Annotated in this window: 171 protein-coding genes, 4 tRNA genes, 1 pseudogene and 1 riboswitch (2 of these 177 cut by a window edge); of the genes and pseudogenes, 79 read left to right on the forward strand and 97 right to left on the reverse strand. The window is 62.5% G+C overall.

Features of this window, described 5'->3' with window-relative positions; translation table 11 throughout:
• From OIS53_RS16690 to OIS53_RS16715, 6 genes are all read right to left on the reverse strand, one after another.
• A protein-coding gene (locus OIS53_RS16690) for a T9SS type A sorting domain-containing protein (protein WP_413775198.1) crosses the window boundary here: on the reverse strand, positions 1-781 show its 5' portion. It extends 548 nt beyond the left edge of the window; the window shows 781 of its 1,329 coding nt (coding positions 1-781); the start codon lies at positions 779-781; its stop codon lies off the left edge, out of view.
• 837 nt (positions 782-1,618) lie between these two features.
• Complete coding sequence (locus OIS53_RS16695) at positions 1,619-2,716, reverse strand: major royal jelly family protein (RefSeq protein WP_264679714.1); 1,098 nt, start codon at positions 2,714-2,716, stop codon at positions 1,619-1,621.
• 254 nt (positions 2,717-2,970) lie between these two features.
• Positions 2,971-3,432, reverse strand: coding sequence for a cold-shock protein (locus tag OIS53_RS16700; RefSeq protein WP_264679715.1), 462 nt, complete (start codon positions 3,430-3,432; stop codon positions 2,971-2,973).
• 136 nt (positions 3,433-3,568) lie between these two features.
• Positions 3,569-4,216: a pseudouridine synthase gene (locus tag OIS53_RS16705; protein WP_264679716.1), complete on the reverse strand. Its 648-nt coding sequence runs from the start codon at positions 4,214-4,216 to the stop codon at positions 3,569-3,571.
• Between the two features lie 106 nt (positions 4,217-4,322).
• Positions 4,323-5,879 carry a TPM domain-containing protein gene (locus OIS53_RS16710; protein WP_264679717.1) on the reverse strand — a complete coding sequence of 519 codons (1,557 nt, stop codon included), beginning with the start codon at positions 5,877-5,879 and terminating at the stop codon, positions 4,323-4,325.
• Between the two features lie 49 nt (positions 5,880-5,928).
• Positions 5,929-6,789 carry a hypothetical protein gene (locus OIS53_RS16715; protein WP_264679718.1) on the reverse strand — a complete coding sequence of 287 codons (861 nt, stop codon included), beginning with the start codon at positions 6,787-6,789 and terminating at the stop codon, positions 5,929-5,931.
• Between the two features lie 616 nt (positions 6,790-7,405).
• Between OIS53_RS16715 and OIS53_RS16720 the strand changes: the two genes are divergently transcribed.
• A complete protein-coding gene (locus tag OIS53_RS16720; RefSeq protein WP_264679719.1) occupies positions 7,406-8,092 on the forward strand; it encodes a T-complex 10 C-terminal domain-containing protein in 687 nt (228 codons plus the stop codon).
• 71 nt (positions 8,093-8,163) lie between these two features.
• Here the strand turns inward: OIS53_RS16720 and OIS53_RS16725 are convergent, their stop codons facing one another.
• Entirely contained in the window at positions 8,164-9,273 is a 1,110-nt protein-coding gene (locus tag OIS53_RS16725; protein ID WP_264679720.1) for a hypothetical protein, read from the reverse strand.
• A 436-nt stretch (positions 9,274-9,709) separates the two neighbouring features.
• Positions 9,710-10,582: an AraC family transcriptional regulator gene (locus OIS53_RS16730; RefSeq protein ID WP_264679721.1), complete on the reverse strand. Its 873-nt coding sequence runs from the start codon at positions 10,580-10,582 to the stop codon at positions 9,710-9,712.
• A gap of 140 nt (positions 10,583-10,722) precedes the next feature.
• On the opposite strand from OIS53_RS16730, the gene OIS53_RS16735 reads away from it, so the two are divergent.
• Positions 10,723-11,091, forward strand: coding sequence for a hypothetical protein (locus OIS53_RS16735; protein WP_264679722.1), 369 nt, complete (start codon positions 10,723-10,725; stop codon positions 11,089-11,091).
• A 247-nt stretch (positions 11,092-11,338) separates the two neighbouring features.
• Complete coding sequence (locus OIS53_RS16740; RefSeq protein WP_264679723.1) at positions 11,339-12,598, forward strand: tetratricopeptide repeat protein; 1,260 nt, start codon at positions 11,339-11,341, stop codon at positions 12,596-12,598.
• Positions 12,599-12,819: 221 nt separating this feature from the next.
• On the opposite strand, the gene OIS53_RS16745 is transcribed toward OIS53_RS16740, so the two are convergent.
• Together OIS53_RS16745 and bla are read right to left on the reverse strand one after the other, a co-directional pair.
• On the reverse strand, positions 12,820-16,347 hold the full coding sequence (locus OIS53_RS16745; RefSeq protein WP_264679724.1) for a PAS domain S-box protein: 3,528 nt from the start codon (positions 16,345-16,347) through the stop codon (positions 12,820-12,822).
• 301 nt (positions 16,348-16,648) lie between these two features.
• A complete protein-coding gene (bla, locus tag OIS53_RS16750; RefSeq protein ID WP_264679725.1) occupies positions 16,649-17,440 on the reverse strand; it encodes a subclass B1 metallo-beta-lactamase in 792 nt (263 codons plus the stop codon).
• A 265-nt stretch (positions 17,441-17,705) separates the two neighbouring features.
• Here bla and OIS53_RS16755 point away from each other — a divergent pair, with 265 nt between their 5' ends.
• Entirely contained in the window at positions 17,706-19,172 is a 1,467-nt protein-coding gene (locus OIS53_RS16755; RefSeq protein ID WP_264679726.1) for an aldehyde dehydrogenase family protein, read from the forward strand.
• A 22-nt stretch (positions 19,173-19,194) separates the two neighbouring features.
• On the opposite strand, the gene OIS53_RS20520 is transcribed toward OIS53_RS16755, so the two are convergent.
• Positions 19,195-19,476 (reverse strand): winged helix-turn-helix transcriptional regulator, encoded by a 282-nt coding sequence (locus OIS53_RS20520; protein ID WP_413775166.1) that lies wholly within the window; start codon positions 19,474-19,476, stop codon positions 19,195-19,197.
• Between the two features lie 105 nt (positions 19,477-19,581).
• Between OIS53_RS20520 and OIS53_RS16760 the strand changes: the two genes are divergently transcribed.
• From OIS53_RS16760 to OIS53_RS16770, 3 genes are all read left to right on the forward strand, one after another.
• Positions 19,582-21,639: an FAD-dependent oxidoreductase gene (locus tag OIS53_RS16760; RefSeq protein ID WP_264679727.1), complete on the forward strand. Its 2,058-nt coding sequence runs from the start codon at positions 19,582-19,584 to the stop codon at positions 21,637-21,639.
• Between the two features lie 185 nt (positions 21,640-21,824).
• A complete protein-coding gene (locus OIS53_RS16765) occupies positions 21,825-22,235 on the forward strand; it encodes a hypothetical protein (protein WP_264679728.1) in 411 nt (136 codons plus the stop codon).
• 246 nt (positions 22,236-22,481) lie between these two features.
• On the forward strand, positions 22,482-22,979 hold the full coding sequence (locus tag OIS53_RS16770) for a hypothetical protein (protein WP_264679729.1): 498 nt from the start codon (positions 22,482-22,484) through the stop codon (positions 22,977-22,979).
• A 13-nt stretch (positions 22,980-22,992) separates the two neighbouring features.
• On the opposite strand, the gene OIS53_RS16775 is transcribed toward OIS53_RS16770, so the two are convergent.
• Positions 22,993-23,739, reverse strand: a complete 747-nt coding sequence (locus OIS53_RS16775; protein ID WP_264679730.1) for a hypothetical protein — start codon at positions 23,737-23,739, stop codon at positions 22,993-22,995.
• Between the two features lie 164 nt (positions 23,740-23,903).
• On the opposite strand from OIS53_RS16775, the gene OIS53_RS16780 reads away from it, so the two are divergent.
• Together OIS53_RS16780 and OIS53_RS16785 are read left to right on the forward strand one after the other, a co-directional pair.
• The gene (locus tag OIS53_RS16780) at positions 23,904-25,079 is read left to right on the forward strand and encodes a DUF3616 domain-containing protein (RefSeq protein ID WP_264679731.1); all 1,176 of its coding nucleotides are present in this window, start codon (positions 23,904-23,906) and stop codon (positions 25,077-25,079) included.
• Positions 25,080-25,372: 293 nt separating this feature from the next.
• On the forward strand, positions 25,373-25,879 hold the full coding sequence (locus tag OIS53_RS16785) for an acyl-CoA thioesterase (RefSeq protein WP_264679732.1): 507 nt from the start codon (positions 25,373-25,375) through the stop codon (positions 25,877-25,879).
• Between the two features lie 57 nt (positions 25,880-25,936).
• Here the strand turns inward: OIS53_RS16785 and OIS53_RS16790 are convergent, their stop codons facing one another.
• Entirely contained in the window at positions 25,937-26,458 is a 522-nt protein-coding gene (locus OIS53_RS16790; RefSeq protein ID WP_264679733.1) for a DUF6992 family protein, read from the reverse strand.
• Positions 26,459-26,525: 67 nt separating this feature from the next.
• Positions 26,526-27,215, reverse strand: coding sequence for a porin family protein (locus OIS53_RS16795; RefSeq protein WP_264679734.1), 690 nt, complete (start codon positions 27,213-27,215; stop codon positions 26,526-26,528).
• Positions 27,216-27,416: 201 nt separating this feature from the next.
• On the opposite strand from OIS53_RS16795, the gene OIS53_RS16800 reads away from it, so the two are divergent.
• Together OIS53_RS16800 and OIS53_RS16805 are read left to right on the forward strand one after the other, a co-directional pair.
• Positions 27,417-27,491 (forward strand) — tRNA-Val (locus OIS53_RS16800).
• A gap of 57 nt (positions 27,492-27,548) precedes the next feature.
• Complete coding sequence (locus OIS53_RS16805; protein WP_264679735.1) at positions 27,549-28,457, forward strand: histone deacetylase family protein; 909 nt, start codon at positions 27,549-27,551, stop codon at positions 28,455-28,457.
• A gap of 208 nt (positions 28,458-28,665) precedes the next feature.
• On the opposite strand, the gene OIS53_RS16810 is transcribed toward OIS53_RS16805, so the two are convergent.
• The 3 genes from OIS53_RS16810 to OIS53_RS16820 all read right to left on the reverse strand — a co-directional run bounded on the left by OIS53_RS16810 (position 28,666) and on the right by OIS53_RS16820 (position 32,311).
• Positions 28,666-29,382 (reverse strand): methyltransferase domain-containing protein, encoded by a 717-nt coding sequence (locus OIS53_RS16810; protein WP_264679736.1) that lies wholly within the window; start codon positions 29,380-29,382, stop codon positions 28,666-28,668.
• A gap of 290 nt (positions 29,383-29,672) precedes the next feature.
• Complete coding sequence (locus OIS53_RS16815; RefSeq protein ID WP_264679737.1) at positions 29,673-30,878, reverse strand: type III polyketide synthase; 1,206 nt, start codon at positions 30,876-30,878, stop codon at positions 29,673-29,675.
• 317 nt (positions 30,879-31,195) lie between these two features.
• Positions 31,196-32,311 carry an NAD(P)/FAD-dependent oxidoreductase gene (locus tag OIS53_RS16820; protein ID WP_264679738.1) on the reverse strand — a complete coding sequence of 372 codons (1,116 nt, stop codon included), beginning with the start codon at positions 32,309-32,311 and terminating at the stop codon, positions 31,196-31,198.
• A gap of 195 nt (positions 32,312-32,506) precedes the next feature.
• Between OIS53_RS16820 and OIS53_RS16825 the strand changes: the two genes are divergently transcribed.
• Positions 32,507-32,875 (forward strand): T9SS type A sorting domain-containing protein, encoded by a 369-nt coding sequence (locus tag OIS53_RS16825; RefSeq protein ID WP_264679739.1) that lies wholly within the window; start codon positions 32,507-32,509, stop codon positions 32,873-32,875.
• A 530-nt stretch (positions 32,876-33,405) separates the two neighbouring features.
• On the opposite strand, the gene OIS53_RS16830 is transcribed toward OIS53_RS16825, so the two are convergent.
• From OIS53_RS16830 to OIS53_RS16840, 3 genes are all read right to left on the reverse strand, one after another.
• Positions 33,406-34,470, reverse strand: a complete 1,065-nt coding sequence (locus tag OIS53_RS16830; protein WP_264679740.1) for a flavin-containing monooxygenase — start codon at positions 34,468-34,470, stop codon at positions 33,406-33,408.
• 84 nt (positions 34,471-34,554) lie between these two features.
• Positions 34,555-38,145, reverse strand: a complete 3,591-nt coding sequence (locus OIS53_RS16835; protein WP_264679741.1) for a PAS domain S-box protein — start codon at positions 38,143-38,145, stop codon at positions 34,555-34,557.
• Between the two features lie 21 nt (positions 38,146-38,166).
• Entirely contained in the window at positions 38,167-39,540 is a 1,374-nt protein-coding gene (locus OIS53_RS16840) for a sigma-54-dependent transcriptional regulator (protein WP_264679742.1), read from the reverse strand.
• 508 nt (positions 39,541-40,048) lie between these two features.
• On the opposite strand from OIS53_RS16840, the gene OIS53_RS16845 reads away from it, so the two are divergent.
• The 3 genes from OIS53_RS16845 (at position 40,049) to OIS53_RS16855 (ending at position 45,462) form a co-directional block, all read left to right on the forward strand.
• On the forward strand, positions 40,049-42,103 hold the full coding sequence (locus OIS53_RS16845) for a T9SS type A sorting domain-containing protein (RefSeq protein WP_264679743.1): 2,055 nt from the start codon (positions 40,049-40,051) through the stop codon (positions 42,101-42,103).
• Between the two features lie 366 nt (positions 42,104-42,469).
• A complete protein-coding gene (locus tag OIS53_RS16850) occupies positions 42,470-43,357 on the forward strand; it encodes a DNA/RNA non-specific endonuclease (protein ID WP_264679744.1) in 888 nt (295 codons plus the stop codon).
• 344 nt (positions 43,358-43,701) lie between these two features.
• A complete protein-coding gene (locus OIS53_RS16855) occupies positions 43,702-45,462 on the forward strand; it encodes a lysophospholipid acyltransferase family protein (RefSeq protein WP_264679745.1) in 1,761 nt (586 codons plus the stop codon).
• 208 nt (positions 45,463-45,670) lie between these two features.
• Here the strand turns inward: OIS53_RS16855 and OIS53_RS16860 are convergent, their stop codons facing one another.
• The gene (locus OIS53_RS16860; RefSeq protein ID WP_264679746.1) at positions 45,671-46,237 is read right to left on the reverse strand and encodes a DUF4468 domain-containing protein; all 567 of its coding nucleotides are present in this window, start codon (positions 46,235-46,237) and stop codon (positions 45,671-45,673) included.
• Between the two features lie 694 nt (positions 46,238-46,931).
• On the opposite strand from OIS53_RS16860, the gene OIS53_RS16865 reads away from it, so the two are divergent.
• From OIS53_RS16865 to OIS53_RS16915, 11 genes are all read left to right on the forward strand, one after another.
• Positions 46,932-47,264, forward strand: a complete 333-nt coding sequence (locus OIS53_RS16865) for an amino acid--tRNA ligase-related protein (RefSeq protein ID WP_264679747.1) — start codon at positions 46,932-46,934, stop codon at positions 47,262-47,264.
• Between the two features lie 301 nt (positions 47,265-47,565).
• Complete coding sequence (locus tag OIS53_RS16870; RefSeq protein WP_264679748.1) at positions 47,566-48,414, forward strand: dihydroorotate dehydrogenase; 849 nt, start codon at positions 47,566-47,568, stop codon at positions 48,412-48,414.
• 124 nt (positions 48,415-48,538) lie between these two features.
• Positions 48,539-49,321, forward strand: coding sequence for an orotidine-5'-phosphate decarboxylase (pyrF, locus tag OIS53_RS16875; protein WP_264679749.1), 783 nt, complete (start codon positions 48,539-48,541; stop codon positions 49,319-49,321).
• Between the two features lie 147 nt (positions 49,322-49,468).
• Positions 49,469-50,071 carry an orotate phosphoribosyltransferase gene (pyrE, locus tag OIS53_RS16880; protein ID WP_264679750.1) on the forward strand — a complete coding sequence of 201 codons (603 nt, stop codon included), beginning with the start codon at positions 49,469-49,471 and terminating at the stop codon, positions 50,069-50,071.
• Positions 50,072-50,202: 131 nt separating this feature from the next.
• Complete coding sequence (locus OIS53_RS16885) at positions 50,203-53,313, forward strand: phosphoribosylformylglycinamidine synthase subunit PurL (RefSeq protein WP_264679751.1); 3,111 nt, start codon at positions 50,203-50,205, stop codon at positions 53,311-53,313.
• A gap of 13 nt (positions 53,314-53,326) precedes the next feature.
• The gene (locus tag OIS53_RS16890; RefSeq protein ID WP_264679752.1) at positions 53,327-54,892 is read left to right on the forward strand and encodes a phosphoribosylformylglycinamidine synthase subunit PurQ; all 1,566 of its coding nucleotides are present in this window, start codon (positions 53,327-53,329) and stop codon (positions 54,890-54,892) included.
• 110 nt (positions 54,893-55,002) lie between these two features.
• Positions 55,003-55,980, forward strand: a complete 978-nt coding sequence (locus OIS53_RS16895) for a phosphoribosylaminoimidazolesuccinocarboxamide synthase (RefSeq protein WP_264679753.1) — start codon at positions 55,003-55,005, stop codon at positions 55,978-55,980.
• Between the two features lie 50 nt (positions 55,981-56,030).
• Positions 56,031-57,323: a phosphoribosylamine--glycine ligase gene (purD, locus tag OIS53_RS16900; RefSeq protein ID WP_264679754.1), complete on the forward strand. Its 1,293-nt coding sequence runs from the start codon at positions 56,031-56,033 to the stop codon at positions 57,321-57,323.
• 149 nt (positions 57,324-57,472) lie between these two features.
• Entirely contained in the window at positions 57,473-58,093 is a 621-nt protein-coding gene (gene purN / locus OIS53_RS16905) for a phosphoribosylglycinamide formyltransferase (protein ID WP_264679755.1), read from the forward strand.
• Positions 58,094-58,266: 173 nt separating this feature from the next.
• Entirely contained in the window at positions 58,267-59,769 is a 1,503-nt protein-coding gene (gene purF / locus OIS53_RS16910) for an amidophosphoribosyltransferase (protein ID WP_264679756.1), read from the forward strand.
• A gap of 131 nt (positions 59,770-59,900) precedes the next feature.
• Positions 59,901-61,115 (forward strand): AIR synthase-related protein, encoded by a 1,215-nt coding sequence (locus OIS53_RS16915; protein WP_264679757.1) that lies wholly within the window; start codon positions 59,901-59,903, stop codon positions 61,113-61,115.
• Positions 61,116-61,281: 166 nt separating this feature from the next.
• Here the strand turns inward: OIS53_RS16915 and OIS53_RS16920 are convergent, their stop codons facing one another.
• On the reverse strand, positions 61,282-61,491 hold the full coding sequence (locus OIS53_RS16920) for a heavy-metal-associated domain-containing protein (protein ID WP_264679758.1): 210 nt from the start codon (positions 61,489-61,491) through the stop codon (positions 61,282-61,284).
• Between the two features lie 186 nt (positions 61,492-61,677).
• Here OIS53_RS16920 and OIS53_RS16925 point away from each other — a divergent pair, with 186 nt between their 5' ends.
• On the forward strand, positions 61,678-62,211 hold the full coding sequence (locus OIS53_RS16925) for a DUF4240 domain-containing protein (RefSeq protein WP_264679759.1): 534 nt from the start codon (positions 61,678-61,680) through the stop codon (positions 62,209-62,211).
• Between the two features lie 47 nt (positions 62,212-62,258).
• Here OIS53_RS16925 and OIS53_RS16930 read toward each other — a convergent pair whose 3' ends face one another.
• Positions 62,259-63,743, reverse strand: coding sequence for a nicotinate phosphoribosyltransferase (locus OIS53_RS16930; protein ID WP_264679760.1), 1,485 nt, complete (start codon positions 63,741-63,743; stop codon positions 62,259-62,261).
• A gap of 178 nt (positions 63,744-63,921) precedes the next feature.
• Positions 63,922-64,335 (reverse strand): STAS domain-containing protein, encoded by a 414-nt coding sequence (locus tag OIS53_RS16935; RefSeq protein WP_264679761.1) that lies wholly within the window; start codon positions 64,333-64,335, stop codon positions 63,922-63,924.
• Positions 64,336-64,896: 561 nt separating this feature from the next.
• On the opposite strand from OIS53_RS16935, the gene OIS53_RS16940 reads away from it, so the two are divergent.
• Positions 64,897-65,580, forward strand: coding sequence for a response regulator (locus OIS53_RS16940; protein WP_264679762.1), 684 nt, complete (start codon positions 64,897-64,899; stop codon positions 65,578-65,580).
• Positions 65,581-65,751: 171 nt separating this feature from the next.
• Here the strand turns inward: OIS53_RS16940 and OIS53_RS16945 are convergent.
• A tRNA-Arg gene (locus OIS53_RS16945) sits at positions 65,752-65,823 on the reverse strand.
• Positions 65,824-65,960: 137 nt separating this feature from the next.
• On the opposite strand from OIS53_RS16945, the gene OIS53_RS16950 reads away from it, so the two are divergent.
• Positions 65,961-67,130 carry a DUF2652 domain-containing protein gene (locus OIS53_RS16950; RefSeq protein ID WP_264679763.1) on the forward strand — a complete coding sequence of 390 codons (1,170 nt, stop codon included), beginning with the start codon at positions 65,961-65,963 and terminating at the stop codon, positions 67,128-67,130.
• 217 nt (positions 67,131-67,347) lie between these two features.
• Here the strand turns inward: OIS53_RS16950 and OIS53_RS16955 are convergent, their stop codons facing one another.
• Entirely contained in the window at positions 67,348-68,574 is a 1,227-nt protein-coding gene (locus tag OIS53_RS16955; protein ID WP_264679764.1) for a Pycsar system effector family protein, read from the reverse strand.
• Between the two features lie 254 nt (positions 68,575-68,828).
• Between OIS53_RS16955 and OIS53_RS16960 the strand changes: the two genes are divergently transcribed.
• Positions 68,829-72,728 carry a metallophosphoesterase gene (locus OIS53_RS16960; protein ID WP_264679765.1) on the forward strand — a complete coding sequence of 1,300 codons (3,900 nt, stop codon included), beginning with the start codon at positions 68,829-68,831 and terminating at the stop codon, positions 72,726-72,728.
• A 417-nt stretch (positions 72,729-73,145) separates the two neighbouring features.
• Positions 73,146-74,285, forward strand: a complete 1,140-nt coding sequence (locus OIS53_RS16965) for a DUF6268 family outer membrane beta-barrel protein (protein WP_264679766.1) — start codon at positions 73,146-73,148, stop codon at positions 74,283-74,285.
• A 98-nt stretch (positions 74,286-74,383) separates the two neighbouring features.
• Here OIS53_RS16965 and OIS53_RS16970 read toward each other — a convergent pair whose 3' ends face one another.
• The 5 genes from OIS53_RS16970 to OIS53_RS20405 form a co-directional block, all read right to left on the reverse strand.
• A complete protein-coding gene (locus OIS53_RS16970; protein WP_264679767.1) occupies positions 74,384-74,851 on the reverse strand; it encodes a hypothetical protein in 468 nt (155 codons plus the stop codon).
• Positions 74,852-75,063: 212 nt separating this feature from the next.
• Positions 75,064-75,477: a hypothetical protein gene (locus OIS53_RS16975; protein ID WP_264679768.1), complete on the reverse strand. Its 414-nt coding sequence runs from the start codon at positions 75,475-75,477 to the stop codon at positions 75,064-75,066.
• 112 nt (positions 75,478-75,589) lie between these two features.
• Positions 75,590-77,701: a polyphosphate kinase 1 gene (ppk1, locus tag OIS53_RS16980; protein ID WP_264679769.1), complete on the reverse strand. Its 2,112-nt coding sequence runs from the start codon at positions 77,699-77,701 to the stop codon at positions 75,590-75,592.
• Positions 77,702-77,978: 277 nt separating this feature from the next.
• A complete protein-coding gene (locus OIS53_RS16985) occupies positions 77,979-78,467 on the reverse strand; it encodes a SixA phosphatase family protein (protein WP_264679770.1) in 489 nt (162 codons plus the stop codon).
• Positions 78,468-78,611: 144 nt separating this feature from the next.
• On the reverse strand, positions 78,612-80,333 hold the full coding sequence (locus OIS53_RS20405) for a GEVED domain-containing protein (protein ID WP_319805464.1): 1,722 nt from the start codon (positions 80,331-80,333) through the stop codon (positions 78,612-78,614).
• 521 nt (positions 80,334-80,854) lie between these two features.
• On the opposite strand from OIS53_RS20405, the gene OIS53_RS17000 reads away from it, so the two are divergent.
• Positions 80,855-82,963, forward strand: coding sequence for a T9SS type A sorting domain-containing protein (locus OIS53_RS17000; protein WP_264679771.1), 2,109 nt, complete (start codon positions 80,855-80,857; stop codon positions 82,961-82,963).
• Positions 82,964-83,257: 294 nt separating this feature from the next.
• On the opposite strand, the gene hflX is transcribed toward OIS53_RS17000, so the two are convergent.
• Together hflX and OIS53_RS17010 are read right to left on the reverse strand one after the other, a co-directional pair.
• On the reverse strand, positions 83,258-84,598 hold the full coding sequence (hflX, locus tag OIS53_RS17005) for a GTPase HflX (RefSeq protein WP_264679772.1): 1,341 nt from the start codon (positions 84,596-84,598) through the stop codon (positions 83,258-83,260).
• A 66-nt stretch (positions 84,599-84,664) separates the two neighbouring features.
• Entirely contained in the window at positions 84,665-85,429 is a 765-nt protein-coding gene (locus tag OIS53_RS17010; protein WP_264679773.1) for a hypothetical protein, read from the reverse strand.
• A gap of 173 nt (positions 85,430-85,602) precedes the next feature.
• On the opposite strand from OIS53_RS17010, the gene OIS53_RS17015 reads away from it, so the two are divergent.
• Both OIS53_RS17015 and rfbC read left to right on the forward strand, forming a co-directional pair.
• The gene (locus OIS53_RS17015; RefSeq protein WP_264679774.1) at positions 85,603-86,733 is read left to right on the forward strand and encodes a glycosyltransferase family 4 protein; all 1,131 of its coding nucleotides are present in this window, start codon (positions 85,603-85,605) and stop codon (positions 86,731-86,733) included.
• Positions 86,734-86,810: 77 nt separating this feature from the next.
• Positions 86,811-87,353: a dTDP-4-dehydrorhamnose 3,5-epimerase gene (gene rfbC, locus OIS53_RS17020; protein WP_264679775.1), complete on the forward strand. Its 543-nt coding sequence runs from the start codon at positions 86,811-86,813 to the stop codon at positions 87,351-87,353.
• A 408-nt stretch (positions 87,354-87,761) separates the two neighbouring features.
• Here rfbC and OIS53_RS17025 read toward each other — a convergent pair whose 3' ends face one another.
• The gene (locus OIS53_RS17025; protein ID WP_264679776.1) at positions 87,762-89,060 is read right to left on the reverse strand and encodes a UDP-N-acetylmuramoyl-tripeptide--D-alanyl-D-alanine ligase; all 1,299 of its coding nucleotides are present in this window, start codon (positions 89,058-89,060) and stop codon (positions 87,762-87,764) included.
• A gap of 27 nt (positions 89,061-89,087) precedes the next feature.
• Here OIS53_RS17025 and OIS53_RS17030 point away from each other — a divergent pair, with 27 nt between their 5' ends.
• Entirely contained in the window at positions 89,088-91,409 is a 2,322-nt protein-coding gene (locus OIS53_RS17030) for a T9SS type A sorting domain-containing protein (RefSeq protein ID WP_264679777.1), read from the forward strand.
• A 176-nt stretch (positions 91,410-91,585) separates the two neighbouring features.
• On the opposite strand, the gene OIS53_RS17035 is transcribed toward OIS53_RS17030, so the two are convergent.
• The 5 genes from OIS53_RS17035 to msrA all read right to left on the reverse strand — a co-directional run bounded on the left by OIS53_RS17035 (position 91,586) and on the right by msrA (position 100,774).
• Positions 91,586-92,365, reverse strand: coding sequence for an amidohydrolase (locus OIS53_RS17035; protein ID WP_264679778.1), 780 nt, complete (start codon positions 92,363-92,365; stop codon positions 91,586-91,588).
• A 303-nt stretch (positions 92,366-92,668) separates the two neighbouring features.
• A complete protein-coding gene (locus tag OIS53_RS17040) occupies positions 92,669-93,829 on the reverse strand; it encodes a methionine aminotransferase (protein WP_264679779.1) in 1,161 nt (386 codons plus the stop codon).
• 66 nt (positions 93,830-93,895) lie between these two features.
• On the reverse strand, positions 93,896-94,690 hold the full coding sequence (locus OIS53_RS17045) for a PAS domain-containing protein (RefSeq protein WP_264679780.1): 795 nt from the start codon (positions 94,688-94,690) through the stop codon (positions 93,896-93,898).
• Positions 94,691-95,015: 325 nt separating this feature from the next.
• The gene (locus tag OIS53_RS17050) at positions 95,016-99,608 is read right to left on the reverse strand and encodes a PAS domain-containing protein (protein WP_264679781.1); all 4,593 of its coding nucleotides are present in this window, start codon (positions 99,606-99,608) and stop codon (positions 95,016-95,018) included.
• Positions 99,609-100,093: 485 nt separating this feature from the next.
• Entirely contained in the window at positions 100,094-100,774 is a 681-nt protein-coding gene (gene msrA / locus OIS53_RS17055; RefSeq protein ID WP_264679782.1) for a peptide-methionine (S)-S-oxide reductase MsrA, read from the reverse strand.
• A gap of 161 nt (positions 100,775-100,935) precedes the next feature.
• Here msrA and OIS53_RS17060 point away from each other — a divergent pair, with 161 nt between their 5' ends.
• Both OIS53_RS17060 and OIS53_RS17065 read left to right on the forward strand, forming a co-directional pair.
• Positions 100,936-101,331 (forward strand): hypothetical protein, encoded by a 396-nt coding sequence (locus OIS53_RS17060; protein ID WP_264679783.1) that lies wholly within the window; start codon positions 100,936-100,938, stop codon positions 101,329-101,331.
• A gap of 286 nt (positions 101,332-101,617) precedes the next feature.
• Positions 101,618-104,509 carry a hypothetical protein gene (locus OIS53_RS17065; RefSeq protein ID WP_264679784.1) on the forward strand — a complete coding sequence of 964 codons (2,892 nt, stop codon included), beginning with the start codon at positions 101,618-101,620 and terminating at the stop codon, positions 104,507-104,509.
• Between the two features lie 372 nt (positions 104,510-104,881).
• On the opposite strand, the gene OIS53_RS17070 is transcribed toward OIS53_RS17065, so the two are convergent.
• Positions 104,882-105,322, reverse strand: a complete 441-nt coding sequence (locus OIS53_RS17070) for an META domain-containing protein (protein ID WP_264679785.1) — start codon at positions 105,320-105,322, stop codon at positions 104,882-104,884.
• A 345-nt stretch (positions 105,323-105,667) separates the two neighbouring features.
• Between OIS53_RS17070 and OIS53_RS17075 the strand changes: the two genes are divergently transcribed.
• A complete protein-coding gene (locus OIS53_RS17075) occupies positions 105,668-108,217 on the forward strand; it encodes a TonB-dependent receptor plug domain-containing protein (protein ID WP_264679786.1) in 2,550 nt (849 codons plus the stop codon).
• 85 nt (positions 108,218-108,302) lie between these two features.
• On the opposite strand, the gene OIS53_RS17080 is transcribed toward OIS53_RS17075, so the two are convergent.
• Positions 108,303-108,791: a YdeI/OmpD-associated family protein gene (locus OIS53_RS17080; protein ID WP_264679787.1), complete on the reverse strand. Its 489-nt coding sequence runs from the start codon at positions 108,789-108,791 to the stop codon at positions 108,303-108,305.
• 375 nt (positions 108,792-109,166) lie between these two features.
• Between OIS53_RS17080 and OIS53_RS17085 the strand changes: the two genes are divergently transcribed.
• Positions 109,167-109,865 (forward strand): DsbA family oxidoreductase, encoded by a 699-nt coding sequence (locus tag OIS53_RS17085; protein ID WP_264679788.1) that lies wholly within the window; start codon positions 109,167-109,169, stop codon positions 109,863-109,865.
• A 139-nt stretch (positions 109,866-110,004) separates the two neighbouring features.
• On the opposite strand, the gene OIS53_RS17090 is transcribed toward OIS53_RS17085, so the two are convergent.
• Positions 110,005-110,355 carry a hypothetical protein gene (locus OIS53_RS17090; protein ID WP_264679789.1) on the reverse strand — a complete coding sequence of 117 codons (351 nt, stop codon included), beginning with the start codon at positions 110,353-110,355 and terminating at the stop codon, positions 110,005-110,007.
• Between the two features lie 713 nt (positions 110,356-111,068).
• Here OIS53_RS17090 and OIS53_RS17095 point away from each other — a divergent pair.
• A complete protein-coding gene (locus tag OIS53_RS17095; RefSeq protein WP_264679790.1) occupies positions 111,069-111,878 on the forward strand; it encodes a copper resistance protein NlpE N-terminal domain-containing protein in 810 nt (269 codons plus the stop codon).
• A gap of 126 nt (positions 111,879-112,004) precedes the next feature.
• Complete coding sequence (locus OIS53_RS17100) at positions 112,005-112,277, forward strand: hypothetical protein (protein WP_264679791.1); 273 nt, start codon at positions 112,005-112,007, stop codon at positions 112,275-112,277.
• Between the two features lie 463 nt (positions 112,278-112,740).
• Here the strand turns inward: OIS53_RS17100 and OIS53_RS17105 are convergent, their stop codons facing one another.
• Positions 112,741-113,478, reverse strand: a complete 738-nt coding sequence (locus tag OIS53_RS17105) for a DUF6624 domain-containing protein (protein ID WP_264679792.1) — start codon at positions 113,476-113,478, stop codon at positions 112,741-112,743.
• Between the two features lie 201 nt (positions 113,479-113,679).
• Complete coding sequence (locus tag OIS53_RS17110; protein WP_264679793.1) at positions 113,680-114,369, reverse strand: hypothetical protein; 690 nt, start codon at positions 114,367-114,369, stop codon at positions 113,680-113,682.
• A 716-nt stretch (positions 114,370-115,085) separates the two neighbouring features.
• Between OIS53_RS17110 and OIS53_RS17115 the strand changes: the two genes are divergently transcribed.
• From OIS53_RS17115 to OIS53_RS17125, 4 genes and pseudogenes are all read left to right on the forward strand, one after another.
• Complete coding sequence (locus OIS53_RS17115) at positions 115,086-115,247, forward strand: hypothetical protein (protein WP_264679794.1); 162 nt, start codon at positions 115,086-115,088, stop codon at positions 115,245-115,247.
• A 12-nt stretch (positions 115,248-115,259) separates the two neighbouring features.
• Positions 115,260-115,439, forward strand: a pseudogene (locus OIS53_RS20525) (type II toxin-antitoxin system RelE/ParE family toxin); the annotation flags it as partial.
• Positions 115,440-115,496: 57 nt separating this feature from the next.
• Positions 115,497-115,796, forward strand: a complete 300-nt coding sequence (locus OIS53_RS17120) for a helix-turn-helix domain-containing protein (RefSeq protein ID WP_264679795.1) — start codon at positions 115,497-115,499, stop codon at positions 115,794-115,796.
• A 94-nt stretch (positions 115,797-115,890) separates the two neighbouring features.
• Positions 115,891-116,112: a DUF433 domain-containing protein gene (locus OIS53_RS17125; RefSeq protein ID WP_264679796.1), complete on the forward strand. Its 222-nt coding sequence runs from the start codon at positions 115,891-115,893 to the stop codon at positions 116,110-116,112.
• An 83-nt stretch (positions 116,113-116,195) separates the two neighbouring features.
• Here the strand turns inward: OIS53_RS17125 and OIS53_RS17130 are convergent, their stop codons facing one another.
• Both OIS53_RS17130 and OIS53_RS17135 read right to left on the reverse strand, forming a co-directional pair.
• Positions 116,196-116,423, reverse strand: a complete 228-nt coding sequence (locus OIS53_RS17130) for a hypothetical protein (protein WP_264679797.1) — start codon at positions 116,421-116,423, stop codon at positions 116,196-116,198.
• A gap of 205 nt (positions 116,424-116,628) precedes the next feature.
• A complete protein-coding gene (locus OIS53_RS17135) occupies positions 116,629-117,195 on the reverse strand; it encodes a hypothetical protein (protein ID WP_264679798.1) in 567 nt (188 codons plus the stop codon).
• A 92-nt stretch (positions 117,196-117,287) separates the two neighbouring features.
• Between OIS53_RS17135 and OIS53_RS17140 the strand changes: the two genes are divergently transcribed.
• On the forward strand, positions 117,288-118,532 hold the full coding sequence (locus OIS53_RS17140) for an AAA family ATPase (RefSeq protein WP_264679799.1): 1,245 nt from the start codon (positions 117,288-117,290) through the stop codon (positions 118,530-118,532).
• 1 nt (position 118,533) lies between these two features.
• Complete coding sequence (locus OIS53_RS17145) at positions 118,534-119,139, forward strand: DUF4276 family protein (protein WP_264679800.1); 606 nt, start codon at positions 118,534-118,536, stop codon at positions 119,137-119,139.
• A gap of 90 nt (positions 119,140-119,229) precedes the next feature.
• Here the strand turns inward: OIS53_RS17145 and OIS53_RS17150 are convergent, their stop codons facing one another.
• Positions 119,230-119,526, reverse strand: a complete 297-nt coding sequence (locus tag OIS53_RS17150) for a hypothetical protein (protein WP_264679801.1) — start codon at positions 119,524-119,526, stop codon at positions 119,230-119,232.
• A 236-nt stretch (positions 119,527-119,762) separates the two neighbouring features.
• The gene (mfd, locus tag OIS53_RS17155; RefSeq protein ID WP_264679802.1) at positions 119,763-123,305 is read right to left on the reverse strand and encodes a transcription-repair coupling factor; all 3,543 of its coding nucleotides are present in this window, start codon (positions 123,303-123,305) and stop codon (positions 119,763-119,765) included.
• 395 nt (positions 123,306-123,700) lie between these two features.
• On the opposite strand from mfd, the gene OIS53_RS17160 reads away from it, so the two are divergent.
• Together OIS53_RS17160 and OIS53_RS17165 are read left to right on the forward strand one after the other, a co-directional pair.
• Complete coding sequence (locus OIS53_RS17160) at positions 123,701-124,468, forward strand: metal-dependent hydrolase (protein ID WP_264679803.1); 768 nt, start codon at positions 123,701-123,703, stop codon at positions 124,466-124,468.
• 579 nt (positions 124,469-125,047) lie between these two features.
• Positions 125,048-126,043 (forward strand): NYN domain-containing protein, encoded by a 996-nt coding sequence (locus OIS53_RS17165; protein WP_264679804.1) that lies wholly within the window; start codon positions 125,048-125,050, stop codon positions 126,041-126,043.
• Positions 126,044-126,134: 91 nt separating this feature from the next.
• Here the strand turns inward: OIS53_RS17165 and OIS53_RS17170 are convergent, their stop codons facing one another.
• Positions 126,135-126,605: a PaaI family thioesterase gene (locus tag OIS53_RS17170; protein ID WP_264679805.1), complete on the reverse strand. Its 471-nt coding sequence runs from the start codon at positions 126,603-126,605 to the stop codon at positions 126,135-126,137.
• 85 nt (positions 126,606-126,690) lie between these two features.
• Between OIS53_RS17170 and OIS53_RS17175 the strand changes: the two genes are divergently transcribed.
• From OIS53_RS17175 to OIS53_RS17185, 3 genes are all read left to right on the forward strand, one after another.
• Complete coding sequence (locus OIS53_RS17175) at positions 126,691-126,999, forward strand: Mpo1-like protein (RefSeq protein ID WP_264679806.1); 309 nt, start codon at positions 126,691-126,693, stop codon at positions 126,997-126,999.
• A 150-nt stretch (positions 127,000-127,149) separates the two neighbouring features.
• Positions 127,150-127,641, forward strand: a complete 492-nt coding sequence (locus OIS53_RS17180) for a YajQ family cyclic di-GMP-binding protein (RefSeq protein ID WP_264679807.1) — start codon at positions 127,150-127,152, stop codon at positions 127,639-127,641.
• A 123-nt stretch (positions 127,642-127,764) separates the two neighbouring features.
• The gene (locus tag OIS53_RS17185; RefSeq protein WP_264679808.1) at positions 127,765-128,535 is read left to right on the forward strand and encodes a TerC family protein; all 771 of its coding nucleotides are present in this window, start codon (positions 127,765-127,767) and stop codon (positions 128,533-128,535) included.
• A gap of 80 nt (positions 128,536-128,615) precedes the next feature.
• Here the strand turns inward: OIS53_RS17185 and OIS53_RS17190 are convergent, their stop codons facing one another.
• From OIS53_RS17190 to OIS53_RS17200, 3 genes are all read right to left on the reverse strand, one after another.
• Positions 128,616-129,056 carry a hypothetical protein gene (locus OIS53_RS17190; protein ID WP_264679809.1) on the reverse strand — a complete coding sequence of 147 codons (441 nt, stop codon included), beginning with the start codon at positions 129,054-129,056 and terminating at the stop codon, positions 128,616-128,618.
• Between the two features lie 173 nt (positions 129,057-129,229).
• Positions 129,230-131,908, reverse strand: coding sequence for a T9SS-dependent M36 family metallopeptidase (locus tag OIS53_RS17195; RefSeq protein WP_264679810.1), 2,679 nt, complete (start codon positions 131,906-131,908; stop codon positions 129,230-129,232).
• A gap of 165 nt (positions 131,909-132,073) precedes the next feature.
• Positions 132,074-132,628 carry an RNA methyltransferase gene (locus OIS53_RS17200; protein ID WP_264679811.1) on the reverse strand — a complete coding sequence of 185 codons (555 nt, stop codon included), beginning with the start codon at positions 132,626-132,628 and terminating at the stop codon, positions 132,074-132,076.
• Positions 132,629-132,844: 216 nt separating this feature from the next.
• On the opposite strand from OIS53_RS17200, the gene mutS reads away from it, so the two are divergent.
• The 4 genes from mutS (at position 132,845) to OIS53_RS17215 (ending at position 136,522) form a co-directional block, all read left to right on the forward strand.
• Entirely contained in the window at positions 132,845-135,550 is a 2,706-nt protein-coding gene (gene mutS / locus OIS53_RS17205; RefSeq protein ID WP_264682386.1) for a DNA mismatch repair protein MutS, read from the forward strand.
• Between the two features lie 264 nt (positions 135,551-135,814).
• Positions 135,815-135,890: transfer RNA gene (locus OIS53_RS17210), tRNA-Gly, on the forward strand.
• 257 nt (positions 135,891-136,147) lie between these two features.
• Complete coding sequence (locus tag OIS53_RS20530; protein WP_413775199.1) at positions 136,148-136,453, forward strand: HNH endonuclease; 306 nt, start codon at positions 136,148-136,150, stop codon at positions 136,451-136,453.
• Positions 136,439-136,522: transfer RNA gene (locus tag OIS53_RS17215), tRNA-Leu, on the forward strand. Before OIS53_RS20530 ends, OIS53_RS17215 begins: the two co-directional genes overlap by 15 nt.
• 234 nt (positions 136,523-136,756) lie before the next feature.
• Here the strand turns inward: OIS53_RS17215 and OIS53_RS17220 are convergent.
• Complete coding sequence (locus OIS53_RS17220) at positions 136,757-137,335, reverse strand: hypothetical protein (RefSeq protein WP_264679812.1); 579 nt, start codon at positions 137,333-137,335, stop codon at positions 136,757-136,759.
• 744 nt (positions 137,336-138,079) lie between these two features.
• Between OIS53_RS17220 and OIS53_RS17225 the strand changes: the two genes are divergently transcribed.
• Complete coding sequence (locus OIS53_RS17225; protein WP_264679813.1) at positions 138,080-139,063, forward strand: AAA family ATPase; 984 nt, start codon at positions 138,080-138,082, stop codon at positions 139,061-139,063.
• A gap of 100 nt (positions 139,064-139,163) precedes the next feature.
• Here OIS53_RS17225 and OIS53_RS17230 read toward each other — a convergent pair whose 3' ends face one another.
• Positions 139,164-140,438, reverse strand: a complete 1,275-nt coding sequence (locus OIS53_RS17230) for a lipopolysaccharide biosynthesis protein (protein ID WP_264679814.1) — start codon at positions 140,436-140,438, stop codon at positions 139,164-139,166.
• Between the two features lie 73 nt (positions 140,439-140,511).
• Positions 140,512-141,714, reverse strand: coding sequence for a glycosyltransferase (locus OIS53_RS17235; RefSeq protein WP_264679815.1), 1,203 nt, complete (start codon positions 141,712-141,714; stop codon positions 140,512-140,514).
• 106 nt (positions 141,715-141,820) lie between these two features.
• On the opposite strand from OIS53_RS17235, the gene OIS53_RS17240 reads away from it, so the two are divergent.
• The 4 genes from OIS53_RS17240 (at position 141,821) to OIS53_RS17255 (ending at position 148,171) form a co-directional block, all read left to right on the forward strand.
• On the forward strand, positions 141,821-144,718 hold the full coding sequence (locus OIS53_RS17240) for a TonB-dependent receptor (RefSeq protein ID WP_264679816.1): 2,898 nt from the start codon (positions 141,821-141,823) through the stop codon (positions 144,716-144,718).
• 73 nt (positions 144,719-144,791) lie between these two features.
• Complete coding sequence (locus tag OIS53_RS17245; protein ID WP_264679817.1) at positions 144,792-146,225, forward strand: cell shape-determining protein MreB; 1,434 nt, start codon at positions 144,792-144,794, stop codon at positions 146,223-146,225.
• 169 nt (positions 146,226-146,394) lie between these two features.
• Complete coding sequence (locus OIS53_RS17250; RefSeq protein WP_264679818.1) at positions 146,395-147,291, forward strand: YicC/YloC family endoribonuclease; 897 nt, start codon at positions 146,395-146,397, stop codon at positions 147,289-147,291.
• 334 nt (positions 147,292-147,625) lie between these two features.
• Complete coding sequence (locus tag OIS53_RS17255; RefSeq protein WP_264679819.1) at positions 147,626-148,171, forward strand: hypothetical protein; 546 nt, start codon at positions 147,626-147,628, stop codon at positions 148,169-148,171.
• A 151-nt stretch (positions 148,172-148,322) separates the two neighbouring features.
• On the opposite strand, the gene OIS53_RS17260 is transcribed toward OIS53_RS17255, so the two are convergent.
• From OIS53_RS17260 to OIS53_RS17310, 11 genes are all read right to left on the reverse strand, one after another.
• Entirely contained in the window at positions 148,323-149,657 is a 1,335-nt protein-coding gene (locus tag OIS53_RS17260; protein ID WP_264679820.1) for a M28 family metallopeptidase, read from the reverse strand.
• Entirely contained in the window at positions 149,654-150,061 is a 408-nt protein-coding gene (locus tag OIS53_RS17265) for a VanZ family protein (protein ID WP_264679821.1), read from the reverse strand. The genes OIS53_RS17260 and OIS53_RS17265 overlap by 4 nt, the downstream gene beginning before the upstream one ends.
• A gap of 21 nt (positions 150,062-150,082) precedes the next feature.
• Positions 150,083-150,463 carry a glycine cleavage system protein GcvH gene (gcvH, locus tag OIS53_RS17270; protein WP_264679822.1) on the reverse strand — a complete coding sequence of 127 codons (381 nt, stop codon included), beginning with the start codon at positions 150,461-150,463 and terminating at the stop codon, positions 150,083-150,085.
• 139 nt (positions 150,464-150,602) lie between these two features.
• Positions 150,603-151,172 (reverse strand): hypothetical protein, encoded by a 570-nt coding sequence (locus OIS53_RS17275; RefSeq protein WP_264679823.1) that lies wholly within the window; start codon positions 151,170-151,172, stop codon positions 150,603-150,605.
• Positions 151,173-151,291: 119 nt separating this feature from the next.
• Complete coding sequence (gene sov / locus OIS53_RS17280; RefSeq protein WP_264679824.1) at positions 151,292-158,818, reverse strand: T9SS outer membrane translocon Sov/SprA; 7,527 nt, start codon at positions 158,816-158,818, stop codon at positions 151,292-151,294.
• Positions 158,819-158,944: 126 nt separating this feature from the next.
• A complete protein-coding gene (gene ruvA / locus OIS53_RS17285; RefSeq protein ID WP_264679825.1) occupies positions 158,945-159,550 on the reverse strand; it encodes a Holliday junction branch migration protein RuvA in 606 nt (201 codons plus the stop codon).
• 223 nt (positions 159,551-159,773) lie between these two features.
• Positions 159,774-162,050, reverse strand: coding sequence for an NADP-dependent malic enzyme (locus tag OIS53_RS17290; RefSeq protein ID WP_264679826.1), 2,277 nt, complete (start codon positions 162,048-162,050; stop codon positions 159,774-159,776).
• A 176-nt stretch (positions 162,051-162,226) separates the two neighbouring features.
• Complete coding sequence (locus OIS53_RS17295) at positions 162,227-164,290, reverse strand: LysM peptidoglycan-binding domain-containing protein (protein WP_264679827.1); 2,064 nt, start codon at positions 164,288-164,290, stop codon at positions 162,227-162,229.
• 195 nt (positions 164,291-164,485) lie between these two features.
• A complete protein-coding gene (gatA, locus tag OIS53_RS17300; RefSeq protein WP_264679828.1) occupies positions 164,486-165,925 on the reverse strand; it encodes an Asp-tRNA(Asn)/Glu-tRNA(Gln) amidotransferase subunit GatA in 1,440 nt (479 codons plus the stop codon).
• 13 nt (positions 165,926-165,938) lie between these two features.
• Positions 165,939-166,322 (reverse strand): Sec-independent protein translocase subunit TatA/TatB, encoded by a 384-nt coding sequence (locus OIS53_RS20410; protein WP_319805465.1) that lies wholly within the window; start codon positions 166,320-166,322, stop codon positions 165,939-165,941.
• 12 nt (positions 166,323-166,334) lie between these two features.
• A complete protein-coding gene (locus OIS53_RS17310; RefSeq protein ID WP_264679829.1) occupies positions 166,335-166,559 on the reverse strand; it encodes a Sec-independent protein translocase subunit TatA/TatB in 225 nt (74 codons plus the stop codon).
• Positions 166,560-166,853: 294 nt separating this feature from the next.
• Between OIS53_RS17310 and OIS53_RS17315 the strand changes: the two genes are divergently transcribed.
• Entirely contained in the window at positions 166,854-167,822 is a 969-nt protein-coding gene (locus OIS53_RS17315; RefSeq protein WP_264679830.1) for a GAF domain-containing DNA-binding protein, read from the forward strand.
• 520 nt (positions 167,823-168,342) lie between these two features.
• On the opposite strand, the gene OIS53_RS17320 is transcribed toward OIS53_RS17315, so the two are convergent.
• The 8 genes from OIS53_RS17320 to OIS53_RS17355 form a co-directional block, all read right to left on the reverse strand.
• A complete protein-coding gene (locus OIS53_RS17320; protein WP_264679831.1) occupies positions 168,343-169,704 on the reverse strand; it encodes a murein hydrolase activator EnvC family protein in 1,362 nt (453 codons plus the stop codon).
• Positions 169,688-170,461, reverse strand: coding sequence for a DUF4292 domain-containing protein (locus OIS53_RS17325; protein ID WP_264679832.1), 774 nt, complete (start codon positions 170,459-170,461; stop codon positions 169,688-169,690). The genes OIS53_RS17320 and OIS53_RS17325 overlap by 17 nt, the downstream gene beginning before the upstream one ends.
• The gene (locus tag OIS53_RS17330) at positions 170,454-172,277 is read right to left on the reverse strand and encodes a tetratricopeptide repeat protein (protein ID WP_264679833.1); all 1,824 of its coding nucleotides are present in this window, start codon (positions 172,275-172,277) and stop codon (positions 170,454-170,456) included. The genes OIS53_RS17325 and OIS53_RS17330 overlap by 8 nt, the downstream gene beginning before the upstream one ends.
• A gap of 228 nt (positions 172,278-172,505) precedes the next feature.
• On the reverse strand, positions 172,506-173,516 hold the full coding sequence (locus OIS53_RS17335; RefSeq protein ID WP_264679834.1) for a sugar nucleotidyltransferase: 1,011 nt from the start codon (positions 173,514-173,516) through the stop codon (positions 172,506-172,508).
• A 39-nt stretch (positions 173,517-173,555) separates the two neighbouring features.
• Positions 173,556-174,539 carry a threonine ammonia-lyase gene (locus OIS53_RS17340; protein ID WP_264679835.1) on the reverse strand — a complete coding sequence of 328 codons (984 nt, stop codon included), beginning with the start codon at positions 174,537-174,539 and terminating at the stop codon, positions 173,556-173,558.
• Between the two features lie 218 nt (positions 174,540-174,757).
• Complete coding sequence (dut, locus tag OIS53_RS17345; RefSeq protein ID WP_264679836.1) at positions 174,758-175,192, reverse strand: dUTP diphosphatase; 435 nt, start codon at positions 175,190-175,192, stop codon at positions 174,758-174,760.
• Positions 175,193-175,305: 113 nt separating this feature from the next.
• Positions 175,306-176,802, reverse strand: coding sequence for a lipopolysaccharide biosynthesis protein (locus OIS53_RS17350; protein WP_264679837.1), 1,497 nt, complete (start codon positions 176,800-176,802; stop codon positions 175,306-175,308).
• 137 nt (positions 176,803-176,939) lie between these two features.
• Positions 176,940-177,728, reverse strand: a complete 789-nt coding sequence (locus OIS53_RS17355; RefSeq protein ID WP_264679838.1) for an enoyl-CoA hydratase/isomerase family protein — start codon at positions 177,726-177,728, stop codon at positions 176,940-176,942.
• A gap of 248 nt (positions 177,729-177,976) precedes the next feature.
• On the opposite strand from OIS53_RS17355, the gene mscL reads away from it, so the two are divergent.
• A complete protein-coding gene (gene mscL / locus OIS53_RS17360) occupies positions 177,977-178,399 on the forward strand; it encodes a large conductance mechanosensitive channel protein MscL (RefSeq protein ID WP_264679839.1) in 423 nt (140 codons plus the stop codon).
• Positions 178,400-178,637: 238 nt separating this feature from the next.
• Positions 178,638-179,090, forward strand: coding sequence for a hypothetical protein (locus tag OIS53_RS17365; RefSeq protein WP_264679840.1), 453 nt, complete (start codon positions 178,638-178,640; stop codon positions 179,088-179,090).
• 506 nt (positions 179,091-179,596) lie between these two features.
• On the opposite strand, the gene infB is transcribed toward OIS53_RS17365, so the two are convergent.
• The 4 genes from infB to OIS53_RS17385 all read right to left on the reverse strand — a co-directional run bounded on the left by infB (position 179,597) and on the right by OIS53_RS17385 (position 188,508).
• Entirely contained in the window at positions 179,597-182,680 is a 3,084-nt protein-coding gene (gene infB / locus OIS53_RS17370) for a translation initiation factor IF-2 (RefSeq protein ID WP_264679841.1), read from the reverse strand.
• A gap of 124 nt (positions 182,681-182,804) precedes the next feature.
• Complete coding sequence (nusA, locus tag OIS53_RS17375) at positions 182,805-184,091, reverse strand: transcription termination factor NusA (protein WP_264679842.1); 1,287 nt, start codon at positions 184,089-184,091, stop codon at positions 182,805-182,807.
• Positions 184,092-184,194: 103 nt separating this feature from the next.
• Positions 184,195-184,668 (reverse strand): ribosome maturation factor RimP, encoded by a 474-nt coding sequence (locus tag OIS53_RS17380; protein ID WP_264679843.1) that lies wholly within the window; start codon positions 184,666-184,668, stop codon positions 184,195-184,197.
• 378 nt (positions 184,669-185,046) lie between these two features.
• On the reverse strand, positions 185,047-188,508 hold the full coding sequence (locus OIS53_RS17385) for a DUF7948 domain-containing protein (RefSeq protein ID WP_264679844.1): 3,462 nt from the start codon (positions 188,506-188,508) through the stop codon (positions 185,047-185,049).
• Between the two features lie 137 nt (positions 188,509-188,645).
• Here OIS53_RS17385 and OIS53_RS17390 point away from each other — a divergent pair, with 137 nt between their 5' ends.
• From OIS53_RS17390 to OIS53_RS17415, 6 genes are all read left to right on the forward strand, one after another.
• Positions 188,646-189,776 (forward strand): endonuclease/exonuclease/phosphatase family protein, encoded by a 1,131-nt coding sequence (locus tag OIS53_RS17390; protein WP_264679845.1) that lies wholly within the window; start codon positions 188,646-188,648, stop codon positions 189,774-189,776.
• A gap of 426 nt (positions 189,777-190,202) precedes the next feature.
• Entirely contained in the window at positions 190,203-191,708 is a 1,506-nt protein-coding gene (gene cysS, locus OIS53_RS17395; RefSeq protein ID WP_264679846.1) for a cysteine--tRNA ligase, read from the forward strand.
• Between the two features lie 139 nt (positions 191,709-191,847).
• On the forward strand, positions 191,848-192,858 hold the full coding sequence (locus tag OIS53_RS17400) for a M28 family peptidase (RefSeq protein WP_264679847.1): 1,011 nt from the start codon (positions 191,848-191,850) through the stop codon (positions 192,856-192,858).
• 86 nt (positions 192,859-192,944) lie between these two features.
• Positions 192,945-193,499: a hypothetical protein gene (locus OIS53_RS17405; protein WP_264679848.1), complete on the forward strand. Its 555-nt coding sequence runs from the start codon at positions 192,945-192,947 to the stop codon at positions 193,497-193,499.
• Position 193,500: 1 nt separating this feature from the next.
• Positions 193,501-194,274 (forward strand): alpha/beta fold hydrolase, encoded by a 774-nt coding sequence (locus tag OIS53_RS17410; RefSeq protein ID WP_264679849.1) that lies wholly within the window; start codon positions 193,501-193,503, stop codon positions 194,272-194,274.
• A 613-nt stretch (positions 194,275-194,887) separates the two neighbouring features.
• Complete coding sequence (locus OIS53_RS17415) at positions 194,888-195,661, forward strand: MutS-related protein (protein ID WP_264682388.1); 774 nt, start codon at positions 194,888-194,890, stop codon at positions 195,659-195,661.
• Between the two features lie 105 nt (positions 195,662-195,766).
• Here the strand turns inward: OIS53_RS17415 and OIS53_RS17420 are convergent, their stop codons facing one another.
• Entirely contained in the window at positions 195,767-196,288 is a 522-nt protein-coding gene (locus tag OIS53_RS17420; RefSeq protein ID WP_264679850.1) for a GNAT family N-acetyltransferase, read from the reverse strand.
• 17 nt (positions 196,289-196,305) lie between these two features.
• Entirely contained in the window at positions 196,306-197,211 is a 906-nt protein-coding gene (locus tag OIS53_RS17425) for a S66 peptidase family protein (RefSeq protein WP_264679851.1), read from the reverse strand.
• Between the two features lie 133 nt (positions 197,212-197,344).
• Between OIS53_RS17425 and OIS53_RS17430 the strand changes: the two genes are divergently transcribed.
• Entirely contained in the window at positions 197,345-198,499 is a 1,155-nt protein-coding gene (locus tag OIS53_RS17430; RefSeq protein WP_264679852.1) for an alpha/beta hydrolase, read from the forward strand.
• Between the two features lie 277 nt (positions 198,500-198,776).
• Here the strand turns inward: OIS53_RS17430 and OIS53_RS17435 are convergent, their stop codons facing one another.
• From OIS53_RS17435 to OIS53_RS17450, 4 genes are all read right to left on the reverse strand, one after another.
• Entirely contained in the window at positions 198,777-200,102 is a 1,326-nt protein-coding gene (locus tag OIS53_RS17435) for a homoserine dehydrogenase (RefSeq protein ID WP_264679853.1), read from the reverse strand.
• Positions 200,092-201,129, reverse strand: a complete 1,038-nt coding sequence (locus tag OIS53_RS17440) for a homoserine O-acetyltransferase family protein (protein ID WP_264679854.1) — start codon at positions 201,127-201,129, stop codon at positions 200,092-200,094. Before OIS53_RS17440 ends, OIS53_RS17435 begins: the two co-directional genes overlap by 11 nt.
• Positions 201,130-201,542: 413 nt before the next feature.
• On the reverse strand, positions 201,543-202,928 hold the full coding sequence (locus OIS53_RS17445; RefSeq protein ID WP_264679855.1) for an O-acetylhomoserine aminocarboxypropyltransferase/cysteine synthase family protein: 1,386 nt from the start codon (positions 202,926-202,928) through the stop codon (positions 201,543-201,545).
• A gap of 375 nt (positions 202,929-203,303) precedes the next feature.
• A riboswitch (SAM riboswitch) is annotated at positions 203,304-203,417 on the reverse strand.
• Between the two features lie 288 nt (positions 203,418-203,705).
• Positions 203,706-204,008 carry a LysM peptidoglycan-binding domain-containing protein gene (locus OIS53_RS17450; RefSeq protein ID WP_264679856.1) on the reverse strand — a complete coding sequence of 101 codons (303 nt, stop codon included), beginning with the start codon at positions 204,006-204,008 and terminating at the stop codon, positions 203,706-203,708.
• Positions 204,009-204,239: 231 nt separating this feature from the next.
• Here OIS53_RS17450 and OIS53_RS17455 point away from each other — a divergent pair, with 231 nt between their 5' ends.
• The gene (locus OIS53_RS17455; protein WP_264679857.1) at positions 204,240-204,656 is read left to right on the forward strand and encodes a lipocalin family protein; all 417 of its coding nucleotides are present in this window, start codon (positions 204,240-204,242) and stop codon (positions 204,654-204,656) included.
• A 355-nt stretch (positions 204,657-205,011) separates the two neighbouring features.
• Here OIS53_RS17455 and OIS53_RS17460 read toward each other — a convergent pair whose 3' ends face one another.
• The 5 genes from OIS53_RS17460 to OIS53_RS17480 all read right to left on the reverse strand — a co-directional run bounded on the left by OIS53_RS17460 (position 205,012) and on the right by OIS53_RS17480 (position 209,533).
• Positions 205,012-205,509 (reverse strand): hypothetical protein, encoded by a 498-nt coding sequence (locus tag OIS53_RS17460; RefSeq protein ID WP_264679858.1) that lies wholly within the window; start codon positions 205,507-205,509, stop codon positions 205,012-205,014.
• Positions 205,510-205,548: 39 nt separating this feature from the next.
• The gene (locus OIS53_RS17465) at positions 205,549-206,082 is read right to left on the reverse strand and encodes a hypothetical protein (protein WP_264679859.1); all 534 of its coding nucleotides are present in this window, start codon (positions 206,080-206,082) and stop codon (positions 205,549-205,551) included.
• A gap of 36 nt (positions 206,083-206,118) precedes the next feature.
• A complete protein-coding gene (locus tag OIS53_RS17470; RefSeq protein WP_264679860.1) occupies positions 206,119-206,958 on the reverse strand; it encodes a hypothetical protein in 840 nt (279 codons plus the stop codon).
• Positions 206,955-207,920 (reverse strand): prohibitin family protein, encoded by a 966-nt coding sequence (locus OIS53_RS17475; protein ID WP_264679861.1) that lies wholly within the window; start codon positions 207,918-207,920, stop codon positions 206,955-206,957. Before OIS53_RS17475 ends, OIS53_RS17470 begins: the two co-directional genes overlap by 4 nt.
• Before the next feature lie 524 nt (positions 207,921-208,444).
• Positions 208,445-209,533, reverse strand: a complete 1,089-nt coding sequence (locus tag OIS53_RS17480) for a lysylphosphatidylglycerol synthase transmembrane domain-containing protein (RefSeq protein WP_264679862.1) — start codon at positions 209,531-209,533, stop codon at positions 208,445-208,447.
• 261 nt (positions 209,534-209,794) lie between these two features.
• Here OIS53_RS17480 and dxs point away from each other — a divergent pair, with 261 nt between their 5' ends.
• Both dxs and OIS53_RS17490 read left to right on the forward strand, forming a co-directional pair.
• Positions 209,795-211,738, forward strand: a complete 1,944-nt coding sequence (gene dxs / locus OIS53_RS17485; protein WP_264679863.1) for a 1-deoxy-D-xylulose-5-phosphate synthase — start codon at positions 209,795-209,797, stop codon at positions 211,736-211,738.
• 347 nt (positions 211,739-212,085) lie between these two features.
• The gene (locus OIS53_RS17490; RefSeq protein WP_264679864.1) at positions 212,086-212,772 is read left to right on the forward strand and encodes an SGNH/GDSL hydrolase family protein; all 687 of its coding nucleotides are present in this window, start codon (positions 212,086-212,088) and stop codon (positions 212,770-212,772) included.
• A 33-nt stretch (positions 212,773-212,805) separates the two neighbouring features.
• On the opposite strand, the gene OIS53_RS17495 is transcribed toward OIS53_RS17490, so the two are convergent.
• Positions 212,806-213,792, reverse strand: a complete 987-nt coding sequence (locus OIS53_RS17495; protein ID WP_264679865.1) for an SRPBCC family protein — start codon at positions 213,790-213,792, stop codon at positions 212,806-212,808.
• Positions 213,793-213,883: 91 nt separating this feature from the next.
• Between OIS53_RS17495 and OIS53_RS17500 the strand changes: the two genes are divergently transcribed.
• The gene (locus tag OIS53_RS17500; RefSeq protein WP_264679866.1) at positions 213,884-214,645 is read left to right on the forward strand and encodes an alpha/beta fold hydrolase; all 762 of its coding nucleotides are present in this window, start codon (positions 213,884-213,886) and stop codon (positions 214,643-214,645) included.
• 212 nt (positions 214,646-214,857) lie between these two features.
• Here the strand turns inward: OIS53_RS17500 and OIS53_RS17505 are convergent, their stop codons facing one another.
• On the reverse strand, positions 214,858-217,014 hold the full coding sequence (locus tag OIS53_RS17505) for a M48 family metallopeptidase (RefSeq protein WP_264679867.1): 2,157 nt from the start codon (positions 217,012-217,014) through the stop codon (positions 214,858-214,860).
• A gap of 210 nt (positions 217,015-217,224) precedes the next feature.
• Here OIS53_RS17505 and OIS53_RS17510 point away from each other — a divergent pair, with 210 nt between their 5' ends.
• Positions 217,225-217,983 carry an alpha/beta fold hydrolase gene (locus tag OIS53_RS17510; protein ID WP_264679868.1) on the forward strand — a complete coding sequence of 253 codons (759 nt, stop codon included), beginning with the start codon at positions 217,225-217,227 and terminating at the stop codon, positions 217,981-217,983.
• Between the two features lie 27 nt (positions 217,984-218,010).
• On the opposite strand, the gene OIS53_RS17515 is transcribed toward OIS53_RS17510, so the two are convergent.
• Together OIS53_RS17515 and OIS53_RS17520 are read right to left on the reverse strand one after the other, a co-directional pair.
• Entirely contained in the window at positions 218,011-219,096 is a 1,086-nt protein-coding gene (locus OIS53_RS17515) for a TonB family protein (protein WP_264679869.1), read from the reverse strand.
• 134 nt (positions 219,097-219,230) lie between these two features.
• Entirely contained in the window at positions 219,231-220,232 is a 1,002-nt protein-coding gene (locus tag OIS53_RS17520; RefSeq protein WP_264679870.1) for an aspartate-semialdehyde dehydrogenase, read from the reverse strand.
• Between the two features lie 154 nt (positions 220,233-220,386).
• Here OIS53_RS17520 and OIS53_RS17525 point away from each other — a divergent pair, with 154 nt between their 5' ends.
• Positions 220,387-222,981: a lamin tail domain-containing protein gene (locus OIS53_RS17525; RefSeq protein WP_264679871.1), complete on the forward strand. Its 2,595-nt coding sequence runs from the start codon at positions 220,387-220,389 to the stop codon at positions 222,979-222,981.
• 405 nt (positions 222,982-223,386) lie between these two features.
• Positions 223,387-223,773, forward strand: coding sequence for an SPW repeat domain-containing protein (locus tag OIS53_RS17530; protein WP_264679872.1), 387 nt, complete (start codon positions 223,387-223,389; stop codon positions 223,771-223,773).
• Between the two features lie 292 nt (positions 223,774-224,065).
• Here OIS53_RS17530 and OIS53_RS17535 read toward each other — a convergent pair whose 3' ends face one another.
• The 3 genes from OIS53_RS17535 to OIS53_RS17545 all read right to left on the reverse strand — a co-directional run bounded on the left by OIS53_RS17535 (position 224,066) and on the right by OIS53_RS17545 (position 228,992).
• Positions 224,066-224,929 (reverse strand): transporter, encoded by an 864-nt coding sequence (locus tag OIS53_RS17535; protein WP_264679873.1) that lies wholly within the window; start codon positions 224,927-224,929, stop codon positions 224,066-224,068.
• A 102-nt stretch (positions 224,930-225,031) separates the two neighbouring features.
• Complete coding sequence (locus tag OIS53_RS17540) at positions 225,032-227,293, reverse strand: TonB-dependent receptor (RefSeq protein ID WP_264679874.1); 2,262 nt, start codon at positions 227,291-227,293, stop codon at positions 225,032-225,034.
• A 319-nt stretch (positions 227,294-227,612) separates the two neighbouring features.
• A complete protein-coding gene (locus tag OIS53_RS17545) occupies positions 227,613-228,992 on the reverse strand; it encodes an Nramp family divalent metal transporter (protein WP_264679875.1) in 1,380 nt (459 codons plus the stop codon).
• Between the two features lie 213 nt (positions 228,993-229,205).
• Between OIS53_RS17545 and OIS53_RS17550 the strand changes: the two genes are divergently transcribed.
• A complete protein-coding gene (locus OIS53_RS17550) occupies positions 229,206-230,198 on the forward strand; it encodes a cation diffusion facilitator family transporter (RefSeq protein WP_264679876.1) in 993 nt (330 codons plus the stop codon).
• Positions 230,199-230,538: 340 nt separating this feature from the next.
• Here the strand turns inward: OIS53_RS17550 and OIS53_RS17555 are convergent, their stop codons facing one another.
• On the reverse strand, positions 230,539-230,686 hold the 3' portion of the coding sequence (locus tag OIS53_RS17555; RefSeq protein WP_264679877.1) for a PQQ-dependent sugar dehydrogenase. The gene runs 1,256 nt beyond the window's last position; the window shows 148 of its 1,404 coding nt (coding positions 1,257-1,404); its start codon lies beyond the right edge, outside the window; the stop codon is at positions 230,539-230,541.

The following is a 230,686-nucleotide window of genomic DNA, read 5'->3' on the forward strand; positions in this document are numbered from 1 at the left end:
TGCCGCGCGGGGCAATGTCGGAGTACAACGACCCGGTTCGGGAGTTGTAGTGCACGTTGTGGCCCCGGTTGGTGTAGGCGTAGAGCACGTGCGGGGCTCCCACGGCACTGGCGCGGGCGCTTATCGGGTTGGCCCCCGACGAAATGGGCAGATTGATGCCCAGTAGAAAATTGATGTCCGTGAATGGCTCCCCGGTGTTAATCAGCACCGTCCGGTCGTCGCTGCTATGGAAAAGCGACACGGGCGCGTCCGAGGGGCCTTCCACCAGGGTGAGGTCGGCCAGGGCCCCGGCAAAGCCCATGGCTCCGTTGGCCTTGCCGCTGACGGGGTTGCCGCGGGCATCGGTCTGGTTGTCGCCCACGGCGTCGAGGGTGCCCAGGTCGGCCAGGCGGCCCTGGGCAAAGGTGGAAGCCGGCCGCTCCGATTCCTTATCCAGGTACACGTTGTGATAGGCCACAAACCCGCCCGCGCTGTGCCCCGACACAAACACCTGGTTGGGGTCGACGCGGTAGGTGGCGGCGTTGTTGCGGAAGAAGCGCACGGCCGAGCGGCTGTCCTGAATGGCCCGGTACACGGCCCGCTTGGCTTTTTCGGGGTCGGTGAGGTTGATGCCCAGGCGGTAGTCGATGGCCGCCGTGACGTAGCCGCGCCGCGCAAACGCCTGGGCCAGGGCCACCATGTCGGGGGCCGTGCGCTGCCCGGCAACAAAGCCACCCCCGAAGCAGAAGATGATGACCGGCCGCTTGCTCAGGGTGTCGCCCTCGGGCTGGTAGATGTCCATGCGCAGCGTCACGCGCACGGCCCCGTAGGTTTCCTCGTTGGCAATCTGTCCCCCGCCCAGAATACCAACGGTGCTGACCTGGGGAATGCTGGTGCTGAACACCACGCTGCGGGTAGTCGTGACGGAAGAGAAGACGTCGGCGCGGTACCGGTCGGGCAGGGCCTGGGCAACGGCGTGGCCCGCCCCGCCCAGCGCCAAAGCGCTGAGGGCAAGGAAAAAGTGTTTCATGGAATGTGGGTGTTTTGGTTGGAAAAGAAAGGAAGCGCAGAACGGACCGGCTGTCCGGCAACGCCGGCAGCTGGGGTGTGAGCAGGAGCCCACGTACTAAGGAAGAAGCCCGGCAAAGGACCGGCCCAGATAGTAGGCTTGCCTACTATCTGGGCCGGTGAAAGTAGCCTACCTCTACGTCAGCCGCAACATATAATTTGGGCTAAATGACAGGCAGCAAGCCATTTACTGTTCAGTAAAAGCGCCCCAGTCGGCACTCAGCCACCAGAACCAGGTGGCTCCGATGCCAGAGCGCCGACTGGGGCGTTTATAATGCAGGGCTAGGCGGCAAAAACGGTCCTTGATGGCGCGGGGCTGTGCCCCGTGCCGCTTCGCGGGACCCTGACCCGCACTTGTCCGTGCCGCCTGGAAGATTGTAAAGACGTAATATGTTGCGTCTCCTCATTGAACGACCGGTACCGAACAATGATGTTCTGTCGGCGCGGACGCCGAGACTCCAGCTATTGCGTCTCTACACCCGTTCTTCTAGCTCGTTCTGGCGGGGGAGGCCGGAGCCTCCCAGGAGGGCACGGGGCGCAGCCTCGCGGCATCATTGCCGTAAACCAGCTGCTACTGCGGTACGGCCAGCTTGAAGATGCGGAACGGCTCGGTGCGCTGGGCGCGGGGAATGTGCAGCTGCGAGGTGGTGACGTACAGGGCATTGTCGGGGCCCACGGCAAAGCTGTCGGGCCACTTGAGCTGGGCATCCTGGGCCACGAGCTGTAGCTGGCCGGCGGCGGTGATGCGCGTCACGGCGTTGTTTTCCACGTCGGTGAGGTAGAGGTTGCCGGCTGGGTCGAAGATCATACCGTCGGGCGGGTTGGTGTTGCCCAGAAACTCTACCCGCTGGCTTAGCTGCGAGGCGGGCAGGGCTTCGTCACGCAGGTACTGAGTGGCAATGCGGTACAGGCCCCGGCCCGTGAGGGCGTGGTAGTAGAGGTAGTCCCGATTCGGCGACAGGGCTATACCATCCGAATCAATGGAAGGCAGTTCCCCGCTACGGTTGCGCCACACCCGGCCTTCCACGGTCAGAATCAGGTTCTCGGACTTGGTAGAAGGATGGTTGCCCAGCAGGCGGCGGCTGCGGCCCGTAGCCAGATTTACCACGATGATGGCCCCCTGGTTGGAGTCGGTGATGTAGGCCACGTTGTTCTGGGTATCGATGCGCACGTCGTTCAGGTAGCTGGTGGGGTACACCACCGTCTCATCAAAATCCACGCGCTGTACTAGTTGGCGGGAGGCCACGTCGAACTTGAGTAGCTTGGCGCCGCCCGGAACCACCCCGCGCATCTGGGGCGAAGCCGGGTCGAGCACCCACAGGAAGTTGTTGGCATCCACGTACACGCTCTGCACGCACACGAAGCGGTTCTGGGGCGGCACGCCCCGCGCCCAGGTGTTCCAGGTGGCATCCGGGAAGGGTGTGGCCTGCGCACCGCTCACTTCGGCCACCGAGTAGGGAATGGTATCGGTATCCATGCGCGGGAAGTTGGCAAACACGCGGTTTTCGCGCGTCACGGCCACCCCCGTCCACAGCACCGTGGAGGTGGCCACGGGCGTCAGGGGTACGTTCAGCGACGGAACACTGGGCACCGAGTTGTCGTCGTCATCGTTGTTGCAGCCCGTCAGCAGCAGAAGCGCGCCCAGGCCGAGAGTAAGTAGCTGTTTCATAGCAGTAGGTGAAGAATGGAACACCGCTGCATACGCGCCCCGGTCATTCCGCGGTTGGCTTTCTTCGCGTTTCGGCTTTCTATTCAGCATTTATACGGATATACGGAAGGCGTTTCGTAGCAAATACGGACGCAACTGCCCCGCTCAGGTACCCTTCAAGCCTACACTTAACCTTACAAACACGCCGGCGGCGGCAGCTCCGATGCAGGAAGCTGCCGCCGCCGGGCGGTGGGGTAGTCGAAACGGCGGGAGGGCTACTTGGCTGCCATCTTTACCGATACTGCGCTGGGGCCTTTCTGCCCCATTTCCACCTCAAACGTCACCTTGTCGTTTTCCTTGATGGTGAGGCCGCCGAGGTTGTTGGCGTGCACGAAAATGCTTTCCTGGGTCTGCTGGTCTTTAATAAAGCCATAGCCCTTTGAGTCGTTGAAGAACGTAACCGTGCCGGTGCGGATGGGGTCGTCCTGATCCTCATCCGGGCGGCGCTCCGCCCCGATGCGAATATCCTCCACCCTGATTTCCTTGCGCTTCTTAGGCTCCGGAGGGGTCGACGAGATATTGCCGTCTTCGTCTACGTAAGCCAGCATATCCTCCAGGCTCTGGCCCTTCTTGGCCGCCGCCTGCCGCTCTTCCTTACGGTCTTCCTTGTCCTGCTTCTTCTTCAGACGCTTTTTTTCGTTTTCCTTTTTGCCGAAGGTGGCTTGGGATTTCCCCATAATTGCTGTTGAGTAAGGGTAAACCGATGCAATGCATCATCGGAGTAAGATAGTGAAATACTACAGCACGTAGCGCGGTAAAGTTCAGCTATTTTCTGTCATTCGTCGGCTAGGGCCAGCCAAGCCGCACGCTGCCCTAAGAAAGGCCGTTTTCAACACCAGTATCGGGTGCTCCACGCGGGCCTACATTTTCTGCGGCTGCAGCCGGGGCGGCGGTGGGCAACTCAAACCCTGCCACCTCGCGCACGGCGCCGGGCGCCAAGCCATCGAGCCAGATAGTGCCCACCCGCACCCGCACTAGGCGCAGGGTCGGGAAGCCGGCTGCCGCCGTCATCTTCCGAATCTGCCGAAACTTGCCTTCCGTGAGCGTGATGGACACCCAGGAAGTGGGACCGTGCCGGTCGTCGCGGATTTTGCGGGCCCGTGGCGGCAGGTCGGGCGGGGCCGGCAGGCGCCGGGCCGTGCAAGGCTGGGTCTGGTATTTTACGTCCCGGATGCCAATCTCCACGCCCTCTTGCAGGCGCCGCACGGCCTCGTCGGTTATCAGCCCGTCTACCTGGGCGTAGTATTCTTTTTCGATGTGGCGGCTGCGCACCTGCTCGCTCACGCGGCCGTCGGTGGTCAGCAGCAGCAGGCCTTCGCTGTGCTCGTCGAGGCGGCCAATGGCCATGGTGCCTTCGGGAAACGGGTACAATTCGCCCAGCACCTTTTTGCGGGGCAGGTCGGCCACAAACTGGCTGAGGTAGCCGAAAGGCTTGTGCAAAACGAAGTGGCGGTGGTTCATGGCTGGAAAATAGTCAGCCGCCGCCCGCACACCTGTCTTATAGAAGGCGCCGACCGCGGATAAATGGCTGGATAAGAACGGTGAACGGCCACCGGCCGGGCAGCGGCTACCAGCTACTGCCGGCCCCGCCGCCCCCCGACGACCCGCCGCTACTCGTGGAGTAGCTGCCGCCCCCGGAGGAGCCGGAGCTGTACGACGACCCGCCGCCCGACGAGCTACTCCCCGATGAGCCCGACGAGCTGGACAGCTTTGGAATGCTGTATTTGTGCTTGTGGACGTGCTGGCAGAAACGGCATTGGTATATTCTCCAGCCCCACCCGCTCGCCGATTCGGTGGGGCTTTCTACCACCTCTTTGCGGTCAAAGAACAGCATGCGGTACCCGCACTCAGTACAGGGCTCCGCATTGCTGGCCAGGTTGCGGTAAGGAAGTGTAAGCGACACCTGGCAGGCAGTGCAGCGCCACACATCATAGTCGACGGAGGCGTAGGCTTCTTCGGCGGCTTGGCCCCGGTTCAGGTGGGCGTCGTCCTGGGTTTCGGGGAGGCGCTGCATGGGCTGGGTGCACTGGGCGCAGGCGTACGGCTCGTCGCGAAGCTGGCGCAGGCGCTGCCGGTGGCGCGCCCAGTAGTGCGCCAGCTTCGGCAGCGGAAACAGATAGGCCGTCCAGCCCAGCGCATAGTGGGTGCGCTGGAGCATCAGGTACTGGCGGTGCCGGCTGGCGCCGGCCAGCAGGGGCCGGAGTCGGCGGCCCAGCAGCCAAAAGCCCAGGTGCGTAACTGCCAGCAAGCTGCCATACCACACAGCTACTAACAGCGCCTGATCGGGTAACCAGCCATCGTAATAAAATAACAAGAAATTTGCCTGCCGCGCAAACCACAGGAGCGGCATGAGTGCAACAGCTACCCACAGAAGCTTCCAGCGGACCTGCCTGATCAAGAGAAACCACAGCAGCAAGCTGATCAGCAGGTAGGACAACGCAAGCCACACGATAAGCCGCTTATTGTCCAGATACCGCTCTACATACGATTCCTGCCAGGCGCTGCCGACCGTAGGTAGGCTTCCCTTGCCCGGCATGGCCTCAGGAACGGCAAGGGATATATCGGTGACGGCGGCAGCCAGCGTGTCGGCGGCTAGGATAGGCTGACCGCTCAGGTGCCGGATGATGGCTGCCACGCCTTCGGTTACGGCCGTGTCGTAGCTCCCGGCGCGCAGGTGCGGGAGCATAAACCGTTGCTGAATACGGTAGCATATAACGTCCGGCAGGCTGGCTTCGAGCCCGTAGCCGGTTTCAAACTCCACGCGGCGCTGGTCAAGCACAAGCAACAGCAGCAAGCCATTGTCGAGGGTGGCATCACCAATTTTCCAGCGGTTGAACAGAGTAGTGGCCGCGTCCTTGGGCTCCTGCCCGCCAATGCTGCGCACCACCACCACGTCGATGTGCGCCTTGCCAGCTCGGTCGAACCCGGCCAGCTGAGTGTTCAGCCGGCGCACGGTGGGCTCAGACAGAATACGGTCCGGGTTGCTGACGTAGGCTTCGCCCAGGGTTTTAGGGTTGGAGATAAAAGCAAGATCATCAGGGGGTTGCGTGGCGGCCAGGCCCGGCACGGGCAGCAGCAACAGGACCAGGCAGAAACGGGCCAGGAGGAGCAGGCGGAAGGGCATAGGCGGCGGGGTAGCCCTCAAAAGTAGCGGCTCCGCACCAAGCTACCGCTCAGGTGGTTTTAAACAGGTACCACCCCTGGCCCAGCGGCCGCAGGGCAATCAGCCGGTCGGGCGACATGGCGGGCACGGCGGCGGGGTTGGGCTGGTAGAGCAGGCCTACGGTGTTATCGGCCATGCCGCCAATGACAAACTCCAGGCAGGTGCCACAGTCCAGCACGGTGCGCCCCACGCGGTGCACAAACAGCGGCCGCAGCAGAGCCTGCACGGCCGGGTCGGCGTTGGCCGCCCGCTCGGTGGCAGTTGCTACGGAGTCGTTGGTGGAAGCTGCCGGCGCCAGGTAGCCGTGGGTGCGCAGCAGCTCCACGGCCTGCTGAAAGCCGGCCTGCTGGCGACGAAAATGTTCAATTAGGGCCGCATCAGACCCAATCCACAGGCGGATGTTGCCCACCATAAAGGCGTGGGGAGCTTCGGGGTGGCGGGCATCGTAGCGGGCCGCCTCGTCGGCTGACATGCCCGTGAACATCTGGAGCATGGGCGGGCCGAGATGGGTGAGGCTCAGCCGCCGGATGGCGCGCAGCTTCCAGATGGCCTGCTCCTTGGCAAAGTGCAGGTACAGGTCGTCGCGGCTCACGGAGTCGCGCAGCTCCACGGCCACTACGGCCGTGGCCGAGTCCTGGGCCAGCAGCTCGCAGCGCCGCTGCAACAGCCCCGGAATCTGCTGGCCCAGGGTTTCTCGCCGGGCCTGGGTGGCCGCTTCGCCGCTGAGGTAGGCGCGCATAAGCGGCCAGCCGGCAGGCGCCACAAACTGCCGGGCTATTTGCAGGGGCTGCAAGGAAGGCGGGGCCGGAGCCGCCGCGCCACTCCACAGGCTGGTTCCGAAGTAGCAGAAGAAAAGGAGAAGAAACCGCATAGCTCGTGAGTCCGGGAACCAGACCTAAGTCTGAAAGATAGCGAAAACAACGAAGGCACGGCCAGCAACTTACGAGTCGGCCGGCCAGGACGAAACCGCCCCAGAAAGCCGCCCAGAGCACATGAAACCGTTCTGCTCTATCTGGCGCCCACCCCGCGAGGCATCTTTCCCGCTGGCTAACTCAATCGTGAGGACGAAACGGTAGAGCTGCTTGCCTTGCGCCTTCCTTCGGTTCGACTGCGCCTCCGGCTGCGCGGACGCCAGATAGAGCAGGACGTTCAGGCGACTTCTCAAGCAGCTTCCAGGTTAGCCTTCCGGTTGGCGGCTGGCTCACGGCTTCAGAAGGTAAATTCCTGGGCTAAACCGTACTCCGGGTAGGAGCTGCTCCTGAGCCGGGCGGGCGTCAGCTTTTCCAGCGGCTTTTGCCGGGCATTGATTCGCGCCGGTAAGTGGTTGGGCGGCAACAATCCAGGGCGGATTCTTACCCCGTGAACAAAACAGCCTTGGCCGTGCCCAAACCTGGCAGCCGGCGGCAACCTCGCCACGGGCCGGGCCGTATTTGCGCCCGGTATAGCCCGGAGGCTATAGGCCATTTCTCACTAGCACTCAGTTTTATATGTCTAAGCCTTTTGTCGTGCTGATGGCCGCTGCCGCCACCCTGGCTGCCGCCTCATGCACCCAGGATAAGAAAGCGGCTATGGAAGCTGCCACCACGCCCGCCGCCGATACTGCCGTTGTGCTCCGCGACGGGGCCGCGCCCGTCGGCGCTGCTACTGACGCCACCACGGACACCGCCAGCTACCGCACCGACGCCGACCGCCTCACCGACCGAATTGCCCAGGACCTGCGCCTGACCGACACGGTAGTGGTAACCCGCATCGAGCGTACTTACTACACCCGCGGCCGTAAGCTGCGCGACTTGGAAACCCAGTATGCCACCGACACCGCCGGCCGCTACGCCGCCCAGCGCGCCGTCAACGACGAAACCGACCGCACGGTGCGTACCATCATCACCGACCCAACCCAGTACCGCACCTACGAGTCGAACCGCACCAGCTACTACGCCGGCACGCCCTACTCGGGGGCTACCGTTGCGCCGCAAAAGGACCAGCCCAGCACCGCCCCGCGCCGCAAAGGCCCGGCTGTGGTAAAGTATGAGCGCGACGGCAAAGAAGTAAAAATCGAGTACGCCAACGGCACCAAAGTCAAAATTGACGAAGATGGCGACCGGAAAACCAAGTACGCCAACGGCCGCAAAGTGAAATACGACGCCGACGACAACGAGCGGAAAGTGAAAGAGTAGAGGAATAAAGTAATAGGGTGACAGCATGACCGTCCTCCTGTCACCTGTCACCAGTTACCTCATCACCCCCATTACTTCATCACCACCCCATATTGCCGCAGCTCGGCGTCGATGCGACGGTCCCAGCGTTCCTGGGCGGCAGCGTCGAGGCCGCCGCGGGTTTCGGCGTCATACTGCTCTTGCAGGCGGTTCATTTCGGTGAAGGATTTTAGGTACTGGAGCTGCAGGATGCTGTTGTAATCTTCCACGGTAAGGCTGTCGGCGGTGGCTTTGCGGCGAAATCGTTCGGCCACCAGGCGGGTCAGGTCGAAGTGGCGCTGCTCGTGGTTAAGGTTGTAAGGCGTCTGCTGGCCCGGACCTACCCACGAAGAGCTGCGCACCACGAATATTTTCAGCAGCATATCCAGCTCCACCACGCCGTTGCGCACCTGCGGCCGGCCTTGGTAGGCAAAGCTCGGAAACACGGCCGCCGCGTAGCGCCCCGTGTTGCGCGGCCGGCCCGTAAAGTCGGACCAGACCAGCAGACGGGCGGGGTCGTGAAACAGTGTATCGGGCTCGGTCTGGCGGGTTTCGTAGCGGAACGTAGGATGCACGGCCGTTGCCAGGCGCACATCGTGGGCTACGGCTTGGGTCATCCAGGTGTTGAAGTAGGTGAGGGAGCCGGCCAGGGCCTGCCGAAGCGTAGGCTCCACCACTGCCAGGCTGGACGCCGGCCGCACGTAGCGCGCCCCGCCCCGGTATTCGGTCAGCGGCACCGGGCGGCCCGGCTGCTGCCAGTCAAACGCCAGGTGCAGCTGGATGCGGCCGGCTACCTGCCCAGCTGCCGCCGGTGTTTCGCGCACTTCGCAGGCCAGCACGCGCACCAGCACTGGCCGTAGCTTTGGGTTTTGGGGCAGGCTGCGCTGCATAAACTGCCGCAAAGCGGCCACAGTGCCGCCTTGCAACTCGGTGGGCTGGGCTACACGGGCTCCGGCCGCCGGCAGCAGCCACGCCACCGCACCACGGGCGGGTCGGGCGTCGCGCACATCGGCAATAAAGAAAGTGGTGGGCCGAAGCGGCAGCGCCGCAGGTTTTAGCACCAGCGGCGTTCCGGGGCCGGCCGGAGCGGCTGCTACCAGGGCCACCGCCAGCAGCAGAGAGCATACGATGTGGCGCCAGCCGGCCCTCCTGGTTGTCTTCATTTCAACACGTATTCTGCTGAAGCAGACAAGGGAGAGCGGGTCGGCGTTCCATGGGCCTCACCCCCCGGCCCCCTCTCCCGCGGAGAGGGGGAGCCTGATGCCAGGTCGTGCTACGCCGCCCTGTCGGCTCCCGCCTCCAGTACGGCTACCCGGTTGTGCTAACATGGTAGCCGCGTAGCGGCTGAAGGGTTGTAGTAGCAGCCACACGTAGAGAAATGTAGCGCCGCGTAGCGGTGCCAGAAACGTTCGGACGTCTCTTGCACCGCTACGCGGCGCTACACCTTTCACTCAATTCTATCTACAAACCTCTAGGCTGCTATGCAGTTGTGCTATCCTCAGTGGTAGCCGTTCTGGAGGCGGGAGCCGACAGGGCGGCGCAGAACGATGCGGAGCTGGCTCCCCCTCTCCGCGGGAGAGGGGGCCGGGGGGTGAGGCCTCACACCTGCTCCAGCCGCTGGCGGCGGTATTCGGTGGGGCTCTGGCCGGTGTACTTGCGGAAGGTTTTGTTGAAGTGAGACAGGTTGTTGAAGCCGCTGGCGTAGCTCACTTCCGTCACGGAAAGGTCGTCGTCGAGCAGGAGGCGGCAGGCCTGGCCCACGCGGTACTCCTGGAGGAAGTCGGTGAGCGTGTGGCGGGTCATCTTCTTGAAGTAGCGGCAGAAGGCCGGCACTGAGAGGTAAGCCACGTCGGCCACTTCCTGCACCGAGAGGCTGGCCCGGTGGTAGTGCTGCTCTACAAACTGGTACACCCGGCTCAGGCGCTGCTGCTCCTTGCCACTCAGGCCCAGGCCACCGGTGCCGGCGTGCAGAGGCGTGCAGTCATGCGGGGCGGCCTGGGCCAGCTCCTGCAATACCTGGAGCAGCAGCAGCAGGCGTGCAAACGGTGGGGCATCGAGCAGCTGGCGCAGGGCCGTGCCCACGGCGGCGCGCGTGGCCCCACCAAACGACAGCCCTTCGTGGGAGCGGCTCAGCAGCTGCCGAATAGCACTCAGCTCGGGGCGCTGCCAGAAATCCGGACCCAGGAAGTCGCCCCGCAGCTGCACCACAATCTCCTCAAACGGCGCCCCCGCCGGCTGCCCGTAGCTGAACGTGAGGTGGGGCAGGTCGGGGCCGATGAGCACCAGCTCCCCATCCTCAAACCGCGAAATATGCTGGCCAATGTGGCGGCGCCCGTGGCCGCGCGGAATGTACACCAGCTCATACTCGGGGTGATAGTGCCAGAGCAGGCCGCCCTGCTGCACCTCCGTATAATGCAGCAGGGTGAAGGAGCTGTCGACGGTGGGGTGGATGGGCTCGAATTGTAGTTTCATCACGCAGTAATGCCAGAATGGCTCTGTTATTATGCAAGTTTAATACATATAGTCAATAGAGCACTACTTCTGGCGAACCAGGCAGTAGACACCAGGCCTTTTTCGGGTGCACCTTGCATCAGTCTTAACGCACACTGCTTATGAAGACGCTGCGCACGTATCTGCAAACGCTGACCTTGCTGCTGATTTTGCTGGCCGGCGCCCCGTTTGCTCAGGGCGACACTCGCCCGGTGGGCGCCACCCCGGCCCCCGACTCGGTAGAGCAGCGGGCCGGCCGGGTAGCCCGCTACCTCGCGCACTGCCTGGGCCTGAGCCAGCACCAAGTAGGGGCGGTGCACGCCTGCACCCGGCAGTACCTGGCCCAGCTTAGCACCTCGGGCGCTCCGCAAGCGGCGGACCCAGCCGAGGCTGAAAAAGAATATCAACTGGCCCTGGGGCGCATCCTGACGCCCGGCCAGCTGAACGCATACAGCTGGTTGCAGGAGCACCAGCCGGCTGGTTCGCGCTAACGGCGCGGCCTGCCACCAGACATCCAGCGGCATTGGGTGGGAATTTTGCCGCTGGCCACCCACCAAGTATGGGTCCGCCTTGGGCGGAACTGCGGTGGGTGCTAAAGAGGTTGAAGCTGTGGGAGCTTCAACCTCTTTTTTTTGTCGTGCGTAGCAGGTTCCGCGTGGGTTCGGGCCTTTTGCGTATTCTTACCTAGTGAACCACCACCTGCTCATGCGCTTCCGCCTGCTTTGTTTGGTCCTGCTGATGGCTCTGTTGCGAGAGAGCCAAGCGCAGCAAACCCCGCCCGTAGCCACCGACACCGCCCGGCACATCAAGCTTGAAAACGTGGATGTAGCGCCCGCCGCGGCCGATATTGCCGGGTGGCTGCTGCTCGACAAGGGCATCCAGACCGAGCTGGAAGGAGCCGTGCAGAACATCTACAACTTCAAGCACGACCGGGCCGAAAAGCAGTTCCGCTCCTTGCGCCGCCGCTATCCGCAGCACCCCATGCCCTACTTTCTGCTGGGCCTGACAACGTGGTGGAAGATCATGCCCTCGAACCTGACCAACCGCCAGTTCGACAAGGTGTTTCTGGCCTACATGGACACGGCCGTGACCAAGGCCGAAAGCCTGTACAAGCAAGATAAGCGTAACTACGAGGCCTGCTTTTTTCTGTCGGCGGCGTATGGGTTTAAGGCCCGCCTGAATGCCGAGCGCCACAACTGGAGCGCGGCCACCTTCGCCAGCAAGCACGCCCTCGACTACCTCGACAAGAGCAAGGAAGCCAACGGCCTGAGCCCGGAGTTCCTGTTTGGCCAGGCCCTGATCAACTACTACGCCGTCTGGATTTCCGAAAACTACCCGCTGCTCAGGCCGGTGCTGCTGTTCTTTCCGAAAGGCAACCGCCAGCTGGGCCTGGCCCAGCTGCGCAGCGTGGCCGCCAACGGCTTCTACACGGCCCCGGAGGCGCGGGTGTTCCTGATGAAAATCCTGCAAAACCAGGAAAACAACCTCGCCGAAGCCTACCCGCTGGCCCAGTCCATGGCCATTATGTACCCTGACAATGCCTACTTTCAGCGGTTCTACGCCCTGCTTAGCTACCAGCGGGGCGACATGGCCGAGTGCGAGCGGGTCAGCAAAGACATCCTGGACAAGCTCAACCGCGGCCTGCCTGGCTACGAGGCCATCAGTGGGCGCTATGCCACGTTTTTTCTGGGCCAGCTGATGCAAAACCAGTACCGCGACCTGAACCGGGCCCGCGACTACTACCAGCGGTGCGTGGTGTTTGCGGAAAGCACCGGCGACACCAAGGCCGGCTTCTACCTGTACTCCCTGCTCAACCTGGCCCGCATTGCCGACAAGCAGCAGGACGCGCCCGCCGCCGCCCGCTATTACCGCGAGGTGCAGAGCAAAGCCGAACGCAAGTCGGATGCCTATAAAGAAGCCCGCGCCTACTTCGACAGGCAGAAGCAAAAGCCAAAAGACGCCCGCAAAGAGCGCAACGGCAGCAAGCTAAAAGCTTGAGCCCGGTTGCTACCAGACCGTCCTGCTCCATCTGGCGTCCACTTGCCGAACCGCAGGTCGCCGTAGGCAAGCATCTCGCCTGCTGCCGTGTGAATGGTATTGTCCTGCTGAGCCATGCGAAGCATCTCTACCTCTGACTAACTTCTGACGATTGCAACGAAGCGGTAGAGATGCTTCGGCAAGCTCAGCATGACAATACCATTCCTACAAAGCCAGCCTGACTAAACTGACGCAACAGCCACTTCCGGGTCGCGGGTTAGGGCGGTGGCGGTGTGGTGCAGCAGCTGGGCCAGCTGGGTTACGGCCGTGCGGTACTCGGCTTCTTCTTCCTCGGAAGTGGGCGCGTGGGCCAGAATGCGCAGCAGGTCTTCGGTGCCGCCCACGCCCAACGACTTCAGCACGGGCTTAAGCTGATGCACTACTTGGTGTACGCCGGGCCAGTTGGCGGCGGCCGTGGCGGTGCGCAGGGCGCTTACGTGGCCGGGCGCGTGCTGCACAAACGACTGCACCACCCGCTGCACGAAGCTGGCGTCGCCGTGGGCCATGCTGCGCAGCCAGCTCAGGTTGTAAGGCGCCGCGGGCTGGGCCGGCGTGCTCAGCCGGGGCCGGTACAAGCTGCTGATGGCCCGGTACAAGTCCAGCTCCTCGAAAGGCTTGCTGATGCACACGTTGATGCCGGCCGCCAGGTACTGCTCGTGGTCGGCGCGGAAGGCGTTGGCGGTGAGGGCAATAATGGGCACCTCGGCCCGCTGCGGGTCCCGGTCGGCGCGGATGGCGCGCGTCACGTCTACCCCGCTCATGCCGGGCATCTGAATGTCCATCAGCACCACATCGAAGGACTGGGCGGCAAACCGGGCCAGGGCCGTGGGGCCGTCGGGGGCTTCGGTTACCTGCACCTGCCAGGCTTGGAGCTGCTGCCGCGCCACCAGGCGGTTGATTTCGTTGTCTTCGACCAGCAACACGCGGGCCCCGGCCAGTCGGGCCGTCGAGAGCGAGTCGGGAGCCGGGGCGGGGTCGGGGGCGGACGGGGCGGTTTTGCGCAGGGTCAGCGTGAAGCTGAACGTGCTGCCCTGGCCCGGCGTGCTGCTCACGCGCAGCTCGCCGCCCAGCTGCCGCACCAGCGTGCGGCTGATGGTGAGGCCCAGGCCCGTGCCCCCGTAGCGGCGGGTGGTGTCGGCCTCGGCCTGCTGAAAGCTCTCGAAGATAACCTCGTGCTTGTCGGCCGCAATACCAATGCCCGTGTCCGTCACCTGAAACTCCACGGTAAGCGTGCCCGAGGTTTCGGTAGCCAGGCGGCTGGCCAGCGTTACGCTGCCGGCTTCCGTAAACTTGATGGCATTGCTGAGCAGGTTAAGCAATACTTGCTGCAAGCGGTGCGGGGCGCTCAGCACCCAGGGCGCGGCCAGCGGGGTGGTGTGCAGCAAGAAGCGCAGGCCCTTTTCGGCGGCGCGGGCGGCTTGCAGCTGGGCCGTGTGTTGCAGAATACCCGACAGGTCGAAGGGCACCTGCTCCAGCTCCAGCTTGCCGGAGGTAATCTTGGCCATATCAAGCACGTCGTTGAGCACGGCCAGCAGGTGCTTACCCGACGACAGAATGGTGTGCACGTGCTGCTGCTGCTGGCCGGTGAGGGGCGTGCGGGCCAGCAGCCCGGCCATGCCCAGGATGCCGTTCATGGGCGTGCGGATTTCGTGGCTCATGTTGGCCAGGAAACTTTCCCTGGCCCGGACGGCCTCTTCGGCGGCCTGCTTGGCCCGGCGCAGCTCCCGCTCGGCGGCCACGCGCTCCGTAATGTCCTGGGCGTAGGCAATAACGTAGGGGCGCTGGCCTTCTTCCTCCACCTTGCAGTTGTGGTAGAGCAGGTGGCGCCGGCGCCCGGTCGCGTCGCGCAGGGCCACAATGCCGCGGGCTTCGTCGCGGTGCCCGAAGGCCCGCAGGTAGCGGCCCAGCGCCGCGTCCGGCACCAGGCCTCCGCCCAGGCTGTGGCCCGTCACCGGACCCAGCAGCACCGTCAGGGCCGGGTTAGCCGACAGGATGGTGCCGTCCAGGTCGTGGGTGCCGATGAGGGCCTGGGAGTAGCGCATCAGGTCGTAGTACTGCTTTTCACTGCGCATCAGCGTTTGCTGGGCCCACTTCATCTCCGTAATATCGGTGGCCACGCTCAGCACGTGCACGGTGCCATCGGCCCGGCGCAGGGGGCGCTTCACAGTGTGAAACCAGCGCGTAACGCCGGTGGGCAAGGTCATGGACTCCTCCGTTACCACCTCCCGTTCCAGCTGCAGCACGCGGGCATTGGCGCGGGCGTAGCGCAGCTCTTCGTCGCGCTGGGCGCCGCGCACGGCCTCGGGGGTAACTTCGGCGGATGTCGTCAGCTCTTCCAGCTCCTGCAAGGCGCGGTTACGGAATACCAGGGCCCCTTGCGCGTCGCGCACCGAAATGGCCGAGGGACTGGTGGCTACTACCTGCTCGATAAACTCCTGCTGCTCGCGCAGCTGGCGGCGGCTTAGCTCCTGGGCCGTTACGTTGCGCAGGATGAGCAGGTAGCCCGCTGCTTCTGGCAACGCCACAAAACGGGCCGTGTGGCAGCTCAGGTCGGTAGCTGGCAGCGCGGCTGACAACTCAAACGTGTACTCCTCGGCGTGGCCGGTGGCTTGAAGCTGCTCCAGATGCTCCAGCAGTCCGCGCACGGCGTGGCTGGGCAGCAGCTTGGCCAGGTGGGCACCCGCCACCTTGCCGGCCGGCCGCAGCAGGGGCGTGTCGCCCAGCTTGGCGTCGTGCACCACGCCTTCATCGTCCAGCACCAAAATCGTGTCGGGCAGGGCGGCAAACAGAGCCCGCAGCTTACCCTCGCTTACGCGGATGCGGTTTTCGGCCTCGTAGCGGGCCGTAATGTCGGTGCCGTAGCCGATGAGCATCCGCGGCCGGCCGTCAGGCTCCAGAATGGGGTGCAGGTGGCGCAGGGAGTAGCGCCGGGCACCGGCGGCCGTACGAAGCTCTTCTTCCCAGCTGCGCGGCTCGCCGTGCTCCAGCACCTCGCGCATCAGCCGGGTGCGGTGGGTGGCGGCCTCGTGGTTGCGTCCGCGCAGGGCGGCGTACTCCAGGTCGGTGCGGCCTACCAGCCAGTCCCGCACCTCGGGGTCGGGCACGGCGCGGGCGTTGACGTAGCAGTACGTCAGCTCGGGGGTAAGCACGGCCACGTCGCCGGGCAGGAAGTCAAGGATGGCTTCGTAAAAAGCCCGCTGCTTGCGCAGTTTACGGGTAGCTTCCTTGGCCTCGGTGATGTCGCGAAGACAATGCAGGCGGCTCCGCTGCGTGGCGGGCAGCCCCTCGCACCCGATAGGCCGGTAGTCGTGGGCCAGCACCCGGCCGGTGCGCAGGTGCAGCTCGGCGTGCGCCTGAACGCCGGCGGCCCGCGCCTCGTCCTTCCACCGGTCATACGCCTCCGGGTCGCGCATCTGGGCGCGCAGCACAGGCAGCAGCTCCTCGGAGGTGCGGCCTAGCCAGCTGCTGGCCGGCTCCTCCAGACCTAGTAAGTCGCAGTACTGCTGGTTGATGAGGACGATGCGGCTCTCCGTGTCGTAGAGCAGCAGGCCTTCGGGCAGAAAGTCCAGCAGGGCCGTGAGCTGGCGCGTGGCCGTGGTGGTAGCGGCCGTGGCCGCCGCCAGCGCCTGCTCCAGCTCCTGAATGCGCTGCTGAGCATGCGCTAAGTCAGAAGCAGAACAAGAGCAGGGGAGGGGAGTAGAATGAAGCATAGGCGAGGAACTGGCTCAAGATAGGACCTGGCCTCCCGTCGCACCGGCCTCTCAACGTCAACCTGTCATTCCAGCAAGTGAAGGCCGCCATTTGCTGGGCGAAAATCTACCGCAGGTCTGAAATCAGAAAGTCCCCGGAAGCTCACATCGGGTCTGGGAATCTACCAAAACTCAGTGCAAGTCCTGCTCTATTTGGCGCCTGCGCAGCCGAGCCGAAGGAAGGCGCAAGCCAAGCAGCTCGTGTGCTGACGTTGCAGTGGTAACCGTTCTGCTCTATCTGGCGTCCGCGCAGCCCAATCCGCTATTCCCGCAAAGCCGTGGGCGACTTACGGCGGCCGGCTTCGCGTAGCAAAACGCGCGTGTGCTGGAGCAGAGAGGCATCGGCCCAGGCACCGTGGCCGGGCACCACCAGGCGAGCCTGCGGATAGCGGCGCTGGAGCTGTTGCAGGGCCGCGGGCCACTGCTTGAGGTTGGCCTCGTCGAGGTTGCCGAGGGAGGTGGCGCTGGCTTCGCGCACCAGGCAGCCGCCGAACAGCACTTTGCGGCGCGGCAGCCACGCCACGAGGTTGTCGGGGGCGTGAGCCGGGCCGGGGAAGAACAGCTCCAGCCGGGTGCGTCCCGCCCGAATCAGCGTGTAGGGCTTCAGGGCCGGCGTGGGCCTGGCGGCTCCCAGAAACTGCGCGTGCAGGCGCTGGGCCGTGGCCGGCGTGCTGTACACCCGAATGCCGCGGGCCCGCAGCACGGCCAGGCCGCCGGCCCGGTCGTCGTGGGCGTGGGTGAGCACCACCAGGCGCACCCGTTGCCGCAGGCTGTCGGCCACCCAGCGCAAGAGCTGCTCGGTGTAGTCGGGGCCCCAGCCGGCATCCACCAGGATAATTCCTTGCGCGGTGCGCACCACCAAGCCGTTGGCCGATACGGGAACTGCTGTGCCGGGGTACAGGTGGTAGGAGGTGTGCACGAAAATGTCTTTGGCTACGGGGCGCACCCGCAGGCGGGGCAGCTCCGGCACCGGGCCAGCCACCGCCGCTAGCCCCCACGTCAGCAGCACCAGGCAACACAGCCAGCTACGCCGGCACCATGCGGAACGAAACACAGACAAACGAGAAAAAACAGCAGACAAGCCCCGTCAACGTCAGCGCCCCGGTGCTTAGTGCCTCACCCGCCAAGCCGAGGTCGGCAAACTTTACGCGGCAGCTGAGGCTTTTAGACGTATCTTATGGTCGTTCTGCCCCGTGCCCAGCCCTACCCCCGGCCCCTCCCCTGTTAGGAGGGGGGCGTTCTGACAGCATAGAACAATGTCGTTTGGCTCTCCTCCCCCGCAGGGGTGGGGCTGCTTTTATTTCTCAATCTCGCCGCTCATGTCTACCGCCACTACGCTGCCCACTCAGGTTGAAGCTGCCGCTCCTATTCAAGCTCCGTCGGTGCGGGCGTTGTTTGCGCGCCAGCAGGCGCGGGCCGCCGAGCTGCGCCGCCAGCCGCCCGACCTGGACGCCCGCGCCGAGCAGCTGCGCCGGCTCAGCCGCTGGATTGCCGACAACCGCACTGCCATCCAGGAAGCTCTGTACGCCGATTTTCGCAAGCCCGCCCCGGAAACCGACGTGACGGAAATCTGGTCTACCCAAACGGAAATCCGCCACACCCTGCGCCACCTCAAGCGCTGGGCCCGGCCGCGGCGGGTGGGCACGCCCCTGCCGCTGGTGGGCACGCGCAGCTGGGTGCAGCCCGAGGCCAAAGGCGTGTGCCTCATCATTTCGCCCTGGAACTACCCATTTTACCTGGCCCTCGACCCGCTGGTGTCGGCGCTGGCGGCCGGCAACTGCTGCATCATCAAGCCCTCGGAAATGACGCCCTCGGTGGCGGCCCTCATCAGCCGTTTGGTGCGGGAGGTGTTCAGCCCCGAGGAAGTGGCCGTAGTGGAAGGCGACAAGGACGTAGCCACCGAGCTGCTACAACTGCCTTTCGACCATATCTTTTTCACCGGCAGCCCGCAAGTGGGCAAAGTGGTGATGCGCGCTGCTGCTGAGCACCTTACCAGCGTAACGCTGGAGCTGGGTGGCAAAAGCCCTGCCGTGGTAGACAGCACCGCCGACCTGCGCGACGCGGCCGAGAAAATCGTGTGGGGCAAGAGCATCAACGCCGGCCAGACCTGCGTGGCCCCCGACTACGTGCTGGTGCACGAAACCGTGCGCGACGAACTGGTAGAGGAAATCGGGGCCGTGGTGCGGCGGTTCTACAACGCCAGCGGCCAAGGCGTAGCCGCTTCCGATTCGCTGGCCCGCATCGTCAACGACCACCACTTCCGCCGCGTGCTAGGCCTGCTCGACGATGCCCGCCAGCGCGGGGCTACCGTGGCGTTGGGCGGCACCGCCGAGGCCTCCCAGCGCTTCGTGGAGCCCACCGTGCTGCTCGACGTGCCGGCCGGCAGCCGGGTGCTGGAAGAGGAAATCTTCGGGCCGCTGCTGCCGGTGCTGACGTTCCGCAACCTGCCCGAAGCCGCCGCCGAGGTCAACACCCGGCCCCACCCGCTGGCCTTATACATCTTCAGCCAAAACGCCGATAACCAGCAATTCCTGCTGCGCAATATCCCGGCCGGCGGGGCCTGCCTCAACGAAACCATCCTGCACCTGGGCCACCCCGACCTGCCCTTCGGCGGCTTCGGCCACAGCGGCATCGGCCGCGCCCACGGCCACGCCGGCTTCCTGGCCTTCAGCAACGAAAAAGCCGTGCTCCAGCAGCGCGTAGGCTTCACGGGCCTGAAGCCGATTTACCCGCCCTACACGGATAAGGTGAAGCAGGTGGTAGGCTGGCTGCTCAGGTGGTTGTAGTCGTTAGGGGCAGTAAGAGTCGTTAGCTGGCGGTAAGATGCCGGCGGTGGTTTTCACCCCACCGGCGCATTTCCTGCAAGAGAGGCACAATGGTGCGCCCATGGTCCGTCAGCTCATAGCGCGTTACCACGGGCCGCGACGGTACCACTTCCCGCTTTATCAAACCATTCAGCTCAAGGGTGCGCAGGTGGCTCGACAGGGCTTTGGGCGTGATGCAGTCCAGGTGGTCTTCCAGTTCTGAGAAGCGGAGCGGTTTGCCGCACAGGCACTGCAGAATCGGGGCCCGCCACCGCCCGCCACCCACAAAATTCTCTGCAAGCCGAACATTTCTGCCGAAAAATGGCGAACTTTTCCAACCCCGTGCTACCGGCGTGGCGGCCGGGGCTTTGCCTTTTTCCTGTTGCTCCGTATGCAGTTCACCGAAGCGCAGCGCGCCATTCTGCGCGCTTTAGCCGACACGTTCATCCCCACTCTCACCCCGCCTGACTTAGCCAGCGGCGACCCGACTTTCTGGGCCCGGCGTGGTTCCGAAGGCGTTGCTATAGAAAAGATTGGCCTGGTGCTGGAAGCCCAGCCGGCCGGGGCACGGCAAGAGTTTTTGCAGCTGCTTCAGCTACTCGACACGCCCGCCCTGGGCCTGACCTGGTTCGGGGCCCTGCGGCCATTTGCGCGGCTGGCGCCCGAGCAGCGCGAGAAGCTGCTGCAAAGCTGGGCCGGCTCAAACGTGCCCCAACTGCGCAAAGGCTTTCATGCCCTGCGCAAGCTGTTCGTGTTTCTGTTCTACGGCTCCTCCACGCCCGAGCAGGGCAACTTCGTGTGGGAGCATATCGGCTACGGCGGGCCGCTGCCCGATGAAGTGGTGCAGGCCGACAAGCCCATCCGCACCCTGCAACCTACCCACGATGTGCAGTACGACTGCGACGTGCTGGTGATTGGCAGCGGAGCCGGGGGCGGCGTGGTGGCCGGAGAGCTGGCTGCCGCCGGCCACGACGTGCTGGTGCTCGAAAAAGGCCCCTACCTGCACGGTGCCGAGTTTTCCCAGCGCGAAGTAGACATGCTGGGCACCCTCTACGACGCCCGAGGCACCCTCAGCACCCAGGACGGCGGCGTGGCCCTGCTGGCCGGCTCCTGCCTGGGCGGGGGCACTACCATCAACTGGGCCGGTGCCTTCCGCACCCCCGACTACATACTGCACGAGTGGGCTCGGGAGCATCAGGTGCCCCATTTTGCCAGCCTGGAGTTCAAAAAAAGTCTAGATGCCGTGAGCCGGGCCCTGAGCGTTAACATCGACCACACCCGCCACAACGCCCAGAACCAGGCCCTCTGGGACGGCTCGACGCGGCTGGGGCAGGAAGTGAAGCTGATTCCGCGAAACGAGAAGGGCCTCACCGGCTCCGACCTGCACTTCCGCAGCCTGGGCTTCAGCTGTTTCGGCGACCGGCACGGCATCAAGCAGGGCACCCTGAACACTTACCTGCAAACCGCCTCCGACCACGGGGCCCGGCTGCTCACGGACACCCGCGTGGAGCGCGTAACCGTGGCCCAGGGCCGTGCCACCGGCGCCGAGGCCGTGCATACTACCGCCGACGGCCGCCCCGTGCGCGTAACCGTGCGGGCCCGGCGCGTGGTGGTGGCGGCCGGCTCTATCCAGACGCCGGCTTTGCTCTTGCGCAGCGGCCTGCGCCACCCGCACCTCGGGCAGCACCTTCACCTGCACCCCACGGTGGCCGTGTCGGCGCTGTACGAGCAGCGCATGGAGGCCTGGCACGGGCCCATGATGTCGGTGGTAAATGACTGCTACACCATGCTCAGCGGCACCACCTTCGGGGCCAAGCTCGAAACGCCCCCGGCCCACCCCGGCCTCATGGCCATGGTGCTGCCCTGGTGCTCGGGCCGCCAGCATAAGGAGCTGATGCGGCAGGCGGCCCACCTGGGCTCCTTCATCGTGCTGACCCGCGACCGGGACGCCGGCCGCGTCACGGTGGACCGCCACGGCACCCCGCTTATCCACTACGTGCTCAGCGACTTCGACCGGGGCCACCTGCTGCAAGGCGTGCGCGCCGCCGCCGAAATCCACGTGGCTGCCGGGGCCCGTACCGTGCTGCTGCCCCACGGCACCCTGCCCCAGCTGCACGCCCAGCGCGGGGTGATGCAAAACCCCGAGGTGCTCGACCAACTGCCTCATCTGGGCTGGAAACCCAACCAATTCAGCCTCTACAGCGCCCACCAGATGAGCACCTGCCGCATGGGCGGCGACGCGGCCACGCACCCCACCAACCCCAGCGGCGAGCTGTACGAGGTACGCAACCTGTTCGTAGCCGATGCCTCGGCGTTTCCGGCGTGCAGCGGCGTCAACCCCATGCTTACCATCATGGCTCTGGCCCACCACACCGCCCAGCATCTGAAAACCAGCGCCCCGGCTGGCACGGCGGTGGCCAGGCAGACTGTAGCCAATGGTGTAGGGTGAACCGTAGATCAGGGAAGATAACCTTGTAGTGCGTGTATAAGTGGGCCGCTAGAACGGTTATTGGTCTGATAAACCGAGAATACGCGAACTACAAGGTGCGCGCTACACCACTTGCTACAGCCTGCCTGGCCGGTGAATCGCAATTTCGCGTATGCGGAAAGCCCTTCCGTTTACGTTTCTGCCTTATGCACACCTTCCGTCCTCTCCTCATCCTGACCCTATTAATTACCTTGGCCAGTGGCTGCGCCCGCCGCAACAAGGCTGCTGCCAAAGCCAAATCCACCCCCGTGGCAGCACCAGCCGTGGCCCCCACAGCCGCCCGCGACCTGACCGACGTGATGACTGAGCAGCTTAAGCTGCGCCCGGATCAGCAGCCGCGGGTGCGGGCTATTCTTACCAGCACCACCGAGCAGGTAAACGCCGCTCAGCAGCAGCACGCCGCCAACCGTCCGGCCCTGCTGGCCGAGCTGAAGCGCATCAACCTGGCTTCCGACAAGCAATTACAGCAGGTGCTTACCGCCACCCAATATCAGCAGCTGAAGGCCCGCCAGCGCCAGATGCAGGCCGAAATGCAGGCCCGCAAAGCCGGCCAGTAAAGCATCAGCACCCCGAAGCTGCGCCCCGGCAACGGCAGAAGGACAGCATGAGTACCCCGGAGCTGTGCTCTGGCCCGCCAGAACGATTTGCACTCGTATTGTTCTGACGTTGCCGGGGTGCAGCTCCGGGGTACTCGTGCTTCAGGCAACTCTGGTCCAGCCGGCAGCATCTGGCAAAACGGGGAGAAGTATGTAACTTCCCTAATACTACTTGCTGTCTGCTGTCTTACGTACACTTGCTGCCGTATGAAAACCATTCTTCTACTTGGCGCCGCCGTGTTGCTGCCACTACTGGGCCGGGCGCAGGCGGACCCGGCTGAGAAAGAGCGCCAGGAGCTGAGCCGCCAGCTCAGCCAGCTGCTGCGCGACCCGGCCCAGCCCAACCAGGAAGTGCGCCTCGACCTGGAAGGCTGCCACGTGCAGCAACTTATCCGCGACCAGAAAGCCGACGTGAAAACCAGCCGGCCCGTGTCGGTGAGCGTCAGCAAAGGCAGCTCCGACTGGGCGGTGAACGTGGCCGACGGCAAGTTTGAGATGCGCCTGGGCTTCGAGTGGCGCGACGTGACGGCCATTACGTACGAGCCTGAGCGCAACGACGAGGGCCAGCGCGTGTTTGAGCTGCGGATACAGCGCCGCACCCGCAGTAGCACCACCACCTCCGAGCTAACCCTCCATACCACCGACGAAGCCCAGGTGAAAGACCTCATGCGCCGCCTCGAAAAGCTGCGGCAAAGCTGCCGCTGAGTGTTGAGGCGGCTTATTTGCCTTTAGCTGGACGCAAGGAGTTGGCTTCATCTGGAAGCCTTTGAAGCACATGACCGGTCGAGTCCAGAAATTCCAACCGAGCTGTGTTCTTAGCATCAACCAGCAGCTTGATGCGTGGCTGGCCTGCCTTGTCGAACAGGAACACAGCCGCGTTGTCGTTGCTTTTACCCACAAAAACTCGATCAGGGGCCCTCAGCGGCCGTAGCGCAGCGTTCTTTGCCGGGCCATCTGGCATTTGTTGCCAAGCAGTTAAGCGGCGGGCATGTTCCGGCAGTGGAATGTTGGGGCGGTCTTTGATGCGTAGGCCCACCAGCCGGTTGGTAGCCTCTTCCGAGTACACTAGTTGTAGAGTCTGGTCCTGCCTGTACTGATCAAAGGTAAGCGACTGGGACGCCTGTACTTGGCCATTAACCTGCTGGCCTTGAAACACTAAGCCGCCGCATTCGCCTCCTTCATCATTATAAAATAGAATGGCAGGAGTCTGGCCGTCGCGAGGTAAGTCCTCGCCGGCTACATGCGGAGCTGGCTGGCGCTCCTTGTTCGATAGAACTATGCGCAAGGCTCCAGTTTTTTCCACCACATTGAGACGTTCCACGTCAATTTCACTGAAGCGTGCCCGGCGACTGCCGGGGCCAAAAGCTACCAGTAATGAGCTCACTAGCAGCAATGTAGTGCCCAAAGCATATGCCTGCAACCAACGGATTTGGCGAGCTAGTGAGGCAAGCGTGGGAGTCTGCATGAGCGTAGATTGTTTCTAACGAGAATGACCAAGATAAACTAATTACTGGATAGAAGATAGGTGTACACCCCTTAGTTGTCATGCATCTCAGATCTGAGATTGATCTGCATAACCTTGGCGTCGGCCTGGCCGTTTGCCCAGCACCACCAAGCTCAGCCATCTGCGTGCGACGCCAGCCTTACACCCTGCATTTTAACCCCAAGCTCAGCCTCAATTCTGCTGGCAAGCACGTGCGCGACGGCCTGTCGTCGGTGCTGCGTACCGGCGACAACCTGTGGCTGTGCTGCGACGAGCGTACCACCCTGGAGCGCCTGCGCCTGACCGGCCCGCGGGAGTTCGGCGAGCATTGCTCCTACCAGCTGGCCGATTTTCTGGACCTGCCTTCCGAAGACCGGGCCGAGGAAATTGACATCGAAGGCCTGGGCGAAGGCGACTACTACCTGTGGCTGGTGGGCTCGCACAGCCGCAAGCGCAAAAAGCCCGACCCCGACCACGCCAACCCCGCCAAGCAGATTGCGCGCCTAGCCGAGGTAAAGCAGGAGCCTAACCGCTACCTGCTGGCCCGCATTCCGCTGCTGCGCAACCCCAAAACCGGCAATTACGAGCTGCACCGCGAAGCCCCCCATCCTACTGAGCCCGGCCAAACGCTGCGCGCGGCCCAGCTGCGCGGCACCACCAATTCCAACGACCTGCTCGACCTGCTGGCCCGCGACCCGCACCTGGGGCCTTTCCTGACTATTCCGGGCAAAGACAACGGCTTCGATATTGAGGGCCTGGCCGTGGCGCCCGACGGGCGGCTGTTTGTGGGGCTGCGCGGGCCAGTGCTGCGCGGCTGGGCCTGCGTGCTGGAGCTGCTGCCCGAAGAAGACAAGCACGGCAACCTGCGCCTGGCCAAGCTGCCCGGCGCCACCGAATCCTACTATAAAAAGCACTTCCTGGCCCTGGGCGGTATGGGCGTGCGGGAGTTGCGCCAGCAAGGCCCCGACCTGCTCCTGCTGGCTGGCCCCACCATGGACCTCGACGGCACTATTGCCGTGTACCGCTGGCCGGGCGCCCTCACACTGCCCCAGGACAGCCTCATCGGCCCCGAAAAAGTACAGCGCATCTTCGACGTGCCCCACGGCTCCGGCCCCACCGCCGGCCAGGACAAAGCCGAGGGCATGGCCCTGCTCGACGCCCGCCACGTGCTCATTGCCTTCGACTCACCCACCACCACCCGCAAATCCGCCCCCCATCAGGTCATAGCGGATAGCTTCTTGTTGGAGGAGGGTGATAAAGTGAAAGGTAATGAGGAAAAGGGTGGTGAGGTGAAGGGTGATGAGGTAACAGGTGACAAGTGACAGGTGGACCGTCATGCTGAGCGGAGCCGGAGGCGAAGTCGAACCGAAGGAAGGCGAAGCCAAGCATCTCTCCCGCTTCGTTGCAGTCATCAAGAGTTACCCTCAGTAGAGATGCTTCGGCTGCGCGGACGCCAGATAGAGCAGGACAATACCATTCACGCGGCAGCACGCGCTATGCTTCCTTCATCAGCATGACCGTACCTCCTGTTACCTGTTACCTGTTACCTGTTACCTGTTACCTGTTACCTGTTACCTCATCACCTGTCACCCCTTTCACCTCATTACCCAACACCATGCTTCAAACTCCCGAAACCTCCCACCGCATTCGGTTTCAGGATTGTGATATGCTGGGCCACCTGAACAACGCCCGCTACCTCGACTATTTCCTGAATGCCCGCGAAGAACACACTATTCAGCACTACGCCCTGAACTTGGGCCAACTGGCCCGCGAGCTGGGGGCGGGCTGGGTGATAACCAAGCACCACCTAGCCTACCTGCGGCCGGCCCACCACGCCGAGGTCGTCCGCATCCGCACCCAGCTTATTCACTTCGACAACTCCAACCTGGTAGTGGAAATGCAGATGCTGAGTGAAGACGGCCAGCGCCTGAAGGCCGTGCTGTGGTCGGAAATGGCGTTTGTGAAGGTGCCCGGCGGTACCCGCACTGAGCATTCCGACGCCCTGATGGATCTGCTGGAGCAGCTCGACGTGGAAGACGTAAGCTACGACCCCGACGGCTTCGACGAGCGGGTGCGCCGCCTGCGCAAGCAACTCAAGCGCGAACGAAACGAACACGAATAGAAGCACTGCTACCTGTAAGCCGCCGAGTCATCGGCTCGGAGGCCCGTGGGTAGCGCCCTACTCTGCAAACGCCGCCAGCATTCCGGCGTAGCGGTGATACAGCAGATATAGCGCCGCATCAAACCCAAACAAAAAACCGCCTTGCAGCCACAACGAACGGCCAAACCCCAGCAGCCGCTCGGGCCGGCGGGCCGTGGGGGCCCGGCCCCGCAGCCAGCTCCCGAGCAGCACGTAGCCGGCGTCGAGCACGATGTTGACGAGCAGAATCTGCTCCAACCGGGCCTGGGAGGCCTGGCTTTCGGCTAAGGTAAGATGGGCTACATTGTTGGGACTAACTTGCAACAGGCCCCAGGCGGCAATCAGGGCGTTGACCACGTTCCAGGCCGCGTTCATCTGGTGCAGGTAGTGCAGCTCGGAGCGGGCGTCGGTGTGCTTCACCCAGTAGCCGCTCACCAGCAGGTTGAGCAGGGCCCAGGCGCCCAGCACGCCCATGCCGCGTTCCACCAGCAGCTCGCGGGCGTGGTTGATGGCCGGCAAGCTGCCCTCGGGCGGCAGCCACAGCAGAAAGCAGGATGTCATGCGGCAAGTAAAAGAAAAAGGAAGCCCAGCCGGGCTTCCTTTTAGATGAAGCAATCAGTGCGGCGGGTTAGTTAGAAATACCAATGCCCACGTACACTTGAAAAGCACCGTTTTTGATGTTGTTGAGCGACTGCGCGGCCGTGGTGGTCGGGTCCTGAATGATGTCGGCGAAGCCGGCGGTGTAGCGGCCACCCACGCGGGCCGGCCCTACCCGGGCCTCCACGCCCGCCGATACGCCGTAGTCAAGGCTGTTGTAGCTGTAGCCGAAGCGGTTGTTTTCGTCGGCAATTTTCCGCTCCCGGTCACCTTCCTTCACCTTGGTAAGCAGCGACACCTGCGGGCCCACGTGCACGCTCACGTTGTCGAGGAAGTTGTAGACCAGCAGCACCGGCACCTGAATGTAGTCGAGGCGGGTGTCGTACTGGCTGGTAACGGTGCGGCTGGCGGAGCTAGCCGTAAAGCCTTGGCGGCTGTACAGCACCTCCGGCTGAATCGAGAACTTCTCGTTGAAGCCAAACTGGGCGTACACGCCGGCGTGGAACGTGTTGTAGGCGTCGTCGTTAGCGTAGTTCTTCTTGTCGTCGCCGCGGAAGTGGGCGGCCGTGAAGCCACCTTTCACCCCGAAGCCATTGTTGCGGGAGTCGGAAGTGCCGGGCGAGTAGTCAGTTGAAGAGCGGACGCCCGAAGGGCCGTCGGTTTGAGCCAGGGCAACGGCGCTCAGAGAGCAGAAAGACAGCAGGAGTGCAAATTTTTTCATGGGTAGTAACGGTGAATCAGATCCAAAAAGCCGCCTGCCGTAAAGCAGAAGCTGTATCAGTAAGGCGCTATACTTTGGCGCGCGCAGAAGGTTACAAGCTTACTTCCCAACCATGAAAATTTTTAGCGCATCACACGAATAGAATCAGGAATTGTCTTCTATCTTTGGCTCTTTAAGGCCGCCGCCAGCAGGCTAAGGTGCGGGGCGTTAGCTCAGTTGGTTCAGAGCGCTACCTTGACAGGGTAGAGGTCACTGGTTCGAGCCCAGTACGCCTCACATTAGCCACCCCGAATTGCGAAAGTAACCGCTTGAGAGGGCGGTTATTTTTGTGTTATGCTCTCCATTGCCTGGGCTCCGCTCTACGCCCACCCTCTGCCGGCCGGCCACCGCTTCCCGATGCTGAAGTACGAGCTGCTGCCCGAGCAGTTGCTGCGCGAAGGTGTCGTGCCGCCCCCTGCCTTTTTCCAGCCCGTTCCGCCGCCAGCCGCGGATATTCTGCGCGCCCACGAGGCGGCGTACTACCACCGCCTGCAACAGGGCCAGCTTACGCGGGCTGAGGAGCGGGCCAGCGGTTTTCCGTGGAGCCCCCAGCTAATAGAGCGGGAGGTTACGATTCTGGGCGGCACCATTGAGTGTGCGCGCCGAGCCCTGCGCTACGGCGTGGCCCTGAACGTGGCCGGCGGCACCCACCACGCCTTCCGGGACCGGGGCGAAGGATTTTGCCTGCTCAACGACCAAGCCGCGGCGGCCTGCTACCTGCTGGCCCACCCCGAGCTGGGTGTGCGGCGCGTGCTCATCGTGGACCTCGACGTGCACCAGGGCAACGGCACGGCTGCCATTTTCCGGCACGAGCCGCGGGTGTTTACGTTCAGCATGCACGGGGCCCGCAACTACCCCCACCGCAAAGAGCAGTCGGACCTGGACCTGGCCCTGCCCGATGGCACCGACGACGCCACCTACCTGCGCCTGCTGGCCGACACCCTGCCCCGCCTGCTCGACCGGCACCAGCCCGATTTCGTGTTTTATCTAAGCGGTGTCGACGTGCTGGCCACCGATAAGCTAGGCCACCTCAGCCTCACCCGCACCGGCTGCCGCCGCCGCGACGAGTACGTGCTGGGCCTCTGCCACCAGCACCGCCTGCCCGTAGTCGTGTGCATGGGTGGCGGCTACTCCCCCCGCATTGCCGACATCCTCGAAGCCCATGCCAACACATTTCGAGTGGCAGCCGAGCTATGGGAGTAGGGTAGTGGAAAAGTTTGGAAGGTAGAAAGTTGAGAAGTTAGAAAGTCGAGAGAACGTCCTGCTGAGCGTAGGCGCAGCCGCAGTCGAAGCATCTCTACCGAGGGTAATTTTAATCGTCCGCACGACAGCAACCATCCGCAACGAAGCGGGAGAGATGCTTCGGCAAGCTCAGCAGGACGTTCAGGAGACTTTCTAACTTCTCAACTTTCTAATTCCTAAACTTCTCCACTATCACTTGCCAGCGAAAGGCCCAGCGCCAGCGCAGAGTGTAGCGGCTGATGCCGGCGGCCGCCAGCAGGCGTTGCCAATCTTGGCGGGTGAAGGCGCGGGCTACGGACAGGGGCGCGTCGTGGCGCACGAGGCGAGAGCCGCCCAGCAGGCGCGTGAGCCACTGGATGCTGTAGTAGGCCAGCGGGTGGCGGTGCAGGTCGTTGATGACGACAGCCAACGTGGCTTGCTGCTGCCACTGCCGGAGCATGGGCGCCAGCTGCTCGTCGGGAAAGTGGTGGCAAAACAGGCTGGCTGTCACGATATCGAACTGCTGGCTGGCAAAATCAGGGGAGAAGATGTCCAGCTGCTCATAGCTGATTTCGGGGCAGTCTTGGCTTTTGGCTGCTGCGTAGTCGAGCATGAACCGGTTGGCGTCGATGCCGATGAGCCGCACGGGTACCTGGCGCCGCCGGGCCCAGCGGGCCACTTGCCGCAAGGTGTCGCCGCCGCCGCTGCCCAGGTCGGCGAGGCGCAGGGGGCGGCCGGCCGGGAACTGCGGCTGCAGGCGCTCCAGGGCATCGAGCAGCGGAGCGTAGCCGCCCAGCCAGGTATTCACCACTTCCAGCTCGTCCAGGTTCTGCCGTAGCTCCTCCGAGGCCAGCGTCAGGTCATCCATCAGCTCCTCCTCCCTCGACCGAACACTGAAATCAGGCATATCTTATTAATGTGCGGAATGTGGTGGGAATGTGTTGAATGTGAGAAAATGAGCCGATAAGGTAAGAGTGTGTTGAGGAATTGTCCTGCTTCATCTGGCGTCCGCGCAGCCGGAGGCGAAGTCGAACCGAAGGAAGGTGTAGCCAAGCATCTCTCCCGCTTCGTTCTCACAATTGAGATTAGCCAGTGGTAGAGATGCTTCGGCAAGCGGACGCCAGATGAAGCAGGACCTAAACCTTATTTTGCTAAACCCCTAATACGCTTTAAGCTCGGTTATTCTCTGGGGTCGTCTTAGGATGATAGTAAAGATGCATCCACACTCTTTCCTTTTACCACATTCACCGCATTCCGCGCATTCACCATATTCTTCACATTACCCACATTTCCTCCCCAGGCTACGTGCAATAGCATGGCTTCGAGGGTGAGGCCGGGGCCGAAGGCGAAGCTGAGTACGGGGGCGTGGGCGTCGGTGGGGGAGAGGCTGGCCAGCAGCTCGCGCAGCACAAACAGCACCGTTACCGACGACATATTGCCGTAGTCGCGCAGCACCTGGTAGGCGAAGCGGTTGTCGTGGGCACTCAGGCCCAGGGCGTGCTCGATGGACTCCAGAATCTTACGTCCGCCGGGGTGAATGGCAAAGGCCCGGATGTCGGCCAGGCGCACCGGCAAGTGAGCCAGCAGCGCCTCCGTGAGCCGCCCGATGCCCTGCTCTATCATGCGCGGCACGTAGGAAGACAGGGTCATTTCAAACCCAAAATCATTGATGTGCCAGGCCATATCCTGCTGGCCCTCGGGCTCCAGGCCGCAGTGGAAAGCCGTGAGGGCGAGGCTGGGGCCCGTGGCCGCCGGGCGGCTTTGCACCAAGGCCGCCGCCGCCCCGTCCCCAAACAAGGCGTTGGATACCAGGTGGTCGTCCTCGGTGCTTTTCTGGAAGTGCAGGGTGCACAGCTCGGTGCACACCAGCAGCACCCGGGCGCGGGCATCGGCGCGGCAAAAGGCATCGGCCAGCTTCAGGGCATTCACGGCCGCGTAGCAGCCCATGAAGTTGACGCAGGTGCGCTGCACGTGCCGCGGCAGGCCCAGGGCGGCCACCAGCTCAATGTCGAGTCCCGGCGCGTACATGCCGGTGCAGCTCACCGTAATCAGGTGGGTGATGCTGCTGACTTCTACTTCGGGCAGCTGGGCCAGGCAGGCGTGGGCAGCCTGCACGGAGAGCGGCAGGGCGTGGCGGCGGTACTCGGCCATGCGCGCCCCCACCGACGGAAACGGCTCCAGGCCGGGCGTATTCGGAAAAAACTCAAAAGCGCCGGAGGTACGGCCGTAGTCGGGCAGCACCGTGTAGCGTTGCCCTATGCCCGACACCCGGTACAACGCGCGCAGCTTGCGGGTGCCGGCCTCGTCCAGCTGCAAGGCGCTGGCCATGAAGTCGGCAATGTGCAGCTGCGGAATACGATGGGGCGGGTTGGCGGTGCCAATGGCACAGAGGTAACTGGTCATTAAGTGCAGTTTACGCAATTTTCGGGCCTACCGCCGTGCGAAATTGCGGGGGCGGCTGTAACACCTCGTCTGGATGAATACCGGCGGCTACTGGCGCGAGGTTAGCGCAGCGTACCTCGTGCCGACCATGCCGGGAGGCTGTGCCTCCCCACGTCAGAACGACTGACGCCTGCTCCTGGTGGCCCGGTCCCGGCTTGCCGCTGGTGCGGCAGTGGAGGCGCAGCCTCCACCTCATGCCCAGGCACGAGGTACGCTGCGCTAACCTCGCGCCAGTAGCCGCCGGTATTCATCCAGACGAGGCGCGAAACAGGGATATCTTAAAATTCCTGGCCGTGGGTGCGGCGCATGAGGGCCTGCACGGCGGCGGGCCAGTGGCGCAGGCCGCCCACTACGGCTTCGCTGAGCACCGGCTGCCCGAAAAGGCGCTGCACGGCCCGCCCTACGCGCAGGCGTGGCCCAAAGTGGCGCTGCCAGCTGTGGCGGTAGGCGGCTTCCAGGGCCGGGCGTGCCAGCTGGCCCCGCAAGAACTGATCGAGGTGATGAGCGGCCAGCTGGGCGCCGTGAATGGCCATGGCCATGCCGTTGCCGCAAAGCGGGGTAATCAGCCCGGCTGCGTCGCCGCACAGCAGCATGTGGTTTTCGAGGCAGGTTTTGGGGGCAAAGGAAATTTCGTTGATAACCTCGGGCTGGTCGTAGAGAAACTCCGCCTCGTGCAGAATGGCGCGCAGCAGCGGGTTGCGGGCCAGCACCTGCCGCTCCAGCTCGGCCACCGTGCCGTGGGCCTTGAGGTTGCGGCGGGTGGTGAGGTAGCAGAAGCAGTACTTGCCGTCTTCAATGGCCGAAATGCCGGCGTAGCCATCGGCGAAGTTGTGCAGGGCAATCAGGTCGGGCGGGAAATCGTAGCGCAGGTGATACTTCACGCCCAGGTAGGGTGAGCGTTGCTGAAAAAACGGCCGCTGCAACTGCCGGTCCAACGTGCTGCGCTTGCCGTAGGCCCCCAGCACGGCACGGGCCGCCAGGCGGCCCCCGTCGGCCAGCACTACTTCGTGCGCATCACGGCCTGTGTCGAAGGTGACGTCCGTGACGGTGGTTTTTTGCAGCACCTGCACGCCCCGGCTCTCCGCCAGGCGGTAGAGGTAGTCGTCGAGGCGGTAGCGGCTGATGCCGAAGCCGCCCAGGTCGAGCGGGGCCGTGAGGGTGCGTCCGGCCGGGGAGCTGACCAGCAGCCGCCCAATGTGGGCCGGGCCCAGCGGGGCCGGGTCGGCGTGCAGGCGGCGCAGGTAGGGCAGCACCTCATTGGAAATGTACTCGCCGCACACCCGGTGAAACGGAAACTGGCGCCGCTCCACCAGAGCCACGGCGTAGCCGCGCTGGCGCAGGTCGAGGGCCGCGCACAGCCCGCCGAGGCCCCCACCAATAATGACAACGTCCACTTGCTTATCTGGTAAGAGCGTGAGGGTGAAGAATGACAGGCAGCATTTATCGAAGATGATTTATATTTTCCGGTGAGCGTAGGGAATCCCATGCTACCTTTGCAAACCTAAAAACAAGCCGGCCGTTATTGTTTCATCTGCTGGTCGTTCTCTTTCGCCCTCTTATGCTTTTCTATGATGCAACGCTTACGCTCTTTGTTCCTTACTTTTTTATTATCCCTGGGTTTGCACAGCAGCCTGCCGCGAACCGCCGCGGCTCAAACAGCGGCGCCCCCGCGCCAGCAGCCAACCCGGCCCGCCGCCTCTGCTGAAGAGAAAGCCTTGCTGGTGTACCCCAACCCCAGTACGGGCATCGTGCACATTGCTGTCAATGGCTTTGAAGGCCGCCGCCTCGACTTGCGGGTCTTGAATGTCATTGGCTCGGTGATGTACCGCGAAACGATAACCGAGTTGAACGACCGGTACACCAAAAGCCTGGACCTGAGCAAGTTTGCCAGTGGCCTGTACTACGTCAAGCTGGAATCGGACGATTACAGCGAGATGCGCAAGCTGGTCATCCGGTAAGAACTGCTCGGGTAATAGTATCAGTTTGTTGGAAGCAGCCTCACATGGGGCTGCTTTTGCTTTTTCTGCTCCGGTCTGCCCCGCCCCCGGCTCTCTCTACTCAACAGAAGAGGAAGCTTTGCGTCCAGCCTGTAGCTTCTGGCTGAGCTTTTAACGCTCCGTTATTTATCTAATCCACCTCTCGCCCAGTTGCTTGATGCGCACTGCGTGGTGCGCGAAAGTTGCCAAAGAGGTAAATAGAACAAAGCCTCCACCTTGCGGGCGGAGGCTTCGCTTTACTGCTGTAAGCAGGCACTAGTGCTTACTTGGCGCGCACCGGCTCCGGCGTGAGCATGCCTTTTACATTGTTGACGGTATCGAGAAAGAGCAGGGCAGTTACCAGGGCAATGCCGAAGAAGATGAGCAGAGACATACGAAAAGAAGGTTAAAAGCGAAGAAAGCTGCCTAACGCCGGGGCCCAGCGGTTGGTGCCGCGGCGGTGGGCTATTTCCTACTTATAACCCAAAAGCTGAGGCAGAGTTACGGTATAATTATGTGCTTTTCAGCAGGTGCCGCACCACGAAGCGGGCATCGGCGGCGGCTCCGCCCATGAGGGCCGAGCGGCGGCTGTGCAGCCAGGGCAAGCCCAGAAACGCCAGGCCCGGCACGGAACTCAGGCCGCGGTGGTGCAGCGGTTGCCCATCAGAGGCCAGGGCGCCGGGCACGCGCAGCCACTCGTAGTCCGGCCCGAAGCCAGTGGCCCACACCACGGCCGCCAGCGGCGGGGTGGCGGCGCGCTGCCCTTGGATGGTGCCGGCAGCGGTGGCTTCCGTGGCCCGGCCTATCCACTGCACGTTATCAAAGCCGCGCAGGTGGTGCAGGTCTTGGCTTACTACCGGCTCGGGCCGCTGCCGCATCAGCCGGCCCACCGGCGAGTTGCGGCCGGCTTGCAGCAGGCCAGTGCCTAGAATAAAGGCCCACATGGCGGTATTGTTGGCCAGGGCCGGGGTTTTTTCGTCGAAGGCAATGAATACGGGGCGGCCCGTGGCTGCCAGGTCGGCGGCAATTTGCAGGGCCGAGTTGCCGCTGCCTACTACCGCCACCGGCCCGGTGCCCGGCAGCTGGGCGGGGCGCTGGTAGGCGCTGCTATATAGCTGCTGCACGGCTGGCGGCAGCTGCCCGGCAAAGGCCGGGCGGCGCGGGGTGGTGTATGGGCCCGTGCACACCACCACGCGCCGGGCCTGGTAGCGGAGGCCAGCCGCCGTTTCTACTACGTAGCCTCCGGTGGGAGCCGGCGCTACGCTGATTACGCGCTGGCCGCACTCTATCTTAAACTTGAAGTGGGCAGCGTACTGGCGCAGGTAAGCCGCGGTTTCGTCCTTGGTGGGGTAGCGCAGCGGGTTACCCGGCCACGCCAGACTCGGCAAGGCGCTGGCCCAGGCCGGCGAAAACAGCCGCAACGAGTCGTAACGCGTAGCCCACACGTCACCGACAGCGGAACGCTCCTCCAGTATCACCAGCGGCACGCCGGCCCGTTGCAGATAGTACGCAGCCGCCAGCCCGGCCTGGCCCGCTCCTATAAGTAAGGTGTCGGTGTGGGGAGGAGTGCGTTTCATACGATAGTCAAGCACCCGGCTACTCCGCTGAGCCGGCCGCCGCAACGTGGGTTTGGTAGTCAACCACTGCACCGGCCGGCTGGTTTAGCGGGCTTGGGCGGCACCTTCTTCGGCAAACTCTTCGCCCAGCTGCCGGATTACCTCGTTTAGAGTGGCGCGGATGATGTGGACGTGCTCGGCCAGAGCCGACCAGTCGGGTGGAGTGGGGGCGGTGGCGGCGGTTTCCAGGGCGCGGAGCGGGTCGAGCAACACCTGAATCTGCAAGCCGCCCACCGAGCTTTTCAGCTGGTGAGCTGCGGCGCTGAGGGGCTGCACCTGGCGCTGGGCCAGGTGGGTTTCCAGCTCCTCCACCAGCGGGGGCGTAGTATTGCTGAACAACCGAACCAGCCGCCGGATAAACGTTTCGTCCTGGTTGGTAAACTGCCGCAGGTTGCTCAGGTCGTACAGCTTGGGGCAGGGCTGCGGGGGCGCTCCGGCCGCCGCGCCGCAGGGCAGGGCCGGCAGATTGGGCAGCAGGCCGGCAATGGTCTGGAACAGCTCCGCCTCCCGAAACGGCTTCGACAAATACGCATCGAGCCCGGCCGCCCGGTACCGCTCGGCTTCACCGGCCATGGCGTGGGCCGTAAAGGCCACCACCGGCGTACGGGCCCGCTCGGGGTCGGGGTGCTCCCGCAGCAGGCGGGTGGCCACCATGCCATCCATGCCCGGCATCTGAATGTCCATGAGCACCACGTCGTAGCGGTGCTGGCGAAACAGGGCCAGGGCCTCGGGGCCCGAAGCAGCGGCGTCCACCTCCAGCCCCCAGCCGCGCAGCATCGTCTGCACCAGCAGCTGGTTTACGGCGTTGTCTTCGGTGAGCAGCACCCGGTAGCCGCGCAGGGCCGCGTAGTTGGGGCAGGGCGCCGGGGCGGCGGGCGGGTCGGCCTCGGGGGCCTGGCCGAAGGGTAGGCTGAAGCGGAAGGTGCTGCCGTGGTGCAGGCGGCTTTCGGCCGTGAGCCGGCCGCCCAGCAGCTCCACCAGGCCGCGGGCAATGCTCAGCCCCAGCCCCGAGCCCCCGTACTCGCGGGCCGTGCTGGCCGAAGCCTGCATAAATGGCTCAAACAGCTGCTCCAGCTGCCCCTCCGGAATGCCAATGCCGGTATCGAGCACCGCAAACTGAAACCGCGGGCTGCCGGTGGGGTTTTCCTCGGGCTGGCAGCGCAGCAGCACGTGGCCGCGCTCCGTAAACTTGATGGCGTTGCTGAGCAGGTTGAGCAGCACCTGGCGCAGGCGGTGCGGGTCGCCCAGCACGCGGGTGGGCACGGCGGCAGGCGGCAGCTCTAGGCGCAGGCTGATGCCTTTTTCGGTGGCCTTGGGCAGCAGGGCCTGGCAGCTGTCCTTGAGCACGTCGCGCAGCTCAAACGGCACCGTCTCCAGCCGAATGCGGCCCGCGCCCAGCTGGGCCATGTCCAGAATATCGTTGATAACCACCAGCAGGCTCTCGGCCGACTGCCGGATGTGGTGCAGGTACTGCTGCTGCTGCTCTTGCAGCGGCGTTTTGGCCAGCAGCGCCGCCAGGCCCAGCACCCCGTTCATGGGCGTCCGGATTTCGTGGCTCATGTTGGTGAGGAAAGTCTGGCGGGCGCGGGCGTTTTCCTCAGCTACTTCTTTGGCCAGCTGGAGGTCCTGCTCGGTGCGCTTCAGCTCCGTAATGTCGTTGTCGACGCCCAGCACCTGCACGGTGCCATCGGCCAGCACAAAGGGGCGCTTGATGCTGTAAAACCAGCGCTGGCGGCCGTCGGCGCCGGTAAAGGTATCTTCGCGGGCCAGCTCCTGGCCGCTGGCAATTACCTGCCGGTCGTAGGCGGTGTAGCGTTCCAGGTCGGGGAAGCTGGCGGCCAGGGCCTGGGCGTTGGTTTTGGTGAGGGCATCGAGGCTGAGACCGAACAGCTGGGCCGTGGCGGCGTTGGCCAGCACGTAGTTGCCGGCCGCGTCTTTGAGGTGAATCAGGTTGGGAACCGTATCAATTACCTGCCGGAACAAGCGGTTCTGCTCGGCCAGGTGGCGGTTGGCCACCCGGCGCTGCTCGTCGGCCAGCTTCCAGAGCGTAATATCCTCGCCCGACCCCACCAGCTGCTGCACCCGGCCGTCGGCGTTGCGGGCGAAGGGCGTAGTCCGGATGCGCAGCCAGCGCAACGAGCCGTTGCGGTGGTAGATGGAATACTCCAGGGTCAGAATCTCGCCATCGGCGGCCTCTGCCACCTGCTGCATGTGGGCTTGCAGGCGCTCCAGCTCCTGCGGCGGCAGCAGGATGTTGAACATGCCCGTTCCCATGGCCTGGATTTCGGCTTCGGTGTAGCCCAGCGTGGTTTCGATGTAGCGGTTGCAGTACACGTTGCACTGTTGCTCCAGGTCGAAGATGTAAATCAGGTTGGGGGTGGTATCGGTGACGCGCTCAATCAGCAGGCGGCTTTGGCGCAGCTGCTCCTCGGTGGTGCGGCGCTCCGTCACGTCGGTAGCCGAGCCCACCATCTGCCACACCTGGCCGCTGGGGTGGCGCGTGAAGATGGCGCTTTTCAGGTTCAGCCAGCGCCAGCTGCCATTGCGGTGCCGGAAGCGGTACTCCGAGCTGATGATTTCTCCATCGGCCATGGAGAACAGCTCCCGCTGCTTGCGCAGGCTCACGGCCAGGTCGTCGGGGTGCAGCAAGGTGCCAAGCCGGGGGCCGAGGGCCAGCATCTCCTCGGGCGTGTAGCCCAGCACGGCTTCCGACTGCGGATTGCAGTAGAGCAGGCTGCGCGTGTCCATGTCCAGCAGGAACACAATGTTGGGCACGGTGTCGGCAATGCGCGTGGTAAACAGCTGGTTGTAGTGCAGCTCGGCCTCGGTGCGCCGCCGCTCCGTCAGGTTGGTCAGGTACACGTTGGCGCCCTCCGCTTGGCTGAGTGGGGCCACCGTCCAGAGGTAGAACTCGTCGCCAAGGCGCTGCTCCAGCGTGTTGGGGGTGCCGCGCTGCAAGGCCCTGGCTATTTCCTGGCGCAGCAGGGCCGCCGCCTCTGCCGCTTCGGGCCGGGCCAGGGCCTCGAGCACCGGCGCGGCGGCGGGGTTGGCGTACAGGGCTTCGCCGGCCGGCCCAAACCGGATGATGGGCTGGGGGCTCTGCTCGGCCAGGCGCGAGAGTTCCTGCACCCGCTGCTGGGCTTGGTGGCGCAGGGTCACGTCTTCGTAGCTCCACACGTGCAGCACGGTGCGGCCCTGCTGCACCACGGGCAGGTAGTCTTGCTGCACCACCGTGCCATTGCGCAGGTGCAGCAGCGTGCCGCTGGTGCGCTGCTGCCCGGCCATCAGCTGGGTGTTGTGGCGGCCGAAGGCGGCCGGGTCGCGGGGGCCAGTGCGGCCCTGCTCCAACACGCCCGCGGTAGGCCGGCCCTGGTAGGCAGCCGCGTCCTCGCTCAGCCCAAACAGGTCGCACAGCCGCTGGTTGAGCAGGGTCACCACGTGGTCCTCGTTTTCGGCCAGGATGGCCGTGCTCATGGTGTGCAGCAAAGCCGAAGCCTGCCCGGCCGCGGCCTGGGAGCGGGCCCGCAGCTCGGCCAGCTGCTGCTCGGCCAGCTGCTGGGCGGCCTGGGCCTGGGCCTGGGCGTGGCGGGCCTGGCGCAGCTGGCGCGCCAGGTGGCGGAGGCTGATAGAGCTCATAGAGGAGGCAACCGGGCCAGGTCAGCGGATGGACACTTCGTTGTTCTGCACCATCCGGTAAATGGTGGACTTCCCAATCTGGAGCTTGGCGGCCACCTGCAAGATGTTGCCATTGTGGGCATCGAGGTAGCGCTGCACAATGGCCGTGGTTTGGGCCCGCAGCGACTCGGGGCCGGTTTCGGCAGGAGGCCCGGCCGGGGAGCTGGTGGGCGCGTCGCGCAAGGACAAGTCATGGGCCTGAATCTCGTCGCCTTCGGCCAGCACGGCGGCCAGCTCCACCACTGCCTTCAGCTCGCGCACGTTGCCCGGAAACGGGTAGCGCAGCAGCTTTTGCTCGGCCCCGGCCGAAAGGGCGCAGCCGGCCATGTGGTTCTGGGCGCAGAAGTCGCGCAGAAAGGCATTGGCCAGCACCAGCACGTCGCGGCCCCGCTCGCGCAGCGGGGGCATCTGAATGGGCAGGCCCAGCAGGCGGTAGTACAGGTCTTCGCGGAAGCGGCCCTCGCGCACTTCCCGGGCCAGGTCGCGGTGGGTGGCCACCATCAGGCGGGCATCAAAGGCAATGCGCGCGTTGCTGCCCAGGCGGGTTATTTCACGCTCTTGCAGCACCCGCAGCAGCTTGGCCTGTAGGCTTAAGTCCAGCTCGGCTATTTCGTCCAGAAACAGAGTGCCGCGGTGGGCTTCCTCGAAGCGCCCGATGCGCCGGGCTACAGCCCCGGTAAACGCGCCCTTCTCGTGCCCGAACAGCTCACTTTCCAGCAGCTCCCGCGGAATAGCCGCCACGTTGACGGCCACGAACGGGCCCGCGCTGCGCTCCGACTGGAAGTGAATGGCCTTAGCTACCAGCTCCTTGCCCGTGCCCGTCTCGCCGCTCAGCGAGACGGTGATGTTGGTGCGGGCTGCTTTGTCGATGAGGGTGAAGAGCTGCTGCATCTGCGGACTTTCGCCCAGAATGGCCCGGCGCGGGTCGTAGCGCTGCCCGATTTGCTCGCGCAGCCGCTCGTTTTCGCGGCGCAGGCGTAGCTGCTTGCAAATGTTATTGACCGTGTTCCAGAGGCGGTCGGCGGTTTCTTCGTCTTTCACCAGGTAGTCGTAGGCGCCTTCGCGGAGCAGGCCCACGGCCGTGCGCACATCCTCCTGGGCCGAAATAACAATAACCGAAGCCTCGGGCAGGCGCTCCTTGAGTTGGCGCAGCACCTGCTCGCCTTTCCCGTCGGGCAGGGTGTAGTCGAGGGTGATGATGTCGGGTTTCTCGCCCAAGTGCTCAAAGCAAGCCTGGGCCGTGGTAAACCGGCGGATAAGATAATCCGGGTTCTGCGCGAGTTTGTACTCTAGCAGCTCGCCATACCAGATGTTATCCTCCACTACAAAGATGGTGACGGGTAGCGGTGTACTCATACGAACGGGGGAGGGGGGTGGAACCGGAATGGTGGGGGCAGGGCCTTGGCCTGCCTGCTCCTGGGCTGAGCACGGCACTTAAATGTGCTATTCCGGGAAGTAGGCTTTCAGTAGCTCAGAAGAAAAGAAAACGGCGCTTGAATGCGAGTATAAGCGGGATTTATGGGCTTACCAAACTTTTTCAAATTCGGACGCTGAATCTAGGAATGGGACAATATAGCCGCTTGCGTATAGATGCACCGCGCTGGCAGACAGCTACTTGTCGTTAAAATACCGAAATGGCGGCGGAATTGCCAATTACTTTTTAGGCTCTAAAAGTCTGGAGTCGAACAACAAATCCGTACCAACAATGGCTGGTTTTCGCTTTTTCAGGAAAGCTTGTGGGGGAGGATTATTGTGGTTGTGGCTGCTCGGCGGCGGTAGTACCGTGGCCCAGGCCGCCAGTGAGCCAATTTATTCCAATAGTGGGATACCGGGTGCGGCGGAGGTTTTCCGCAACTGCCGCACCGTGCTTGGCCAGACAAACTGCGCCGGCGACGTGGACAACCCCGAGCTGTCCACCGACCCCAGCCTGACGACGGCCGCCACCATGCGCGTGCCTTTGTCGCTGGTGGGCGGCGCGGTGCGGCTGCGCATGGCCCTGGCCAGCCAGTCTCCGGCCAACTACCGGGCCGGGGTGGTGGTGAAGCGCAGCGGCGGGCTGCTCAACCTTGCGTCATTGAACGTAGCCAGCACGTTGCTTATCCGGACCTACCTGGGCAACCAGCCCCAGGAAACCCGGCCCGTAGACCCGGCCCTGACCCGGCTGGTGCTGGGCAGCGAAACCGCGCCCGTGCGCCTGGAATTTGTGGCTACCAAGCCCTTCACCCACGTGGAGGTGGAGGCCGCGGCTTTTGCCGCGCTGGGCTACGAGCTGGACGTGTACTACGCCTACGGCATTGATGCCAACGTTATTACCCAGGCCACGGGCTACGTGTCGCGGTTTCAGCAGCCCACCGCCCGCCACTACAGCACCAGCTTTGCCGGCAGCAGCGGCGTGACGTTGTGCGCCAACACCAACGTGCAGTACCCCACCAATGCCGTGGATGCCAGCCTGACCAACTACGCCACTCTGGCTTCGGCCCTGGACGTGAACTGCCCGGTTACGCTGCAAACCCAGCTGGAGGGCCGTGCCCCGGCCGGCTACCAGGCGGGCTTCGTGGTGGGTGGCGGCAGCCTGCTCGACGCTAGTGTGCTGCCGGGCCTGCGCCTGACTACCTACCTGAACGGTGCCGTGCAGGAAACCGGCACCGGCACCGACCTGCTCGACCTCCGCGTACTAAGCGAGGAGAAGTCGGTGGTGAGCATGGCTACCACCAAGCCCTTTGACCGGGTGGAAATTCAGCGCAGCAGCGCCCTAACCCTGCTCAACGACCTGCGGGTGTACTTCGGCTTTGGGCTGGAGCCCCGCGTGTTCCGCGACGAGCGGCCCCGCCTGTCCAACTTCCTCGACCCGGCCGGCAACTTCCAGGTGAACGGCGCGCTGGTGTGCGTCAACTGCTCCGTGACGAACCCGGAGCGGGCCGCCGACCAGGATGTGCAGTCCAACTACGCCTCTATTCAGACGCTGGTGGCCGTGCCTGGCACCACCCGCCTGAAGCTGCGCCTCGACGGGCCCGGCCGGGCCGGTAATGTGGCCGGGGCCGTGCTGGGCCTGGGCACGGGCCTGCTCGATGCCAGGCTGCTGGCTTCCGTGCGCATCAACACCTACACCGGGGCCGCCCAAGGCTCTGGCACCGACGGCCGCGTGCTGGTAGAAAGCGCCAGCGGCGCCGACCTGCTGAACCTGGAGCTGCTGGCTGCCGGCCGCCAGGAGGTGTCTTTCCTGACCACCCGTGACTTTGACTGGGCAGAAATAGAAATCAGCAACGGCGCGGCAGCCCTGGACAACACCCGCGTGTATTACAGCTTTGCCGAGGACCGCCCCACGGGCTTTCCGGCGGCTATTACGGCACCGACGCCGCTACCGGTGCGGCTGGTGGCCTTCAGGGGCCGCGCCGTGGCTGCGGGCGTGGAGCTGACCTGGCAAACGGCCACCGAAACCAACAGCAGCTTCTTTGTGGTGGAGCGGGCGGCATCGGCTACGGCGGAGTTCCGGGCGGTGGGCCAGGTGGCCGCCGCCGGCACCAGCACCGGCCCGCGCCGCTACCAGCTACTCGACACCGACGTGGGGAGCCAGGGCTCGGGCACGTGGTTTTACCGCCTGCGCCAGGTAGATGCTGACGGCCAGACGCAATACTCCTCGGTGGTGCCGGTGCGGTGGACGCCGGCGCTGCGCCCGGTGGCCGTGTATCCCAATCCCGCAACGTCGGCTACGGCCGTGGTGCGGGTAGCGGGGTTGCCGGCCGGCTCTGCCCACACGCTCACGCTGCTCGACAGCCAGGGCCGCAGCCTGCGGCAACACCTGGCCGAGCGGGCCGAGCTGCCTGTGCGCGGGCTGCCGGCGGGTCTTTACCACGTGGTCGTTACGGATGCTGCCGGCCGGCGTGTGGCGACGCAGGCGCTGGTAGTGGCTGCGCCCTAGTGTATTGTCCGGGGTTACTGAACAAAGCCCTTTTTCCAGACTTTATCCGCTAACTATCCTTCTTTTCCAATCCTCGTGGTCAGGCAAGCCCCATCGTTGCAGGTCGGTGGGGCTTGCTGCATTTTCAGGCTGGAGCAGTTCTCACGTCAGCTTGCCGTTACTCCGCCCCCGGCTGGAGTACCCATTCATATGGAATGCAAAGGAGTATTGTTTAATTCAGGAATTGTACTATTTAGAATAGCTTACTTCATGATGAAGTAACAAAACGGTGCACAATGATAATATTTGGATAACATCCGCTGCCTGGCAGCTGCTCAACTTTGTGGTATGGTCACGGTCGTGAACCACTCTTCCCATCCCACATCTATGCAGCGTACTTTTACCCGCCTGTTGAGCCTGGCCCTGCTGGGCAGCCTGGCCGCTTCTTGCGCCAAGGAAGAAACTGTAGCGCCCACTGCTCCTGCCGCCGCAGTGCAGCACCAGGATGCCACCGCCACTCGCGACAACCACCTGGCCCTGGGCAACCCCAGCGGCGCCAGCACCAGCACCAGCTACTACTGGAACTACCTGATGGTGAAGTCGCAGTTTGCCATGAGCTACCACCGCGACCGGGGCACGCCCAACTGGGTAAGCTGGCATCTGAGCAGCGCCTGGGTGGGTAGCACGCCTCGCCAGGACAACTTCGCGCCCGACAATGCCCTGCCCAGCGGCTGGTACCGCCCCACCAGCACCAGCTACAGCGGCTCGGGCTTCGATAGGGGCCACAACTGCCCCTCCGCCGACCGCACCGGCTCGGTGGCCGACAACTCGGCTACCTTCCTGATGAGCAACATGATTCCGCAGGCCCCCAATAACAACCAGCGTACCTGGGCCAACCTCGAAAACTACTGCCGCACCCTCGTTAGCGCCGGCAATGAAGTCTACGTCATCATGGGCTCCTACGGCAAGGGCGGCACCGGCTCCAACGGCTACCACACCACCCTCGACCAGGGCCGCGTAACCGTGCCTGCCCGCATCTGGAAAGTGGTGGTGGTGCTGCCCAACGGCTCTTCCGATGCCAGCCGCGTCACGAGCAGCACCCGCGTTATTGCCATCGACACGCCCAACGACAATTCCCTGAACTCCTCCTGGGGCACCTACCGCACCACCGTAGACGCCATCGAGCAAGCCACCGGCTACGACCTGCTGTCGGCCGTGTCTTCCTCGGTGCAGAGCGTGGTAGAAGCCCGCGTCGACAACGGCCCCACCAGCTAAACTCCGGAAGCTGTACGACAATCTGCCGGCGCGCTACCGTAGGCCCGTGTACCTCAAAGCTGAGTGCTGGGTGCTTGGGCTTACGCCTTGAAATACAGCTTTATGCTTTTGTTACTTGTCTAGGTTGGGCTGTAACAGCATTCGTGTAGGCTGTACCTTTGCAACGAGTGAGAAGAGGAGAAATATCAGTGTGGAGAAACAAGCGAAAAGCCGCGCTGCAACGCGGCTTTTCGCTTGTTGAAGCATTCGTAACTGTTTCATAATCTGGTCATAACGTATAGCTAATCTGCGTTTCGGAAGTTTGGGCCTCAGTCCGGCCGAGTGCCCTGGTGGGCTGCTTTTTCATGAATCTGCTTTCTGATTTTCGCCTGCCGGTGTCGGGTCCGCTGGGCCGTCGTGCGGGCGAGCTGCTGCGGCCCTTGTGGCTACAGTTTGCCCAGCTGCGGGAGCTGCAACAGCTGTACAGCCGCGTCGAGCACCTGCACGGCCGCGAGTTTATCGGCCAGCTGCTGCGGGAGCTGCGCATCACCCTCGACTACGACCCCGCCGAGCTGCGACGCATTCCGGCGCAGGGCGCCTTCGTGGCCCTGGCCAACCACCCGTGCGGTATTCTGGATGGGCTGGTGCTGCTGTACGTGCTGGGCGAAGTGCGCCCCGACTTCCGGGCCGTAGCCAACGAGCTGCTGGCGCCCCTGCTGCCCAACCTCACCGGCCAGCTCACCCTCGTCAACCCGGAGCGCAGCGCGGCCGGCCGCAACACTCCCGGCGTGCGGCGCCTGCTGCGCTACCTCCACAACGACGTGCCACTGGGCCTGTTCCCGGCCGGCGAAGTGGCCCACCGCGCCGCCCCGTTCCGGCCGGCCCTCGACTCGGCCTGGCACCCCACGGCCGGGCGCCTGCTCGAAAAAGCCAGGGTGCCGGTGGTGCCCGTGTGGTTGAGCGGGCAGAACAGCGCCTCGTTTAGTTTGCTGGGCCTCATGCACCCGCTGCTGCGCACGGCCCGCCTGCCCGCCGAGCTGCTCAACAAGCGCGGCCATACCGTGCGCATCCGCATCGGCCAGCCCGTAGCCGCCCCCGACCTGGCCCGTCTGCCTACCCCCGACCGGCTGCCTTACCTGCGGGCTAGGGTATACGCGCTGGGCTCCCCGCTGGAAGTAGCAGCCAGCACCTTGTTTCCGCCCCTACCGACGCCCTCGGTAGGGCCCGAAACGCCGTCTGCCGCCATTGAAGCGGATATTGCGGCCCTGCGCCCGGCCCGTTTGCTGGTGCGCTACGGGCAGTGGGAAGTGTACGTGGCTAAGAAAGTGGAAATTCCGCAGGTACTGCGCGAAATCGGGCGCCTGCGGGAGCTGACCTTCCGCCGCGAGGACGAAGGCACCCAGCAGCCCACCGACCTCGACGCCTACGACGCCTACTACCGCCACCTGTTCCTGTACGACCGGAGTGCCCGCTGCCTCGTGGGGGCTTACCGCGTGGGGCGGGGCCGGGCCATCTTGCAGCAGCGGGGCAAGCGGGGCTTCTACCTGCACTCGTTGTTTCGGATGAAGGCGGGCCTGACGCCCCTGTTGCGGGAGTCGCTGGAGCTGGGGCGGTCCTTTATCCGGGAAGAGTACCAGAAGCAGCCCCTGCCGCTGGCCCTGCTCTGGAAAGGAATTTCCGAGTACGTGGCCCGGCACCCCGAGTACCGCTACCTGATTGGCCCCGTGAGCATCAGCAACCAGTTTTCGGCCGTGTCCAAGGCTGTGATGGTGGAGTATCTGCGCCGCCACTTCTCCGACCCCACGCTGGCGGCGCTGGTGAGCCCGCGCAAGCAGTTCCGCTACCGGCCCCTGGACGAGGCCGCCAGCCCCGAGGCCCTGCAAGCCGGCCTGAGTAGCCTCCAGGATTTGCAAAAGTTTATTGCGGGCCTGGAGCCGGGCGGCAGCGGCGTGCCCGTGCTGCTACGCCAGTACCTGAAGCAAAACGCCCGCCTCATCAGCTTCAACCTCGACCCCCGGTTCAGCAATGCTCTCGACGGCTTCATGGTGCTGGACGCCCGCGAACTGCCCGCCCGCACCCACCGCCTGCTGGAGCGGTATAAAATGAGTGAAGGAGTGAATGAGTAAATGAGTGAATAAGTAGCCCCTGAGGGGCGGCATGTTGGTAGGCACCAGGGGCTCTCGTGCATAAAGCCCCAGCGGGGCGGCACCCCACGTCGGCGGACGGTAGGTGCCGCCCCGCTGGGGCTTTATGCACGAAAGCCCCTGGTGCCTACCAACATGCTGCCCCTTAGGGTTGTCTCACTTCTCGCCTCGCCTCTCTCACATCTAAATTTCAATGCTCCCCGGCTAAGCCTATGTCGCCTTCGGCGGGCTGGCTGTTCATGTGGGAGCGGAACGACAGGGCGGCTTCGCTGGCCAGGGAAGAGGCCTGGGCAATGACGCGCCGGTCGTTGTGGGTGCGAGCGTTGGTGCGTTCGGCTTGCAGCAGCGTGATGTACTCGTCAAACGCCATGAGCTGTTCGGGCTGGGCGGCGTTAGGATGCACCTGAAAAGAGCCCACGCTGTACTCGTAGCCGGTGTCGGTGACCCGAAACTGGAAGGTAAACTCCACGGGTACTTCGTGGTCCTTGCCCTTGTTGTCCACCGTTTTTACGCGGCTGGTACCCGTGAGGCGCACCGTGCCCGCTGCCTCATCGGAGCGGGCGTTGAGCTTTGGAGTATAAGTAAACTTGGTTGCCGTCCACGACAGGGCCCGGTTATACAGCGCCGTACGCACGGCGCCCTCTACCTGCACTTGCTCACTGTAGCTAATAGGAGCGGCGTAATCAGACTGAGCCTGAACCCGCGGGGCCAATATCGCCATGCTGATAAACAGCAGGCCAGACAGCATTTTTTTCATAACAAGAGCAAGCAAGAGTGCAGTGTTGAGCTACAAAAGTAGATAGCCCTTGTGCTCTGTAACAAAATGCAGGCCAGTATAACTTTGTTAAGAAACTGCCAGCCTAAGGTGCATGCTGCCCCGTGCTGAGAATATCATTTCTGCGGTGAGCCAGACTTGAAATATATATCTAATAATAGCTCAACAACATCGAAATTGAACAATACCAATAAAGTCAGTGGAAATTCAGATTAAATATACTTTACGTCTAGAAGCAAAAGGCAAATGTAGTAACAATAACTTCTCACCGAGAAACATCTTTCTGACTTAGTGCATATGTTGATTATTAGCTAGATATGATGCTTTATTGGAAATAAGAGGGAAGTGCTACGTAAAGGTCGATACAACATTTTGGTAACATAAAGTTAACATGACTAGTCTTGAAGCTGAAAGGTGGTTTGGTACTTTTGTGACGTGCTTCACCTCAATCAACACCATTTGATGAAGCGCGGGACCGTGCGGCAAGCCGTCCTGCGAGATGACCAGCTGGTCGTTTCTCCCGTCGACTCTTCCGCTTTTCTGGTTTTTGCCCCGTTCACCGCTCCGGTTTCCGCAGCGGTTTTTTTGTGCCCAGCCAAGTCGGCCGGGGCCTGCGGGGTGCACCCAGCCATCCACATTTTCTAATCTCGCCCCAACCTTCACCTACTCCATTACCTTGGAAAACACCCTCGCCCCGGCTTACGCCAAAACCCGGGACTACAACCTGACCGTAACGCCCCAGCGTGTAGCCGTGGTTAAGGTGTGGGACGCTATGCTGCGCGGTGCCCGCCAGTATGTAGAGTCCTACGGCTTCGTAGGCGTCCACAACACGCTGAAGTCGTCGATGCTGAAAGACTTCGACTGGTACCTCGACTTCCACAAAAACCACGACGTGAAGCTGCACTCGGGCGCCGGCATCGGCTTGGCTCGCGTGGCCCAGTTCATCCTGGGCCAAGCCGACATCCGGCGCTGCGTGCCCTTCCTCATCAACCGCCACAACGCCATCTAGTCTTCCTTTCCAGCAAGCGCCTGGTTTCTGGCCGGGCGCTTTGTTTTTTCAGGCATTCCCACTTCCTGCACCCCGCCCAGGGGTGTGGGGCGGGGTGGCTCAAGCAAGCGGGGTGATACGAAATCAGGGGGATTCTGACGAACGTCAGTCCGTGACTTGACCACCCCGTTTTTCGGGTGCTGGCACCTGCGGGAAACGTAAACCGAACCTTAATTCGGGGCGGGATAGTAACTTGTGTTTTGCGGGTGGAAGCCGCCGACCACCGTGGCCCACCCATCGAAGCCAACATATTTTCAGACCTATGCAACTCGGTACTCTTACGCTGCAGAATCCGGTGTGCTTGGCCGCCGCGCCGTGGCAGCTGCCCGCTGGGCTAGGCCATGAGCGGCTGGGCGCCATTTTTACCCGCACCGTAACCATGGAGCCCCGGCCGGGCCTCTACGAAGAAGGCATCTGGCAGGTGGCCGACCAAACTCTGCTCAATGCCACCAACATGCGCACCGAAAGCGCCGAGATTCTGGTGCAGGAGCACTTGCCCCACCTGCGCAGCTACGGCGTGCCGGTGCTGGTGAGTATTACGGCGCCAGGCATCCCGGGCTTCCGCAAGATTGCGCGTTTTCTGGCTCGCGAAGTAGGCCCGCAGATAGCCGGCGTGGAGGTGTATATGGCCCAGCCCGATACCGGCAAAGGCGCCGACCTGAACGCCAAGTTTGTGCGCGAAGCCACCCAGGCCGTGCGCAACGAGCTGGGCCCCGAAGCCGCCGTGGTGGTGAAGCTGCCGCCCTGGCCCGAGCACATTCGGGGGCTGGCCCTGGGAGCCCAGGAGGGCGGCGCTACCGCTCTGGCCGCCACCAACCTGCTCAAAGCCCTGCACCTGCCCGGCGAGCCGGACGCCGGGCCGTTGGCCGGCGGCCTCTCCGGCGAGGCGCTGCGGCCCGTGGCCCTGCGCTGCGTGTGGGAGCTGGCCCACGACGAGCGAATCACGCTGCCCATCTTCGGGACGGGTGGGGTATTTACGGCGGCCCACGTGACAGACTACCTGCGCTGCGGGGCGGCGGCCGTGCAAGTGGCCAGCGGCGAGTGGCTGGAACCCGGCCTCTCGGCCCGGCTGGCTGCCGAGTGCGGGCAACTGGAGCCCGTAAACTTGTAACGCGAAGTTTCACTTCGCGGGGCATCTGCGCCGTTAGGCTGGCGTCTGGCTGGTTGGTCGTTCTTCCGTTTTGTTGTTCTTGCGTCTCGCGAAGTGAAACTTCGCGTTACATTCTATCCCACCCATGCAAAAACTCCTTTCCCGCGTTCAAGAAGCCAATTCTCTGCTCTGTGTAGGCCTCGACCCCACCGGCGACGATGCCCAGGTGGAACGCCGCCTGGCCGAAGTCATCGAGCAAACCGCCGAGTACGCCGCCGCCTTCAAGCCCAACCTGGCCTTCTTTCTGAGCCGGGAAAACGGTGTGCCGCTGCTGCGCGACACCATACGGCGCATTCCAGAAAGCATTCCGGTGATTCTGGACGGCAAGTTCGGCGACATTGCCAGCACGGCCGAGCACTACGCCCGCTTCGCCTACGACGTGGTGGGGGCCGATGCCGTGACGGTAAACCCCTACATGGGCGACGACGCGGTGCGGCCCTTCGTGCGGGAAGGCAAGCTGGCATTTGTGCTGACCAAAACGAGCAACAAGTCGAAGTATTCGATGCAGGACATGGCCCTGACCCGCGGCGGCTCCCTGGCCGACGGCGTGGCGCGAGTGGCCGGCAAGCTGAACACCGAGCTGGGCGGCGGCATTGGGCTGGTGGTGGGCGCCACGCACCCGGCATCGTTGGCCCACATCCGCAGCCTCAGCCCCAACGAGTGGTTTCTGGTGCCCGGCGTGGGTGCCCAGGGCGGCGACCTGGCCGCTACCCTCCGCGCCGGCCTGCGGGCCGATGGCTCAGGACTGCTTATTAATACCTCCCGCGTCATCTGGCAGGCCGCCGATGCCAGCGCGGCTGCGCGGGAGCTGCGGGACCAAATCAACCAGCTGCGGCCGGCGCTGGTGTCCCAGTCATCCCAGGGCTGAAGCCCTGGGCTACGCAGGGTCCCGTACTTCCCGCTAACTAGCCCAGGGCTTCAACCCTGGGACAGCAGAGCGGCGCCATCAGCAGATAAACCGTTTAACCTCAGCAACGACCGGGCGCGTGCGACGCGCCCCTACAACCTGGTAACCTTGACCTCCACCCAAACTACCTTCACCCCCGAAACCCTGGAGCAGCAGCTGTTGCAGGAAAGCGCGCTGCTGCGCGGGCACTTCCGGCTGTCGTCGGGGCTGCATTCGGATACTTACGTGCAGTGCGCCCGGTTTCTGCGCCGGCCGGAGCTGGCGGCGCCGGCGGCGGCCGAGCTGGCCCGGCAGATCCGGGAAGCTGGCTTGCAGCCCGATGTGGTGGTGGGGCCGGCCATGGGCGGCGTGGTTATCGGCTACGAGCTGGCCCGGCAGCTGGGCGTGCCCGGCATCTTCACGGAGCGGGATGCTGAGGGGCAGATGACCTTGCGGCGCGGCTTCACCATCAGCCCCGGCGAGCGGGTAGTTATTGCCGAGGACGTGGTGACAACTGGCAAGAGTACCAACGAAGTAGCGCGGGTGCTGGAGGCGGCCGGGGGAAAAGTTTTGGCCGTGGCCAGTTTAATTGACCGGACGGGTGGGCAAGCCTCACTTTCTTTTCCGAACTTTGCCCTGCTGCCGGTCACGGCGGCCACGTACGCCCCCGATGACTGCCCGCTGTGCCGGGCCGGTCTGCCGGTGGTGAAGCCCGGCAGCCGGCCGGAGTAAGCGTTTTCTTCAACCTACCGCAGCGGCAAGCGGCCCCGCGGCAAGGCATTTTCGGCGTACCCTGCGCGGGTGTGCTTCCTCACGGTTTCGGTAATCGTGGGAAACCCGAAAAATAGATAACCAGTACACTTTTGGATTCCACTCAACGCACCATTCAGCTACTGCTCAAGCCCGGCCAACACGACGGCGAGGGCCAGCGCGTAGCCGAAGCCGCCCAACGCCATTTGGGCCTCAGCACCGGCCGCGTGCAAAGCACGGCCCTCTACACGGTGCGCTACCCCGTATCGGGTGAGCAGCTGCGCGACTTCGCCACCCACTGCCTCCAGGACCCGGTGCTGCACGACGTGGCCCTCGACGAGTTCCGCCACGACCCCGCCCTGAGAAGCTACATCCTGGTGGCCAAGCTGCCCGGCGTGACCGACGACGAAGGCATATCGGCCCAGAATGCCTTGGGTGACTTCCTGAACCAGCCGCTTGACACCCATACCCAGCATATTTTCAGCAAACGGCTCTACTTCCTGGAGCACGAGCTGCCCGAACAAGACCTGCGCCGCTTGGCCGAGGAGCTGCTCGGCAACAAGTTGATAAACCGATTTGAAGTCGGCCCCGCTACCCAGATCCGCGACTACACGCCGCGGCCGGGTGGCGGGGCCGAAGCTGTTACGGACACCGTGCGCCTGGTGGGCCTCACGGATGAGGAGCTGGTGCAGCTGTCGAAAGACAACCTCTACGCCCTGAACCTGGAGGAAATGCGCGCCGTGCGCGACCAGTACGCCAGCATCCGGGAGGAGCGCCAGGCCCAGGGCCTGCCCCAGGACCCCACGGACTGCGAGCTGGAAATCATTGCCCAAACCTGGTCGGAGCACTGCAAGCACAAGGAGTTTGCGGCCCTCATCAAGTACCGCGACGCCGACACGGGCGAGGAAACGGAAATCGACGGGCTGTTCAAAACCTACATCAAAGCCGCTACCGCCGAAGTGGACCGCCAGCTGCGCCAGAACGGCAACGACTGGCTGGTGAAGGTGTTCAGCGACAACGCCGGGGCTGTGCGCATCAACCCGGAGTCGTTGTTTGTGTGGAAGGTGGAAACGCACAACTCGCCCTCGGCCATTGACCCCTACGGCGGGGCCATCACGGGCATTCTGGGCAACAACCGCGACCCGCTGGCTACGGGCATCGGGGGCGCGCGGCTGCTGTTCAACACCAACGTGCTGTGCTTCGGCAACCCCGAGTTCAGTGGCACTTTGCTGAGCAACCAGCTGCACCCGCGCCGCATTTTTGAGGGGGTGCGCAAGGGCATTGAGGACGGCGGCAACAAGTCGGGCGTGCCCACGGTGAACGGGGCCATTGTGTTTGACGACCGGTACGCCGGCAAGCCGCTGGTGTACTGCGGCACCGGCGCCGTAATGCCCATGCAGCTGGCCGGGCTGGACTCCTGGGAAAAGAAGATTGACCCGCAGGACCGCATCATCATGGCCGGCGGCCGGGTGGGCAAAGACGGCATTCACGGCGCCACGTTCAGTAGCATCGAGCTGGACGAAACCTCGCCCGCCACGGCCGTGCAGATTGGCTCCCCGATTACGCAGAAGCTGGCCATGGATTTTCTGCTGCTGGCTACCCGCCGCGGCCTCATCAAGTGCAGCACCGACAACGGCGCCGGCGGCCTCTCCTCCAGCATCGGCGAGCTGGCTACCATCAGCGGCGGGGCCGTGGTGGAGCTGAAGCGCGTGCCGCTGAAATATCCGGGGCTGCGGCCCTGGGAAATCTTTGTGAGCGAGTCGCAGGAGCGGTTTACGCTGGCCGTGGAGCCCGCCAAGCTGGACGAGCTGCTAGCCCTGGGCCGCGAAATGGAAGTAGAGCTGACCGACATCGGCTACTTCACCGCCGACGGCTATCTGGACGTGCGCTTCGACGGCGCTCCAGTGGCGAGGCTGAACATGGAATTCCTGCACAACGGCGTGCCGCGCAAGGTGCTGGAAGCAGAGTGGAAGCGGCCAGCCTCACTCCCTAGTCCCCTCTCCTTCAGAGAGGAGGGACTAGTTCTAGAATCTAGCTCTAGCAAACTAGAAACTAGTCCCCCCTCTCTGAAGGAGAGGGGGCTAGGGGGTGAGGCAACCTACACGCAGGTGCTAGAACGCCTGCTCGGCTCGCTCAACATCTGCTCCCGCGAGTCGGTGATTCGGCAGTACGACCACGAGGTGAAGGGCCGGACGATTATCAAGCCGCTGATGGGCGCGACGGGCCAGGCTCCGCAGGATGCGGCAGTGGTGCGCTTCAACTTCGAGAGCTGGGAAGGCGTGGCCGTGAGCAACGGCATCCTGCCGCGGTTCGGAGATTTGGACGCTTACCATATGTCGGCGGGGGCGTTTGACGAGGCCGTGCGCCAGATTATTGCGGTGGGCGGCAAGCTGCCGAACCTGCGCTACGGCGACGGTAATTTCTGGTCGGTGAATGACAACTTCTGCGTGCCCGACTCGGTGTACGACCCCGTGACCAACCCCGACGGCAAGCTCAAGCTGGCCAAGCTGGTGCGCATGTGCCAGGCCCTGCGCGACGCCACGGCGGCCTACTGCATCCCGCTCACCAGTGGCAAGGACTCGATGAAAAACGACTTCAAGGCCGACGGTGTGAAGATTTCGGTACCGCCGACGGTGCTGTACTCCATGACGGCCAAAATCGAAGACGTACGCCGCACCATCACCTCCGACTTCAAGCAGGCCGATGATGTTATCTATCTGCTGGGCGAAACCTACGACGAACTGGGCGGCTCGGAGTTTTATCAGCTGTTTGGGGAGCTAGGCGCCAACGTGCCTCAGGTGCGGTTTGAGCAGGCCAAGGAGCTGTACCGCCTGGTAGGCGAGGCCAACGACCGAAACCTGATTCAGTCCTGCCACGACCTGAGCGACGGAGGCTTGGCGGTGGCGCTGGCCGAGGCCACGTTTGGCTACGGCTTCGGGGCCGAAGTGGAGCTGCCGCAAGAACTGCCGGTGCACGTGCAGCTGTTTTCGGAGTCGCACTCCCGGTTTGTGGCCACGGTGGCGCCCGAGGATGTGGTGGCGTTTGAGCAACACTTCGGCCAGCGCGCCACCCGCTTGGGCCGCGTGACGGCGGATGGACAGCTACACGTGCGGCAAACGGGCAAAACCATCATTGCGGCCAGCACCGCCGCCCTGCGCCACGCCTGGACCAACGGACCTGTGAATCGAATTATTGGCTTCGGCCAGCACGAAGCCGCGCGCTAAGCGCCCTAGTCAGATGGAAGAGAAACCCAAACTGCCGGACCTGAACACGCCCCCGCACCCCCAGTTCGACCACACCGGGCCCGTTACGGATGCGGGCGGCAACCTGCTGGTGCCCGGCTACAAGAGCGTGGGCACCGGCCACGAAACCACCGAGCCGCTGAAAGGCACTGGGGAAAGCCGGACCGAAGACGAGCAGGCAGGGGACAAAGACGAGCAGCCGCAGGAAGGCATCAGCCAATCCTACGCGGCAGGCCAACAACCAGCAGCCAACAGCCAACAGCCAGTCAAGGCCCTTATCCTGACCGGCTTTGGTATCAACTGCGAAGAGGAGTTTGCCGCCGCCTACCGCCTGGCCGGGGCCGAGGCCACCATCGTGCACCTCAACCAGGTGCTGCACGGCCACGTCAGCATCCACGACTACGACATTCTGAACTTCCCCGGCGGCTTCAGCTTCGGCGACGACCTGGGCTCGGGCGTGGTGCTGGCTAACAAGCTGCGCTACCGCCGCAATGCCGCGGGCCGCACCCTGCTCGACGACATCCGGCAGTTCGTTGCCAACGGCAAGTTTGTCATGGGCATTTGCAACGGCTTCCAGGTGCTCGTGAAGCTGGGCCTGCTGCCCAACCTCAGCGGCACCGTGACGCCCGAAGTAACCCTGACCCACAACGCCTCGGGCCGCTACGAGGACCGTTGGGTGAAGCTGAAAGTCAACCCCAAGTCGAACTCGCCCTTCCTGCGCGGCCTCGACACGCTGGAAGTGCCCGTGCGCCACGGCGAAGGTCGCCTTATCATTAAGGGCACTGACACCCTGGCCGAAATTCAGGCCCGCGGCCTCAACTGCCTGTCGTATGTGGACTTCGACGGCTCGCCCACCGACGTGTACCCCCACAACCCCAACGGCGCCGACCTGAACTGTGCCGGCCTGACGGACCCCACCGGCCAAGTGTTCGGGCTGATGCCGCACCCGGAGGCGTTTCTGTCCTTGTACAACCACCCGGACTGGGCCCGGCGGAAGCGGATGCAGCCGGAAACTTCCGAGGAAGGGGACGGGCTGCGGCTGTTTCGGAATATTGTGGAGCATGTGGCCGCCCTCCACGGCGGACCCCTCCCCCCGGCCCCCTCCCCAAAAGGGAGGGGGGGCCAGACGAATGAGGAGGTAGGAAGCGAAAAGTCAGTTGCTTCCGAATTTCAGACGGCACAGGAGCATATCTTCACCACCACGCCCCAGAAGTGGAAGACGCTAGGGCCTTGGGCGCGTGAGAACCGCAAGCAACCTACCGAAGCGGAAGCAAAGCTATGGGACGAATTGCGGCGCGAGAAGCTGGGCGTTCAATTCCGGCGGCAGCACGCCATTGATTCCTACATCGTGGATTTTGTTTGTCTTTCAGCTAAGCTGATTGTCGAGGCCGATGGAGAGATTCACGACGACGCAGAGCAAGCCGCTTACGATAAAGACCGAACGAGCGTGTTGCAGGGAATTGGCTACGAGGTGCTGCGCTTCAGCAACCAAGAAATTCTGCATCAAACCGACCAGGTACTACGGCAAATTCAAAGCCGCTTAACCCACATCCAAGCCTGATTTTGTCCCCATTTTCAAGTTAATTCATCCACACATAGAACCGCCCCACGCATCCTCGTCTGGCTCCCCCTCCCTTTTGGGGAGGGGGCCGGGGGGAGGGGTTTCACCCCATGAACACCCTCAACCACTTCGCCACCCCGCAGCTCCAGCTCTTGCACCGCGGCAAAGTTCGCGACTCGTACCGTGCGCCCTCGGGCGAGCGGCTCATTGTGGTGACCGACCGGCTGTCGGCGTTCGACTCGGTGCTGGAAACGCCCGTGGCCCACAAGGGTGCCGTGCTAAATGGCCTGGCTGCTTTCTGGTTTGAAAAGACCCGTCATATCATTCCCAACCACGTCATCGAGCTGCTCGACCCCAACGTGACGCTGGCCAAGGAAGCCGAGCCGATTCGGGTGGAGATGGTGGTGCGGGGCTACATCACGGGCTCCATGCTGCGCGGCTACCAGAAGGGGCAGCGCACCTTCTCGGGCGTAGCCGTGCCCGACGGCCTGACCAAGCACCAGCAGTTCCCCGAGCCCATCGTCACGCCCACTACCAAGGAGGAGTCGGACCGCGAAATCACCCCGGAGAACCTGGTGAGTGAAGGTTGGGTGCCGGCCGACTTGTACGAGCAGATGCGGGTGAAGTCGCTGGGGCTGTTCAACTTCGCTTCGCAGTGGATGGCCGAGCGCGGCATCATCCTGGTGGACACCAAGTACGAGTTTGGGCTGCTAAATGGGGAGTTGATTCTGATTGACGAAATCCACACGCCCGACTCGTCGCGCTTCTGGAGTGCTGAGGACTACGCCCGCAACCCCGAAGCCGTGGAGCAGATAGACAAAGAGTACGTGCGCCAGTGGCTGCTGCAAAACAAGCAGGACGGCCAGTACCCGCGCGCCCTCACGCCCGAAGTAGCCCAGGAAGCCAGCCGCCGCTACCTCGACATCTACCAGCGCATCACCGGCCAGCCCCTGCCCATCGGCTCCGACGTCAGCACCGGCGGCGACGTGCACGCCCGCATCGTGGGCAACTTGGTGCGCGCCGGCATTATGCGCGACGACGATGCCGAACTGCCTGCTCCGGAAACCCGCCAGCCGGCTTTGGCCTAGAACAACTCAGCGAAACCCTCTGCGAACCTCTGCGAGAAATTCCATTGCTAGTGACCCCCACTCCCACAAACATCGTCCTGCTCGGCGCCGGCGCCCGTGAACACGCCTTGGCGTGGAAGCTGACCCGCGACGGCGCCACCGTGCACGTGCTGCCCGGCAACGCTGGCATCCCCGGCAGCCACCCCGCCATCAGCGCCACCGATTTCCCGGCCATTCAGCAGTTCTGCCAAGAAAAGGATGTGCAGCTGATTGTGGTAGGCCCCGAAGCACCACTGGCGGCGGGCGTAGCCGATTATTTCCAGGATTCGGACATTCGGGTGTTTGGGCCGAGCCGGGCGGGGGCCACGCTGGAAAGCTCCAAGGTGTGGAGCAAGGACTTTATGCGGCGGCACGGCGTAGCCACGGCTAAGTCGTGGAAGTTTCGCTCGGACCAGCTGAACGAAGCCCGCGCCAAGGCTGCTGAGCTGGACGGCCAGGTGGTGGTGAAGTACGACGGCCTGGCCGCCGGCAAAGGCGTGTACGTGTGCTCCTCTACGGAAGAGGCCGAAGAAGCCCTGCGCAGCTTGCAAGCTGAGCACACCGGCTGGTTTAGCTTCCTGCTCGAAGAGAAGCTGACCGGCCCCGAAATCAGCATCATCGGCATCACCGACGGCAACCGGATTCGGCTGCTCAGCCCTTCCCAGGACCATAAGCAGCTGCTGGCCCACGACCAGGGTCCCAACACCGGCGGCATGGGCGCCTACTGCCCCGTGCCCTTCTGCGACGACAACGTGCTGGCCGCCATCCGCCAGGACATCGTGGACCCCACCCTGCGCGGTTTGCAAACCGAGCCGTTTAGCTTCCGGGGATTCATCTACTTTGGCATCATGCTCACGCCCCAGGGCCCCAAGCTGCTGGAGTACAACGTCCGCCTCGGCGACCCGGAAGCCGAAGTGCTGCTGCCGGCCCTCGACACCAGTCTGCTTGACCTCATCACGGCCACCCTCGACGGCCGCCTAGCTGAAACTGTAGTGCGCCAACGCCCTGGTGCCTACGTGGGCGTAGTGCTGGCCTCGGGTGGCTACCCGGCCAGCGGCTTTCCAGTGGGCTTCCCCATCACCGGCCTCGACCAGCTCCACCCCGGCACCCTCGTTTTCCACGGCGCCACTAAGCGCACCGCCGAGGGCCAGCTCGTCACCAACGGGGGCCGGGTGCTGGTGCTTGTCGCCCACGGCCACGACTTGGAAGAAGCCGTAGCCCGCGTGTACCGCGAAGCCGAGAAAGTGCAGTTTGAAGGCATGTACATCCGCCCCGATATCGGCCAGCGGCCGGAGCCGACGGAGATTTTCAGTGCGGTGAGATGATGGAGCAGATTCAGCCCGCCGCAGCGCCTCATCCTGTCGTCCCCTCACCGGGGACCTCACCCCCTAGCCCCCTCTCCAAAAGAGAGGGGGAACTAGCTCTAAAAGTAGAGGCTAGCTCTAGTAAACAAGAAACTAGTTCCCCCTCTCTTTTGGAGAGGGGGCTAGGGGGTGAGGTCCCCAACAAGGCCCGCCTCGCTATTCTCCTTTCCGGCCGCGGCTCCAACATGGTGGCCCTGGTCAACGGCGTCCAACACGGCGTTTTGAAGGACCTGGCCGAAGTGGTTGTGGTGTTCAGCAATAAACCCGACGCGCCGGGCCTGGAAACTGCCGCCGCGCTGGGCTGCCCCACGGCCAGCCTCAGCAGCCAGGGGCGCAAGCGGGAGGAGTTTGATGCGCAGGTGGTGGAGCTACTGAAGGGTTACCAGCCCGATTATGTGGTGCTGGCCGGCTACATGCGCATCTTGTCGGGCACGTTCGTGCGGGCGTTTGCTGGGCGCATCCTCAACATTCACCCCGCCGACACCCACCAGCACCAGGGCCTGCACGCCTACGAGTGGGCCTTTGAACAGCAGTTGCCGGAAACCAAAATCACCGTGCACCTGGTTGACGAAGGCCTCGACACCGGCCCCATTCTGGCGCAGGCTCCCGTAGACCTGCGCGGCGCCGCTACCCTCGCCGAAGTGGAACGCCGCGGCCTTGCCGTGGAGCACCAGCTCTACGCCGACACCGTAGCGCGGCTGCTTCGCAGTGAATTAAAAATTGAGAAGTAAGTCTTTCCCAGCCCGTCATGCTGAGCGCAGTCGAAGCATCTCTCCCGCTTCGTCTGCACGATAGAAGTTACCCTCGGTAGAGATGCTTCGGCAAGCGGACGCCAGATGGAGCAGGACGTTCCACTTGTCAATTTTTAATTTTCAATTCCCAATTCTTAATTCCCCAACCCCCCATGTGCGGAATAGTAGGTTTTTACGGCCCCGAGGATGTTGCCCACGACATCGTGTTTGGCCTGACGGCGCTCCAGCACCGTGGGCAGGACGCGGCCGGCATCTGCACCTTTGACGACAACTTCCACCTTTGCAAAGGCAACGGCCTGATTGCCGACGTGTTCCGGCCCAAGCAGCTCAAGAAGCTGACCGGCAACATCGGCATCGGGCATGCGCGCTACACCACCCAGGGCTCCAACGACTCGGCCCTGGCCCAGCCGTTTACTACCAGCTATCCGTTTGGGCTGGCCATGGTGCACAACGGCAACGTCATCAACTTCCGGGACGTGGCTAAGCGCCTGCACGACAAGTACCACGTGCTACCCAAAACCAGCAACGACCTGGAGCTGATTATGTACACCTTCGCCTCGGAGCTGCGGCTGAAGAACCTCGACAACCTGTCGGTGGTGGACATCTTCGACGCCGTGGAGACGACGCAGGAACTGGTGAAGGGCGCTTACGCCACCATCACCGTCATTGCCGGGCACGGGCTGCTGGCTTTCAACGACCCGCTGGGCATCCGGCCCCTGGTGCTGGGCCGCCGCGACACGCCCCGCGGGCCGGTGTACGCCTTTGCCTCGGAAAGCACCTGCTTCGACTACCTGGGCTTCGAGTTCATCAAGAACGTGGGGCCGGGGCAGGTCGTGTTTATCGACCAGAACTTTCAGGTGCATTTCAAGAACCCGTACGCCCTGCCCAAGGCATTCTGCGTGTTCGAGCACATCTACTTTGCCCGCGAAGACTCCACCATTAACGGCCGGCTGGTGGCGCGGGAGCGGGTGCGCCTGGGTAAGATGCTGGCCCGCAAAGTGCTGGCGGCCGGCCTGGAGCCCGACATGGTGATTGACGTGCCGTCGTCGGGGTACTTTGCGGCTTCGGGGCTGGCCGAGGCCATTGGGGTGCCCTACCGGCGCGGGCTGGTAAAGAACAACCACATGGGCCGCTCCTTCATTGTGAGCAGCCAGGCGGGCCGAGAAGACGTGGTGAAGAAAAAGCTCAACCCTATTCGGGAGTTTGTGCAGGGCAAGAAGGTGGCCGTGGTGGACGACAGCATCGTGCGCGGTACCACGTCAAGGCGCATCGTGAGCATCCTGCGCGAGGCGGGAGCCACCGAGGTGTACTTCATCAGCAGCGCCCCGCCCATCATCAGCCCCTGCATCTATGGCATCGACATGGCCATGAGCACCGAGCTGATTGCGGCCAACCATACTGAGGAGGAAATCTGCCGCTACATCGGGGCCGACCGGGTTATCTATCAGGACCTCCAGGACCTGCAAGCCCTCTTCGACGAGGATAAAGGCCACGGGGGCAGCTGCTTCGCCTGCTTCTCGGGCCGCTACCCCACCGGCGACGTCACCAAGTACCTGCGCCACATCCAGGAGGAGCGCCAAAGCCACCGCGACAAAGACAAAAAAGGCGCCGCTACGTCGGTGAGTGCCAAGGCCCCCGAGCCAACCGAGCATTAGGTAAGTTAGAAACCGGCCAAACGAGGTAGAGACGCAACATGTTGCGTCTCGTCGTTGAACGGACGGAACCACGCCAATCAAACAGCATCAGCAACGACGAGACGCAACATGTTGCGTCTCTACCTCTTCATATGAGCCAAACGTCCGCCGAACCCAACTTCAAATCCACCGCCGGCTACTCCATCGAGGAAGGTAATGCTGCCTCACGCAACGCCTTCAACTGGGCCAAGAAAACCTTTGCCACCCGCGCCGGCAAGCCCGGTGAGCCAGCCCAGGACCTGGAAGGCGGCTTTTCCAACGAAATCCGGTTCGGGGCGGAGCGCCTGGGCATTGGCTCCGATGGCATCGGTACCAAAATAGAAGTGGCCGAGCGGGTGGACCGGTTCGACACGCTGGGCTACGACCTGATTGCCATGGTGGCCGACGACCTGATAGTGGCCGGCTTCGTGCCCACCAACCTGTCCAACATCATCGACGTGAACACCCTCAACTACGAGGTGGTAGACGAGTTGATGCGCGGCCTGCACGACGCGGCCCAGTTCAGCCAGATAGCCGTAACGGGGGGCGAAATTGCCGAGCTGGGCAACCGCATCGGCGGCTGGGCGGGTGCCCGCATGAACTTTAACTGGTGCTCTACGGCCGTGGGCGTGCTGCATCCCAGCCTGCCGCGCCCCCTGAGCGGCGCCAACGTGCGCCCTGGCCAGGCCGTGGTAGCCCTGCATTCACCCTCCTTCCGCTCCAACGGCTTCTCCCTAGCCCGCCGCGCCCTCACCAAGGCGTTTGGGGAGGATTGGCACTTGGCGCCGTTTACCTCACCCCCCAGCCCCCTCTCCAAAAGAGAAGGGGAACTAACTCTAGAAGTAGAGGCTAGCTCTAGAGCACTAGCAGCTAGTCCCCCCTCTCTTTTGGAGAGGGGGCTAGGGGGTGAGGTCCGCACCTGGGGCGAAGTCCTACTAACCCCGTCTCTCATCTACTCGCCTGGCGTGGCGGCGGTGCTCGACGCGGGCTTGCCCTTGCACGCAGCGGCGCACATCACCGGCGGCGGCATTGCCGACAACTTCAAGCGCGTGCTCAAAAACGGCGTAGGCGCCGAGCTGACCAACCTGTTTGAGCCCCTGCCCGCCATGCAGCAGCTGGCCGAGCTGGCCGGCATCAGCGCCGCCGAAGCCTACCTCTACTGGAACATGGGCAACGGTATGCTCCTCGTTACCGACCACGCCCAGGCCGATGCGGTAGTCGCTCAGCTGCAAGCCAGCGGCTACCGCGCCCAGATAGCCGGCCACATCACGGCCGAGCCGGGCGTGACGCTGCGCGTCGGGGCTGGGAAACTACGTTACGAAGGCTAGTTCACGGCCCCGGCTCTATGCCGTTCCGGTAGCGGCAAGTAGCGTCCTGCTGACACCGGGAGCCGCCCCGATGAAGTAACTATTAAACCGTAAGTGCCGGATGTGCGCTATGCAAAAGCCCCGTTCTGGATAAGAACGGGGCTTTCGTCGTCAGTAAAGCAACGAGTTAGGCGGGCTCTATATCGAAACCGGCCTGGGCTACTGCTTTCATAACAAGCTCCGGAATGGGATTCGCGCCTTCCACGGTCAGAATCTTGTCGGGGTTGTTGGTGTCTACTTGCCACTTTTCAATGCTGGCTTCGGCGTCGAGGAAGGGTGTAACGGCCCGCAGGCAGTTGGCGCAGTTGATGCTGGTTTTGAACTGAAGGGTGGGCATGGGTACATGTCAGATTAAGCAGCTGCTACGGACGCAACCAGCAACGAGTGAGGTATTGCGGTAACAACGGAATAGAAGCAAAAGTAGCCGCCATGTACGGGTGCGTAGGTGCAAGGATTAGCTGATGGTGTGTATAGTTTTGTCGTATTTCGCGGCTCATGCGACGCACGCAGATAAACAGGTAAAATGGAAAAGAAGGAATTCTGGCACTTCATTGAATCGGCTGCTAGAGAAGCCCAGAACAACCAGCAGCTGCAGGAAGCCGCTTTGATTAAAAGCCTGCAGACGCTGGAGCCTGAGCAGATAATATCATTCGAATGCGTGTTGCGCGAGTACCTGATAGAAGCCGACCATTTCAATATTCTAGCCGCACAGAAGATAATCGACGGCTACGTGTCGGATGACTCCTACCTGTACTTTCGCTGCTGGCTGATTGGGCAAGGCGAAGCAGTTTTCACCACTGCACTTCTCAACCCTGACACCTTGGCTAGTGTCGTGGATGATCCTTATCAAGGTTTTGAAGAGCTGCTATACGTGGCTACCACTGCCTTCGAGAAGCGAACGGGCAAAACCGAGGAAGATGACTCTTTTCCTAGAAACATTGCTCATGCCCGAGGCCTAGACTACGATTTCGGGTCCGAGACGAAAGGTGATGACTGGACCGAAAGCCAGCTTCCGAAAATGCTGCCCAAGCTGTGGAAGAAATTCGGAGTAGCCTAGAAAACAAGACCCGGCCACTGTAGCAGCCGGGTCTTGGTAATAGGCCCCTACGCGGGCCGCACCGCCCGCTTCTCCAGAATCAGCTGCATCCGGTACTCGTGCAGGGTTTGCTCTAGGCCCACGGGGTACGCGTGGGGGTTAAGGAAGCGGCGGATGCTGGGGTCGAGGCTGAGGACTTCGCGGTGGGCGCGGGCGCGGCTTTCCTGGAGGGTAGGCAGCTTCTGCACCCGGCGGCCCTGCCGGAACACCGGCTCCAGCAGCTCCCGAAACTGGGTGGAGCGGATGGGGCGGCGGCGGGTGGGGTCCAGTGGGTCCACGATGGTGAGCTGGTCGGGCAGGGGCTCGGCCGTGTTGTAGAGCATGTCGGCGCGGGCCTGGCCCCGGTCGGTTTCGTAGCGGCGCACTTGCAGAATGCCGGGAATACTGGTTTTGACGAGCTGCTCGGAGAGCTTGATGGTGTAGTCCCAGCCCGAATTGTCAGGCTTGCGCAGAGCGGCCATCTTGTACACCCCGCCCAGGGCCGGCTGGTCGTAGGCGGTGATGAGCTGGGTGCCGATGCCCCAGGTGTCGATTTTGGCGCCTTGCTGCTTAAGGCTGACGATGAGGTTTTCTTCCAGGTCGTTGCTGGCCACGATGCGCACCTTGGGGAAGCCAGCCTCGTCCAGCAGGGCGCGGGCCTCGCGGCTGAGGTAGGCTAGGTCGCCGGAGTCGAGGCGGATGCCGCCCAGCTCGTGGCCCCGCTCCCGCAGGCGCCGGGCCACGCTGATGGCGCGGCGCACGCCCTCCAGCGTGTCATAGGTATCCACAAGGAAAGTGGAGTCGTCGGGGAAAGCGTCGGCGTAGGCCTGGAAGGCGGCTTCTTCTTCCTCGAAGGCCATAACCCAACTATGGGCGTGGGTGCCCTTAATGGGAATGCCGAACCGCTGCCCGGCCAGCACGTTGCTCGTGGCATCGACGCCGCCCAGGTAAGCAGCCCGGCTGGCGCTCAGGCCTCCATCAAACCCCTGGGCGCGACGCAGGCCAAACTCCAGCACGGTATCGGAGCCGGCGGCCTCACGGATGCGAGCGGCCTTGGTGGCTACCAGCGTCTGGAAGTTGACCAGCGTAAGCAGGGCCGTTTCCACGAGCTGCGCCTGAAGCAGCGGCCCCTGCACCCGAATCAGGGGCTCGTTGCTGAACACCACCGTGCCTTCGGCAATGGCGTCGACGTCGCAGGTGAAGCGCAGCTCGCGCAGGTAGTCGATAAAGCCGGCCTCAAACAGGGGCGTGCCCTTGGCTCCGCGCAGCTCGCGCAGATAGGCGAGGTCGTCGTCCGAGAAGCGCAGGTTTTCGAGCCAGTCGGCAGCATAGGCCAGGCCGGCGCACACGGCAAAGCCTCCGTTGAAGGGCGGGCGCCGGAAGTACAGGTGAAACACCGCCTCCTGGTCTTGCATGCCCTTCTTCCAGTAGCCGTAGGCCATGGTAAGCTGGTAGAGGTCGGTGACGAGGCTGAGCGAGGGAGCGTAAAGGCCGGATAGTGGAGCTGGGTTCATGCCGGCAAGTTGCGAAGAAAGCGGCAAGCAGTAAGGTTTAGCTGCAAGCCATAAGCTCCAAGCCGCTCTCTATAAAGCTGCAAGCCGTAAGCTCCAAGCTACAAGCTGCTGTTCTGAGCAGGGTTCGTCAGAACAACAGCTTGTAGCTTGGAGCTTACGGCTTGCAGCTAGAAAAAAACTAGGTTCCCGGCGCGGCCAGGGGTTTGCGGGAGGCAGTGGCTAGGGAAGGCGGTGCCTGCTGGGTGCGGCAGTAGCTTTCGGCATCCAGCAGGGAGGGCACTACCGGCGGGCACAGGCTACCGGGCAGCTTGGCGAGCTGCTGCCGGGCGGCTCCTTCCAAATGGCACAGCACCAGCGACACCCTGCGCTGCTGGAGCCGCCGGTAAAAGCGCAGCAACACCCGCAACGAGGCCAGTGGCAGTTGTTGCAAATGACTACAATCAATCCAGATGCTGGCTTTGCCGCTACGGCTGGCCCGATGCAGAGCATGCAGCAGCGGCACCTCCGTAGCCGATGTGCTACCAGCCGAGGTACTGCTATCCGATAAAATCAACAAATAGCTGTTGGGCAAAATCTCACGATACACTTCCATACAAGGTCGGCCAAGAACTACAACTATACTACTGCCTTGTACACAAAACCCTACTCTGGAATACCCCTGGAGAGTTTCTCACCTGACCTCAATATACGGGTGACCTACTCAGCAGGTCAAAGTATAAATACTGATTTGCAAATAAGTAATTGTACGTGCTTTAGAAGCAGCAGAGCAGCTTTTGCCCACTGCCTGCTTGGGTATAAGTGAAGTTCCTGAGCCTTATCAAAAGGTAAGTGGCAGCTAGCCAGCACCTATAATAAGGTAAAAAGCTGTAGGTTGAATGTCAGAATGAGGCAGTAAAAGAAGGGTAGGGCAAGCGGCTGCGCGACGAGTAGAAAGCGTGGGAATACCTGGAGCAGCAGGTACTTACGCGCCGTGGTGGCGGGGCGGGAGGGAAGTCTTTTCCTAAAAAGCACCTATTCTGGTTGCAAATACCGGGGCTACCCAAATAGAGGAGCTTTCTGATTAGTAACTGTACCTCACAGCAGTTAAATTCGTAGTAGTATTGCCGGGCTTTTTTGTAAGCTTCTAATAGGAAAATAATAAGCAGTCTGCTATATGATCAAAGTACTGCTCGCCGACGACCACACCATCCTGCGGGATGGGATTCGGGTCTTGCTTTCGCGAGAACCTGCTATTACGGTGGTGGGCGAGGCTAGCAACGGTCAGATGCTGCTGGAGATGCTGGCTACCACTTCCGCCGATGTGGTGCTCATGGACGTGAACATGCCAGTGCTGGACGGATTTGCCACGATGCCGTTGCTGCGGGAGCAGTTTCCGCAGGTGCGGGTACTGGTGCTGTCCATGCTCAACCACGACCATTACGTGTCGCGGATGTTGCAGGCGGGGGCACTTGGCTACGTGCTCAAAAGCGCCGACCACACCGAGATTATCCACGCCATCCGGACGGTGGCGGCCGGCCGCCCGTTTCTTTGCACCGAAATTGGACTAGACGTGCTCAACCGCCTCGTGCAACGGCCTGCTCCCGAAGCGGCCAGCCCGGAGGACCCGGCAACAGTAGCCGTGGCCGTTGGCACCCGCAAGCCCACCGACTTGTCGAGCCGGGAGCTGGAAGTGCTGAAGCTGATTGCCGAGGGCCTCACCAACGCCGAAATAGCCGACAAGCTGTTTACCAGCAAGCGCACCATCGAAACCCACCGCCAGAACATTATCGAGAAAACCCAGGCCAAAAACACCGCCGCCCTCATCCGCTACGCCATGGCCCAGGGGCTGATTGAGTAGGTGGTGAATTAGAGGTGACAGGGGTAAGTGGTGACAGGTGAACGGTCATGCTGAGCGGAGGCGCAGCATCTCTCCCGCTTCGTTGCACTACTAATCAGTTAGTCAGCGGGAGAGATGCTTCGGCAAGCTCAGCATGACCGTTCACCTGTCACCACTTACCCTATCACCATGTGGCCTCGACAGGAATCGAACCTGTATCTAAAGTTTAGGAAACCCTTGTTCTATCCGTTGAACTACGAGGCCGGGGCGGTAGCCGCAGTACAAAGCTACGCGGAAAGCGGCGGCGGCCCAAACCCCATGGGCTGGCCTTGGCGTATAGCAGGCACCGGCCCCGTGGTTGCGGGGCCGCTGTGTTATGTATCGTTTATCAGCTGATTTGCATGGGCTTGCTGGATGAGATGCGCGCTGCCCGCCGGGCCGCCGGCATGAGCCGTACCAGCAGCCTTCAGGCCGAGGCCGATGGCCAGCTGCCCGTGCTGCTCCTGGTGCCCGATATCAGCGGCTTTACTCGGTTTATTGAGGAGTCGGGAAGCCCGCGCGCCCCGTTTCTGGTGGCCGATTTGCTGGAGATTCTGATTGAGGCCAACATCCTGGATTTGCGCGTAAACGAGATTCAGGGCGACGCCGTGCTGTTTTACCGCTTGGGGCCGCCACCCACGGCGCGGGAGCTGGTGCGCCAGTGTCGCCGCATCTACCTCGATTTTCAGAACTATCTGCGTCTGGTGGAGCGCGACACCGGCTCGGAGCTGGCCGCGGCCCTGCACGAGCTGGCCCTGACGCTGAAAATCGTGGTGCACTACGGCCGCGTGAGCGTGGCCCAGATTCGGGAACACACCAAGCTAATGGGCCGCGACGTGATTGTGGTGCATCGCCTGCTCAAGAACAACGTAACCGGCTCGGAGTACATTCTGCTGTCGGAAGACTACGCGGCCACCCAGCCGGCGGCCGAGCTGGCCCAGGCCTTTGCCTGGACGCGCCTGCTGCCCGGCTCGGCCTACTACGAGCACCTGGGCGAAATAGCCTACCGCTACGCCCACCTCTCGCCGCTGCGCCTGCTGCTCAACGCCCCCGAAGCCACCACCGACGACGACGTGCCGGGCCGGGGCTGCGCCCTGAAGGTGCGCCGGGCCCTGCGCGTGCCCGCCCCGTACGCCCTGCGGGTACTCGCCAACTTCCGCCTGCGCCCCCGCTGGATGGAAGGCGCCTCAGCCGTGCACTACGACGTAACCAAAGCCGGCCGCCTGGGCACCAGCTACAAAGTCGACATCTTTGGCGGCCAGATTGATTTTCAGGCCGTGCAGCAGTTTGGGGATGAGGATGGGCGCCTGGAGTACGTGGAGAAGATTTCGCACTTCCGCCTGTTTCCTAACGCCTTGCTGTTCTACGTGCTGGAGCCCATCAGCACCCAGGCCTGCCTGCTGACTCTGGAGTTTCGCTACGGCCACGTGGCCAGCGCCCACCGCCTCATCCGCCGCGGCCAGCTCCGCCGCCTCCACCGCTTCCTGGCTCGCTCCCTGCGCCAGCTGGCCGAGTTGGTGGAGAAGAAGTGAAATGGGAAGGAATGTGCGAAATGTGAGAAATGTGGAGAATGTGAGAAATGGATAGTTAGGTAAGAACCTAGCTCCGGAGGGGCGGCATATCGGTAGCAACGGCCGAGATACAAGAATAGAAAACCTCAGCGGGGCGACACCCGGTCGTGCTGACGATGGGTGCCGCCCCGCTGGACGTGTCGTTCTACTGTCTCACTTCTAACCTCTCACTTCTACCTCACGACTTGTACAGCAGCACAATAGCAAACGAAAACGCCACCAGAATCAGGCCGACCATGAAGATGGTGTAGCTGATGCGGAGCAGGCGGTACTTTTTGGCCAGCACGTCACCGAGATAGTAGATGTCGGTAATCATGTTGTTGTAGAGCAGGTCTTTGTTGGCCATCAGCTCGCCCATGCCTTCCTGAAAGGCGTCGAGGCTGAGCTTGGTGAAGTTGCCGAAGAACAGCAGGTTTACGCGGCGGTTGGTGGCTACCTGGGGGCTCTTCTTGAGCCATTTAAAGCTGGTCACGTCGGGCTGGGCCGAGAGGATGGCCGTTACCACCGAGCCCAGGGCCGTGGCCACCAGCAGGGCCATAGGCACCGCCAGGATGGGGTTGCGGGTAAACGTGCTGGCGCCCAGCGTGGAGGTTTTGGCGCCGAAGTAGGTAATCAGCACCGACAGGATAACCGAGTTCAGACTGATCATCATGTTGGCCTTGCTGTCGGCCATCTGCGAGAGGGTGTTGTGGTTGTCGTAGGTGGCCCGAAACATGGTTTCCACCCCGCGCTTGCCCTCGGCAAAGTTGCCGGCTTCTTCCTCCTGCTTCTTTTTCTTCTTTTTCTCGGCCTTCTTCAGCAGCTCCCGTTGGGCCTTGATGTTCTCCTTGAACTGCTCCTTGTACCGCGCCTTGCCGGCCTCCGAGTAGAACTTGATGGACGTGAGAAAGTCCAGCTGCATTTCAGCCCACTCCTCGTTGGAGAAAGTCTTGCCCAGCATTACTTCCCACTCGGTGCGCAGCAGCTCGGCATTGGCAAAGAAATCCTCCCGGCCCATGTGGCTCATGTCGGCGTCGCGCAGCAGGCGTTGCAGGTCGGTTTCCGGCTTCTCGGTGTGGCAGGTGGCCCGAATCAGGTCCTGCACCAGCCGGATACGCTCCTCCGGGTAGCCCTGCTGACGCAGCCAGGTAGCGGCCAGCTCCATGCTGCGGTACTCGTGGCCGGCGTAAGCTTCGGTGTAGCCGGCGTCGTGAAACCAGGCGGCCAGCACCAGCGCCTCCTGGTCGGCCTCAGGCAGGCCGGCGGCCTCGCCCAGGGCCTTGGCCTCTTTCACCACCGTGGCCGTGTGCTTGGGCGAGTGGTACACCAGCTGCCGGGGTAGTTTTTCCTCGAAAAGAGCCGTGATGTAGGCTTTGGCCTGCTTGATAATTTCGGCCTTGGCCGGTTGAAGCGTGATGTTCTCCATGAGGCGGAAATAGAAGAGGAGCCGGCACCCCGCAGGCCGCCGACCGGTGTAAAACGCGAATCCGCAGGCTAGGTTGTAGACGCCGGCAGCTAAACGGTAAGCACCTGGCTGGCGTACGGCAGCGCACCGCTTTTCTTAACCTAGCTTTGGGGTTGGCCGTATGGTGTAAGTTTACTGTATTGCTGGCAACTCTCCTGCTCACGTGCTGGTTTACCTACCTAGCACGTTAGGTATTTTCTCTGCAACCCTTCTTTATGCGAAATCATTTCGTATCCTGCTGCCTGCTGCTGGCTTTGGCCGGCGGTGCCCTACCGGGGGCCCTGGCGCAGCAGAAGACGCAAACTCCCCATCCTGAACGCCCCAACTACCGCAACGGCGGCGAAAACTGGACCCAGCGCCCCGCGCCCGACAGCTCCCGCATCCGCTACTCCATCTTTCTAATCGGCGACGTCGGCAAGCCGGAGTTCGAAGCCAAAGGCGGGGAGCCTTCCCTGAACTACCTGCGCAAGCAAATCCTGGCTGCCGGCGCCAAGAGTGCCACCGTGTATCTCGGCGACAATATCTACGAGTACGGCATGCCTGAGCAGGGCGCCGCCGACCGGAAAGAATCGGAGCGCCGCATTGTGGACCAGCTCAAGGTGCTGCGCAACTACGCCGGCGAGAAGTACATGATTCCCGGCAACCACGACTGGAAGCAGGGCCGGCGCGGTGCCGTGGAGCAGGTAAACCGCCAGCAGCGCTTCGTGGAGGACTACCTGACCAGCGACTCGGCGGCCTTTGCCTACACCGGCGACTTCTTCATCCCGCGCGACGCCTGCCCCGGCCCGTTTGAGGTGCGCCTGCAGGATGATGTGCTGCTGATTGGGGTGAACTCGCAGTGGTTTCTGCAAACCACCGGCGAGCGGCCCTATGGCGCCAACAGCGGCTGCGGCGTAGCCAACGAAACCGACTTCTTTGTACAGCTCGAAGACATTATTCAGCGCAACAAAGACAAGAACATCATGGTGGTGGGCCACCACCCGCTGTTTTCCGACGGCATCCACGGCGGCTACTTCACCCTGGCCGACCACATCTTTCCGCTGTCCATCGTGTTCAAGTACGCCTTCGTGCCGCTGCCGGTCATTGGGTCCATCTACCCGTTTGCCCGCAAGTACGGCGGGGTCAGCCAGGATATTCCGCACCCCCTGTACCAGGCCTACAAGAAGGGGATGATGGAAATCTTCAATAAGTACCCCAACGTCATCTACGCCGCTGGGCACGAGCACAACCTGCAATATTTTAAGTCGGGTGCTACCCACTTCATCGTGAGCGGCTCGGGCTGCAAAACCCAGCACGTGAAGCCCGGCAACGGCGGCGAAGCCACTTTCTCGGACAAGGAGAAGGGCTTTGCCCGCGTGAACTACTACGACAACGGCGAGGTCTGGACCGAGTATTACGTGCCCGAAGGTACCGGCCAAACCGGCCGCCTCGTGTTCCGCACGCCCCTGTACGCCAAGGAAACCCAGCCGGTCGTTCAGCTGGAGCAAACCCAGCAGGTGCGCCGGCCTGGTTTCGGCGACAGCACCATCACCGTGGCACCCAACCTGCGCTACGCCAAGCGCGGCGGCTTGCACCGCGCCGTGTTCGGGCAGCACTACCGCCAGGAGTGGGCCACGCCGGTGAAGTTCCCGGTGCTGGACCTGGCCACCGAGAAGGGCGGCCTCACACCCTACCGCATCGGGGGCGGCAAGCAGACGGCTTCCCTGAAAGTGCGCAACGAAGCGGGCCGCAACTACACCCTGCGCAGCCTCAACAAGGACCCCTCGGCGGTGCTGCCCGAATCCCTGCGCGAAGGCGCCGCCGCCGACATCTTGCAGGACCAGATTTCGGCTCAGCACCCGTACTCGGCCATTGCCATTCCGCCCCTGGCTACCGCGGCCGGCATTCTGCACACCAACCCCGAGCTGCGCTACGTGCCCCAGGACCCGTTGCTGGGTCAGTACCTGGAGCGGTTCGGCAACACGCCCGCCACGCTGGAGGAAGACGCCAAGGACGACCAGAGCGACGTAGCCTCCCTGGGCAACGCCAAGAACCTGGTGGGCACCGACCGGGTGTTTGAGCGCATCACCGAGGACAACGACAACCGCGTTAACGAAAAAGCCTTTGCCCGCACCCGCCTGTTCGATATGTGGATTGGCGACTGGGACCGGCACGAAGACCAGTGGCGCTGGGCCGAGAAGAAGGACAAGGACGGCGACCGGAAATTCACGGCCGTGCCCGAAGACCGTGACGTGGCTTTCTTTAAGGGCGACGGACTGCTGCCTTACCTGGCTTCGCGCAAGTGGGCCATTCGCAACTTCCAGAACTTCGGCGACGACTACGCCGACTGGAAAGGCCTCAACCTGACGGCCCTGGCCAACGACCGGGTGTACCTGGCTTCCGTAACGCAGGAACAGTGGGTGCAGCAGGCTCAGGAGCTGAAAGCCAGCCTGACCGACGAGGTAATTGAAAAAGCTTTCCGGGAGCGGTGGCCCAAGGAGATTTACGACCTGCACGGCCCCGAAATCGTGGCTAAGCTCAAGAAGCGCCGCGACTTGCTGCCCGAGCTGGCCGCCGACTACTACACCTTGCTCAGTGAGGTGACGGAGGTGAAAGGCTCCAAGAAACGCGAGAAGTTTACGGTGGAGCGCCTGCCCGAAGGCAAAACCCGTGTAACGGTGCAGAAAATCAACAAGGAAGGACAGCTGACGAAAACCCTGTTTGACCGCACCTTCGACAATAAAACAACCAAGGAAATCCGCCTCTACGGCTTCGAGGGGCAGGACCGCTACGAGGTAAAGGGTGAAGCCAAGCGCGGCTCGCTGGTGCGCATTATTGCCGGCACCGACCGGGACTCCATCGTGGACCGCTCCAACGTGACGGGCCTGAGCCGCCGCTTGCACGTGTACGACGCCGATACGGGCAACGTCATCGTGCCGGGCCGCGACACCCGCCTGCGCACCGAGCCCGGCATCGACGTGAGCCGCTACGACGTGCACAACCGCTCCGACCGGAAGGACTACACGCTCAACTACCTGGGCCCCACGCTCTACTTCGGCTACAACGTGGACGACCGGCTGTTTTTCGGGGGCGGGCTGGTGTACCGCACCTACGGCTTCCGCAAGGCGCCGTATGCCACCGAGCAGAGCCTGGCCGCCAACTACTCGCCTTCGCAGCGGGCCTACAACGTGCGCTACCTGGGCCATTTTGTGGATGTGTTTGGTAAAACCGACCTGCGCATAACCGGCCAGCTCTACGGGCCCCAGCTGCTCTACAACTTCTTCGGGCTGGGCAACGACACGCGCAACGTGCTGGCCGACAACGAGGGCGCCAGGGCACGCGACATCAACCAGACCTACCGCATCCGGTTCTCGCGCCTGTACGTAGCGCCTATGCTGGAGCGTGACCTGTTCAGCTTCCTCAAGCTGGGCTTCGGGCCCCAGTACGACCAGGTGCGGATTGAGCGCAACCCCATCGGGCGCGAAATTGCGCAAGGCCTCGACGCCAGCAACAACGGCGTGAGCGGGGCGGCCGTGGGCATTCGGGCTTCGGACTTTGGCCTGAACCGCTACGTGGGTGCCCGCGCCTACCTCGACCTTGATGCCAGCTCCTCGCCCAAAAACCCGCGTATCGGGTTGCGCTGGTATAACTCGGCGGAGTACAACCGCCAGCTCAACGATGAAAAGCTGAGCTACGGCCGCCTGGCGTCGGAGGTGCGGTTTTACCTCACCCCCAACTTCCCCTTCCAGCTTACCTGGGCCGGCCGCCTCGGCGCCAACCGCAACCTGGGCGACTACCGCTTCTTCCAGGCCAACACGCTGGGCGGCACTACCAACCTGCGTGGCTACCGCCGCACCCGCTTTGCGGGCCGCTCGTCGGTGTACGCCAACGGTGAGGTGCGCATTCAGCTCTTCACTTTCAACGCCTACCTGGTGCCCGGCAAGTTTGGGGTGCTGGGCCTGGCCGACGCCGCCCGCGTGTACTCCTCCCACGATACCCGCACCGGCCTGCGCGCCTTCCACACGGCCGTGGGCGGTGGCGTGTGGGTCGATATTCTCAAGCAAGCCGTTATCAACGCCACCTATTCCGTGGGCGAAGAAAACCTGGTGTTCGTCGGGTTCGATTTCTTATTTTAACGTGTAGGCAAGCCTACTGTCTTCGCCCCAGCCTCTCCCCGCCGGGAAGTGGTGAGGTGAGCTTCAGCAGGCAGAAGCCCCAGCGGGCCGCACCCCTCGGTCAACCGACAGGGTGTCGTCCTGCTGGGGCTTTGCTGTTTTCCTGCCTGGCAATTGGCAGCCAAAGAGCCGCGTACTGGGCCGCAGAAGGTGAAGCAGCTGAAGGCTTTCCATTTCATTTTCAGGCCGAATGAAAGGGGGCGGCGAACTGTCCGGGGCTTTAGTGGGTTCGGGGGGTGGTAGCTTAGGCTAGCGTGGGTGTTTTGCGCCGCCCCCAAGGATAGAATCAGCCGTCTTTGCTCTCATCTTTTTTCTGAAAAAGACGTTAAGGCTTCACTTGGCGTCTTTTCGCTGGATGACTTGCTTCTGTATTTCCTGATGAACTTCGTTTCCGCTCTACTAAGCCGACGCCGCGGCACAATGGCCGCTTCGGTAGCACTGCTGACGACTGTGGCGGCGCATGGCCAAGACCTGCCGGCCCGCACGCCGGTGTACCCGCCCGCGGCCCCGCTGCCCTCCGATACCACGGCTACTGGCCAGCTAGCCTCAGCCACCAAAGAGTTTGCCAACCCCTCTGTGGTGGGCATGGGCCCCAGCAAAGGCCTTATTTTTCACTATGAGCGTACCGGCCCTTTCCGGGTGAAGAGTGCCACTCAAGGCGACCGGCCCGTGTTTCCGTCCGATTCGCGCAACTACCAGGGCCGCGTGAGCGACAACGACCGGTGGGTGATTAAAGCCTACGCCCCGCTCTGGAACCGGCCCCACCTCAAGATGGTGCTGGGCATCAACTACGAGCGGGAGGAGTTTGAATTTCAGAACCCGCCTACCAACTACTCGCTCTACAACGAGCTGGAAAACCGGGGCCTGAAAACCCTGGGCTCCCAACTGGTGGTGCTGCGCCCCATCGACGAAACCCGCTGGATACTGGGCCGCGTGAAAGGGGAGCTGAACGGGGATTATTCGTCTAATGAGCTGGACCTGAACGACTACCTGCGCATGTCGTACGAGTTTATCTATGGCTGGAAGCGCAGCCCCATGTTTTCGTGGGGTGTGGGCGTGCAAATAGGGTACACGTTTGGGCGGCGCAGCATCTACCCGGCCATCGTCTACAACCGCACCTTTGACAACCGCTGGGGCGTGGAGTCCATTTTTCCGGCCCGCGTAACGGTACGCTACAATGCCTCGCCCCGCTCCCTGTTGTTTGCCGGCTACCAGGTCGATGGTCTCAGCTACCAGATCAGGTTGCGCCAGTCTTTGGCCGGCTCCCCCGACCTGCGAAGCGTAGAGCTGCGCGAAACCGAGGTGAAGTTCCGGGGCCGTTGGGAGCGGGAGATTTACGACTTCCTGTGGTTTGGCCTGGAAGGTGGCTACCGCTACAATCACGCGTTCGACGCCTTCGACCGCCGCAATGGCCGCAGCAAAGTGGTGGATAGCAAGCTGGCCGGCGCTCCTTACGCCAGCCTGGAACTATTTCTGGTGCCGCCCCGCCGCTTCCTGAAAAAAACAGCCGGACAGTAGCTCGTCCTCAGCGTTGGTGGGGCCAGGCCCACACAAAGGCCGCGCAACGGGGTCCGTTGCGCGGCCTTTATGTGGGTTGCGGGGCCAGTGTAGTGTAGTCAGGCCGCTTCCTGTGGTGAGCTTTCAGTGAACATGAATGCGGTGGTATCGGCTTCCAGAGTCGGCTCATCTGCCGGCTCGTCCAGCGTGTTCAGAAACTGGTCGGCTTCCCACAGGTCGGTGAAGTAGCGCACCGGCATGTTCGACTGCTCCACGGCCTGTTCACTATCAAGGCGGTTGGCCGCGGGTAAGTGTACTTCCGCCACCAGCCGCACGCCGGCGCTTACCAGTATCCGCTGCACCTGCACAGTCTGATCAAACAAAAGAGAGTTAGGCTGCTCGTACTCGGACAAGTCGACCAATACCGTAAAATCCGGCTGCACGGCCGATAATGTCTGCTCCCAGTCCGCCAGGAAGTGCGGCAACTCCTGGGCGGTTTGGATGGGGGCGTAGGGCTTGTAGAAGATTCGGTTTCGTTCGGAGTCGGTGCTGAGCTGATACTCAGACCGAAAGGCAATCAGGGCCATACGTGCGTACAAGGCGGCTCAGGCGAGCCGTGGAATAACGACAGCCCGCGGGCCAGCTGCCCACGGAAAAAAGATTGGTTTACGAAGGTTTCACCCAAGAATTGGGCGATTTTGCGAGAAGGTGCCGCTCGTAGACAGCCTGTCCATAATGAAGCGGCTCTTCAAAGCCAGACGTGGCGTCAGGTAGCGGGGCTAAGCTGCTGTGGGCAACCCTACCGGGCTTGCAGCCATTGCATGGCCGAGCCTTCGTCGCCGAACGTGCCCAGGTCGTAGCCCCGGTCGGTAGCGTAGGCAGCCTGCACGCTGGCTTGCAGGGCCGGATCGGTGCGCAGGGCCTCTTCGCGGCTGGGCGACACCAGGTAGGCCAGGCGGGGCCGCTGGGGGGCCAGAGCCGTTACAATCTGGGGCAGCCACTCCTGCGACACCCACCGGGCCACATCGGGCGAGGGGGTGGGGCGGCGGCGCACGTCAATCAGCCACCGCGGGGTGCTGTGTTGCTCCCCGGCATTGAGCAGGGCCGCGTACTCAGCATGCAACAGGCTGGGCGCGGGCTCATCCAGCCAGCGGGCTACAAAGAGGTGCAAGTCGGCGCGGTAAAGGAAAGTAAGCGTTGCGGAATAGTACATGGGGTTTAGGCGAGTCGGGAACCGGCCCTGCAAGCCTCGCGCCAAAAACAACGGGTGCGGGACAAAGCCTGCCCCGCACCCGCGTGCTTGTGGTCAAAGGCCTGAAAGAAAGCTATTTGCGCGACTTTTGTCCCTCTATATTTTTTCGCTTCTCGCTTAGTTTCTTCAAATAGTGGTAGGTGGCAAACTGGGCCCGGACCTGCGGGGCAGCGGGGTCGTCCTGGCCCAGAAAGTGGTTTTGCCAGTCGCGGGACTTCACGTTGTCTTGGCGCTGAATGTCAAGCAGATGGCGCACCTCGGCGCGCAGGTCGTCCTGCAAGATGGGAAAGGCCACTTCCACGCGGCGGTCCAGGTTGCGGGCCATCCAGTCGGAAGAGGCCACGTACACCTTTTCCTCGCCGCCGTTGCCAAACACATACACGCGGGCGTGCTCCAGAAACCGGTCCACAAGGCCGCGCTGACTGATGTTCTCACTCTGCCCTTTCAGGCCCGGCACCGCGCACGAGATACCCCGAATCAGCAGCTCCACCCGCACGCCGGCCTGGCTGGCCTCGTACAGCTTCAGAATCATGGGCTCATCCTGCAAGGCATTCAGTTTGAGAATGATGTAGGCTTCCTTGCCTTTCTGGGCCAGACGGATTTCGTGGTCGATAAGGGCAACAAGCTTGTCGCGCAGCTCAAACGGGGCCACCAGCAGGTACTGGAAGCCGGTTTTGGGCTGCCGGTCGTGGAAGTAGCGAAACACCTCGGCCACCTCGCGGGTCAGGCGCGGGTCACTGGTAAATAAACCGTGGTCGGCGTAGATTTCGCTAGTCTTCTCGTTGAAGTTGCCGGTGCTGAGGTAGGCGTAGAGGCGGTTCTGGTCTTCTTCGCGGCGTGTAATCAGCAGCAGCTTGCTGTGCACTTTCAGCTCGGGGATGCCGTAGATGACGTGGGCGCCGGCCTTTTGCAGCTTCTCGGCCCAGAACATATTGCTCTCCTCGTCGAAGCGGGCCTTCAACTCCACCACCACGGTCACCTGCTTGCCGTTTTTGGCGGCCTTCAGCAGGGCTTTGGCCACCTCACTCTTGCTGGCCACCCGGTACAGCGTAATGCTGATGTTGCTTACCAGCGGGTCCTGGGCCGCCTCCCGAATCAGGCGCGTCACGTAGTCGAATGACTGGTAGGGCAGATGCAGCAGATGGTCGCGCTGGGCAATGGCGGCCAGCAGGCTGTCGCCCTTGCCGCGGGGCAGCGTGGGGTGGGGCAGGGGCGGCATGGGCGCGTACTGCAAGTGCGTGAGGCCCAGGCTCGGGAAACCGAAAAAGTCGCGGAAGTTGTGGTAGCGGCTGCCCTCCACCAGCTCCTCTTTGCTGATGCCGGTTTTGTGCATGATGGCCCGCAGCACCTCTTTGGGCATGGCCGGGTCGTAGAGCAGGCGGGCGGGGTAGCCGGTTTCGCGCTTTTGCAGGCTGCTCTTAATCTTGGTGAGCAGGTTACCCGACACTTCTTCCTGAATATCCAGCTCGGCGTCGCGCGAAATCTTGATGGCGTGCACCTGCACCCGCCGGTACTTCGGAAACAGCTCCTGGGCGCAGCACCGCACCACATCGTCCAGGAACATGACGTATTGTTCCTGCCCCTGGGCCGGCAGCTGCACGAAGCGGCCTCCGTGGCGCTTGGTGGGCAGCTCCATCACCACCACGCGCTCCTCTTCCTGCTTTTTGGGGTTTTCGGGCTCGGTAAGGAAGAAGGTCAGGTACACGCTCTGGTCGCGCAGAAACAGGTGGTGCAGGTTGTCGTCCAGGATAATCGGCGACAATAAGTCCTGCACCCGCTCCCGGAAGTACTGCTGCACCCAGGTCCGCTGCTCGTCGGTCAGGTCGTGCTCCGATATCAGGTGGATGTGCTGGCGGCGCAGCTCCGGCAGAATAGCGTTGCGAAACGTGTCGCCGAACTCCTGCTGCTGCCGGCCTACTTCTTCCAGCAGGTTTTGGAGCTGCTCGGCCGGGTCTTCACCCAGCTTGGCGCGGGTTTTCTTTTTTAGCTTCACGAGGCGGCGCAGCGTGGCCACGCGCACCTTGAAATACTCGTCGAGGTTGGAGCTGAAAATGGCCAGAAACTTCAGGCGCTCCAGCAGCGGCACCTCCGGGTTCTGGGCCTCCTGTAGCACGCGGCGGTTAAAGGCCAGCCAGCTCAGCTCCCGGTTCAGCAGCCGGGGCGGCGCTTGTTGGATTTCTTCCATGGGGGGTGTGTGAATGAGTGGATGAGTAACTGAGTGACTGAGTAAATGGCTTGTTCTTTCATCCTGAGGCGGTAGCCGAAGGACCTTCTTATGCCTGGACGGTTGTCGTTCTGAGGTTTTCGCCCGCAGAGGACGCAGAAGCTTGCGCGGAAGACGCAGAGCTGTTCTGCCACTTGTTGTTCTGTCCTGATAAGGTCTTTGGCTCCGCCTTCCCTCGGTTCGCAGGCTCAGGATGACAGAACAAGCCATGTACTCAGTCACTCAGTTACTCATCCACTCACTTTTTCGGATGGTCGTAGAAGTAGTACTCGGCGTTGTTGCGGTCCAGGTCTCGCCACCGGTCGCACTGAAAGCGGAGGCAGACAATGGCGGCCGTCGTCATGTCGGGGATGGCGCTGGGGGAAAGCAGGTTGGCAAACTCCGTGATGGTGGGGTTGTGGCCCACCAGCAGCACCGAGTCGGCAGCGTCGGGCAGGTTACGCACTACGCTCAGCAGGTCGGGCACGGTGGCTTCGTAGATGGCGTCCACCACCTGAATCCGGTCGTGCGGGTACTCCAGTTCCTTGGCTACCAAGGCAGCCGTGCTCAGGGCCCGCACCGCCGGCGACGACACCAGCAAATCGAGGCGGATGGAACGCTGGGCCAGGGCCTGACCCATGGCGGGGGCGTCGTCGCGGCCCCGGTCGTTGAGCGGCCGCTCTTTGTCGCTCAGGTCGTCGAAGCTCCAGCTCGACTTAGCGTGCCGCATCAGGTATAAGATTTTCATGCACAACGGGAAAACAGATGGCAGCCTCTTTACTGCGCGGCTTCGCAAATGGTTATGCGCAGCTAGGGTAATAAAAAAGACCCGCCAGGACGGCGGGTCTTTTTTGTTGCAGGCGAGGCCTGGATGCAGCCCCAAGCGGACGGCTTATTCTTTCACGAAGCGCTGGTGCGACACGTGTTGCTCGTCGGCAATGCGCAACAGGTACACGCCTTTGGCCAGGTTGCCCACCGGCAGCACGCCGTCTTCGTAGCGAACCTGCTTCACCTCGGCCCCGTGCACGTCAAACACCTGCACCGATACCGTACGGGCGTCGATGCCGGTGGGCACTTCGATGTTCACAACATCGGTAGCCGGGTTCGGGAAGAGGCGGTAGCCCAGGGCTTCGGCCGGGGCCGCGAGGCGCGCACCACCCGTAATGGTAACGGTGTAGTCTTCGGTTTCGCCGTAGCTGTAGGAGTTGCAGCTGGTAGTGCCAGAGTTGTCGCTCATCACCACGCGCAGGCGGGTGGCGCCATTCTTAGCTGTGCTGGGCACCGTGAAGGTGCTGCTGAGCGTGCTGCTGGAGCTGCTGGTGCGGCTGGCTACCAGCTCACCCGAGTCGGTAAAGTCGCCGTCCTGGTTGTAGTCGATGTATACTTTCCAGTACTCGGTGTACGCCGAGGAAGCAAATGCTGCTGAGTAGTTGATGGTCTGCGAAGAGCCCGCGGCTACCGACGTAGATGTGGCCGTGCCGTCGTAGTAACCGGCATCTTTCCCGGAGGTCCGGTCAATGGAGCCCAGCCTCACGTAGTCAATCCACTCGTAGGCCACGTTGCTGCCCTTGGAAGCGCAGTAAGTAACCGGCGTGGGGCCAGGGTTGGGGTTGGGGGTAGTGCCGCCCGGCGCTATGCCACCCTGCGAGGTAAGCAGCGAAGCCCGGGCCCCGCCGCTGGCAAACAGCGCGTTCATGCGCGACGACTGCCCCGTGGAGAACATGTACATGCAGGCGTCGTTGGTGTAGTCCATGTAGTTCATGAACATGTCGCCGTACTGGCCGTTGCCGGTGCAGGAGCTGGTCTTGGGGTAAGAGGGGCAGCCGGTGTTGCTGGTGCGCTGGGTGGGCGTGTCTGCTACTTGGTCGCTGCCGCAGCTGGCATCACCCCAGATATGGCGCAGGTTCAGCCAGTGGCCCACCTCGTGGGTGGCGGTGCGGCCCAGGTCGAAGGGGGCAGCGGCCGAGCCGCCCCGCCCGAAAGCCGAGGTCAGAATCACCACGCCGTCGGTGGCGGCGGTGCCGCCCGGAAACTGGGCGTACCCGAGAATGCTGTTGCTCAGGTTACACACCCAGATGTTCAGGTACTGCCCAGCCGGCCACGCGTCGAGGCCGCCGGAGCTGGACCGTTTCATGGCGTCATTGGTGCTCCAGCTGGTGTTGCTGGTCTGCTTGCGCTGAATGCCGGTGGTGGCATTGCCGTTCGGGTCGCGCTTGGCCAGCACAAACTCCACGCCCACGTCGGCGCTCAGGCCCGCAAAGCCGGCCGGCACCCTGCTGATGTCGGCGTTCTGCTTGCGGAAGTCCTCGTTCAGCACCGCAATCTGCGACTGAATCTGGGCATCCGAAACGTTTTGGGCGGCCGTGTTATAGAGCACGTGCACCACCACCGGAATAGTAACCGTAGCAGCCGTACCCCGGCGCAGCGTGGGGTTGGCCTCTACCTGGCGGGTGTGGTTTTCAACAGCTGCCAAACGCCCGGCCAGGGAAGGATCGGCGGCTATCTGTGCCGCCAGGTTTTCCATCGTGGCGCATTGGCGGACGGTTTGGGCTTGAAGGGAAAGAGAGCCTAAGCTGAGAGCAGCCCAGGTAAAAGCGTAGAATGCTTTCTTCATAGAAAGGAGAATGGATGGTTGTGGAGAAAGAGGACGAAAGGCGCAATCTATTGCAAATATTGCAAATAAAATCCGCTGAGCAACAAATACCGTTAATACGCAGCCTCAACTGGTGTAAACTCAACAATACCATACTACCCGTGTTATCTATATATTATCTTTCTGATTATAACATAGGTAAGCGTAGTAGAACAATAAGAAGATAGAAAACCAAGTTATAGGACGATTCAGTACGCCTTCAAAAGCATCTTTGAGCTTTTCCCAGGATGATTCACCTTACACTGAAATAGAATCAATCTTATATCAGCTCTTCATTCGCATAATACCCACATTCACAGCTATGAGTGAGTTATAAGATGCCTTTACGCATTGAGCAGTTGTTGGATGATGATTTATAACTGCATATGAAGTAATATAGCTATTACATACAAGTTGATGTAAACTGCCTATGATAAATTTATACTTTTTAAAGATAACTTCACCATGATTCACCTTTCCCGTCCACACCTAACCTTTCCGGAATGAAATTTTTTAGTACACACTCTCTCTGGCAGCGGCTAGCTACTACAGTGGTGGTGGCAGCTGGGCTAACTACAGCCGTCCATGCTGAAGGCTCAAAGAACCTAACTCCCGGCACCGGGGGAGCCGGCGGACGGGGCACAGCTACTGGCGTAAATAACTACATCGGCTACCTCCAGCACGACGATAACAACGTGAATACCGGTAGCCAAGACAACTCCAGGCAGTTCCTAAAGCAAGGTAGCCCGGCCGACCAACGTCTTTACATTCGCATAAAAGCAAGTGAGACGCTCTATTACGGTGTGCGGCGCATCCGCTCCGATGGCCCCGAGAACACCCGGCTGCGCCTTCAGCTTAAATATCTGGACGTAAATGGCCAGGAGCAGATTGCCCAAACTACCTTCCTGGAGACTTTGGCCGCTTCCACAAACAACCCAAACCTGGCCCCCAACCAGGCCGGGCGCATCAACAGCCCCGAGGAAGCTGCCGTGGGCCCGCGTTACCTGAGCGGTGGTACTGCTCCGGCAGGCGGCTATTCACCTCTCGTGTACGCAAACACCACGGCTCGTGAGCAAGACTTCTGGATAGAATTTATGGAGGTGAATGCCAGTGGAAGTGAAGTAGGCGTAACGCAGCGCAAGTCGTGGTATGACTGCTGGGACTTCACCGTGCGCGACGCCACTGGGGAGAAGCTTGGCCGACTATACTCGCAGCATTGGTCGTTTTCGGCGGCGGGTGGTAATAACTCCCTGGCGTCAACATTTGCCCTGTACTCGCTTATTCCGAATCCTAACTTCAACAACCAGAGCTTCTTTGTGAAGCGGGTGAGCTACGCGGGTATCCAGCCGTTCGGGGTGATTCTGGTAGCCAACAGTCAGGGCACCACGGTGCCGGGCAACTTCAAAGCCAAGCGTAAAAGCCAGACCACTAACTCGGGCTACGCCGAATACAAGCTATTCGTCAATAACCCCGACCCAGCCATTTACCCCACCACGGCCCGTCCTGCGCAGCCTGTCGTGACGACTACCTGCGCCAACGGCGTAACCACCTTCACGCTGAACGTGGACCAGGCCGGCTACGGCGTCGTGTTTATTGATGGGGACAGCAACGGGCAGTATGACCGCACCCGAGACCGGGTGCTGGAGAAGGCCACCGTAATTGGCAACAATGCCTTCGTGTGGGACGGCAGGTCCGATTCGGGCGTTTCGATGACGGCTACCAAACTACAGGTGACGTTTTCCAGCGGCGTGGGGCCGGTAAACTACCCCATCTGGGACTGTGAGCAGGCCCCCGACCAGGGCATTGCCGTGCAGGACGTGCGCCCCGGCAACAACGGTGCCGCCGACTACATCTTCTGGAACGACTCCCTGCTGGGGCCCGACTTCTCCACTCCCCTCATCAACCCCATTGGCACCAACACGCTGGCCGCCAGCCACCGCTGGGGAGCGGGCAGAGGTGACAGCAGGCTGGTGAACTCCTACGCCGTGGGCCTGCTGGCCCGCGGCAACGCCATCCAGATCAACTACGACCCGGCCACGGCCTGCGCCTCGTCGCCGCCCATTGTGCTGCCGGTGCAGCTGGTGTCGTTTACGGCCGCTTTGCGGGGGCGCGAGGTGAAAATCAACTGGGAAACGGCCTCGGAGCGCAACTGCGCCTACTTCGACGTGGAGCGCAGCGCCGATGGCCGGACGTTTGAGCCCGTAACGCGGGTAGACGGCCACGGCACCACCACCCAGCGCCACCTCTACAGCGCCACCGACGCCCGCCCGCTGGCCGGCCTGAGCTACTACCGCTTCCGCCAGGTCGACCAGGATGGCACGGTGCAGCTAAGCCCCGTGGCTGTGGTGCGCAACCAGGCTCTGCGCGCGGCCCTGGCCTTCCCCAACCCCGCTCCCAAAGAGCTGACCCTACAGCTCAACGAACCCATAGCCGGCCCCGTGACCCTGCGCATCGTGGATGCCACCGGCCGCGTGCTGTGGCAGCAGCAGCGGCAGCTGCCCACAGCCACGCAGGAATTGGTGGTGCCCACGGCCCAGCTGAAAGCCTCGCCCTTCTACCTGGTGCAGCTGGTAGCCAACGGCAATACCGTGCAATACCAATTCACCAAGTAGCCCGCGGCGTACACTCGGAAGGCGGCGTTCTGGTTGTTTTCTTAACGCAAAGCCCCCACGGAGCAGTGGCCTTATTCAACGAGGCTACTGTTCCGTGGGGCTTTTTCGTTCAGCGGCTTTTAGTGAGGCTGTTTAGAATACGTCCTAATACCCCCTTTTGCCCGTCATGCTGAGCTGGCCGAAGCATCTCTACCGCTTCGTCCTCACGAGTAGAGCTACCCTCGGTAGAGATGCTTCGGCTGCGCTCAGCATGACGATATAGTATGCTGGACAGCTTCAATATCTCACTTCTACCTATTCTTCCTCGGTCACGGGCTGCACATTGGGGTAGCGCTGCTCGTAGAGGGCCCGCACGTGGCGCGCCAGCAGGTTGCGCAGCTCGTCAATATTTTCGCGCTCCTGAGCTGATACAAAGATTACCGGGTCGTGCAGGCGGGCCATGTAGGTGGCTTTTAGCTGCTCCAGACTGGGGCGGACCGGGGCGTCTTCTCCATCTTCGCTGTAGTCCTCGAAGCCGCCGTGGTGGTCGGCCGCGGCGTGGGGGTTGTATTGGTCTATCTTATTGAAGACGAGCAGCATGGGCTTGTCGGCGGCCTCAATGTCCTTGAGCGTGTCGTTGACCACGGCAATGTGCTCCTCGAACGACGGGTGCGAAATATCGACGACGTGCACCAGCAAATCGGCCTCCCGGATTTCGTCCAGCGTGCTCTTGAAGCTCTCGATGAGGCGGGTAGGCAGCTTCCGAATAAAGCCTACGGTGTCGGAGAGCAGGAAGGGGGTGGTGTCGAGCACCACCTTGCGCACGGTGGAGTCGACGGTGGCGAAGAGCTTGTTTTCGGCAAACACGTCGGAACGGCTCAGCAGGTTCATCAGCGTGCTTTTGCCCACGTTGGTGTAGCCCACCAGCGCCACCCGTACCATGCCCGTGCGGGCTTTGCGCTGGGTGTGGCTTTGCTTGTCGAACTCCTTGAGGCGTTCTTTCAGCAGGGCTATCCGGTCGCGCACCACGCGGCGGTCCGTCTCGATTTCCGTTTCACCCGGTCCGCGCTGGCTTACGCCCCCGCCCCGCTGCCGGCTCAAGTGAGTCCAGAGTCCAGTGAGGCGGGGCAGCAGGTACTGGTACTGGGCCAGCTCCACCTGGGCGCGGGCCGTGGCTGTTTTGGCGCGCTGGGCGAAGATGTCGATAATAAGCAGGGAGCGGTCCACGATTTTCACTTCCAGCTCGGCCTCCAGGTTGCGCAGCTGGGACGGCGACAGGTCGTCGTCGAAGATGACCATGTTGGTGTCGTTGTGCCGCACGTAGGCTTTGATTTCGGCCAGCTTGCCCTCGCCCACGAAAGTGCGGACGTCGGGTTTTTCGAGGCGCTGCACAAACCGCTTCGTGACCTGGGCGCCGGCGGTTTCGGCCAGGAAAGCCAGCTCGTCGAGGTACTCCTGGGTCACGCGGTCGGGCTGGCGCTTGTCGGGCACGGCCACTAGCACGGCGGTTTCCTGCTGCTGGGCCGTGTCGTAGGTACCGCTGCTGTTGGCTTTGGCCAGGATGCGCCCGGCCCGGCCCTTCACCCCATCAACGGCGCCGGGGTGGCGGGTGCTGTTCTGGCCCTTGCGGCCTTTAGAAGATGGGGTATTCGCCATGGAAAATCGAAAAGAAAAAATACGAAAAGCGGCCGGCTAGCCTTCCCAGTCGGCTCGGTACAGCGCCTACCGCAGGGCCAGCGAATAGGCTACTGCCCACTCATTCTGCGCAGGGATGAGCTGATTATTGAAGCTGGGCATTCCACTCAGGCCGGTGGTCAGCATGTACACGCGGCCGGTGGCATTGAGGTTGCCACGGGTGAGGTCGTGGGCGCCGGGCAGGCCCGGCTTGCCGTCGGGGCCGTGGTCGGCGGTGTGGGCAAACAACGCGTGGCCCTCGGCCCGAGTTGCGGCCGGGGCGGCTTCCGGAGCCACGGCCAAGGTGGCGGCATCAGCCCCCGGCAGGCCAGCTGTTGTGGCGGGCCGCGCGGTATCGGCGGGTACTTCGGCTTCCGGCGTGGGCGTGGTTTCGGGCTGGCCGGCCGCCGGGGCTGGGGCAGCAGACTGTGGCGGAAGATGAGGGCGCGGCCACAGCAGGCTGCCGATATCGGCCAGGCCGTACACGACCAGCAAGCCCAGCAGCGAGAGAATGACCCCCGGCTTGTAGTGGCGGCGCAAAGCACCGATGGCCAGCGGCAGGAGCACTAGCACCAGGGCCAGCGTCTGCCACAGCCGGCCCGGCACTACCCCCGGATACCAGGCCAGCAGCGCCCCGCCCGTGCCCAGAATCAGGAGGCTAAGCAGAGAATCGGCGGCGCGGGTGCGGGCCCGCACGGCCCGGAGCGTATCGAGGCGGCCCAGCAGAAGCAGGGCAGCTTTAAAGCCATAAAACAGCAGAAACGCCAGTACCGCCAACAGGTGCAGGCGCAGGAGCAACGGAGCTACAGACATAACAGTCGCAAAAGTAGTACAGGATGCAGGCCGCGCGGCCGGACCTTTGTAACGGCCGGAAACCAACTTTCGCACGTGCCCCACCGTAGGGCGGCCCCGGCGCCTTCCGTACCTTTGCGCCACGGCCAAGCCATTGGCTGACCTCCTGTATCACTCTTGCCTCTCTTTTCTTCGTGCGCGTTGCTATAGTTATCAATACCAGCTGGAACATCTGGAACTTCCGCCGCAACCTGGTGCAGGCCCTGCAACAAGCCGGACATGAGGTGCTGGCCATAGCCCCTCCCGACGCCTACTCCGAGCGGCTGGAAACCGAGCTGGGCTGCCGCTACGTGCCCATCCCGATGGAAAACAAGGGCACCAACCCCGTGAAAGATGCCCAACTGACCCGCCGCTTCTATCAAATCTACCGGCGTGAGCGGCCCGATGTGGTGCTGCAGTACACCATCAAGCCCAACATCTACGGCACGCTGGCCGCGCGCCTGGCCGGTATCCCGAGCGTCAATAACGTGTCGGGGCTGGGTACGGTGTTTATCGTGCGCAACCTGGTGAGCCGCGTGGCGCTGGGGCTGTACCGGCTGGCGTTCCGGTTTCCGAAGCGGGTGTTTTTCCAGAACGACGACGACCGGCAGCTGTTCCTGCAGCACGGCCTGGTAGCGCCCGGCATCACCGACCTGCTGCCCGGCTCCGGCGTGGACACCCAACGGTTTCGGCCGGCCCCGCAGTGGCAGCGCCACGAGCCCTTCACCTTCCTGATGATTGCGCGGGTGCTGTATGAGAAGGGCGTGGAAGAATATTTTGAAGCCGCCCGCCTCGTGCGCGAAGCCGTGCCCGGCACCCGCGTGCAGCTCCTGGGCGGCGTAGACGAGTCGGGGGGCGTGGGCGTGAAGCGGGCCGTGTTTGAAGAGTGGCTGCAAGCCGGCCACGTGGAGTACCTGGGCACCTCCGACAACGTGCCCGAGCACATCGGCCGGGCCGACTGCGTGGTGCTGCCTTCGTACCGCGAAGGCACGCCCAAAACCCTGCTCGAAGCCGCCGCCATGGGCAAGCCCGTGGTAACCACCGACGTACCTGGCTGCCGCGAAACCGTGCTCGACGGCCAGAGCGGCCTGCTCTGCGAGGTGCGCAACGCCCCGGACCTGGCCGCTAAGATGCTGCACGTGCTGCGCCTGCCCGCCGCCGAGCTGGAGCAGATGGGCCGGGCCGGCCGCCGCCTCGCCGAAGAGAAGTTCGACGAGCAGATTGTCCTCAACAAGTACCTGCGAATTGTTGAAGAAGTAACCTCGCCGCGCACCCGGCGCTCCTGAAACCCGCTAACTTGCGGCCGTTTGTGCGCGAGCCGCACCCGGCCTTCATCCGTCGTCTATTCTTACTGAGTTGCTGAATGGAAATCAAACACCACGCTCTGGCGGGCGTTATTGAATTCACTCCCCGCGTATTTGGTGATGCCCGCGGGGCCTTTTTTGAGTCGTTCAGCGAGAAAATCATGCGGGAGGCCGGCGCCGATGTGCCGTGGGTGCAGGACAACCAGTCGCGCTCCATGCGCGGGGTGCTGCGGGGGCTGCACTTCCAGTGCCCTCCGCACGCCCAGGCTAAGCTGGTGCGCGTAGCCCAGGGCCGCGCCCTCGATGTGGTAGTAGACATTCGCCGCAACTCGCCCACCTATGGGCAGCACGTAGCCGTGGAGCTGGATGCCACCCGCTTCAACATGCTTTACGTGCCTACGGGCTTTGCTCACGGCTTCGCGGCCCTCGAAGACGACACGCTGTTTCTTTACAAGTGCAGCAACTACTACCAGCCCAGCGCCGAGGGCGGCCTGTACTGGAATGACCCGCAGCTCGGCATCGACTGGGGCCTCACCGACCCCATCATCTCCCCCAAAGACCAGGTGCTGCCCCAGCTGGCGGAGTTTGATAGCCCGTTTTAGGCCTCACCCCCCGGTCCCCTCTCCCGCGGAGAGGGGGAGCCTGACGCCAGGTCGTTCTGCGTCGCCCTGTCGGCTACCGCCTCCAGAACGGCTACCAAATTGTGCTGGTAAGTAGCCGCGTAGCGGCTGAAGGGTTGTAGTAGCCGCCACCCATAGAGAAATGTAGCGCCGCGTAGCGGGGCAAGGAACGCTCCAGCGTCTCTTGCCCCGCTACGCGGCGCTACACGTGCCTATCTTATCTGGCTATAAACCTGTAGGCCGCTACGCGGCTGTGCTGTTCATTGCCGTCCTCAGCGGTAGCCGTGCTGGAGGCGGTAGCCGTTCCGGAGGCGGTAGCCGAAGGGGCGGCGCAGAACGACCTGGCGTCAGGCTCCCCCTCTCCGTGGGAGAGGGGGCCGGGGGGTGAGGCTACACCAGCTCTAGCAGCGTTTCCAGGCCCATGCCGCGGGAGCCTTTGATGAGGATGTGGCGGCCGCGCGGGGGGTGAGCCTGCAACCAGGCGGCGGCTTCGGGCTTGGTGGCGAAATGGTGGAAGGCCGGGGAGGTGGCCGCGTGGCGCATTTCGGGGCCCACGAGTACCACGGTGCCCAGGGCCAGGCTGTGCAGCAGCTCCCCGATGCCCCGGTGCTCGACGGCGCTTTCTTCGCCCAGTTCAAACATGTCGCCCAGGATAACCACCTTGTCGGCGGCCGGTGCCGGGCGGGAGGCGAAGCTGTGGAGGGCGGCGCTCATGCTGCTGGGATTGGCGTTGTAGGCGTCCAGCACCACGTGGTTGTGGGAGGTGCGCACCAGCTGGGAGCGGTTGTTGGAAGGGTTGTACGAGGCCAGCGCCTCGGCAATATCCGCGGGGGGCACGCCGAAATGGGCGCCCACGGCAGCGGCGGCGGCCAGGTTGGCGAAGTTGTAGGCGCCCGTAATTTGAGCTTCCACCTCCAGGCCGTTATATAAGCGCAGCACCACGTTGGGGTTGGCGCTGACCAGCTCGGCCGGGTACGTGTCGGCTGGGCCGGGGTAGGTGACGCAGGTGGGCACCACCACGGCCAAGCCCGGCAGGCGCGCATCCTGGGTATTGACGAAAGCCAGTCCGCCCACCGTAGCCAGAAAGCGGAACAGCTCACTTTTTCCCTTGGCAATGCCTTCTACCCCGCCAAATCCTTCCAAATGGGCCTTGCCGATGTTGGTGATAAGGCCGTGCGTAGGCTCGGCCAGCCGGCTCAGCAAGTCAATTTCGCCCTGGTGGTTGGCGCCCATCTCAATAATGGCCAGCTCATGCTCGCCCGGCCGAATGCTGAGCAGGGTGAGGGGAACCCCGATGTGGTTGTTGAGGTTGCCACGAGTGTACTGTACCCGGTAGCGGCGGCTAAGCACGGCGTAGCACAGCTCCTTGGTGGTGGTTTTGCCGTTGGAGCCGGTGATGCCCAGCACCGGAATAATCAGCTGGCGGCGGTGGTATTGGGCCAGCTCCTGCAAGGTAGCCAGCGGATCGGGGGCGTAGGTGTAGCACTCGGGGTCCTGGGCGGCCAGGGCGGCATCGTCCACGACGGCGTGGCGGGCCCCGGCGGCCAAAGCTTGGGGCGCAAAGTCGCGGCCCCGGAACGAGGGGCCGTTGAGGGCGAAGAACAGCGTATTCGGCTGCGGCTGCCGCGAGTCGGTGCTGACTGCCGAGCACTCCCGGTATCGGGCGTAAAGCGCCGCTAGATCTACCATGCGGTTAAGTGCGTAACTTAGGACTAGATGAAAAACGCTCGAACACTCACGGGCCGTATGCACGGCTGGCAACTATTCGCCCTGCTAAGCGCCGCCCTGGCCGGCGCAACCCGGCCAGGGCAGGCCCAAACGTTTGGCTTTGAATACCGGCCCCTGGCAAAAGTAGCAGACGGCGCCCAGACCCTGCGCAACGCCTGGGCCGGGGGCCTGAACTCGCCGCAGTTCTCTAACATCGACCTCAACGCCGACCAGCAACCCGACTTGTACGTGTTCGACCGGGCCACTAACCGCTCGTTCACCTACCTAAGCGTGCCGGCGGCCGGGGGAGCGCGGGCCTGGGAGTACGCCCCGGCCTACGAAGCCCTGTTTCCGGCCGGGCTGGTGGGCTGGGTGCTGCTGCGCGACTACGACTGCGACGGCCGCCCCGACCTGTTCACCTACGCCAACGGCGGCGACATTCGGGTGTACCGCCACGTGCCCGACGCGCAGGGGCGGCCCGGCTTTCAGCTGCTCACCGACCAGCTCACCTACTTTGCACCCGGCCCCACGGGCGGCAACGTCAACATCAACACCGGGGGCTACAACCTGCCCGCCATCGAGGACGTGAACGGCGACGGCCGCCTCGACGTGCTGACCTACGACTTTTCCTCACCAGTGCCCAGCATCTACTACTACCGCAACACGGCCACGGCGGGCAGCTGCGGGGGCTTGCAGCTGGTGGAAGAAACCTCGTACTGGGGCGGGTTGACGGCCTGCCTTAGCGGGTGCGGGGGCTACACCTTCGCCCCCAACCGATGCCGCCCCGACGGCCAGCGGCCCACCCACACCGGCGGCTTCAACATCAGCCTCCGGGACCTGGACGGCGACGGCGACCAGGACCTGCTCACGGCCCGCGACATGTGCCCCGAGCTGGTGAGCATCCGCAACGACGGCAGCGCCCAAACGGCCGTGTTCAGCAGCGCCGGCCTCAGCCTGAGCTTTCCGGCGGGTACCACGGCCGCCCACGTGCCCAATTTTCCGGCGGCGTATTCCGTGGATGCCACTTTCGACGGCCGCCCCGACCTGGTGGTGGCTCCCAACTTGTTTGACAACCAGGACACTGTAGACCTGCGCCGCAGCACCTGGCTGTACCGCAACAGCGCCGCGGCCGGGGCAGCCCCCATCTTTGGGCTGCTGCAGTCCGATTTTTTGCAGCGCGACATGCTGGACCTGAGCGAAGTAGCGGCTCCCGCCCTGGGCGACTTGGACGGCGACGGACTGGTGGACCTGCTGGTGGGCAGCACCAGCCGCGACACGCCGGGCCAGATGTACCGGGCCACGCTCCGTTACTTCCGCAACGTGGGTACGGCCGCGGAGCCCACCTTTCAGCTAGTAGATAACGACTACCTGGGCCTCTCGCAGCGGAAGCTGACCACCGTGAAGCCCCTGCTCGTGGACCTGAACCGCGACGGCGCCCTGGACCTGGTGTACACCGGCGCCCGGCTGGGCTCCTCCGACAGCCGGGTGGCGGTGCTGCTGAACGCGGCCCCGGCTGGGCAGGCGGTGGCATTCAACGCTGCCGCGCCCCTGTACCTGGAAAACCTGCCCGGCCGCCGCGGCGACGCGCCCTGCTTCGCGGACGTGGACGGCGACGGGCGCCTGGACCTGCTGCTGGGCACCAATTCGCTCGACACGCCGGGCATGAGCCTGCGCTACTACCGCAACACGGGCGCCGCCCAGCTCAGCCAGGCCTTTCAGCTAGCGGACAACGACTACGGCCGCCTGCGCACCAGCACCGGTCGCCCCGCCAACCTGCACCCCGTAGTAGCCGACTTCGACGGCGACACCCGCCCCGACCTGCTCACGGCCGACGGCAGCGGGGCCATCCGCTTCTTCTCCGACTTCCGCGCCCAGGGTTCCGCACTGACGGAACGCACCGACCTGTTTTACAACCCCTTACTCAATCAGCTGCTGCCCGCTCGCCTGGGGAGCGGAGCCGCGGTACGGTTTGCCCCCGCTGCCGCCGACCTGAACGCCGACGGTGCCCCCGAGCTGCTGCTGGGCTTGGAAAACGGCGGCTTGCACCTGTTCGGCACGCGGGGCCGGGCCGTGCTAAGCACCCGCCGCCCCGCCAGTAGCCTGCTCGTGCGCCTCTACCCCAACCCCGCCACCTCGTCCGTCACCGTGGAAGCCCCGCGCCCCGTGCGCCTCACGCTGCTGGACCTCACCGGCCGCACCCTGCGCCACTCCGCCACCTCCGCCGCCCGCCACACCCTCGATGTTAGCCTTTTGGCCGCGGGCGTATACCTGGTGCGCTGCGAAACCGCCGACGGCCAGCAAACCACGCAGCGGGTGGAGGTGGTGAAGTGATGAGGTGACAGGTAACAAGTGACAGGTAACAGGTACACCGTCATGCTGAGCGCAGCGGAGCGGAGTCGAAGCATCTCTACTGCTTCGTCTGCACGATTGAGATTAGCCCGCGGTAGAGATGCTTCGGCTGCGCTCAGCAGGACGGTGTACCTGTCACCCTTCACCTCATCACCTTCTCACTTCACCTCGAACTCGTCGCCATCTTCCAGGGCGGGGAAATGCTCGCGGAAGGCGGTGAGGTCGGTGCGGCGGAGGGCGCGGGTGATGCTGGTTTCCTGGTTGCCGACTTCGACGAGGTACTCGCCACGCATGTCCAGCAGGGCCGAGTCGCCGGTGTAGGTCTGGCTATTGCCATCGAGGCCCACGCAGTTCACGCCCAGAGTGAAGGCCAGGTTCTCGATGGCGCGGGCGCGCAGCAGCGTAATCCAGGCGGTGCGGCGGACGGCGGGCCAGTTGGCCACGTACAGCAGCAGGTCGTAGGGGTCTTGGCGGGAGTTGCGGCTCCACACCGGAAACCGCAGGTCGTAGCAAACAAGCGGGCAGATGCGCCAGCCGCGCCACTCTTCCAGCAGGCGCTGGGTGCCCGGCGTGTACACGTGCTGCTCGCCGGCCAGCGTAAACAGGTGGCGCTTGTTGTAGTAGCTCATCGAGCCATCGGGCCGCACCCAGAGCAGGCGGTTGTAATAGCGGCCTGCTTCCTCGATAATAACACTGCCCGTCACCACGGCGTCGTGGGTGGCGGCGGTGTCACGCATCCAGGCCAGGGTGGGTCCCTCCATCGGCTCAGCCAGGGCTGGTGCATCCATGCTGAAGCCGGTGGTAAACATTTCGGGCAGCACAATCAGGTCCGTCGGGACGGATATTTCCTGGATGTGCCGGCCCAGCTCCCGGCGGTTAGCTTCCGGATTGTGCCACTGCAAAGAGGACTGGATAAAGGAAACGGTGAGGTCAGGCAAAGTCTGGCAGTGGTTGGGTTAAGTAAGGCAGGGAGTAGTTTAGCGAAAAATAAGCATATAATAAAGCGAAATAATTATAATATCAGAGCTGTCTACGAAAGTTACTATACTGTCCTGCTCCACCTGGCGCCCGCGCAGCCGAAGCATCTTTCCCGCTTCGTTGTACTGCTAATCAGTTAGTTAAAGGGAGAGATGCTTCGGCTGCGCGGACGCCAGATGGAGCAGGACATTCAGTGCCACGACATCAGCATACGAGATGGTTCGGGTGCGCAGACGCCAGATAGAGCAATATGGTAAGCCAGCCTACAGCTGCCGTAGGCGAGCTGCGGCGGCGCGTAGTGTTGCTTCCTGCTTGGCAAAGCAAAACCGAACAAGCTGGTGGTCGTGCCCATTGTGATAGAACGCCGACAGCGGCACCACGGCTACGCCGGCTTCGCGGGTGAGGCGGCGCGCAAACGACACATCATCTTCCTGCGGGGCCAGGGCCCGGTAGCCGACCACCTGAAAGTAGCCCCCCGCCACGGGCAGCAGCTCAAAGCCCGTGCCCGTAAGCAGCTCCCGAAATAAGTCGCGCTTCTGCTGGTAGAAGGCCGGCAGGCTGTCGTACAGGCTCGTATCGGGCAGCACGTCGGCCAGGGCATGCTGGGTAGGCGTGCTCACGCTGAACGTCACGAACTGATGCACCCGCCGCAGCTCGGCGCTGAGGGCAGCCGGGGCCACGCAGTAGCCTACTTTCCAGCCGGTAGCGTGGTAGGTTTTGCCGAACGACGACAGCACAAACGCCCGCTCCCGCAGTTCGGGGTGTTGCAGGGCGCTGGCGTGCGGGGCCCCGTCAAAGACCATGTGCTCATACACCTCATCCGACAGCAGCAGGGCGCGGGTGGGGCGCAGCAGGTCGGCCAGGGTGGCCCAGTCGGCGGGCGTGAGCACGGCGCCGGTGGGGTTGTGGGGCGTGTTGAGGAGTACCAGGCGGGTGCGCGGCGTGAGGGCCGCCGCCACCCGGTTCCAGTCGGGCTGGAAGGTGGGCGGGGCCAGGGACACGTACACCGGCACGCCGCCCTGCAAGCGCACGGCCGGGCCGTACAGGTCGTAGGCCGGTTCCAGAATCAGCACCTCATCGTGGGGGCGCACCACAGCGGCCAGCACGGCGTACAGGGCTTCGGTGGCTCCGCTGGTGATGGTAATTTCGGTGGCCGGGTCGGGAGCAGGCACGCCGTAGACGCGGGCGGTTTTCTGGCTGATGGCCTCGCGCAGGCGGGGCAGGCCGGGCATGGGCGCGTACTGCTGGTGCCCATCGGTGAGGATGTGGCGGGCCAGGGCTTCGCGTAGGGGCAGAGGCGGGTCGTAGTCGGGGAAGCCCTGGGCCAGGTTAATGGCCCCGCACTCCTGGGCCAGCTGGGTCATCACCGAGAAAATGCTGGTGCCCACGTCGGGCAGCTTAGAGTCGAGTAGGGGAAGCGGCATGGAGGGTAACGGATAAAAACCTAAAAGCCTGCAAGGGATGCGCGGAACCCGTCTGGGCTGCCTGCTTTACGGCGTCTCCGTCACGTCGCGCATGGCGCCCACCATGCGCACGGGCAGGCCGCTGGCATCGTGGATGACGCAGGCCCGGTCCAGGATGGTGAGGTAGCGGCCGTCGGCGCGGCGCAGGCGGTAGATGGCTTCCCGCAGCTTGGCCGTGGTGGTGAGGTCGGCCTGCACGCCGCGGGTGACGCGCTCCAGCTCGTCGGGGTGGATGAGGCTGAGCCAGAAGGCCACGGTTTCGGTGTCGGGGTGGGGCGTGTGGCCCACCAGCTGCCAGAACTCTTGGCTGTACCACATGCGGCCCGAGCTAATGTCCCAGTCCCAGATCAGGTCGTTGGTGGCGCGGGCCAGCAGCTCAAACAGCTCCCGGCCCCGGCGCTCCTGTAGCTCCGTGCGTTTCTGCTCGTCGATGTCGGTGGAAGTGCCCAGCCAACCCAGCAAAGTAGCGCCATCGGGGGCATACAAGGGCACCACGCGCTCCAGGTACCACCGGTAGCGGCCGTCGTGGCCGCGCCAGCGCAGGTGCAGCTTCAGGGGGCGGGCCTGGGGCAGGTGGCGCAGCTGGGCCTCGGCGGCTTCGGCCCGGTCGTCGGGGTGGAGGTAGTCCACGAAGCCCCCGGCGGCCAGGGCCGTGGCGGGGGCGCCGGTGTACTCGTACCAGCGCTGGTTGCAGTGGATAACCGTGCCATCGGGCGTCGACAGCCACGCCAGGTGAGGCAGGGCATCGAGCAGGAGCACGGGCCGCAGCTCCTGCAGCAGCAGCTGCGCCGCCGTAGAGGTGGAAAGGTCAGACCAAAGCATGGGAGGAGAGCCAGAAGATAGTGCGGCCCTAAAGGTCAGCGCCGGAAGCGTGGAATCCTATTGCCGGCCGCCATCTTATTTCACCGTCTCAGGTAGATAAGGCTGACATGGAAGGACAGTCTCAAAATCATGTACACGCCGGCCCGCTGTTGCCCCCACCCCCAGCCCACCTCGCTTGATGCGCGACATCCCGCGGGAGAGGGGGGTGTTCCAGAGCTACAAGCTTCAGGCTACAAGCTGCAAGCCTCAATGACAATGCTTGCAGCTTGTAGCCTGAAGCTTGTAGCTAACCTCTGGTGCCCTTTCTTGAGGGAGAGAGGAAGGTCTACACCAACGACCAAGGCGGGAACAGCACCCGGAACGTGGTGCCCTTGCCCACCGTGCTGGCAACGGTGATGCGCCCGCCGTAGCCCTGCACCACCCGGTTCACCAGGTACAAGCCCAGGCCGGAACCGTCCACGTGGTCGTGAAAGCGCCGGAACAGCTGAAACAGCTCCCCGCCGAACCGCTCCAGGTCAATGCCCAGGCCGTTATCCTGCACCTCCAGTACGGGCTGGCCCTCGGCCGTGAGGTAGGTAGTCAACTCGATGCGGGGGCGCCGGTGGGGGGAGGCGTACTTCAGGGCGTTGCTGATGAGGTTGTAAAGGATGCTTTGCAGGTGAGGCCGCACAAACTGTAGCACCGGCACCGCCGCAAAGTTGGTGTGCACCACGGCCCGGCCCGTGGTCAGCAGTTCCCCGATGCTGAGCAGCACTTCCTCGGTCAGCTGGGCCACGTCGATGGGCTCGGCCGGCCACTCGTGGCGCAGCTTCTGCACCCGCACCAGCTCCGACAGGCTATGAATCGTGTCGTTGATCTGGTGCAGGGACTTTTCAAACATGCTGATGAGCTTGATGGCGTCCGGGTCGCGGAAGTAGGCTGTGCGCGTCAGCTCCTCAAAAATGCCCGCCATGTTATGAATGGGCTGCTTGAGGTCGTGCGAGGCCGTGTACACGAAGTTGTCGAGGTCCTGGTTGATGCGAACCAGCTCATCGTTTTGCTCGCGCAGCAGCTGCTGGGTAAGCTTCACGTCGTGGATGTCGGTGCAGGTGCCAAACCAGCGCACCACCTCCTGGGTGGTGGAGTGGCGCAGCGCCCGGGCCTGGCCCAAAAACCAGCGGTAGGCCCCGTCGCGGGCCCGCAGGCGGTACTCTACCTCAAAAAACTCCCCGGTTTGCACCGAATGAACCCAACGCTCGGTCATCAGCTCCAGGTCGTCGGGGTGCAGGGCGTGGGCCCAGTTAATCTCGCCCAGGCTTTCGGTGAGCGGCAGGCCGGTGTAGTCGAGCCAGCGCTGGTTCACGTACTCGTTGCGGCCCTGGCCGTCGGCGGTCCACACAATCTGCGGCACGCTTTCGGCCAGAAACCGGAATTCCTCTTCGCGGCGGCGCAGCTCGTCGGCCAGCAGGTGCTGGTCGTGCACGTCGGTGCTGGTGCCCACCCAGCGCACAAACCGGCCGTGCTCGTCGTGCAGGGGCTCGGCCCGGTGCAGCAGCCAGCGGTAGGCTCCGTCGGAGGCCCGGCGCAGCTGGTTCTCGAAGTTGAAGGGCTTGCCTTCCAGAAGTTTGTTTCTGAACTCGGTGAAGGTGGAGGCCACCATATCGGGGTGCACCAGCTCGGCCCAGCCCAGGTTCTGGGTTTGAGCCAAGTTCTGGCCCGTAAAATCAGTCCACCGCTGATTGACGTAGCTGGTCTGGCCATCGGCCTCAATGGTCCACACCAGCTGCGGCACGCTTTCGGCCAAGCTACGGAAGCGGTTTTCGCTCTGGCGCAGGGCCAGCTTCGCCTCTTGCTGGGCCGTAATGTCCTGGATGGCCCCGATCATGCGCTGGGCCCGGCCCTGGGCGTCGCGCCCGATGTAGCCGCGGTCCAGCACGTGGGCATACGTGCCATCGGCGCGGCGGTAGCGGTACTCGTCCTGCCAGCTGGCCTGCCCCCCATCAATAGCGGCATGAATGCCGTGTACCACCCGCTCGGTGTCCTCCGGGTGAATCTGGTCGTACCACCACTGAATGGTTGTGCCGACCTGCTCGGGAGCATAGCCGAATACGCGCTGCATGGCGTCGTTCCAGATCAGGGAGCCGGTGGTTTGATTCCAGTCCCAGATGGCATCGTCGGTGGCCAACGCGGCCAGCTCGTAGCGCTGCTGGCTGTGGCGCAGCTGCTCGGCCAGCTCCCGGTGCTCGTGGATGTCGGTGCTGGAGCCGTACCAGCAGCTGATGGCGCCGCGGGCGTCGAGCATGGGCAAGGCCCGGCTCAGGTGCCAGCGGTACTGCCCATCGTGGCGGCGCAGGCGCAGCTCCTGCTCCCACACGCTCTGGCTGGCCTGGGCCTCGGCAAACGAGGCGTAGGCGGCGGCCAGGTCGTCGGGGTGCACGGCAGAGGTCCAGGCTGTCAGGGTGTCGGCGCCATCGGCTGCCTGGCCGGTGTAGCTAAACCACTGCGGACTGAGGTAGCGGGTGGTGCCGTCGGGGTGGCTGCTATACGTAATCTGCGGCAAGGACTCGGCCATGATGCGCAGCTGCTCGTCGCGGCCGTGCACTTCGGCAGCCAGGGCATTGGCCCGTTTGCGGCTGCGCACCTGCTCGGTGGTATCAATGGCAAACACCAGCAGGCTGCGGTCGGGGCCAGGCCCGTCGTGCAGGCGCTGAAGCACAAAGTCGAAGTAGCGGGGCTCGGCCGAGTCGGCCAGCATCACCACGTGTTCGTGGCCGGTGTAGGCTTCGCCGGTCTGGTAAACGTGGTCCATGAGGGCCACGAAACCTTGCTCGGCCATTTCGGGCAGGGCCTGGCTCAGGCTGCGGCCTACCTGGGCGCGCGAGCCCAGCACCTGCGCGAAGGTGTCGTTGATAAAGGTAAACAGGTGGTCGGGGCCGGTGAAGGTGGCAATCAGGGCCGGCACCCGGCCCAGAATGCGGTTGAGCAGGCGGTCCGTTTGCTCCAGCAGGTGCTGGGCGCGCTTCTGGTCGTCGATGTCGGTGGTGGTGCCAAACCAGCGCACCACGTTGCCGGCGGCGTCGCGCATGGGCTGGGCCTGGGCCAGAAACCAGCGGTAGGCGCCGTCGCGGCCCCGCAGCTGAATTTCTATCTCGTAAAACGTGCCCGTGGCCAGGGCATGCTGCCACCGCTGCTGCAAGGTTTCGCGCTGGTCGGCCGGCAGCAAGGTGCTCCACTTGCTGAAGTCGCGCAGGGTTTCCTGGTCGACGCCGGTGTACTGAGTCCACCGCTCACTCATGTACTCGCTGCGGCCGGCGGCGTCCGTAATCCACACCATCTGCGGAATAAAGTCGGCCAGAAACCGGAACTGCTCCTGCTGGCGCTGGGAAGCCGCCACCGCCGACTGGGTGGCGTGCTGCTGCTGCACCTGCTCGGTGGTGTCGAGGCCCAGCAGCAGCACGCCGTCAGTGGTGCCATCGGCGGCGCGCAAAGCGTGCAGGGTGCAGTCGAGGTAGCGCGTCGGGGCTTCGGGAGGGGCATCCAGGGGCTGAATGGGCACCGCCTTCAGCTGCTGAAGCTGGCCGGTGCGGTACACCACATCGAGCTGCGCCAGCAACCCCGCGCCCGGACTAGGATGAGCCGCGGCGGCCGGCCGCCCCAGCGAGTCGGCGGTGAGGTAGGGCCGGGCCTGGGCCGAGAAATACTCGATGACGTGCTCGGGGCCGCGCAGCATGATGAGGTGCACCGGCAGCTGATCGAACTGCTGAAGCTGGCGCACCAGCTGGCGGCGGCCCCGGCGGTCGGCCAGGCGCTGCTCGTGCACGTCGGTGATGGAGCCAAACCAGCGCTGCACCTGCCCGGCCGGGTTACGCTGGGCGTAGGCGCGCATGAGGTGGTGGCGGTAGCGGCCGGTAGCCGCCGCGCGCAAGCGAAACGTAATGTCGGGGCTTTCGCCGGTGGCTACGCAGTGCTTCCAGTGGGCCAGGGTAGCGGCCTGGTCGTCGGGGTGCACGGCCGCCAAAAAGCCCTGCGCCTGGGTTTCGGCCAGGCTCAGGCCGGTGTAGCGCCGCCACCCTTCGTTGGCGTAGTCGAGGCGGCCGTCGGCGTCGGCCATCCAGATCAGCTGAGGCAGGTGGTCGGCCAAAAACTGAAACTGCTCGGCCGTTTGCTGCAGCTCCCGCTGGGCGCGGCGCCGCTCGGTTACGTCGCGCATGGCGCCCAGCAGGCGCACGGGCCGGGCGGCGGCGTCGCGCACGATGTAGGCCCGGTCCAGCACTTCCAGCCAGTGCCCCTGCCGGTGCCGAAACCGATATTCCGCAGTCAGGAAAGCCTCGGTACCGGCCAGGACTTTCTCCACGGTTTGTTGCACCTGGGTGGCGTCATCGGGGTGCAGGCAGCTCCGCCAAAAGTCGATGGTGTTTGTTTCGGGCCCGGCTGTGTAGCCGGTTATTTCCCAGAACTGCTCGTTGCGCCATACTTGCCCGGTTGGTAGGTCGGCGTCCCACACGCAGTCGTGGGTGGTGCGGGCTAGCAGGTCGTAGCTTTGGCGGCCGAGCTGGCTTTCCTCGTGGGTGGGCAGGGTTTCCGTCACGTCGAGCAGCTGGCACAGCAGGTAGCGCGCCGGCTCGGCAGGAGTGAGCCGCACGGGCGTCAGGGTCGTTTGCCAGAAGCGCGCAGCCGCGGCAGTGGCCGCGGGCCGCGGGTGGGGCGGCAACACCAGCGGGGCCGTGGCGGCCTGGAGCTGCGCCCACGTGGCCGGGGAGGCTTCGGGGGCTGCGGCGTCGAACAGAGCGGCTACGGGCTGGCCCGTGGGGTCTTGCCCGAACAGCTGAACTGCCGCCGGATTAGCCGCCGCCACGGTCAAGCTGGCGGGCAGCACCACGAGGTGCGGCGTCGGCAGCGACTCAAATAGCAGATGAAAATCCAGGGGCGCGGCAGCCATAGAGAAGAGCGGGCAATGAGGTGTAGACAAATGTACCGCCACCGGCGCCCACCAGCCGGGCCGGACGGTGGAAGCCATGCTTTTGCCGTTATAGCCGCCTTGTTGCCCGATTAAGCTATTACCCGGACCAGCAGCGGCGTTCCTGAAAACGCCGCTGCTACCCGATTGGTATTCCGGCGCTGCCAGCTTCGCTCCTGCGCAGAAGCCGGCCCGGCCGGTCTGTTTGGGCAGCCTCACAGCCGGCGGGTCGAGTAAGCCGGGCTGGGGCCGGAAGGAATAGGCTTCCTGGCAACAGGCACTGAAAAGCTAGTCAAGGCACCAGAACGGTGGAGAGCCGCGACCCGTGGCCAGGCCAACCGGCGGCTCACGTCTCCTCGCGTATCAACCGTTCAAATAGGAGACGCAAAATATTGCGTCTCTACATCATTTAACCAACCTGGTAGCGTAGCGCAAACAGGCACCAAGGCGAAGCACGGCAGCGGGGGTTAGAGCGGATTTTTGAGCAGCTCGGGAAACTTGTGGCGGAACTTCTCCACCTTGGGTGTGGACACGCCGCGGACATACGGTTCCTGGGGGTGGAGGCGGAAGTAGCCCTGGTGGTAGTCTTCGGCGGGCCAGAACTGCCGGAACGGTACCACTTCGGTTACAATGGGGCTGGCGTACTCGCCGGCGGCATTGACGCGGCGGATAGCTTCGGCAATACCCTGCTGCTCCTGGGGCGTGCGGTAAAAGGCAATGGAGCGGTACTGGGCCCCGGCATCGGGGCCCTGGCGGTTGCGGGTGGTGGGGTCATGGGCGCCGCGCAGAAACACGTCGACCAGCGTGGCGAAGCTGATTTCTTTGGGGTCGTAGTACACCTGAATGCTTTCGGCGTGCCCGGTCTGGCCGCTGCCCACCTGCTCGTAGGTGGGGTTGGCCTCGCGGCCCCCGCTGTAGCCCGATACCACGGCGCGCACCCCGCGCAGCTCCTCAAACACTTCCTCAGTGCACCAAAAGCAGCCCCCGGCAAAAGTAGCCAGGGCCAGGCCTTGCAAATTGGTGGGCGCCGGGCCGGCCGTGGAGCGGGCCAGGGCCGGAGTGGCCGCCTGCGCTGCGGTCGGCTGCCGCTCCGAGCAGGCGGCCAGCAAACCACATAAGCTGAGCAGGTAAATTTTCAGAAAATTCATTCGCAGTGAAAAAAAGTAGGTTCGTCGTGTAAACAGTCAGCCTGGATATACGTAGCTGCTCCCGCCGCGGACGTGCTGGTATTGCCTGCTACATTTACCCCTTTCTTCGGCTCTTTTCGGCGCGGGCGGCCCACCAGGATGCCGCTGCTTTTCTTGCTTCTATGTCTCAACGCCTACTGCACCAACTGCCCCACATTTCTATTTACTACGATTACCTAAACGACTGGCTGTACGTGGACTGGACCGGCGACCAGGACCTGGAATCGGTGCAGGGCGGCTGCCTGCTCATGCTGGAGTGCCTGCGCCAGGAGCGGTGCCGCAAGGTGCTCAACGACAACACCCGCGTCACGAGCATGTGGTCGGATGCAGCTGAGTGGGGCGGGCGCGTCTGGTTTCCGGCCATGACCGAGGCCGGCCTGGAGTACTTTGCCTGGGTGTACTCGCCCAACATCTACAGCCGCCTCTCCACCGACCTCACCCTGCAACACACCACCCGCCCCCTCATCTTCACCTTCGACGACCTCGCCACCGCCCAAGCCTGGCTGCGGCAGATGTAGGTTGTAGGGACTTAGGGGCTTGGGGGCTTAGGGTCTTGGTTGACGTTCTATTTCCGTTATCCAACGTCTATTTGCGAACGTGGGAAGGCGGAGCCAAGGACTTTCTGCCCGTTGCACAACTAGGGCTGGAACAACTCAGCGCCTTCTGCGCAAGCTTCTGCGTCCTCTGCGGGCTAAAGTCGGCTTAACGATAATCGTTCTGCCATGAGAAGCCCCTTCAAGTGCATTCAAACAACAGGAGAACATCATCTAAGCCCCCAAGCCCCTAAGTCCCTACCTTAGCAGCGTGACAACTTCTACGCTACGATTTCTGCTGCTGGCAGCCGCGGCGCTAGGGCTACCGACGCTGCCGGGGCGGGCGCAAGGCCTGCTGCCGGTGCTGGACCAAACGCCCGCCTCCCTGCCCTGGTACGAGGTGCGCACGCCCCACTTCCGGGTACTGTATCCGGCGGGCTTCGCCGAACGGGCCCGGCGTACGGCCCACCGCCTGGAGCAGCTGCACGGCCCGGCCGGGGCTTCGCTGGAGCAAACGGGGCGGCCCGTCACCATCGTGCTGCAAAGCCAGAACACCATCGGCAACGGCTTCGTGACCCTGCTGCCGCGGCGCAGCGAGTTCTACACCACCTTCCCGCAGGACCCGTTTCTGGTGGGCACCCTCGACTGGCTCGACCAGCTGGCCGTGCACGAGTACCGCCACATTGTGCAGTACGACAAAGCCCGGCAGGGTGTGGGGCGCCTGGCCTACGCGCTGTTCGGCTACGGCGGCCTGGGCCTGACCACCGTGGGCGTGCCCGACTGGTTTGCCGAGGGCGACGCCGTGGGCACCGAAACTGCCCTAAGCCGCAGCGGCCGGGGCCGTATGCCCAACTTCGACGCTACCTGGCGGGCCAACCTGCTGGCCGGGCGCCGCTACTCCTACGGTGAAGTAACGGGCGGCTCGTTCCGGCGCTTCGTGCCCAACCACTATGTGCTGGGCTACTTCCTCACCACCCGCCTCAGGCGCACGGCCAGCCCCGCCGTCTGGAGCCAGGTGCTGAACCGCTACTACCGGTTTCCGGCCTACCCGCTGTCGTTCAGCGACAAGCTGCGCCGCGCCACCGGCCTGCGCACCGACGACCTGTACCGCCGCACCGAACGGGAGCTGGACAGCACCTGGCGGGCCGAGCAAGCCCGCCTCACCATCACGCCCGCCACCGAGGTACCTGTAGCCGCCGATGGCCGCGTGTTTACGGAGTATCAGTTTCCGCAGTACCTCAGCAACCAAACCCTGGTGGCTCTGAAAAGCGGCCTGGGCCACGTGCCCCAGCTGGTGGTGCTGCGCGGTGAAGGCGCCGGGCCCGCTGAGCGACGCCTCCACACGCTGGGTTTGCACCACAACCCCGAGCAGCTGTCGGCGGGCGGCGGGCGGGTGGCCTGGCTGGAGTTTCGCTACGACCCACGCTGGCACCAGCGGGTGTATTCGGAGCTGCGGGTGCTGGATGTGGCTACGGGCCGGGTGAGCCGCCCCGGCCGGCGCACCCGCTACACCACGGCCGTGCTCAGCCCCGACGGCCGCCGCCTGCTGGCCGTCAGCACCGACTCGGCCTACCAGCACCGCCTGCACCTGCTCGATGCGGCCACCGGCGCCGAGCTGCGCACCTATCCCAACCCCCAGAACCAGCCTTATCTGCACCCGCGCTTTGCGGCCGATGGGCGCACGGCGGCCGTGGTGCGCCTGGAGCCGGCCGGTAAAAGTCTGGCCTTGCTCGACGTGGAAACCGGCCAGCTGCGCACCGTACTGCCCGCCGCCAACGACAATCTCTCGCACCCCCAGCCCTGGCAGGAGTGGGTGCTGTTCAACTCGCCCCGCTCGGGCCTCGACCAGGTGTACGCCGTGCACACCGCCACCGGCGAGGTGCGCCAGGTAACCGAGCGGCCCGTGGGCGCCTACCACCCCGCCGTAGCTCCCGATGGCCGCCACCTGGCCCTGCACGAGGTACGCGCCGAGGGTAGCCGCCTCATCGAAATGCCCCTGGACCCCGCGCAGTGGCGGCCCGTGCCCGCCCTGGGTGCCACCCCCGACCGATACGCCGCCGCGCTGGTTACGCAGGAACCCGGCGCCGCCCAGGCGGCCCTGCTGCTGCCCACCGACTCGCTGGCCGGCTCGGCCCTGGTGGAGCGCCGCTACCGCCGCCTGCTGCACGCGCCCAACGTGTTCAGCTGGGGCCTTACGCAAAGCGCCTCCGGCAACGGCCTCGACCTGGGCCTCCGCTCCCAGGACGTGCTCAGCACCACCCAGGCCGTGGCCGGGGTGGGCTTCGATGCCGCCGAGCGCACCAGCCGCGTATTCGCCGACTTCAGCTACCAAGGCCTGTGGCCGGTGCTCGACCTGAGCGTGGAGCGGGGCGGCCGGCGCGTAACGGGTTCGTTTCCTTCCGGCGACGTGGGCGAGGACCAGTGGCAGTACACCCGCCTCAGCCTGGGCTCCCGCCTGCCGCTGGTGCTGACTTCGTCACGTATGCTCACCTCGCTCACGGTGGGCGCCTACTACAACCAGGAGCGCACCCAAGGCTACGAGCTGAGCCGGCGGCCTACGCAGGTAGGCCGCCGGCCCTTACAGTACCTAACCGGCAGCGTGGCCTTTGCGCGCACCCTGCGCCAGAGCTACCGCGACGTGGGGCCTCGCTGGGGGCAGACGTTCAGCGCCGTGTGGCGCGACACACCCTTTGGCGGTACCGGCCTGGAGGCGCGGCAGTGGGCCGTGCAGGGCAGCGTGTTTTTGCCGGGCCTGGGCCGGCACCACAACCTGCGCCTGCGCGCCGGCTACCAGCGCCAGCAGCAGCGGGAGTACCGCTTCGGGGCGGCCGTGTTTTACCCGCGCGGCCTCACCTACCTGAGCTTCAACCAGCTCACCACCTACGGCGCCGAGTACCGCCTGCCCCTGGCCGACGTGCACTGGAACCTGGGGCGGGTGCTGTACGTGCAGCGCCTCAAGGCAGCCGTGTTCTACGACGGCTTGCGCGGCCAGGGCTTCCTGCAGCTGCCGCGCAACACCTACTACGCCAGCGGCTTCGACATGTCGGTGGTGTTTAACCCGCTGCGGCTGCGCACCCCGCTGGAGTTGGGCTTCCGCACCGTGTACGACTCGTTTAGCGGCGGCGTGCAGGTGCAGCCAGTGGTGATTAACGTGGGGTTCTAGGAGTCGTTGGGAGGTGAAGCAAAGCTGCGCCGTGGCGGGTGGACGCCGCCGTCAATAACCTCATGTGGCACGGCTTCTATACGGATGCTGTTCTATGCCGCCCGCCTCGGCTCCAATATTCGCAGAAGCCGCCCGGAGCCTTCTGGATAAATCTACGGAGGAGGCAACACGGCACGTTCCTTATAAGCAGTAGGCGGTAGTTGTTGTAGCGTCTGGCCCATGTAAAGACGCGACCCTAGGCTTTGCCGGCCTGCTACCTGCGGCTCGCGTCCCTTAGTTGAACGATGCCATTCTAGCAGCGCGGAGTAGAGACGCGAAGGGTCGCGTCCCTACTCCGCTCAATCAACCTGATAGCGTAACGCGGACCGCCGCTTACTTCCCGGCCCGGAACTCCAGTAGCGGCGTGGCGTGGGTGTCGTTGTAGAGGCGCAGGGTGCCGTTGCTGATGGCGTAGCGGGCCGTGTTGGGCAATAGTTGCAGGTAAATGGTTTCCTGGGCCTGCTCGGGGCAGGTGGCGCGGGTGCTGCTTTGGGCAGTAAACCGCAACTGTGGCGTGCCGGCGGCCAGCGTGTACAAGCCCCCGTAGGTGTTGCACGCGGCCCGTCCGCCGTTGACATTGCCCACCGACTCCAGCAGCAGCGTGGTTTCGGGGGTGCCGGCCGGCACGGGCTGGCCCTGCACCTGAGTCAGCACCCAGCGCTGGTCGAGCAGGTACACCGGGGCGGGCACGGGGGCATCGTCTTTGGCGCAGGAGCCCAGGCCCAGCAAAGCTGCAAGCAGTAGGGTGGAGCGCAGCGGGGAAAGCGGAAGCATAGCAGAAGGGCGAAAAAGTAGCAGTATAGAACAGAGGGGCTAGCGGCCAGCAAGGTTGCATCAGCTTAAAATCAGACAAGGATACCACCAAATACAGCAACTTTTTTATTTCTAATTATGCATATTCGCGCCGCATAGCCGCGCGCTACTGATGAGCTTAACTGTAGCGCTACAGCCTTAGCCGTTGATCTGCCGGGCTTCAGGCAGGTTTTGCCTTGGGTACACGCTTCTCAGGCCAGCCCTCTACTGCTTATTTCCCAGGTTTCACCGCTGACTTTTCATTGCCTGTATCTCACCTCTGGCCTCTAACTTCCCACCTCTACCTTCTAAAGTTTATTTATTTCCGTGTTCTTACTTTCTGGTACCACCAAGCGCCTCCTGAGTGGCGCGGCCCTGCTAGGCGCTCTGAGCCTGGGCGCCGCCTTCCGGTTTGCCGACACTACGCCAGTACAGCTGCTGGAGCGGCTCGATGCCTTCTACCGGCAAACGTTTCCCGAAAAAAGCTACCTCCACCTCGACCAGGGCGCCTACGCCTCCGGCGAAACTATCTGGTTTAAGGCCTACGTGGTGGAAGCCCGCTCCCACCAGCCCGACACGCTAAGCAAAGTGCTGTACGTGGATGTGGTGGCACCCGAAAGCCGGCGGGTGCTGCTGCGCCGCACGCTGGCCCTGCGCCAGGGCCAGGCCCACGGCGACCTGGCCCTGCCCGACACCCTGGCCTCGGGCGTGTACACGGTGCGGGCCTATACCAGCTGGATGCGCAACGCCGGCGAGCAAACCTTCTTCAACCGGCGCGTGCCGGTGTGGCAGGCCGTACCGCCTGCTACGGCCGGCTCTGCCACGGCCAGCACCAGCGCACCGGCTGCCGCGCCCAGCCGCGCCGGGGCCCGCCGAACCGCGGCCACTCCGCCCGATGTGCAGTTTTTTCCCGAGGGCGGTGCCTACGTGGCCGGCCTCGAAACGGTGGTGGGCGTGAAGGCCGCCGACGCCAGCGGCCTGGGCCTGGCCGTGCAGGGCGTTGTCCTTGACGACCAGAACCAGGAGGTTATCCGCTTTCAGACGCCCGCCCTGGGCATGAGCGCCTTTCCGCTGACGCCCGCGCCGGGCCGCCGCTACCGGGCCCGCGTGACCCTGCCCGAGGGTGGCGGCACCCGCGAGTATCCGCTGCCGGCCGTGCAGCCCAGCGGCTGGGTGCTCAACGTGCGCGAGGTGGGCCCCAACTTCCTGGTGCTGGTGCGGCGCCAGACTGCGCCGGGCACGGCTGCAGCGCCCGAGGCGCTACAGCTGGTGGCCCACGTGCGGGGCCTGCCCGTGTACGCCGGCCAGGGCCAGATGGAGCCGGGCCGGACGTTTTCGGCCACTATTCCGCGCAGCAAGTTTCCGGCCGGGGTGGCCCACTTCACCGTGTTTGACGGGCAGCAGGTGGCGCAGGCCGAGCGCCTGGCCTTCGTGGCTCCGCCGCCCGGCCTGCGCCTGAGCCTCCGGCCCGACAAGGCCAGCTACGGCCCGCGCCAGCTCGTGACTCTGAGCCTGGACGTGCGCGACGCGGCCGGGCAGCCCGCGGCAGCCAACCTCTCGGTGGCCGTTACCAACCAGGCCGGCCTGCCCACCGCCGGCACCGACAGTAACACCCTGCTTTCTCACCTGCTGCTGACCTCGGAGGTGAAAGGTTACGTGCAGGACCCCGGCTACTACTTCCGCGCCCCCAGCTACGAAACGGCCCGCGCCCTCGACCACCTGCTGCTCACCCAAGGCTGGAGCCGTTTTGTGTGGCGCGAGGTGCTGGCCGGCACCAACCCGGTGCTGACCTACCCGTTTCCGCTGGAGCGCCAGGGCCTGACCCTGAGCGGGCGGGTGGTGCGGGCCGGGGCTGCCACGAAGCCGTTGCCCAACAGCGCCCTGACCTTGTTTATGGCCAATGAAAAAAGCGTCATTGCCACCAACGCCAATGCCCAGGGCGACTTCCTGTTCATGGGCTTTCCGGGCAAAGACACCACCCAGGTACTCTTGCAGGCCCGCTCCGAAAAAGGGGCCCGCAACGCCCTGCTGCGCCTCAACGACCTATGGCCCGCGCCAGTGGCCCTGCCGCCCGCGCCGCCCCTGCCGGCGCCTTCACCCGAAGTGGCTCAGTACGGCCAGCGCAGCCGCCAGCAGCAGGTGCTGGAACGCCGCTTCCGCCCCGACTCCACCGGCACCATTCTGCTGCGCAACGTGACGGTGAAGGGCCAGAAGCCCGCCCCGCGCCCCGACCCCCGCGCCCTGCACGGCAACTCTGCTGATGCCGTACTCCGCCCCGACGCCATTCCCGGCTCGGCCTCGTTCACCAACGTGCTGGAGCTACTTCAGGGCCGCGTGGCGGGGGTGCAGGTGCTGCGGCAGGGCGCTTCGTACCAAGTGCAGATTCGGGGGGTGAGTAGCATTATGGGGTCCTCGCAGCCGCTGTTTATTATTGATGGCATTGCGGTGAGCGACGTGGACGCCGTGGTGGCTATTCCGGTGATGGACGTGGAGCGGGTAGAGGTGCTGAAAGGAGCCTCGGCGGCCATCTACGGCAGCCGCGGAGGCAATGGCGTCATTGCCATTTTCACCAAGCAAGGCAACCCCGACTACGACTACTCCAAGCAGCCGGCCGCGGGCGTGGCCACCCGCCGCCTGCCAGCCTACTACCGGGCCCGTGAGTTCTACGCGCCCCGCTACGAGCGAGCTTCCTCTCAGCCCGACCCCCGCGCCACCACGCTCTTCTGGGCTCCCACGGTACAAGTGCCCACCTCCGGCCAGGCCCAGCTCACCTTCTATACCGCCGACCAGGCCGGCACCTTCCGCGTGGCCGCCGAAGGCCTCACGCCCACCGGCGACGCCCTTGGTGCTGAAGCTGTGCTGGCGGTAACGAAATAAGAGCTACAAGCTGCAAGCCGTAAGCTGCAAGCTCTACACTAAAACGAGCTTGTGGCTTACGGCTTGTGGCTTACGGCTTGCAGCTTTAGCTGCGAAACGGGTGGCGGCCGGCGGCCAGGCGGGTCACCAGCTCCACGGTGCGCCGGGCCCGGGTTTCGGCCTGGCGGGCCGAGGCCACGTGGTAGGCCACGGCGCGGCGCATGCCGGCCGTAAGCCGCTGGAAGCCGGCCTCGGCTTCGGGCCAGGCGGCCAGGGCTTCCGTCAGCTCCTCGGGCAGGTCGATGTGGTCGGGCTGCGGGTCGGGGGCCAGTGCCACGGTGACGCGCTGACCCACCTGGATGCCGGCGCTGCGGCAGAGGTCTTTGTTCAGCATCAGGTAACGGCCGCCGCCCGCCTGGCACAGCAGCCCCAGCCGCACCGGGTAGCCGTTGACGGTACCTGTTACCCGTTTGATGCCCTTGCCGCCCAGCGCTTCGAGCACCAGTGAGGGCACCTGGACCACTTGCGTGGGCATAAAGCTGGGCCCACCGGCTTCCAGCGGGGCTTCAAACGTATAGGGTAGCGGTTCGGGCATACGCGGCAGAAAGGTCGGGTCAGGGAAAGAGCTTGGTCAGCTGAATTGTATGGACAGTTGATGTGAGAACGTCATGCTAAGCGCAGCCGAAGCATCACGCGTGCTGACCTTGCAGTGGTATAGTCATGCTGAGCGGAGCCGGAGGCGCAGTCGAAGCATCTCTACCGCTTCGTCTGCACGGTTGAGGTTAGCCAGAGGTAGAGATGCTTCGACTGCGGCTACGCCTTCGCTCAGCATGACTGTTCTTCTTGTTTAACTCTATCAACTGTTCGCCCGGTCTAGCTGAGTTACGGGCTGAAAGCGGGCTATGCGGGCGGGGTGAAACATTTTAGTGGCTGATTTCCTTATACCTCGTCTCACCCCAAAATTGCCGCCATGAAAATAGAAATCTGGTCCGACATTGCCTGCCCGTTCTGCTACATCGGTAAGCGCCACCTGGAGGCAGCCCTGGCCCGCTTCCCGCACGCCGACCAGGTGCAGGTGCACTGGCGCAGCTTTGAGCTGCAGCCCGAGGCCCGCACCACGCCCGAGCGCAGCCTCTACGAAGCCCTGGCCGAAAGCAAAGGCCAAACCGTAGCCTGGGCCAAGCAGATGACCCAGCAGGTAGCCGGCATGGCCCGCGAGGCCGGCCTCAACTTCCAATTCGACAAAACAGTACCCGCCAACACCTTCCGGGCCCACCGCCTCATCCACCTGGCCGAGGCCCACGGCCGCCAGGATGCCATGAAGGAGCGCCTGCTGCGCGCCTACTTCAACGAGGGCCGCAACATCGACGACCTGGCCACTTTGCAGGAGCTGGCCGCCGACGTGCAGCTGGCCGCCGACGAAGTAGCCCAACTGTTCACCTCCGACCGGTACGCCCAGGAAGTGCGCCACGACGAGTACCAAGCCCGCCAGATTAACGTGCGCGGCGTGCCCTTCTTTGTATTCGAGGACAAATACGCCGTGTCGGGGGCCCAGCCGGCGGAGCTGTTTGAGGAGGTGTTGCAAAAGGTATGGGCCGAAGCCCAGCCGGCGCCCATTCCTGTAGCCGGCTCCGGCGGGGCCGCCTGCGACATTGACGGCAACTGCTAAAGCACTCCTTAGCAAAACACCCCGCCCCCAACTAGCCAGGTGCGAGTTAGGGGCGGGGTGTTTTGCTGGAAGTGAATTGGGTAAGATGGTGGGTCGAAGTGCCCGCCGTCATCTTCCAGCTCAGGCCTGGCTTAGATGCCTACTGGCCGCGGCCGGCGTTGGAGCCGGCGCCGGAGTTGGGCTTGCTGGCCCGGCCCTGGCTGTTCTTGCCCATCGTCTCGATGTTGTAGCTGCCGGTGGCGCTGCCCTGGTTAACGGACTTTTTGGTGGAGCTGGAGCGCGACGCCCGCGTGGGGCCGGTGGCCGGGTGGGTCGAAACAGTTTTGCCGGCGTTGCGCTGGGCCATGGTGGTTTGGGGCGTGCCGGTGCCTTGGTGCTGGCGGCGGCTGGGAGTGGCGGTTTGGGGCGTGCCGGGGTGGGTGCCCGATTGCGCTACGGCTTCACAGGAAAAGGCGGCCACGGTGGCGGCCAGCAAAAGCAATGATTTCATACAAGCGACGGTGAGGACTATACAACGTGGGCCCGCAGCAGTGGGGCCCGTGGGGCGTACGGCAAAAGCCCTGGCAGTGTTGGTGTCGGGCTGAATGAGCCCTGGCCGGCCCCGGCGTAACCAGCACCCGGAAGCAGGTGGCGTTATTGGTTGGGGTGCCGGAAGGTGCAGAGGCGCGGGAGGCGGAGGCTTCCCAATTCAGCATGAAGCAGTTTGCAGTGGCTCCAAAACAGCGCCGCCGCCGGGCGGGACGGAGAGTGACAGGTGCTCTACCCCCGCGGGGGCGGGGCGTTTGGGCAAGGCACAAAAGCGGGGCGGGGGCTACTTGCGGCAGTAGTACCAGCCCCTGGCCAGCGGACCCAGCACGCGGGAAGTGCGCATACGCAGTGACACCAAAAGCGAAACGACCTGAACTCTAGCCGATAAGCACGGAAATATGAATGATTTCCGCAACTCCTTCACCTAAGCATAACCTGGCGGCCACCCGTTCCACAGCTCGCGCGCCTGACAGGCTGCGTGCATGCCCGAAGCATCTTACGCCGCCACTTTGCTTCGCAGGCAGACGCTGTGTTGCCTGCATACGTCGTGAGACAGGAGTGCTCGAATGCTACAAACCAAGGCAGACAACTTCCAGTAAGAAAATCTGCGTTAAGAAAAGGCCTGCCTACCGCTAAGCGGGCTGTGTGTTTTCCGCTCACCTTCACTTGCTCACTATGCGTCGTCGTCTTTTTCTGCTGCCGTTGATAGTGCTGGGACTGGCCGGGGGCCGCTGCAGCCCCAAAGCCACCGAACCAACTACGGCTACCCCACCGCCCGCGCCGCCCGCCCCGGCCGACCCCGCCCGCCTGGGCGGCACCTGGCTGGTAGTGCGGCTTAATGGGCAACCGGTGCCGGCGCCGGCGGAGGCCCGCTTGGCGCCCCAGCTCGTTTTTGATGCGGAGCAGGGGCGGGTGAGTGGCTTTACGGGCTGCAACCGCCTGATGGGCAGCTATACCGTAGCGGGCAGCACCATCCGCTTCGGGCAGGTGGCCAGCACGCGCATGGCCTGCGCGGGTCCCAACGCCGAGCCAGAGCTACTGGCCACCCTCAACACAACCGAAGGCCTCACCTACGAGCTGAGCGGCGACGCCCAGCTGACGCTGCGGCAGGGGAGCACGCCGGTGCTGGAGCTGAGCCGGGCCGTGGACCCGGCTCATAATTCGCGCAACTCCCTCGACTGGGCCGGCACCTACAGCGGCACCCTGCCCTGCGCCGACTGCCCCGGCATCCGGACGGAGCTGACGCTGAACCAGGACCTCACTTACCGCCTGCGCACCCTGTATTTGGGCAAAGGCACTGGCAAACCCATCGAGGCGACGGGCGTCTTCCGCTGGGACGACGCCGGCCGCACCGTGCGCCTGCCTGGCCTCGATGATCAGCCTGCGCACTACCTAGTGGGCGAAAATCAGCTTATCCAGTTAGATAAGAACGGGCAGCGCATCACGGGCAGCCTGGCCGAGAAGTACGTGCTGCGCAAGCAGTGAGCGGGGCCGGGTGGGCCGCCTAAGCAAGCTCAGGCATAGAGAAAACAGCAGAATATCAACCAACTAGGGTTGCGACTGATGCGTAAGGAAAAGTCGTTTTCACCTGTTCTTTCCGTTGCTCACCCCATGGCTCAATCCAACCACCCGACGCCCGATTCTGGCTGGGCAGTGCCCGGCGGCCTGTCGCCCATCGTCAAAGAAGAACTGTACCGCGTCCTCGACGAGGAAAATATCCAGGAAGCCGACTTGTCCGGGAAGGCGCCCTACCTGGCCGACAAAATCCGGGACACTTTCGAGAAGGTGTCCGGCGAAAAGCTGACCCCCGACCACCAGGAGGCGTTTCAGGCGCTGGTGAGCCGCGAGTCGCAGGAGTGGCTTTCGCGCCGGCCCCACGTGTAGGGGCTTTGAGGGTATCTGATGCAGAGACGCACTAGCGGGAGTCTCGTTGCCCGCGCCGGCAGAACACTGGTTGTTCAGGCGGTGTCGCTCAACGAGGAGATTCCCGCTAGTGCGTCTCTACGACGTTCTCGAAACAGCTCTAACTAACCCACGTTGCGCAGGGCTTGCGGAGCCGCGTAGCGGCTGAAGGATTGTAGCTCGACGCCTGCTGCGCCGCCCGCGCCGCGTAGCGGTGCCAGAGTGCCCCAGCCTTTTCTGGCACCGCTACGCGGCGCGAAGGTCTTTTCCGCTCGCCGTACTACAACCCTTCAGCCGCTACGCGGCTCCGCAAGCCTTGCGCAACGTGGGTTAAGTAGTTGTTGACGCTTTCTCAACCAGCTTCTCTAGCAGAAGCAAATAGGTGGAAGCGCCTTGCAGAAACCGACCGGTCGGGCATCCTGGCTACGGGGACGGATGCAGCGCCTTAAGGGTGGCTGGGCGGCGCGGCTTTGGCGGCTTGCTCGATGCGCTTGGCTTCGTCCAGGGTCATGGGCTTGTACTGGATGCCCAGGCGCTGGGCGTTGGCTTCTACGGTGGAGTCGAAGCCGGCTTTTTTGCGCCGCTCGTTTACGTGGGCGGCATCTTTGATGGGCCAGATGAATTTTATCCAGTCGTGCTGGCCGGTGGTGGGGTTGGGTACGCTGTAGCCGCAGCCCTGGGTGCCATAGATCTGCTCCTGGCCCTGGTACATGAGGTGGCGGTCGAGCATGCGGGCGTAGAGGTAGAAGTCCACTTCGCCTTTATCAGCCATGTGCTTGACCAAGGGCAGGTACTGCGGGATGCGGGTGGAGTGCTGAATGACGAGCAGGGCTACTTCGTTGGTGGGCGTGCCCACGAGCGTACGGCCGGGGTAGCCGTACTGGTCGATGATTTGGGCAATGCGCACCACGTTGGTCGAGTCCTGAGCACTCATGCGCCGGCTTAGGTAAGGCCCCACCTGCTCGGGCGGGATGCCGGCAGCCCGCGCTACCGAATCGAAGCGGCTGTTCATGGTGGTGCCACCCATCATGAGCTTGCGGTAACGCTGGTCTACCACCTCAATGCTGTCCAGCTCCCGCTTCAGGCGTAGGTTGAGCGTGGGCTGGGTAGGGGTGGAGCGGCAGGCTGCGCACAAGGCGGGGAGCAGGACAGTGAGGATAAGCGCGAGGCGGATGGTGGGCATAGGAGGAAGATGAAGAGGATACACTGAAGGTTGGCTACTGCCTCGCCGCTGGCTAAGCTAGCGGTTGTTTGTCATGCTTTTACCTAACCCATACGCGTAGAAAGTAAGCAGGAGTGAGGCCAAGGCCAGCAGGATACCTAGAATAACAAACGGCCGCTCCTGTAAAGAAGAGCGGCCGGGGCAGATAGTGGAATAAGGGAGTTAGAGGGGAGCCGGTGCGGTGGGCTTCTCTGAGCGGGTGGCCGTGTTGATAACCTGGCGGGCCGACTGGTAGGCGGCAAAGAACTGGGGCTGGGGGCGGCGGTAGCGCAGCAGAAACTTGTCGATGCGGTTGCGGAGCAGGGCGGTGGCCTGGCGCAGGTCGGCGGTGATTTGCTGCTTGAGGGCCTTACTGCTGGCGATGGTGGTGCGGGGCGCGGTCATCTCCGCCCGGAAGGCGTCGAGGGCGGCTTGCAGCTCGGTCAGCTCGGCGGGCGTCACGGCCTGGGCGGCCAGGGCCTGGGCGTGCTCGGTGGCGCGGGCATGGATGTTTTTGGCGATGCGCAGCAGGTCGTTGTCGGTGGCGCGCTGGAGCTGGCGCTCGGTGTAGTCAGCGTCGGTGTGGAGGCTGATGTTCTGGGTTTCGTCGGCCAGGGCGAGCAGGGCGGCGGCTACTTCGGCGGTGCGCTCGGCCAGCAGGTTCTTGGTGGCTTTCTTCACGGCGCCGGGGCTTTCGGTGCGGGCGGCACCCTGCTGGATGGTAGCGGTGGGGTCCAGGTCCTGCACCAGCTCGGCCAGGGTGGCGCGGGCCTTGGTCAGGGCCGTGTTGGCGGCGTAGAGGTCGGCGTGCTGGTTGAGCACGGCCAAGGTGGCCTGCATCATGGCGAGGCGGGCGCGTTGGCTATCTTTCATGCGGATAAAGGGGTTAAAGTACCGGGGAAATATAGAAACATACCGGTGTTATTGACTATACAGGGGTAGAAATAGTGTCGGCAGCCGGCGCAGGCGCTGCTGCCGCTGCGTCAAGGCACTGGGCCAGGGTGGCAATGCCTCAGATCAGCGTGCCAAGGCGCCGTACCGATGCGGCAACGCGTTGGGACAAGGTGTCAACGCGTTGGGATGGCGTGGCAAGGCGTTAAACCGTGGTGTCAACGCGCTTAGTCGGAGGTGTCAACGGCTTGGATGGAGGTGGCAAGTCGTTGAAACGGCGCGGCAGCTCGGTAGGCGGGGGCGTCAAGTCGTTGGAACGGCGCGGCAACTGCTGCGGACGAAGCGTCAAGCCGCTGGGAAGGGGTGGCAGCCTGCGTGACAGAGGTGGGCAGTTGGTGTATTCTACTGGATGCTGGTTGCCCGTGCTCCGCTGGTTTCTGGTGTTTCTGCCTGGCACAAGCCGGCTGCGTGGGCCTTGCTTGTCGTGAGACTGGGCTCCACCCAGCCAGCACTACTGGCGCGGCCCCGGCTTGCCGCGTGGCGGCAAAGAAGGTGCGGCTTCATCGTCAGAATAGGCACGCGGGCTACAAGGTGGCGGCAGGTGAAAGTAGCAAGTCGCGTGCTGGTTGAAACTAGCTCGTAAGTCAACTTATAAAGAAACTTTCTGGTACTTTCGTTGCGTATCTACCTGCAACGGCATGAGCGTACCGATTACCGTTAAGATGAGTGACGAGGCGCGGGCGTTCGTGCGGGCCTTGGATGAAGAAACCCGCATCCGATTAGACGTGAGCATCCGGCGCACGCAGAATGGAGAGCAGGGCAACTGGTGTAAGAAGCTGGCTGGCACGGATGGTATCTGAGAATTTCGGGTAGACGGACCGCAGCACACCTACCGGCTGTTTGCCTTTTGGGACAAGACAGGTCCCGAGCCCACGCTCATCTTCTGCACCCACGGCCTCGACAAAAAAACGCCCAAAACCCCGGAGCGCGACAAGCAAAAGGCCGAACGCATGAAGCGCGAATACTTCGAGCAGAAGCCGCGCGCCACCTAAGTCATGCTGCGGGCTCTTGCCGTGCAGTAGTTTTCACCTGTTGTTTCCGACTTCATTATGGCCACCACTTACACCGATTACAACGACCTGGAAGACGAGTTCTTCGGCCCGCCCGGCTCCCCGTTGCGGGTGCGCTACGAAGCGGCTCTGGACCTGGCCGCCATACCCGCCGCCATCCGCGACTACCGCCGCCAGCACCACCTGACCCAAGCCGAGCTGGGCGCACGCATCGGCGTAGGCAAAGCGCAAATCTCCAAGCTGGAACGCAGCGCCCTCAACGTGACTATCGACACGCTGCAAAAGGTATTCGGGGCGCTGGGGACGGTGGTAAAGATTAAGCTGGAGCCGGCGGGGTAGCGTTTTCCGCCGTGGCGTTGGGTGCGTAGCTGAGGCAGTGGATGGGTTGGTAGCTACCACCGGCTTCCCGGTATGGTTGGTAAAGCGCTGCGCCATGTATTACTCCTCCTACATTTCCATTAACCCTGAAATTCGTTTTGGGCGGCCGTGTAGTACGGGCACGCGCATCAGCGTGGCCGATGTGCTGGGCTGGCTAGGCAGCGGGCAGACCATACCAGAGATTCTGGAGGACTTTCCGGAGCTAACGCAGGAGCACATCCACGCCTGCCTGCTCTACGCCGCCGACCGGGAACGGCACCTGCGCACCGCTGGATAACACTACTGCCGGACGGAGACGTGGAAAGCACAAGAGCCACCCGCTACCGGGTGGCTCTTGTGCTTATTCTTACCAGGATGATGCTAGGCAGCGTTCTTCGGGCCGGGGTTTTCGAGGTTGCCGAGGCGGGTATCGTGCTCGGACAGCTTACGGAGCATAGCCGTGTTGGTATCAGTTTGCTGCATCAATGCCTGTAGCATCACCTGCTGCCGCTGATCGGATTGCCGCAATTGCTCCAACGTGTTGTCGATTCGTTTGAGGGCTTCGGACATCATTTCTTCGAGTTGGCTAATACGCTCGTTATTGGTCATAGGGAATACGCGTGAAGAGGCTTACGAATATACGGAGCGAAGAACTTTGTCCATCAGCGCCGCCCTGGCCGCGTTGCTACGGCAGCTTTGAGCTACAGGAGAAGCGAAGCTGACGCCGGAGACGGAAACGTATTGTTTGACGCTGCACGGGAAGGTGTGGTAGTGATAATAGATGCGGGCGGAGGCGGGAGCGACAAGGTTGTTTTTATGTAAGACGCATTCCTTGCTTTTCCAACTCGGCCGCGCCTGGCAGCACTCCGCGGCTTCCGAATTTATACACGGCCCATTTTGTGTGTACTAGGTACTTGAGCTGCCGGGCGGTCCGGTGTATCTCCGTCCAGTTCCAGGCGGCTACCTGATTAACGGTAGAGAAACCTGCTGCTTCTTGCCCTAACGCTCCTTTCTCGTTAAAGTGACCTATGTGCGAGTGGGCTAACTCGCCATTCTGCAATCCGCCAAAATAGAGCTGAATGAGGCCCCAGCCGATGGTACGGTAGCGGAATGTATGGCCTTTACAGTAGCGCGGATTCAACTCAACGCGCCTGAACTCCGGCGGCGCGCCAAATCTGGGCGACCAAAGCTGAAACGTAGCCGCAAAAGAGCCGCCAGAGTTCAGATCAACGTTCTGCGCCACCTCATCCGCACTGCTGTATTCACTGATTTCCTGGCTGTAGGCAGAGGACAGATCATACATGCGCAGGTCGGTTTCGGTAAATAGGTAGGCTAGCAGATGCAGCTTGTCAGTTGTGCCGGCGTAGAAGTTGTAGTTCATGATGCGAGTATACTCACGCTGAGTGAGGGCGTATGTGTTTTACCTACGTTTTGGCAAACCCGCGTACTTTGTAGCCACACCCCTGCCGCCCTATGTCCGACTTTGCCGCCCCTGCTGGTTTCCCCCGCCTCACGTATCTGCGCATCCGCAACTACCGCGCCCTGCGCGACGTGGAGCTGCGCGACCTGACGCCGCTGACGGTGCTGATTGGCCCCAACGGCAGCGGCAAGTCCACGGTGCTCGACGCGCTGGCGTTTCTGGCCGAAGCGGTAAGCGGCAACCTGCAACAAGCCTGGGAAAAGCGGAACCGGTTTGCGGGGATGCGGACGCGGGGGCAGGAGGGGCCGATTGAGTTTGAGGTGGAGTATTTTATCAATCCTGAAGCGCCACGACTTCGGTATATGCTAAGCATAGATGAAGCTGACGGATTAGTATTTATTTCTAATGAGAGTTTGACTGAATTTGGAGCAGAGCCAAGAATATTAATTAATTGGATAGACGCTGAGCCAAACCCACTCCGCTACTATGGTTATGGAAACGTCTTTAGAAACAATATCTACCAACAGGGCTCCAGCCCTTCTGACATAGCATTTATTGCCCGCTTGGGTTATTTTCCAGAGCACATAGGCAAGGAATGGCCTGTATCATCCTTGGTGCTGAGCGTTATACAATCTTATCGTCGTATTAACCTGAGCGACGACAAACGAGAAAAAGAAGAAAAAGGGTACTCCGACGCCGGGCCGCGGGAGAAGCTGTCGGCCAACGGGGACAACCTGCCCAACGTGCTGTACTACCTGCACACCAAGCACCCGGAGGTGCTGGCGCGCATCGCGGCGCAGCTGCGGCGGTGGGTGCCGCAGCTGGCGGAAGTGGTGACGGAAATTACCTCGGATGAGCGGCTGCTGCTGCGGTTTAAGGATGCGCCGTTTGAGAAGCCGCTGCCGGCGCAGTATATGTCGGAGGGCACGATGCGGCTGGCGGCCCTGCTCACGCTGCTGTATGAGCCCAATGCTACCGGGCTGCTGGGCCTGGAGGAGCCGGAAAACGAGCTGCACCCGCGCCTGCTGCCGCGCCTGGCCGAGGAGCTGGTGAAGGCCACTGAAACGCGGCAGCTGCTGGTGGCTACTCACTCGCCGTTTCTGCTGGATGCGCTGGAGCCGGAGCAGGTCTGGATTCTGCACCGGGGCCCGGATGGCTATACCCAGGCTACGCGCACGGCTGATATTCCGCAGGTGAAGGAGCTGGTGGAGGATGGCTCGCCGCTGGGCTACTTGTGGACCAGCAACTTCTTCCGCCTCGGCGACCCGCTGGCTCCCCGCACCTCAGCCGCGCAGTAGGATGCACATTGAGTTCTTGCTGGAAGAAGAGTCGGCGGAGGCGGCGCTGCACGTTCTGCTGCCGAAACTGCTGGCGCCCGATGTGACCTATCAATGCTACCCGCATCGGGGCAAGACGGACTTATTGCAGCGCCTGCCGGGCCGGCTGAAGAACTACGCCCGTCGGTTGCCCCAGGAGCCGGGGTTGCGGGTTGTCATCCTGATGGACGCCGACACGGATTGTCGGCGGCGCAAGGCCGAGCTGGAAAAGATAGTAGCCGAGGCAGGCCTGCTCACCAAAACCACCGCTGGTTCCGAACAGCCGTACCACACCATCACCCGGTTAGCTATGCAAGAACTGGAAGCGTGGTTTCTCGGTGACCGGGAGGCTATTCAGGCCGCCTACCCACGGGTGCGGCCCCAGCACTTCAGCGGCCTGCCCCACGACCCCGACACCATTGCTGATACCTGGGAAACGCTGTGGCGCGTGTTGCAGGAGGGCGGGTATTACCGAACGGGCAAGGCCAAAATAGAGTGGGCCGAAACCATAGCCCCGCACCTGAACCCGGAGCGGAATATGTCGGCCAGCTTCCAGTATTTCCGGCAAGGCCTGGCGCAACTGCAATAATGCCCCACCACCGCCCGAGCCGGCCTGCCACGTCAGTAGCAGGCCGGCTCGGGCGGTGGTGGGGGAGCGGCTTGGTGGGCCTGATGGGTATTACTTACGGTTGGTGCGGGCTTCAAGTCGCCGGAAAGCAACTGTCAGGTTCATAGACCGCTGCATGAGCAGGCGGAGCATGGCGTCTTGGCGTTTGTCCGCTCGGCGGCGCTGTTCATCATCACGCAACAAGAGTTTTTCAAACTGTTGGGCTGATTTATTTGGTGAAAGCGCAATTGCTGATGCTTCTCCGAAATGCTTGTCTGCTACGCTTCGCTTCATCGACTGTAATACGTCCGCTAGGGCTTGGCTGGCACGCGCTTGGTCGGCAGCAAGTTGAGTTAAACGACGCTGCAACTCGTTTTGACGCTTTCAAAATCTTCGGGCGATTCAGGATTACTCATGGTGCGGTGAAGTTGAAAAGTATATCAAGATAGGTTTTCCAACGACGTGGGCGGGTCGCCGAACTGGAGCTTATCCTCGGGTAATGCTTATGAACTTCATAAAGCTTGGAACGAGTTGGACATGGGGCCATAAACGGACACGGGCGGACATCATGTCCGCCCGTGTCCGCTTATGTCCGGGACTTTTCCTTACACCCCGACCGTTTCCTCGCTGCCCAGCTCGCTCAGTATCCGCTGGGCCTGTTGCACGCTCCGCACATCTTCGAAGGTGATGATGAGCTGTTCTTTGCGCTCCTTCATGGAGGCCGTGCGAGGGTGGGTTTGCACGTAGCTGAGAATGTTGCCGAACGTGTCGCCCTGGAAGTAGGCCTCGTTGCCCGTGGCCGGGATGTAGCCTTTCAGCTGGTTTTTCTTCAGCGTCAGCTTCTCGAAACCCAACTGGCAGCCCTGCCAGCGCAAGCGCACGATGTCGGCCAGCTGCTCTACTTCGGGGGGCAGGGGGCCGAAGCGGTCCACGATGCCAGCCAGCAGCTTGCGTAGGTCCTCGGGGTTTTTGGCCCGGTCGAGCTTGCTGTAGAGTTGCAGGCGTTCCGAGACGTTGCTCACGTAGCGGTCCGGGATGAGGACCTGGAGGTCGGTTTCGATGTTGCACTCCTTGGGGCCGCTGGTGCCGGCGGCTTCTTGCAGGCGCTGGGTGGGGTCGCCGAGGAACAGGTCGCGGAACTCGGTTTCCTTCAGCTCCTGCACGGCTTCGTCCAGAATCTGGTGGTAGGTCTCAAAGCCCAGGTCGTTGATGAAGCCGGATTGCTCGCCACCGAGCAGGTTGCCAGCCCCGCGGATGTCCAGGTCGCGCATGGCCACGTGGAAGCCCGCGCCCAGGTCCGAAAACTCTTCGAGCGTGCTTAGGCGCTTGCGGGCGTCGGAGGGCAGGCCGGCCACCGGGGGCGTGAGCAGGTAGCAGTAGGCCTTTTTGTTGGAGCGGCCCACGCGGCCGCGCATCTGGTGCAGGTCGCTCAGCCCGAACAAGTGGGCGCGGTTGATGATGATGGTGTTGGCGTTGGGAATGTCGAGGCCCGATTCGATAAGGTTGGTGCTCACCAGCACGTCGTACTCGCCATCCACGAACTTCATCATACGCTTTTCGAGCAGGTCGCCCTCCATCTGGCCGTGGATGTAGGTGACGCGGGCATCGGGCACGAGGCGCAAAATCATGTTGGCCAGCTCCTCGATGTCCTTCACGCGGTTGTGCACGAAGAACACCTGGCCGCCGCGCTTGATTTCGCGGGCCACGGCGTCGCGCACCAGCAGCTCATCGAACACGTGCAGCTCGGTTTGCACCGGCTGGCGGTTAGGCGGGGGCGTGGCAATAACTGACAGGTCGCGGGCACCCATGAGGGAGAAGTGCAGGGTGCGCGGAATGGGCGTGGCCGAGAGAGTAAGCGTGTCCACGTTTACCTTCAACTCCTTGAGCTTGTCTTTGGTTTTGACCCCAAACTTCTGCTCCTCATCGATGATGAGCAGGCCCAGGTCCTTGAACTTAATGTCCTTGTTGGTGAGGCGGTGGGTACCGATGAGGATGTCGGTTTTGCCCTCGGCCACGCGGGCCAGCGTCTCCTTGATCTGCTTGGTGCTCTTGAAGCGGTTCACGTACTCCACCGTCACGGGCAGAGCCGCCAGCCGCTCCCGAAACGTTTTGTAGTGCTGCATGGCCAGGATGGTGGTGGGCACCAGCACGGCCACCTGCTTGCCGTCGGCCACGGCCTTGAAGGCCGCCCGGATGGCTACTTCCGTTTTGCCAAAGCCCACGTCGCCGCACACCAGCCGGTCCATGGGGTGGGGCACCTCCATGTCGCGCTTCACATCTTCGGTGGCCTTGGCCTGGTCGGGGGTGTCTTCGTAGATAAAGCTCGACTCCAGCTCAGCCTGCATGAAGGAGTCGTGGGCGAAGGCGTGGCCGGGTGCGGTTTTGCGCTTGGCGTAGAGCCGAATCAGCTCGGCGGCAATGTCCTTGACCTTTTTCTTAACCGACTTTTTCTTGTTTTCCCACTCCGGCGAGCCCAGCTTGCTCATGGTGGGCGGCGTGCCCTCGGCCCCCGAGTACTTGGCAATCTTGTGCAGGGCGTGGATGCTGACGGTCAGCACATCGTCGTCGCGGTACACCAGCCGGATGGCCTCCTGGAGCCGGTCGTTGATGGTAACCTGGGTGAGGCCGGCGAAGCGGGCAATGCCGTAGTCCTGGTGTACCACGTAGTCGCCGGGCACCAGGGTGCGCAGCTCTTTCAGCGTCAGCGCCTTTTTCTTGGAGAACTTGCGTCCCTCCTGGGCCCGGTAAAACCGCTCGAACAGCTGATGGTCAGTGTAGATTACCAGCTTGAGCTGTTCGTCGATGTAGCCTTCGCGCAAGCCGAGTAGCAGGTGCTGGAATTGCACGTTGTTGTCCAGCTCGTCGAAGATGGTGCGCAGGCGGTCGGCCTGGCGCACCTGCTCGGCGGCAATGATGTTGGTGTAGCCTTTTTCCTGGTTTTCGTGCAGGTTCTTGACGAGGCGGTTGAAGTCCTTATTAAAGGAAGGCTGGGGCTTGCTGCTGAACTGGAACTCCTCGGCCCCGGTCTTGTAATGAAACCGTTTGCCGAACTCCACCACCGAGAAGGCATCGAGCAGCTTCTTGAACGTCTTGCCCGACTCAAACAAATCCTCCGGCTTGCTCACAATCTGCACACCCCCCGACGATTCCAGCAGCTCCTTGAAACCCTGCTCGGCCCGGTCAAACGACTCTTCCACCACGTCCAGGGTCTGGCGCACGTCCTTGGCCCAGATGGCGGTGTTGCGGGGAATGAAGTCCAGAAAGGCCTCCCGCGTTTCTTGCAGCAGCTTGGTTTGCACGTTCGGGATGATGCTCACCTGCTGCCGCTTCTCCACCGACAGCTGCGTCTCAGGGTCAAACGTCCGAATCGTCTCCACCTCATCCCCGAACAGCTCAATGCGGTACGGCAGCTCGTTGGCGTAGGAGAAGATGTCCACGATGCCCCCGCGCACGGCAAACTGCCCCGCCTCGTACACAAAGTCGGTCCGCTCGAAGTCGTACTCGGCCAGCATGTCGCTGATGAAGTTGACATCCAGCTTATCACCGATTTTCACCAGGAAGGTGTTAGCCACGAGGCTTTTCTTGTTGATAACCTTCTCAAACAAAGCCTCGGGGTAGGTGACGATGAGGGCGCCTGGGGCCTCACCCCCCGGCCCCCTCTCCTTCAGAGAGGAGGAGCCTGACGATTCACGTCCGCTCCTCGCGTCTGGCTCCCCCTTCTCTGTAGGAGAAGGGGGTTGGGGGGATGAGGCACTACGGTGGGTATTCAGCCGGTTCAGCACCTCGGCCCGCATGAGCACGTTGGCGTTTTCCGTCTCGTCGAAGGAATACGGGCGCTTATAGGAGCTGGGAAACAGCAGCGGCTCTTCGCCAGGTAGCAGGTGCTGGAGGTCGGCGAGGAAGTAGGCGGCCTCGTCCCGGTCGTGGAGGATGAAGAGGTGGTGCTGATCGGGAAACTCACGGTGCAGGGCGGCGGCCAGCACGGCGTCCTGGGAGCCCACCAAGCCGCGCAGGTACAGGCGCACCGGGGCTGTTTCGGCCGCGGCCCCGGCCCGCAGGCTATTGCGCGTGGCCGGGTTCAGGCGGGCCCCAACGGTCAGCACGGTGGGGTCGAGAGCGTAGAGCTTGAGAAAATCGGAGACCTTCAAAACGTAGTTCGGCTGGGGAGAGAAGCAAAGGTAGAAGCCCGGCCGGATGGTTTTCCGGTCGGGCAGAGGTGGCACAAGGCACGGTACCCAATACCATGACTGGCCGCTGAAAGTTTCTTGGGGTTGGGGTGCTGGGGTACAGGTCTGTCATCCTGAGCGGCGCGAAGCATCTCGTCCGCTTTGTTGGACCTCACCCCCCGGCCCCCTCTTCAAAAGAGAGGGGGAGCCTGATGATTGAAGTTAGCCAGCGGTAGAGATGCTTCGACTCCGCTGCGCTGTGCTCAGCATGACGTTCTACTTGTCACCTGTCACCTGTCACCTGTCACCTGTCACCTGTCACCTGTTACCTGTCACCTGTCACCTGTCACCTGTCACCTGTCACCTGTCACCTATCTTTGCACTCGTTTTTTTATGTATCTGACGTGCGCGGTTCTTCTCACCTGGCCATTGGCCTGATTACCGGCGTGGCTATTGGCGGCCTTGTCACTGGGGTGCCGTTTTCGCCGGCGGGCATTGCCCTGGCGGGCTTTTCGTCCCTGGCTCCCGACCTCGACCACCCCGGCTCCCGGCTCAGCAAGCGGCTGGGGTTTACCCAGCAATATGTGCGCTGGGCCTTTGTGCTGGTAGCGGCGGGCCTGGCCTTGTACACGCACTTTCTGGTGCCGCCCGGCCCCGACCGGCGCATGGGCTTCACGGCGGCCCTGGCGTTTGGCCTCATTGGCGCGGCCATGCAGGGCGACTCTACCCGCAAACTGGCGCTGCTGTTTACGGGGCTGTGCACGGTGGTGGCGGGCCTGTACACGGGCTACGTGTGGCTGAGCATGCTGGGCTGCTTTGTGGCCGTAGCGCCATTTACCTCCCACCGCTCCTGGACCCACACCATCTGGGCGGCCGGCCTCTGGACCTACATCGGCCACCTGGCCAACCAAAGCCTGGGCTGGCACGGCGTGGCCTTGTTTGCGGGCGGCGGCTACGTCTCGCACCTACTGGCCGATACGCTCACTAAGGCCGGCGTGCGGTGGCTGCTGCCCCTCACCGACCGCGCCCTGAAACTTCCGCTTATTCGCACGGGTTCGGCCAGTGGCAATGTGCTGGAGGTAGCCATCTGCATCGGCTACGCCGCGTTGGTACTGGGGCTGGTAGTAGGGCGCATGGGCTTTTAGCGGCGGGACCCTGGCCACCGTTGAGGTGGCAGAGCGCCCGTACAGCCCTCGTTTGTGCTGCGTTATAGCCGGCAAAGGTGTACCTTGCCGAAAGTTTATATCCTATTAGGTCGGACAGGCGCCGCCATCCGAACGGTTACCTTTCGCAACAGCCCGGAACTTGCCTTTTTCAACGGACTCCTCCGCCGGAGGAGACGGGTAATTACTGGACAGCTGTACCTAAAAAGATATAATTTGCTTAACCTTGTGGTACGTGTTGTGGAAATAAGTGGATAGGTCACAGAATAGCTCGTCTGCTGCGGGGCAGAAGCATCTGTACGCAAAGTTATCTTGCTTTATCCCAATTTAGGAAGCCCGTCAGGCCTCCGCCTTTTTCGTTGCTCTACTCGCTACTGCTACCCTATTGCACTTGTCCGTTGCACCTTTCATTCTCTAAAACTTTGCCATCATGATTTATTGTCTTTCTGAAAGAAACACAGATAGTATCTTTGGTCGAGGCGACGCCCGACGTCGCCTCGACCGAACCAATGTACCCGCTCCCGCTCACACACACCTTTTTGCGCACAAACCGCTTCTCGTATGAACCAGATGAATAGCCCTCTGATTAGGATAGGCGTCTTCTATGACGGCAATTATTTCCTGAAAATCAGTGATTACTACTACTTCCAGCACGAACGTAAGGCCCGCATCAGCCTGGAAGGTCTCCATGAATTTATCCGGCACCAGGTAGCCGAAGAAGAAGACGTTGACGTGCGTCTTAGCCAGATTACGGATGCCCACTTTTTCCGCGGCCGGTTGTCGGCCACGGAAGCCCGCGACAAAGACCGGCTGTTCCACGACCGGCTGCTCGACGATATTCTGATGAATATGGGCATCACCACGCACTACATGCCCCTGAAAACGCGCGACGGCCGTTTGCAGGAAAAAGGCATCGACGTGTGGCTGTCCCTGGAAGCCCTGGAACTGGCCATGCACAAGAGCTTCGACGTGATTGTACTTATCGCCGGCGACTCCGACTACGTGCCCCTGATTAAGAAGCTGAACACGGTAGGCACCCGCGTGATGCTGCTCAACTGGGACTTCAAGTACGTGGACTTCAAGGGTGAAAACCGCGTGACGCGCGCCTCCCAGCAGCTGCTGGAGCACGCTACCTACCCCATCCAGATGCACGACCTCATCGACCAGGGCCTGAGCACGGGCGACGACGTAATTGAGGGCATGTTCGTGAATACCCCCGAGCCGGTGGCCTATCCCACGCCCAAGCCGGTGCGCCCCACGGGCCCCACGGCCGCTGGTCCGGTGGGCACGGTGGGCATCAGCACCATCAAGAACCTGAAAAACGGGTTCGGCTTCGTGGTAATGCCCCCGAACAACCTGTTCTTCAGCTACGCCGACATGGCCGAGGGCGACTTCAACGACCTGCGCGAAGGCGACTGGGTGGAATTCACGGTGGGCCGCAACCACCGCGACGAAGACTGTGCCCGCAACGTGCGGAAAGTGCAGCCCCCGCAGCTCAACGACGAGTACGACGGGGAGCCCGAGCACGAGTCGGCCGTCTCGCCCGAACGTTTATAATCTGACCTCTTTTCTCTATCGGTTCGGTATTTGAAAACCCGCCGGATGGCCTCAGGGCCGTCCGGCGGGTTTTTTTAGAGCCCTTCGGCAGCTACTCTTCGGCCGGAAACAATAGGTCGTGGAAGTCGCGCTTGGAGGCGGGGTAGCGGTTGAAGGTGCCCAAGCCACGGGCCACCACCAGTCCGTCGCGGGCGGGGCAGGTAATGGTAGCGCTGCTCACGATGAGCGTTTTGCCGGAGTGCTCCACCGCACCATGCGCCACAAGGTAATCGTGCAGGTGCACGGGGTGCAGGTAGTTGATTTTAAACTCGACCGTGGACACCAGCTCGCCGGCCGTAAACGCCAGCGACAGGGCCGCCGCGCCCAGGGCCGCGTCCATGAGGCCAGCCAGCACCCCGCCGTGGCAGGTACCCGGCGAGGAGAGGTGGTCGGGGCGCACGGTCATGGTGTACTGCACCTGGCCAGGCCGGGTCAGCAGCAGCTCCATGCCGTTGGTGCGGCCGTAGGCGTTTATTTGGTTGTAGATGGCCAGCAGCGCGGCCACGTCGGGCAGTTGTTCCATACCGGGAGGTCAGGGCAATAAAGCAAGTCAAAAGCACAGGCAAGAGTGGGAAAAGGTAGTTACTTTAGGAAAAACCCTCCCGCATATGGCCGCTCCCGATTCACTTACCTTCGCTGAGTTCTACCCCCGGTACCTGCGCGAGCATAACCGCCGCGGCACCCGCATTCTGCACTTCATCGGTACCAGCCTGTTCTTGCTGGCTCTGGGTTTGGCCGTGGCCTGGCAGCGCCCCTGGCTGGTGCTGGCGGGCGTGGTGGCAGCCTACGGCCTGGCCTGGGTGGGGCACTTCTTTGTGGAGCACAACCGCCCCGCCACCTTTCAGCACCCCTGGCTTTCCCTGCTCGGCGACTTCCGCCTGTACTGGGACCTGCTGCGCGGCCGGGAGAGGTTTTAGCAAGCCTCCCGGAGGCTGTATTCGCCCGAGTGCCCCGAAGCTCAGCTTCGGGGCACTCGGGCGAGCTTGTGTATCTTTGGCCCCCAACCTAGCGCGGCGCCCTGCGTAGCCTGGGTTTTCGTCCTGCCTTTCTCTTCCCTTGCCTTCCGCATGGCTTCCTTCGATATCGTAAGCAAAGTAGACCCGCAAGTCCTGGAAAACGCGGTGAATACAGCCAAAAAAGAACTCCAAACCCGCTACGACCTGCGCGACACCAAGGGCGGCATCGAGCTGGACAAGAAAGCCAACCTGATTACGCTCAGCTCCGAAAACTCCATGCGTATTAAGTCGCTGGAAGACATCTTGCTGGCGCGGGCCGTCAAGCAGGGCATCGACGGCACCGCCCTCGACTTCACGGCCGAGGAGCAGGCCAGCGGCGCCCTGGTCAAGAAAGTGGTGAAAGTAAAAGCCGGGGTAGACAAGGAAGTGGGCCGCAAAATCATTAAGGCCATCAAGGACGGCAAGCTCAAGGTAGAAGCCCAGATGCAGGACGACCAGGTGCGCGTGTCGGCTAAGAAGATAGACGACCTGCAAGCCACCATTGCCCTGCTCCGCCGCACCGACGTTGGCCAGCCCCTGCAATTCGTTAACATGAAAAGCTAAGGCGCAGTGTGCGCGAATGTGGAAATGCGAGAAAGGCGCCTAGTTGTTGTGGCAGGTCCTTTTTCGCACTCATTTTATTCCTAGCACAGTCTTCTCATTTCAACATCTCTCACATTCTCCCGGATGGACTTCGACCTCTCTGTTTTTTCCAACCCCCAGACCTGGGTGAGCCTGCTCACGCTCACGTTCATGGAAATCGTGCTGGGTATCGACAATATTATCTTTATCTCTATCATCGTCAACCGCCTGCCAGCCGAGCAGCAGCCCCGCGGCCGCAGCATTGGGCTGATACTGGCGCTGCTGTTCCGCATTGGGCTGCTGCTGAGCATTTCCTGGATCGTGAGCCTGAAGCAGCCGCTGTTTACGGTGCCCGTGCCCTGGATAGAGGGCGGCTGGGGCGTGTCGGGCCGCGACTTGATTCTGCTGGCCGGCGGCTTGTTCCTGATTGGCAAGAGCACCACCGAAATCCACACCAAGCTGCAGGGCGAGGAGGAAGATGAGCACAATACCGGGGGCCGGGCCACTATGCAGAGCGTGGTCTTTCAAATCATCCTCATCGACATCGTGTTCAGCTTCGACTCTATCCTGACGGCTGTGGGCCTTGTTGATAACGTGATGATTATGATTCTGGCCGTCATCTTATCCATGGGCGTGATGCTGGCCTTTTCGGGTGTGGTGGCCAACTTCGTCAACCGCAACCCCACTATCAAAATGCTGGCCCTGTCCTTCCTGATTATGATTGGGGTGATGCTAGTGATGGAGGCCTTCCACAAGGAGATTGAGAAGGGCTACATCTACTTCGCTATGTTCTTCTCGCTGATTGTCGAGCTGCTCAACATGCGTCTGCGCAAAAAAGCCGAACCTATTCAGCTGCGCGAGTCGCGCTACGACTAAGCACCAGGTAACCTACCCGGACAATAAAAATGCCCGCTGCTTCGGCAGTGGGCGTTTTTGTTGGCCGGGTAACCGGCGCTTCAGGCGTCCGATGCGGCCAGCAGTGCCGCTACGGCAGAGGCTTGGTCTTGCACGCGGCGCACGGCCAGCTCCAGCAGGCGGCGGTTTACCTCGGCCCGCTGGCTGCGGTAGAAACGCATTTCGGCTGCGGTGAACAGGCCCGTTACCAGTCCTACAATGGTGTAGCGCAGCTTCACGTTGCGGGTGAGCAATTCGGCCAGCAGGCGCTGCTGTTCAGCGGGCCCGGCCACTTGGAAAGGCACGTGGTGGTCGAGCAGAAAATCGGCAGTAACGGCCAGCAGCCGCGGATTCTGGAGCTTGAGCAGGGGGCGCAGCGTGCGGTGCAGAAAGTCGGCGGTGGTGGCGGCAGGTTCCGCGGGCAGCTCAGCCGCCACGGGTGGGCGCAAGGCCAGCAGGGCCGCGTCAAGAGCCGCAGGAGCAGAAGAATCAGCAGTAGACATACGCCAGCAACAACGCAGACGCACCGAAGGTTAGGGGCTATGGCAGCTACCGTAGCAGCAGGCTGCATTGCATTTTGCTCGTGAGATAGAGCGCCACTACTACCCGCTACACAGCACCGCCCGCATGGCCGAAGCCAAGCGGGCGGTGGGGTAAGAGAAGAAGCGCGTTGCTACTACTGCACTACAACCTTTTTGGTGATAGTACCCTCCGAGGTAGTCAGGCGCACTACATACACGCCCGCCGATACATCGTTCAGGGGCAGCTGCACACCTTCCCGTTGCAGTTTGGCGGCCGTCACTTCGCGGGTGCGCAGCGTCTGGCCCAGTAAGGATACCAGCTCAACTTGCACCGGCGCCTTGCTGCTTACCTGCGTGCGGATGGTGAGCTGGTGGTGGGCCGGGTTGGGGTACAGCTCTAGCAGCTCCTCGCTCAGCTTTTTCTGGGTGCTGAGCACGCGGGGCAGGTCGGTGGCCGCTACCTGGTCGGTGAGGCTGTTGCTGCTGCCCTGCCGGGCGCTGAAGCCCATACCCCGCCGCGCAAACACACGCCAGATGATAGCGGAGTTAGCAGCATTATTGGTGATGGAGTCAGCCTTCAGGATGGCGTCGCGGCCATCAATAAAGCCGGGGTTACAGGGCTGCAGCTTCAGGCCGTCGATGACGAGTTGCAGGGCAATGTTGTTGCCGCCGGTTTTGGCGCGCAGGTCCTCGTTGTAGCCATACTTCTCAATCAGCGCCCAGTTCAGGTCCCATAGCGCGCTGGCCCAGATGTAGCCGATGGCGTGTACCCGCGGTCTGTTATCTGCGTCAAGATTAAAGTTTACACCTCCTATCGTCTTGCCTACCCAGTCGTAGGTGGAGGGGTTGATGCTAACATCAGTGCTGTAACGCGTAGGCCGAATGCCGCCGCCCGTAGTAGGCTCAAAGGAAGCGTACGTGCCAATGCCGCGGCCCGTTGTGCCTTTGTCGCCAGGCCTAGTTGTTATCCACAGCCCGAAAAAGTCGCTCCAACCTTCGCCCATTTGCTCGGCGCTGCGCAAGCATGAAGCGTTGGAGGCCCCCCCGGCTAGGCGGGTTGAGATACCGTGGCCGTACTCGTGGGCGACAATGCCGTTATCGAAGTCGCCGTCCCGGTAATATGTAATGGTTTCCGTCAACGTCACCGACACTTGATTGCCAGCCTGCAGCGCCGCTTTGATACGGTTGCCATCAGCTTGTGAAATCATAACGCCTGGAATACGAACCCCTGCTGTGTCGGTTATTACACCAAAAGAGAAGGGTGGAGCGGTGGTATTTTGTATAATGATGATAGCACGGGCACCTGCAGCCTGCGCATTTCGCACTTTGGTAATATTAGTGCAATTTCCAAGATCTACTAAAGCGAAGTTTCCTTGTACGTCCGCTGCATTCGAGTAGGCAGCACATCCTGCTTGGGGCGTAGCAGTACCATCGTTTACCAATACCAGATTACCGCTTACCGGGCCGGTTTTTGCTAGTTTGCGCGTGACCGTACCCTCTGTTGCTACCAGCGGGCCAGCCAGGCTGGCCGGCGCCGTAATGCTGGCTTTGGTTTCATTGGCGTCCCACAGGTACATCTGCATGCGAGGCGCAAAGCCGTCGGGCGGGGTACCAAAGTTGGCGTTGTTTAGTCCGCCGCCATCCTGGGCTTCGGCCTGCACGGCGTCGCCGCTGGCGCCTTTGCCCGTGTAGTTGGTAGTCTGGAAGTTGCCAGCGCCCTCCGTGAAACCTTTGCGCGCCATGATGTCGTGCATCAGGTTGTTCCAGTAGAACAGATTGGTGATGGCGGCGTCGAGGTTAGCGCGGGGGTTGGCCGCTATAGTGTTGTCGAAAGGAAAATCAAAGATTTGATTAGGGCCACCCTTGGGTGCATAGCCCACGGTCCAGGGGTTGTTGCCGGTGTTCTTGTTGCTGCGGTCCTCGTAGGCTGTCACGTTGTTGCCGGCGGTGCGCAGGGAGTCGGCGCCGGCCTTGCCGTCTACGTCGTGCCAGCCAAAGGGCGAGGCTACTAGGTCGGCGGGGGCAGTTACCACTTGGCGGGCGCCGTGGGTGGGACTTTCTATCGTAACGGGCCACACGTGGTAGCTATTGGCGGCGGTGGTGCCGCTGGGCCGGGCGGGCGTAGGCGTCGAAGCCGCGGCCAGCGAGGCAATGGGCTGCCGCAGCGGGGCCATGCTGAACTCCTCCTCAATCACGTAGTCGTGCTTGTCGAGCAGCTCGCCGGTGGCCGCGTCTACGCGTACGCTCCAGTAGTTGCGGGCGTGGTGCGGGTACAGCATCACATCCCACACCAGGCGCAGTTCCCCGCTCGGCATGGGCAGGTACATGAGCTTCACCGGAATGCGCTCCAGCGAGATACCGCCATTCGTAAACTCCAGGCCTGCGGCCGGGGTGCCAGCCTTTTGCACGCGCAGGCCGCTAGGGGCCGCCATTGCCAGGGCGCGGGCCGCCGCGCCCACTGCTTGTTCGGCCGTGAGGGCTGGCGTAGCCGGGCGGGCCAGCACGGCGGCGTTGCTCACAAAGCGGCTGTTCAGACCTACTACCCGGCCCGTCGGGGCCAAGTGCACATCGGCCACGCCATTATATACTTCTACTCCTTGGTAGCGCTGGCGCAGGTACACGTGAGTGACGCCACTGTGCTCATCAGTAAAGGAATTGGTGACAACCGGGTCCGATACGTCGGCCGGTTTCAGGCCCAGGGCCTGGGTACGAACTTGCAGGGCCGTCCGGGCCAGATCGGCAGAGGTGGTTTGGGCTGCCAGCAGGCCGGGCAGGGCCAGCAGGCCCGCCGTAAGTAGCGCACGCGAGAGGGGAGCAGGTAAGGGTAATTTCATCTGGGGAAGGAGAAACAGGTGAAATAAGGTGGAAGAAAAAGGATGGAAGGAAATGAACGCGCAAACAGGCCACTTCCAAGAAAATGGCTCACTCAAATGTAAATAGGAAATCCGAAATCTTGTGGATAAGCTATTAGTAAACAGTCAGCTATTTCGTCAAGATTGTCAGGTAATGGCCGTGCCGGGCGTCGTCCAGCCCATTTTGCTCAGAAAATCCCACAGTACTACACCCGCCGCCACGCTTACGTTCAAACTGTGCTTAGTGCCAAACTGCGGTATCTCCACGGCTGCGTCGCAGAGGGCTAGCACCTCGTCATCCACCCCAAACACTTCGTTGCCCATAATCAAGGCGTGGGGCCGGGCCGGGTCGGGCCGGAAGGCGGGCAGGGGCTGGGAAGCGGTGGTTTGCTCCACGGCCACCAGCGCGTAGCCAGCCGCCTTAAGCTGGCGCAGGGCTTCCAGTGTAGTGGCCGCATACTCCCAGGCCACCGACTCCGTAGAGCCCAGGGCGGTTTTGGTGATTTCGCGTTGGGGCGGCCGCCCGGTGATGCCGCAGAGCCATATTTTTTCAATGGCAAAGGCGTCGGCAGTGCGGAAGGCAGCCCCTACGTTGTGCAGGCTGCGCACGTTGTCGAGCACCAGGGTAAGGGGGAGTTTTCGCGTATTTTTGAAGTCTGCCACCGTCAGCCGGTTCAGCTCTTCCATGGAGAGTTTGCGCATGTGGCGGTAGCTTTAGCGTAGCTCCGCGGACCTTCGGTTGCGCCGTCGCCTAATTATAAGAAAGGCTGCGGCGGAGCTAATTCCAGAAACCTGATGTTTAACGGCGCAAGCTACAGCTTACGCCACATTTCCATGCCCAAACTCGCCTCTCCCGACAAAAAGCCCATTCGCACGCATGGCTCCCTGGGGCCCGCGCCCGTGGCCGATACGCCGCTGATGAAGCAGTATTACCAGCTCAAGCAGCAGCACCCCGGCGCCGTGCTTCTGTTTCGGGTGGGCGACTTTTACGAAACCTTCGGGGAGGACGCCGTGACGGCTGCCCGCATCCTCGACATTACCCTGACCAAGCGCGGGGCCGGTACCTCCTCGGAAACGCCCCTGGCTGGCTTCCCCCACCACGCCCTCGACAACTACCTGCCTAAGCTGGTGCGGGCCGGGCAGCGCGTAGCCATCTGCGACCAGCTCGAAGACCCCAAGCTGGCCAAGGGCCTCGTCAAGCGCGGCATCACGGAGCTGGTGACGCCCGGCGTGAGCCTGCACGACAACGTGCTGGAGCGCAAAAGCAACAATTATCTATGTGCCGTGCACTTCGGCAAGCAGGAGGCGGGTATTTCGTTTCTCGACATCAGCACCGGCGAGTTTCTGGTGGCTCAGGGCAGCACCGAGTACTTGGGCAAGCTGCTCCAGAACTTTCAGCCGGCCGAAGTGCTGTTCTGCAAGAAAAGCCGCCGCGAGTTCGAGGAGAGCTTCGGGCCCGACTACTGCCACTTTGCCCTGGATGAGTGGGTGTTCGGCTTCGACTACTGCCACGACACGCTCACCCGCCACTTCAACACCACCTCACTGAAAGGCTACGGCATCGACGGGCTGCGGGAGGGAATCACGGCGGCCGGCTGCATCCTGCACTACCTGGCCGAAACCAAGCATACCGACGTGGGCCACATCGGCAGCGTCGGGCGCCTGGAGGAGGATAAGTACGTGTGGCTCGATAGATTCACCGTTCGTAACCTGGAGCTGGTGCAGGCCCAGCACCCCGGCGGCGTGCCCCTGATTGATATTCTGGACCAAACCGTGACGCCCATGGGTGCCCGCCTGCTGCGTAAGTGGGTGGTGCTGCCCCTCAAGGAGCCCGCCCAGATTCAGCGCCGCCTCGACACGGTGGAAGGCCTGCTGCAAGCCCCCGAGCTGTTGGAAGACCTCTTGCAGCACCTGCGCCAGATTGGGGACCTGGAGCGGCTGATTTCCAAAGTGGCCGTGCGCCGCATCAATCCGCGCGAGCTGCTCCAGCTGGCCCGCGCCTTGGAGGCCATTGGGCCCATCTGGGAGCAGCTGGCCGCCTCCGGCATCCGCGCCCTGCACAAGCTGGCCGACCAGCTCAACCCTTGCGCGGCGCTGCGCGAGGAAATCCAGGCCAAAATCAAGCCCGATGCGCCCATCCTGACCAACCAAGGCGGGGTGCTGCACGATGGCGTGGACCGGGAGCTGGACGAGTTGCGCCAGCTGGCGTTTTCGGGCAAAGACTACCTGTTTCAGCTCCAGCAGCGGGCCATTCAGGAAACCGGTATCGGCTCCCTGAAAGTGGCCTATAATAAAGTGTTTGGTTATTACCTCGAAGTCACCAACGCTCACAAAGACAAGGTGCCGACCACCTGGATTCGGAAGCAGACGCTGGTGAATGCCGAGCGCTACATCACAGAGGAGCTGAAAACCTATGAGGAAAAGATTTTGCACGCCGAGGAGCGGTTGTTCATCATCGAGCAGAAAATCTATTCCGACCTCGTGCTGACTGCCGCCGAGTACGTGGCTCAGATCCAGCAGAACGCCCGCGCCATCGGCGTCACCGACTGCCTGGCCTCCTTCGCCGCCACGGCCCGGCAGCACCGCTACGTCAAGCCCACCGTCGACGACAGCACCGTGCTCGACATTAAGGCTGGCCGCCATCCCGTTATTGAGCGGCAGCTGCCCCCCGGCGAGCAGTACATTCCCAATGACATCTGCCTCAACCAGGACGAGCAGCAGATTGTGGTGATTACCGGTCCCAACATGGCCGGCAAGTCGGCCCTGTTGCGCCAGACGGCCCTGATTGTGCTGCTGGCCCAAATCGGCTCCTTCGTGCCCGCCGACGCCGCCCACGTCGGCGTCATCGACAAGATATTCACCCGCGTCGGCGCCTCCGACAACCTGAGCAAGGGCGAGAGTACCTTCATGGTGGAGATGACCGAAACGGCTTCTATTCTCAACAACTTATCGGACAGAAGTCTGGTGCTCATGGACGAAATCGGGCGCGGCACCAGCACCTACGACGGCATCAGTATTGCCTGGGCCATTGTGGAGCACCTGCACAACTCGCCCAAGGCGCGGGCCAAAACCCTGTTTGCCACCCACTACCACGAGCTAAACCAGCTGGCCGATGACTGCCCGCGGGTGCGCAACTACAACGTGGCCGTGAAAGAAGCCGACGGCCGCATCCTGTTTCTGCGTAAGCTCCAGGAAGGCGGCTCCGAGCACTCCTTTGGTATTCACGTGGCCCGCATGGCCGGCATGCCCACCTCGGTAGTACTACGCGCCAACGAAATCATGCACCACCTGGAGCAGGAACGGACCTCTGCCGGCATCGACCCCGAAACAACCACCGAGTTTGACGAAGTGCTGGCCGGCCTCGACGGCACCGCGGGCGGCAAAGTGGTGGCCTTACATGCCGCGCCCGAGCCGGCGGCACCAGCTCAACGCGGCCCTACACCCCAGCCGGCCGCAGCCGTGCACTCGGCGCCTCGGTCTAGCTTGCAGCTCAGCATGTTTGAGCCCGCCGACCCGGCCCTGGAACGGGTGCGGGAACTGCTCGATAAGCTTGATGTCAACGCCATGACACCCATCGAAGCCCTACTCAAGCTAAATGAGCTGAAGCTGGCCATTGGTAAGTAATGTGGCCTGCATCGGTTGAGAAGTGTTGCTGCTGACCCCCCTGTTAGCGGCACGGCGCACATCAGTCGGGTAAGCTCAACAAAATCAGCGCGTACGCTGCGTAGATACAGATTTTAAATGAAAATTTTTCTCTCTGGAAATCAGGAAAAAAGGCCTGTTGGAAGTATCACCTGCTGATTTTTTTAGCCCTGCCTCTTGACTTCAGACATTCATGTGCTACCTTTGTCACATCAAAACGCCTCCACGGCGTCAAGATCGAAGCAAGCGAGAGTAGCTCAGTTGGTAGAGCGCGACCTTGCCAAGGTCGAGGTCGCGAGTTCGAACCTCGTCTCCCGCTCCAAAAAAGACCCTGCTGTAAGGCGGGGTCTTTTGCTTTACGGCAGTCTTCAAGCCCCCAGTCATTATCGTGTGGCCGCCCGGCGTAAACACCATGCCACCGATGAGCAGTTTCGACAACTGGTAGCCGAATGTCTGTCGGTGGCACAGGTGCTGGGCCGCCTAGGGCTGGTACCGGCCGGCGGTAATTACAAAACCGTGCAGACCCGCATCACGAGGCTGGGCCTGAGTACAGCCCATTTCACGGGTAGCGCCTGGAATGTGGGCGGGCGGTACCGAGCTTTTGGTCGTCGGGCCACATGGGAAAGTATCCTTCAGGAAAATTCAGCTTATACTTCCAGTAATCGGCTGAAAAATCGTTTACTACGCGCTGGTTATAAGCAAGCTGTTTGCGAACAGTGTGGTTTGGCTCAATGGCTGAACAGACCTATTCCCTTGGAGCTTCATCACGTAAACGGCATCAGCAATGACCATCGTTTGGAGAATTTGCAGTTACTTTGCCCCAACTGTCATGCCTTAACACCAAGTTATCGAGGCAGAAACCAAGCCCGCGCCAGAGTGGTGTAACAGGTAGCCACGCGGCACTTAAAATGCCGTTTCCGAAAGGAAGTACGGGTTCGAGTCCCGTCTCTGGTACAAACATTTACAACCGGAAAGCCCGGAAAATGCCTTCTCAGTTAGCAGAAGGGGTTTTCCGGGTTTTTTGCGTTCAGGGCAATCGGTACTCTGCAACGCGAACTATGGACTCTGCAAAGGGAGGTTCGCCACTACCTGAATGACGCTAGGCTGGCTGCGCACGTAGCTCTTACAGTGAATAGAGTGCGTTGGCGCAAATAAGGATTTGGTGTCCAAAGCCGCCGGGTAGCAGCTTCACAACTGGGCCAGCACTTTGCCTGCAAACTCTCGCAGGTGTGGGTTGGGCGAGTGGGTGGCCAGCCGGCGAATGTCATCGGAAAGCTCCGGCCACCGAAGTTGTTGCGCGGCTATCAGGGCTTTTTCCACCACCTCGACGAGGGGCGAGGCTAGGGCCCGTTGCAATAGCCGGGCTGTGCCGGCCTCACTCTGGTGGACTTGCTCCAGCAGGCCCAGGTGCGTTACATACGCAGCGTGGCCCTCCAGGTCTTGCTCTAGCAGGTGCTTGACTTCCCGTAAGGAGGGCGCGCCTATTTCACGGCGCAGCCAGTCTGTTATGAACTTCACTGCTGAGTCAGGCATCTGCTGCAAGGACACGTAGGCCAGGTTGTTCAGGTAATCGTCTACCAGGACCAGGCGGGCACTGCTTTGCTGGTCCAGGAACGTGAACTGCACGAAGTCGCTCAGCACTTCTGTGGCACCCTCATACGTGAGAGACAGTCCGTGAAGCGCCGCCAGACCAGCTAGTTGGGAGACTTTGCGTCCCGTTAGCAGGTCACCCGCGGTTGAATGAAGAACGATGATGTGCTCGTTCATGATGTTCTGGCCGGAAAAGCCCACTGAGTGTTCGGTCTGGACCGCTGCGGCTGCACCCGTGACCCACTTGCAGCTTCCTGATCCTAGCGGAAGCCACTTGCCGCGCGGGCAAAGCTACTGTCGTGGCCTGAATCATCCCTAGATCTAAGCTTAGGATAATCCTGGTTAGCCGCCAGTTCGCAGCGCAGAGGTGTGGCTTCGTTGCACTCTGTAGCATCATAGCCGACGAAACAGTATTTACAAAAAAGCTCAATACGCAACGTACAAAGCTTTTTCTCGGAGGGCGGCACTGGCTTACTCGATCTGTACTTCTTGGCTGGTAGTGGGGCCGATAGTGCGAAGCCGGAGTACGTAGAGCTTGGTGGGCCAGCCGGTGCAGTCGGGCACTGCGGCGGCCTGGGTGCGGGCTGGTACAGCGTGGCCGTGCCGTGAGAGGTGTGCAGGGTAATCAGCCGGACCGTAACTTCCCGAAGTCGGATGGGGAAACACCGGGAGGCTGGAGCCGCTGCCGGAAAAGGCCGATGCGGACCACGAATGAGCCCAATAAAAATTGAACGTAAGACATAGGTAAGGCACCTGAAATAAGAAATCGAATATCCTGACAGAACTACTCTGTAGACAGCAGGAGAGAAGGAGCAAGCTTGGGAAAGCAGGCCCGCAGCCGGCGAAATTCGCGTTGTGGCGACCTGCCCTCGGTGCGTTTTGGCTACCTTTAGATGTGCCTGATTAACTTCTGCTTGCCTTATGATGCCTTTGCAAACGGCTCCCGCCCCCGACTACCAACAGAAAATCAAGCAGGTATTTGCCGAAGTTGGTAAGGTAGTGGTGGGCCAGCAGTACATGGTCAACCGCCTCCTGATTGGCCTGTTCACGGGCGGGCACATCCTGCTGGAAGGCGTGCCGGGTCTGGCCAAGACGCTTACCATCAGTACGTTGTCGAAGGTGCTGGACCTGGACTTTCAGCGCGTGCAGTTCACGCCCGACCTGCTACCTTCTGACTTGGTGGGCACCATGATTTACAACCAGAACCAGTCGGAGTTTGAGGTGAAGAAGGGGCCGATTTTCGCCAACCTCATTCTGGCCGACGAAGTGAACCGCTCCCCGGCCAAGGTGCAGAGTGCCCTGCTGGAAGCCATGCAGGAAAAGCAAGTAACCATTGGTGAAACCACGTACCCGCTGGATTTGCCGTTTCTGGTGCTGGCCACCCAAAACCCGGTGGAGCAAGAAGGCACCTACCCGCTGCCCGAAGCCCAAGTCGACCGGTTTATGATGAAGGTGTACGTCGACTATCTGAAGAAAACCGACGAGCTGGAAGTGATGCGCCGCATGGCCAACCTCAGCTACGTGGGCGAGGTAAGCTCCGTGCTCAGCAAGGAGGACATCTTCGGCATTCGGGGGCTGATCAACCAGGTGCAGATTTCGGAAACACTGGAGAAGTACATCATTGAGCTGGTGTTTGCTACCCGCAAGCCTGCCGAGTACGACCTCACCGAGTTTCAGCAGTACGTGCAGTTTGGGGTGAGTCCGCGGGCCAGCATTGCCCTGCACCGGGCTGCCAAGGCCGTGGCCTTCCTGGATGAGCGTGACTACGTGCTGCCCGAAGACATCAAGGCCGTGGCCGCCGACGTGCTCAACCACCGCATCCTGCTCAACTACGAGGCCGAAGCCGACGGCATCCGCACCCAGGACATGATTGAGGCCATCCTGCGCAAAGTGCCGATTAGCTAAGTAGGGGCGCGTCGCACGCGCCCGGCCGTTGAACGAAAAGACACCAGACGGTAAGTCTCCAAACGGAGCGCCCCGCCAAACTGAGCAGCTTATCGAAGCCCTACTTCGGCCGAACCGGCAACAGCTGCCGCAATGGGGCCAGGTCGGCGGGCCGAGGCAGCAGGGCCCGTACTCCGGCCCCGGTTGCCCGCCGGAAGTGAAAAAACAGAAACCCCGCCGACGCCAGATACGACAAGCTGCTGGCGGCCGCAGCCCCCCGAATGCCCAGGCGCGGAATCAGCAGCCAGCAGGCAGGCACCGTCACGAGCAGGCCGACCAGGGCCGCCAGGTTGTTGATACGGTAATGAGCCCGGCCCGCGAAGTAGCTGCTGCACAGCATCTGCACCGTCACCAGCAGCACGCCCGGCGCCAGCAGCAGCAGCACGGGCCGCGCCGCCGCAAACTCCGGCCCGAACACCCCGCCGAGCACGGCCGGCGGCAGGGCTACCAGCCCCAGTACGGCCGCCCCGGTGCCCAAGAGCGTAAGCCGGGCGGCGGCCAGCTGCGGCCGGCCCTGCCCGGCGTTGTGCACCAGCTCCACGTACTGCACCAGGGCCGTGCTGCGCGGAATCAGCCACACGGCCTCGGCCAGCGCCACCCCCACCGACAGCACCCCCACGGCCTGGGCATCGGCGTAGTGCGCCACGAAGTAGTAGCTCAGGCGGTAGTTAATGAAGGTGAGCAGGTTAGACAAGTGGGCGCCGCGGCTGTGGCGGGCCAGCTCGCGGGCAGTGGCCCGCAGGCGCCGCCAGCGGCGCCTGCGCGGGTCGGGCAGGCGTAGCAGGGCTACACTGCTAGCCAGCAGCGGCAGGCCATAGGCCACGTAAGCGGCCTGAAAATACACGGCCACCGATGCGTGCCCGCCGGTAAATGCCGCGCCGAGCAGCAGGGCCAGCAACCCTACGTGCGTAACCGTCAGGGCATTATACAGCCGCTCCTGCCGGCGCCCCAGCAGCAGAGAAGTATTGATGGAAAACAAAGCCTGGAGCAGAGCCAGGGCCGCCAGGTGCAGCCAGTAGGCGGGAGGCGCGGCCCGCACCTGGGCCAGCAGCCCCGCACCGGCCAGGCACACCAGCGTGGCCCAGCCGTAAGCCGGTAGCAGCAAGTGCCACACGTTGCGGCGCGGGGCCAGGTAAATCAGGGAAGAGCCGCCCAGCAGGCCAATAAACAGCAGCAGCAGCGCACAGTCCGTCACAAACAGGCTCACCGCCCCTCGGCCGGCTGCCCCCAGGTAGCGGGCCGTCAGCCACACCACCCCGAAGTTGAGCAGGGCCGTAGCCAGCCGGGCCGCAAAGTTGTGCAGGATGCGCTGAAGCACGAGGGAGGGGAGAGGCAAGAAGTGAAAAGGCGCTTTATCCAGCAGGCCACAAGGCGGAGTCTGATGGGCGGGCTAGCAGCGAAAATACAAGCTAACGGCCCAGCACCTGCGCGTATACCTCGGCAAACTGCCGGCCCACGGCGGCCGTGCTAAACTGCTGCACCGCCCGTTGCCGCAAGACCTCGGCACTCACCAGCCCAGGATTGTCCAGCAGGGTAGTCAGCGATACGGCCAGCGCCGCTTCGTCGCGCGGCGGCACGAGCAGGCCGCAGCTGCCATCTTCGGGAAGCAGCTCCGGCACGCCTCCCACGCGGGTAGCCACGGCGGGCAGGCCACTGGCCTGCGCTTCGATAAGCACGCAGGGCAAGTTTTCGTAGTTGCTGAACAAGACCAGGCAGGCGGCCCGGCGCATTTCCTCGGCCACCTGAGCCGGCGGCAGCTTGCCCAGGAACGCAACCGTGCCATCCTCCAGTAGCCCCAAGGAAGCAGCCAGCTCCCGCAGCTGCGCTTCGGCTGGTCCGTAGCCGGCCACGCGTAGCCGCACGGTTGGCCGGGAGAGCCGCAGCCGGGCCACTACCCGCAGCAGGCCACTCAGGTTTTTGGCCTGCTCATTGAACGCCGCCACGTGCAGCAGATACCCGGCAGGGCAGCCCGGAGCATCCCGCTCCGCCGGTGCGGCCGGCCGAAACAGGTCCGTGTCCACTACATTAGGTAGCAGCACAGTCCGGCTATTGCGGATGCCCAGGTCCGCCAGTGCCTGCTGCAAGTTGTCCGACACGGTATGCAGGGTAGCCGCGTGCCGCACCACCAGCTGCGTCAGCCTCCGGCGTAGCCGGCCGATGCGGTGGGCATTGGCGGGCAGGTAGCGGGTCCAGTGCTCGGTTACCACGTACGGCAGGCCGCGCGTAAGGCGCAGCCACCCCGCCCACAGGCCCGTGCGCAGCAACACGTGCACGTGTACCAGCTGGGGCGGGCCGCCCCAGTGGCGGTGCAGCCGGCGGTAGCCCTGGTGCATACTTATAGTATAAAGGAGTAGCTTGAGCAGCTTATCCAGCAACGGCAGGCCGGTAAGGCGGGCGCGGTAATAGTAGCGCAGGGTAGGAACGGGGCCGGTTAGCTCGGCTTCACACGTGAGCAGCGGCCGTTGCGGGCCACGGGCTACGGTGGCAAACAGCACAGCCACCTCGGCGTTGGGCGCAATGGCGGCCACGTGCCGGGCCACAAAATCTCCGTCCTGGTCATCGTAGCGGTTGGGGTACCACTTGGGCAGCATCAGGACGCGGGGCCGGTTCACGAGGTGCAAGCTACGGGTTTTGTGGGCTGCTTCATGAGGGCAGTAAGTAATGATTTGGTAATAATTCGGACAGATTCATGTAATACGAGAAGGAGAGCTTTGCCCCATGATTTCAACGCAGACGGCAATGCTTTTCAGACGGGTCTTTTTTCTGATTTTCATGTGCTTAGCTGGCGCACTTGGCGCCGCTCAAGCCCAGACTGGTACCATTAAAGGCACCATTCGAGACGAGAAAACCAAGGAAGCCATCATTGGTGCCAGCGTAGGCATTGAGGGCACCGGCTTAGGTGCCGCCACCGACCTCGACGGCTCTTTCGAGATTGGCAAAGTGCCGGCCGGTACGCACACACTGGTCGTCAACTACGTGTCGTACCAGCGCAAAACCATTCCCAACCTCCAGGTTGATGCCGGCAAGGTCGTCGTCATTAACACGGCCCTCACCGAATCGGCCAACCAGCTCGGCGACGTAGTAGTAACCGCCCAGCGCCTGACTAACACCGAAGTAGCCGTCATCACCGAAGTAAAGAACGCCCAACTGGTAGCAGTGGGCGTTTCTTCTGAACAGATAGTGAAGTCCCAGGACCGCGACGCCGCCCAGATTGCCCGCCGCGTACCCGGCGTATCCATCCAGGATAACCGCTTCGTGCTGGTGCGCGGCCTCACCCAGCGCTACAACGCCGTAATGCTGAACGACGTGCTCACGCCTAGCTCGGAGGTTGATACTCGCGCCTTCGCGTTCGATATGATTCCAAGCAACATCATCGACCGAATGCTGATTTTCAAGTCGGGCTCGGCCGAGCTGCCGGGGGACTTTGCAGGTGGAGTAATTAAAGTATATACCAAGCGGGCACCCCAGGAAAATTTTACTAACGTAAGTTTCGGGGGGGGCTACCGCTTTGGAACCACTTTTAGCGAAGTGCAGAAGTACGAAGGTGGCAAGTATGATTGGCTGGGCTTCGATAGTGGTAAGCGCACTATCCCTGACAACTGGCCTGCCCGGCTTAGCGACAACAGCTTCTCGCCGGAACTACGAGCCGCTTTCGGCCGGCAGTTGCCTAACCGGTGGGACGTTAATACTATCAAGGCCGCGCCTGATGCACGGCTCTCTTTTAATCTAGGACGCCGCTACGACATCGGAGAAAAGCAGTTTGGCATATTGACCAGCCTGAACTATGGCAACTACCACTTGGCCACAAGTCCGCGCCTGACCTCTTATGAGCTTGGGGAAGACCGCAGCCAAGTATCCGTCGCGTACAATGATCAGCTATATAACAATGAGGTGCGCCTGGGTGTAGTACAGAATTTCTGGCTGCGCCTCAACAACCGCAATTCACTGGAGTTTAAAAACCTCTTTAATCAGTTAGGAGCAGCTGAAACGGTAGTTCGTCAGGGCCGGAATATTACGCAGACCAGTAATGATGAGCTAGCCTATTCGCAGCGGTTTGAAAGCCGTAGTATTTATTCTGGTCAGCTGATTGGCAATCATGAACTAGCTAACGACAAAACTAAACTGGACTGGGTGGGTGGATTTGCTTATACCTACCGCACCGAGCCAGACTGGCGCCGGGCCCGTTATACTCGCCCAATCGGCGCTACCAATGGTGATGGTACGCTGGTGCCTTTCGCGCTAGTAACTCCTGCTGAGCCTAATCCCACAGATGCTGGCCGTTTCTTCTCCAAGCTTAACGAGCGGGTCGGCACCGTAGCCCTAAATGCCCAGCACACTTTCCGAGCCGATTCGTCCAATCGTGAAGGAGGCTTCAAAATGAAGGCCGGAGTATATGGCGAACGGAAAGACCGTGACTTCAATGCCCGCTTCTTCGGTTATAACTACATCGGCGGTCCGAACAGCACCGCTCGCACCTTGCCTATCGGACAAATTTTCGCTCCGGAAAACTTAACGGGTCGTCCAGGGGCCTTCTCTTTGGAGGAAGGCACCAACCCTTCTGATGAGTATACCGCTACCAGCACGTTGCTGTCTGGCTATGCAAGTGTTACGCTGCCGGTAGGCAAGTTTACCGGTACAGTAGGTTTCCGTGGAGAGTATATGGACCTTGCTGTTAATGGCATATTGCTAGACCGCAGACCCGGACGAGGAGGCTTTACGCTGTTTAGCCCTCTGCCCTCCGTAAACCTGACCTACGATTTGAATGATCGGATGCTGGTGCGTGCTGCATACTCGTCCACCATCAACCGGCCTGAGTTTCGCGAGCTAGCGCCATTTCGCTACTACGACTTCAACCTTAACGGAGACATTCAAGGCAACCTAAGTCTCCGCACAGCCCGCATCCAGAATCTGGATTTACGTTGGGAACTGTACCCGTCCAGCGGAGAGCTGGTTACTGTTGGTGCTTTCTATAAGCGCTTTACTGATCCAATTGAGAGCTTCCTGAGCTTTACAGCAGGTGGGCCAAGCACCTTGGGCTATGCTTTTATAAATGCACAAGGAGCTACCAGCTACGGCACCGAAATTGAAGTGCGCAAATCATTAAGCTCGCTTACCAGCTCCACCCTATTGCGCCGTCTCTCGCTAGCTGGTAATGCCTCGTTTATTATCAGCCGTGTAGATCTAGGTAACCCGGTACTAGTACCCGACGCAGGTGGAGTAGTAACGCCGATTGATCCGGGTGACACGCAGATTATTAATCGTCCGCTACAAGGGCAGTCGCCTTACCTGATCAATCTGGGAACCTATTACTCCAGTGAGGACAACAGCACCCAGGTTAGCCTGCTGTACAATGTAGTAGGCCCCCGCATTTTCGCTGTCGGCAATAAGCTTAACCCAACAGTATTTGAGGTGCCGCGCAACGTTATGGATATAATCGTAACTAAGCGTTTGGCTAAAAATTGGGAATTGCGTGCTGCTGTGCAGGACGTCTTCAACCAACCCGTACAGCTTGATCAGGATACTGACCGCAACGGCAAACACTCCAGCGGTGACAATACTGTGCGCACCTATCGGCGAGGCTCTTACTCGTCGGTGGGCCTCACTTACACGTGGTAGGTGCTGCCACAACCGTCTCAATAACGTGTAACACGTCACACCTTTTGCCTGCACCTTCCTCAACCCCTATTCCATGAAACGCTTCCCAAAACTGCTGCTTTTGGCTATGCTTGCCGTTACATCGTCGGCTTCTCTGAGTAGTTGCGAAGACAACAACGACAATGCGCCTGACACGAGCAATCAGCCCAGTGGCCCAACCGATCCTACTGGCCGCGTTATCTTGTCAGGTGACATTACCGCCAACCGTACGCTTCGGGCCAACGAGAAGTATTTGCTGCAGGGTTTTGTGCGGGTGAAAGATGGCATCACGCTGACTATTGAACCTGGAACGAAAATCTTTGGCGACCAAGACACGAAAGGTACCCTGGTTGTTGAGCGCGGTGGGAAAATAATAGCTGAGGGCACCCAGACGAATCCTATTGTATTCACATCGGCCAAAGCGCCCGGCAGCCGTAAGTATGGCGACTGGGGCGGAGTGGTACTCGTAGGACGGGCACCTATCAACCAGCCTCTGACTACAGAGATGGAAGGCGGTATTGGAATTGGCTTTGGTGGCACTGTGGCCAACGACAACTCCGGCAGCCTAAAATATGTGCGTATCGAGTTTGCTGGTATTCCGCTTTCAACTCGGGATAATAGCGAAATCAATGGTCTTACCCTGTATGGTGTGGGTTCGGGCACTCAAATTGACTACGTGCAAGTATCCTATAGCGGCGACGATTCTTTTGAATGGTTTGGGGGAACCGTCAACGCCAAGCACTTGGTAGCACACCGCGGCTGGGACGACGACTTTGACACGGACTTCGGCTACACTGGTAAGGTGCAGTATGCAGTTTCGCTGCGCGACCCTGCTTTTGCTGACTTTTCAGCGTCAAACGGCTTTGAGTCCGATAATTTCAACCCTGGCACTCCAGCCACCGGTGACAATGCTGGTTTTCCGCTCACGGCGCCTATATTCAGCAACGTCAGCGTGTTCGTGACCGGTGGTACTCCTCCTACTACTCAAGCATCAGGTAGCGGCGTGTATCAGTCTGCAATGCACATCCGCCGTAACACGGCTATTAGCATCTATAACTCTGTATTTGTTGGTCAGCCTGAAGGCTTACGCATGGATGGCGTAGCCACGTGGGCAAACGTGCAGTCCGGAGCTGTTAATCTGAAGGGTGTTGTTCTAGCTAATAATAACACGCCTTTAGCTGTCCGTAACAACACTGGTAGTGGCAGCTTCACGGCCGACGATTTAACTACTTGGTTTAACGCGGCTGGCAAAAACAACTCTATAATACCTTCCGCTAGCTTGTCTTCATTGGGACTAAATACCGCTTCCTTCAGTTTAACGACTCCTTCTTTCCTACCTCAGACCGGATCATCGCTACTCACCGGTGCTATCTTCGATGGCAAAGCCAGTGATGCTTTCTTTGATAAAGTGACGTTTAAGGGCGCATTCGGAACCGAGAATTGGATGCAGGGCTGGACAAATTTCGATCCGCAGAATACAGCGTATTAAAAATTGTGTGTGTGATATAAAAAGCCGGAGCCACTGCTCCGGCTTTTTTGCTCTCTGGGCACTTCAAGAGACTTGTGAGCAGTGCGGTGAATCGTCGGGCCAGGAGAAGGATTCGGAGTGGAAGCTGTATGTTTATAGTTTATTAAGCTGCTACTTACCTGCGTTTGCTATGCTTCACTCCATGACTGGCTATGGCCTGGCCCAGCGCGAAACCGACCGGTATTCCGCCAGCGTTGAAATCAAGTCGCTGAACTCTAAAACGCTGGACCTGACGCTGCGGCTGCCACGGTTTCTGCAGGACCACGAGCTGGAGATTCGTAACGTAGTGGCCAAGAGCTTGGTGCGGGGCAAGGTCAACCTGAACCTGGACTTTGTTCGGCAGCGCGCCACGGGCTCCCAGGGCTCCATTGTAAACAAAGAGGTGCTGGCAACCGCGTGCCGGGAGTTGCAGGAGTTGACGCAAGTAGTAGGCTTGTCGCTGGAACAGCTGGCGGCTGTGGCCCGCGCCCTACCCGGTGCCCTGCGAATTCCCACTGATGCCCCGGCTAGCATAGCGGACGAAGAGGAAGTGCCGTGGGAAGAACTGCTGCCCGTGTTGCAGGAAGCTCTGGACCGGGTAAATCAGTTTCGCCGCGACGAGGGGCAGGCATTGACCAGTGAAATCCTGGGGTACGTGGACCGAATCCGGATGCTGCTGGCCGAGGTGGAACGCCACGACCCCACGCGCATCGAGCAGGTACGCCAGCGCCTGCTCAGCCACGTGGCCGAACTGGCGGGTACTGAGCAGTTCAGCTCCGGGCGCTTTGAACAAGAGGTACTGTATTATATTGAGAAGCTGGATATTGCTGAGGAAAAGGTCCGGCTAGTCAATCATTTACACTACTTCGCCGAAACTGCCGGGCTGCCCGAGCCAACCGGAAAGAAACTCGCTTTTATCTCCCAGGAAATCGGGCGCGAAATCAATACCATAGGGTCCAAAGCCAACGATTCAATCATCCAGCATCTGGTAGTCGGGATGAAGGAAGAGCTTGAAAAAATTAAAGAACAGATCAACAACATTCTTTGAGCGTCTCCGAAGCTATAAGGCGTCCGTAAAACATGAATTGGACTTTTTCTTGGTATTTTATCATATGCTATTTTCGATATAAAGCTGAGCTTTCTGAAGAACTTGCCGGAGAGACAAGATTTTTTCTCAAAGTATTAAAAATGGCCTTTTGGTGCTTTAAACGGGGTTTTTATAGCTAGTGGAGACCTGTTTGAAGGGTCATCAGGAAATTATTTTCGGGCGGAGTATTGCCACTTTGGTTTTTCTGCGTAAATTGTGTTATCCAAACAGAGTGACTTGTTTACTCTCTAGTCTCAGACCTGCCTTGAAATCCACCTTTTTTCAGTTTATAGCCATGAAAAAAGTCCTACTCGCCGCCCCCATACTTTGCCTGATGCTGTTGCTGATGGCTGCTCGTCCTTTCGCTGAGGTAGAGCTAATCAAAAAGCGTGTGCTAAGCGAACGGGTTGAAATCCTCATCCCCAAAGGCTTTGAAATAATGAGCGAACAGCAAATGGACTTTAACTACGCTAAAGCCCAGAGCCGTCCGAGCGTTATCTACACCAATAACAAGGAAGCCAGCATCTCCTTCGCCTACACCGATAACACGGCTGATCAGGACATGATTGAGATGTACGAGGCGACGTTCTACAAAACCTACACCAAGCAGTTCAAAGAAGCAAAGTGGTTTAACCACGGTGTGAAGGAAGTGAACGGCCGCAAGGTAGGCTACCTGGAGCTGATGAAGCCTGATGTAAACCGTGAGGTGTACACGCTGGTATTCTTCAGCGACGTGGAAGGCAAGCTGCTGATGTGCACCTTCACCTGCGCCGACCGCCAGAAGCCCGAATGGGAAAATGTAGCCAAGCAGATCATGGCTTCCTTTAAAGCCAATGGCTAATCAAACTAGCTGAGCGGGTTTTCCCGCGAGGTATATAATCCCGGAGTTATCTGGCTTGTTCCAGATGATTCCGGGATTATGACTTTCTATGGGTTATGCAGTAGTGAGCCCGATATGCTAGTGTAGGAGTATCGTCGCATTCCAGCAGCTGCTAGTTGGCCGAGTGGGCGCCCAAGCCATTTAAGAACTCGCGCAACAGAGAGTACACCCCGGAAAACGCCGTGAGGGGTAAGGTCTCGGGCCGGTCCTGCACGTCGTGGTAAGCGGAGATGCCGCCGCGGGTATAGACAAAAAAAGCGGGTACGCCGCGCTCCGAAAAAGGGAAATGGTCGGAGTTGGCGGCCCGGCCGCGGGCAGCCACTGAAGGCACGTACCGACCCGTTTCGTTGAGGCGTTGTAGCTGCTGGAAAGCCGCTGGCAGCAGGCGGCCATTCACAACAGTCAGCCCTTCGTCGCCGGTGCCTACTAGGTCCAGGTTAACCAAGAACCGGATCCGGCTCAGGGGCACTGGGGAATGCTCAGTGAAGTATGTGGAGCCAACAAGGCCGGCCTCTTCGCCTCCGCAGGCGAGAAAAACCAGGGAGTAGGCGGGCCGGTTTTCGGGGCGGGCGTAGTGAGCCGCCAGCTCCAGCAGCATGGCCGTACCGCTGGCATTGTCGTTGGCGCCCGGAAAGAAGGTGTGCCGGCCCATACGACCCAAATGGTCGTAGTGCGCCGAGACAACCAAAAAGGAATCGGGCTGAATGCGGCCGGGCAGGAATCCGACTACATTCTGAGATGAATACCGCTCAAGCAGCCGGGCCTGAACCTGCACGCTGGCGTTGGTTGGCCGCGTAGCAGCGGCCAGCAGCGCGGGCTGAGGCAGCGCTTCGAGCCGTACCTGCCGGCTCTGTACCGGGGCCAGGGAGGCAGTGAGCTTGGAAACCAGCGTAATCAGGGCCGCAGCCGAATCGACACGCTGGCGGATGGCAGCCGGGTATTGGGGCAGCTGGCGCGCCGTGCGACTCTGGAGTACCACCAAGCCTGGCTGCGTGGTGAGGCGCAGAAATCGGTGCTGGGCTTCGGCATCCGCTAGCACGGTGCTGTCGAGGTAGACGAGAGGGCCGTGCACGAGGCCGGAGCCGGAGGTAGCAGCCGCAATAAAGTCGAGGCCGGGACGCAACCGGATGGGGCGGGCTCCCGGCGTAGTCAGCTGCAACTGCAACTGGCCAGGGAAGGTGTTGACAGACAGCAGAAACGGCTGCAGAAAATCGGGTGCCAGGGGCTGCAAGCCCAGCTGCCGAAAACGCCGCTGCACATACGCGGCGGCTAGCTGGTCGCCGTGCCGGACGTAGCCGCGCCCATGCAACCGGGGCGCCGTGAGCTGCCGGATAGTAGTTCGGACCCGCGCCATGTCCTGAGCAGCTGCCGCAGGGCCGCCCAGCGCCAGCAGACCCGTAGCCAGCCCCACGGCAAGCGGCTTGCCGATGCTCCGGAGGCCAGTCATTGCCACTGCCGCTTCAGCAGCCACATACCGCCCAGGCCGGCCACGGTCCCCAGCGAGTCGCTGATGACGTCCGACCATTCGCCGTGGCGGCCCAGGGCCATGCTCGTCTGCATAACTTCAATCGAGGCCCCAAATATCAGGCAGAAAACCAGCACCAGGGGCCAGGCCCAACGCCGCCCGGCGGGCCACACCGCTTGCCGCCGCACGGAGAAGATGAGCAGCCCGGCCAGCACCACAAACACAAAGGCATGGGCGGCCGTGTCGAAGGACAGCAGCTCCCAGTGCGGGGTGCGGGGCAGGTGGGCGGTGGGGCTCAGGGTGAGCCACAACACCAGCGCCGCCCACGCCAGCGGCAGGACGGCAAAGGTCCGGCGACGAGACGGAGGCGGCGCGGAAACAGGCACGACCGTAGAAAAAGCGCGAAGTTAGGCGCCCACCAGCTCTCCGTAGGTTTCGGCGGTGAGCAGGGCATCCAGCTCCGAGGGGTTGGCCACCGACATCTTAATCATCCAGCCTTGGCCGTAGGGGTCGGAATTTACCAGCTCGGGGCTGCCATCCAGGGCGCTGTTGATTTCGAGCACGGTACCGGTGATGGGGCTGTACAGGTCCGAAACCGTCTTTACGGCCTCCACGGTACCGAACACTTCGTTTTGGGCCACCTCTTTATCGAGCGTATCAATGTCGACGTACACGATGTCGCCAAGTTCCTTCTGGGCGTGGTCGGTGATGCCGATGTAGGCAACGTCGCCTTCGATGCGGATCCATTCGTGTTCTTTCGTGTACTTCAGACTGGCGGGCAGATTCATGGGTGCGGGTAAGGGTGAGGTGAGGAAGAGCGGCGCCGAAACGCACGACGTCAAAAGTACGAGTTGAAGGGGAGTTTACGTGCGTGCCAGGGCAGGAAGATGCCAACCAGCCTTGACTAGCGGATTGCAGCGGCTCGTTTCAGAAGATGCTCAGCTTTTTGCCGCGCACCACCCAGTAGCCCAGCAGGCCGCGTTGCAACGTGAGGCGGATGGTGCGGGCCGCAAGCGGCGACTGGTGCCTGGCATCCAGCGCAATGCGCTGCCGCACGCCGTCCACCTCCACTTCCACAAAGGCATCTTGTGCGCCGTAACCAGAACGGTTCACGATGGGCAAGGTTAGCTGGCGAATAGGGCCGGGGCTGAGGTAGGCGTTGAGGTTGAGCAGGACCACCGCCACCAACATGCCGAAGGCAACAGCAGTGTACACCAGCAGCACAGCCGCCGTCGTCAGCACATCTGCCAGCTGAGCCGGCGGCAAACCACTCTGGCGGCGGCGCCAGGCCAACCAGGGCATCAACCCCGCAGTAAGCAAAGCCGCACTGCCCAGCACCACCGCCCACAGCGTCCCCACCGAAACGAGCGTACCGGGGGCCAGCCGTAGCATACCCGCGCCCCACCCGATTCCCAGCAGAAACCAGCCCGCTCCCAGCAGCACGATACGGCTGGAGCCTGACGCTTTAGGAGCAGTGGCGGAGGAAGAAGTTGGCATTCGAGGCGCGCGGAACAGGTGACAGAATCAGCCCCAAAATAGACCACTAGCCCGCAGAAAAACCAACGGCCCACCGACACGCAGTCGGTGGGCGTGCAGGCCTGATGGCTACGGCACTGCTACTGCGACAGGCTGTAGCGGAGCTGTAGGCCGCCTTCGGTGGTGGTGTTGCGGAAGGCGTTTTGCACCCGCGGTTCGGTTATGTTCTTGGTGAAAAAGAACTGCAGGTTCAGGCGCTGGTTGAGCACGTAGTCGACCGTGGGGCGCAGCTGTACCTGGCGGGTGCCGTTGGTGGTCTGGCTGGAGGCGCGGCCCGGTTCGCCGGGGGTGCTGGCCGTAGGCTCCACCACATCCAGGATGGCCCGCTGAATGGCGAAGTTGTCCCGGATGCTCAGGTCGAGGCGGGCCGTCAGCTCGTTGCGGAGCACGCGCTGCTCGCCGCCAATGCGGAAGGGCAGCTTCAGGCGGTTGGTAACGTAGCCAAAACCCACCACGATTTCCTTGGAGTGCAGCTCCGTCACCTGGGCATTGGTGGTGTTCAGGCCCAGGTTCCGGTCGATGCGGTACTCCAGGCGGCCGGTCATCTGGCCGGTGGTCTGGAAGTTGAGGCCCACCAGCGGGGCCAGCCGCTCGGCAATGGTTACCTGGCTAATCACGTAGTACGGAATGAACTGCCCGCTGGCGTTGGTGAGGTAAGACAGCTGGCTGGGTTCCTCACCGTACACCGTGGCCGTGGTGAAGCCATTGATGTTGTAGGTCGAAGAATATGCGTGGTTCAAGGTGATGGAGCGGAAGAAACGCTGCATCAGCGGCAGGTTGGCCAGGCCGTTGTAGTCGATGCGCCAGTTGGGCACGGGCAGCAGCGCAAAGGGGTTGAACTTCTTCGGCTTGTAGTTGTCCGACGACTTGCCGCGGTACGCATCGAGGAAGGCTGGTAGCAGCACGTCCTGGGAGTTGTAGCTATAGGAGCCATTCACCTCCTGACCATCGGCGTTGAGGTTACCGGGCGCATCGGCCAGCCGGTCGCGCACCACCACCCGGTTCTGCACGAATCGGTTAAACGCCTTCGACCGTTCCCCCTTGGCACTCAGGTCCCCGAAAAGGGTCTGGATGGAGATAAACGAGGTGCTGAACGTGCCCGAGCCCAGCGGCTGCCGCGGCGCCAACCTGAAGCCACCCAGCGCGGTGGGGTCCGCTATGGGCTCCAGAGTTGTTTCATCCAGCAGGTTGCGGAAAAACTCTTCCCGGTTGAACACCTTCGTGCGCCGGCCGTCTAATTGAATGTTGAAGTCGCGGAAGGGCTCCAGGGCGGTGCGCAGGGTCAGGTTTTCGGTGAGCAGGGAGGAGAGAGGCGTGTTCAGGTACTGGCTATTGGTAGTGTACCAGCCGCGGGAAGCAGCCCGCTCGTGCAGCTCGTTCAGCGGATACTGGTACCCCAGCAGGAAGGGCACGCCCGGCGCATCGAAGTCACTGTTGAGCCCGAAGAAGCGGGTACCGGGCAGGTAGCCGGGCAGCAGGGTGCCGTTGGAGCGGGTGTAGGTGAAGTTCAAAGAGCGGGCCGTCATCAAGGAGCGCAACACCGCTTTCAACGCCCGCAGCTCCGGGCCGCGGGCCGAGTCGGCGCCGGCTACCCCGGTCCGGGCCGTATCGGCGGCAGCGGGGCGGCGCACCCGGCCGGTGGCATTGCCCCGGCCGGCGTCACCCTCGGGGCGCGGGGCAGGCGGCGGGGCATTGTTGATGATGTTCAGGAAGCGCACCTTGTTGTAGAGCTTTACCAGGTCGATGCGGCCATTGGCGCTCAGCTCCCCGTTGTTCTGAATGGTATTGCCCAGGTCCAGGGGTACGGTAGTCGTATCCGTTGGGTCACCGGGGCGGACCGGGGCGCGCAGGGCCGTGGAGGCAGCTTGCCAGGAGTAGTTGGCCGCGTAGCGCAGGTCGGCCGAAAGCCAGTCGGTGAGCGGGAACTTGTCCAGGGGCAGGCGGTAGGTGGCCGCCACGGTCTGGTTGAAGTTGGTGGTGCGACCCCCGCGGCGGAACAGGTTGTCGCGCAGCAGCTCCCGGTTACGCTCGGCCTCAGCCGAACTGCCGATGCTACGGCCGGGTCCTTCGTCCACCACGGCGCGGTTGGTGGCCGTGTAGTCCAGGGCCAGTCCCTTGGTCAGGTCCCAGCGCAGGTCGTAGATGCGGTTGAAGAAGAAGGCCTTCTGGAACACGCCCGGAATGCCATCCGTCACGGGCACCTGGCCGGGCTCCAGGGTGCGCTGCAAAAACCGCTCGTTGTAGCGGCGGTCCAGGTCGGCGCGGAAGGAGAAGCGCGAGGGCAGGGGCGTGAAGTTCACCTCTTGCAGCATCTTCAGGTAGGGCGAGTCGAAAGCCTTCACCTTGGCCAGGGGCGTGTAGCTGCGCGGCGTGGCCTGGTACACGTAAGCCAGGGCCCCGGTGTAGGTGCGGGTGTAGTCCCGGTCGGTGCGAATGTCGGTGTGTAGGCGCTCCGTGATAGAGTAGCTCACCGCAAAGTTCTCAATGTCGTAGGGCCGCACCTTTTTCTCCTGGTTGGTGCGCTCCTTACGCACATTCAGCAGGCTGATGCTGCGCTGGCTGGTTTGGTCCACTACTTCGCGGCGGTAATTGGCCCGTTCCTCGGCGGTTTCAAACTTCTGCAACGACTGGGTCAGGCGCGTGTCGGGGTCGAGCGGGTCGAACTCGGGGGCGCGGCTTTCCACCCCGGCTTGCACCAGCACCGGAATACGCAACCCCAGCTTCTCGGGCAGCAGCTTGTCGGCGGCCACGGTGGCGTTCAGGTCGCCGCGGGTAATGTTGTCGAGGGAGCGTTGCTGCACCCGGTCCTGCAAGCCGCCGAAGCCGTAGCTCACGAAGCTGCCCGTCGCCGTAATGTTGGCCAGGTCGGCCAGCTTGGCGTTGAAGCGGGCGGTGGCGGCCCAGCCGTTTTCCCGCTCAAAGTCAAACACGCGCAGCTCATTGGCCCAGATGCACAGGCTCTTGCTTGCGTTGTCGTCGCGGGGGTTCAGCACCCCAATCATCACGCCCTGCACCGCCGAAAAATCGGGGTTGCCTACCACGGTGATGGTAGCGCCGTTAGGCAAGGTGCGGCTGAAGGGCTTGGTGTAGTCTACGGCCCCGGCAGCCTGGGCATTACGGGCCGCCTTCACGTCCACGAAATCCTGAAAGCCCACGTCCACGCGGTTGGCTTCGGGCCAGATGGCATTGTCGGTCGTGGCTCCGCGCTCCGTTAGCACCAGGGGCAGCGAGTACTCGTAGTAGTTCTGGGTGTAGTCGGTGCCGATGCGCACGAAGCCCCGTACCTGCCCGCTGCGCACGGTTTGGTCGTCGCTTTCGGCGTGCAGAAACAGGCGCAGGCGCTTGTAGCGCAGCATGTTCAGGGTCACGTTCTTGTACGCTGCCTTGGCAAAGCCGTCGCGCAGGCCTTCCACGCACATGCGCAGGCTCTGCTCGTTCTGCTGGCGGTTCACCGTACCCGCGCCGTACTCCCGGTCGCGGCGGATGCCGGGCGGCGACACGTACGGAATGGCGTCGGTCTGGGCCTGCCCGCTCACGGCGCCGTTTTCCTCGATGCTGACCGTGGAAATATTGAAGGCGTCGGCGTCGGTGTCGGGGTTGATGATGGGCTGGGTGGGGTCGGCAATCTTGGTGAGGAAGCGGCGCCACTGGTTGGCCACAAACTGCGGCTGCACCATGCGCAGCACCACCGGCTGCTCCCAGCGCGTCAGGTACAGGCGCATAAACCGAATCGACTTGAACCCGAAGTCCTGGCCCGGCGGCACACCCACCACGCCCGTAGGCTGGCGCACCGGAATCCGGAACTGATACCAGGTTACTTCCTCGCCATTGGTGTCGGAGTTCTTGTTCGTGACTTTATCCACGATGTAGTTCTGGCCCACAGCCAGCTGGCCGGGGCGCAGCGTCATCCGGTACTCGTAGTACCGCTCCGTGTCCGTAATTACGTTGTCGCGGTTCAGGTCCTCTTTGTCGGGAAAAGCCGTCGACGACAGCTGGCTGTCCTCGGGCGAGTTGCCCTGCAAGCCATTGAAGTTTTTGTAGCGGGCCAGAATCTTGGCGTCCTGCTGGTCGTAGCTGGGGTCGAGGTGGTGGCGGAAGTTGTCGCGGGCCGGGTCCGGGCCGTACACAGCGTTGAAAAACGCCTGCTCGTCGGAGTCGCCGATGCCGTCGAGGCCCACGTCCTGCCGGGGCCGGGCGCCGGGCGCCGCACTGAAGGCGTCGGTGAGGAAAGGCTGGCGCGTCACGCGGCCCCACACGGTGCGCTCCGTGTCGGTTTGGTCGTCGGTGATGGGCAGGCCCTGCTCAAACTCATGGCGGTTGCCGTCCTTCAGCACATCTTCCGACACCGAGCCCAGGTTCAGGACCAGCTCCCCGCCGGTGGTGTTGTTTTCGTCGGTGCCTTCCTGGTCGAGCACGCGGCCGTTTTCGCCCTGAATGAAGGGGTCCATCAGCCAGAACTCCAGAAACTCCACGTTGGCATTGTCAAAGTCCGTGTCGAAGGTGATTTCGCGGGCAATGCCCCCGAAACGGGCGGCATTGTCGGCCGCGCCAGTGCGGGCAAACCGCCGCGGGTCCGTGCTCGATACGTTGGGCGTGAAGTTGTACTGGCCCCGCTCGTCGGGGAAGTAAGCCAGGTCCAGGGAGTACTCGAAGGAATTGCCGGCGGCGCCCAGCTCCCGCTTCGGGAAGATTTCGGTGCGCTTAATGCCGCGGGTATAGTGGTTTTTCAGGCTGATGTCGGAGCTGGCAATGTTGTCGGGCCGGCTCTGCCCGCCGGTATAGTAGGTCTGATCTACGGTGTACCAGGCCAGGTGGGCCCGGTTGTAGCCCGCTGCCAGGCCCGTGAGCGTGCCCCCCAGCCGCGGCGGCGCCGAAGCCAGCCGCCACACCACGGCCGCGTTCTGCCCGCCCAGGGTGTAAGGCGTGCGGGCATTCTCGAAGTCGTCGATGTACGACACGCCATTTTCGCCCCCGGTGTCGCCGTCGCCCAGCTTGGAGCGGCCCGGCAGCAGCTGGGCAAACTCCCCGCTGAACGCCACCGACGACGGCTCCTTGGTCGAAATCAGCGGCAGCATGTCGAGGTAACGCGTAATGGCCCGCGACTCGCGCCGCAGGTTCACGTCGAAGCCGTAGAGGGTGTTGTTGCCGGGCTCGTCGCCCAGGTTCACGCGGTTGATGCCGGGGGCCTGGTTTTCGCGCAGGTGCAGCACCGTGGCGCCCAGGTTTATGTCCGGCGACACCCGGTAGTCGAACCTAGCGCCCAGCAGGCGGCGGGGCTGCACCTGCACCAGGGCGTTTTTCTCGAACTGCACCCGCAGCTCATTGGCTGAGTTCAGGTAGCTGGCATTGAGGATTTTGACAATGGCCTGGTCGTAGAACACCTGGTAGTCGACGCCTTCTTGCAGCAGGGTGCTGCCCGCGTACACCCGCACCGAGCCCTCGGCCACGCCAATGCCGGGCAGGTTGATTTCGTTGGTAGCCGTGGCCTGATAGCGCCCGCGCAAAAAGAACTTGTCTTTTTCCTGGCGCTGCTGGGCGTCGCTCTGCACCTGCGTGTACAGCTCCCGGTACACGTAGCGCCGGGCCAGGTCCCGCTCCGTAATCGAGTTGGCCGTGTCAAACTGCGCGGCCAGGTAGGAGCCAAACGGCTCCACGTTCGGGAAAATCACCCGCCCCAGCTCCGGGTCGATGGTGATGCCGGGGAAGAAGTCGAAGTTGCCGTCGGGGTTCCGGTCGTTGTTGGGGTTTACGTTGTCGAGGTTGAGCACCTCAATCAGCGGGCGGTTGACAATGTTCTGTCCTTCCTTCAGGGAAATCAGGTCAACCCCCGTGATGTCGTCTTTGTAGACGATTTGCAGCTGGAAATTGTCGCGGTTGAGCTGGTTGGCGTTCAGCGGGTAGATGTTTTTCATCATCAGGTCCCACGTCGGCAGGTTGCGGGTCCGCAGGTTTTCGTTCTGCGGGTTCTGGCCGGGGTCGGCCAGACCCACGGCGGGGTTAGTGGCCTTCAGCAGCTTCAGAAAAATAACGTCGTTCTGGCCAGCCGTGGGGCCGTAGTCGTCCACGGTTTCGCCCACCTTGTACACCTTGCCGTTGAAGAGGTACTCGTACGACACGGCCAGCACCTGCTCGGGCAGCAGCTGGGTGTTCAGGGACAGGTAGCCGAGCTGGGCGTTGAAGGTGTACTCGCGCGGGTCCAGCTTGCGCGCCCGAATACGCTCATAGTCAATGGTTTTCTGCAGCTGCAGGTTTCCTTCCAGATAAGCGTCCACCTGCAAGTCGGAGCGGGTGCCGGCCAGTACCTGGCTGAACAAGGTGTTGGCCGCGTTTTGAGCCGGGGCGTTGGCGCCCGGCAGCTGAGCTTGCAGGAAACGGCTCCGGTACACGCGGCGCGGCTCGCCCACGTCCATGAGGCCCACCACGTTGCGCAGGTTTTCGGACGAGCGGTTGTCGTTGGTCACGTACACCTCCAGGCGGCGGATTTCCACCCCGCTCTGCACGGTAGGCAGGTTGCGCAGGGCCGCGTCGTACCGGTCGCGGAAAAACTGGCTCAGGAAGTAATGCCGGTCCCGCTCGTACTGGCTGGCTTTCAGCTCAAACGGCCGGCTCTGGCCCCCGTTCTGAATGCGCACCTCATCGGCCTGCCCGCGCAGGGTGCTGGCCACGGCCGTCACGGCCATGCGCCCGAACTGGAGCTGGGTTTTCACCCCGAACAGGTTTTGCCCACCCTGAATCAGGGAGTTATTCAGGGGCAAACTCACGTTGCCCAGCTCAATCTTGCGGATGATGTCGGTGTCGAAGCCCGTGTAGTCGAGCTTCATATTGTTCTCGAAGTCGAAGGCCGCGCGCGTGTCGTAGTTGAAGGTCAGGCGCAGCTTCTCCCCAATCTGCCCGGTCAGGTTCAGGTTGAGGTTCTGGTCGTACTGGAAGTCGCCTACGCGCTGCTGGCGCAGGGTTAGCGTGGGGTTTTCGTTTTTGTTGAACCGGGCGCCCAGGCGCAGGGTCACGGCTCCCTGGGGCCGGATGTCCACGTAGGAGCCCCCAAAAATCCGGTCGGCCATGGGGCCCAGGTAGATTTTCGGAATAAGGCGGCGCGCGACGGCCGAGCCCGAGTCGCCGACAACACCGCCGGCCGAGCGCTGGCGGAAGTAGTTGCGTACCGCTTGCTGCTGCTGCCAGCGCGAGTACTCCTGAAACGACATGCGGCTCGGGTCGCGGTAGTCCAGGCTTTCGCCCAGCCGCTCCCGGATGTCGAAGTTTTTGAGGCTGTCGTCGGGCTGCACGTCCAGCTGCACGTTGTTGGGCAGGGGCAGCACCAAGGGCGAGCGGCGGCGCTGCGGCGCCAGGGGCGTGCCCTGCCGGTCTTGGGGCGCCACGCGGGGGCGGCGGCTGGGGCGGTAGCGGGTGGTGTCGGTGCGGGGCGTGTCGGCAGCAAACGGAGCCTGGCGACCAAGCCGACCAGTGGGCCTAGCGGCGGGCAGCCAGGCCCACAGCTGCTCCATGGCAAAAGGCTCGGGGTTTCCGGTAGGTTTGGCCTGCGACCACCAGGCCAGCAACGACGCCGCGGCCACAATCGACGCCGCAAAAGACTTTTTACCGGTATTCAAGCGTCAATAGAATGGAATTCGGTTGAAGGGTTTCGCTTCTCGTATCCTGTTCGCAATAGCGCTGTAGCAGCCGGCCTGCCCGAGCAAGCCGAAACGAACAGCAAATAGGAAAAAACGAATAAATACTTAGTGCGACTTAAGAGCGAATTTAATCAATTCCTCCACGCTCAGGTCGTTGCCGTGCTTGTTTTGGATCTGGTCGAGGGTTTTCTCGGCCGCGGCCCTGGCAAAACCCAGCGTCACTAGTGCGGCTAACGCTTCGGTGCGGTTTGTATTGTGTGCTTTAGCCAGCGGCACGGTGTCAATACCAGCTTTGGCCAGCAGCTCGTCTTTGCGCAGCTTGTCTTTCAGCTCCAGCACCACCCGCTGCGCAGTCTTCGGCCCCACGCCCTTAATGCTCTGAATGGCGCGCACGTCTTCTTGCACAATGGCCTGCCGGATTTCGCCCACGCTCATGCTGCTCACCATCACAATGCCCGTGCCCGGCCCAATACCAGACACCGAAATCAGCTGCATGAACAAGGCCTTTTCGTTGGGGTCGAGGAAGCCGTACAGCGCCTGCCCGTCTTCTTTGATGTGCTGGTAGGTGTAAAGCTTAGCCTTTTCCCCATCGGCCGGCAGCTTGGAGTAGGTTGCCAAGGAAATCCGGATTTCGTAGCCGATGCCATTCACGTCGAGAATGGCCTGGGTGGGGTCTTTGTAGGCGAGCGTACCGTCAACGTAGGCAATCATGCAGGCAGAATAAGGAGTAGGAGCAGTTTCAACAACCCGAATACTGAATTTGTGCCAACCTACTTAGGATTCTAACTAGGTTAGTTAGGGTTGTGGCAAGTTATTTACAGAAGTTAGAAGTGAGTACTGAGCAGTGAAAGGTGAGACTCTTGTTCTGGCGGCCCGGTTGGATTGCTAGAACGAGAGTCTCACCTCTCACTGCTCAGTACTCACTTCTAATCTATTACAACCCCTTGCCGCCGGGGTGCTGAGCGTCGGCTACGGCAATTGCGGCCATGTTCACGATTTCGCGGACTGAGGCGCCCAGCTGAAGGATGTGCACCGGCTTGCGCATGCCCATCAGCACCGGCCCGATTACCTCGGCACCCCCGATTTCCTGGAGCACTTTATAGGCAATGTTGCCGCTAATCACGTTCGGGAAGATGAGCGTGTTGGCCCCGCCGTGGGCAGCCAGCTCCGAGAAGGGGTACTGCTCCTGAAGCAGGTCGGGGTTCAGGGCAGTGTTGGCCTGCATCTCGCCGTCCAGAATCAGGTCGGGGAAGCGCTGCTTGGCCAGCTCGGTGGCACGGCGGGCTTTGTCGGGCAGCTCGCCGGGGTTGGAGCCAAAGTTGGAGTAGCTGATGACGCCCACCCGCGGCTCGGTGTCGAAGAAGCGCACGGCGCGGGCCGTGAGGCCGATGATTTCCACCATTTCCTCGGCCGTGGGGTCGATGTTGACGGTGGTATCGGCGAAGAAGTAGGGTCCCTTCTTATGCTGGATGATATACATGGACGCCACCCGCTTCACCCCGTCTTCCACCCCAATCACCTGCAACGACGGGCTGATGCTCTTGCCGTAGTCCTTGCTCAGGCCGGTGATGAAGGCATCGGCCTCGCCGGTTTCCAGCATCATCGAGCCAAAGTAGTTTCGCTCGCGCAGCAGGCGGCGGCCTTCGTAGAGCGTGATGCCGCGGCGCTGGCGCTTCTGGTACAGCTTCTGGGCGTACTCCTCGCGCTTGGCTTCCTGCTGCAGAATGTCGATAATCTCGCAGCCTTCCAGGTCCAGGGAGTTTTCCTGGGCAATGCGCGCAATCTTGTTGCGGTTGCCGAGCAAAACGGGCTGGGCAATGCCTTCGTCGTGCAGAATCTGGGCCGCCTTCAGGATTTTGTAGGTGTCGCCCTCGGCAAACACCACGCGCTTGGGGTTGGAGCGGGCCGCCTGCGTGATGCGGTTCATCAGCTTCTGGTTCACGCCGAGGCGGGCGCGCAGCTCGTCCTCGTAGGCCACGAAGTCATCAATCTGAATGCGGGCCACACCGCTTTCCATGGCCGCCTTAGCTACGGCCGGGCTCACCGTCGTAATCAGGCGCGGGTCCAGGGGCTTGGGAATCAGGTAGGTGCGGCCAAAAGCCAGGGTGTTGTCGCCGTAAGCCCGGTTTACCATGTCGGGCACGGGCTCCTTGGCCAGGTCGGAGAGGGCGCGCACGGCGGCCAGCTTCATGGCCTCGTTGATTTCGGTGGCGCGCACGTCCAGGGCCCCGCGGAAGATGTAGGGGAAGCCCAGCACGTTGTTGACCTGGTTGGGCGTGTCGGAGCGGCCGGTGGCCATAATCAGGTCGGGGCGGGTGCTGGTAGCCAGCTCGTAGCCGATTTCGGGCTCGGGGTTGGCCAGGGCAAACACGATGGGGTTCGAGGCCATTTTCAGCAGAAAACCCGCCGGCAGCACCTTGGGCGCCGACAGCCCCACGAACACGTCGGCGCCTTCCATGGCCTCCTCCAGGGTCCGGATGGGGCGGGTAGTGGCAAATTGCAGCTGCAAGTCGGCCAGGTCGGTGCGGGCCGGCGTGATGATGCCGTCCTTGTCGAACACCACCACGTTTTCGATTTTCAGGCCCAGAGCCACGTACAGGCGCAGGCAGCTGATGGCCGCCGCGCCGGCCCCGCTCACCACCATCTTCACGTCCTCAATCCGCTTGCCCACCAGTTCCAGGGCGTTGAGCAGGGCCGCCGACGAAATGATGGCCGTGCCGTGCTGGTCGTCGTGCATGAGCGGAATGTTCATCTTCTCGCGCAGCTCCGTCTCGATGCGGAAGCACTCCGGGGCCTTGATGTCCTCCAGGTTGATGCCCCCAAACGTGGGCTCCAGAGACTTCACAATGCGAATGAACTCGTCGGGGTCGGTGGCGTCGATTTCAATGTCGAAGCAGTCGATGCCCGCAAACTTCTTGAACAGCACGCCCTTGCCTTCCATCACCGGCTTGGAGGCGTCGGGCCCGATGTTGCCCAGGCCCAGCACGGCCGTGCCGTTGCTGATAACGCCCACCAGGTTGCCCTTGGCCGTGTACTTGTACACTTCTTCCCGGTTGGCGGCAATTTCCTTGCAGGGCTCGGCTACGCCCGGCGAGTAGGCCAGGGCCAGGTCGAGCTGAGTGCTGACGGGCTTGGTGGGCACCACCTCAATCTTGCCGGCGGGGTTCTGGGAATGGTAGTTGAGGGCGTCCTGTTTGTTTATTTTCAGCATGAAACAAGGCAGTAGGTGAGGCCTCCGGCCGGAAGCCGGAAAGCAAGATGCGGCAAATACTACGCGGCCCCAAAGGTACGGACGGGCTCGGGGATAGAAACAGAAAAGAATGCCCCGAACCAGGCTGGCTCGGGGCAACTAAAACGGGTAAGCGCCGACAACGGTAACGGCAGCAGCTACCCTTTCACAATCAGCTTCTGGCCCGGCTTCACCTCGTCCGATTTCAGGTTGTTCAGCTCCCGCAGCTTTTCCACCGTCAGGCCCTGGTAGCGGCGGGAAATGTTGTAAAGCGTGTCGCCAGGCTGCACCAAGTGTACCTTGGGGGTGGGCACTGGCTTTTCACTCGCCGACAGGGCCGCGCGCCGCACGGGACCCTGCGCGGCAGCAGCCGTTTCGCGGGTAGCGGCAATCAGTTGCTCAGCATCCGGCAAGGCCCGCAGGCGCAGCGTCTGACCAGGGGCCAGGGTTTCGGCGGTAAGGCGGTTCCAGCTCATAAGCTGGGCTACGGTGAGGCCGTGGGTGCGGGCTATTTTCTCCAGAAAGTCGCCCGGCCGCACCACGTACGAAGCAGGCAGCGTATCATCGGCCGCAACAGCGGCTACTGCGGGCCGGCTTTCCGCTTCCTTCACGGGCCGAGCTGCCGCGCGGGCCGCCGGCCGGGCTGCCTCAGCCGCTTGGCGCGGCCGGCTAGGTGCTACGGCCGCTAGGGCTGCCGGTACGGCGGTGGTATCAGCGGCTTTCGTGCTACCTGATGCCGCGGCAGCTTCCGCCGGTGCTGAGGCTGCTGCGGGCACTGCTACGTGCGCCGGAACCACCACCGGGCGGCGCACCGGAGCAGCTGCCACTGCTGGAGCGGTAGTGGCAGCGGGCGAAGCAGCGGGCAAGGGCACAAACACCACCAGCTGCCGCCGCGGCGCCAGGGCCGTGCCTTTCTTCAGGCCATTCCAGCGGCGTACCTCGGTGGGGCTTACGTCGTAGCGGGCGGCTACTGAGGCCACGGTTTCGCCGCGCTTCACGGTGTGGCGCAGGCGGCGGTGGCGGGGCTGGGGCTGTTGAGGCGCTTCGCGTGGGGCGCCTTCCGCCAGCAGGCTCCGGGTGGGGAACGGCTCGACGCCCAGCAGCTGCACGGAGCGCGGGGCCACGGGGCGGGGCAGCTCGGCCAGGGGCCGGCAGTAGTCAAACAGCGTTTCGCGGTCCACCACGGTCAGGGCCGGGCGGGCGGCAGCGGGCAGCTGCACGGCGTAGGGCCGGTAGCCCTGGGGCAGCCACGGCTTGCGCAGCTCGGAGTTGTAGCGCAGCAAAGCCGATGAGTCGGTATAGCCGCAGGCGCGGGCCAGGCGGGTCAGGTCGAAGGCGCGGCCGCCGAGGTGCAAGGTGTCGAGCTGCTCGGCGTACTGGTAGCGCAGCTCCGGTGCGTGCAACTGGTGCTGCTGGGCGTACTTCATGGCGTACATAATGGCCGTGAAGGTGGGCACGTAGTTGCGGGTTTCAGCCGGCAGGTGGCTGTGCACGTCCCAGTAGTTTTTCTTGCCGGTGCGCCGCAGCACCCGCTGCATGTTGCCGGCGCCCCAGTTGTAGGCAGCCAGCACCAGTTCCCAGTCATGGAATACGCCGTAGAGGTAGCGCAGGTGCTTGCAGGCCGCCTCGGTGGCTTTTTCGGGGTTCATTCGCTCATCTACCCACTCGTCGCGGCGCAGGCGCAGGTCGTTGGCCGTGGGGCCCATGAACTGCCAGAGCCCGGTGGCACCCACCCGCGACTTAGCCGTCGGAATCAGCGCCGATTCCACCACGGCCAGGTACTTAAGGTCGGTGGGCAGGTTGTACTTGGCCAAGTACTTCTCGAAAAGCGGAAAGTAAAGATTTTCGCGCTCCAGCACCCGCTGCGTGTAGGTCCGCTGCCGCTCCGTGAACAGGCGCACGTAAGCCAGCACGTGCCCATTAAAGACGTGGGGCACGTCCGTCTCGAAGCAGCCGATACGGTCCGCTACCAGGTCGCGCAGCTCGGGCGGGGTGCGCAGCCAAGCCAGCTTCACCGAGTCGATGGGCGGAACGGCTACCAGCGTGTCGGGCAGCAGCTCCAGCGTGACCTGTAGCGAATCGGTGGGCAGGGGAGAAGAGGTAGCCGGCTGCGGCTCAGCGGGCGGCTGGGGCACTTCGGGCCGGACCTGGGCCTGGGCCGGACGCCCCAGCACCGAGGCCAGCAACACGGGAACAGCGGCGCGCAGCAACAGCTTCTTCATCTTCGTTATTTACTACTCGTCAACTCAGCCGGACCCACAACCTGCTGAGTTGCAGCTCAGCGCATCGCCAAAAATAGAAGAGAAGCGGAAAAATGCCAAACCGGACCAATACCCCGGCGCTGGACGCCGGCCCGCGTGCACAAAATCATCCTGAATTGGACTGACAGGCCGTTGCCCTGCATCGGGGTACTGGTTTTATGCGGGCGTAGCCGCCAGGGTTTCGGTAAACGAATTGGCAAACGCCAGCAGGTGCTCCTCGCGGAAAGCGCCGCTCAGAATCTGCAAGCCGATGGGCAGGCCTTGGGAATCCTGGCCGGCGGGCACCGAAATGGCCGGTACGCCAGCCAGGGAGGCCTGCACGGTGAAAATGTCCGCCAGGTACATAGCCAGCGTGTCCTTGTTCACGTCGCCGATGTGGAAGGCCGTGGTGGGCGTGGTGGGCAGCACCAGGAAATCGTACTGGCGCAGCAGCTCGTCGGTGGTGTCCTTGATCAGGCGGCGCACCTGCTGGGCTTTGGTGTAGTAGGCGTCGTAGTAGTCGGCCGACAGCACGAAGGTGCCCAGCAAAATCCGGCGCTGCACCTCGGGCCCGAAGCCCTGGGCGCGGGTTTTCTTGTAGAGCGACTCCAAGTCGGTGGCTTCGGGGGCGCGGTAGCCGTACTTCACCCCGTCGTAGCGGCTCAAGTTGGAGGACGCCTCGGCCGTAGTCAGGATGTAGTACGTCGGGACAATGTAGTCCAGGTAGGGAAACTCCACAGCTTCTACCACGTGGCCTTGCCCGCGCAGCAGGTCCAGGGCCTGCTCGGTGGCGGCTTTGATTTCCGGGTTCAGGCCCGGCCGCTCCAGGCAGTCCCGGATGTAGCCGATGCGGTAGTGGGGCGCGGGCGTCAGTAGCTGGCTGTAGGCCGGCACCGGGCGCTGGCTCACGGTGCTGTCAAAATTGTCGGGGCCGGCCATGACTTCCAGCAGCAGGGCCGCATCTTCCACCGAGCGGGTCAGCGTGCCAATCTGGTCGAACGACGAGGCGTAGGCAATCAGCCCGTAGCGCGAAATGCGCGAGTAGGTAGGCTTAAAGCCGACAATGCCGCAGAAAGCCGCCGGCTGCCGCACCGAGCCGCCCGTGTCGGAGCCGATGGAAGCCAGGCACATATCGGCCTGCACCGCCACGGCTGAGCCCCCCGACGAGCCGCCGGGCACTCGCTCCGGGTCGATTTCGTTGCGGGCCGGGCCGAAGTAAGACGTTTCGTTGGAAGCGCCCATGGCAAACTCGTCGCAGTTCTGGCGCCCAATCAGGATGGCGTCCTCGTCGAGCAGGCGCTGCACGGCCGTGCCCGTAAACAGGGACTTGAAGCCGTCGAGGATGTGGCTGCTGCTTTGCAGGCTGTGGCCTTCGTAGGCCAGCACGTCCTTCAGCCCAATCACCATGCCGGCCAGCTTGCCGGCCGTGCCGGCGGCGAGCTTGGCGTCCACGGCCTCGGCCTGGGCGCGGGCCTCCTCGGGCCACACTTCCAGAAAGGCATTGAGGTGTTGTTTGCGCTGGATGTTATCCAGATAATACTCCACGAGCTGACGACAGGTCGTGGTGCCTGCCGTCAGCTCGTGACGAACTTCCGTGAGCGAGTTGAAGCGTCTCAAATCGAAAAGAAGGTTAAGCGAGTTGGTCGAGGCGGGGCCGGTCTTCGGGAGTGTGCGAAGGCGGCGGCGTGGCAGCGTCAGGAGCTGCGGGCGTTACGACCGGCGGGGCGGGCACATCCTGGGCCGAGGGCGCCGGAATGGCCGGCTGCACGGGCTCTTGGGTGTAGGCGTGCGGCTGCTGAAACTGCTGCTGGTAGGGCGACTGGGGCTGGCCGGCGTTTTCAAACTCGCTGCGAATCTCGCGGGAGGCGTCTTTGAATTCCCGGATGCCCTTGCCCAGGCCGCGCGCCAGTTCCGGAATCTTGTTGGCCCCGAAGAAAATCAGAATGACAACCAGGATGAGCATAATCTCACCGCCGCCCAGGTCGCCCAGAAAAAGAAGAAAAGGCGTACTCATGGCACAGGCAGATTAGTAGCGCGGGGCTGTGGGGTCGTTGGGATTCGCCGGCCGGTCCCGGAACTCGGGTTTCTCCTCCTTCGAGGCGTCCTTGAACTCCCGAATGCCCTGGCCCATGCCGCGGAACAGCTCAGGAATGCGCTTCGCGCCGAACAGGAGGATAATGGCGACGATAATGAGGAGGATTTCGGTGGTGCCGAGTCCGCCAAATGCAAGCAGAAAAGGGGCAGAATTCATGGGTCAATGGCTGGCTAGCCGTTTGGAGTGGCAAAGCTTCCTATACGCAGTGCAGAGCACAAAAGGATTGGTAAAGGTACCCGATAATTTTCAAATCAGTTCCTCGCTCCCGCCATTTCAACGAGCCTGTGGGCCCTGCTTGGCAAATGGTTGGGTTGGCCGGGCAAATGAGGAGCTTCAGCGGATTGAGAGCTGCTAACCCTCAATTCGTGTGCTATTTGCTAGTCGGTTTGGTGGGCTTTGCTGGCAGTGAGCAGCAAGTCGCTCTACTTCTTACTTGCTATTTCTTACCCGATGACTGCTAAAGCGGCGCGTTCTGCCGGAGCCCGGCCGGCCACACTATTCTCTGCCCATTCCCTGACTCCCGAACCGCTACGGCCGGAAGCACCGCACTCTTACGTTACGCTGCCAGCCCTGCCCGAAAACAGCTTGGACAATGTAGTGGAGCTGGCCGCCATCTTCTGCCAAGCGGCCGGAGCGGTACTGCTGCTGGCCGACGACACCCCAGGGCCGCGGGCAGCACAGCAGATGCCGGGCGGCGCGGAGGTTGAAGCTTGGCTCGGAAAAGTTGTCTGGCACCACGCCCGGTTGACTTCGGATGTGTTTGAGGTGGAAGAGGCTGCGTTGGAGGCGGGGCTTCAGAGTGAGCCGGCCGCCAGCCAAGCGCCCCGCCGGTTTTGCGCCGGAGCACCGCTGGTAGCAGCCGATGGCCGGTTGCTGGGCGTGCTCTGCGTCCTCGACACAGTGCCGCGCCGCCTGCTGGAGCCGCAGCGCCACGCCCTGCGCGTGCTGGCCCGCGAAGTGGTGGCGCACCTGGAGCTGCGGCGGGCCCACCGGCAGTTGGAGCAGGAGCAGGGCCGGCTGGAAAACCTGCGGCACCTGGTGATGACGGCTTCTGAGGCGCTGCGTTTTGCGGGCGGCCCCGCCGACGTGTTCATCAAGCAAGACCACAAACTCATGCGGCTGAGCACGGCCGACATCCGCTACGTGGAGGCTTTGGGCGACTACGTGAACATCTACACCCGCTACGAGCGGTACACCGTGTACAACACCATGAAAGAGCTAGAGGCCAGGCTGCCCGCCCACGACTTCGCCCGCGTCCACCGCAAATATATTGTGCGCCTGGACCGGATTGTCGCCATTGAGTCAGATGCCGTGGTGGTGGAAGCCAGCCGCAGCACCGAGGCCGCAGCCGGCGTTATTTCGGTACCCATCGGCAACTCGTACAAGGCAGCGCTTCTGGGACGGATTAGCTTGATTTAGGCATCGCCTTACCTATTGCGCCCGCTGCTCCGGAAAAAGAACATTTCAACGAGAAAAACTAACCTTTCAGCGAATTTGATACACGAAATGCTTCCCCGTAGGCTATCTTTCGTCATGTTATCGGGGATTGCCCCAGAGTTGCTTCGTCTAGTTACTAGGCAGCGGCTCGGGGGGAGGGATTACTGATAGCTAAGTTTGTTTTCATAGCTCAGAAAGACACCGCATCCTATGCGGTGTTTTTTTATGCCCGATGGTGGTGAGTTGTCATTGCGAGGCGGAGCCAATCCGTCCTTCTCCGGGCGCTAAGCGTCCGACCTAGCTAAAGCTTTGCCGTGGCGCCTCACCCCCCAGCCCCCTCTCCGAAAAAGGAGAGGGGGAGCCTGGCGTCATATTATACAACTGGTTCCTGACTTCTAGCAGATGTCAGGGGTTTTTCGTACTCGGTTGCTTGGATAGAGAAAAGGACGGCTTGACGCCGCTTGATGCGCGGAATGTCCTGCCTCCGCGCAATGACAGCGGGCTACTTGCGGCCCAGCCAGTTTTCGGGGTTGAGGTTGGAGCTGTTGTGCCAGACTTGAAACTGGACTTCGGCCGTGCCTTCGGCGTCGGTGTAGACGGTGCCGATGGGTTGGCGGGCCTGGATGGTCTGGCCTTCGCTTACGCTTACGCTGCGCAGCTTGGCGTACACCGTGAAGTAGTCGCCGTGCTGCACCATCACAATGGTGTTCATGCCGGGCACGCTGGCTACGGTCAGCACCTTGCCGTCGTAGACGGCGCGTACGGGCTCCCCGGAGGTGGTCTGGATGTCGACGCCGCGGTTTTCGACCACCACGTTTTTCAGCACGGGGTGGTTGTGGCGGCCGAAGCGCTGGCTGATGAAGCCCCGGCCCACGGGCCAGGGCAGGCGGCCCCGGTTTTCGCGGAAGGAAGAGGCCAGCTCGGCGGTTTCGGGGGTGAGCGTAACCCGGTCGGTGCGCTCAGCGGCCGTTTCGGCAGCGGCTTCGGCGGCGGAGCCGGTGCGGGAGGTGGCGCCGGGGCTGCGTGAGGGGCTGGTAGCACCGGATGAGCGGCGGGCCGTGGCGGCACCGCGGGCGGCGGCTCGCCGGGCGGCGCGGGCAATTTCTTCGCGCACCCGCTGGGCAATCAGGTTGTCGAGGCGACGCACGCCCTGCTGGCGCCGGGCCAGCTCCTGGCGCAGGTTCTGCTCCTGCTGGGTCAGCTTGGTAACTACCTGGTCCTGCTGGGTTTTCAGCGTCAGCAGGTTGCGCTTCTCCGACAGCTGGGTGTTGAGCAGCTGGCCTTTCTCGTTCTGCTTCACCCGCAGGCCGGTAAGCTGGGTGCTCAGGCGCTGCTGGGTGTTGCTGATTTGGGCGGCCTGGGCCTTGCGCACCTCGGCGTACTGCTGAATGTAGCGCAGGCGCAGCATAAGCTGGTTGAACGACTCCGACGCAAACAGGAACATGATGCGGTTGTAGCCGTTGGCCGTTTTGGAGCCGGCATAAATCAGGCGGGCGTACTCGGCCTTGAGCTGCTCCAGGCTCTGGCGGGTGCGCTGCACCTGGGTTTCGGTCTGACGCACGTCGGTTTCCAGGTAGCGCAGCTCGTTGCTGATGTCCTTGATGACATTCTGCTGCACGTTCAGCTTTTCCTTCAAGGCGTTCAGCTGGCCCACGGAGGCTTGCTTCTGGCGCTGGGTCTGCTCCAGAATGCGGCTGGTTTCGCGGATGCGCCGCAGGGTGTTGCGCCGCTCCCGCTCCAGCTGGGCCTTGGTTTTGCGGCCGCTGCGCTGGGCCGCTGCTTCCGTCGGCAGCAGCAACAGGAGGACGGCCCAGCACAGCAGCAGAAGCGGCAGCAGCTGCCCGAATCTACTTTTTACGCGCATAGCCTTTGGGCACCGAAAACGGGAAGGAAAGCCGTTCCTTGTCCAGGTCGACGTTGCGGTATTGCACCGACACGGTGGCCGGCTTGCCCTGGGGCTGCTTCAGCTGAAGCAGGGTAGCGTGGGCAAACAGCTGGTTACGTGGGGGCAGGGGCTGGAAGGCGGAATAGTCGACGGTGAGGCTGTTCTGGGTTTGCTGGTCCTGCACCGAGAGCTGCTGCACCCGGCCCTTGGCAATGTCGATGAGCTGCTGCACCAACAGGCCACGCTGCTCGTACTGCACCCGCTGCATAGGGCCTTCGGTGGCCACAGTGGGCGCCACCTCGCCGGCCGGGGTGACGGGCAGGTAGTCGCCCAGCAGCAGGGCCTGCACCCGCTCAAAGGTGACGGGCACGTTGAGCAGGCGGCTCAGGTAGGCGTAGTCGCCGGCGTAGTACTCGCGCTGCAACGGAAACAGCACCTTCACCGAGTCGCGGGTGATGTAGGCCCGGAACCCCTCAATGCCCAGCGAAGCCGACATCCAGATTACACTGTCGCGCCGCACGCGCACGTTCACGTTGGCCGTTTGCTGCACTCCCGGAAAGTCGATGCTGACTTTGCCTCTGGCTTTCAAATAGCGAAATTCCACGTTGGTGGCTTTCACCATTTCGGGAGTTTTGGCCGCAGCTGCGGCCGATTTGCCGGGCAGCAGCTTGCGGCTGCATCCAGCCGAAGTCAGGCCCAGCACGGCGCACAGCACCAGCACAACGCGGTTACTCATACAGTTTCTTGTCTTTAATCTTACGGTCAATGAGCGGGGAGGCGCCGCCCCGCTTCTGGGCGCGCTGCCACTGCGCCAGGGCCTGCTCCTTCTCGCCCAGCTGGTAGAGCACGTCGCCGTAATGCTCGATGACGGTGGCGTCGGAAGTAGAGCGCAGGGCTTTTTCGAGGTGCTGGCGCGCCCCGGCGTAGTCTTTCAGCTTATAGAGCACCCAGGCGTACGTGTCCAGGTAGGTGTCGTTGTCGGGAAACTGCTTCACCAGCTTGCCGGCCATTTCCTTGGCCTTGTCGAGCTGCAAGCCGCGCAGGGCTAGGTAGTAGCTGTAGTTGTTCAGGGCCTGGGCGTTGTTGGCGTCGAAGGCCAGGGCGGCTTCGTAGGCCGCGTCCGACTTGGCGTAGTCTTTCACCTCGTGGTAGGCGTCGCCGAGCTGGGTGTCGAACTGGGCCAGCAGCTCGGGGTTATCGGTGGCCAGCTTGCGGCCGTACTCCAGGGACTTGATGCCTTTGGCGGGCTGCTTTTTCAGCAAGTGGCCCACGCCGTTGTAAAACCACAGCGGGGCCTGGTTCGGAAACAGCTCCAGGGCCTGCTCGGTGTGGCGCAGCAGGGAATCGGTCTGGCTTAGCTCGGCGTCAATCAAGACCACCTGCTGCCAGATTTGGTAGCGGGAGTTGTCGAGGCGCAGGGCTTTGAGGTAGTTGGTGCGGGCGTCGGCGCGCTTTTCTACCACCGTCTGAATGTCGCCGGCAATGGAAAAGGCCTTGGCCTCCTTGGGGTGGACGCGGGTGGTAATGGCGGCCAGCTCTAGGGCGGTTTGGTTGAGGGCCGGGTTGGGCAGCTGCTTGATGTAGTCGACCAGGATGCGCACCTTGTCGTCGATGTCGAGCAGGGTGCTTTCAAAGGCCAGCTTCACCTGCTTCTGCGACTCGGCGGGGTTGTTCTGCTGGCGGTACACGTCGGCCAGAATCATCCGGGCGCGGGGGTTATCGGGGTCCTGCTTCAGGGCCTGCTCCGCCACCCGAATAGCATCAGGGAAGCGGTTGTTGGCGGCGTACATCTGGGCCTGGGCCAGCACGTAGCGCACCTGGTCAGGGTTGGCCTTGATTAGGGCCTCGCCTTCCTTGAGGGCCTGATCGAGGTTGTTTTGCTTGAGGTAGATCTGCTGCTTTTTGAACGACACCTCTTCCAGGGTGCCAAACTGCTTCTCGGCCCGCTCAAACGTGGCCAGCGCCTCGTTCAGCTTGCCCTGGGCCAGGTAGAGGTCGGCCAGGTTGAAGAGGTAGTAGCCCGAGTCGGGCACGTCGCGGATAAGGGTGGTGTACACCTCGGCGGCCTGGTCGTACTGCTTGCGCGAGGCGTACACCTGGGCCAGCAGCAGGTAGTAGTAGGCGTTGTCGGGGTCGAGGCGCACGGCGGCCTGCGCAAAATTGGTGGCGTCTTCGAGGTTGCCGCTGAGCAGGTTGGTTTCGGCTATCTTGTAGTTGACGGCCGCATTGGTCGGGTTGAGGGCGTAGGCCTTCAGAAACCGTTCCTGAGCCCGGTTGTACTCTTCGAGCAGCAGCAGGCGCACGCCATCCACGAAATAGGCTTCGCTCTGTTCCCGCTCCTTTTCCGAGAGGTAGCGCTGCTGGCGCTGCACGGCTTCCACGGCCGCCCGCCGGGCCAGGTCCCGCCGCTCTTTGCGGGTGAGCTTGCGCGGTTTGGCGGGCTTGGCCGGCTTCTCCGCCGACTTGCCAGCTGGGCGGGCAGGTTGCTGGGCCAGCGCCGTAGCGGGCCAGCTGCCAAGCAGGATGAGGATACAACAAACAACGAAACGCATTCGGCAAAAGCGCGGGGACGGCCCGCCAGTCAGGAAGAACACAACAAGATACCCAAAACGACGGGGTGGCCCCGCGCTTCTGCGTAACGTAGGCGGCGACGAAATTACTTCATTTGTGGATAAGACGTTGCGGCGCGCAGCGGAATAGCCTGGCGTGCAGCTAAACGAAAACGCCGCCGGCTTGTGAGGAGCCGGCGGCGTTTGTTGCTTTTACATTGTGAGCTTGGCTTACACGCGCAGCGTGTTGTAGTCGCCCAGGCTGAGGTCGGCGGGGTCGCTGGTGACGGTGGCGTGGTTGCCGATCATGGAGTTGGTGACGTTGGCGTGCAGCACCGAGGCCGAAGTTTGCACGATGCTGTTGGTTACCACCGAGCTGCGTACGTTGCTGTGGTTGCCAAGCGACACGTGCGGACCCACCACCGAGTCGGTGATAATGGCACCTTCGCCCACGTACACCGGCGGAATCAGCACGGAGTTGGTGATGTGGGCCGACTCGGCCACCAGATTTTCGCCGCGCTCCTGCAAATACTCCAGGTAGCGCTGGTTGGTGTACACGGTGGCATCCTTGTTGCCGCAGTCCAGCCACTCGGTTACGCGGCCGGGCACGAAGGTAGTGCCCTGGTTTTTCATGTTTTCGAGGGCGTTGGTGAGCTGGTACTCACCCTTGTCCTTGATGTCGTTGTCGAGCAGGTATTGCAGCTCCCGGCGCAGGTACTCGCCGTCCTGGAAGTAGTAGATACCAATGATGGCCAGGTCCGACACAAACTCCTGGGGCTTCTCCACGAAGTCGGTAATCTGGCCCTGCTCGTTCAGCTTCACCACCCCAAACGGCCGCGGGTCGTCGACGCGCTGCACCCAGATGGTGCCGGGCACGCTGGAGTCGAGGGTGAAGTCGGCTTTGAATAGCGTGTCGGCGAAGGCCACCACCACCGGCCCGCTCAGCGCCGACTGAGCGCACAAAATAGCATGGGCCGTGCCCAGGGGCTCGTCCTGGTAGTGAATGGTGCCGCGCGCGCCCACCGACTCGGCGATGCGCACCAGGTTTTGCTCTACTTCGCTGCCGAAGCGCCCGATGATAAAGGCCACTTCCTCCACGGGCTCCCCGCACACCTTGGCAATGTCCTCGACGAGCCGCTGCACAATGGGCTTGCCGGCAATGGGAATCAGGGGCTTGGGAACGGTGAGGGTGTGGGGGCGCATGCGCTTGCCCATGCCAGCCATCGGGACGATGATTTTCATATGGAAAGAGTAGTTAGAAGTGTCGGAAAAGAAGAAAGGTTAAGCCAAAGAAGCAGCGGCAGCAGGCTCGCTGAGCAGCTCGGTGAGCAGCTCCGGGTCGATGTTGCCCCCGCTGAGCACGGCCACGGCCGACTGGAAAGCCGGCAGCTCGGCGCGGTGGTGCAGCAGAGCGGCCAGGGCCAGGGCCGCCGTAGGCTCCACTACCAGGTGCGTCTGCATCAGCAAAAGCTTGGTTACGTGCCGGATTTCCGCTTCCGTTACGGTGACAATATCATCTACGTACTGGCGGATGTGGGCAAACGTTAGGTCGCCGAGCCGGAGCGTACGTACGCCATCGGCCAGGGTACGGTTGGTTTCGGCGGCGCTTAGCTCCACAATTTGTCCGCTACGAAAGCCAGCCTGAGCATCGGCAGCCAGCTCCGGCTCCACCCCGATAATGCTGACGTTGGGCTTCAAGGCTTTCAGCGCCAGCGCCGTGCCGCTAATCAGCCCGCCCCCGCCCACGGGCACCACCACCAGGTCCACGGAAGGCAAGTCCTCGAAGATTTCCAGGCCCACGGTGCCCTGACCCGCAATGATGTAGGGGTCGTTGAAGGGCGGCACCAGCACGTAGGGCTGCTCTTCCAGCAGGCGGGCGGCCACGTCTTCGCGCTTTTCGCGGGCCGGGTCGTAGAGCACCACCTCGGCTCCGTAGCGGCGGGTAGCTTCCACCTTCACGCGGGGCGCGTTAGTGGGCATCACAATAACAGCTTTGATACCCAGGCGCTGGGCGGCAAAGGCTACGCCCTGGGCGTGGTTGCCGCTGGAGTAGGCAATAACCCCGCGCTGCAACTCTTCCGGTGTAAGGGCCAGAATCCGATTGGCTGCCCCCCGAATCTTAAAGGAGCCAATCGGTTGCAGGTTCTCCGGCTTCAGCCAGATAATCCCCTCGCCGCCCGCCCCAAAAAACGGCAGCAGCGGCGTCCGTAAAATGGTGCCTGCTATCCGAGCCTGCGCCTGCTGTACGTCGTGGAGGGAAACCATCTTGATAGAAGTGAGAAGTTAGAGGTGAGAAGTTAGAAAGTGGAAGTAAGAAAAAGGGAAGAACGTCATGCTGAGCGGAGCCGCAGGCGGAGTCGAAGCATCTCTACCGCTTCATTGGGCAAGCATCAGAAGTTAGCCAGAGGTAGAGATGCTTCGGCAAGCTCAGCATGACGTTCTTTTTCTTCTGTTTCTCACTTCTCACCTCTTACTTCTCGCTTCTATGAAGTGCCGGTGCTGCCGTAGCCGCCGGTGCCGCGGGAGGTTTCGCTGAGCGTTTGTACGGGCTGCCACTGCACGGTTTCGTGGCGGGCTACTACCAGCTGGGCAATTCGCTCCCCGTCGTGCACCACGTAGTCCTGGTCGGAGAGGTTGACGAGCAGCACTTTCAGCTCACCGCGGTAGTCGGCGTCGATGGTGCCGGGACTGTTGACAATGCCGATGCCGTGCTTGAAAGCCAGGCCGCTGCGGGGGCGCACCTGCATTTCGTAGCCCACCGGAAGTTCCAAAAACAGCCCCGTCGGAATTAGGGCCCGCTGCAAGGGGCGCAGCAGCACCGGCGCGTCGAGGTGGGCGCGCACGTCCAGGCCGGCGGCGTGGGCCGTCTGGTACTCCGGCAGCGGGTGCCGCGACTGGTTGATAACCGAAATCTGCATAGCCGCAAAGATAGAAGGCCGCTGTAAGCTCCAAGCTATAAGCGGCAAGCCGCAAGCTTTTCTCAGAACGAAAGCTTGAAGCTTGCCGCTTATAGCTTGGAGCTAAAAAACAGTTACACCGTCCGCAGCCTTTTCCCTTCCACAGCCGCTACCAGGACCACAAACCCCAGCACCAGCACTGCGTGCCAGGCATAGCGCAGCCACGCGGCCTCGAAGCGCACAAACCAGCCCAGCGCCACCACGCCCACGGCCAGCAGCAGCCACAGGCCCAGGCGGGCGGCGGGGTAGGGCACCGGGAAATGCCGCTCGCCCAGGCGCCAGCAGAGTATGGCCATGGTAAAATAGCAGACCAGCGTAGCCAGCGCCGAGCCCAGGTAGCCAAGCAGCGGAATCAGCAGGAAGTTCAGAGCCACCGTTAGCACGGCCCCGCCCAGGCTGATGTAGGTGCCGTAGTAGGTTTTGTCGGTGAGCTTAAACCATACCGACAGGTTGTAGTACACCCCCAAAAACAGGTTTGCCAGCAGCAGAATGGGCACCACCTCCAGCCCCTCGCGGTACTCGGGGCGCCGCAGAAACAGGGGGCCCAGCCAGTCGAGGTTGAGGCTCACACCCACAAAAATCAGGGCGCAGCACAACGTAAACCACTTCAGCACCAGGGCAAACGTCAGGGGTGAGTTTTTGTCGTTGCTCTGGGCAAAGAAGAACGGCTCGGCCGCATAGCGGAAGGCCTGAATGACCAGCTGCATGAAGATGCTGAGCTTGTAGCAGGCCCCAAACACGCCCAGGGCCGCCAAGTTGCTTTGGCCGGGATAGAAGCCTTCGGGCAGCCAGAACTTCAGCATCAGCCGGCTCAGCATCTCGTTCACCATGCCAGCCAGGCCCATAACCATGATGGGCGCGCCGTACTGCCACAGGGCCGGCAGCTCGGGCCAGTCGAGGTGGAAGCGGAAGTCGCGCAGCTCCCGCCACAGCAGCGGCAGGTACAGGGCATTGGCCAGCAGGTTCATCAGAAACACGTAGCCCACGCCCAGGCTTGGGTTGTAGATGGCCGCCACCAGGGGCCGCAACTGCGGCAGGTACTTGCCGGCGTACACATCGGCGCAAAACACCACGAAAAACACCGTCAGCGCCACATTCACCGCCACATTCAGCAGCCGGATGCCAGCAAACTTGCGGGCCTTGTTTTCCAGCCGCAGCCGGGCAAATGGGATGCTGACCACGGCGTCAATGCCCATGATCAGGGCCAGCCAGTACACGTACCGCTTCAGGCCAGGGTAGCGCAACGCCTCCACAATGGGCGTGGCCAGCACCATGAGCAGCCCACTAATCACGGCGCTGCTCAGCAGCAGCAGGCTCAATACGCGGTTGTAGAGGGCGGCCCGGTCGGCGCCGGGGCGGTTGGCAAAGCGAAAAAACGAGGTTTCGAGTCCGTAGGTGTACAGAATGTTGAAGAACGCCACGTAGGCGTACAACTCCGTCACGATGCCGTACTCGGCCGGCGCAAACCGCGCCGTGTAGATAGGCACCAGCAAGTAGTTGAGCACGCGCCCCAAAATGCTGCTCACCCCGTACACCGCCGCCTGCGAGGCCAGCTTTTTGGCTACGCTCATTTCAGTAATTAGGTAGTAGGAATTAGTAAGTAAGAAGTGATAGTCAGGACTCCATAATCGGGCTGGTAGGGCCTCCCTGCTGTTCACGGGCGACGAGGCTACTCAACTGCCAATCATTACTTCCTCATTATTAATTCTTAATTCCCCGTGAATACCGCCGGCCGCTTTTCCAGGAAGGCGGAGGTGCCTTCGCGGAAGTCTTCGGAGGCGAAGCAGCGGCCGAAGGCGGCCACTTCGGTCGGGTAGCCGGGCCGCTCCGGGTCAAAATAGGCATTCACGCAGTCGATAACCTGGCCCAGAGCCAGCGGGGCTTTGGTAAGGATGCGCGTGAGCAGCTGGGTGGTGAAGGCCATCAGCTCGGCCTGGGGTACTACGTGGTTTACGAGGCCCAGGCGCAGGGCCTCGTCGGCCTTCACCTGGTCGGCGGTGAGCATCAGCTCCAGGGCCTTACCCTTGCCCACCAGCTGGGTGAGGCGCTGGGTGCCGCCGTAGCCCGGAATCAGGCCCAGGTTTACTTCGGGCTGGCCAAAGCGGGCGTTGTCGGAGGCAATGCGCAGGTGGCAGGCCATGGCCAGCTCGCAGCCGCCACCGAGGGCAAAGCCATTCACGGCGGCCAGCACGGGCTTGGGGCTCTCCTCAATCAGCCGAAATGCCTCCTGGCCCTGCGCCGAGGCGCGCCGGGCCCCGGCCTCGTCCAGCTGGCTCAGGGCAGCAATGTCGGCACCGGCTACGAAGGCCTTCTCCCCGCTGCCCGTCAGGATGATGCCCCGCACGGCTTGGTCATCAATAGCCTGGCGCACGGCCGCGTGTATCTCGGCTATGGTGGCCGCATTCAGGGCGTTCAGCTTTTCCGGGCGGTTCAGCGTGATGGTTAGAATGCCGGTGGCGGCGTCGAGCTGGTAGAGAAGATTGGAGAAAGTGGCCATGCAGAAGCAGAGAAGAAGTCGGTGGGAACGGCGGTAAAGATAAAGTGAAAAGCCGCCGCCATTTGTCCCCCCAACCCGGCGCCTGCCACGTTAGGCGCCTGATGCAGCAGGTTAAGTGAAAAAGAGCGCCTCAACCTATTGAAACCGAATAGCTTGGGAGTGCTCAGACAGTAGGTGCGAGGAATGGGGAAAATTATATATTTACCAGTGCCGTCCGGGCACTTGTTTCACCTAAACTCCTTCTCGATATGGGCTTTGTTTCCGAATTCAAAGAGTTTATCGCCAAAGGCAATGTGCTGGACCTGGCCGTCGGCGTCATTATTGGCGGGGCCTTCGGCAACATCGTGAAGTCGCTCACCGACGATATTCTGATGCCCATCCTGAGCCTGCTCACGGGTGGCCTCGACTTCAAAGACTGGTTTTTGGCTCTGGATGGCACCACCTACAAAACACTAGAGGAGGCCAAGAAAGCCGGCGCCGCTACCATCAACTACGGGCTGTTCCTGAACGCCGTCATTACCTTCCTGCTGATGGCCTTTGCTATTTTCTGGCTGGTGAAGCTGGCCAACCGCTTCAAGCGGCCCCAGGAAGTTGTAGCCGTAGACCCCGGCCCCACCAAAGACCAGGTGCTGCTAACCGAAATCCGCGACGCCCTGCGCAACCGGAGCTGACCGGCGGCGCTCCGTGCTCCGGGTTTTCACGGCGCTGAAAAGCGTTTTAGCAGGCCATTACCGGGGCCAGGGGGCTTGGAATTGCCTTCGGGCTACCGGAGCCAAACCGATGTGGAAGAGAAGTACGTACTTTGAACTAACTTCTCTGAGGGCCCGTTGCCGCGCTATACTCCAGGGCAGGATGGCGCAGTTGTTGCCGTTGGCCGTCCATTATTGCTGCTTGTTACCTTCTCCACTTATGAAACAGCTTCTCGCCGCTACGGCAGTTGCCGTCGTTGTGCTGACTGCCGCTCCGGCCCGCGCCCAAAGCTCCGTTAGCCCCGACAACATCGGCCAGCCGCGCTCGGCCACCGAGTCTGCTCCGCGCAAAAAACGCAAATCCTCGCCTACGGATGTTGCCCGCATGCAGCAGCGCATGAGCATGAACCCCGACGAGGTGAAGCGCGACCAGCAGATGGAAATTCTGGAGGCCCGCTCCGGCGCCACCGGCAACACCAGCTTCAACCGCTCGGCGGGCCCGGCCCGGCAATTCGACAAAGGCAGCGGCGGCTTTACCGTGCGCAAGTTCAAGGACAATCGTATTGGCACGGCCCGCCAGAAGCGCGGCCAAACCCGCCCCGCCGGCTACGTCGACCCCAAAGGCAAGCCGCTCAAGCACAAAAAGAAAAAGAGCTTCCTGTCTTTCCGATAAGAACACTACCCCATGAAAAAAGCCCCGCAGCAGCGCTGCGGGGCTTTTTGTTTCTTCGGCGCAGAACACGAGGCCACCGTTCGCCCCCGGACGCTTCCGAAGAAACCAGGTAAGCGGCCCTACCTTTTCTGGTCCGGGCTGCCGGCTGATGCAAAAGAATACGGAGGTAAAGCTAACTGCCCACCCGCCCTTCGTCAACCGCATAAGTATGTGAGAGAAGGCCTTGCATTAAGCTCTGTAAACAGCAAGTCGCCTGACTTTCATGCTCCATCTGGCGTCCGCTGGTCGAAGCATCTCTACTGGGGGTAACTCCAATCGTGAGGACGAAGCGGGAGAGATGCATCGACCAGCGGACGCCAGATGGAGCAGGACGGTCTTACTGCTTTCTATCGACCCTAATACATCCGGATGGCTCCCAGCTCGGCATTGGAGCCACCCTTATACGCAAACAGCCCCGGCTGCCGAGCCGGGGCTGTTTGTGTAATATACTGGGAGTGGGCCGCTGCTTACAGCGTCCGTTTCACTTCCTGTTCCTCGAAGCCTTCGATGTTGTCGCCTTCGCGCAGGTCGTTGAAGCCCTTGAGCGAAATACCGCACTCGTAACCCTGGCGTACTTCCGACACGTCGTCTTTGTAGCGCTTGAGGTCCTGAATGTCGCCGGAGTGCACCACGATGCCGTCGCGCACGAGGCGCACCTTGGTTTTGCGGGTGAAGGTACCGTCCGTCACCATGCAGCCGGCAATGGTGCCGACCTTGGTGATGTTGAACACCTGGCGCACCTCGGCGTTGGCCACCACCACTTCCTTCACCGTCGGGGCCAGCATGCCTTCCATGGCATCCTTCACCTCGTTGATGGCGTTGTAGATGATGGAGTAAAGGCGGATGTCAATCTGCTCCTGCTCGGCCAGCTTGCGGGCACTCTGCGAGGGCCGCACCTGGAAGCCGATGATGATGGCGTCGGAAGCCGAAGCCAGCAGTACGTCGGATTCCGAAATGGCCCCCACGCCTTTGCTGAGGATGTTCACGGCCACCTCCGGCGTGCTCAGCTTCAGCAGCGAGTCGGCCAGGGCTTCCACCGAGCCGTCCACGTCGCCTTTCACAATCACGTTCAGCTCCTTGAATGAGCCGATAGCCAGGCGGCGACCGATTTCGTCCAGGGTGATGTGCTTCTTGGTGCGCAGGCTCTGCTCGCGGGCCAGCTGCTGGCGCTGGGTGGCCAGTTCGCGGGCTTCGCGCTCCGTTTCCATCACCTGAATCTTATCACCCGCCTGCGGGGCACCGGTGAGGCCCAGCACCTGCACGGGCGTAGCCGGGCCAGCCACTTTCATCTTCTTGCCGCGGTGGTCGGTCATGGCCTTCACGCGGCCGAAGTGCGGACCCGCCAGCACGATGTCGCCTACTTCCATGGTGCCGGTTTGCACCAGAATCGTGGTAACGTAGCCCCGGCCTTTATCGAGCGAGGCTTCAATGACGGTGCCCACGGCGTTGCGGTCAGGGTTAGCTTTCAGCTCCAGCAGTTCGGCTTCCAGCAGCACCTTTTCCAGCAGGTCTTCCACGCCCAAACCGGACTTGGCCGACACTTCCTGGCTCTGGTACTTACCGCCCCACTCCTCCACCAGAATGTTGATGGCCGACAGCTCCTCGCGGATTTTGTCGGGGTTGGCCGCGGGCTTGTCAATCTTATTTAGGGCAATGACGATGGGCACGCCGGCCGCCTGTGCGTGGTTGATGGCTTCCTTGGTCTGCGGCATCACCGAGTCGTCGGCGGCCACCACGATGATGGCAATGTCCGTGACTTTGGCACCGCGGGCCCGCATGGCCGTAAAGGCTTCGTGACCGGGAGTGTCCAGGAAGGTGATGCGCTTGCCGGAGGCCGTGGTTACGTCGTAGGCGCCGATGTGCTGGGTGATGCCGCCGGCCTCACCCTTGGCCACGCTGGCGTTACGGATGTAGTCGAGCAGCGAGGTTTTACCGTGGTCGACGTGGCCCATGATGGTGACGATGGGCGCGCGCGGCTGCAAATCTTCCTCGTCGTCCTCAATATCAATGGTCGTTTCCTCTTCCTCGGCGCTCAGGAATTCCACGTCGTAGCCAAACTCGTCGGCAATGACGGTAATGGCTTCGGCGTCGAGGCGCTGGTTGATAGACACGAACATGCCCATGTTCAGGCACACCTTGATAACCTCGTTCACCGATACGTCCATGAACGACGCCAGGTCGTTGGCCGAAATGAACTCAGTTACCTTGAGAGTTTTGGCATCCAGCTCGTTCTGGGCACGCAGGGCTTCCCGGTCCTCCGCAGCCATGTTGCGCTTGTCGCGGCGGTACTTGGCGCGGTTCTGCTGCTGACCCCGGCCGCCGCTGAGCTTGGCCAGCGTAGCCTTGATCTGCTCCTGAATCTGCTTGTCGTTTTGCTCCGGGGTAAGCGCCGGCGCTGGTTGGCGGTTGCCACCCTGGCCCTGGCCCGGACGGTTTTGTTGCCCACCGCCACCGGGGCGGTTCTGCTGGCCGGGACCACCGCCGGGGCGGTTTTGCTGGCCGGGGCCGCCGGGGCGGTTGCCGCCTTGCTGTCCGGTGCCAGCCTGTTGCTGGCCGGGGGCCGCGGGGCTGTTCATCGGAATGCGCTGGCGCTTCTTCTTGGCATCGGGGCCGAGGCCGCTCTTACGCACATCCGAAGACGCCACCGGGCGGGCACCACGCCCTCCACCGCCGCGCCGCGACGAATCCAGGGGCAGCTCAATCTTGCCCAGCACTGTCAGGCCTTTCAGCTGGTCGGCTTTGGCCACGATAGTACTATCATCGTTGCTGCTAGTGGCCGGCGCAGATGCCTCAGCCGTTACGGGAGCCGGGGCCGGAGCAGGGGCCGGCTGCGGAGCCGGGGCAGCTGGCTTGGGCGCTTCAGCCACGGGTGCTGGGGCCGGCTGCGGAGCCGGGACTGGAGCAGCCGGTTTGGGTGCTTCTACAACAGCAGCCGCGGGAGCAGCAGCAGGAGGAGCGGGTCTTGGGACTTCAGCTACGGGAGCCGGGGCCGGCTGCGGGGCCGGGACTGGAGCAGCCGGTTTGGGTGCTTCGGCCACTGGCGCGGGGGTAGGCACCGGGGCCGGAGCGGGCTGGGGAGCTGGGGCCGGGCGGGGCGGCACCGGACGGCCTTTGGCGTCTAGCTCAATCTTGCCCAGCACTTTCAAGCCGGGCGTTTTGGCGGATTCGGCAGGAGCGGGGGCAGCCGCAACTGGTGCCGGCTGCGGAGCCGGCGCGGCCGGCTGGGGCGCCGCTGGTTTGGCGGCGGGAGCGGGTGCAGCAGTGCCATTAGCTGCCTTGGGAGCCAAGGCAGGCTCGGCTGGCCGGGTTTGGGCAACGGCCTCCAGCTCGCTCTGGCGCTTGGCCTGGCTGAGCTTGGCGGCTTCCATCTTATCCTGCGCCGACGATTCAAAGGCCTTGTTGAGCAAAGAAACTTGCTCCGGCGTTAGCTTGGTCGTCGGTTTGTTTTCGATGATGTGCCCTTTTCCCGCCAGAAAATCCACAATCGTGGATAAGCCAACGTTCAGGTCTTTGGCCGCCTGATTCAGCCGTTTGGTTGCTGCTTCCGCCATTCTATGCTCGCGAACGATACTCGTATTCAGTTGCAAAGGTACTACTTTAAATCTTGCCGGGCGGCGCTAAAATCAAGCCGCCTGGCTTGGTTTTAGCGCCTTTGCCGTACCGGCCGCCGCGCACTCATTGCGCGTCGCCGGAATTTTGTTCTTCCTCGCTGGAGTTGTCGTTGTCCTCAAACTCCTGGCGAATCACGCGGAACAGCTCTTCCACGGTTTCTTCCTCCAGTTCCGTGCGGCGCACGATATCGTCTTTGCTGACGGCCAGCACGGAGCGGCCGGTATCGAGGCCGATTTTCTTCAGCTCGTCCAACACCCAGCCGTCAATCTCATCCTGGAATTCGTCGAGGGCAATGTCCTCTTCGTAATCTTCGGCTTCGCGGAACACGTCGATTTCCATGCCCACGAGCCGCGAAGCCAGCTTGATGTTGGCGCCGCCCCGGCCAATGGCCAGTGATACCTGGTCAGGCTTCAAGAACACCGAAACCCGGCCAGTTTGTTCGTTTATCTTCATCGACCCGATTTTGGCCGGCGACAGGGCCCGGGCAATGTACAGCTCCAGGTTGTCGGTGTAGTTGATGATGTCGATGTTTTCGTTTTCCAGCTCGCGCACCACGGCGTGAATGCGGGAGCCTTTCATGCCCACGCAGGCGCCCACGGGGTCAATCCGGTCGTCGTAGCTTTCTACGGCCACTTTGGCCCGCTCGCCCGGCTCACGCACAATGTTCTTAATGGTGATGAGGCCGTCGTAGATTTCGGGCACTTCCTGCTCCATCAGGCGCTCCAGGAAAGCCGGCGCGGCCCGCGAAATAATGATTTTAGGCGTGCCGTTGATAACTTCTACGCGGTGCACCACGGCGCGCACGGTGTCGCCCTTGCGGTAGCGGTCCTTCGGAATTTGCTCGCCCTTGGGCAGCACCAACTCGTTTTCGTCTTTATCGAGCACCAGGGCCTCGCGGCTCCACACCTGGTACACTTCGCCTACCACCACTTCGCCCACCTGGTCTTTGTAGGCTTGGTAGAGGTTGTCGCGCTCCAGGTCTTTTACGCGCTGAATGAGCGTTTGGCGGGCCATAAGCACGGCGCGGCGGCCGAAATCTTCCAGCTTTACTTCCTCGGCTACCTGCTCGCCAATCTCGAAGTCGGGCTCAATCTTCTGGGCTTCCGACAGCGGAATCTTGTCGTGGTCCCAGATATCCTCCGAGTTGTCGTCCACGATTTCGCGGTTGCGCCAGATTTCCAGGTCACCCTTGTCCACGTTGATGATGACGTCGAAGTTGGCGTCGTCGGTGTACTTCTTGCGAATCATCGTGCGGAACACCTCTTCCAGGATGCTCATCATCGTGGGGCGGTCGATGTTCTTGGACCGGGCGAATTCGGCAAATGATTCAATCAGGACGTGACTGTTCATTTTACTTAGCTTCTAGCTTCATGCTGCAGGCTGCAAGCAGCTTACCGGATGAAGGTTGGGTGAATAATAAAAAGCTTGAGGCTTGGAGCTAACAGCTGGCAGCTTATTTAAACGAAATAACCACCTTGGCTTCTTTGATGTCGTCGAAGGCGACGAAAGCGAGCGGCAGGGTTTTCTTTTTGTTTTTCTCTTTTACTATTTCGGCCAGCTGAATGCCGGTGGCTTCGGTGGCTTCGAGCGTGCCGGTTTTTTCGGTGCCGTCGGCCATTTTCAGGCTGAGCGTGCGGCCGGCGTGGCGCGTGTACTGGCGCGGGTCGCGCAGGGGCTGGTCGGCGCCGGGCGAGGTGACTTCCAGCGTGTAGCTGGCGTCTTCGCCGTAGGCTTCGTCCACGCGGCGGGCCAGGCGGCGGCTTACCGAGGCGCACTCATCAATGCCCACGCCCTGCTCGCCGTCGAGCGTGACCGTTACTTTGGGCCGGATGGCGTCAGATACCGTCAGGTCCACAACGAACAAGCTGCCATCGGTGGGCAGGCTGTCCTGAAGTAAGTCTAACAGGCGGGCGCGGTCAAGTTTCATAGCGGTGGCACCGGGTGATAAAAGAAAGAGGGGACTATCCGTCCCCTCTGTCGTGTTGTCGTTTGCTGGTGCAAAGATATAGGTTTAATTGTCAGATTGCAAGGTAGGGACGTAGGGGCTTGGGGGCTTAGGGTCCTAGATGATATTCGGCTAGGCGCTGTCATCGTGAGCTTGTGAACCGAAGGAAGACGGAGCCAAGGACCCTCTCACGCCTGGACGGTTGTCGTTCTGTGGTTTTAGCCCGCAGAGGACGCAGAAGCTTGCGCGGAAGACGCAGAGCTGTTCTGTCACTTATCGTTCTAGCCTGATAAGGTCTTTGCCTCACTCTACTAGAACATCCACTAAGACCCTAAGCCCCCAAGCCCCTACGTCCCTGACTTACCTCTTTATCTCCACCCAGCCTTTTGCCGTGCGGCCTTCGGCGTCTTTCAGGTGGTAGTAGTACACGCCGTCGGGGAGGTTGGTGCCGCGCCAGTCGTTGCGGTAGTTGTCGGTTTCGTAGAGCTTGCTGCCCCAGCGGGTGAAGATGCGCAGCGTGGCGGGCTGGCAGCTAAACAGGGGCACGAAGGTTTCGTTTTTCGTGTCGCCGTTGGGGGTGATGATGTTGGGCACAAACACGGGGCCTACTTTCACCGGCGCAAAGCGCGTTTCGACGGAGCAGCTGCCGTAGCGGGCAGTAAGCTTGACGAGGTAGGTGCCGGGCTTCTCGTACACGTGCGTGGGCTTTTCTTCGGTAGATATGGGCGTCTGGTCACCGAAGTCCCACTCGTAGGTGCCGCCGGGCAGCACGGAGGTGAAGTGGGCCGTGTACGGGGCCAGCCCGGTGTACTGCGGAGCCGTGGTGCACACGGGCATGGTCAGGGGAAAATCAATGGTCGGGGCCGGCGCCAGTGTAATCAGGCGGGTAGCCGAATTGGAGCAGCCGTTTTGCACTACCGTGTACCGGAGCGTAATTTGAGCGCCTTTCAGGTTGGTATTCGGGGGCGTAAACAGGCCGCCGGGCGTGACGCCGGTACCGCTCCAGGTGCCGCCGGCCGGTGTAGCCCCGGTAAGCTGAAATGCTTGAATTTCGGAGGCGCAGCGCGTAATGGGCGGGCCCGCGTTGACGGTGGGCAGGGCGTTGACTACCACCGACTGCGTGCCCGTGCCGCAGCCCAGGGTATCGGAAAGGGTGTAGGTGATGCGGTGGGTGCCCACGCCCGCCTGGGCCGGACTGAACACGCCCGCCGCCGTCATGCCGGGGCCGCTCCAGGTGCCGCCCGCCGGCGAGGCCTGCATGTTCACCGGGCCGAAATCCACGCACCGGTCGGGTACGGCTGGGATGGTAACGGCCACGTCGGGCATGACGGTGATGCGCAACGGCCGGGTGCTGACGCAGATGCCGGTGGTAGCCACGGAGTAGGTCAGCACGTTGCGGCCCACCAGGGCGGCGGTGGGAGTGAAAACGTAGCTGCCGCTGGCCGTGCGGCTTACGCCGGGGCCTCGCCACTCGCCGCCGGCTGGCTGCCCGCCCAGCGTTACGGGCCCGCCGCCCACGCACACGTAGCGCGAGGGGCCGGGGTTGGCCACGGTTAGGGCAAAATCAAGCTTGAAGGCTGCGTTGTTGCAGTTGGAGCTGGCGTTGCGGGTGCTGTAGGAGTTGGCGCCGGGCGGCACGGGGAAGCCGGAGGTGCCGCCGCAGCCCCCGCACACGGCCTGGTACACGGCTCCGCGCTTGTCGAAGCGGGAGGTGCCGCCGTCCACGTGCTCCCCGCGGCCCCCGTTTTCGCCGTAAAACGTGGCGTACTCCAGGCGGGTAAGGCCCGCCGAAAACTGCGCCAGGTAGAAGTCGGAGCCGTCGGTGCGGCTCTGCACGGCGTCAGTCGTAACGGCCAGGCCCGTGGTGGTGCTGTTCCCGTAGCCTTGGTTGGTGCTGCCGCCCCAGCCGCACACGTACACCCGCTCACAGTCGTCCACCAGAAACGCCGTGGGCGAGAAGTCGTAGCCCGGCCGGGCCACCCCGAACGTGGTGCTGTACTCGGTGCGGGCCAGCTCGGGGTCCAGCTTCTGAATAAACTGGTGGGCGCCGCGCACCCCGTAGCGCCCGGCCGTGACGGGGTAGTTGTCGGAGCTGGTGTGGCCCAGCAGATACACGTTGCCGGTGACATCCAGCTCCAGAAAAAACACCTGGTCGTCGGCCGCGCTGCCCACGTAGGTAGCCTGGCGCAGGGTGGGCGCGTCGGGGCTTAGGCGCACCACAAAGCCGTTGCGCCCGCCGGGGCTGGTGCGTTGCAAAGCGCCGGCGGTGGTAGGGAAGTTGGTGCTGGCCGTACCGCCGGCCACGTACACGCTCCGGTCGGCGGCCAGCTTCACCGAAAACGCCGCGTCTTCGCCGCTGCCGCCCAGGTAGGTGCTCCACGTCAGGCGGTCGAGGGCGCGCGGCAGGCGGCACACCACGGCATCCGAAGGGCCGTTGAGCGTGCCCTGGGAGGCAGCTTGCAGCGGAAAGTCGCTGCTTTGGGTGGTCGTGGACAAGTACACGTTGTTGTCGCCATCGGTAATGACGTCGCCCCGGAACTGGTCGCCGTAGCTGTTCACCAGGCCCGCGTTGAGGCCATCGTTGCGGGTGCCGCCCAGGTAGGTGGCGGCCACCAGGCTGGTGCCGGCGGGGCTGAGCGTAGCCACAAACAGGTCGGAGCCGTTGGGGTAGCCCATTTGGCCGGTTACGCCCGAGCCGAGCGGACCAACGCCCGGTCCGCCCCGGAACGTCCGCTGCACGGCCGTGCTCGACACCGGGAAGTTGCGCGAGCTGGTAGTGCCCAGAATCACCAGCTCATTGCGGTTGTTGACCACGAGGCTGTGCGGGGCGTCGGTTTCGGAGCCGCCCAGGTAGGTGGCGTACAGCCGGGCCGAGGGACCCGTTACGGAGGTGCGGTACTTGATAATGGCTACGTCGCCGGCCCCGCCGAAGGTGGTTTGGTAAGCCCCTGGCGAAACGGGGTAGCCCGGCGCAAAAGCCACGCCGCCGGAGTAAAGGTTGCCTTCCTGGTCGTAGGTAGCCGTGAAGCCCCAGTTGTCGCCGGTGGAGCCCGTAAACGACGAAAACACCACCGTGGGGTCGATGATGAGGGGCTGGCGGCGGTTGTAGGAGCCCAGCCGGAAGCTCACCACGCCCTGGCGCAGCTGGAAGGAGCAGGCCACCGGGGTCCGCTCCCCGCTGGCGCTTACCTGCCAGGCGCGGGGAGCCTGCTCGGTCACGTCGCCCACGGAGGTGCGGATGCGCAGGCTGCCTTCCGGGGTCAGCTCCAAGCCGGCCTGGCCTTGGTAGCGCAGCCGGATGGCTTCGGGCTTTGCCCCGGCCGCCACTAGGAAGTCGTATTCCAGCTGCTGCTGGCTGTTTTCGTAGAGCTTCACATCAATACCCGGATACACGGCCGCGTAGCTGGCCTGCCGGAAGCCCGGCACCTGGCTGGCCCAGTGGCCGGCATCGTTGCCGAGAAAGTAGCTGCGCACCTCGGCCGTGGGCTGAGTGCCCTGCACGGTAGCCTGGGCGTTGCCACCCTCAAAGGCCACGGTGTAAGCGTGCCCGCGCAGCATTTCGGTGGGAGCGGGGGCGTGGTCGTGGGCGGCGCGCAGGGCGGCCGGGTCCACGAACGTGTAGGTGAAGCCCGTGCTGGTCAGGAACAGGCGGCCCGCTGGCAGGGCCGCGGCGTAGCGCACCCGGCTGTCCCACTGGCCGCGGTTTTCGACAAACTCCAGGCTGGCTGCGGGTAGAGGCGCGGCGGCCGGGCGCGGGGCGGCAGTCAGCAGGGGGCTGGCGGCCAGAAGCAGGGAAAGAAAGGAAGTAAGACGTTGAATCATAACTAGAGCAGGACGATAAATAAAGGACAAGGTACTGAATAGATGCGGCGTATCGGCAAAAGGTGGGCTGTATTCTGGGCTGCGCCGTAACCTCTACCTTTGTCTTCTGCACTTCCCTTCCGCAATCCAGATTTTTCGTGCGTCGTTCGTTTGCCTTTAAGTGCACCGTGCTCGTGATGCTGTGGGTGCTGGTGGCTATTGCCTGCGCCCAGGTGCCGGCCTACACCTTCTGGCCCGCAACGTTTGGGGCTCTCACGCTGCCAGTGGCTTTGGCGCTTAATCTGGGAGCGGTGCTGTACTGGCTGCTGCGGCGCTGGACGGTGGCCTTGCTGCCCCTGGCGCTGGCCGTACTTACGTGGCCTCACTTTCAGCGCGGGCTGGCCGTGCACCCGCTGCGCGTAGCCCCGGCCTCCGGCGCAGTGGGCCCCCAGGTGAAGGTGCTGTCAGCCAACGTGCGCATCTTCAACGTGTACCCGCAGCTGCGCGACGCCGACCTGGGTTCCTCGCGCCGCATGGTGCAGTGGGTGGCCGAAAACCCCGCCGATATCCTCTGCCTCCAGGAGTTTTACAACGAGCCGGCCGGCGCCCGCACCCGCGACGGCGACGTGTTTCGCACGGTAGATAAGATCGGGCGCCAGAGCAGAAGGCAGGCCTTTGTGTCGAAGACGCTGACCAACAGCATTGGGGCGGAGTTTGGCCTGGCCATCTTCTCCCGCTTCCCGATGGTGGGCCGGGGCACCGTGCACTTTGGCCAGCTCACCCAGAACCACGCCATGTGGGCCGACCTGCGCCTGCCCCAGGGCGACACCATCCGGGTGTACAACTTTCACCTGCAAAGCATGAGCCTGGAGGAGCAGGATATTGTGGACAGCTACTCCAGCCGGTCGGGGTTTCGGCAGAAGGGGCTGAGCCTGCTGCGCCGGTTTAAGCGCGGGGCGGCGGCCCGCCACTGGCAGGTGGATACGCTGGTGCGCCGCTTCGAGCGGTGTCGCTACCCCATTCTGCTCTGCGCCGACCTCAACGACCTGCCCTACAGCTACAGCTACGACCAGCTAGCCGACCGATTCCAGAACGGCTGGGCCACCGTAGGCAACGGCGTGGGCCGCACTTACAACGGCCGCCTGCCCTTCGTGCGCATCGACAACCAGTTTGCCAGTCCTCACTTCACCGTCGACGACTTTTGGGTGCACTACGAAATTCCTTACTCCGACCATTTCCCCACTACGGCCACCTACCGGCTGAACTCCAAACCGACGGGGCCGCAGTAATTGCCCTGTTTGAGTGCAGGGCATTGCATGGTGTAGCTATTTAGGAGGTCGTTTAAAAGATGCTTCGACAAACTCAGCATGACCGTTCATCAATTTCCTAAACAGCTTCGGGGTAGTGTTGACGATGCAACTAATAATAAGTCAAGAAAGTGGGCATCCAAGCTGCTGTAGCACCTAACCTACCCTTTTATTTATACCAGTCAACGCGGCGGACATACTTCCAACTGAACTTTTTATGCTGCCCTTGGTAAGTTTTGTACTGATTGAACTGGGTTTTAAACTTTGTTGCGGCTTTGTTGAGAGTTGAGCGTCCAAGTGGAGCTGGTATAAAAGAAAAAATGAAAGGCAAAACGCACCTAATTGGTAGAGGTGCGAAATCAAGCTACAGGAACGTATTCCGTTCAAATACATGATACTTTTGCGGCCATGCAGCATCCTCTCTCGCTTTATAATACCCTTACCCGCCGAAAAGATATCTTCACTCCGCTCAATGCTCCGTTTGTGGGCGTGTACTTGTGCGGGCCTACGGTGTACAGCGAGGCGCACGTGGGCAATGCGCGCGGGCCGGTTATTTTTGATGTGCTGACGCGCTACCTGCGCCACCTGGGCTACACCGTGCGCTACGTGCGCAACATCACCGACGTGGGCCACCTGGAAGGCGACGCCGACGAGGGTGAAGACAAAATCAGCAAGAATGCCCGGGCTCGGCAGCTGGAGCCCATGCAGGTGGCCGAGCAGTACGCCCACCTCTACCACCGCCACATGGAGGCCCTGGGCTGCCTGCCGCCCGACATCGAGCCCCGCGCCTCGGGCCACATCACCGAGCAGGTGCAGATGGTGCAGGAAATCATCGACAACGGCTTTGGCTACGAGGTGAACGGGTCGGTGTACTTCGACGTGCCGGCTTACAACGCCGCCGGCCGCGCCTACGGCAAGCTCTCGAACCGGGTGGTGGAGGAGCTGCTGGCCGGCTCCCGCGACAACCTGGCCGGCCAGGATGAAAAGCGCAGCCCCCTGGATTTTGCCCTCTGGAAGCGGGCCGATGAGCGCCACCTTATGCGCTGGCCCTCGCCCTGGAGCGAGGGATTCCCCGGCTGGCACCTGGAGTGTTCGGCCATGAGCCGCAAGTACCTGGGCGCCGAGTACGACATCCACGGCGGCGGGCTGGACCTGATGTTTCCGCACCACGAGTGCGAAATTGCCCAGAGCCAGGCCTGCCACCGCCCCACCAACGAGGCGCGGGTGTGGATGCACAACAACATGCTGACGGTGAACGGGCAGAAAATGAGCAAGTCGCTCGGCAACTTCATTACCATCTCGGAGCTGTTCAGTGGCCAGAATGCCACGCTCACCCAGGCCTACTCGCCCATGACCGTGCGCTTCTTCCTGCTGCAAGCCCACTACCGCAGCCCCGTCGACATCACCGACGACGGCCTGCAAGCCGCCCGCAAAGGCTACCGCAAGCTGATGAACGGCCTGCGCCTGCTGGACAAGCTGCACCTGCCCGCCGGCACTGAGCGGGCCGCCGACACCACGGCCGCCGATGCCGAGCTGCGCAAGCTAACCCAGGACTGCTGGCAGGGCCTCAACGACGACCTGAACACGGCCCGCACCATTGCCAGCCTGTTTAACCTGCTGCGCAAGCTCAATGGCTACGCTGCTAACTTGCCCACGCTGGCCCAGGTGAGCGAGGCCGCTTTGCAGGAAGCCACCACCGTGTTTCGTACGCTGGTGCAAGAGGTGCTGGGCCTGCACGACGAGCCCCGCGCCAACGCCGAAGACCTGCTGAGCCTGACGCTGCGCTTCTACCAGGAAGCCAAAGACGCCAAGGACTATGGCAAGGTGGACGACATTCGGGCGGCCCTTAAAACCCAGGGCATCGTGGTGAAAGACACGAAAGCCGGAGTAGACTGGGCCTACTCGGAAGAGTAAAAATGTGGTGTAAGCTTAACTTCGTTTTCTTTCGGTTTAGCTTGCACCGTCGTCCGTGTAAGTCAGCTCAATTTACAGTATTTGACATTGCGCTGCCCTTTGACGGCGCACGCTCCAAAGCCCACAAAGCTTACGCCACATGAAGCTCTTCCGCCTGGCTCCGGCCGCCCTGGCCGCCCTGCTGCTCACGGGTTGCCCCGCCAAGAAAGACACCGCCGAAACCGAAACCACTACTACCCCCGCGGCTGCCACGCCGGCCGTGCCGGCCTTCAACGCCGACTCGGCCTACGCCTACGTGGCCAAGCAAGTGGCCTTCGGGCCACGGGTGCCCAACAGCAAGGCACACGTGCAAACCGGCGACTGGCTGGTGGCCCGCTTCAAAGCCCTGGGCCTGACGGTGCGGGAGCAGCCCTTCGAGGCTATGGCCTTCGACGGCAACATGCTGAAGTCGCGCAACCTCATTGCCCAGTACCAGCCCCAGGCCCCGCGCCGGGTGGCCGTCTTCACGCACTGGGACACGCGCCCCTTCGCCGATAAAGACAAGCAAAACAAAAACGCCCCCTTCGACGGCGCCTCCGACGGGGCCAGCGGCGTGGGCATCGTTCTGGAAATGGCCCGCATCCTGGCCGCCCAGCCCGACTCCTTGACCCCTGGTGTGGGCGTGGATTTTATCCTGTTCGATGCTGAAGACTACGGCTACGACGCCGCCACCCAGGGTGAGAAGAAGAACCTGCTGAACGGCCAGGAAACCTGGTGCCTGGGCTCCCAGTACTGGGCCAAGAACGTGGTGCCGGCCGGCTACAAGCCCAACTACGGCATCCTGCTGGACATGGTAGGTGCCAAGGACGGCAGGTTCAACCGGGAAGGCATTTCAAGGAAAAAAGCCCCCGACGTGGTAGAGAAGGTATGGAACACGGCCGCCGAGCTGGGCTTCTCCGACTACTTCCAGTTCACCAATAGCCCCACCCTCACCGACGACCACGCCTTCACCAACGCAGCCGGCGTGCGCACCATCGACATCATCGACTTCCTGCCCAACGGCGAGTTCCGCCCCTACCACCACACCACCCAGGACAACCTGAGCATCATCGACCGGCGCACCTTGAAGGCCGTAGGGCAGACGGTGCTGACCACGATTTATAAGGAGTAAAACATAAAGGCTCCAGCAAACAGGAAGCTCCGGCAGCGTAAGTTGCCGGAGTTTTTCATGAATTGCTTTTCATATAATCCTGTTTGATGCCTTTACTGAAGGGGATGCTGGTCAGTTTGAGCCTGCTTGTGAGCATCGCGGCGACGACGCAGCCCGCCACCCGCATTGCTGTCGTCGATGACTTTGGGCAGCGCGTCAGTGTGCGGGCTTGGGCGGGGCGGCCTTACCGTGTATCGGTTCGCATCAAGGTAGATACTACGCAGTCGGGCGGAGCGGCTGCCTGGCTGCTGGCTTCGGTGCAAAGAATCAGCAAAAAGTCTGGCAACTTCGCCGCCGTGCCTCACAAAGCCGTGGCCAATACGTGGCAGACCTATACCGCAACGGGGAAGCTCGACCGGGACGCCGATTCGCTAACTATCGTGGCCGGTTACCACCTAAACGGCCGGTTTGAGTTCGATGACTTCCGACTGGAAGCGCAGCAGCGCACTGGCCAGTGGCAGCAAGTGCCGCTAACCAACGGCAGCTTCGACGACCCAGCGCCCCTCTTGGCGACAGGGACACCGGTGGGTTGGCGCAACTTCGGGCCGCCCGTGCAAGGTTTCAGCCGGCAACTGACTACTGATAGCACAGGCAACCGGTAATTTGTCCGTCCAAGGCCGTGGTATCGTGTGGTACGGCCGCAACCGGCCGGCCGGGCACCGCGCCACCGTCAACGGCGTATCGTATTACTACGAAACGTACGGCGCGGGCGAGCCGCTACTGCTGTTGCACGGCAATGGCGAGTCCATCAGTAGTTTTCAAAATCAGATTGCGGCGCTGGCCGCGCACTACCGCGTTATTGCCGTTGACACCCGTGACCAGGGCCAGTCGGACCGCAGTACGGGGCCGCTGAGCTACAGCCTGTTTGCCGATGACCTGCACGCGCTGCTCGATACGCTCGGCATCCCGGCTGCGCACCTCGTTGGCTGGAGCGACGGCGCCAATACCGGCCTGAGTATGGCGCTACGCTACCCTGCCCAGGTGAAAAGTCTGGTGATGATGGGTGGAAATCTGTACGCTGACACTACCGCCGTAGAAGCCAAGGTGCTGCGTCAGGTGCGCCAGGACCGTTTGCTGTGCGCCGTACTGAGTCCGTTCAAACAAGACTTCCGGCGCGGCCGCCGCCTTACTACCATGCTCCTAAAGCATCCTCAGCTAAAACCGGAGCAGTTACGGGCCGTGACGGCCCCGGTGCTGGTGCTGGCCGGCGAGAAAGACATCATCAAAGAAGTCCACACCCGCCTGATTGCTCAAAGTATTCCTAAGGCGCAGGTGGTCATTCTGCCTGGCCTTACCCATTACGCTCCGCAGGAGAACGGCCCGCTGTTCAATAAAACGGTGCTGGATTTCTTGCAAAGCACAGCGGCCACCAAATAAGCATACACGGCTTCTGTCCCGTTTAGCGTTGGAGGCAGACTACCTGAATAGTCTGATGCTACACGTTGACGATTTGCAACTGGAGGCAGAGATACTGCCGCTCTTCAATTACACGTATAATTCTGAGGCCGAAGCTGTTCTGCATCAATTGCTGCGGGAGTTGCCCGCCTCTGCGGAACTGGTAGCGGAGAAGCAAGGCATTGTGCAGGGCTTTTTGGCTAACTGGACCGTGCTAGCGGACTTTTCCTACCCGAAAATCCACTTACAGGAAGTGCGGGCCTTTTTGCTGGAAGTTAGCAGCGGCCAAATTGCGCTGGAAACCAACCGGGCCAGAATGGCGGCCAAGCTGCTGTTTTCGGAAGAAGAGCGGTACAAGACCCGAGCCAAGTACGGGCAGGTTATCCTGTTTCTGCAGCGGTTGCAGCAGCACTACCTGTCCCGGCTCGACCTGGCGGCTTTTCCTGGCAGCTTCCGGCCGCAGCTGACGAGGCTGGGACATTTTCTGGAGCGGTTTGCTTTGGCGGATAGCGCCCAGGCTATTCAGGAAGATGCGTTTTCCGCGGCGCTCATGGTGCGCTTCGCCCGCCAGCTTCGGGCAGTGACTCCGGAGCAGATGGCCGAGTTTTGGGAGGCCTTCTACCAGTTTGAAGCGTATTGGTCGATAGCCAAAGGCACTCGGGAATTGGGCTTTACCTTCCCGGTTTTCCGAGAGGAGGGGCTGAACTTGGTGGAGTTTTACCACCCGGTGCTGCGGCAGCCGGTGAAGAATACGCTGGTACTCCACGGCGACGAGCACGTGGTGCTATTGACCGGGCCGAATATGTCGGGCAAATCAACACTGCTAAAGGCCGTGGGCCTGTGCGTGTATCTGGCACACGCGGGGCTAGCCGTGCCCGCTGCTACGTGCGAACTGCCCTTCTTTCACTCACTGGTCATCGCCATCAACCTGCGCGACAGTCTGCGCGACGGCTACAGCCATTTTATGGCTGAAATTCAGAAGTTGAAGCAGGTACTTCGGGCAGCGCAGGAGCCCGGCCGCACATGTGCCATCTTCGACGAGCTGTTTCGGGGCACCAACATGGACGATGCACTGGAAATCACCCGCGCTACAGTGAGCGGACTAGCCGGCTTTCCGCGTTCCTATTTTTTCATCTCTACCCACTTGCTTCAGCTCGAACAACAGCTTCCCCGCGAGCCAGCTGTCCGCACTTACTGCATTGAATGCATCTTACAGGATGGGCTACCGGTGTTTTCCTACCGCTTGCAAGCCGGCTGGTCAAATCTGAAAATTGGTCGGCTTTTATTTCAAAAAGAAGGCTTATACAGCTTGTTACAGTACAGCGCAGCGAAACAGGCGGCAACTGCGCTGTCAGGAAAACCAGAGTAGAAGTCGGGCTTCTAAAAAGTGAACCTAAAACACGGTTAGAGCTTGCGAAAAAGCTGAGCATGACGGTCATCATCTAAAAGCTTCGACACGCTCTCAATGAACAAACTATCCCAGCAGCTTATAGTACACCACCGTGGGCTGCAACGACCCATCCGCTACGCGGGCGAAACGCGGGATAACGCCGGCTGCCACATAGCCCAGGCATTGGTACAACAGTTCGGAGGGGGCGCCTTGCAAGGTGTCCAGGACCAGCGTAGTGCGGTGTTGCTGGCGGGCCAGGTCTTCCACCGCCTGCATCAGGTGGCGGCCGATGCCCCGGCGCTGGGCCCGGCGATGCACCAGGAGCTTGGCTACTTCGGCGCGGTGGGCGGCATTGGCTTTGGTGGCCAGGTGCAGCTGCACCGTACCTACTACCTCACCAGCTTCTTCCGCTACCAGCAGCAACACGTGGCCCGCTACCAGGTCGTTTTGTAGGCTGCGCCAGTAGTGCTGCGCCTCGGTAGTGGCCAGGGGTGGCAAAAAGCCCACCGAAGCGCCCGAGTCAACGGCATCTTGCAGCAGTTCGGTCAGGGCGTCGAGGTGCCGGGGAAACTCAGCTGCTGGCAGAAGGCGGATAGATGAGGCCATTGCGGAAGGACGAGAGGCTACGCGTATTCGAGTTGCGCCCCGTTGGCACCTACCACCAGCCGGGCCGGCCGGCCTACTACCAAGGCCCTGTTTTCTGCTTCGTGCCCGATGGGGAAGCCGTGGGCCACGGGGAAGTTGTACTTAGCTACCCGTTCCATGATGATTTCGTGGGGCGTCTGGCCGTAGGGCACGGCGTTGTCCTGGGGGTTGGTGAAGTGGCCCACCAGCAGGCCGGCCAGGCCCGCTAGCTTGCCGGTACGGTCCAGGTGCACCAGCATCCGGTCGATGGCGTAGAGGTACTCGTCGATGTCTTCCAGAAAGAGGATGCGCCCGGCGGTGGGCACGTCGGAGCGGGTGCCGGTGAGGGTTTGCAGCATGCTCAGGTTGCCGCCCACCAGCTCGCCGGTGGCCGCGCCGGCGCGGTTGAGCGGATGAGCCGGCACCGCGTAGCTCACCTCCTCCCCAAACAACGCCTGCCGTAAGCTGTCCAACGATTCCTGCCCGCCTTCCTGATGGAACATAAGGGGCATAACACCGTGAATGCTCTGGAAGCCCAGCCGCAGCAGGTGGCAGTTGAGGGTGGTAATGTCGGAGAACCCGGCCACCCATTTCGGGCTTGCAGCGAGGCGGGAAAAGTCGAGCTGGTCGATGATGCGGGGGGTGCCGTAGCCGCCGCGGGCGCACAGGATGGCCCGGATGGCGGGGTCGTCGAGCTGGCGCTGAAAGTCGCGGCGGCGCACCTCGTCTTCGCCCCCGAACTGGTGGTGCGCCACGTTGGTGCTTTCGCCCAGCACTACGCGCAGCCCCCAGCTTTCGAGGGTGGCTACGGCCGCGGCCAGCTCCTCGTGAGAAGCTTTACGGGCGGGACAGACGATGGCAACCTGGTCGCCGGAGCGGAGGGGGGGAGGGGCGGTAGTGGGCATGGGCAGCATAGGTGAGCCGCAAACATACGCAGCACCCGGTGTGCATCCCTGGGAACTAACCAGCCAGCACAGCTGGAAATCTAGCCCGAACTTTGCGGCGGCCTGCCTGGGGTTCTTCAGTATGCTTGTGCGCTTGCTTTTCGTTTTTCTGCTGACCGTGCTGCTGGCTTCAACTGGCTGCTTGGCGCAACCTGCTTTTCCTATAGACACCACCCGCGGCCGGTATCATCGGCCGGTGTTTCGGCAGGTGCAGGTGCGGCGCAACGTGGAGTTTGCGCGCGTCACCACGTTGCTGGGGCTGCCGCAGACCTTGTACCTGGACGTGTACGAGCCGGCCGGCGACACCGTGCGGCGGCGCCCGGTAGTGGTGCTGGCCCACGAAGGCGGCTTCCTGACCGGCACCCGCGACGACGCCGTAATGACCGACCTGTGCACCCGCTTGGCTCGCCTGGGCTACGTGGCCGCCACCATCGACTACCGCCTCTACTTCTTTCCTTTCGACACCGTGGGCATTGGGCGGGCCGCCATTCGGGCTACTCAGGACATGCGGGCAGCGGTGCGCTTCTTCCGCCACGATGCCGCCACGGCCCGGCGGTTTCGGGTGCACCCGCAGTACGTGTTTGTGGGCGGGTCGTCGGCCGGGGGCTTCATGGCCCTGCAAACCGGCTACCTGAACAAGCCCACGGAAGTGCCCGCCTACCTCGACCTGGCCGCCCTGGGCGGACTGGAAGGCAGCGGCGGACACGCCGGCTACAGCAGCCGCCCGCGCGGGGTCATCAACCTGTGCGGAGCCCTGGCCCGAGCCAGCTGGCTGGAAGCTGGCGACCCGCCCCTGTGCAGCGTGCACGGCACCCGCGACGGACTGGTGCCCTACGGCCGCGGTACCATCGGGGCCCAGCTGCCGCCCCAGCTGGTGCACGGGAGTGGCGCCCTGCGCACCCGCGCCAACGCCGTGGGCGTGCCTAACGTGCTGCGCCGCCTGCGCGGAGCCGGCCACGTGCCCTACTCTTTCGAGCCTACCTACCTGGACTCGATATTCCTGGCTACGCGCGACTTTCTGCGGCCCCTGCTGGGTGCCGGGGCCCCCGGTCCGCTGCTGGCCGCCGCCCTCAACCCGCGCCGCCTGGCCCAGCCCACCGCCGCCCTGCTGCCCCGCCGCATCGGCCTGCGGGTACCGGCTGACTCCGTAGCCTTGCCCAGCCTGGGCCTACTGCAAGCCCTGCCCGACTCAACGCAGCGTATGGCGCCACTGGAGCCGGCTACCACCGGAGCCGCGCCGCCGAGGTAGGACTTTACCCCCCGGCCCCGCCACTGCTGCATGCGCAGTATCCCGCGGAGAAGGAGAGCCAGACGCCAAGTCGTGCTACGCCGCCTCTGCGGCTGGCGCCTGCGACGCAGCTTACCATTCAGTAAAAAGCAAAGCGCCACCCTCGTCGTGAGAGTGGCGCTTACTTTGTGGTAGCCTTTCCGGAGGCGGCAGCCGACAGGGCGGCGCTGCGGACTACTGGCTCTTCCTCTCCATGGAATACTGCGCATGAAGCAGTGACGGGGCCGGGGGGTGAGGCTTACGCCGACACCTCTTCAGCCGCAATGGTGGTGCTGATGGGGCGGAGGCGGCCGGTGCGGACGAGGAAGGCGCCGGCTTGGCGCAGGGCGTCGCGGTGGCGGATGAGGGTTTCCAGAGCCACGTAGCCGACCACGTAGGCGTCTTCGTCGGCTTCTTCGGAAATTTCGCTGAAGTCGAGCAGGTCGATGAGGCGGTCCTCGTCGGTGCGCAGGTAGACCTCCACTTCCAGGTCGGTGGCGTAGGTGGGCGGGGTGGCCGAGGCTTTGGGGTAATCATAGAAGTAGCCTTGGCGCAAGGCGGCCAGGTCGGCCAGCACGGCCGAGCCGGTAGGATGGCCGCCGGCCCCGCGGCCCCGCAGGAACTGCTCCCCGGCGAAGTCGGCCTCAATCACCACCCCGTTAAACTCCCGGTCCACGGTGTACAGCGGCGACTCAGGCCCCACAAGCTGAGGCGTGACCAGGGCCGTGACCCGGCCGTCGGGCAGGCGCTGAAGGCCGGCTACTACCTTGATTTTCTGGCCCTGGCTGGCGGCAAAGGCAATATCCACGGCCCCAATACCTTCAATACCCAGGTTGAGCACCTGCTCGGGCTGCAAGAAAGCCCCGAAGGCGTGAGCGGCCAGCAGCACGGCTTTGGAGCGGGGGTCGAAGGCGCCCATGTCGAGGCTGGGGTCGGTTTCGGCGAAGCCCTGCTGCTGAGCTTCCAGCAGGGCCGGGCCGTAGTCGGAGCCGTCTTCGCCCATGCGCGTCAGCACGTAGTTGGAGGAGCCGTTGAGGATGCCCGTGACGCGGCGCAAGGGCTCGGGGCCAAAGTAGGCGTCGAGGGTACGCAGGATGGGGATGCTGCCGCACACGGCCGCCTCGTAGAGCAGGGTGCCGCCGTGGGCGCGCTGCAACTGCACCAGCTCGGGCAGGTGGCGGGCCAGCATGGCCTTGTTGGCCGTCACGACGCGCCGGCCCCGGCGCAGGGCCTCGGCCACCAGCCGGAAAGCGGCGTCGGCATCGTCAATCACCTCCACCAGCACGTCCAAAGAAGCATCATTGAGCAACGCCTGAGCGTCGTACTCGAACCGCTCGGCGGGCAGGGAGCGGGCTTTGTCGCGGCTTTTCACCACGATGCGCGTAATGTCAAAACCCGCGTCGGGGCGCTGCTGCAAGATGTCGTACAGGCCCTGGCCCACGCAGCCGAAGCCCACCAGCCCCACCCGCCAGGGGCGTGCCCGGCCAACCGTCCGGGCGTACTCGGCTTGCTTGTCGATGGAAATAAATAGGGTGCCGGGCTCCGACGAATTGGGCACGACGACTTTCTTAGCCTCAGTGGACATAGGTCTGGACGGTGAATCGTTCGAGGAAATGGGTTATCTGAGCGGTTTCAATCAGAAAGCCGTCGTGGCCGAACTGGGAATCCATTTCGGCGTACATGGCCCCCGGAATGTAGCGGGCCAGCAGTTGCTGCTCGGCGGGCGGAAACAGCACGTCGGAGCTGATGCCCAGTACCAGCGTGCGGGCCCGGATGCGGCCCAGCGCCGCCCTCACCCCGCCGCGCCCCCGCCCGATGTGGTGGGAGTCCATGGCTTTGGACAGGGTTACGTAGGCGTAGGCATTGAAGCGGTTGACAAGCTTCTGGCCCTGGTAGCGCTGGTAGGAGCTGGCCCGGAAGTCGTCGAGGGCTTCCTGGTCGGGGTGGGTTTGGGTGCGCTGATAGGCATCGTAGCTGCGGTAGCTGAGCAGGGCCACGGCGCGGGCCGCTTGTAGGCCCGCCACGCCGCCTTCGGGCGTGGCGGCGTGGTAGGTGGGGTCGGCGAAGATGGCCAGGCGCTGGGCCTCGTTGAAGGCAATGCCCCAGGCCGAGTGCCGGGCGTTGGTGGCCAGCAGCACCAGGTTTTCGATAAGCTGGGGCCGCTGCACGGCCCACTCCAGCGCCTGCTGCCCACCCAGGGAGCCCCCAATCAGGGTGTGGATGCGCGGCAGGGCCAGGTGTTCCCGCAGGGCCTCATGCACGGCCACCATGTCGCGCACCGTCACCAGCGGAAACTGCTGAAACAGCGGCTGCTCGGTAGTCGGGTCGGGTGTGAGCGGGCCGGTAGTGCCGTAGCAGGAGCCCAGCACATTGGCACACACGATAAAGCACTCCTCAGGGTCGAAGTGGCAGCCCGCCCCAAACAGGCCCGGCCACCAGCTGAGCACGTCGGCGTTGGCCGTGAGGGCGTGGCACACCCACACCACATTGTCGCGGGCCGGGTTGAGCTGGCCGAAGGTGTGGTAGGCCACGGCCACGTGCGGCAGCACGGCCCCGCCTTCCAGGCGCAGCGGCCGGGGCAGGAGGAACAGGTGCGGTTCTTCTAAGGACATGGTGTGATGATGAGCCCCTTGGCGGCTCTAGCTCTAGTCGCCTCACCCCCAACCCCCTGTCCGAAAAAGGAGAGGGGACTCTAACTCTAGCTTTTAGCTTTAGGATAAGCTCTAGATGGTTGGGTATGAGGAAACTGGAAGAAGTAGCAGGATGAAAAAACAGAATGGAGTCGGATAGAACTGATAAGGGCCGGGCAGCCAGAACATCGTCTCACTTCTCACCTCTCACTGTCTCAGGTCTAACCAAAAGCCTGCGGGCGGAGCCAGGTGGCTCCGCCCCGGCTGTGGGCGGGTGGTGGGGTTACCAGGCTTCCTCTCTCACAAAAGCCTGGGCACCACCCGCGCGCCGCGGTGCTGGAAGCTGCGGCCGGGCAGCCTCTCTCCAAACCGCCCGGCCTCTCAACCCCCTGGTATTAGACTTCCAGCGTGGCGGCGTGTTCGATTTCGGGTTGGGGCAGCAGGGTGCTGCCGCTGTCGGCGTCCGGGGTGGCGGCGTCGCGCACCGCGTCGAAGGCTTGTTGCAGGTCAGCCCGGATGTCGTCGAAGTGCTCGATGCCCACCGACAGGCGCAGCAGGGTCGGTGTGACGCCGGCCGCGCGCTGCTCCTCCTCGCTCAGCTGCTGGTGGGTGGTAGCCGAAGGCTGGATGATAAGCGTTTTGGCGTCGCCCACGTTGGCCAAGTGGCTCACCAGCTTGAGGTTGTCGATGAACTGCGTGGCCGTGTCTTTGGTGCCGCGGATGGCGAAGGTGAGCACCCCGCCGTAGCCGCGCTTCAGGTATTTCTGCGCCAGGGCGTAGTAGGGGCTGCTCGGCAGGCCAGGGTAGTTCACGGCTTCCACCTGCGGGTGCTGCTCCAGCCAGGTGGCAATGCGCAGGGCGTTTTCCACGGTGCGCTCCACGCGCAGGCTCAGGGTTTCGAGGCCTTGCAGGAGCAGGAAGGAGTTGAACGGGCTCTGCGAGGGGCCGAAGTCGCGCAGGCCTTCCACCCGGGCCCGGATGATGAAGGCAATGTTGCCGAAGGGGCCGTTCTTGCCGAATACGTCGTTGAACACCAGCCCGTGGTAACCCTCCGAAGGCTCCGTAAACTGCGGATACTTGCCGTTGCCGAAGTCGTAGGTACCGCCGTCCACAATCACCCCGCCAATGCTCGTGCCGTGCCCGCCAATCCACTTCGTAGCCGATTCTACCACGATGTGGGCGCCGTGCTCCAGGGGCCGAAACAGGTAGCCGCCCGCCCCGAAGGTGTTGTCCACAATCAGCGGCAGGTCGTGCTTTTCGGCAATGGCGGCAATCCGCTCAAAGTCCGGAATGCTGAAGCTAGGGTTGCCAATGGTTTCCAGGTAGATAGCCTTGGTATTATGGTCGATGTGCTGCTCGAAGCTCTCGGGCCGGTCCCCGTCGGCGAAGCGCACCTCAATGCCCAGGCGCTTGAAGGCCACTTTGAACTGGTTGTAGGTGCCGCCGTACAGGTGGGCCGTGCTCACGAAATTGTCGCCGGCTTGCAGGATGTTGTTCAGGGCAATGAACTGCGCTGCCTGCCCCGACGACACGGCCAAGGCTGCCACGCCGCCTTCCAGAGCTGCCACCCGCTGCTCAAACACGTCGGTGGTGGGGTTCATCAGGCGGGTGTAGATGTTGCCGAACTCCTTAAGGGCAAACAGGTTGGCCCCATGCTCGGCGTTCTTGAACACGTAGCTGGTGGTCTGGTGAATGGGCACGGCGCGCGAACCAGTTACGGGGTCGGGCTGCTGGCCGGCGTGGAGTTGCAGGGTTTCGAAGTGGAGGCTTTGCGTGGACATACGGGTGCTGATGTTGAGAAGGTTGACGGGAAAAAAGGAGGGAGTGAGCGACGAGCTGAAAGGCCACGCTGAGCGTGGCGGGAGCCGCACCGGAGCCTGCCAGAAAACCTGGCGATAAGGGCTAGCAGGGTGCGGGAGAGCCTAGCGGAGGCCACGGAGGCACCGCCGGGTAGAGCTGGAAGAGGGGAGGAGCGCCGAAGAGCCTTAGGCTAGCAACAGCAACAACAAGCGCCGCAACAGCAGCGCATTCGCATTCGGGAGGTAGTGCGGGCCGCAGGGGGCACAACGCAAAAACCCGTTGGCTGAGCGGCGCGCAGAGCAGCCGGAGCAAACGGGAACAGGTAATCGAAGGCGAAGGAGTTTTCCATGGTACTCGGCTTATATGTCCCGCCGGCCGGAGCCGGAGCGGGCAGGAATTGGCACCTTTCGCGCGGTCGAAGGTTGCCAGCGGGTCACGGAGCCTGTTCTCTCGCCGCTTCTGTATAAATCCTCAAACAAACTGCCCCGCCGCGAGCGGGGGAGTACCGGTGTGGTGATGCAAATGTATACCCGAAAAGGATAAGTGCAAGCAGTCAGCAAAATTTTTTGTTGGACCGGTATGGCGCCCCAGATTCCCGAGGGGTTTGTGGTACCACTATCGTTGCTGACTCCTGCACGCTTAAATAAGTCGTTCAATGATAGTGACATCACGATTAAGAAAGTCGTGGCATCACCCCGGCCCAACAAAAAAAGCCGCCCAGTATGAGCGGCTTTTTCAGAATAGATAAACCAGCAAGCTTACAGCTTGGGTAGCGTCAGGACCTGGCCTACTTCAATGTGGTCGGGGTTGGAGCCGATGATGCTTTTATTGGCATCGTAGATCTGGTGCCACTTGCTGGCGTCGCCGTAGTGGTTTTTGGCAATTTTCGACAGCGAGTCGCCGCTTACCACGGTGTACTTTTCGCCTTGGGCCGCGGCAGCCGGCTGGGCGGCGTTGGCATTGCCGAAGAAATCGGTGGCGCCGCCGGCCGGCTTGGGTTGGTTGGCGGGCTGAACCGGTTGTTTTTCGCCTTTATCCGAGAGGAAGTCAAACAGTCCCATGATGGTGCAATGAGTTAGGAGTGGGAGGGGAAGGCCGTAGGGCATCTGGCTGATGGTCACGGCGTCAGGGCCTCTTACGCCAGCCACGGCAATAGGTTATAGGAGCCAAAATTCTGAGTGAGGAGCTTAACATCTTGCCAAAAGGCCGCGTAAGAGGCGCAAGCCGGCCGCAGCCCAGGGCTGAATGACCGGCATCCTCTTCACTCTCCTAACCCCCAACTCTCGCATCTCATGAAAACGATTTCTGCTCCGTTTCGCTACCTGGCCAGCCTACTGGTACTGCTCTCCCTGTTTGCCGCCTCGTGCAGCAGCAAAGAAGGCAAGGTGGAAGGCGTCAACATGCTCTACGGCAAAGACAGCAAAACCTGGAAAACCGACAAGGAGCTGGACGCTACCGGCGACAAAGTGAAGCAGACCGACTCGGAAGAAGACGAACGGGTGACGTTCTTCGCCAACGGCCAGTACAACATGAGCTCCAACGCCGGCGCCGTAAGCGGCAAGTACACCTTCGACCAGGCCGGCAAGAAAATTACGATGACTCCCAACGGCGCTACCAACGCCAACGTTTTTGATGTGGTAACGCTGACCGACGACAAGCTGACCCTGAAAGGCACCGACGGCTCGGAGCTACGCCTCGAAACCGAATAACACAGACGGAAAACCCAGTCCAAAAAACACGAAAAAGCCCTGCTGCCAGCCGCAGCGGGGCCTTTTTTGTGGGAGGCCATAAAGGACCGGAGCTACTACGCTGACCTTCGGCCGGAATCATCGTACCACTAAAAGGCTCCGGTCTGGGCTAAGCTAGCAGGTTGGTTGAACGAGGTAGAGACGCAAGATTTTGCGTCTTCCTGCGTGCGTTTTGTCCAACGAGGAGACGCAAAATCTTGCGTCTCTACTTCGCTCCAACGTTGCAAAAACAGCTCCTCAACCTTGTTCTGACACCAGGACTTGCCACCTGACCTAACGTGAAGGCTGCCGGGCTGCGAGGCCGCGCAGCACTGGCTTATCGGCCTCGGTAGGGTGCCATGCTGTGCAGGATGGACGTGAGCAGGGCCTCGTGGGTGAAGAAAGCGTCGGGTGGGGCTGAGACGTAGATGAGCAGCACGTGGCCCTGATGAGTGGCAGCCATGGCGTCGTAGCGCAGGGCCCGGCCTTGCAAGGTACCCATACCCGTGGTTTCCAGAAACTTAATGCCGTTGTAGGAAGTAGCGTACTGCTTGTTGACGGGAACACCAAACTGTTCGGTGAGGTGAAACAAGGCCTGTGCCGGCGTCATGCGGGCCGCAGCCCCTTGCAGCTTGCCGATGTACAGGAGCAGGCTTTGGTCGGGGCTGAGGTGGGTGAGGGCCAGGGTGGTGTCGGTGGCCTGACGTACCTGCTGCCAGTTGCTGGGCACCTGGTACTGCAGGCGGTATTGGGGGTTGCGCACCCACTCCAGCTGCTGGGCCCAGGCAGCGCAGGGCAGGGCCAGCAGCAACAGCACTAGTCGAAAAGTTTTCATGGCAAGAGCAAAAAAGAATGTGAGAGGAAGCAAAAGGCCTTAGCGGTGAAGAGCAGGCGGCGTGAGCTGGCGCAGCAAGGCCGGCAAGGTCGGCTCGGTGAGAGCCGTGTGCGTGGGGGTCAGATAAAAGAATACCAGCAGGTGGTGGCTTTCGTCGCCTAGCACGCGCACCTCGTAGCGCAGCTCGCGCCCGGCCTGCCAGCAGGTGCCCGTGCTTTCCAGCCGGTCGAGGCCCCGCTCGGTAGTGTAGGTGGGCGCGAAGCCGTACACGCCCACGTGGCGCAGCAGCTGCCGCAAAGCCGGACTCGCCGCGTGAGCTGTGCCGGCCACCGGCCGCACCGCCGCCACCCACAGCAGCGTTTCCTGGTCGGGGCTGCGGTAGCTGATAAGGCTGAGCGAGTCGGTGCGCGCGTACGAGGTCTGCCACGACGGCGGCACGGCGTAGATGCGCTGGTGAGGCCGCACCAGCAGCCAGCCGCTGGCCGGCTCGGTTGGGCTGCCTTGTTGGGCCCGCGTGGGGCCGGGTAGCAGAACCAGAAAGGCGGCCAGAGCCGCTAGCAGCAAAGCATACATGGCGCGAAAAGGAAAAGGTGAAAGAATACGGCCGCGCTAGTGGTCCGGGCCCTCGGCGGACTCGTCATCGTAGCCGAGCAGGTTCAGCTCGAGCACCACGCCGTGGCGGTTGTTGCTGTTGGGGTTGGGCAGCAGGGCCCCCAGGCACAGCTGCACGCGTTTGGTGGCCAGGTAGTTGAAGCCGAGCACCGACACGCTGGTGTAGTTGTTGCCCGAAATAAAGTCGCCCATGAAGAGCAGCTTTTTGGTTATCGGAAACTCGGCGCCCAGCAGGAGGCCGGCCCGGTTGCCCTGGCCCAGCGTACCCCGGTCGGAGAGGTAGGGGCCGGCCACCACCTTCACGTGGTGCCGCGGGTTCCACTGCCACAGGTTGTAGGTGAAGTGCGTCAGCTCCCGGCTCACGCCGCTGAACTTCCACGGGTTGATGCCCACTTGCGTACCAACGCTGGTGATGACGGTGGGGCTCAGGTAGAAAAACTTTTGACCCGTGAGCTTGGCTAGCGGAGCCAGCGGGATGCTGCGGTCGGCGCGGTTGTAGCCGAACCAGTCGCGGCCCCGGCCAAAATTCATTTGGATGTTGACCACGTTTGCGCCAACCTCCCAGCCCTTGCCCAGGCCGTACACAAAGTGGTTTTTGGATTCAAGGTAGCCCTGCCCGTAGAGGTTGGTTTGGTGCTGAAAAAACACCTTGCCCTTGGGCGTCAGGTCACCGGACGGAATGTTGAACAGGTTCTGCTGGGCCTGGGCCGGGTGAGCTGCTACAAGCAAAAGCAGGAGGGAAAAAACCAGCAGCAGGCCGGCCGCTGCTGGCCGGCGCCGCCCGTCCCGCAGGCTCAGGCAGCGCCGCCAGATAGCTATCGGAAGAATGCGCGTCACTGAGCCAGGGTATTGAGCACCGGCGTGGTGCCGTTGGAGATGATGGTCTTCGCGTTCTGCGACTTCGACAGCTCCCGAAAGGCCTCGATGGACTTGTACTTGAGCACGGCCGGGGTCAGGTCGCGGTTGATGAGCTGGTTGGTGAGGCGCACGGCTTCGGCCTCGATGCGCATCGCTTCAGCTTGGCCTTTGGCCTGGATGATATTGGCTTCCCGCTCGCCCTCGGCCTTCACCACGGCAATGCGCTTCTGGCCCTCGGCCTCAATCACGCGGCGCTCGGCGTCGCGGGTTTCGCGCTGCTTCAGGAACTCCATGCGCTGGGCGTCCTGCTCGGCTTCGAGCTTGTCTTCAATGGCTTTGGCCAGGCCGCCGGGCAGCACAATGTTTTTCAGCAGCACGTTTTCAATCACAAAGCCGCGCGGCTCCAGCACCGTAGCCATCTGGTCGCGAATGGCTTTCTCGATGGCGGCCCGCTCCGAGCTGTGCATATCCTTGGCGAAGTAGCGGGCACCCACGTCGGCGGCGGCCGAGCGGAATACCGGCAGTATCAGCACGTCGGCGTACTGCATGCCCACGGTTTCGAGCATGGCCGGCACCTGCTTGCCCTGCACGCGGTAGAGAATGGAAATCTCCGAGCCCACCGTCAAGCCTTCCTTGGATGGCAGGTTAGAGCGGATTTCCAAGTTCTGGGTGGTAGTGGGCACCTTGAGCACGGTGGTCACGAAGGGGTTGAACACCTTGGGACCCGCCAGAATCACGTCCTGGTCGATTTTGCCGAGCTTGCGCCGCACCCCTACTTCGCCCTGCCGCACCACGGTGCAGCTGCTCAGCAACGTAGTGGCCGCCAGGGCCACCACCAGCAAGGGCTTCATCACCGTTACCGACCGGTGGGTGGTGAAAGAGCGCAGAGCATCCATGATTTTCTGCGCCGGCCTGCTCTGGGCCGACTTGTGCGTGGCCAAAGCAGTGAGAGATAAGCGAGGCTTTAGCGACACCAACGGACGCCGGACCAGGCAGGAGCGAAGGGCAGCAAGCATTTTCATAGGACTGTTTTAAGTAAAACTACCTGAGTTGATAGTTTTACTATCATATACAATAGCAGATGCATCGAGGTTGCAGGAACAATAAAATTTTTTCAGCACATGCTGGGCCGTCAGCCACTCCACTCACAGTAAACCTGCGACGCGTACTACGCGCCGCTCCCAGTTGTGCCAGCCACTGAAGTATCCGGCCTTAAAGGGCACCCACCCTAAGCTGCATGGTAGCGGCACCCGCATCCAAGAAGTATCAAGAGTGCCCTACCGTCCCGAGTTCTGGCAAATCTACCAGCGCCCTGTGCCCGCCGAACCGGCCCCGGCGCTGGAAGCCACCAAGCCCTAAAGCAAAAGCGCCTTTCTGCCGCGGCAGAAAGGCGCTTTTGCTTTAGAAGTAAAGTAAGAAATACCGTGAGCATGTCCAGTCTCACTTCTCATCTCTCACTTCTACCCTACGATGTCATAACTTCCTGCACTTTGCGGGGGCCGTAGATGCGGGCTATCCAGCGGGGCAGGAAGATGGCGCCCAGCACCAGATAGAGGTAGTACGTAACGATGCGGTAGAGCAAGACCATGAAGCTGGTCATGGTGGGCGTGCCGATGAACTTGCCGAAGAACGTGGGGAAAGCGCCTTCGGCTATGCCCGCGCCGCCGGGCGTAATGGCAATCAGCAGGATGACCTTGTAGGTGAGGTTGCGGCCGAAAATCAGCCAGAACTCCGGCCAGCTCACGTCGATAAACGCCGCAATCAGGCAGCCGATAACCAGGTAGCGAGCCGTCCAGACAAAGGCCGTGCTCAGGCTGGCCCGCAGCCAGTAGCCCCAGCCGTTGCCGCGCAGCTGTCCCGAGGCTAGCACCAGCTCGTTGCCGTGCTGGTAGGCCTTGTTGCGCCACCGCCGCAGCCCCCGCAGCGAAAACAGCCGCACAAACAGCCGCCGCACCGCTTCGGGGTTGACGAAGATGGCGTACAGCATCAGCCCCGCGTATGCCGTCACGAAAATGTAGCTCAGAATAAACCCAATGCGCAGCGTAGCTACCAGCCCGCCCTGCAAAGCCTCGTGCGGGTACAGCGCGTCACCCCCAATCAGCACCACCAGCGGCACGGCCAGCACGTAATAAATATTGTCGAGCATGGCCGTGGCCATGATATAAGCCACCGACTTGCCCAGCGGAATACCTTCCTTGTGCAGGAGCACTGGCGCCACGGCCGTGCCGCCCACTGCCGAGGGCAGCACGCACGACGAAAACTCCCAGATCATGATAACGTCCAGCGAAGCCCGCCAGCTCAGCACCCGCTCGGTGAGGTAGCGGATGCGGTACACGTAGCCGGCGTCGCGGGCCAGCAGCACCAGCAGCATCAGCAGCAGCCACAGGGGCTTGGCATTGCCCAGCGGGGCCAGGTCACCGGGTTGGTAGCTGCGCCAGAACATAAAGCCCACCACGCCCAGCCCCAACAGCACCGGCAGAATGATGCGCGAGGGCCGTAGCTTGTCCAGTAGCTGCTGCTCCTCGTTTTGCGGTTGGGTAAGCTGGGGAGGCATAGGTGGAAGGGTGGGGTGGATGTAAAGGTACGGATGTAGCACACGCTTTAGCTTGTGCCGTATGCCGGCTGTACATAGCGGCAACTACATCAAGCGTCGTACGGCACAAGCTAAAGCTTATGCCACAGGCACACCAACCGCCCGAAAGGAAAACCCGTACCTTTGTCTGTTGTACGCAGGCCGCCCGTACGCGGTGTTTTAACCTTTCACGCCGGCTGCCTGTTGCCTGCTACTTGCACTTCCCACTTGCCCCACGCCCCCATGCTCGTCGAACCCGGTGCCCTGCTTGCGGCCATCAACTCACCCGCCGACCTGAAACAGCTCAGCGAAGACCAGCTGGTGCAAGTAAGCCAGGAGCTACGCCAGTTTATCATCGATTCGGTGTCGATTTACGGCGGGCATTTTGGGGCCTCGCTCGGGGTGGTGGAACTGACCGTGGCCCTGCACTATGTGTTCAACACCCCCTACGACCAGCTGGTGTGGGACGTGGGACACCAGGCTTACGGCCACAAAATCCTAACCGGCCGCCGCGCCCAGTTTCCCACCAACCGCCGCTACAACGGGTTGTCGGGCTTCCCGAAGCGCAAAGAGAGTGAGTACGACGCCTTCGGGGTGGGGCACAGCTCCACCAGCATCGGGGCGGCGCTGGGCATGGCGGTGGCATCGGAGTACAAAGGTGAGCAGGACCGCCAGCACATTGCCGTGATTGGTGACGGAGCCATGACGGCGGGTATGGCTTTCGAGGCCCTCAACCACGCCGGCGTCACGAACTCCAACCTGCTGGTCATCCTTAACGACAACTGCATGAGCATCGACCCCAACGTGGGCGCGCTCAAAGAATATCTCACCGACATTACCACCTCCCGCACTTACAATAAGGTGCGCGACGAGCTGTGGAATGTGCTGGGCAAGCTGTCCAAGTTTGGCCCCAACCCCCAGCAGATTGCCCGCAAAGTAGAGCAGGCCATGAAGGCGACGCTGCTCAAGCAAAGCAACCTGTTTGAAGCCCTGAAGTTTCGCTACTTCGGCCCCGTGGACGGGCACGACGTGGAGCACCTGGCCACCATTCTGCGCGACCTGAAAAGCATTCCGGGCCCCAAGCTGCTGCACTGCGTGACGGTGAAGGGCAAGGGCTACGCCCTGGCCGAGAAAGACCAAACTCTATGGCACGCCCCTGGCCTGTTTGATAAGGTAACCGGCGAAATCCACAAGAAAACCTACACCGCGCCCCAGCCACCCAAGTACCAGGACGTGTTCGGGCATACCATCGTGGAGCTGGCCGAGCAGGATGCGCGCATCATGGGCGTGACGCCGGCCATGCCCTCGGGCTGCTCCCTGAACATCATGATGGCCGCCATGCCCGACCGGGCCTTCGACGTGGGCATTGCTGAGCAGCACGCCGTGACCTTCTCGGCGGGCCTCGCTACCCAAGGGCTGGTGCCGTTCTGCAACATCTACTCTTCCTTCATGCAGCGGGCCTACGACCAGGTGGTGCACGACGTGGCCTTGCAAAACCTGCACGTGGTATTCTGCCTCGACCGGGCCGGTTTTGCTGGCGCCGACGGCCCCACCCACCACGGCTGCTACGACTTGGCTTATATGCGCTGCATCCCCAACATGGTGGTGTCGGCGCCCATGAATGAGGAGGAGCTGCGCAACCTCATGTACACGGCCACCCTGCCCGAAAACGCCGGCCCCTTCAGTATCCGCTACCCCCGCGGCGAGGGCGTAATGCCCGAGTGGCGCCGCCCGCTCAAGAAAATCACCGTGGGCACCGGCCGCGTGGTGCGTGAGGGCGAAGGCGTGGCAGTGCTCAGCATCGGCCACATCGGCAACTACGCCGTGAAGGCCACCGAGAAGTTGGCTACCGAAGGCCTCAACCCCGGCCACTACGACCTACGCTTCTGCAAGCCCCTGGATGAGGAACTGCTCCACCGCATTGCCCGCCAGTACCAGGCGCTGGTGACTGTCGAGGACGGCTGCCTGCAAGGTGGCTTCGGCGCGGCGGTGCTGGAGTTCCTGGCCGATAATGGCTACAGCCTGCCCGTGCGCCGCCTCGGCATCCCGGACCGCGTAGTCGAGCACGGCACCCAGGATGAGCTGTACAAAGAATGTGGGTTTGACGCCGACGGTATTGCCGCTGCGCTGCGGGAGATGGCGGGCAAAGTAGCCGAGCAAGTAGCAGCCGAGACGGTGATTTTGTAGCAGGTTCTTGGAACTGACAGGCCCCGCTGGACATAGGTTCGGCGGGGCTTTTCTTTTAAGCTGTTTAGGAAGGCGTCTAAAACATACCGTAACGTCCTGCTCCATCTGGCGTCCGCTTGTCGAAGCATCTCTACCGGGGCTAACTCAATCGTTCAACGAAGCGGGAGAGATGCTTCGACAAGCGGACGCCAGATGGAGCAGGACGGTTTATCAACTTCTTAAACAGCTTCTTTTTGATAAAGAAGCTAGCGTCTACCGTGCTGCTACGTAGTTCAGATGTCCAATCTGGTAGTTGTCATACTACGTACGTAACGCCTGCTATGCAATTACTAACGCTGCTCTCTGCTTTGCTCCTGGTTCTGCTCAGTGGAAGCTGTACGCAATCTACCCCGGCTCCCACGCCTACCGGTTCGGGTACCGGGCCAGTGGCGTCCGGGGCTGCCGTGCGCTTTCTGGCCCTGGGCGACTCCTACACTATCGGCCAGGGTGTGCCGGCCGAGGACCGGTGGATTGTGCAGCTGGCGCGCCTGGGCCAAGCGGATGGAGTGCAAATGCCGGATATTATTGCGCAAACCGGCTGGACGACCGGGGAGCTGCAACAAGCCATTGCGGCGGCCAGCAACACCAAAACCTACGACCTGGTTTCGCTCATGATTGGGGTCAACAACCAGTTTCGGGGGTTGCCGCTGGCCACGTACCGCACCGAGTTTCGGGACCTGCTGCGCACCGCCATTCGTTTTGCGGGCAACCGGCCTGGGCGGGTAGTGGTGCTATCCATTCCCGATTGGGGCCAGTCGCCGACCGGGCAGCGCTACGACCCTGGCCGCATCAGCCGGGAAATCGACCAGTTCAATGCCGCGGCGCAAGGTGAGTGTACCGCCGCCGGAGTAGCCTTCCTCAACATCACCGACCTGACCCGAGCCGCCGCCAACGACCCCAGGCAGTTCGCACCCGACCAGCTGCACTACTCGGGCGCGCACATGCAGCAGTGGGCCAGCCGCGCGTTGCCCGTAGTGCGAAGCTTGCTGCAATAAGCAGGGGCGAGTAGCTACCAAGCCCGCACAGCCTCAACGCCTTGCCACCGCCTCTGCTTCGCAGCGGCGCTTGATAACTTCCAGAATGCGGCGCTGAATCTCGCTCATCACGTAGTCGGTCCAGAGGCCAGCGTAGGGGTTGAGGCGGGTGCTGAGGCGCTGCTGGCTGTACAGGACGAGGCGGATGTGGCCGGGGCCGGCGGGCTGTAGCTCGTAGGTACCGCGCAGGACATCAAAAAAACGTCCGCCCACGATAACGTGCTCATCGAAGGTGGTGGGAGGAATGGTGGCTGTGTTGGGCACGATGCTGAACGAAAGTCGGCGTTGTGGCTCCCACACATCCACGGTTTCGATAAACTCCACGCCCCGCTCAAAGGTGGCATGCCGGACGCCGCCCACGCCCTCGCGGGTGAGCGTGGCCTCGATGGGCCGCGGAAATCCTAGTTTGTCGACGAGGCTAGGCCCCAGGTCCAGAGCCGAAATGGGCGCCACCCGCACAATGTGGCGCCATACCACGGCCACCGGGGCCTGAATCAGCACCGTATTTTCGACGCGGCGGTGGTCGTCGGGGGTGGCAAGCTGGCTTTCGAGCGGAGCCAGCAGGAAGGGCAGCAGGGCGAAAGCGGCTACCGCGTAGGTTTTGTTGCGGTCCGATTCGTTTCTGGTCAGCACCAGATACAGCACGGCGCCCAGCCAGGAAGTGAACAGAAACAGCGGAAAGATGATCAGCACGCAGATCATGCCTTCCAGCTGAAAGAGTAGGGCCGTGGTCAGAAACAGCAGTACTGTCGAGAATGGTCCTACCACAGCCCGCGATGTGTAGGAAGCCGTAACCGGGGTGAAGTGCGCCGTTACGGCACCGAGCGCCATCGGAATCAGGAGCAAAAAGCACAGCATCAGCAGTCCACCGCTTGTGGCGAAGCTGCTGGTGGCAAATACAAACCGCCCAAGCAGGGCAACCAGCAAACCAGCGCCGGCAGCAATGGCGTAGTGGCGATACGCGCGGGGGATAAAGGACATGAGCAGAGAAGGAGAAAAACGGACAACCTCGGCAAATGTGCGTAATTGTGGCCGTTCAATCTGTACCGCCGCGCCGCCGTATTTTTACGCCATGTCTACTTCCACTCCCGCTACCATCCTCTTCCTCCACGGCTTCGGCGAATCGCGCGAGGTCTGGACGGAGTTTACCCGCGACTTTCCCGACCAGTACCGCCTGATCACGCTCAACCTGCTGGGCCACGGCACCAACGTGCACGACATCCGGGATTATTCCATGGAGGCCCAGGCCCGCTACGTGGCCGAGCAGCTGCGGCAGAAGAATGCGGAGCGCGCCTTGCTCGTGTGCCATAGCATGGGCGGCTACGTGGCCCTGGCTTTTGCCGAGCGGTATCCTGAGATGGTAGCTGGCCTAGTGCTCTTCCACTCCACCGCCCTGCCCGACACCGACGAGAAAAAGGCCAACCGCGACAAAAACATGGATTTTGTACGCCGGCATGGCGTAGAGAAGTTCATGGAGTCGTTTATCAGGCCCCTGTTTGCACCCAGCAACCGGGAGCGGCTGCTGGAGCAGCGCGAGTTTCTGGAAGACATTGGGAGGGCCACGCCCCAGGCCACGGTGCTGGGCGCCCTGGAAGCCATGAAAAACCGCCCCGACCGTACCGAGGTGCTGCGCCGGGCCAAGTTTCCGGTGTTCTTCATCGTGGGCAAGGAGGACATAGCCGTGTCCGTGGAAAGCATTTTGCCCCAGCTGGCCCTGCCCGCCCAAAGCCACGCCCTGCTCCTCAGCGACGTGGGCCACCTCGGCTACTTCGAGGAAGCCGACCTCACCCGCCAAGCCGTGATTGACTTTGCCGGGATGGTGTTCGGAGACTAACAACAGCCCTTGACCGGCAAGGGCCGAGTGCCTACCAGAGTGCCGCGGACGAGTGGTAGAGGCTTGAAAGTGGGGCTCGTTGCTCTTTATTTGCTTAAACGAAGTGGAAAAGCTACCTCCGGCGGCTTGTCGTTTCTGGTGCTGAAGCTTGTTTGGGAAGTCACCAGCCGGTCATGCTTCAGCTGCGCAGACGCCAGATCAGGCATGACCGGCTAGCTGCCTCGTGTAGAAGGCTGGAAGCTGGCCGAAACAGCTGCTTCGGTAGTAGCGGCCGAGGCTTCGGCGGCTTGGTCTTGGAGCTGGAGCAGCGCCCCCAGGTTTTTGAAGTAGAGGCGCTGCACCCGGCTATCGGCGGTACGCAGGAAATCGAGGAAGGGCCCTACCCACTCGCTGGTAAACCCGACGGGGCCGGGAAGGGCATTATCATACACCAAGAAGTCGGATAGAGTAGCGAAGTTGCCGAGGTGGGCCAGGGGCGGCAGGGGCGCCGCCGCTTGGTGCAGCCACGCTTGCGCCTGGGCGTGCTGGGCCTGAAACTGGCTCAGGTACGTTTGAATCTGCGCGGGGCTCAGCTCGCCGTGCCGGCTGACTTTATCCACGGTAGTGTGGGCGGCGTGGGCAGTTTCGTTGATGGCTTCACTGAACTGGTAGAGGGTGTACTGAAAGGTATAGCGCTGCTCCCAAACCGGGCGCAGGGTGGGCTGCTCCCGGAAAAGGCGCCAGTGCAGGGCCAGTGCTTGGCGGTCGAACTGCTCCAGCCAGGCGTGGTAGGCCTTGTTTTCGGCTTCCAGGCGGGAAGCTACGGCGCTGGCCTCGGCAGCGGGGTAGGTGACGCCATCCACAGTAAACTGCTTGTCTTTGGTATGGCCGTGCTGAAACAAAGCCAGCTTTTCCAGATTAGCAAGCCGGGCCGCATGGGCAGCCGTGCGCTGGCGCAGCTCTTCCCCAAACAGCTGGCTGCGCGCTTCGCCCAGGTTGTGGCTGGGTAGAACTGTGTCGGCTGCCAGCTGGGGCAAATCGGCGGGAGCGGCGAAGTAGGCGAGGCGGTGGTCGTAGGTGCCGGCGTAGTGGTCGGCGTAGGTGGTTTCGAGCCGCTCGGCTTGCAGAAACTCCTCAATCTCGACGGCGGGCCGCACTACAGCTGACGCACCAGTGGGGTAGAGCGTGGCCGTGACACGCTGGCGCAGGGCCGCGGCTTCGGTCCCAAACAGCAGCCAGGGCGAACGGTCATCCACGGGGCCGGGCACGAAGGGGCGCTTGGCGTTCAGCTCGCGCAGATAGTCGGCGGGGTGGCTGGCGTACATTTCCACCACGCTCACCTCATCGGGCCGAAACAGCATCTGAGGCTCGGCGACTGGTTCCAGGCTGGCAGCGGCGGGCGCGGGGGCCGCGGGCTGCATGTCGGTCAGGTAGCGGGTCTGGTGGTAGAAGATGTCGTCGGTGGCCAGTTCGTGTTCCAGGGCCAGGCCGAGCTGTTGCCGGGCTTGGCTGAGGGCGCCGCTAGTAGGGCCGAGGCGGTACAGGGCCTGGCAAATAGCGTCGGAGCCGGCCAGCCGCACGGCCACGCGGTCGGCCTGGAATTCCATTTCGCGCGAGAGGGAAGCGTGCACCACATGAATGCCCTGGTAACAGAGCTGAAGCAGCTTACGCACCACCCACACCACGCCCGTCATCAGCCAGCCCGCCCAGGCCACGCGCCAGTCCGACCGGCGCCAGTCGGCCAGCACCTCGTCCCACTTGTCGCGCTCGTACACCATATCGTGAATGACGCGGCTGGCGGCGTACACGTAGCTACCCAGCTTCATGCTGCGCTGCCCGAAGTGCCCAAATTCGTGGGCCAGCACCGCTTTGAACTCGGTTAGGTTCAGTCCATTCACCAACCCTAAGCCGATGAGCAGATTTTTGGGTGTGGGCCACACCAGGCTGCGCAGGGTGTTGGTGTAGAACACGGAGGCATTTACCTGCCCGTTTACCAGAATTTGCCGGGGCATGGCTACGCCGGCTTCGGCGCTAAGCTGGCGCACGAAGGCAAACAGGTCGGGGTGGGCGGCCGGGTCCAGGGGGAGGTAGCCGTTGTCGTCGTCGCCGCCCAGTTTGAACAGAAACTTGAGCAGGAACACCGGCAGCATGAGCGTAACGCCCACTAGCACCAGATGAAAAATGAGGCCTTTAACGCTGTAGTGCTCGAAGCGAAACGAAGCCACCATGTACACGGCGTAGCAGGCCGCGGCGAGCAGCACCAGATACAGTACTGCAAACAGTAAAATACTGAGCAGCATCAGCACTACCAGCCCACGGTAGCGGGCCGAGGGTTGGACGAGAGCAGCGGATACGGCGGTTGGAGTAGGCGGGTAAAGTGTCGAGACCATAGCAGTAGGTAGGTGAGCCGGGAAATAGGCAAATAAGTCTCACTCCCGCAAGCCGTACGCCCGAGCTTCCGGCAGGACAAGCATCCGCGGCGGGTTCCCAAAGCAGCTTGGTATGCAGTTGAGCAAAGTCGCACCTAGCCAGCGCACATGCCCCAAGTCCCGCAAGCTCCGCGCTATACCGCGCCGCGCTGCCGGCCGTATGAGGGGCCTATGGATCAACCCCGCCCCACCATTCTCTTCGTACACGGCTACCTGGAAAGCAGCGAAATCTGGAACGAGTTTGTGCAAGAGTTGCCCGACACCTACCAGGTGCTGCGGCCCAACCTGCCCGGCTACGGCCCCGAGCCCGGCCGCGTGGGCGACTACTCGCTGGAAGCTGCCGCCGACTTTCTGCGCCAGCAGCTGACCGAGGCCGGCGTGGGCCGGGTGCTGCTGGTGGGCCACAGCATGGGCGGGTACGTGAGCTTGGCTTTCGCCGAAAAGTATCCGGGCCTGGTAGCCGGGCTGTGTTTGTTCCACTCCTCCTCCCTGCCCGACGCTGACGAAGACCGGGAGCGGCGCACCCGAAACAGCGCCTTTATTGAGGAGCACGGCGTGGCGGCCTTTGCCGACGAGTTTCTGAAGCCCCAGCTGTCGGCGGCCCACCGCGAGTCGATGGAGCACCACGTGGAGCAGCTGAAGCGCATTGCCGCGGCTGTGCCGCAAGAAACCGCCTTGGGCAGCCTCGACGCCATAGCCCAGCGCCCCGACCGCCGCGACGTGCTGGAAAAGGCCACCTACCCCGTGCTGTTCATTGCCGGCAAAGACGACCGGGCCGTGCCCCCGGAGAAAACCCACGAGGAAAGCCTGCTGCCCGACCACTGCATGGTGCTTTGGCTGGCCCGCGTGGGGCACCTGGGCTTCCTGGAGCGCCCCGACGCCACCCGCCGCGCCGTGGAAGGATTTGCCGAGCTGGTGTTCAAGCAGTAGCAGGCCGGCGCGGCCGGCGCTGGTGAGCTATATCCTGATAAACTTAGCCGGGCAGATGCAGAACACCCGTACCGGCCGGCCCTGGTACTGGGCCGGCGTGGCAATCCGCTGGGCCTTGACGGCCCGGACGGTTTCGGCGTCCAGCAGAGGATGAGAAGACTGGACGACCTCTACCCGCTCAATCTGCCCCTGCTCACTTACCTCGAAGTATACCAACGTTTCGCCCTGAATACGACTACGGATGGCCGCCGCGGGGTAGCGGAGACTGCGCATAATGGTGGCTCGTAAAGGCTCGGCTGGGGTGCTGCCCACGAAAACGGGAAGCTGATCGGCATAGGGAAGGGGACGGGCGGCGGGTGCTGCTGGTTGAGAAGTGAAGTCGATTGGTACCGTCCAGCGGGTTGTGACGGGTGAGCTGTTGCGGCGGGCCGGCAGCCAGGCAGGCATGGCCGCCAGATGCTGTTCGGCGGCGGTGTGGAGCAGCACCAGCCCGGACGAGACGGGTGCAGCCTTCTGAGCTTTCGGGTCGGCCACGGGCGGCAAGGCCTTGACGTGCCGCACCTTGCCAACGGAGTCTACCTCAAACTGCACGTACACCCGGCCTTGCACCTGGGCGGCGCGGGCTGCTTCCGGGTAGGGAGTAGCGGCCAGGTAGGCGGCCAGCGCCTCGGGGCCGCCCGGATACTGCGCGTCGCGGGAGGCGGCGGTGTCGGCCGGCAGCTTAAACTGGATGGGCAACGTGTACGCCACCGCCACGGCCCGCCCGCCCTGGCGGCCGGGAATGAAGGCCGGCAGGGCCTGCACGGCGCGCACGGCTTCAGCATCGAGCAGGGGATGAACTGGCTTCACGGCCTTGGCGTCCCGGACGTTACCGGTTTCGGTGACGACAAACGACACGAATACCCGGCCTTCAATCCGTTGCTGCTGGGCTTCGGCAGGGTACTGGACGGTGCGGCTTACCGCCTGAAACAGCGCAGCTTGCCCGCCAGGAAATGTGGGCATCTGCTCCACGTAGGTGTAAACGGGTTGGGAAGTGGCGGGCTGCTGGGCCTGGGCTGAGCTATGCAGCGTAACCAGGGCCGCCAGTACGGCTGCCCGAGAAAACAGGGACATACGATAGAAGGTGAGGGTAACAATAGAAAAGCGGCGAAGCACACTACACGTGGTACTTCGCCGCTGAAAGATAGAACTTAGCCAGGAATTTTCTAAGACGTTATTCCCGACAAATACGCAGAACGACAGGGCAGCTAGGCCTGCAACAGCCCCATGTACAGCATCTTTTCGGCAATCTGCACGGCATTGGTGGCGGCACCTTTGCGCAGGTTGTCGGCCACAACCCACAGGTTGAGGGTACGGGGCTGGGTTTCGTCGCGGCGGATGCGGCCGACGAGCACGGCGTCGCGGCCGTGGGCGTCTTTGGGCATGGGGTAGCGGTTCTGGGCGGGGTCGTCTACCAGCTCCACGCCTTCGGTCTGGCGTAGGATGTCGCGCACTTCGTCGAGGTCAAACTCCTCGGCAAACTCCACGTTCACGGACTCGGAGTGGCCGCCGACTACGGGAATGCGCACGGTGGTGGCCGTCACGCGGATGGTGTCGTCGGAGAAGATTTTTTTGGTTTCCTCCACCATTTTCATTTCCTCCTTGGTGTAGCCATTGGCCTCGAAGTCGTTGATGTGGGGCAGCACGTTCAGGTCGATGGGATGAGGGTAGGCGCGGGGAGCCGCGTCGGGGGTGCCGGCGCGCTCCGCCATGAGCTGGTCCACGGCTTTTTTGCCGGTGCCGGTTACGCTCTGGTAGGTGCTTACCACAATGCGCTGCACCCGGTAGCGCTGGTGTAGCTTGTTGAGGGCCACCACCATCTGGATGGTCGAGCAGTTGGGGTTGGCAATGATTTTATCCGCCGTCGTCAGCTCGTGGGCGTTGATTTCGGGCACTACCAGCTTCTTGGTGGGGTCCATGCGCCAGGCCGAGGAATTGTCGATAACCACGGTGCCAACTTCGGCGAAGCGCGGGGCTTCCTCTTTGGAAATGGAGCCCCCGGCCGAGAAAATGGCCACGGCGGGGCGGGCGGCAATGGCATCATCCATGCTCACCACTTTGTATTTCTGGCCCCGGAATTCGATTTCCTGGCCCACCGACTTGGCGGAGGCCACAGGCAGCAGCTCGGTAACGGGAAACTGGCGCTCAGCCAGCACCTTCAGCATCTCGGTGCCTACCAGGCCGGTGGCACCTACAACGGCAACTTTCATTCTGATTCAGGTTAGGCTGTAAAGGTAAAGCAGTATATCTTTCTCGCAGTGTTGCGCAGGGGATGACGCAGTGTTTCGCAGTGTGCTGACGCCTGAACACTGCGAAACACTGCGTTATCCTCTGCGCAACACTGCGAGAAAAACACATCTGCCCGTGAAGAAACTACTACTCCTGCTATTCCTCCCCTTATCCGCTACCGCCCAGCTCACCGACACCTTCCAGGACGGCAACTTCACCCAGAACCCCGCCTGGACCGGCGACGCGGCCAGCTTCCAGGTCACCGCCCAGCAGCTCCAAACCAACGGCCCCGCCGTCACGGGCACCCAGCTCCAGCTCACGACGCCCTGCCAGGCCAGCACCGGCACCACTTGGGAGTTTTGGGTTAACCTGAGGCTGGCTACCAGCAGCGGCAACTATGCCGACGTGTGGCTGCTCTCCGACCAGGCGGACCTGAAAACCGCCACCGGCTACTTCGTGCGCCTGGGCGGCACCCCCGACGAGGTGGCCCTGTTTCGCAAAGACGCCGCGGGCAGCCCCGTGTACGTGGTGAACGGGCAGGATGGTACGCTCAGCTCCTCGACCAACAACCTCGTACGGGTGCGCGTGACCCGCTCCGTGCAGAACGTCTGGACCCTGGAGCGGGACCTGACCGGCGGCACCACCTTCGCCGCCGAAGGCACCGCTACGGATGCCACTCACCAGCGCGGCGGCCACGTGGGCGTGCTCGTCACGTATTCGCAGGCCAATAACCGGGCGTTTTTCTTCGACGATTTTCGGGTGACGGACGCCACTGCGCCCCTGCTGATCAAGGCCGCGGCCAGCACTGCCCGCCAGCTCGACCTCACCTTCAACGAAGCCGTGGCCGCAGTGCAGAGTGCCACCAATTATCGGCTGACCACGGCCGGCGCCCCCGCCGTAACTGCCGCCCAGCGCGACGCCCAGGACCCCGCCGTAGTGCACTTGACTTTGGCCGCCGACTTGCCGCTGGGCCCCGTGACAGTGGAGGCCCGCAGCATAGCCGACCTGTACGGCAACGTGGCGCTTGGCCCGCTCACGGCTAGTTTTCAGAACAACGGCATTGCCGTAGCGCCAGGGCCCAATCAAGTGCTCATCACCGAAATCCTGGCCGACGAGACGCCTGCCGTGGGGCTGCCGGCTTCGGAGTTTATCGAAGTTCATAACCCTTCGGCTACGGCCGTGCTGGACCTGGCCGGGGTGCGGCTGCTGAAGCCCGGCAGCAGTGCAGCAGCGGTATTTCCGGCCGGGGCGGTGCTGCTGCCGGGCGAGTACGCCGTGGTGTGTGGCAGCACGCGGGCCAGTCAGTTTGCGGGCTTGGGCAAGGTGTTCGGGCTGAGTAATTTCCCTAGCCTGAGCAATGCCGCCGACCAGCTGATGCTACGGGCCAGAGACGGCCGGACGTTGTTTGAAATCAGCTACGCCGACACCTGGTACAAGGACGCCCGCAAGCAGGAGGGCGGCTGGACTCTGGAAATGGTGGATGCCACCAACCCCTGCGCCGGCCTCGACAACTGGACGGCCAGCCAGGACCCCAGCGGCGGCACCCCCGGCCAGGCCAACTCCGTGCGCGCCACCCGCCCCGACCTCACCGCCCCCGTCCTGCTCCGCGCCCTGGCCCTGAACCCCACCACCGTGCGCCTGTTTTTCGGGGAGAAGCTGGACAGCACGGCCGCGGCGGCCAGCGGCCTATACTCGCTGAACCCGGCGGCGGCCGTAACCAAAGCTGCTCCCCTCGGGCCTGATTTCCGGGTGGTGGACCTGACGCTGAGCGCCGCCCTGCCGGCTAACCAGCCCTACACCGTAACCGTGCAGCGGGCCCAGGACTGCGTGGGCAATGCTAGCGGCCCGGCTACCTCGGCCACATTTGCCCTGCCCGTGCCCGCCGCGCCCGGCGACGTGGTACTCAACGAAATTCTCTTCAATCCGCGCACCGGGGGCGTTGATTTCGTGGAGCTGCTGAACCGCTCCGGCAAGTACCTGGACCTGCAAGGCTGGCGCCTGGCCAGCGAAAAGCCCGACGGCACCCAGGACGCCGAGCCCATCAGCCCGGTGCCCGTAGTGCTGGGTCCGGGCCAGCTGCTAGCCCTCACCACCCGCCCCGACGTAGTGCAGCGCCAGTACCCCACCAGCACCGCCCCGGCAAGCCTGCTGGCCGTGCCCGCCCTGCCCAGCCTGCCCGACGACGCCGGCACGGTAGCGGTGCTGGACGCCCGAAACCAAACCCTGGACCGCTACACGTACCATGAAAAGCAGCACCTGAAGCTGCTGAACGACCTGGACGGCGTGTCGCTGGAACGCATCAGGGCCGAAGGGCCGAGCGAGGCCGGCAACTTCCACTCGGCCGCTGGGGCCGTGGGCCATGCCACGCCGGGCCGCCCCAACTCCCAAGCCCGCCCCGACCCCAGCGGCGCGGGCACGCTGGTGCTGGAGCCCGAGGTCTTCACGCCCGACAACGACGGCCAGCAGGATTTTGCCACCCTCACCTACCAGCTTGATCAGCCCGGCTACGTCGGCTCCCTCACCATCTACGACGCCCAGGGCCGCCTGGCTCGCCGCCTCGTCCGCAACGAAAGCCTGCCCACCCGCGGCTTCTGGCAGTGGGACGGCCTCACCGACCAAGGCCAGAAAGCACCCGTGGGCGTGTACGTGCTGCTGGTGGAGCTGCTGCGCCCCAGCGGCGGCGAGAAAGAGCAGTACCGGAAAACCGTGGTGGTAGGGGCGCGGCTGTAGAAAGTCTGCCTCGACGAGGTGGAACCCAAGCACCCGATAGGAAGGCGTATCTTCTTTCACACACAATTGGTACTGTTTCAGTGCCTCTACCGTGTGCCTCGCTCCTGGCAAATCAGCGCCAAACTCATTAACTCCAGCCCGAAAAAGCAAAGCATCCTTAACGCCCCGCCTGCTCTACTTGCATCGGCCTGCTGAAGCATAACCGTCTGCCGACTTTTTAAGCGGGTTTAAAACAACCATGGACCAGGCAACGCATCAACCTAAGCACTGGGCAGAAGAGGCCACAGGCTTATCTGACAAGGGCTCAAGGCTATAAAAAATACTACTGGTTAATAGCTCGGCAATATCTTTTGGGGCGGCAGGTCGTAGAAAAACCCATCTTCAACCTTTCACTTGCCTGTCCCCATGAAAGTAATATCACCTCGCGTGCATGGCATGCTCGACTATGGCACCGTTGCCTTATTTGCCCTGGCCCCCACGCTGTTCAACTTCGAAGGCCCGTACGCAACAGTTTGTTACCTATTAGCAGCCGGCTATCTGCTCATCACTTTGCTCACCGACTTCCCGATGGGAGCGATGCGCGTAATTCCTTTCCCCGTGCACGGTGGGCTGGAACTGGTAAGCGGCCTGGCGTTTCTGGCAGCGCCGTTTGTATTCGGCTTCAACGACCTGAATGAAACGGCCCGCAACTTCTTCATGATTATGGGTGTGGTGTTTCTGGGTACCTGGATGCTCACCGACTGGCGGGGCGTTGCGCACGCCCGCACCGAAGGCACCATGATGCCTCACTAAGAAGCTAAGCGCGTCTCTACAGCGGACTGACGTAGTTGCAGCTAATGCCAACTGCTTCTTAGCTAGAGTAGCAGCATATTTTCTGGGAAGCCCGGCACCAAGGTGGTGCCGGGCTTTTTAGTTGTGCTACAGGGTTGCCGCCCGGCTCCTGCCGCACAGCGTACGAGAGCCGGGCGGTTTCTTTATATAGAAGTATTAGCAGTAGTACAACCTCCGCACGCGAGACACTTCGGTTAGTCGACGCCAGATAGTGCAGGACGGGCTGTCCGACGGCCTGAATAACTAAGCCAGACTACCGGCGCAGCGTGAGGCCCACGAAATATTCCCGGTACGTGTTGCGCGTGAGAGGCAGGGCGGCGCCAAAGTCGAGCTGGCAATTCTCACTGAGCATCAGCTCCGGCCCTACATTCAGACTGCTGCGCCACACATCTTTTCGGGTGTCCCAGTAGCTCATCAGCTCGGTGTAGACGCCCAGAACCTTGGTGAACTCGTGGTTGATGGTGGCCGCCGGCAGCACGGCCCAGTAGTGCAGGCCCTCGTCCCGGTCGTAGCTGCGCTGCCCCCGCACCTGCAACGACAGCTCCGTAGCCTCGCTGAACACGTACGTGAACGGCACCGACAGGCCGGCCTCCACGCCGCCTTCGCCTACGTCGTCGCCGGTGGGCAGGCGCACGTAGCCGGCCAGCGCCAGGGCGGCGCCGGTTTTCTTGTTGTCACCGAACAGGTTGCGCTTCAGGCGCAGCGTCACGTCGCCGAAGCCGCGGCGGCGCTCAGGCTGCTCACCGGTCCATTGCTTTTCCGTGGTGTAGGATTCCAACACCACCTGCACATCGGTCTGTTCTGATAGGCCCAGTTTCAGTGTGGCTTGGTTGAGGTACAGCTCGCGGCGGCGCTGCCCGTTCTCACGGCCGTTGCGCAGGCGCAGCAGGTTGGTTTCCAGCTGAAAATGGCCGGGGTCGATGGTGAAAGCACTTTCCGTGATGCCAGGCCGGTCGGGGTGGAGCTTGCGCAGGTCCGGGCGGGGCGTGGGGTTGCGTAGGGAGTAGCGGCGGGTAGCGGCGGTGTCGGCAGACTGCTGCGCCAGGCTGGGCGCAGTCAGCAGCAGCAAGCCGCCAAGCAAGAAAGCCGTGGTAGCACGAGAGTAGGAGAGAGACATGGCCCCGATACGCACCTTCCGGCACTCAGGATGCAGGCTGCACTAGCCTGGCGGAACGCCTAGCTTACGGGGCCTCCTGCTCGAAGTAGGCGGCGAATTTCCTCATAAGCTGTACCGCAGCCCCAGAAACAGCCGCCGCCCCTGCACCGGCGCGTAGTTGTAGCTGGTGTCGAAGCTGTAGCCCTGGGGGTTGTCCACGGCCGTGCGCTTGTCGAACGGGTCGAAGGGGCGCAGCAGCGGGTGGCGGGGCAGGAAGTTGAAGAGGTTCTTCAGGCCCCCGTACACTTCCAGTCCTTCGCGCAGCTTGCGCGTCACCTGTACGTTTTGCAGAGCAAACCAGGGCGAGCGGCTGGGGCGGAAGTCATTGGGCACCACGGGCAAAGGCATGGGGCTGCTCACCTGCCCGGTGTAGTCGAGGCTCAGGCGCAGCTTTTCCAGGGCGTAGCTCACGGCCCAGGTGCCCGAGAAGGGCGGGGAGTGCAGCTGGGCCACCCGGCGCAGGGGCTCCCCCGCCACGAGGCGCTCCTGGCGGTACACGTCCAGCAAGGTCACGCCCAGCAGCAGCTTCAGGGGCCTGGAAAACGCAATGTCAGTGTTCAGCGTCAGCCCCCGGCTCACGGCAAACCCGTCGAGGTTGCGGTAGATAATCTGGTCGGAATTGGTGTCGTAGTCGGGGCTGATTTTGTTGGTGAAGTAGGTGTAGAAGGCGCTGGCATCGAAGGTGACGGTGCCGCCGCTGCGGGTTTGCAGGAAGCGGGTGAAATTGACGTTGGCGTTCCAGCTGCGCTCGGGGCGCAAGTTGCCCTGCACCACCACCTGCCGGGACCCAGTGAGGGCGGCGTGGTCTTCGGTAAACAGGTTTACCACCCGGTAGCCGTTGCCCAGGCCCAGGCGCCACACCAGGCTGCCATCGGGCCGGCCCCATTTGTAGTTCAGGCGCGGACTCAGGATGCTGCCGTGGCGGGAGTTGTAGTCGTAGCGCAGGCCCATGAGCAGGGTGGCATCGGGCGTGAGGCGCCACTCATCCTGCACGAAGGCGCCCGGCAGGCGCACTAGGTCGGGCTGGTTGCGGGGCTGGTCGAGGCTGGCTGAGGCCGTGGCAGGCGTGTTATCATCGTACCAAGTGGTGCGGTAAGTGGCGCCCACCAGCAGGTTGTGCCGGATACTCAGCTCCTTGGCCCACGTGAGTTGCCCGAAGCCCACGCGCTGGCTGGCCCGATACAGGGTGGTGCCGTACACGGAGTTTTGGTTGTGCTGGTTGAACGTGCCGCTCAGCAGCAGCTTTTGTCCCCGCACCGGCAGCTGGTACTGGCCCAGCAGCTCGTAGCGGCTCGTGTACACACTTTCCCCGTAAATGCTGTCCTGGCCGCGGTGCTCGGGCGTCCAGTTCAGCTGGCCCCCAAACCGGTCTTCGTAGTAGTAGCGGCCGGCCAGGTTGGCTACCTGCTGCTCGGGCCGGGCCCAGGTCCACTTGTTGAACACCGACACCCGCTGCTGGGTGGGCACGTCCGTAAAGCCGTCCTGGTTCACGTCGCGGCGCTGGTCGAAGTGGTAGAGGTTGGTGCTGAGCAGGGTAGAGGCTGAACCCACCTTGCGGGCCACGCCCAGGTCCAGGTTCAGGTCGCGGTGGGAAGTGCCCAGCACGTCGGCCGAAAAGCGGGGCGCCTTCGCCGGGTTTTTGGTGATGACGTTGATGAGTCCGCCCACGGCCTCGGAGCCGTAGAGCGTAGAGGCCGGGCCTTTCACCACTTCCACCCGCTCAATCAGGCTGCTCGGAATGCCGCTCAGCCCGTACACCGTGCTCAGGGAACTAACCAGCGGCATCCCATCAATCAGCACCATGGTGTAGGGGCCTTCTAGCCCGTTGATGTGAATGTCGCCGGTGCCGCACACGCTGCAGTTGAGCTGGGGCCGCACTCCATTAATCATGGTCAGGTTCTCGAACAAGCACACCGCCGGGTTCTTGCGAAACAGCTTGGGCGAGTACAGCTCCACCGCCACCGGCGACTCGCTCCGTACTACCTCATTCAGCGTACCGCTCACCACCACGTCGCCTAGGGCGTTGGGGCTGGGATTGAGGCTGACATTCACTTGCTGGGTCTGGCCCGCGGCCACTGTTACGGTGCGCTCGGCCGGCAAAAAGCCCACGGCGCTGCTCACCAGCCGGTGGCTGCCCGCCGGCACTTTGCCCAGCGCAAAGTTGCCCTGCTCGTCGGCCGTGGTGCCTAGCGTGGTGCCTTTCAGCCCAATGCTGGCAAATGGCACCACCTTACCCTCGGCCCGCACCGTCCCGCGAATGGTGCCCGTTTGCGCGTGGGCGGTTAAGGTGAGCAGGAGCAGAATATACAGTAGGAAGTGCTTCATTTTAGATGGTACTGTTGACCTTGTTTAGGCTGGTCTAAATTTGTGGACATGGAGGAATGGCGCGGCGGACCTCACCCCCTAGCCCCCTCTCCAAAAGAGAGGGGGAACTAGTTTTCTAGCTTTAGTCGCCTCACCCTCATCCCTCTCCGGGGAGAGGTGCTTTAGCTCTAATTTCTAGTTGACGTTCTGTAACCAGCAGCCACCCCAGTCCAGTTGTTCCATGCGCAAGGTTTGATGCATGAAATTTTCTAAAGCTAGGGCTAGAGCCCCCTCTCCCTTTCGGAGAGGGGGGTGGAGGTGAGGCAACTACGGCGAAATCCTACCCAAAAAACGTTTCCCAGAGCAGGTACAGGTTTAGGGCGATGATGATGCCGGATACAACCCAGGCTATGGCTTGCAGCCAGGGACGGTTCACGAACACGCCCATCTTGGCTTTGCTGCCCGTGAACAGTACCAGCGGTACTACCGCAAAGCTGAGTTGCAACGAAAGGATAACCTGGCTGAGCACCAGCAACTCACCGGTGCCTTTTTCGCCGTAGAGCAGGGCCACAATGAGGGCAGGCACCACGGCTATGGCGCGGGTGATGAGGCGGCGCAGCCAGGGCTTCAGGCGCAGATTGAGGAAGCCTTCCATTACAATCTGCCCGGCCAGAGTGCCGGTAAGCGTGGAGTTCTGGCCCGAGGCCAGCAGGGCCACGGCAAACACCACCGAGGCCGCCCCGGCGCCCAGCACCGGCGCCAGCAAGTGGTGCGCCTCGTTGATGTCGGCTACGTGGTGGCGGCCGGTGCTGTGGAAGGCAGCGGCCGCCGTAATCAGAATGGCGGCATTCACGAAGAAAGCCATAAACAAGGCCACCGTGCTATCGATGGTAGCAAACTTGATGGCCATGCGCTTACCGGGCTCATCCTGGTCGAAGGCGCGGGTTTGCACAATGCTGGAGTGCAGGTAGAGGTTGTGAGGCATGACGGTGGCGCCCAGAATACCGATGGCCACGTACAGCATGCCCGGCGTGGTTACCACCTCGGGCCGGGGCACGAGGCCGCCCAGAATACCAAACCAATCGGGCCTGGACACAATGATTTCGTAGAGGAAGCAGCCGAAAATTACCACAATCAGCCCCGCTACGATACTTTCCAGAATGCGGAAGCCCTTGTTCTGAAACCACAGCACCACCAGCACATCCAGAATGGTGAGCACCACGCCCCAGGGTAGAGGCAAGCCAAACAGCAGGTTAAGCGCAATGGCCGAGCCGATAACCTCGGCCAGGTCGCAGGCGGCAATGGCTACTTCGCAGAGCACCCATAGCACCAAAGCCACGGGCTTAGAATAATGGTCCCGGCAGGCCTGGGCCAGGTCACGGCCCGTCACGATGCCCAGCTTGGCTGCCAGGTGCTGGAGCAGCATGGCAAACAGGTTGGAAATCAGGATGACCGAGAGCAGGGTGTAGCCGTAGCGGGAGCCGCCGGCAATATCGGTGGCCCAGTTGCCGGGGTCCATGTAGCCCACAGCCACCATCAGGCCCGGCCCCCAGAACGCCAGCAGCTTGCGCCAAAACGACGCATCGTGAGCCGGCACCCGCACCGAGGCGTACACTTCCTGCAAGGAGGGCACCGTACGGGCCCGGCGCCAACCGGCTTCGGGCAGCGGAGCAGATGAGGGGGCAGAAGTGGTAGAGGAAGAAGGTAGTACTGTTGGCATATAATGTCGGAGGCCGCCTCGGAGCGGAGATAGTACGAAGTACGTAGATTTTAGGCTTGCCTAAAATTATTTTTAACGTAGTTTAACTACTGTATTTTTTGGAAAAAGTTACGCCGCCGCCGCAAGCAGGAAAATTCACGGAATTTTGTGGTGCCTCCCGTTGTCATGCCCACCCCGGCAACGCTACCCACCTGCCCTCCGTTTTTCCTGCCTATGGCCGCTCTACCCCTCAAAACTCGCCTTGCCCTGCTGTCCTTGGTGGTAAGCGTGGTGCTGGTGGCCGTGAAGTTTTACGCCTGGCTGCTCACCCGCTCCCAGGCCGTGCTGACCGACGCACTGGAATCTATCATCAATGTGGTAGCCAGCGGGTTTGCCTTGTACAGCATCTACCTGGCCGGCCTGCCCAGAGACGAAAACCACCCCTACGGCCACGGCAAGATTGAGTACCTCTCGGCTGGCTTTGAGGGCGGGCTGATTCTGATGGCCGGGGTGTATATTTTCTACACGGCGTTGCAGTCGCTGCTGTTTCCGCACACGCTGGCGCGGCCCGACTGGGGCGTGGGGCTGCTGGCGTTTACGGCGGCCGTAAACGGGCTGGTGGGCTTTGTGCTGGTGCGGGCCGGGCGCCGCCACCACTCGCCCACGCTCATCGGCGACGGGCAGCACCTGTACCTGGACTCGGTGAGCACGCTGGTATCGTGCGCGGCCCTGCTGCTGGTGGCGCTGACCGGCAACGTGCTCTACGACTCGGCGGCGGCCCTGCTGATGGGCGGGTTCATCGTCTGGAACGGCTACCGCATGGTGCGCCGCTCGGTGGGCGCCCTCATGGACGAAACCGACACGGCCACGGTGCACCAGGTGGTAGCCGAGCTACAGGAGCACCGCCAGCCCGCCTGGATCGACGTGCACAACCTGCGGGTGGTGCGCTACGGCGCCAGCCTGCACATCGACTGCCACGTGACCATGCCTTATTACTTCAGTCTGGAAGAAACCCACGGCCAGGTGCACCAGATTGAGGAGCTGGTACGCCAGGAATTTGAGCGCGACGTGGAAATGTTCGTGCACGCCGACCCGTGCACTTTTGCCGCCTGCTCCCACTGCCACATGCCCGACTGCCCCGTGCGCCACCACCCCTTCACTCAAGAAATCCCCTGGATAACCCAAAACGTGGTGAAAAATGAGCGGCACCAGTTGGTAAATGAGTAAATGAGTGTATGGATAAATGAGTGAATGTCATTGCGAGCCGGAGGCGGAGCAACCCGTCCTTGTCTGTGCGCAAAGCTTTGGCCTGCTCAAAAGCCCTGATGAGCGCCTTATCCCCAGCCTTCTGTGCCGCTTGATGCGCGGAATAGAAAAGGAGAGGGAGTGCCAGGCGTCATTCTAAAATGGAGCAACAGCCCCAGCGGGGTGACATGTCGGTAGCAAACAGAACAAGCTAGAACAGTAAAGCCCCAGTGAGGCGACACCACACGTCCGCAGACGGTGGGTGCTGCGCCACTGGGGCTTTGAACATGCGCCGTTGGTGTTGCCGTCTTGCTCAAGCAACCTACCGCACCACCAGCCGCTGCGCGCCGGCTTCCGACTGCACTGAGTACACGCCGGGGCGCAACCCGCCGAGCGGCAGCGTCAGCTGCGTTTGGCCCGCGCCGAGGCGGGCTGTGCGCACGGTGCGGCCCAGGGCGTCGCGTATTTCT

The sequence above is a fragment of the Hymenobacter sp. YIM 151500-1 genome, assembly GCF_025979885.1.
In the GTDB taxonomy this organism is placed as follows: Bacteria; Bacteroidota; Bacteroidia; order Cytophagales; family Hymenobacteraceae; genus Hymenobacter.

What these genes read in the sequence shown, in the direction of transcription:
- OIS53_RS16695 (WP_264679714.1), bottom strand. Translation starts at nt 2,716, where the DNA reads ATGAAACAGCTACTTACTCTCGGCCTGGGCGCGCTTCTGCTGCTGACG.
- OIS53_RS16700 (WP_264679715.1), bottom strand. Translation starts at nt 3,432, where the DNA reads ATGGGGAAATCCCAAGCCACCTTCGGCAAAAAGGAAAACGAAAAAAAG.
- OIS53_RS16705 (WP_264679716.1), bottom strand. Translation starts at nt 4,216, where the DNA reads ATGAACCACCGCCACTTCGTTTTGCACAAGCCTTTCGGCTACCTCAGC.
- OIS53_RS16710 (WP_264679717.1), bottom strand. Translation starts at nt 5,879, where the DNA reads ATGCCCTTCCGCCTGCTCCTCCTGGCCCGTTTCTGCCTGGTCCTGTTG.
- OIS53_RS16715 (WP_264679718.1), bottom strand. Translation starts at nt 6,789, where the DNA reads ATGCGGTTTCTTCTCCTTTTCTTCTGCTACTTCGGAACCAGCCTGTGG.
- OIS53_RS16720 (WP_264679719.1), top strand. Translation starts at nt 7,406, where the DNA reads ATGTCTAAGCCTTTTGTCGTGCTGATGGCCGCTGCCGCCACCCTGGCT.
- OIS53_RS16725 (WP_264679720.1), bottom strand. Translation starts at nt 9,273, where the DNA reads ATGAAGACAACCAGGAGGGCCGGCTGGCGCCACATCGTATGCTCTCTG.
- OIS53_RS16730 (WP_264679721.1), bottom strand. Translation starts at nt 10,582, where the DNA reads ATGAAACTACAATTCGAGCCCATCCACCCCACCGTCGACAGCTCCTTC.
- OIS53_RS16735 (WP_264679722.1), top strand. Translation starts at nt 10,723, where the DNA reads ATGAAGACGCTGCGCACGTATCTGCAAACGCTGACCTTGCTGCTGATT.
- OIS53_RS16740 (WP_264679723.1), top strand. Translation starts at nt 11,339, where the DNA reads ATGGCTCTGTTGCGAGAGAGCCAAGCGCAGCAAACCCCGCCCGTAGCC.
- OIS53_RS16745 (WP_264679724.1), bottom strand. Translation starts at nt 16,347, where the DNA reads ATGCTTCATTCTACTCCCCTCCCCTGCTCTTGTTCTGCTTCTGACTTA.
- OIS53_RS16755 (WP_264679726.1), top strand. Translation starts at nt 17,706, where the DNA reads ATGTCTACCGCCACTACGCTGCCCACTCAGGTTGAAGCTGCCGCTCCT.
- OIS53_RS16760 (WP_264679727.1), top strand. Translation starts at nt 19,582, where the DNA reads ATGCAGTTCACCGAAGCGCAGCGCGCCATTCTGCGCGCTTTAGCCGAC.
- OIS53_RS16765 (WP_264679728.1), top strand. Translation starts at nt 21,825, where the DNA reads ATGCACACCTTCCGTCCTCTCCTCATCCTGACCCTATTAATTACCTTG.
- OIS53_RS16770 (WP_264679729.1), top strand. Translation starts at nt 22,482, where the DNA reads ATGAAAACCATTCTTCTACTTGGCGCCGCCGTGTTGCTGCCACTACTG.
- OIS53_RS16775 (WP_264679730.1), bottom strand. Translation starts at nt 23,739, where the DNA reads ATGCAGACTCCCACGCTTGCCTCACTAGCTCGCCAAATCCGTTGGTTG.
- OIS53_RS16785 (WP_264679732.1), top strand. Translation starts at nt 25,373, where the DNA reads ATGCTTCAAACTCCCGAAACCTCCCACCGCATTCGGTTTCAGGATTGT.
- OIS53_RS16790 (WP_264679733.1), bottom strand. Translation starts at nt 26,458, where the DNA reads ATGACATCCTGCTTTCTGCTGTGGCTGCCGCCCGAGGGCAGCTTGCCG.
- OIS53_RS16795 (WP_264679734.1), bottom strand. Translation starts at nt 27,215, where the DNA reads ATGAAAAAATTTGCACTCCTGCTGTCTTTCTGCTCTCTGAGCGCCGTT.
- OIS53_RS16805 (WP_264679735.1), top strand. Translation starts at nt 27,549, where the DNA reads ATGCTCTCCATTGCCTGGGCTCCGCTCTACGCCCACCCTCTGCCGGCC.
- OIS53_RS16810 (WP_264679736.1), bottom strand. Translation starts at nt 29,382, where the DNA reads ATGCCTGATTTCAGTGTTCGGTCGAGGGAGGAGGAGCTGATGGATGAC.
- OIS53_RS16815 (WP_264679737.1), bottom strand. Translation starts at nt 30,878, where the DNA reads ATGACCAGTTACCTCTGTGCCATTGGCACCGCCAACCCGCCCCATCGT.
- OIS53_RS16830 (WP_264679740.1), bottom strand. Translation starts at nt 34,470, where the DNA reads ATGAAACGCACTCCTCCCCACACCGACACCTTACTTATAGGAGCGGGC.
- OIS53_RS16835 (WP_264679741.1), bottom strand. Translation starts at nt 38,145, where the DNA reads ATGAGCTCTATCAGCCTCCGCCACCTGGCGCGCCAGCTGCGCCAGGCC.
- OIS53_RS16840 (WP_264679742.1), bottom strand. Translation starts at nt 39,540, where the DNA reads ATGAGTACACCGCTACCCGTCACCATCTTTGTAGTGGAGGATAACATC.
- OIS53_RS16850 (WP_264679744.1), top strand. Translation starts at nt 42,470, where the DNA reads ATGCAGCGTACTTTTACCCGCCTGTTGAGCCTGGCCCTGCTGGGCAGC.
- OIS53_RS16855 (WP_264679745.1), top strand. Translation starts at nt 43,702, where the DNA reads ATGAATCTGCTTTCTGATTTTCGCCTGCCGGTGTCGGGTCCGCTGGGC.
- OIS53_RS16860 (WP_264679746.1), bottom strand. Translation starts at nt 46,237, where the DNA reads ATGAAAAAAATGCTGTCTGGCCTGCTGTTTATCAGCATGGCGATATTG.
- OIS53_RS16870 (WP_264679748.1), top strand. Translation starts at nt 47,566, where the DNA reads ATGCAACTCGGTACTCTTACGCTGCAGAATCCGGTGTGCTTGGCCGCC.
- pyrF (WP_264679749.1), top strand. Translation starts at nt 48,539, where the DNA reads ATGCAAAAACTCCTTTCCCGCGTTCAAGAAGCCAATTCTCTGCTCTGT.
- OIS53_RS16890 (WP_264679752.1), top strand. Translation starts at nt 53,327, where the DNA reads ATGGAAGAGAAACCCAAACTGCCGGACCTGAACACGCCCCCGCACCCC.
- OIS53_RS16895 (WP_264679753.1), top strand. Translation starts at nt 55,003, where the DNA reads ATGAACACCCTCAACCACTTCGCCACCCCGCAGCTCCAGCTCTTGCAC.
- purF (WP_264679756.1), top strand. Translation starts at nt 58,267, where the DNA reads ATGTGCGGAATAGTAGGTTTTTACGGCCCCGAGGATGTTGCCCACGAC.
- OIS53_RS16915 (WP_264679757.1), top strand. Translation starts at nt 59,901, where the DNA reads ATGAGCCAAACGTCCGCCGAACCCAACTTCAAATCCACCGCCGGCTAC.
- OIS53_RS16920 (WP_264679758.1), bottom strand. Translation starts at nt 61,491, where the DNA reads ATGCCCACCCTTCAGTTCAAAACCAGCATCAACTGCGCCAACTGCCTG.
- OIS53_RS16925 (WP_264679759.1), top strand. Translation starts at nt 61,678, where the DNA reads ATGGAAAAGAAGGAATTCTGGCACTTCATTGAATCGGCTGCTAGAGAA.
- OIS53_RS16930 (WP_264679760.1), bottom strand. Translation starts at nt 63,743, where the DNA reads ATGAACCCAGCTCCACTATCCGGCCTTTACGCTCCCTCGCTCAGCCTC.
- OIS53_RS16935 (WP_264679761.1), bottom strand. Translation starts at nt 64,335, where the DNA reads ATGGAAGTGTATCGTGAGATTTTGCCCAACAGCTATTTGTTGATTTTA.
- OIS53_RS16940 (WP_264679762.1), top strand. Translation starts at nt 64,897, where the DNA reads ATGATCAAAGTACTGCTCGCCGACGACCACACCATCCTGCGGGATGGG.
- OIS53_RS16950 (WP_264679763.1), top strand. Translation starts at nt 65,961, where the DNA reads ATGGGCTTGCTGGATGAGATGCGCGCTGCCCGCCGGGCCGCCGGCATG.
- OIS53_RS16955 (WP_264679764.1), bottom strand. Translation starts at nt 68,574, where the DNA reads ATGGAGAACATCACGCTTCAACCGGCCAAGGCCGAAATTATCAAGCAG.
- OIS53_RS16960 (WP_264679765.1), top strand. Translation starts at nt 68,829, where the DNA reads ATGCGAAATCATTTCGTATCCTGCTGCCTGCTGCTGGCTTTGGCCGGC.
- OIS53_RS16965 (WP_264679766.1), top strand. Translation starts at nt 73,146, where the DNA reads ATGAACTTCGTTTCCGCTCTACTAAGCCGACGCCGCGGCACAATGGCC.
- OIS53_RS16970 (WP_264679767.1), bottom strand. Translation starts at nt 74,851, where the DNA reads ATGGCCCTGATTGCCTTTCGGTCTGAGTATCAGCTCAGCACCGACTCC.
- OIS53_RS16975 (WP_264679768.1), bottom strand. Translation starts at nt 75,477, where the DNA reads ATGTACTATTCCGCAACGCTTACTTTCCTTTACCGCGCCGACTTGCAC.
- ppk1 (WP_264679769.1), bottom strand. Translation starts at nt 77,701, where the DNA reads ATGGAAGAAATCCAACAAGCGCCGCCCCGGCTGCTGAACCGGGAGCTG.
- OIS53_RS16985 (WP_264679770.1), bottom strand. Translation starts at nt 78,467, where the DNA reads ATGAAAATCTTATACCTGATGCGGCACGCTAAGTCGAGCTGGAGCTTC.
- OIS53_RS20405 (WP_319805464.1), bottom strand. Translation starts at nt 80,333, where the DNA reads ATGAAGAAAGCATTCTACGCTTTTACCTGGGCTGCTCTCAGCTTAGGC.
- OIS53_RS17000 (WP_264679771.1), top strand. Translation starts at nt 80,855, where the DNA reads ATGAAATTTTTTAGTACACACTCTCTCTGGCAGCGGCTAGCTACTACA.
- hflX (WP_264679772.1), bottom strand. Translation starts at nt 84,598, where the DNA reads ATGGCGAATACCCCATCTTCTAAAGGCCGCAAGGGCCAGAACAGCACC.
- OIS53_RS17010 (WP_264679773.1), bottom strand. Translation starts at nt 85,429, where the DNA reads ATGTCTGTAGCTCCGTTGCTCCTGCGCCTGCACCTGTTGGCGGTACTG.
- rfbC (WP_264679775.1), top strand. Translation starts at nt 86,811, where the DNA reads ATGGAAATCAAACACCACGCTCTGGCGGGCGTTATTGAATTCACTCCC.
- OIS53_RS17025 (WP_264679776.1), bottom strand. Translation starts at nt 89,060, where the DNA reads ATGGTAGATCTAGCGGCGCTTTACGCCCGATACCGGGAGTGCTCGGCA.
- OIS53_RS17030 (WP_264679777.1), top strand. Translation starts at nt 89,088, where the DNA reads ATGAAAAACGCTCGAACACTCACGGGCCGTATGCACGGCTGGCAACTA.
- OIS53_RS17040 (WP_264679779.1), bottom strand. Translation starts at nt 93,829, where the DNA reads ATGCCGCTTCCCCTACTCGACTCTAAGCTGCCCGACGTGGGCACCAGC.
- OIS53_RS17045 (WP_264679780.1), bottom strand. Translation starts at nt 94,690, where the DNA reads ATGCTTTGGTCTGACCTTTCCACCTCTACGGCGGCGCAGCTGCTGCTG.
- OIS53_RS17050 (WP_264679781.1), bottom strand. Translation starts at nt 99,608, where the DNA reads ATGGCTGCCGCGCCCCTGGATTTTCATCTGCTATTTGAGTCGCTGCCG.
- msrA (WP_264679782.1), bottom strand. Translation starts at nt 100,774, where the DNA reads ATGAATTTTCTGAAAATTTACCTGCTCAGCTTATGTGGTTTGCTGGCC.
- OIS53_RS17060 (WP_264679783.1), top strand. Translation starts at nt 100,936, where the DNA reads ATGTCTCAACGCCTACTGCACCAACTGCCCCACATTTCTATTTACTAC.
- OIS53_RS17070 (WP_264679785.1), bottom strand. Translation starts at nt 105,322, where the DNA reads ATGCTTCCGCTTTCCCCGCTGCGCTCCACCCTACTGCTTGCAGCTTTG.
- OIS53_RS17080 (WP_264679787.1), bottom strand. Translation starts at nt 108,791, where the DNA reads ATGCCCGAACCGCTACCCTATACGTTTGAAGCCCCGCTGGAAGCCGGT.
- OIS53_RS17085 (WP_264679788.1), top strand. Translation starts at nt 109,167, where the DNA reads ATGAAAATAGAAATCTGGTCCGACATTGCCTGCCCGTTCTGCTACATC.
- OIS53_RS17090 (WP_264679789.1), bottom strand. Translation starts at nt 110,355, where the DNA reads ATGAAATCATTGCTTTTGCTGGCCGCCACCGTGGCCGCCTTTTCCTGT.
- OIS53_RS17095 (WP_264679790.1), top strand. Translation starts at nt 111,069, where the DNA reads ATGCGTCGTCGTCTTTTTCTGCTGCCGTTGATAGTGCTGGGACTGGCC.
- OIS53_RS17100 (WP_264679791.1), top strand. Translation starts at nt 112,005, where the DNA reads ATGGCTCAATCCAACCACCCGACGCCCGATTCTGGCTGGGCAGTGCCC.
- OIS53_RS17105 (WP_264679792.1), bottom strand. Translation starts at nt 113,478, where the DNA reads ATGCCCACCATCCGCCTCGCGCTTATCCTCACTGTCCTGCTCCCCGCC.
- OIS53_RS17110 (WP_264679793.1), bottom strand. Translation starts at nt 114,369, where the DNA reads ATGAAAGATAGCCAACGCGCCCGCCTCGCCATGATGCAGGCCACCTTG.
- OIS53_RS17115 (WP_264679794.1), top strand. Translation starts at nt 115,086, where the DNA reads ATGAGCGTACCGATTACCGTTAAGATGAGTGACGAGGCGCGGGCGTTC.
- OIS53_RS17120 (WP_264679795.1), top strand. Translation starts at nt 115,497, where the DNA reads ATGGCCACCACTTACACCGATTACAACGACCTGGAAGACGAGTTCTTC.
- OIS53_RS17125 (WP_264679796.1), top strand. Translation starts at nt 115,891, where the DNA reads ATGTATTACTCCTCCTACATTTCCATTAACCCTGAAATTCGTTTTGGG.
- OIS53_RS17130 (WP_264679797.1), bottom strand. Translation starts at nt 116,423, where the DNA reads ATGACCAATAACGAGCGTATTAGCCAACTCGAAGAAATGATGTCCGAA.
- OIS53_RS17135 (WP_264679798.1), bottom strand. Translation starts at nt 117,195, where the DNA reads ATGAACTACAACTTCTACGCCGGCACAACTGACAAGCTGCATCTGCTA.
- OIS53_RS17140 (WP_264679799.1), top strand. Translation starts at nt 117,288, where the DNA reads ATGTCCGACTTTGCCGCCCCTGCTGGTTTCCCCCGCCTCACGTATCTG.
- OIS53_RS17145 (WP_264679800.1), top strand. Translation starts at nt 118,534, where the DNA reads ATGCACATTGAGTTCTTGCTGGAAGAAGAGTCGGCGGAGGCGGCGCTG.
- OIS53_RS17165 (WP_264679804.1), top strand. Translation starts at nt 125,048, where the DNA reads ATGAACCAGATGAATAGCCCTCTGATTAGGATAGGCGTCTTCTATGAC.
- OIS53_RS17170 (WP_264679805.1), bottom strand. Translation starts at nt 126,605, where the DNA reads ATGGAACAACTGCCCGACGTGGCCGCGCTGCTGGCCATCTACAACCAA.
- OIS53_RS17175 (WP_264679806.1), top strand. Translation starts at nt 126,691, where the DNA reads ATGGCCGCTCCCGATTCACTTACCTTCGCTGAGTTCTACCCCCGGTAC.
- OIS53_RS17180 (WP_264679807.1), top strand. Translation starts at nt 127,150, where the DNA reads ATGGCTTCCTTCGATATCGTAAGCAAAGTAGACCCGCAAGTCCTGGAA.
- OIS53_RS17185 (WP_264679808.1), top strand. Translation starts at nt 127,765, where the DNA reads ATGGACTTCGACCTCTCTGTTTTTTCCAACCCCCAGACCTGGGTGAGC.
- OIS53_RS17190 (WP_264679809.1), bottom strand. Translation starts at nt 129,056, where the DNA reads ATGTCTACTGCTGATTCTTCTGCTCCTGCGGCTCTTGACGCGGCCCTG.
- OIS53_RS17195 (WP_264679810.1), bottom strand. Translation starts at nt 131,908, where the DNA reads ATGAAATTACCCTTACCTGCTCCCCTCTCGCGTGCGCTACTTACGGCG.
- OIS53_RS17200 (WP_264679811.1), bottom strand. Translation starts at nt 132,628, where the DNA reads ATGCGCAAACTCTCCATGGAAGAGCTGAACCGGCTGACGGTGGCAGAC.
- mutS (WP_264682386.1), top strand. Translation starts at nt 132,845, where the DNA reads ATGAAGCAGTATTACCAGCTCAAGCAGCAGCACCCCGGCGCCGTGCTT.
- OIS53_RS17220 (WP_264679812.1), bottom strand. Translation starts at nt 137,335, where the DNA reads ATGAACGAGCACATCATCGTTCTTCATTCAACCGCGGGTGACCTGCTA.
- OIS53_RS17225 (WP_264679813.1), top strand. Translation starts at nt 138,080, where the DNA reads ATGATGCCTTTGCAAACGGCTCCCGCCCCCGACTACCAACAGAAAATC.
- OIS53_RS17240 (WP_264679816.1), top strand. Translation starts at nt 141,821, where the DNA reads ATGATTTCAACGCAGACGGCAATGCTTTTCAGACGGGTCTTTTTTCTG.
- OIS53_RS17245 (WP_264679817.1), top strand. Translation starts at nt 144,792, where the DNA reads ATGAAACGCTTCCCAAAACTGCTGCTTTTGGCTATGCTTGCCGTTACA.
- OIS53_RS17250 (WP_264679818.1), top strand. Translation starts at nt 146,395, where the DNA reads ATGCTTCACTCCATGACTGGCTATGGCCTGGCCCAGCGCGAAACCGAC.
- OIS53_RS17255 (WP_264679819.1), top strand. Translation starts at nt 147,626, where the DNA reads ATGAAAAAAGTCCTACTCGCCGCCCCCATACTTTGCCTGATGCTGTTG.
- OIS53_RS17260 (WP_264679820.1), bottom strand. Translation starts at nt 149,657, where the DNA reads ATGACTGGCCTCCGGAGCATCGGCAAGCCGCTTGCCGTGGGGCTGGCT.
- gcvH (WP_264679822.1), bottom strand. Translation starts at nt 150,463, where the DNA reads ATGAATCTGCCCGCCAGTCTGAAGTACACGAAAGAACACGAATGGATC.
- OIS53_RS17275 (WP_264679823.1), bottom strand. Translation starts at nt 151,172, where the DNA reads ATGCCAACTTCTTCCTCCGCCACTGCTCCTAAAGCGTCAGGCTCCAGC.
- ruvA (WP_264679825.1), bottom strand. Translation starts at nt 159,550, where the DNA reads ATGATTGCCTACGTTGACGGTACGCTCGCCTACAAAGACCCCACCCAG.
- OIS53_RS17290 (WP_264679826.1), bottom strand. Translation starts at nt 162,050, where the DNA reads ATGCTGAAAATAAACAAACAGGACGCCCTCAACTACCATTCCCAGAAC.
- OIS53_RS17295 (WP_264679827.1), bottom strand. Translation starts at nt 164,290, where the DNA reads ATGAAGAAGCTGTTGCTGCGCGCCGCTGTTCCCGTGTTGCTGGCCTCG.
- OIS53_RS20410 (WP_319805465.1), bottom strand. Translation starts at nt 166,322, where the DNA reads ATGAGTACGCCTTTTCTTCTTTTTCTGGGCGACCTGGGCGGCGGTGAG.
- OIS53_RS17310 (WP_264679829.1), bottom strand. Translation starts at nt 166,559, where the DNA reads ATGAATTCTGCCCCTTTTCTGCTTGCATTTGGCGGACTCGGCACCACC.
- OIS53_RS17315 (WP_264679830.1), top strand. Translation starts at nt 166,854, where the DNA reads ATGACTGCTAAAGCGGCGCGTTCTGCCGGAGCCCGGCCGGCCACACTA.
- OIS53_RS17320 (WP_264679831.1), bottom strand. Translation starts at nt 169,704, where the DNA reads ATGCGCGTAAAAAGTAGATTCGGGCAGCTGCTGCCGCTTCTGCTGCTG.
- OIS53_RS17325 (WP_264679832.1), bottom strand. Translation starts at nt 170,461, where the DNA reads ATGAGTAACCGCGTTGTGCTGGTGCTGTGCGCCGTGCTGGGCCTGACT.
- OIS53_RS17330 (WP_264679833.1), bottom strand. Translation starts at nt 172,277, where the DNA reads ATGCGTTTCGTTGTTTGTTGTATCCTCATCCTGCTTGGCAGCTGGCCC.
- OIS53_RS17335 (WP_264679834.1), bottom strand. Translation starts at nt 173,516, where the DNA reads ATGAAAATCATCGTCCCGATGGCTGGCATGGGCAAGCGCATGCGCCCC.
- OIS53_RS17340 (WP_264679835.1), bottom strand. Translation starts at nt 174,539, where the DNA reads ATGGTTTCCCTCCACGACGTACAGCAGGCGCAGGCTCGGATAGCAGGC.
- dut (WP_264679836.1), bottom strand. Translation starts at nt 175,192, where the DNA reads ATGCAGATTTCGGTTATCAACCAGTCGCGGCACCCGCTGCCGGAGTAC.
- OIS53_RS17350 (WP_264679837.1), bottom strand. Translation starts at nt 176,802, where the DNA reads ATGAGCGTAGCCAAAAAGCTGGCCTCGCAGGCGGCGGTGTACGGGGTG.
- OIS53_RS17355 (WP_264679838.1), bottom strand. Translation starts at nt 177,728, where the DNA reads ATGGCCACTTTCTCCAATCTTCTCTACCAGCTCGACGCCGCCACCGGC.
- mscL (WP_264679839.1), top strand. Translation starts at nt 177,977, where the DNA reads ATGGGCTTTGTTTCCGAATTCAAAGAGTTTATCGCCAAAGGCAATGTG.
- OIS53_RS17365 (WP_264679840.1), top strand. Translation starts at nt 178,638, where the DNA reads ATGAAACAGCTTCTCGCCGCTACGGCAGTTGCCGTCGTTGTGCTGACT.
- infB (WP_264679841.1), bottom strand. Translation starts at nt 182,680, where the DNA reads ATGGCGGAAGCAGCAACCAAACGGCTGAATCAGGCGGCCAAAGACCTG.
- nusA (WP_264679842.1), bottom strand. Translation starts at nt 184,091, where the DNA reads ATGAACAGTCACGTCCTGATTGAATCATTTGCCGAATTCGCCCGGTCC.
- OIS53_RS17380 (WP_264679843.1), bottom strand. Translation starts at nt 184,668, where the DNA reads ATGAAACTTGACCGCGCCCGCCTGTTAGACTTACTTCAGGACAGCCTG.
- OIS53_RS17385 (WP_264679844.1), bottom strand. Translation starts at nt 188,508, where the DNA reads ATGATTCAACGTCTTACTTCCTTTCTTTCCCTGCTTCTGGCCGCCAGC.
- cysS (WP_264679846.1), top strand. Translation starts at nt 190,203, where the DNA reads ATGCAGCATCCTCTCTCGCTTTATAATACCCTTACCCGCCGAAAAGAT.
- OIS53_RS17400 (WP_264679847.1), top strand. Translation starts at nt 191,848, where the DNA reads ATGAAGCTCTTCCGCCTGGCTCCGGCCGCCCTGGCCGCCCTGCTGCTC.
- OIS53_RS17405 (WP_264679848.1), top strand. Translation starts at nt 192,945, where the DNA reads ATGCCTTTACTGAAGGGGATGCTGGTCAGTTTGAGCCTGCTTGTGAGC.
- OIS53_RS17415 (WP_264682388.1), top strand. Translation starts at nt 194,888, where the DNA reads ATGGCCGAGTTTTGGGAGGCCTTCTACCAGTTTGAAGCGTATTGGTCG.
- OIS53_RS17420 (WP_264679850.1), bottom strand. Translation starts at nt 196,288, where the DNA reads ATGGCCTCATCTATCCGCCTTCTGCCAGCAGCTGAGTTTCCCCGGCAC.
- OIS53_RS17425 (WP_264679851.1), bottom strand. Translation starts at nt 197,211, where the DNA reads ATGCCCACTACCGCCCCTCCCCCCCTCCGCTCCGGCGACCAGGTTGCC.
- OIS53_RS17435 (WP_264679853.1), bottom strand. Translation starts at nt 200,102, where the DNA reads ATGTCCACTGAGGCTAAGAAAGTCGTCGTGCCCAATTCGTCGGAGCCC.
- OIS53_RS17440 (WP_264679854.1), bottom strand. Translation starts at nt 201,129, where the DNA reads ATGTCCTTAGAAGAACCGCACCTGTTCCTCCTGCCCCGGCCGCTGCGC.
- OIS53_RS17445 (WP_264679855.1), bottom strand. Translation starts at nt 202,928, where the DNA reads ATGTCCACGCAAAGCCTCCACTTCGAAACCCTGCAACTCCACGCCGGC.
- OIS53_RS17450 (WP_264679856.1), bottom strand. Translation starts at nt 204,008, where the DNA reads ATGGGACTGTTTGACTTCCTCTCGGATAAAGGCGAAAAACAACCGGTT.
- OIS53_RS17455 (WP_264679857.1), top strand. Translation starts at nt 204,240, where the DNA reads ATGAAAACGATTTCTGCTCCGTTTCGCTACCTGGCCAGCCTACTGGTA.
- OIS53_RS17460 (WP_264679858.1), bottom strand. Translation starts at nt 205,509, where the DNA reads ATGAAAACTTTTCGACTAGTGCTGTTGCTGCTGGCCCTGCCCTGCGCT.
- OIS53_RS17465 (WP_264679859.1), bottom strand. Translation starts at nt 206,082, where the DNA reads ATGTATGCTTTGCTGCTAGCGGCTCTGGCCGCCTTTCTGGTTCTGCTA.
- OIS53_RS17480 (WP_264679862.1), bottom strand. Translation starts at nt 209,533, where the DNA reads ATGCCTCCCCAGCTTACCCAACCGCAAAACGAGGAGCAGCAGCTACTG.
- dxs (WP_264679863.1), top strand. Translation starts at nt 209,795, where the DNA reads ATGCTCGTCGAACCCGGTGCCCTGCTTGCGGCCATCAACTCACCCGCC.
- OIS53_RS17495 (WP_264679865.1), bottom strand. Translation starts at nt 213,792, where the DNA reads ATGTCCTTTATCCCCCGCGCGTATCGCCACTACGCCATTGCTGCCGGC.
- OIS53_RS17500 (WP_264679866.1), top strand. Translation starts at nt 213,884, where the DNA reads ATGTCTACTTCCACTCCCGCTACCATCCTCTTCCTCCACGGCTTCGGC.
- OIS53_RS17505 (WP_264679867.1), bottom strand. Translation starts at nt 217,014, where the DNA reads ATGGTCTCGACACTTTACCCGCCTACTCCAACCGCCGTATCCGCTGCT.
- OIS53_RS17510 (WP_264679868.1), top strand. Translation starts at nt 217,225, where the DNA reads ATGGATCAACCCCGCCCCACCATTCTCTTCGTACACGGCTACCTGGAA.
- OIS53_RS17515 (WP_264679869.1), bottom strand. Translation starts at nt 219,096, where the DNA reads ATGTCCCTGTTTTCTCGGGCAGCCGTACTGGCGGCCCTGGTTACGCTG.
- OIS53_RS17520 (WP_264679870.1), bottom strand. Translation starts at nt 220,232, where the DNA reads ATGAAAGTTGCCGTTGTAGGTGCCACCGGCCTGGTAGGCACCGAGATG.
- OIS53_RS17530 (WP_264679872.1), top strand. Translation starts at nt 223,387, where the DNA reads ATGAAAGTAATATCACCTCGCGTGCATGGCATGCTCGACTATGGCACC.
- OIS53_RS17535 (WP_264679873.1), bottom strand. Translation starts at nt 224,929, where the DNA reads ATGTCTCTCTCCTACTCTCGTGCTACCACGGCTTTCTTGCTTGGCGGC.
- OIS53_RS17540 (WP_264679874.1), bottom strand. Translation starts at nt 227,293, where the DNA reads ATGAAGCACTTCCTACTGTATATTCTGCTCCTGCTCACCTTAACCGCC.
- OIS53_RS17545 (WP_264679875.1), bottom strand. Translation starts at nt 228,992, where the DNA reads ATGCCAACAGTACTACCTTCTTCCTCTACCACTTCTGCCCCCTCATCT.
- OIS53_RS17550 (WP_264679876.1), top strand. Translation starts at nt 229,206, where the DNA reads ATGGCCGCTCTACCCCTCAAAACTCGCCTTGCCCTGCTGTCCTTGGTG.